The following is a 230,686-nucleotide window of genomic DNA, read 5'->3' as shown; positions in this document are numbered from 1 at the left end:
CTCGAGGAGACCGGCGACTACGACGTCGACGAGAAGAAGCGCACCGTCGCGATCCATGAGGCCGGTGTCTCCAAGGTCGAGGACTGGCTGGGCATCGACAACCTCTACGAGTCGGTGAACACCCCCCTCGTCGGCTACCTGAACAACGCCATCAAGGCGAAGGAACTGTTCAAGAAGGACAAGGACTACGTCGTCATCGACGGCGAGGTCATGATCGTCGACGAGCACACCGGCCGTATCCTCGCCGGCCGCCGCTACAACGAGGGCATGCACCAGGCGATCGAGGCGAAGGAAGGGGTGGACATCAAGGACGAGAACCAGACCCTCGCCACGATCACCCTGCAGAACTTCTTCCGCCTCTACAACAAGCTCTCCGGCATGACCGGTACGGCGATGACCGAGGCCGCCGAGTTCCACCAGATCTACAAGCTCGGCGTGGTGCCCATCCCGACCAACCGGGCGCTCGTCCGCAAGGACCAGTCCGACCTGATCTACCGCACCGAGGTCGCCAAGTTCGAGGCGGTCGTCGACGACATCGCCGAGAAGCACGAGAAGGGCCAGCCGATCCTCGTCGGCACCACGTCCGTCGAGAAGTCGGAGTACCTCTCGCAGCAGCTCAGCAAGCGCGGCATCCAGCACGAGGTGCTGAACGCCAAGCACCACGAGCGTGAGGCGTCGATCGTCGCCCAGGCGGGCCGCAGGGGCGCCGTCACGGTCGCCACGAACATGGCAGGGCGTGGTACGGACATCAAGCTCGGCGGCAACCCCGAGGACCTCGCCGAGGCGGAGCTGCGCCAGATCGGCCTGGACCCCGAGGAGCACATCGAGGAGTGGGCGGCCGCGCTGCCCGCCGCGCTGGGCCGCGCCGAGCAGGCGGTCAAGGCCGAGAAGGACGAGGTCGAGCGCAGCGGCGGCCTCTACGTGCTCGGCACCGAGCGGCACGAGTCGCGCCGTATCGACAACCAGCTGCGCGGCCGTTCCGGCCGTCAGGGCGACCCCGGCGAGTCCCGGTTCTACCTCTCCCTCGGTGACGACCTGATGCGCCTGTTCAAGGCCGCCATGGTCGAGCGCGTCATGGCGATGGCGAACGTCCCGGACGACGTGCCGATCGAGAACAAGATGGTGACCCGCGCCATCGCGTCCGCGCAGTCGCAGGTCGAGCAGCAGAACTTCGAGACCCGTAAGAACGTCCTGAAGTACGACGAGGTGCTCAACCGGCAGCGCGAGGTCATCTACGGCGAGCGCCGCCGCGTCCTGGAGGGCGAGGACCTGCAGGAGCAGGTGCAGCACTTCATGGACGACACGATCGACGCGTACATCGCCGCCGAGACCGCCGACGGCTTCCCCGAGGACTGGGACCTGGACCGGCTGTGGGGCGCCTTCCGGCAGCTCTACCCGGCGAAGGTCACCATCGAGGAGCTGGAGGACGAGGCGGGCGACCGGGCCGGTCTGACCGCCGAGTTCATCTCCGAGTCCATCAAGGACGACATCCGCGCGCAGTACGAGGCGCGTGAGGACCAGCTCGGCTCCGAGATCATGCGTGAGCTGGAGCGGCGGGTCGTGCTGTCGGTCCTGGACCGCAAGTGGCGCGAGCACCTCTACGAGATGGACTACCTCCAGGAGGGCATCGGCCTGCGCGCGATGGCCCAGAAGGACCCGCTGGTCGAGTACCAGCGCGAGGGCTTCGACATGTTCACCGCCATGATGGAGGGCATCAAGGAGGAGTCCGTCGGCTATCTGTTCAACCTGGAGGTCCAGGTCGAGCAGCAGGTCGAGGAGGTTCCGGTCGAGGACGCCCAGCCGGTCGGCGCGGGCGGCCAGGACATCGTGCCCGCGCAGGTTCCCGCGGGTGGCCGGCCGGAGATCCGGGCCAAGGGCCTCGACGTTCCGCAGCGGCGCGAGCTGCACTTCTCCGCGCCCACGGTGGACGGCGAGGGCGGCGTGATCGAGCGCGACCTCGAGGACGACGAGCCGGTGCGCTCCGAGGCCGACGGCCTCACGCGCGCGGAGCGCCGCAAGCAGGCGAAGAGCCGCGGTCGCCGCAAGAAGTGACGGTCGCCCGCGGCGGGCTCTAGCGGTTCTCCGTGGCGGGCCTTCGCGGCTGACTCCGGGCCGGGTCCCTCTTCGTGAGGGGTCCGGCCCTTTGCCGTGTCCGGGGCTCAGGCGGTCTCCTCGTCGTGTCCGGGGCCTTGGGGTCTCCTCGTCGTATCCAGGGCTCAGCCGGTCTCCTCGCGCGGGGGCCGCGAACCCGCCAGTTCCACCGCGGTGCAGCGCCAGCGCAGATCCCGCCCCCGCTCCAGCCGGAAGGCGAGCGCCCGCAGCCGGTCCCCGGCGGCGACCCGCGCGAACACCTCCAGCGCGCCGTCCCTGGGCACGAAGTACCCGAGATCGCTGACGACCGGCCGGACCCCGGGCGCGCGCAGCGGATTCCGCTCGGCGAGCCGCGCGAGATCGTCGTACGCCTGCCCGGCGGTGTGCCGAAGCATCCAGTGCACGGGGCGCTGCCCGCTGAGGACGGCGACGAGCCGGTCGGCGAAGAGGTCGGTGGGGCGGGGCTGGGGGGTGGCCGGGGGAAGGGGGTGGTGCGTCGGGGCTGTGCGGGGCGCGGTGGTGGCTGTGGGGGCCGCTGTGGCGTGCGGGCGGGGTGCCGTGACCACCGGCCCCGTCGCCCCTCGGCGGGGCGCCCTGCGCGGCTCGGGCGTCGTCGAGGGGCCCGTCGAGGGGCCCGTCGAGGGAGACGTCGAGGGAGACGTCGAGGGAGCCGTGGTGCGTGGTCCGGTGGGCCTGCCCCGGTCCGTCGTTGCCTGCGGGCGGGGCCGCAGTGGGGTGCGGGGTGGGGTCGCTCCCGGGCGGCGGGGGTCCTGGCGGTTCGGGGGGCGGTGGCGGGGGTGGGGCTTGCGGCTCATCACCTTGTTCATGGGGGTCCCCGTTCGGAATGGGTTGATACCGGGCGGTAACTCGGTGGTGGGGACCTTGTACGGGGGCGGGTGGCGGGTCGGCAAGGAAGGTGGGGGGCGTGGCGGAGGGGCGGGAAGGTTCACTTATCCGGGTGACGGTGGGGGAGAAAAGCCCGGGAATCGGGGGTGGCTCCGGGTGAAGGCGGGGCGTGGGGTGGACGCCTTCGGGGGTGCGGGTGGGCGCCCGAAAGGGGACGGGCGCACGTATTCTGGAGGCCCTCCGGGGGCGGCCGAAGGGGCCTTCCCGCGAGGCTCAGCAGAGCCTCTGACCAGGAAAAGAGCGGCCGGAATGCGCGTCTACGTACCCCTGACCCTTCCCGGGCTCGCCGAGGCGTACCGCACGGGTGTGCTGGGCACCGGCTCCTTCGTCGCCTACGCCGTCACGCCCGAGCTGCGCCAGTGGTGCGGCTCCGAGGACCTGGAGGAGCTGGAGTACGCGGCGCTCGGCCAGGCCGCGCTCGCCTCGCTGCGGCTGCTCGCGGCCGACCGGTCGGCCACCCCGCGCCGGGTCGTGGTCGCCGCCGACGTACCGGACCGTGCCGTCGGGACGGGCCCGGACGCCGACGCGGAGCTGTCCGAGCTGGGCGAGGTCATGGTCCGCGCCGAGGTGCCGCTCGCCAAGGCGGCCGCGGTGCACGCCGACGCCGAGGACGCCGAGCGGGACGTGGCCGCCGCGGCCGAGGCCCTGGCGGAGGCGGACGCCGGGGACGACCGCGAGCTGGCGGCGGTGGAGGCGGCCGACCACCACGAGCTGCTCTGGTACGCCACGCAGGAGATCCCCAACCTCGTACGCCAGGCAGCCTGACCCCGCCTGACCTGCGACGATCCCCCGCCGATGCTCGATTGTCAGTGGGAGTGGGTACGGTTTCGGACATGGGGAAGCAGGGGAACGCGCACATCGTCTGGGACTGGAACGGCACCCTGTTCCACGACCTCGACGCGATCATCGGGGCGACGAACGCGGCCTTCGCCGAGCTGGGTCTTGAGCCGATCACGCTGGAGACCTACCGGGCGCTGTACTGCGTCCCGGTGCCGAGGTTCTACGAGCGCCTGCTCGGCCGGCTGCCGACCGAGGCCGAGTGGGACGTGATGGACGGCGCCTTCCACCGGCACTACACCGAGTGGCGCACCCGCTGCGGCCTGACCGAGGGCGCGGCCGACCTGCTCGCCGACTGGCGTTCGGCGGGGAACAGCCAGTCGCTGCTGAGCATGTACGGCCACGAGGAGCTGCTGCCGCTGGTGCGCGGCTTCGGGATCGAGTTCCACTTCCTGCGGATCGACGGGCGCACGGGCCCCTCCGGCGGCTCCAAGGCCGAGCACATGGTCCGGCACCTGAGGTCGCTGGACGAGCTGGTGGCGCCGGAGCGCACCGTCGTCATCGGCGACGCGGTGGACGACGCGCTGGCGGCCCGTCACGTGGGCGCGCGGGCCGTGCTCTACACCGGCGGCTCCCACGGCCCGGCCAGCCTCCGCGAGGCCGGTGTGCCGGTGGTGGACACCCTGGCCGAGGCGGTCGAAGAGGCGCACCGAATAGCGGCATAGCCCGCTCCCGGCTCCCACGGCGCTGTGCAGAACGTCAAACTTCACCCCCCGGTTTTGTACACATACGGCTCATGACGGGCCCGGGGTCAGGGGCGATAGCCTTGTGGCGTGATCAGCGCGATATCTCGCGGGAGCGTCATCGCTCCTGCCCTGCGCCCGGTTCGCACGGAGCACCTCCGTGGCCGGGCGGCGGTCGCTGGTCCTCGCGGGCGCGGCAGGGGCCTCGCGGCCTCCAGGACGCCGGGAACGGCACGGGACACGTCGGCACTGGGCGCAGCGTCGCACCCGACAGACGTGTCGACAATGGCCGAATTCCTCCCGCCCATCTCACCTCGCGGCATAGCGTCGGAACGGACCGGACACCCCGGGCCGTGGCGTCATTCCGGAGGGAAAGAGACCGTACTTCCTTCTACGTCACGCAACGGCGCGCGACAGGAGCCAGAGGACAATGCAGACCAAGCTGGACGAAGCCAAGGCCGAGCTGCTCGATCGGGCCGCCCGGGTAGCTGAGAACAGTCCGGTCGGGGGGCACCTACCGACCGGGACCACGAGCGAGGCCCCCGACAGCGAGTCCGTGCTCGCGTTCCTCCAGCGCTACTACCTGCACACGGCCCCGGAAGACCTCACCGACCGCGACCCGGTCGACGCCTTCGGTGCCGCTCTCTCCCACTACCGGCTCGCCGAGAACCGCCCCCAGGGCACCGCCAACGTGCGGGTGCACACCCCGACCGTGGAAGAGAACGGGTGGACGTGCAGCCACACCGTGGTGGAGGTCGTCACCGACGACATGCCCTTCCTGGTCGACTCGGTCACCAATGAGCTGACCCGCCAGGGCCGCGGCATCCATGTCGTGATCCACCCGCAGTTCGTCGTGCGCCGGGACGTGACCGGCAAGCTCATCGAGGTGCTGCCCAAGCCGGCCCCCGGCGCCGAGCTCCCGCACGACGCGCACGTCGAGTCCTGGATCCACGTCGAGATCGACCGCGAGACCGACCGCGCCGACCTCAAGCAGATCTCCGCCGACCTGCTCCGCGTCCTGTCCGACGTCCGCGAGGCCGTCGAGGACTGGGAGAAGATGCGGGAGACCGCGATCCGGATCGCGGACGACCTGGAGAGCGAGCCCCGCCCCGCCGACCTGCCGGGACCCGAGGCCGAGGAGGCCCGTGAGCTGCTGCGCTGGCTCGCCGCCGACCACTTCACCTTCCTCGGCTACCGCGAGTACCAGCTGCGCGGCGACGACTCGCTGAGCGCCGTGCCTGGCACCGGTCTCGGCATCCTGCGCTCCGACCCGCACCACTCCGAGCAGGACGAGCACCCGGTCAGCCCCTCCTTCGAGCGGCTCCCGGCCGACGCCCGCGCCAAGGCCCGCGAGCACCGCCTGCTCGTGCTGACCAAGGCCAACAGCCGCGCCACCGTGCACCGCCCGTCCTACCTGGACTACATCGGCGTCAAGAAGTTCGACGCCGAGGGCAACGTGATCGGGGAGCGCCGCTTCCTCGGCCTGTTCTCCTCCGCCGCGTACACCGAGTCGGTGCGCCGGGTGCCCGTCATCCGCCGCAAGGTCGAGGAGGTGCTGGAGCGCGCCGGGTTCTCGCCCAACAGCCACGACGGCCGCGACCTGCTCCAGATCCTGGAGACCTACCCGCGCGACGAGCTGTTCCAGACCCCGGTCGACGAGCTCCAGACCATCGCGACCAGCGTGCTCTACCTCCAGGAGCGCCGCCGCCTGCGGCTCTACCTGCGCCAGGACGAGTACGGCCGCTACTACTCGGCCCTCGTCTACCTCCCGCGCGACCGCTACACCACCGGCGTCCGGCTGCGGATCATCGACATCCTCAAGGAGGAGCTGGGCGGCACCAGCGTCGACTTCACCGCCTGGAACACCGAGTCGATCCTGTCCCGGCTGCACTTCGTCGTCCGCGTTCCGCAGGGCACGGAGCTGCCCCAGCTCTCGGACGCCGACAAGGAGCGCATCGAGGCCCGTCTGGTCGAGGCCACCCGCTCCTGGGCGGACGGTTTCACCGAGGCGCTGAACGCCGAGTGCGGCGAGGAGCGCGCCGCCGAGCTGCTGCGCCGCTACCAGCACGGCAACGCCTTCCCCGAGGGCTACAAGGCCGATCACACCCCCCGCGCGGCCGTCGCCGACCTGGTCCACCTGGAGCGGCTGAACCGCGAGGAGGGCAACGACTTCGCGCTGAGCCTGTACGAGCCGGTGGGCGCCGCCCCCGGTGAGCGCCGCTTCAAGATCTACCGCACGGGCGACGCGGTCTCCCTCTCCGCCGTGCTGCCGGTCCTCAACCGGCTCGGCGTGGAGGTCGTGGACGAGCGCCCGTACGAGCTGCGCCGCGCCGACCGCACCACCGCCTGGGTCTACGACTTCGGCCTGCGGATGCCCAGGCCCGCGGGCGGCGGCGACCACCTTGGCGAGGACGGCCGCGAGCGGTTCCAGGAGGCGTTCGCCGCGACCTGGACCGGCCAGGCGGAGAACGACGGCTTCAACTCCCTCGTCCTGAGCGCCGGGCTGACCTGGCGGCAGGCGATGGTGCTGCGCGCGTACGCCAAGTACCTGCGCCAGGCGGGCTCCACCTTCAGCCAGGACTACATGGAGGACACCCTCCGCAACAACGTCCACACCACCCGGCTCCTTGTCTCCCTCTTCGAGGCGCGGATGTCCCCGGACCGGCAGACCGCAGGGCTGGAGATCACCGACGCGCTGCTGGAGGAGCTGGACGCCGCGCTCGACCAGGTGGCGAGCCTGGACGAGGACCGCATCCTGCGCTCCTTCCTGACCGTCATCAAGGCGACCCTGCGCACCAACTTCTTCCAGGAGACCGAGGGCGGCAAGCCGCACGACTACGTCTCCATGAAGTTCGACCCGCGCGCCATCCCGGACCTGCCCGCGCCGCGCCCGGCGTACGAGATCTGGGTGTACTCGCCGCGCGTCGAGGGCGTGCACCTGCGCTTCGGCAAGGTCGCGCGCGGCGGCCTGCGCTGGTCGGACCGGCGCGAGGACTTCCGCACCGAGATCCTCGGCCTGGTCAAGGCGCAGATGGTGAAGAACACCGTCATCGTGCCGGTCGGCGCCAAGGGCGGCTTCGTCGCCAAGCAGCTGCCCGACCCGGCCGTGGACCGGGACGCGTGGCTGGCCGAGGGCATCGCCAGCTACAAGACGTTCATCTCGGCGCTGCTCGACATCACCGACAACATGGTGGCCGGCGAGGTCGTCCCGCCGCACGACGTGGTCCGCCACGACGGCGACGACACCTACCTGGTCGTCGCGGCTGACAAGGGCACCGCGACGTTCTCGGACATCGCCAACGGCGTCGCCGGGGAGTACGACTTCTGGCTCGGGGACGCCTTCGCCTCCGGCGGCAGCGCGGGCTACGACCACAAGGGCATGGGCATCACCGCGCGCGGCGCCTGGGAGTCCGTGAAGCGGCACTTCCGTGAGCTGGGCGTGGACACGCAGTCCGAGGACTTCACGGTCGTCGGCATCGGCGACATGTCCGGTGACGTGTTCGGCAACGGCATGCTGCTCTCCGAGCACATCCGCCTGGTCGCCGCCTTCGACCACCGGCACATCTTCATCGACCCGAACCCGGACGCGGCCACCTCCTACGCCGAGCGCCGCCGCCTGTTCGAGCTGCCCCGCTCCAGCTGGGCCGACTACGACACCTCGCTGCTGTCGGCGGGCGGCGGGATCTTCCCGCGCAGCGCCAAGTCGATCCCGCTCAACGGCCACATCCGCGAGGCGCTGGGCATCGAGGAGAAGATCTCCAAGATGACCCCGGCCGACCTGATGAAGGCGATCCTCCAGGCGCCGGTCGACCTGCTGTGGAACGGCGGCATCGGCACCTATGTGAAGTCCTCGGCGGAGACCGACGCGGAAGTCGGCGACAAGGCCAACGACGCCATCCGCGTTGACGGCGCCGACCTGCGCGTCAAGGTCGTCGGCGAGGGCGGCAACCTGGGCCTGACCCAGCTCGGCCGCATCGAGTTCGCGCTCCAGGGCGGCCGGATCAACACCGACGCGATCGACAACAGCGCCGGTGTGGACACCTCCGACCACGAGGTGAACATCAAGATCCTGCTCAACGGCCTGGTCACCGAGGGCGACATGACCGTCAAGCAGCGCAACAAGCTGCTGGCGGAGATGACGGACGAGGTCGGCGCCCTGGTCCTGCGCAACAACTACGCGCAGAACACCGCGCTGGCCAACGCCCTCGCGCAGTCCAAGGACATGCTGCACGCGCAGGCCCGCTTCATCCGCCACCTGGTGCGCGAGGGCCACCTCGACCGGGCGCTCGAGTTCCTGCCCACCGACCGCCAGATCCGCGAGCGGCTGGCCCAGGGCCAGGGCCTCACCAGCCCCGAGACCGCCGTCCTGCTGGCGTACACGAAGATCACGGTCGCCGAGGAACTGCTGCGCACCTCGCTGCCGGACGACCCGCACCTGCGCACGCTGCTGCACGCCTACTTCCCGTCGGCGCTGCGCGAGCGGTTCGCCGAGGCGGTCGACAGCCACCCGCTGCGCCGCGAGATCACCACGACCGTGCTGGTCAACGACACGGTGAACACGGGCGGTACGACCTATCTGCACCGGCTGCGCGAGGAGACCGGGGCCTCCCTGGAGGAGATCGTCCGCGCCCAGACCGCGGCCCGCGCGATCTTCTGCTCGGCGCCGGTGTGGGACGCGGTGGAGGAGCTGGACAACAAGGTCGACGCGGCCGTCCAGACCCGGATCCGGCTGCACTCGCGCCGACTGGTCGAGCGCGGCACCCGCTGGCTGCTCAACAACCGGCCGCAGCCGCTCCAGCTCGCCGAGACCGTCGAGTTCTTCGCGGCGCGCGTCGAGCAGGTCTGGCAGCAGCTGCCGAAGCTGCTGCGCGGCGCGGACCTGGAGTGGTACCAGCACGTGTACGACGAGCTGTGCGCGGCCGGTGTCCCGGACGAACTCGCCACGCGTGTCGCCGGGTTCTCCTCCGCCTTCCCGGCGCTGGACATCGTCTCGGTGGCCGACCGCATGGGCAAGGAGCCGCTCGACGTGGCCGAGGTCTACTACGACCTCGGGGACCGGCTGCACATCACGCAGCTCATGGACCGCATCATCGAGCTGCCCCGCGCCGACCGCTGGCAGTCCATGGCCCGCGCCTCCATCCGTGAGGACCTCTACGCGGCCCACGCCGCCCTCACGGCGGACGTGCTCGCGGTGGGCAACGGCACCTCGACGCCCGAGCAGCGGTTCAAGGCCTGGGAGGAGAAGAACGCGCCGATCCTGAGCCGGGCGCGCGCCACCCTGGAGGAGATCCGCGGCTCGGACGCCTTCGACCTCGCCAACCTCTCGGTGGCGATGCGGACGATGCGGACGCTGCTGCGCACGCACTCCTGACGCGCGGAGACACAGGGTGCCCCGGGACCGGAGAAACGGTTCCGGGGCACCCGTGTTCTTGCCCTCGCTCAGGGAAAAGGCGGTGGTGGATTTACCGTTTCCTGCTGCTCCGTCCCCTTCGGATAGGGTCTGGCCTGTGCCTGTGACCTTGAACCGCACCGAGGCCCGGCCCGATGCGCGCCGCCCCGCCTAGCGCGGCGAGCGCCGGCCGCGCCCTGCCCTGGGCCGCCGCCGCGCTCGTCCTCGTGCTGATGCTCCTGGTGATCGTCCGGCTGCCCTGGGCCGGGGACCTCGGGATGCACGCGGCCACCGTGCAGCGGCTGCGGCACAGCCTGCTCGACCCGGGCAACCCGCTGGTCGACGCCGACACCCCGAGCCCCTACTACTCGCCGTGGATGCTGCTGCTCGGCCTGCTGGCCCGCGTCACCGGCCTCTCGGTCTTCGTGGTGCTCCGGATCGGCGCCCTCATCGGGCTCGCGCTGCTCCTCACCGGCGTCTGGCGCTACGTCCGCACCCTGAGCGCCCACCGCGCCGCCCCCGCGCTCGCGCTCCTCTGCGTGGTCTTCCTGTGGGGCCCGGACGTCTTCAACTGGAGCGGCTTCCTCGGCCTCAACTCCCTGGCCCTGACGGTGTCGTACCCCAGCGTGCTCGCGCTCGGGCTCTCCTTCCACTTCTGGGCCTGGCTCACGAAAGCGCTGCGCACCGACACCGGTTGGCCGACGTGGCCGGCCCTCGGCCTCCTCTGGGCGCTGATCCTGCTGTGCCACCAGTTCTCCGGCGTGGTCGCCTCCCTCGGCGCCCTCGCCGTGGTCATCGCGGCCCGCCCCGCCCGCGCGACCCTGCTCCGCCTCGCCGCGGCCCTGGCGGCGGGCATCCTGTTGCTGGCGCTCTGGCCGTACTACGACTTCTTCGCCCTCTTCGGCGCGGGCGCCGACCTGGAGGCGATCCACCGCCCCCTCTACAGCGACCTGCTGCCCCGCTTCGGCCTGGTCCTGCTGGGCGTGGTGGCCCTGGTGTTCCGTTGGCGCCGCGACCACCGGGACGTCCTGGTCGTCTTCTTCACCCTCGGCGCGCTGCTCTTCGCGGCGGGCGGCCTCACCGGCCACTACTCCTGGGGCCGCGCCCTGCCCGCCGCCCTGATCCCGGCCCAGCTCGCGGCCGCGCTGGAGACCGTGTCGGCGTCACGCCGGGGGCTACGGCTGCTCTGGGCCTGCCTGCTGGGCATCGCCCTCGCGGTCGGCGCGTGGGCCCAGGCGGGCACGCTCGGCTATGTGATCGACCGGAACCACCTCCCCGCTCCCATCGCCGCCAAGTACCGCACCCCGTGGGTCGGTTACCACTGGATCACCCCCTGGGTCCGCTACGGCGACGTGGTCATGGCCCGCACCACCCCGTCCCGCCAGATCCCCGCCTACGGCCCCTACACCGTGGCCCCCGGCTACCCCGACTTCTTCCTCCCGGACGAAACCGGCCGCAACGAGGCGGTCACCCGCTACTACGCCCCCACCACCGACTCCGCGACCCGCCGCGCCATAGCCCGCCGGTACGGAGTCCGCTGGGTGATCGGCTCGAAGTCAACGGCGGAACCATGGCTGAGAGAGGTGAAGCGAGGCCCGGGGGGCCAGGTCCTCTACAAGGTCGAGCATTGAAGCCAAGGTCAGCTACAGGCTTTTAAGGGGCGCGGGGAACTGCGCGACCAGCCACAACGCACCCGCACCCGAAAACGCACCTCGCACCCGCACCCCGAGAACTACCGCAGCACACTCGCCACAAGCCGCGCAGCCCCCCGCACCCGGGGATGATCAACCCGCCGCACCACCCTCCGCAGAAGCAACGCCGCCCCCACCGGACGCCACCGCACCTGCAACCGACCGGCCCCCCGCCCCTCCGGCTCCACGACCACCTCGTGCGGCGCCGTACCCGACCGGTACTCCACCCGGGCCGTCAGCGAGGGGAACTCCAGCGGCGCGAGCAGCACTCCCTCATGGCTCAGCCCCTGCTGCTGAAGCCGGATCACCGGATGCCGCGTCCCCGCGAACCCCTGCAACGGCAGCTGGGCCCCGCCGAGATCCACCCGCACCCGTCCCTCGAAGACACCCGGCCGCACCGGATCGAGCCGGAACGGCACCGTCATCCGCCGCTTGCCCGGCGTCAGCAACAGCCCCGCGCGCTGCGGCCCGACGGGGAGCCGCAGCCCGGGGTCGTAGGTGCGCACGGCGAGGGTGAGCGTCGCGCCGGGGCCGGGGGTCAGCTCGGTGATCTCGTGCCGGAAGTACGCGCTGGGGAAAGGCCGGGTCTCCAGCTCCAGGTCGGACACGTCCAGCTCGCGCCGCCCCCGCGTGGAGGACGGCACCGCGCCGCCCCAGTAGGTGCCCGTGCCGTCGCCGGTGACCTTCCTCGGCGCCACCGGTCGGCCGAGGCCGCGCGCGGCGAGCCGCAGGTCGTCCGGGCGTCCTTCGCGCAGCAGTTCCAGGACGACCCGCTCGGGCCGGGGGAGCCGTACGAAGGCGCCGTCGGCGAGGCTGTCCAGGTACGGGTTCATGATTTCGGCGAACGCGGACAGCCACTCGGTGTCGCGGTAGGGCAGGTCGCCCGCGTACATCCGGAAGTCGTGCTTGAGGAACTTGTAGTCCTTGTCCTCGCGCAGCCCCGCGTGCCCGCTCGCCACCAGGAAGTCGTCGATCAGGCGCTGGACGTGCACCCGGTCGGCCACGTTGGAGATCTTGTGCCGCTGGTTGGAGATGGAGGCGGAGGCGGCGGCCGCGTAGGGCTCGATGTACCAGGTGTAGACCGGGTCCGGGATGATCGTGAACGCCTCGGCCAGGCAGTACGCCTGCGCGGAGAAGAGCTGGTCCTCGTAGTGGATGCCCTCGGGGAAGCGCAGGCCGTGCCGGTCGAGGAAGGCGCGGGCGTACATCTTGCTGGTCGACAGGTGCTCGAAGAACAGCCGGGGGTCGGCGGCGATGCCGTCCAGGGTGCGGTGCTCGGCGACCAGGTGGGGCATCCACGTGGTGCGCCGGCCGGTGTCCACGCGGACCCGGGTCACCGCGCCCATGGTGAAGTCGACCTCGCGTTCGCGGTGCGCGGCGAGGAGCGACTCGACCGCGCGGGGCGGGAGTTCGTCGTCGCTGTCGAGGAACATCAGATACGGGGCACGGGCGATGTCGATGGCCCGGTTGCGCGGGGCGCTGCATCCGCCGCTGTTCTCGGGCAGCCGCAGGTAACGGATGCGGGGGTCCTCGGCCGCGAGCCGGCGGGCCACCTCGGGGGTGTCGTCGGTGGAGTGGTCGTCGCTGATGACGATCTCGATGTTCCGGTGGGTCTGGGCGCGCAGGGAGGCCACCGCGCGGGGCAGCCGGGCCGCGTCGTTGTAGCTGATGACGGTGACCGTGACATCGGGGGTCGTCATCGCCGGGCCTCCTCGGGGGTCGGGGCGGGGGTGCGTTCCTCCAGCGGGAGCACGGCGGGCAGGGCCTCCTCGGGCTCCCCGAGGAACACCCGGCGTACGACCCGTTCGGCGGCGCGGCCGTCGTCGAACTCGCAGAACCGGCGCCGGAAGGCCGTCCGCGCCTTCGCCGCGTTCTCGTCGCGCCAGGCGCCCGAGGCGAGGATCTCGGTCAGCTCCTCCTGGGTGCGGGCGACGTGTCCCGGGGCTTCGGCCAGCAGGTCGAAGTAGACGCCGCGCGTGGTGCGGTAGGTCTCCCAGTCGTCGGCGTAGACGACGATCGGGCGGTCCAGGTTGGCGTAGTCGAACATGATCGACGAGTAGTCGGTGACCAGCGCGTCCGCCGCGAGGCACAGCTCCTCGACCGGGTCGTAGGTGGAGACGTCGATGATCCGGCCGGAGCGGCGCAGACCGCTCAGCGGGGAGGCGGCGCCGCCGTAGAAGTAGTGGGCGCGCACCAGCAGGACGGTGTCCTCGCCGAGCCGGTCGGCCAGGGTGGCGAGGTCGAGGCGGGGGGTGAAACCGGCCTCGTAGTCGCGGTGGGTGGGGGCGTAGAGGACGGCGGTGCGGCCGGGCGGGATGCCGAGGCGTTCGCGGGCGGCGCGCACGTCGGCGGCGGTGGCGGTGTAGTAGACGTCGTTGCGCGGATAGCCGTGGTCCAGCGACGTGTAGCGGGCCGGGTAGGCGCGCTCCCACATGCGGGTGGAGTGGGTGTTGGCGCTGACGCTGTAGTCCCACCGGTCGATCCGGTTCAGCAGGGCGGCGAAGTCCAGGCCCTGGGCGGCGGCCGGGTGCTCGCGCTGGTCCAGGCCCATGCGCTTGAGCGGGGTGCCGTGGTGGGTCTGGAGGTGGACCGAGTCGGGCCGCTTGACCACCGCGTTGGGGAAGTTGACGTTGTTGACCAGGTACTTGGCGGTGGCCAGCGTCTCCCAGTAGCGGCGGGTCCCGGGGATCACATGGTCGGTGCCGGCGGGCAGCAGCGCCTCGTTGTCCTTGCTCACCACCCACACCGGGCGGATGTGCGGGGCGAGTTCGGCGAGCTTCGCGGCGATCGCGGCCGGGTTGCAGGCCACGCCCCGGTCCCAGTAGGCGGAGAAGACGGCCAGGCCGGGGTCGACCGGGCGGGCGAGCGCCCTGCGGTAGGAGTGGTCGCGGAGCTTGGCGCCCGCCTGGCGCTTGCGGGCGCGCACGGTCTTCCTGGCGGTGCGGCGGACGCGGTTGGCGGCCTGGAAGGCGCGGTAGCGCGTGTAGGCGCCCTCTTCCAGCAGCGTGTGCCGTACGCCCTCAAGACCGCCGGGGCGCCGGTGGCCCTCGGGGCGCCAGCGGACGGCGGCGCGGGAGGCGCGGGCGAAGAAGGCACGCGCGACGGGGTCGGGCATGTCCTCACGGGCGAAGGTGCGCAGCAGGTCGCGGACCATCAGGTCGTAGAGCACCGCGCGGGCGGCGCGGCGGCCCTCGGTGAGCGGGAGCAGTGACTCGTAGCGGTCGACCAGCGCGAGCCGGGACCCGGGGGAGAGCGGGGGCAGGCTCTCCGGGCGCAGCTCCCGGTTCTCGTACGCCACCTGGTCGAGGCAGGCGACGCGGCGCGCGCGGAGCAGGGCCGTATGGGCGACGTGGGCCTCGTCGTCGGCGGTCAGCTCGGCCTCGTGGGCCCGCCAGAAGGCGGTGCCGATCACGCGGGTGCCGAGCAGGGGGGCCAGGCGCAGCAGGCCCGGGTTCTCGTCCAGGGTGAGGACGGAGCGCCCCGCGACGGCCAGGGCGCGGCCGTCGCGGGAGGGGGCGCCGGTGGTGCGCCAGGTGGTGGTGATGTGGTCGAGGAGCAGGACGTCCGCGGGCTCGTCGCCCCGGTCGAGTTCGGCGGTCCGCTCGGCGACCAGCCGGGGCGTCCCGGCGGGCATGCCGTCCTTGGCGTGCACGAAGTGCAGCCAGCGGCCGCGGGCCCGCGCGGCCCCCGCCGCCCGGGCCGCCGCGTCGGAGGTGCCCTCGGGCAGCGGCACGGTGACGGTCTCGGGGGTGTGGCCCTCGGCGGTCTCCCGCGCCCAGTCACCGACGGCGGCGACGATCACCTCGGCGTCCGGGAGCGGGTGGGTCGCCAGCGAGTCGAGCAGCTCGGTCAGATGCCCCTGGGTGTTCGGCCCGTAGACGATCAGGCTGAGGTGAGGCATCGGGAAAGGCTCCTTCGGCTCGTCGTCTCGGAGAGTTCACCTTTCATAACATACTGTCATCGGAGCGATGAAACAGATAATCGCGATCAGGGTGACGAAGGCGTGACACATGGCGTCTACCCCCGTCTTACCCCGGAAGACGGCTTTTCGGTGCCTATGGTTTCGCCGGAGCGGGCGCGGCCGCCTTCCCGTCGCCGGTGAAGGCCTCGTACTCCGCGAGTACGTCCTCGGTGGGGCCGTCCATGCGCAGCTCGCCGCGCTCCAGCCAGAGCACCCGCTCGCAGGTGTCGCGGATCGAGTTGTTGCTGTGGCTGACCAGGAAGACGGTGCCGGCCTCCTTGCGCAGCTCGCGGATGCGTTCCTCGGAGCGCTTCTGGAACTTGCGGTCGCCGGTGGCCAGGGCCTCGTCGATCAGCAGCACGTCGTGGTCCTTGGCGGCGGCGATGGAGAAGCGCAGCCGGGCGGACATGCCGGAGGAGTACGTCCGCATCGGCAGGGTGATGAAGTCGCCCTTCTCGTTGATCCCGGAGAAGTCGACGATGTCCTCGTAGCGCTCGCGGATCTGCTCGCGCGACATGCCCATCGCGAGGCCGCCGAGGTGGACGTTGCGCTCGCCGGTCAGGTCGTTCATCAGGGCCGCGTTGACGCCGAGGAGGGAGGGCTGGCCGTTGGTGTAGATACGGCCGTTCTCCGTGGGAAGCAGGCCCGCGACCGCCTTGAGGAGGGTGGACTTGCCGGAGCCGTTGGTGCCGATCAGGCCGATGGCCTCGCCCTTGTAGGCGACGAAGGACACGTTCTTGACCGCGTGGACGCGGCGCACCCCGGCGGCCTTCTCGGCCTGCTTGCGGCGCACGATGCGGTTGAGGGCGGCGGTGGCGGAGCCGCGGCCCGCGCCGGTGCCGTTGATCCGGTAGACGATGTCCACCCGGTCGGCGATGACGGTGGGGGTCTTCTCGCTGTGCGCGGAGGTCTGCTCAGCCACGGCCGTAGGTCTCCTCAGCCTTCCAGAAGTAGATGAAGCCGCCGACCCCGGCCAGCACGGCCCAGCCGGTGGCCGCCGCCCACACGTGCGGCGGGAGCTGGTTCGCGTGGAAGCTGTCGATCAGCGCGAACCGCATGAGGTCGATGTAGACGGCGGACGGGTTGGTCTGGAGCATCAGCGTCACGATCGGCGGCAGGTGGTCGCCCTTGGTGAGCTGGTCGATGCTCCACATCACGCCGGAGACGTACATCCAGGTCCGCAGGATGAACGGCATCAGTTGGGCGATGTCCGGGGTCTTGGCGCCGAGCCGGGCCATGATCATCGCCACGCCCGTGTTGAACGTGAACTGGAGGAACAGCGCGGGGAGCGCGAGCAGCCAGGACAGCGAGACCGGCACACCCGCGCAGAGCAGGATGGCGAGCAGCGCGGCCATGGAGAACAGCAGCTGCTGGAGCTGCTGGAGGCAGAACGAGATCGGCAGGGTGGCGCGCGGGAAGTGCAGGGCGCGGACCAGGCCGAGGTTGCCGGAGATGGCCCGGGTGCCCGCCATGATCGAGTTCTGCGTGAACGTCCACACGAACACGCCCGTGACCAGGAACGCGATGTAGTTCGAGACACCGTGCTTGGTGCCGAGCAGCACGCCGAAGATGAAGTAGTAGACCGCCGCGTTCAGCAGGGGGGTCATCACCTGCCAGACCTGGCCGAGCTTCGCCTGGCTGTACTGGGCGGTGAGCTTGGCGGTGGCGAACGCGGTGATGAAGTGGCGCCGGGCCCACAGCTGCCGGACGTAGGCCGGGACGGAGGGGCGGGCGCCGCTGACCGTGAGGCCGTACCGGGCGGCCAGGGCCGCGAGGTCGGTGTCGTCGGCCGGGGACCGGGTCGGGGGCGGTGTGTCGAGGACCTGGCTCACATCCGCTGCTTTCGCTCGGGGGGAGGGGGGTGTGCGCTCGCCCGGCCGCGCCGGGAGTGGTCGTCGCCCGGCGTGTCCGAACGCTTTTCTTTACATTCTCTTACGTCGGAACGGGACCGTATCGTCGCATCGTGAGAGTAGGGCCAATCGACGTCGCAACGCAACCGTTTCGTCGTCACGCCCTATGCTGGGCGCATGACGACCAACGCCGACGAACCCCCGGCGCGGCCGCGCCGCCGGGCTCCGGCCGGGGCCGCGGTGCTCCGGGAGGACGTGACCGAGGCCATCCGGGCGGCCGTCTTCGAGGAACTGGCGTCCGTCGGGTACGCGCGCATGTCCATCGAGGGCATCGCCCGGCGGGCCGGAGTCGGCAAGACGGCGGTGTACCGGCGCTGGCGCTCCAAGCTGCACCTGGTGCTCGACGTGGTCTCCGCGATGGCCGTCCTGGGCCTCCCGGCCCCGGACACCGGCTCCCTGGAGGGCGACCTCCGGCTCCTGTACGAGGTCACCTCGCGCGCGCTGCGCCACCCCGTGGTCTCGCAGATCATCCCCGACCTCCAGGCCGAGGCGGCCCGCAATCCCGAGATGGCCGAGGCCTTCCAGAAGGCCCTGCGGGACAGCCAGGAGAGCGTCGCGAGCCGGATTCTCGCGGCGGCGGAGGCGCGCGGCGAGGCCGGTCCGGGCATCGACCCCGACCTGGCCCTGGACCTGATCTCCGGGCCGCTGTACTGGCGCGCGGTGGTCATCCGTACGCCGAAGCTGCCCAAGGACTACCTGGCGAGCCTGGCGCGGGCGACGGCCGGGGCGCTCAAGGCGCTCTGAGGACGCGCCACGGGCCGGACGGTCAGCGCAGCAGGCGCCGCAGCCTGCCCCTGGCCACCCGCGCCGCCCCCGCAGGACCCGTGGCCACGCGGAGCGCCAGCGCGCCGGAGTGGGTGGCGTAGGGGTGGGCCAGGAGCAGCAGGTGGTGCGGGTCGGGCAGGGCGCGGCGGCGCAGACGCGGGGAGCCGTCGCGGGCGTGGGCCGTGGCCTCCCGGCTGGTGCCGTCCTTGAAGAGCAGGGTCAGACAGAGGTCCCAGATGCCCGACCCCAGGCCGGTGAGGTCCACCGGGGCCTCGGCGGTCCACAGGCCGGGGGCCGTGGGGGCGAACGGGACCGTGGCGCGCCGCGCGCTCCGGCCTGTCGCGCGGAAGCGCCACTCCACGGTCACCGCGAGCGGCTCCGCCTCGGCGACCCTGCCGTACAGCTCGTGCAGGCGCAGCCGCAGCCGCGACGCGCGCACCCGGACCAGGAGTTCGGCGTCCACCATGACGGGGAGCGCGCTCGCCGGGCGGGTCAGCAGCGGGGCCAGGCTCACCTGCGGCAGCGCGGCCGACCAGACCGGCGTGCCGTCGGCGGCGCGGGCGTACGGCGGCAGGAGGCGGGCCGGACGCGCGGCCAGCTCCCGCAGCCGGGGCAGCTCGGCGGGCTCCGGGCACGCCATGATCACCCGGCCGGTCAGCGGGCCCGGCGCCGCGGGGTCCGACTCCCAGTCGGCGTCGTCGTAGCGCCCGAGGAACTCCCGGGTGTGCTCCCACCAGGCGCGCCGGTACTCCGCGCTGCGCAAGCCCAAGTCGCGTACGTACATGCGCAGTTCATAGTCGAGGAACTTCGCCCGGGCCGCCCGCGCCAGTGTCTCCCGGCCCGCCCGCAGCAGGATCTCGTCCGCCTGGGCGCAGGCCCGGGTGCGGGAGCGCCAGTTGTCGATGCCGTCCCGGTCCAGGGAGAGCGAGAGGCGGTCGGCGGACCGGCGCACGTGCCACGTGTAGACCCGGTCCGGGACGAGCGCGACGCGCGGTGCGACGGCCAGCACCCGTGCGGTGAAGACGAAGTCCTCGTAGAGGAAGCGGCCCTCGGGGAAGCGGATGCCGTGCTCGCGCAGGAACGAGGTCCGGTACAGCTTGTTGACGCACAGCGTGTCCTCGACCAGCCGGGGGCGCTCGTCGGGGCTCGCGAGCACGGCGGGCGCCGCGTAGAGGGCGGGGTGCCACGGGTGCTCGCGCCCCGAGGGCAGCTCCCGGCGCACGCACAGCCCGGCCGCCACCTCGGCGTCCGCGTCGACCGCGGCCCGCAGCAGCGCGTCCACCGCGCCGCTCGGCAGTAGGTCGTCGCTGTCCAGGAACATCACGTACGGCAGCGTCACCGCGTCGATCCCGGTGTTGCGCGGGGTGCCGCAGCCGCCGCTGTTGGTGCTCCGGCGCACGACGCGCAGCCGGGGGTCGTGGGCGGCCAGCCGCTCCAGCAGTTCGGCGCTGCCGTCCGTGGAGCAGTCGTCCACGGCGATCACCTCACCGACGGCGGGCCCCTGACGGAGCGCCGAGCGCACGGCGTCGGCCACATGGGCGGCGTCGTCGTACCCGATGACGACGACGGCGACCCCGGGCGCGGGATGCGGGTCCTGCGGTGCTGGAGGCATGAGGTCCATGGGCCGGAAGCGGGAGGAATACCAGTAATACCCTGTTAAGAGATGCTCAGCGGTCGTTCCGGAAGACGGTCGTCGGAACCGGCTCGCGGTTCGGCCGGGGCGAGCGCCGGGGCCGTCGCGGGGGCGGGCGTCGGCACGGCCGGCCGGGGCGCCGGGCGCGTGGAGCGCCACAGCCGGACGAAGGACCACACGGCGGCGGCCACCAGCAGTCCGACGCGGGCCAGCGCCAGCAGACCCCCGGCCCAGCTTCCGCCGGTCACCTCGCCGTAGAACACCGGGAACACCAGGCTGCTCAGCGCGGTCGCCGCGAGGATCAGCACCGCCACCGGGCGCTGGGAGGTGTGCCGGGAGGTCAGGCACACGGCGGCGAGACCGAGCAGCCAGACGAGGTACTGCGGGCTGATCACCCGACTGGTCACCGTGAACAGCAGCACGGCCGTGAGCGCGGTGTCGTACGGCGTGGCCGGGTTCCAGCGCCGGGCCCGCAGCCGCCACAGCACCAGCAGCCCGAACACGGCCCCCGTGAGCGCCAGCGAGATCCCGGCGACGGTCCGCACCCCGGGGCCGACCAGCTCCGTCGCGCCGTACTGGTAGCGGACCAGGCCGGGCCAGCCCGCGTGCCGGGCCAGGTTGAACAGGGTGCCGCCGAGCGACTCGATCTGCACGCCCCGGCCGCCCTGCTCGCCCAGGAAGGAGAGCGGGTCGCTGAAGAGGACGGCGAGCAGCGCGAGGGCCGCGCACCCGGCGCCCACCGACCACGCCCACGCCGTCCGGGTCGCCCGCCCCCTCGGCACGCCGAGCAGCGCGAGCGCGGGCCACACCTTCACCAGCGCGCCCAGCGCCCCGAACACGCCGCCGAGGCGCGGGGAACGGCCCAGCGCCAGCAGACAGAGCACGGCGAGGGCGGTGACCTGGACGTCGTAGCGGGCGAGCGGGATGTGCAGCAGCAGCGGCAGTCCGCCGGTCCACAGGGCCGCGCCCGCCAGGCTCCGCCCCGGACGCCGGGCGGCGGCCACCAGCAGCGCCGTGATCAGCGCGTCCGTGACGAGCACCAGGGTCACGAACCCCTGGAGGTAGTCGAGTCCGGGCAGCGCGCCCGGCGCCAGCAGCACCGGACCGGCCCCCGGCGGGTACTGCCACATCGTGTCCTGGGTGGGGAACGCGCCGTTGGACAGCACGCCGTACCAGTGGAAGTAAAGCCGCGACACCTCGCGCGTCACCGCGCCGCCACCGAGCAAAGGTTCGGTGGAATGCGCCAGTAGCCATAGCATCAGGGCGCGGGTGGCGAGCCATGCCGCAGCGAGGGTGGGGACGGGGCCGGGGGTGACACGGGGGCGCTTCATCGAGGGGGGAGCGTAATCCGCGCGGATGGTGTATCCGTGCCGATACGCCGTCAATGGTCATAAAAGGTTGTCTCATCGCAAAAGATCGGGCCGTGGTGAACGTCGGGCCTCTTGTGGAACCTCAGCCGTTCGACGCGGCTGGAGAAACGGCTGCCGTACCGGTGCGGGCGGCGGAACGGGCGACCCCCCGGGCGCCCGGGCGCCGCGCGCGGGTCGTCGCCGCGGTCGTGCCCGCGACGGTGATGCTCGCGGTCGGGCTGTGGGGTGTGGACCGGGGCGGGATGTGGCGGGACGAGGCCGTCACCTTCCAGGTCGCGCGGCGCGGTGTGCCGGACATCTGGCGGCTGCTGCACAACGTGGACGCCGTGCACGGCCTCTACTACCTGCTCATGCACGTCGTCCTCGCCGTCCGCGCCGACGAGGTGTTCCTGCGGCTGCCGTCGGTGTGCGCGGCGGCGGCGACCGCCGCCCTGGTCGGCACGCTCGGCGCCCGCCTCGCGAGCCCGCGCGTCGGCCTGTGGGCCGGGCTGCTCTACGCCGTCACGCCGATGGCCGGGCACTACGCCCAGGAGGGCCGCTCCTACGCCCTCGTCGCCGCCGGTGCCACCGGCGCCACCCTGCTCTTCACCCGCGCCGTGCGCACCGGCTCCTGGCGCTCCTACGGTCTGCTGCTCGGACTCGCCTGCTGGCTGCACGAGTTCGCGGTCCTGCTGCTGCTCGCCCACGCCGTCTCGCTGATGCTGGTCCGCGCGGACCGGCGGGTGTGGCGGGGCTGGGCGTGCGCGGCGGGCGCGGTCGTCCTCGCGCTGCTGCCCATGGTCCTGGTCTCGCGCACCCAGTCGGCCCAGCTCGCGTGGCTCGGACCGCCGACCTGGCGGACGGCCGAGGGCCTGCTGCGCGCCTTCCTCGGCTCGGGCACCGCGGTCCACCGCACCTGCTTCCTCCTCGCCCTGCTGGGCCTCGCGGGCCTCGCCGCCCCCCGCGGCCGGCTCACCCTCGCCCGGGTCTGCCTCCCGCTGGCCGCGGTCCCGCCCGCCGCCCTGATGCTGGCCTCCCAGCTCTCCCCGCTCTACGTCGACCGGTACGTGCTGTACTCCCTGTCCGGCGCGCCGCTGCTGGTGGCGGCGGGGGCGGACACCGCGGTCCGGCTGGTACGGCGGTACGGGCGTCGTTGGCTCCGGGGACGGGGGCGCGTGGCGGGGGCCGTCGCATCGGCGCTCGGCGCCCTGAGACGGCCGCGCTCTCCGCTTGCCGCCGCCCCGGCCGCCCGCCCCCGTGTCCCCCTCGTCGCCGCCCTCGGTGTCGCCGTGATCGCGCTCGCCCTGCTCCACCAGCTCCCCCTGCTGCGCGCCGACCGGGACCCGGCGAACCGGGCGGACGATCTCGCCCTCGTCGCCCGCGTCGCGGCGACGAAGGTACGGCCGGGGGACCCCGTGCTGTTCCTGCCCGCGCAGGCGCGCAACGCCGCGCTCGCCTATCCGCAGGACTTCCGGGGCATCCGGGACGTGGCGCTGACGGCGCCGGTCGCCGGCTCCGGGACGCTGTACGGCGAGGAGGCCGGGCCCGCGCTGCTGCGGGCGCGGCTGGCCCGGCTCGACCGGGTGTGGGTGGTGATCGACCGGGACCTGGTCGAGGGGCGCTGGAGCCCGGCGGGTTCCACCGAGCGGGCCAAGATCGCGCTGCTCGGCGAGGACTTCGTGCCCGTCGAGGAGTCGATGGGGCCGTACTCGAGCCTGCGGCTGTACGTCCGCAAGGGCGAGGTCAGCGCGGCTCCGGGGATACCTCCAGTTCCCCTGCCGCCGCATCCAGTGCCGAGGTGAGACGGTCGAGGCGGTCGCGCAGCTCGCCGATCTCCGCCGGGTCGGCGCCGGTCGCGGCCGCGATCCGGCGGGGTACCTCGAGGGCCCGCTCGCGCAGCTCCGTGCCCTCCCCGGTGAGCCGCACCCGCACCGAGCGCTCGTCGAGCACGCTGCGCTCCCGGCGTACCAGACCGGCCGTCTCCAGCCGCTTGACCAGCGGGGACAGCGTGCCCGAGTCGAGCCGCAGATGTTCCCCGAGCGCCTTGACCGGCAGATCCCCGTGCTCCCACAGCACGAGCATCACGAGGTACTGCGGGTAGGTGAGCCCGAGGTCCTTCAGCAGGACCCGGTAGACGCCGTTGAACGCGCGGGACGCGGCGTGCAGGGAGAAGCAGATCTGCCGGTCGAGCCGGAGCCAGTCGGCCTCGGCGGCGGACGCCGCGGCTGAGGGGATGCCGACGGGGGCCGGGGCGGTGCCCGCGGGCGGGGTGGGCGAGGCGGTCATGGGACCAGGATAGCCAAGCAGGCACCATTTGGTTGCGCACAATTTAATTGCGTGCTCTACTCGGAGTCGTGAGGGCGGCAGTCCGCCGCCGCACCCGACTCCTGAGAGGGATGGTCCCCATGGACGCGCTCTACACCGCCGTCGCCACCGCCACCCATGGCCGCGAGGGCCGCGCCGTCTCCTCCGACGGCCGCATCGACCTCGCCCTGGCCATGCCGGTGGAGCTGGGCGGCGACGGCCAGGGCACCAACCCCGAGCAGCTCTTCGCCGCCGGGTACGCGGCCTGCTTCGGCAGCGCGCTCGGCCTGGTCGGCCGGCAGGCCAAGGTGGACGTGAGCGACGCCGCCGTCACCGCCGAGGTCGGCATCGGCAAGCAGGGCGAGGGCTTCGGCCTGAAGGTGACGCTGCGCGTCGAGCTGCCCGACACCGTGGACCAGGAGACCGGCCGCAAGCTGGTCGAGACCGCCCACCAGGTCTGCCCGTACTCCAACGCCACCCGCGGCAACATCGAGGTCGACCTCGTCGTCGAGTAGAACCCGGTGAACTCCGGCCTCAGGACGACGGCGTGAGCACGTCGCCCATCGCCGGACGGGGGACACGCGCCGCCGGGGCGTCCGGCATGGGCTCGCCGAGCAGCAGCGTGCGCACCACACGCTCGGCGGCCCGGCCGTCCTCGTACTCACAGAACCGCGCCCGGAAGGCGGCCCGCAGCCGGGCCCCGTCCGCGTCCCGCCACGAGCCGGACGCGAACAGCCGGATCACGTCGCGTTCCGTGTACGCCACATGCCCCGGCGGCTCCGCCGTGACGTCGACGTAGGTGCCCCGGCTCGCGGCGAACGTGGCCCGGTCGTCCGCGAGCAGCACGATCGGGCGGTCCAGGTTGGCGTAGTCGAACATCACCGACGAGTAGTCCGTCACCAGCGCGTCCGCCGCGAGCAGCACCTCCGCCAGGTCCGGCTCGTCCGTCGCGTCCACCACGACCCCGCGCCGGGCCAGCTCCGCGAGCCCCGTCCCGCGCGCCGGACCGGCCGCGAGCGTCGGATGCAGCCGGACCACGAGCGTGTGCCCCGCGCCCAGGCCGGCCGCGAGGCGGGCCAGGTCCAGGCGGTCCACCTGGCCGCTGCGCCGATAGTCCCGCCGGGTCGGGGCGTACAGCACCACCGTGTGGTCCGCCGGGATGCCGTGCCGCAGCCGGAAGTCCGCGCCGCGCAGCGCGCCCGAGCGCACCAGCACGTCGTTGCGCGGGCTGCCGGTGCGCGCCGAGGCGAAGTGGCAGGGGTACGCCCGTTCCCACACCAGCTCCGCGTACCGGCTCGCGGCCAGGCTGTGGTCCCAGCGGTCGGCGCGGCGCAGCATCCTCGGCACGTCGAAGCCGAGCCGGGCCCCCGGCCGGTCCAGCAGATCGGCGCCCACGTACTTCAGCGGGGTGCACTGGTGGGTGTGGATGTGCACGGCACCGGGCCGCTTGGCCATGTCGCCGGGCCAGTTGACGTCGTTGACGAAGAACGTCGCGCGCGCGGTGACCTCGCCGTAGCGCCGCGAGCCGACGACCACGTACTCGGTGCCCTCCGGCAGCCCGGCCGCCGTCTCCTCGTTCCGCACCACCCACACCCCGCGCAGCCGGGGCGCGATCTCCTCGGCCGCGCGGTACACCGCCGCCGGGTCGCCCAGCATCCCCCGGTGCGAGGACGCCGAGTAGACCACCAGGTCCGGATCGAGCGGGCGCCGCGCGTGCAGCGCCGTCCAGCCGCGCCGGGCCCGCACGGCCGCCGCCCCGCGCACCCGCCCCGCCCGCCGCCGGGCCTCCCGGGCCGCCCGCGCCGCCTGGCGGCGCACCAGATACGCCGGATAGGTCCCGGTCAGCACCGCGGTCTCGCCCGTCACCCCGGCGCCCTCGGGCCGGTGCGCGCGGAACAGTTCGGCCGTGCGGCGGAAGAACTCCGCCTTGTCGGCGGGCGGCAGCCGGTCCGGCTTGGACAGGATGTCCAGGCAGTGCTCGCCCATCTTGCGGTGCAGATACGGCCGCCACACCCACAGCTCCGGGTGCGCCTCCACGAAGGCGAAGACCCGCTCGTACTGGTCGTGGACGTCGAAGTGCTTGCGGCTCGTGGTGGACAGGATGTTGCCCTGCCGCCGCTGCCGGTAGTTCACGCAGATCCGGTCCAGGGCCGCGATCCGCCCGGCGCTCAGCAGCACCGGGAAGGTCCAGGGGGTGTCCTCGTAGTAGCCGGGCGGGAACGCGAAGCCGTGCGCGGTCACGAAGTCGCGCCGGTAGACCTTGTTCCAGACCACCATCAGCAGGTCGAGGATCTCGGGGCGCGCGGCCGCCGTGAAGGTGCCCGGCCCGGCCTCGGCGAGGACGTGCGCCAGGACGTTGCGCCGGGTGCCGCCCCACCAGTAGGTGCGCGCGTAGTCGAAGACCAGCACGTCCGGGTCGGCGGTCTCGTCCAGGCGGTCCGCCACGGCCTTGAGCGCGCCCGGGGTCAGGGTGTCGTCGCTGTCCAGGAAGAGGAGGTAGTCGCCGGTGGCGTGCGGCATCCCGGCGTTGCGGGCGCGGCCCAGGCCCACGTTCTCCGGCAGGTGCAGCACCGTGACGCGGGAGTCGCGCTCGGCGTACTCGTCCAGGATCGCACCGCAGCCGTCCGGCGAGCGGTCGTCCACGGCGATGACCTCCAGGTCGGCGTACGACTGGCCGAGCACCGAGTCCAGACACTCGCGCAGGAAGCCCTGCACCTTGAAGCAGGGCACGATCACACTGAAGCGGGGCACGGCGGGTCAGCTCCTCACGAGGGTCGCGGCGGCGGGGGCGGGGACTCGTTCGGCGAGCGGGATCACCGGCGGGAGTGCCTCCGGCGGCTCCCCGAGCAGCACCCGGCGTACGACGCGCTCGGCGGCACGCCCGTCGTCGAACTGGCAGAACCTCTCCCGGAACCGGGCCCGCAGCTCCCGGGACTCGGGGCCCGCGTACGTGCCCTCGCGGAAGATCCGGGCCAGCTCCTCGGGCGTGCGGGCGATCGGGCCGGGCGGGGTGGCCATCAGGTCGAAGTAGACGCCCCGGGTCTCCCGGTAGACCTCCCAGTCGTCGGCGTAGATCACCACCGGGCGGTCCAGGTTGGCGTAGTCGAACATGATCGAGGAGTAGTCCGTGATCAGCGCGTCCGCCGCCAGGCACACGTCCTCGGCGGAGCGGTGCGCGGTCACGTCGATGATCCGGTCCGAACTCCGGGCCGTACCGCGGTCGTAGAAGTAGTGGGCGCGCAGCAGCACCACCACGTCGTCACCCGCCGCGCGGCAGAACTCCTCCGGATCCAGGCCGGTTTCGAAGCCGTCGGCCCAGTCGCGGTGGGTCGGCGCGTACAGCACGGCGGTACGGCCCTCGGGCACGCCCAGCTCGCGGCGGACCCGGGCCACGTCCTCCGAAGTCGCCGTGCAGTACACGTCGTTGCGCGGATAGCCGTACTCCAGCTGCTCGTAGGAGCCCGGGAAGGCGCGCTCCCACATCTGCGTGGAGTGGCGGTTGGACGACAGGTTGAAGTCCCAGCGGTCCACCCGGCCGAGCAGCTTGGTGAAGCTCCCGGAGCGCGAGGCCACCACCGGGTACGTCGACTGGTCCACGCCCATCGTCTTCAGCGGGGTGCCGTGCTGGGTCTGGAGGTGGACGCTGCCGGGGCGCTTGACGACTCCCTCGGCGAAGTTGGCGTTGTTCACGAGGTACTTGGCGCGGGCCAGCAGCTCCCAGGAGCGGTGCGAACCGATCACCGCGTGCTCGACGCCCTTCGGCAGCGTGTGCTGCTGTCCCGCCTCCACCAGGAACACCGACCGGATGTGCGGGGCGAGTTCACGGGCCTTGGCGTGGATCGCGGCCGGGTTGCAGGCGTAGCCGCGTCCCCAATAGGCGCAGTACACCGCCAGGTTGGGGTCGAGCGGGCGGCGCAGCGCGCGGGCGTAGCGCAGCCGGGTCCGCAGCATGCGGGGGCGGGGCAGCCGGGCGGCGGCCTTGGCGGCGGCCCGGTTGGCGCCGCGCAGCACCCGGAACGCGCTGTACGCGCCCGCCGCGAGCAGCCGGTGCTGCACCCCGAGGCTGCCGCCGGGGAAGCGGTGTCCGGCCGGGCGGTGGCGGCGGTGGAGACGGGCGGCCCGGCGGAAGAACCTCCGGTGTCCGGAGGGGAGCCGGTGCGGACGGGAGGCCGTCTTCAGGACCTCGGTGAAGAGCTGGTCGAAGAGCGCCCGCCGTCGCGCGGCGGGCAGGTCCGCCCCGGCGGCCCGGGTCAGCACCAGCTCCACCTGGTCCAGCAGCGTGTGCTGGTGCGTGCCCGGCAGGTTCAGCCTGCTCCCCTGGCGGCGCGCCCGGTGCCGTACGAGCGGGCGGCGCAGCACCGCGGCCCGCCGCGCGGCCACCGCGACCAGCCCGGCCCAGCCGAGGTCGGTGAAGTGCCCCTCGGGGAAGGCGAGTTCGTGCTCGGTGAGAAAGGCGCGGCGGTACACCGCGCTCCAGGCGGGCAGCCGCGAACCGAACGGCTCGGGCACCATCGCGGGGTCGAAGGCCCCCTTGGGCGCCTTGGCCAGCAGCGGGGCCGCCGGGTTGGCCGGTTCGCCCTCCCACCAGGGGACGCGCTCGTACTCGCCGTGCAGCACATCCACCCCGGCGGTCTCGGTCAGCCGGACGTCCACCGCCGCGAGCGCGCCGGGCAGCAGCAGGTCGTCGCCGTCCAGGAACAGCACGTACGCCCCGACCGCCGCCCGCGTCCCGGTGTTGCGGGCCCCGCTCAGACCGGCGGACGGCGGCGAGTACACCGGGCGCACCCGGGGATCGCGCCGGGCGTACGCGGCGGCGACCTCGGCGGCCGGGGCCTCGGCGTCGTCGCAGACCGGGATCAGCTCCAGGTCGTCGAAGGACTGCGCGAGGACCGAGTCCAGGGCCTGGGACAGCCGGCCCGAGACCCCGTGCGAGGGGACGATGATGCTGAAGCGGGGCATTCTGCTCTCTCTGTCGTCTTGCGGACGCCGCCGGTCGTCCAGCGGGTGCGGGCGGCCGGCCGATGGGGGCGGCCCGGCGTCCCACGGCCGGGGCCCGTCGGCCGGTGGGCGCGGCCGGGGCGGCCCGCGGGGCGCCAGGTGGACGGCCGGCTCGGGGTGGGCCGCGTCGTGGAGCGGGGCATGGGAACTCCCGGAAGATCCAACGGTGTTCAGTGGCCGTCGGTGACGGGGCCCGGCCCGGAGGGTTCCGGCACCGGGACCGGCGGCGCGAGGGCGCGCGCGGCGGCGGAGGGCACCGGGCGCCGGTCGACGACCGGGATCACCTCGGGCAGTCCGTCCGCCCGGCCGAGCATTACGTGCCGCACGATCCGCTCGGCGGCCCGGCCGTCGTCCAGCGGACAGAACCGCTCCCGGAACGTCGTCCGCGGCCCGGCCGCGCCGGGGTCGCGCCAGCGGCCCGAGACGAACAGGCCGATCACCTCGTCCTCGCCCCGGGCGACCGCGCCCGGGGCACCGGGGAAGCCGTCCCCGGCGTGCACGACGATCGGCCGGTCCAGGCCCGCGTAGTCGTACATCAGCGGCGCGCCGTCGGTGAGCAGCACGTCCGCCGCGAGGCACACCTCGGCCGCGCTCGGGTGCGCGGACACGTCCAGGACGCCCGGGATCTCGCGCCGCCAGAGCACCGGCGCCCGCCCGGCGCGGACCAGCACGACGAAGCGCGGTCCCAGCTCACGGGCCAGCCGCTCCAGGTCGAGGACGGGCCGCCGGGTGTACGGATGGTCCCGGCGGGCGGGCGCGTAGAGGATCGCGACGGTGCCCTCGGGGATGCCCAGGGCCGTGCGCAGCCGGGTCACGTCGGCCGAAGTGGCCTGCTGGAGAAGGTCGTTGCGCGGCCGGCCGTACGCCAGTGCCGTGCAGGGGGCCGGGTGCGCCCGTTCGGCGGGCGGGGTGGTGTGCGGGGCGGGGGAGAGGGCGTAGTCCCACGGGTCGTGCGGGCGCGCTTCGGGAGCGGCGGTGGTCCACAGGGTGTCGCCGGTCCGGAGGAAGACCTGCCCCGGACGCTTGCGCACGCCGGGGGCGAACAGCCCATTGCTGATCAGGTACTTGGAGCGGGCCAGCGCGGTCCAGCAGGCGGCGGACCCGGGCCGCAGCGGTCGCGAACCGGCGGGGCAGGGCTGCCCCGGGTGCGCGATCCACGCGGTGCGGATGTGCGGGGCATGGGTGCGCAGCGCCTCCGCGAGCGCGGCCGGATCGCCGCCCCCCGTGCCCCCGCAGTCGGCGAACACCGCGTCGTCCTCGCGCAGCGGCAGCCGCAGCTGGACCCGGTAGTGCAGCCGCAGCGCGGCGGCCCGCAGCGCCCGCACCCGGTCGGTGGCGCAGGCGCGGGTGCGGCGGCGCACCGCCGAGACCAGCAGCAGGGCGCGGTAGGTGCGGTGCAGTCCGAAGCGGACCAGCGCGTGCCGGACCCGGGCGCGCCGGGAGGGCCGCGGGGACGGCACCCGGTAGCGGCGGTAGTGGGCGCGGGCCCGGCGCAGGAAGCGGGGGCGGCTGCGGCGCGGCAGCCGGTCGGGACGGCTGAAGACGGTCGCGTAGTGCTCGACCATCTTGTGGAACAACTCGGGGCGCCAGCAGTCCAGTTCGGGACGCGCGTCGACGTAGGCGAAGACCCGCTCGTACTGGTCGAGGACGTCGAAGTGCCGGTCGCTGGTGGTGCGCAGGATGGAGCCCGTGTGGCGCTGGCGGTAGTGCACGCACACCCGGTCCAGGGTGGCGATGGTGTCCGCCGTCATCAGCACCGGGAAGGTCCAGGGGGTGTCCTCGTAGTAGCCCGGCGGGAAGACCAGCTCGCCGTGCTCCACGAACTCCCGCCGGTAGGCCTTGTTCCAGGCCACCATCAGCACCCGCAGCAGCCCGGGCCGGTCCAGCAGGCGGAAGGGGGCCGGGCCGCGCTCGGCCAGCCGGGCGGCCTCCCGGTTGCGGACCTCGCTGCCGTCGCCGTAGGTGCGCGCGTAGTCGAAGACCAGCACGTCCGGGTCGCCGGTCTGGCTGATCCGGTCCGCCACCGCGCGCAGCGTGTGCGGGGTGAGGGTGTCGTCGCCGTCCAGGAAGAGCAGATAGTCGCCGGTCGCCCCGGCCATCCCCGCGTTGCGGGCCGGCCCGAGGCCCTGGTTGGCGGTGAGATGCAGGGGGCGGACCCGGGCGTCGCGGCCCGCGTACTCGTCGATGATCGTGCCGCACGCGTCCGGCGATCCGTCGTCCACGGCGATCAGTTCGAGATCGTCGTACGACTGCGAGAGCACCGAGTCCAGGCACTCGGAGAGATACGCCTGGACCTCGTACGCGGGGACGATGACGCTGAACCTGGGCAAGGGACATCCATGGGTCGCTCGGCGCGGGCCTTCTGCCCGGCAACGGCCGTCCGGGTGACTTGGTTACGGGTCCCTACGGCATACGGGGGACATGCGCGGGGGCGGCCCGCCCCGGGCCGCCCCCGCTCCGTAAGAACGTTCTGTTCGCGGTTACTTGACCGCGCCCGCCATCACACCGGACACGAACTGCCGCTGGAACGCGAAGAACACGGCCAGCGGGATCACCATCGACAGGAACGCGCCGGGCGCGAGCACGTCGATGTTGTTGCCGAACTGCCGTACCTGGGTCTGCAGGGCGACCGTGATCGGCTGTGAGCCGGACTTGGTGAACACCAGCGCCACGAGCATGTCGTTCCACACCCACAGGAACTGGAAGATGCCGAGGCTCGCGATCGCGGGACCGCCGAGCGGCAGCACCACCCGGGCGAACAGCCGGAGTTCACCCGCGCCGTCCAGCCGTGCCGCCTCCAGGAGTTCGCGCGGGATCTCCGCGAAGAAGTTCCGCAGCAGGAACACCGCGAACGGCAGCCCGAACCCGACGTGGAACAGGATCACCCCGAGGATCGACCCGAACAGGCCGATCTTCCCGAAGAGTTCGGCGATCGGGATCAGCGCCACCTGCACCGGCACCACCAGCAGGCTCACCACGGCGAGGAACCACCAGTCCCGCCCCGGGAACTCCATCCACGCGAACGCGTACCCGGCGAGCGAGCCGATCAGCACCACCAGGACGGTCGCCGGGACCGTGATGAGCACGGTGTTGACCAGCGAGTGCGTGATGTCGCCGTTCTCCAGCAGTCTGCGGTAGCTGTCCACGGTCAGCTGGGACGGCTCGGCGAACACCTGCCACCAGCCGCTCGCGCTCATGTCCTCCGGCGAGCGCAGCGAGGAGATGAGCAGACCGATGGTCGGCACCAGCCAGAACAGGCCCACCACCAGCAGCAACGCCCGCACCAGACCGCCGCCGAGCCGCGCGGTGAGCCGGGCCCCGAGAGGGGTGCGAGGTGGGTCGGCGGACTTCCTGCCGACACGTGTGGCGCTCGTCGTCATCGCCGCTCCTCCCGTCGCAGCCGCCGGATGTTGAACAGCATCACCGGGATCACCAGGAGCAGCAGGAAGACCGCGATGGCGCTCGCGACGCCCGGCTGCCCCTCCGCGAAGCCCTTGCGGTACAGCTCCAGGGCCAGCACGTTGGCGTCGTCCTGGGACGAGCCCGGCGCGATGATGTAGACGAGGTCGAACACCTTGAGCACGTTGATCATCAGCGTGACGGTGACCACCGCCAGGACCGGTGCGAGGAGCGGCACGGTGACCTTGCGGAACACCTGCCACTCGCTCGCCCCGTCCACCCGGGCCGCCTCAAGGAGCTCGCGCGGCACCCCGGCGAGCCCGGCCGCGATCAGCACCATCGCGAAGCCCGCCCACATCCACACGTAGGAGCCGATGATCGCCGGGGTGACCAGGGCCGGGCCCAGCCAGTCGACGCCGTTGTACGCCTCCTTGAAGTTGGCCGCCGGAAGCCGGAGTTGTGCCCCATCAGCGGCTGCGGGCAGGCTGAAGGTGCCGTCGGCGGCCGCCTTCGTGGACGCCACCACCCGGCCGTCCTTCACCGCCTCGATCCGCATCCCGGCGTACCCCACCTCCGAGGGGTCCGGCGCGCCGAGCCGGCCGACGCCCTTGCCCCGGGTGAAGTCCTGCCAGGTGGTGCCGGTGACCCGGCCGGGCTCGGGGCGCGCGGCGACGGCCGGCCTGGCATCGTCCGGCAACTGGTCCGGGGCGACCCCGAGGAGCGGCAGCGCGACCGGGGTGCCCGCGCGCACCGGGTCCTTCGTGGTGAACCCGCCGCCCTGCGCGACCAGCGGCGACTGACGGCCCGGGTGCGCCTTCGGGAACGCCGAGGACTGCGCGAAGGTGTCGTGCACGCCCACCCAGACCGCGTTGGCGACCCCCTTGTCCGGGTCCTGGTCGTACACCAGCCGGAAGATGATCCCGGCGGCCAGCATCGAGATCGCCATCGGCATGAAGACGACCAGCTTGAACGCCGTTCCCCAGCGCACCTTTTCGGTCAGCACCGCGAAGACCAGGCCGAGCGCGGTGGAGACGGTGGGCGCGAACACCACCCAGATCACGTTGTTCTTCAGGGCGGTGCGGATGGAGTCGTCGGTGAAGATCGCCTTGTAGTTGTCGAACCCGGCCGCGTGGTCCCCGGAGGCGTCGTAGAAGCTGCGGACCAGCGAGTACCCGATGGGGTAGACCACGAGCGCGCCGAGCAGCACCAGGGCGGGGAGCAGGAAGAGGGCGGCGACGGTCCTGCGGGTGCCGGTCACGCTCCGGCGGTTCCCGCGCGGACCGCTGCTCCGGTTCTTCGACTTCTTCGGCTTCTTCGACACGGCCGGGCCCGGCGGGGCACCGGCCGCCGCTTCCGGGGTCGTCACCGGTCAGCTCCCGTTCCCGTACGCGGCCGCCGCGTCCTTCTCCAGCTGCCGCTGGGTGCCCGCCACGTCCTTCGGGTTCTTCAGGAAGTCCTGGAGGTCCTTCCACTCGCCCTTGCCCGGGGTGCCGCCGAACGCCTGCGGGGCCTGGTCGGACATGTCGAACCGGAAGTCGTCGCCGGAGGCGATCAGCGCCTTGGCGATCGTGCGCTGGACCTCGTTCGGGTAGGCCGAGTCCGGCACGTTCCTGTTCGGGGAGAGATAGCCGCCCAGCTTGGCCTGGATGGTCGCCGCGTCCGGGGAGGCCAGGAAGGTGACCAGCGCCTGCGCCGCCTTGGAGTCCTTCAGGATCACGGCCGCGTCGCCGCCGGAGACCACCGGCGCGGTCGAGCCCACCGCCGGGAACGGGAACACCTTGGCGTCCGTGCCCACCTTCGCCTTGGTCTCACCGATGTTGACCTGCGCGAAGTCGCCCTCGTAGACCATCGCGGCCTTCGGCTGGTCGCCCCCGCTGAAGGTCTGGGTCACCGAGGCCGGGAACTCCGTCTGGAGCGCGCCGTCCGCGCCGCCCGCCACGTAGTCCTTCTTGCCCCAGACCTCGGCGAGCGTGGTGAGCGCCTTCGCCACCGACGGGTCGGTCCACTTGATCTCGTGCTGGGCGAGCCGGTCGTACTTCTCTGGGCCGGCCTGGGAGAGATAGACGTTCTCGAACCAGTCCGTCAGCGTCCAGCCGTCCGCGCCGCCGACGGAGAACGGCGTCACCCCGGAGTCGTAGACCGCCTGCGCGGTGGTCAGCAGGTCCGGCCAGGTCTTCGGAACCTTGGCGCCCGCGTTGTCGAAGACCGCCGCGTTGTACCAGATCAGCGACTTGTTGGCGGCCTTGTAGTAGACGCCGTAGCTCTTGCCGTCGACCTTGCCGATGTCCTGCCAGCCCTGGGAGTAGTTCTTCGACAGCTCCTTCAGGGCCTCGGGGCCCAGCGGCTTGGCCCACTTCTTGGCCACCGCCTGCTTGATCGCGCCCGGCTGCGGCAGCAGCGCCACGTCCGGGGGCTGGCCGCCCGCGATCTTGGAGCCGAGGAAGTTGATGATCGGGTCCTGCGCGGGCACGAACGTGACCTTCGCGCCCGTGCGCTTCTCGAACTCCGCGAGGACCTTCTTGAAGTTCTTCTGCTCGGTGCCGGTCCAGACGGCGGCGACCTCCAGGTGCGCGCCGTCCAGTTTCGGCAGGGTCACGGTGGAGCCGGTGGGCCCGCCGCTCTTCTCCCCGTTGCCCTTGTCACTGCCGTCGCCGGAGCAGGCGGTGAGCGCCAGGGCCCCCGCGAGCAGCGCGGCGAGCGCGGTGGAGGTCCTCTTCGCGGCCCTGTTTGCGGTCCGGTTCGTCCGGCTGGTGTCGCTCGTGCGGCGCATCACTTCCCCGTTCGTCGTTCTCCGTTGAACGCCGGACCGCCGTCGCGCGCGGTGCACACGTGCACACGGTCCCGTCGGCTCCGGTGTACGCCGGGCCGTACGGCAGCGGCAAGAGCGCCTGCGCCGTACGGCCGCGCATCGTGACCGGCTCGTGACGGTGGGGTTATGCGCGCTGGGGCGTACTAGAGGAGCGAGGGCACCTGTTCGGCCGACACCTGCCGGGCCGCCCGCTCCACCGCGCTCGCGAGGAGTGCCAGGTCGGTGGGGCCGTTGCCCAGCTCGCGCACCGGGCGGCGGGCGGGCGGGTCGCCCATCCGCTGCCACTCCAGCGGCAGCACGGTCGGCCGCTGGGTCGCGGTGCGCGGGATACGGCCCGTCACGCGGCCGCCCTGGAAGCCGGTCGCGCGTCCGTCCCGGTACGCCAGCCTGCCGCGCCCCGGCGCCGGTTCACCGCTGGTGTCCCCGCTGCGCTCGGAGGGCGCCGCGTCGAGGACCGCCCGCAGGGCCGCCTGCCGGACCGGCTCCGTCTGCGCCGTACGGCCGTCGGTGCCGGTCGCCGCCACCAGGTGCACGCCGAGCCGCTCGCCCTCGCGGGCCACCGCCTCCAGGGCGCGCAGCACCGAACCGGCGGCGGGCCGCCCCGGCGAACCCAGCGCGGGGGAGACCAGCGCGTCCAGGTCGTCCACGACCACCACGAGCCGGGGCAGCGCGGGCGCCGCCTCGGTCTGCTGCCGGGCCGCCGCACCGGGCCGCAGCCGCAGGGTGGTGCTCGGCGGGGACTCCAGGTCGCCGGTGCGCCCGCCGCCGTGGCTGCGCTGGGCCACCATCCGGTCCGACACCGCGCGTCCCGCGTGCCAGTGCGCGAAGTCGCCGGTCCCCACCAGCTCGGCCCGCCGCTTCAGTTCCGCGCTCAGCGACTGCGCGAACTCCCGCATGCGCACGGGGTCGTTGGCCAGCAGATGAGTCGTCACATGCGGGATGTCGGTGCACACCCGCAGCCCGTCGCCGAGCCCCGCGCCGGTGCCCACGCCGTCCCGGCCGTCGATCAGCACCAGGCCGAGCCGGTCGGGCCGCTCGGCGGCGGCCAGCGATGCCACCACCGCCCGCAGCAGCTCGGTACGGCCACTGCCGGGCGGGCCCTCGATCAGCAGATGCGGCCCCTCGGTCACCAGGTCGACGGTGACGGGACCGTGGGGTCCGGCACCGAGCACCGCGCGCGCCCGGCCGCCCAGCGACTCCGTGTCGTCCGCCGCGTCCGCCCAGCGCGCCATCAGCGAGGCCGGGGTCGCGCGGGCCAGGCCCAGTTCGTCCAGCAGCCGGGCCGAGCGGGGCAGCGGCACGGCCACCGGCGCCTGCGGACCGCCCGCCGGACCCTGCGGCCGCAGCGGCGCCAGCGCCCGCGCGAACCGCTCCGCCCATGCCGCCGACACCGCGTCCACGGCCGCGACCGCGCCCGGTCCCACCGGACCGCTCGGCGCCACCCGCATCAGCCGCAGCGCGCTCGCCACGTCCCCGCTGAGCAGCGCCACAGCGCCGCAGTGCCGGAAGGTCGGTGTGACCGCGCACGCGTCGTCGTACGTCCCCGCCACCGGCGAGGCGGGCGAACAGGCCGCCGTCTCCGCCAGGCACACCACATGGATACCGGCGTGCGGTCCGGCCACCGCCAGCCGCGCCACCGCTTCGCGCAGCGCCGCCCCGCCGGGGTCGCCGTCCACCACGACCACCGTGTACGGCCCGGGGTGCGCGGCGGGTCCGGGTGCCGCCGGGTCCTCGACCCGGCGCAGCAACTCCTCGGTACGGGCCGCCGCCTGCTCGCGGTCGTACGCGAGCAGCAGCCGGCAGTCCTGCCCGTGACCGGGGCGGACGTGCGGCAGCCAGCCCAGCCAGGACCACTCCGCGAGCCGTTCCTCCAGCGGACGCGAGTGGTCCGCGCTGATCAGCACGATCTCCAGCAGCTCGGGCGAGTGCAGCGCGGCGAGCTGCGCCAGCACGGCGCGCGCGAGCCCCGCGAGCCGGGGGCGCGGACCGGCCAGACCGAGTGCGCCCGCCTCGCGCAGCGCCGCCGTCACGGGTACGGCGGGCAGCCTGCCCGCACCGTCCGGCGCGGGCCGGTCGGCGGTGCCGAGGCGCACGGTCAGCGCCTCGGGGTGCCCGGGGCCGCGCTCCCACAGCCGGGGACCGGGGCCCAGCGCGGTCAGCAGCAGCGCGGCGGGGTCGGGCCAGGTCTCGGGGCGCCGGGTGTCCTGGACCAGCGTGTCGGGGGCGCCGCGCACGTCCTCGGCCGCGGGCTCCTCGGGGCGGCCGCCGGTCAGCTTGCGCGCCCAGGCCCCGAGACCGCCCCGGCGCCGGGCGCCCTGGGAGAGGTCGGTGCCGCGCAGGGGGGTGTTCTTGCGGGTGGGGCCGTCGTCGTAGGGGTCGTCGTACGGGGCGTCGTACGGGCTCTCGTCGTACGGCGTGCCGGGGCCGGGCGTGTCGGCGTACGGCGCCTCGGCCTGCCCGGTGACGCCGTGGTGCCCGGCGTGGGTGCCGGACGCGGCCGGGGCGTGGGGACCGGTGGCGTAGTGGGTGCGGTGGTCCTCGTCCCGGCTCTCGATGCGCGGGGCGCCCGCCTGCTCCGGCACGGTCCGCCCGGGGCGCCGGTGCTCGCGGCCGCCGGGGACGCCGAGGCCGTAGGTGTGCTCGGTGGGGCCGTGAGGAGTGCCGTACCCGGGGTCCGCGCCGGGGCGGGCATCCAGCGCCGAGGCGCTGCCCGTGCCGTACCCGGTGTCCGTGCCGCCGTACGCGGGCGGCTCCGTGCCGTCGTACCCCGTGCCCGGGATGCTCGACCCCGGGGCCGCGCCCAGCGGCACCCGCACGCACCCCTCGCCGTCCGGCACCGTCGGTATCCGGGCGGCCGGGCCTTCGGACGGCGTCAGGCGCAGGGCGGACTCGCCGATGCGCAGGAAGGCGCCCTCGGGGAAGCGCAGGGGCCGGTCGGTGACGCGGGTGCCGTCGAGGGTGGTGCCGTTGGTGGAGCCGAGGTCGGTCACCGAGACCCGGCCGTCGGCGGCGACGGTGACGGCGCAGTGCAGCCGGGAGACGTCCGGGTCGTCCAGGGGGACGTCGGCGTCGGCGGAGCGGCCGACCGTTATCCGGCCGCCGTGCAGCAGATGGACCCCGCCCGCGTCCGGGCCCGCGACCACGTGCAGCTGGGTCGGGGCGCCGTCCGGCTCCGGGTCGGGCTCGGTGGCCGCCGGGGCGCCCAGGGAGAGCACGGCGCCGTCCACCAGCGGGGGCTCGCCCAGGGTGTGGCGGCGTGTGTCCAGGCGCTCCGCGCCCGCGTACAGCACCACCGGGGCGCCGCCGGCGTCGCGGCCCGCGCCGCTCTCGCCGGTGACCGCCACGGCCAGCGCGGGCGCCACCGCGCCCAGGTCGGTGCCCACGGGCGCCGTGACCAGCACGTCCCGGCTCGCGGCGCGGCCGCGCCGGGAGGACGCGCCGAGCGGATCTACGACGGTCAGCCGGATCTGCATCGCCGTCAGCGGTCCCTTCTGCCCCGTCGCGGGGCGCCCCCACCCCCCGCACGGGCACTTCGGCCAGTACTGGAGGCATCCTCGCACCTGTCGCCGGGCACTCGCCCACGCTCCGACGCCAAGTGATCTTGATTGGTCAGCTCTGCCCCCAAAAGTGCCTGACCAGGAACGCGTCGTTGATCATTTGAGATCGGTCACGTCCACGACCGGGCAACCGGAGGACCGAGGTGAACGTCTTTCCCCCGAACATGGGCGGGAACGCTCACGTACTGCATGGAGGGCCCCACTACAGTGGGGCGGAACGCCGGGCGAACCGGCGCGCAAGCAAGCCAGCAAGCAGCCAGCAAGCAGCAGGGAGCGCGTGACGTGCGGCCAGTCGGCAGTAAGTACCTGCTCGAGGAGCCTCTCGGGCGCGGCGCCACCGGCACTGTCTGGCGGGCCCGGCAGCGGGAGACCGCGGGCGCCGAGGCGGCCGTGCAGGGCGCCCCCGGCGAGACCGTCGCCATCAAGGTCCTCAAGGAGGAGCTGGCGAGCGACCCGGACATCGTGATGCGCTTCCTGCGCGAACGCTCCGTGCTGCTCCGGCTCACCCACCCCAACATCGTCCAGGTCCGCGACCTGGTCGTCGAGGGCGATCTGCTCGCCCTCGTCATGGACCTGGTGGACGGCCCCGACCTGCACCGCTATCTGCGCGAGAACGGCCCCTTCTCCCCGGTGGCCGCCGCCCTGCTGACCGCGCAGGTCGCCGACGCGCTCGCCGCGAGCCACGCCGACGGGGTGGTCCACCGCGACCTCAAGCCCGCCAACGTGCTGCTGCGCCAGTACGACCACCAGATGCACCCGATGCTGACCGACTTCGGCATCGCCCGCCTCGCCGACTCCCCGGGCCTGACCCGCACCCACGAGTTCGTCGGCACCCCGGCCTACGTCGCGCCCGAGTCCGCCGAGGGGCGCCCGCAGACCTCCGCCGTCGACATCTACGGCGCGGGCATCCTGCTCTACGAACTGGTCACCGGCCGCCCGCCGTTCTCCGGCGCGACCGCCCTGGAGGTGCTGCACCAGCACCTCAGCGCCGAGCCGCGCCGACCCTCCACGATCCCCGACCCGCTGTGGACGGTCATAGAGCGCTGCCTGCGCAAGAACCCCGCCGAGCGGCCCAGCGCCGAGAACCTGGCCCGCGCGCTGCGCGTCGTCGCCGAGGGCGTCGGGGTGCACGCCAACCCCGCGCAGATCGCCGCCGCCGAGGGCGTGGGCGCGCTGCTCGCCCCCGACCCGGCCCCGGCCTCCGTCCCGGGCGTGCCCGGCTCCGCCGACCCGACCCAGGTGCTGCCGACCAACGCGGCGCAGGGCCCCTTCGGCGCCTACGACCCCAACGCGGCCACCAGCGTCCTGCCGAACACCGGCTTCTCCGGCCCCGCCGGCGCGGCCGACCCGACGGCGGTCATGCCCCCGGTGCCGCAGAACCAGCCCGGTCAGCCCGGCCAGACCGGCCCCTACGGCGGCTACGGCCAGGACCAGCAGGGCCCGCCCGACCAGCCCCACCCCTGGCAGACCCAGCTGCGCGCCGCCCGCGACCGCAACGACCAGACCCAGGTCCAGTACATCGACCCGGACGAGGACCCGCTGCGCCGCCGCCCTCAGCGGCAGGTCGCCCGCCCCCAGCAGCAGCACCCCGCCCCGCAGGCGCGCCCGCAGCAGCCCCAGCAGCGCCGCCAGACCCCCCAGCCCCAGCAGTACGCGCCGCCGCCCCAGCAGTACGCGCCCCAGCCCCAGCCCCAGCAGCGCTACGCGCCTCCCGCCCCGCAGCGCCCGGCCCCCGAACCCCGGGCCCCCCGCCAGCGCGGTGCCAACCCCATGAAGATCCCCGGCCTCGGGTGTCTCAAGGGCTGCCTCTTCACCCTCGTCATCCTCTTCGTGGCCGGCTGGCTCATCTGGGACCTGACCCCCCTCCACGAGTGGGTCGGCCAGGGCAAGGGCTACTGGGACCAGCTCAGCTCCTGGGTCGGCTCGGTGAGCGACTGGATCGGCGACCTGGGGAGTTCGTCCGGCGGCAGCGGGTCGTAGCGGCAACCGACGCGTCCGTGCGGCCGGGGTGGCGTCCGCCCCGGCCGACGTCGCGTTCGTGCGGTCGCGGCCGGGCCGTGTCCGAGTGGGCCCCCTCCGCGCGGAGCGGCTTCGGACCGGGCGGCGCCCGCATGGCATGTCAGGTGATCGGACCCGCATGGCATGTCAGGTGATCGGAATCGTCCCGGAGCGGGGTGGACGACCCGTCCAGGGCGTGACTCCGGACACCCGAGTCTGGGGACTTGTCGACATCCGGAGGGTGATTTCCGGCTCCGCGGTGAAGGTGGGGCCGTCGGACGCGTAGTTTTGTCGCCCTGGAGTCCTCGTGTGTCGTCCGGGGGCCCGGGGTGGGGCCGCGGCGTGCCCCGCGTCCCGGTATGCCGCGGCGGCGGCAACGCGCGTCTGTAGGAGCAGTCTTGGCACGGAAGATCGGCAGCCGGTACACCGCGAACCAGATCCTGGGACGGGGCAGCGCCGGGACGGTGTGGCTGGGCGAGGGGCCGGACGGCCCCGTCGCGGTCAAGTTGCTGCGCGAGGACCTCGCGTCGGACCAGGAGCTGGTCGGACGCTTCGTCCAGGAGCGCACGGCGCTGCTCGGCCTGGAGCACCCGCACATCGTCACCGTGCGCGACCTGGTGGTCGACGGCAACGACCTCGCCCTGGTCATGGACCTCGTCCGGGGCACCGACCTGCGCACCCGGCTGGAGCGCGAGCGGCGCCTCTCGCCCGTGGCCGCCGTCGCGATCGTCGCCGACGTCGCGGACGGCCTCGCCGCCGCGCACGCCGCCGGTGTCGTCCACCGCGACGTCAAGCCCGAGAACATCCTCCTCGACATGCGCGGCCCCCTCGGCCCCGGCGGCGCCCACCCCGCGCTGCTCACCGACTTCGGCGTGGCCAAGCTCATCGACACCCCGAAGCGCACCCGCGCCACGAAGATCATCGGCACGCCGGACTATCTCGCCCCCGAGATCGTCGAGGGCCTCCCGCCCCGCGCCGCCGTGGACATCTACGCCCTCGCGACCGTCCTCTACGAACTCCTCGCGGGCTTCACCCCGTTCGGCGGCGGCCACCCCGGCGCGGTCCTGCGGCGCCATGTCACCGAGACGGTCGTCCCGCTCCCCGGCATCCCCGAGGAACTGTGGCAGCTGATCGTCCAGTGCCTCGCCAAGGGCCCCGCCTCCCGCCTCCGCGCGTCCGAGCTGGCCGCCCGTCTGCGGGAACAGCTCCCCTCCCTCGCGGGCCTGCCCCCGCTGGAGGTGGACGAGCCGGATTCCGAGGAGGGGGAGGGAGCCCCCGAGGAACCGCTCCCCGCCACCGCCCCGGGCACCCCCGTACGCCGCCGCGGCGCCGTCTCCCTCGTCCCCGGCGCCCGCCCCGACTCCAACCGCGACACCCACACCTCCATGCGCGTCCCCGCCCCCGACGAACTCGCCGGCGGCGCCCACGGCACCGCTCGCGCCCCGCGCCCCTCCGGCGCCCCCCGCCCCGGCTCCGCCCGCCACCGAGCGGCAGCCCGCCGCCGCAAACTGACCTTGACGATCGCGGGCACGCTCCTCGTAGCAGCGGTCGGCTACGGGGTCTGGGCCACGTCGAGCGACGACCAGCCACCCCAGAACACCCAGACGACATCGACCCCCTGACTCCCTGGGGCTCCGCCCCAGCCTCCATTTCCCACCCACCCACCCGCCCGTCTCGGTCGGCAGAGAGGCGAGGTCTTGGGGCGGGGCACTGGGGTGAGGCGCCCGACGGGGTGCTGGAGGGAGTGCGCGAGGGTGGGCGAACCGGTGACGGTGCGTGTCCTCCGGCGCTTCGCAGCCCGGGCTCGGCACCATCCAGCCCGTCCGGCGTTTGAGGACGAGGCCCGTTCAGGGCCGAAGCGGGGGCCTGGGGGCGGCAGCCCCCAGTACCCGCGCTGCAACGCCCCGCACAAACCAGCGCACCCCAGCCACGGGACCTCCGCACCCGGCGGAGCCGTTACGCTGGGAGCGTGGCAGTCGTCGATGTATCCGAAGAGCTGAAGTCCCTCTCCTCGACCATGGAGTCGATCGAGGCCGTCCTGGACCTCGACAAGCTGAGGGCAGACATCGCCGTGCTCGAGGAGCAGGCGGCCGCGCCGTCCCTCTGGGACAACCCGGACGAGGCGCAGAAGATCACCAGCAAGCTCTCCCACCTCCAGGCCGAGGTCAGGAAGGCGGAGGCGCTGCGCGGGCGGATCGACGATCTCTCCGTCCTCTTCGAGATGGCCGAGGAGGAGGACGACCCGGACACCCTGGCCGAGGCCGAGTCCGAGCTGGTCGCGGTGAAGAAGGCGCTGGACGAGATGGAGGTCCGTACCCTCCTGTCCGGCGAGTACGACTCCCGCGAGGCGCTGGTCAACATCCGCGCCGAGGCGGGCGGCGTGGACGCCGCCGACTTCGCCGAGCAGCTGCAGCGCATGTACCTGCGCTGGGCCGAGCGCCACGGCTACAAGACGGAGATCTACGAGACGTCGTACGCCGAAGAGGCCGGCATCAAGTCGACCACCTTCGCCGTCCAGATCCCGTACGCGTACGGCACGCTCTCGGTCGAGCAGGGCACGCACCGTCTGGTGCGCATCTCGCCGTTCGACAACCAGGGGCGCCGCCAGACGTCCTTCGCGGGCGTCGAGGTGCTCCCGGTCGTGGAGCAGACCGACCACGTCGAGATCGACGAGTCGGACCTGCGCGTCGACGTCTACCGTTCCTCGGGCCCCGGCGGCCAGGGCGTGAACACGACGGACTCCGCGGTCCGGCTGACCCACCTCCCCACCGGCATCGTGGTCTCCTGCCAGAACGAGCGCTCCCAGATCCAGAACAAGGCCACGGCCATGAACGTGCTCCAGGCCAAGCTGCTGGAGCGCCAGCGGCAGGAGGAGCGCGCCAAGATGGACGCCCTGAAGGGCGACGGCGGCAGCTCCTGGGGCAACCAGATGCGTTCGTACGTCCTGCACCCGTACCAGATGGTCAAGGACCTGCGCACCGAGTTCGAGGTCGGCAACCCGCAGTCCGTGCTCGACGGCGAGATCGACGGCTTCCTGGAGGCCGGAATTCGCTGGCGCAAGCAGCAGGAGAAGTAAGTTTGTCGACATGACAACTGCCGCCCTCGGGGCGGCAGTTGTCGTATGTCCGGCGTTTTACGTCACAGTTGAGTCCCTCAACCCCCGGCATACGCCCACCCATCGGACATTGCGCTCGCAACGGCCTTGACGTTGCTTTGAAAAATGGGAATGGTGCATCGCGGTATGCGCATCTCTTGGGGCGCATGTGAACCGGGGGAATGAGATGGCCCGGGAACGGCACGTACGCGTACGTCGGTTCCGGAGCCGCCTGCTGCCCCCGTCGAGCACGGCCAGTCCCATGCGCGGCCTCCTTGATGATTCAGCTACTGGGGGTAGCAACCAATGACGAACAAGACGCGGATACGCGTCGCGCGGATCGCCGCCGGTGCCGTGGTGGCGGCCGGTGCGTCCCTGATGATCACGGGTGTGGCGACGGCCGACCCGAACCCCGACCCGACCTGCGGCATCGTCTCCACCGACCCGAACTGCCCGGACCCGGGCACGAGCGGCGGCACCACGGGTGAGTCGTCCGACGGCGGCACCACGGGCGAGTCGTCCGACGGCGGTACCACCGGTGCGTCGACCGACGGTGGCACCACGGGTGCGTCGACCGATGGCGGCACCACGGGTGCGTCGACCGATGGCGGCACCACGGGTGCGTCGACCGATGGCGGCACCACGGGTGCGTCGACCGACGGTGGCACCACGGGTGCGTCGACCGACGGTGGCACCACCGGTGCGTCGACCGATGGCGGCACCACCACCGACGGTGGCACCACCAGCACGATCGGCGGCATCGACGGCGGCTCCACCACGGGCGGCGACACCTCCGGCGGCAATGGCGGCGGCTCCGGCTCGACCGGTGGCACCGGCGGCAACGGCGGCTCCACCGGCGGCGGTTCCTCCACGGGCGGCAACCACACCACCCCGGACGGCGGTAACGACAACACCGCCCAGGAGGCCGGCACCTCCGCGCTCACCGACACCGGCTCGGACACCGCCCCGCAGGGCGGCGACAACAAGGAGCTGGCCGAGACCGGTGCGGGCGAGACCATGTTCCTGCTCGCCGGCGCGGCCACGATGATCGCGGGCGGCGTCGCCTTCCGCTTCCTCCCGCGTCTCGCGGGCGGCCGGGGCGGCGCGGCCGCCTGAGCGCGGTCACGGACAGCCCTCTGACGTAACGCGAAGGGCCCGGAGCATGATCCACATGCTCCGGGCCCTTCCGGCGTCCTGTGCGGCCCCCGGCCGCCCGCTACAGCCCCGTCTGGTGCGCCAGCAGCGCCACCGCGGCGATCAGCACCACGAGCAGCGCGATCAGCGCCACCGGGTTCATCCCCGCGAGGAAGTTCTGCTGCTGGAGCCGCTCCCGGCTGGCCCGGCACACCGGGCACCGGCCCTCGCTCACGGGCGCCGCGCAGTTCGCGCACACCAACCGGTCGTACGTCATGCGCTCGCCCTCCTCGTGCAGGCCCTCACCCCGTACAACGTCGTGTGGAACCAGAACGTTCCCCCTCCACTCTGCCAGGTTCACCGGGAAAGAGCGCGGGCGCCCGGGAAAGCGGGCCCCGGTGGCCCGTACAAAAACGCACAAGTGTCGCCCAACACGACCGGGCCCTGCGTAGGCACTGCCGGTTCGCGTATGGTCACGCTCATCTACCCCCGGCGACCCGTGGTGCATCCGTGATCCGATTCGACAGTGTCTCCAAGGTCTACCCCAAGCAGACCCGTCCAGCCCTCAGGGACGTGTCCCTGGAAGTGGAGAAGGGCGAGTTCGTCTTCCTCGTGGGGTCGTCCGGCTCCGGCAAGTCCACCTTCCTGCGGCTGCTGCTGCGCGAGGAGCGGTGCAGCCACGGCCAGGTGCACGTCCTGGGCAAGGACCTCGCCCGCCTGTCCAACTGGAAGGTGCCGCAGATGCGCCGCCAGCTGGGGACGGTCTTCCAGGACTTCCGTCTGCTGCCGAACAAGACGGTCGCGGAGAACGTGGCCTTCGCCCAGGAGGTGATCGGCAAGTCCAAGGGCGAGATCCGCAAGTCCGTGCCGCAGGTCCTCGACCTCGTCGGACTCGGCGGCAAGGAGGACCGCAGGCCGGGCGAGCTGTCCGGTGGTGAGCAGCAGCGCGTCGCCATCGCGCGGGCCTTCGTCAACCGGCCCAAGCTGCTGATCGCGGACGAGCCCACGGGCAACCTCGACCCGCAGACCTCCGTCGGCATCATGAAGCTGCTCGACCGCATCAACCGGACAGGCACCACGGTGGTCATGGCGACGCACGACCAGAACATCGTGGACCAGATGCGCAAGCGCGTCATCGAGCTGGAGAAGGGACGTCTGGTGCGCGACCAGGCTCGCGGCGTCTACGGCTACCAGCACTAAGCAAGTTCACGACGGAAAGGCTCGACCAGACGCCATGCGCGCCCAGTTCGTCCTGTCGGAGATCGGAGTCGGTCTCCGCCGCAATCTGACGATGACCTTCGCGGTCATCGTCTCCGTTGCCCTCTCCCTGGCCCTGTTCGGCGGCTCGCTGCTGATGAGCGACCAGGTGAGCACCATGAAGGGCTACTGGTACGACAAGGTCAACGTCTCGATCTTCCTGTGCAACAAGAGCGACGCGCAGTCGGACGCCAACTGCGCCAAGGGCGCGGTCACCGAGGATCAGAAGAAGCAGATCCGCTCCGACCTCGGCAAGATGACCACGCTCGTGCAGAAGGTCACCTACGAGTCGCAGGACCAGGCGTACAAGCACTACAAGGAGCAGTTCGGAAACTCCCCGCTGGCCAGCTCCCTGACGCCGGACCAGATGCAGGAGTCCTTCCGCATCAAGCTCAAGGACCCGCAGAAGTACCAGGTCATCGCGACCGCGTTCAACGGGCGTGACGGCGTGCAGTCCGTGCAGGACCAGAAGGGCATCCTGGACAACCTCTTCCAGCTGCTCAACCTGATGAACCGCGCGGCGCTCGGCGTGATGGCGATGATGCTGATCGTCGCCCTGCTGCTGATCGTCAACACCGTCCGCGTCTCCGCGTTCAGCCGCCGCCGCGAGACCGGCATCATGCGGCTGGTCGGCGCCTCCGGCTTCTACATCCAGGCGCCGTTCATCATGGAGGCCGCGGTCGCCGGACTCATCGGCGGAACCCTCGCCTGTGTGTTCCTGGTGGTCGGCCGGTACTTCACGATCGACCACGGCATGGCCCTGTCCAACAAGCTGACGCTCATCAACTTCGTCGGCTGGGACGCGGTGTTGACCAAGCTGCCGCTGATCCTCGCGACGAGCGTGCTGATGCCGGCGCTGGCCGGGTTCTTCGCGTTGCGCAAGTATCTGAAGGTGTGACACATACCAAGAGGGGCCGTACGGGCATCCGTCCGTAGGGCCCTTCGCCTTGTCCTAGACTCACCGCCATGTCAGGCCGCGAGCTGTTCCGCCGGCCCCGCCGCAACCGCCGCGGGGCCGCGCTGGCTTTGGTCTTCGCGGGAGTGCTCGCGGCGGGCGCGGTGACCGGCTCGCTGCCGGAGGACGGCCAGGAGCGCGAGAGCGAGGCCGCGCGCGGGAGTGCGCCGTCCGGTGTGGCCCACCACGAGGCCGTCCGCCGGGCCGCCGCCGAGGCGATGGCCGCGGGCGAGTCCCCGACGGAGGCCGCCGAACGGGCCGTCAGCCGCAGCGGGGACCGCTGGGCCGCCGTCTACTCCTCGGGCGAGTACGCGGAGTTCCAGGAGGCCCTGGACGGCGAGTACACCGGCGTCGGGCTGTGGGCGCGGCGCGGGCGGGACGGCCGTATCGAGGTGACCCGGGTCCGGTCCGGCTCGCCCGCCGCGGGTGCGGGCATCCGCCGGGGCGACGGGCTGCGCAGTGTGGACGGCCGCGCGGTGGAGGGGCTCCCGGTCACCGAGGTCGTCTCCTTACTGCGCGGTGACGCCGAGGACGCGGCAGCCGGAACGCCGGTCGTGCTCGGGATCGGGCGCGGGGACCGTGCGTGGAGCCTGACGCTGCACCGGGCGCGGCTGTCCACCGACCCCGTGACCGTGACCCGCCCGGTTGCCGGTGTCGCCGTCGTCCGGGTCGCCGCCTTCACCAAGGGTTCCGCCGGGGCCGTGCGCGACGCGGTCCGCCGGGCGCCCGCCGGCACCGGGGTCGTGCTCGACCTGCGCGGGAACTCGGGGGGTCTGGTCACCGAGGCCGTGTCCACCGCCTCCGCCTTCCTCGACGGCGGCCTGGTCGCCACCTACGACGTGGACGGCGCCCAGCGCGCCCTGCACGCCGCCTCCGGCGGGGACACCGCCCGCCCGCTGGTCGTCCTGGTCGACGGCGGCACCATGAGCGCGGCCGAGATGCTCACCGGCGCGCTCCAGGACCGGGGCCGGGCGGTCGTGATCGGCTCCCGCACCTTCGGCAAGGGCTCGGTCCAGATGCCGACCGACCTGCCCGACGGCTCGGTGGCCGAGCTGACCGTGGGCCACTACCGCACTCCGCTGGGTCACGCCGTGGACGGCCGGGGCATCACCCCGGACCTGGACGCGGGGGCGGGGGCGCTGGAGCGGGCGGAGACGGTGCTGACGGGGCTCGGCGACCCGTCGTAGACGTTGCGCCCCTCGCGGACACTCCGCGCGGGCACCGAAATACGCTTCCCTCCCACCCCCTGTCCGGTGAGAAAATGTGGGCACTATGAGCAAGGGAATGTACGTACCGAAGGAGTCCCAGCCCAAGCAGGGCGGGGGAGCCGCGAAGGCGGCCAAGGACGGCAAGCGCAAGATGGTCGCGCAGAACAAGAAGGCGCGCCACGACTACGCGATCATCGACACCTACGAGGCCGGCATCGTCCTGACCGGCACCGAGGTGAAGTCGCTGCGCCAGGGACGGGCCTCGCTGACCGACGGCTTCGTCCAGATCGACGGCGACGAGGCGTGGCTGCACAACGCCCACATCCCGGAGTACTTCCAGGGCACCTGGACGAACCACTCCGTGCGCCGCAAGCGCAAGCTGCTCCTGCACCGCGAGGAGATCGACAAGCTGGGGTCCAAGGTCCAGGAGACGGGTCACACCATCGTGCCCCTCGCGATCTACTTCAAGGACGGCCGGGCCAAGGCCGAGATCGCGCTCGCGCGCGGCAAGAAGGAGTACGACAAGCGGCAGACCCTGCGCGAGAAGCAGGACCGCCGGGAGTCCGACCGCGCCATCGCGGCGGCGAAGCGGCGCCAGCGCGGCTGACCGGGGAATACGCTGGCGTGCCGCGCCGTTGTTCCTTTACGATGGACCTGCACCTCACAGCGGGTGCGCGCCTCCCTCACCGGAGGCACTTGAAAAAACAACATGGGGATGATCGGTTTCGACAGCGGATGTCGAAGCAGGGGAAGCGTGTCGAGGAAGCGGCCATGATCTCGTAAACCACAGGCCGAAACCAATAATCGCCAACACCAAGCGCGATTCCTTCGCCCTCGCTGCCTAAGTAGCGACTTGCGAAGTGTCAGCCCGGGGCTGTTCCCGACCCGGATCCTGGCATCAGCTAGGGGACTAAACCTTGATCCCGGTCACGGGGTGAAAAGGGAAATCTAACAGTGGCTGGGCCCGTCGGAGACTTGTTCGCGTGATCTCCGGGGCCGAGAAAATCGAAGCGAACTGCACACGGAGAAGCCCTGTTTCCGCACCGGTGGACGCGGGTTCGATTCCCGCCATCTCCACGATCGGAGAGCTTGCGAGCTCTCCGCACCCCATGTGGGCAAAGGCCCCGTCGCTAACCAGCGGCGGGGCCTTCGTCATGTCACGGCATCCTCCCGGTGTTGATCAGTTCTGGCCGCGTATGACGGTTCCTGGCCATCTCGCTTGTTGATCCTTTCTCGCGGTGTCATTACGTGTTTAAGGTGGCGACCGTGCCTGACGGGGCCGACCACTCCGTTCTCGTGCACATCGACAGGCGACCGGAGGGCTCCGTCGCCCTGGGGGAGGATCACTTCGTGATGCCGCACGTGCAGACAACCCTGCGTTGCAGGGTCAGAGTTGGCATGTTCATGCTGTTCAGATGGGTGCTGGTCACCCGCTCCGTGCCAGTGCTTCTCGTGGCCGCTGTGCTGGCGCTCCTCGGGGTGCGGCCGGAACCGTCCGGCCCTCCAGCCGGTGTCCAGCCCGTCGCCGACAGCTACGACGGCTTCGACGCGAAGGCCGCCCAGCAGGTGCGCGAGGACCAGTGCCGGATGGCCGGAGTGCTGCGACTCGGCGGCCCGACCATGTCCGGCATCGCCCAGAGCGGCCTGAACCAGCCTGCGGACGGACTGCACACCGCGGCGGATCCCCAGTACTGGAACGACACCCCGCTCGCCAAGGGCTTCAAGCAGGACCGGGATCTCCTGGACAAGGCCGGGGACGCTCAGATCAAGCGGGTGAACTCCTGGAAGATCTCCGGGCTGTCCTACCCCGGCGGCTTCAACAGTGTCACCGACTTCGAATGGCCCCCCGGCATCCCTAACGGCGAGGACTTCTTCGATCAGACGGGCCTGACCAAGTGGGCGGGCGACCAGTGGTGGCGCAGCGAGGGGGACTTCTACGAGGACCCCACGCCCCCTGCGGACGAGGCCACGGTCAAGGCCGTCCATGACCTCGGCACCCCGCTCTACGGCGCGGACCCCGACCCGCAACTGCCCACTCCGCAGTGGCAGCAGGCGTACGAGGAACACGAGGCGTGGCGGCGGCTCGTCGACTGGAGCTCCGAGCCCACCGGCGCCGACAACGCCCGCCTCTTCCTGTCCTCCGGCGGCTTTGCGCGCACCGCGCCCGAGCCGGGAAGCCTGGAATTCCGGATCGCCGTCGAGGACCTGAAATCCCGCTTCGCCGCCTGCGCGTGGCGCACTCCGGTCGACCCGAACATGGTCCTCGGCAAGGAGGTGTCCACCGCGTCGGAGGAGTGGCAGCGGGAGATCGCGGGCCAGGCAGTCCAGCGCAACCTGGTCCTCGACGCCAACCGCGACGCCACCAAGGCCCTCGCGGACGGCGCCACGTCCCTCGGTGAGATGCTCGGCCAGTCCTGGGTCGCCGACCACCTCACTCGCTGGCAGGACTACTGGTCGGCCGGCGGCCCGGGCTGGATCGGTGACAGCCCGACGGTCGTGCACGTCCACGCGGCTTCCGACAAGTGCCTTGAGGTCGGTGGCGGCAAGAAGGACAACGGCACCCCCGTGCAGATCTACACCTGCAACGGCAGCGCGGGGCAGAAGTGGACCATCAGCGGCGACGCCCTCGTCAACGTCAACTCCGGCAAGTGCCTCGACGTGAAGAGCGGCGGCACGGCCAACGGGACGGCCGTGCAGATCCAGACGTGCGCCACCCGCGCGAGTCAGCAGTGGACCTACGGCACCCACGGCACCACCGCTCTGCGCAACCAGGGCCTGGGCAAGTGCCTGGATCTCCAGGACTACAGCACCGGCCGGGACGCGCGGATCTGGGACTGCAAGAGCACCGATCCGCAGAAGTTCGACATGACGCCGTCCGGCCACAACGGCACCGACCAGCTCGACTACCCGACCAAGGCCCAGTTCGACCAGGCGACGAAGGGCGTGAGCAGCGCTCAGGCCGAGGCGAAGAAGCAGCTTGATCTGATCAAGTCCCGTGCGGCGGCGGCGAAGAAGGACGCCACCACCACGGACACCGCCCTGCAGGCCGCCTACACCATCGCCGACCAGCAGGGCGCGCCACGGGGCCGTGCTCTGCTGGTCGGACAGCAGAAGGCCCAGGTGACGAAGGCGTCGGCCGCCGCCCTCGACGCCATGGCCAAGGCCGGCGAAACTGCCTACGCGGCGACCCGCGCCGCCGCCGGTGACAGCCGGACCATCGCCGCCCGGGCGCTGACGGAGGCCGCCGCCTCGAAGGCGGCGTTTCGCACGGCGGCCGCGCAGGCGGCCAACGAGCAGGCGAAGGCCGCTGCCGATGCGGCCGCCGTACAGGCGAAGAACGCCAAGGACGCCCGCGACACCGCCCGCGCGAAGCTCGCCGAGACGCAGAAGGCCGAGGCCGACGCGAAGGCCGCGGCCGCCACCGCGCACGCCAAGCGTCTCGCGGCGGAAGCCGAGGAGAAGACGGCCAAGGCGGAGAAGGAGACCGCCGCGGCCAGGCGGGCCGACGCCGCCGAACACCGCAAGAACGCCGAAGGCTACGCGAGCGCGGCCAAGGATGCCCAGGACAAGGCGGAGGCCGCGGAGTCCACAGCCCGGGGCAAGCGCGAGGACGCCGAGGCGGCCCGCGACCGGGCGAAGGCGAAGCGGGACGATGCCTGGGACGCCAAGGAGCAGGCGAACGCGGCCCGTGCCAAGGCCGATGCCAAGGACGCCTACGCCGACGCCCACGAGTCCGATGCCGACGCGCAGGACGCTCGTGCGGCCGCCGACCAGGCCGACAAGGCCGCCGACAACGCCGAGTCCGCGGCGACGTCGGCCCGTACCGAGGCCGACGCGGCGACCAAGGCGGCGGCCGACGCCGATGCTGCGGCGACCCGCGCCGAGGCCGCGGCAGGACGGTCTCGTGCGGACGCCGACGCGGCGAAGGCCGCCAAGCTCAAGGCCGACGCGGCCGTACGGACCGCGACCAGCGCAGCCGCCGACGCGATCAAGGCGTCGCAGAGCGCGGCCGACTCCGCCCGCGCGGCGGTCAGGCTGGCCGACGAGGCGGAGCAGCATGCGGCCGACTCCCGCAAGCAGGCGGACACGGCCCGTGCCGAGGCCGCCAAGGCGCTCGCCGGTTCGGCCGACGCGGCCGGGCACGCCCATGTCACCGCGCAGGCGGCCGCGGACGCGCACCACTCGGCCGAGCAGGTGGCCGCCCCGGCGAACGACGCGATCCAGCTCGGCTCGCCCTACGTCACCACGGACTCCGCCGCGGGCCTCGCGGTGCTGATCGGGCAGTCGTCGAAGTCGATCGCGGAGCAGCAGCAGGCAGTCGCGGACGCACACGCCACCAACGCGCAGAAGGCCGCCGAGCAGGCGAAGAGCACGGCGAACGCGGCGAGCGGCGACGCCAAGGCCGCGTACACCATCGCCGCCGAGGCAGCTGGGCACGCGGCCGATGCCCAGAAGTCCGCCAAGGAGGCGCTCGGTTACGCGGCCGAAGCGGCCAAGGCGGCCGCCGACGCCCAGACATCACTGGCCAACACCATCGAGTACGACCGGCAGGCCGGTGTCGACGCCGACGCGGCCGACGGGGCCGCAGGTCGTGCCGAGGGCTACGCCAAGGACGCCCGTGACTTGGCCGACCAGGCGGAACTGGACGCCGACGCGGCTCGCAGCGCCGCGTCCGAGGCGGAGCAATCGGCCAAGGACGCCCGCGCGGCGGCCGACCGGGCCGATGCCGAGGCCACCAAGGCGGAGGAAGCGGCCAAGGACGCCCAAAAATACGCCGACTCGGCGCAGGAGGCGTACGAGCAGGCACAGCGGGATGATGCGAACAAGCAGGTGCAGACGGGCGCGTCGACCGGTGTCGGAGGGGTGTTCTCCGTCATCGACGAGATCAAACCGCGCGGGGAGCCGGAGCGGCTGCCCAACGAGTGCCATGGTCTCGACTGCAACACCCTCGTGTTCGTCGCGCACTTCGACGCGGTGGTCAGCTACTACCTGTGCCTCGACCCGGACGTGCCCGCCACCGAGGCCGGCTGCCCGTCCGAGGACACCGTCTTCCTGACGACCAAGACCATTCCCAACCTCAGCAAGACGGTCAAGGTCTCCGCGTGGGACGTGACCGAGGACGTCTGGAAGGGCATCTTCAAGTCGATCATCGGCGACTTCACCGGCTGCTACCACAAGCTCAACGGCGACGGCAGCGGCAGCTACGGTGACTGCGCCTGGGCGGCGACCTGGCTCCCGGTGGGCGGCCCCATCGCCAAGATCACCGAGGCGATCCGCGGCGTGGACGCCGCACTGCGCACGGGGGTCGGAGTGTCCGACGCGATGAAGGCGCTCAGGGCGCTGGACATCGATGCCGCGACGCTCTCCAGGATCGAGGCGACCGTCCGGGTGTATGAGGACGCGAGAACGGCCTGTCCGGTCAACAGCTTTCCCGGCGACACGCGGGTGCTTATGGCGGACGGAAGCAGGAAGGCGATCCGGTTCGTTCGCGAGGGTGATCTGGTTCTCGCAAGTGACCCCGCCACCGGTGAGCTCCGGCCGGAACCGGTCACGGACGCGTTTTCCCACCACACCGGGCGGTTGACGGACATCGGTGTGGTCGGCTCCATGGTCACGAGCACGCCGGGGCACAGGTTCTACGTCGGGGGCCGGGGGTGGACCACGGTCTCCGACCTGGCGGTGGGCGACTCGCTGCGCACGTCGGACGGGACCCTCAGGAGGGTGACATCGCTCCATGACCGTCCGGTCGACAAGCGGGTGTTCGACCTCACGGTCGATGGACTGCACACCTTCTTCGTACGGACCCGGGGGCAGGCTCCCGAGGACGTACTGGTTCACAACTGCCTGAACATCGTCGCCGACGAAGGTATCGGCGGGGCGCATACCCTGACCGACCACGTCCGGCCCGGCGACGAGGCCATGGCGGCGAAGGCCGATGGCACCAAGAGCGGTATCGCCACCCGATGGACCGACGAGGCGACCGCCCTGAGGTCCGTTAACGAGGCGTTCCAGCAGTGGATCGCCCGCAACCCTCGGGGTCTGGACGGCTGGCTGAGCAAGATGAGGAACAAGTTCGGCAAGAACGGCGACCGTGGCTACTTCGACCCGCGCACGGACCTGAAAGAAATCACCTGGACCCTCGCGGACAGGGGGTCCCTCGGCCGTAAATGGGTCAGGAACGGCCCGCAGAACGTCGAAGCCGGCAACAAGGTGGTGATCCAGTTGAGATACGTTGGCAAGCCTCATCCGTCGGGTTACGTCGTCTATTCGGCGTACCTGGCCGGCTGAGACCGGCGGCACTTGTCCGAACAGGTGGGCCGGGGGCGCTTCGTCCGCCGGCCCACCCCATGCGCCCAACCTTCTGAGGACATACCCCCATGACGGAGCAGCGGGAAGCGCGTTTCTGGAGGCACGAAGAGGACTTCGGGCTGAGCCGGCTGGCCGGGGGAGCGGAGTTTCCGGTGGGGGACGCCGACGACCTCCGCGCCCTCCGCGGGGACGCGCGTCTGCTGCTGGAGTCGTCGCTCTCCGACGAAGCCGTCCGGGAGCTCTGGCTGGCCGTCTCGGGTGGCGGTGACGATCCGGGGCCCCGCGCGCGTGACTGGCTGAGCCGTGTCGTTTCGGCGGCGCAGGCCGCCGAGGAACCGGAGCAGTACGGAAATCCGCCCCTGGTCACCGTGGACGAGCAGGCGATGCGCGAGGCCGTGCTCGGCGAGGTGGGGGGCGTCGGCCTCGTCCCGCTGGAGCGGGTCGTCACCGAGGTCGACGCCGATCTCGGCTTCCGGCTGTTCCTGCGGGTGCTCAAGGCGCGCGGGGTGGTGGTGTCCGTGCGGGGGTACGACCGGTATCAGGAGATCGCGGAGGGGTTCGGGTATCCGGGGCGGCTGGTGGCCCGGGGGCTCGCGGTGGGCTGGCCGCGTTTCGACGATCCCTCGGCCGGGCGGCGGTTCGAGGAGGACTTCGGGTTCTCGCTGCTCGCCGGGCGTTTCCACGGTGACCTGTGGCAGCACGCGTACACCGTCGAGGAGGGAATCCGGGGCGCCGCCGGGGATCGTACGGGCACGGTCCCGGGGTCGTACGCCTTCGCGCTGCTGGAGGACACCCTGCGGCTCCTGCGCTCACCCCTGTCCGACGACACGCTCACCGGGCTGTGGCGGGTGGTCACGGCATGCGGGTACGAGGCCGAGGAGCCGCGGGAGTGGCTGAGCCGGGTCGGAGAGGTGTGCGCCGGGCTCCTGCCGGAGCTCGGGCCCGGCGCCACCCCGGACCGGCCGCCGGCCGAGGCAACGGACACCGTCCTGCGCGAACTGCGGGAGATCGCGACCGCCCTGACCCGAGGCATCCACGACAGCCCCTGGTACGGCGCCTCCATCAGCCCCTGGTTCGCCCTTTCGGAGGTGGCCGTACCCGCGCTGGAACAGGTCACCGTCCACGTCGACCCCGACCTCGGCTTCCGTCTGCTGCTCCGCACCCTGATCGCTTACGGAGTCCCCCTCACGGAGGACCGGGTGGCGCGGTACCGAGAGATCGTCACCGGCCTCGGGCATCCCCGGTACGACCTGTCCGAGCTGCCCCTCCGCTGACCACCTTCGGGACCCGGTGGCCGTGGTTCCCATGGACGAGCCGCGCGGCGGAGCCGAGGCGGTCGATCAGCAGTGCGGTGGCCGCCGACCCCGCCGGGACCAGGTACGCCATGGCGGACGACGTGTGTTCCACCGCCCAGCCGCCCATGGCGGAGCCGCACGCGATCCCCGTCAGCAGGGACGTCACCGCCAGGCTCATGCCCTCGTTGAGGCGGTCGGGTGGGGTGTGGGTCTGGAGGTGGGTCATGGCGGTGACCATGGTGGGGGCGGTGGCCATGCCGGCCAGGAGGAGGGCGGCGGCGAGGGGCGGGAGGGTGTGGAGCGTGGTGGTGGTCAGCCAGGGGAGGGTCATCAGGGCGGTCATGGCCAGGAGGCACCAGGGGAGGAGGCGGGACGGGGAGGCGGTGGGTCTGAGGGAGCCGTACAGCAGGCCCGCCGCGCAGGAGCCCGCCGCCTGGAGGGCGAGGATCGCGCCCGCCGCGGCGCGGTGGCCCTGGGCGTCGGCGTAGGCGATCGTCACGACCTCCATGGAGCCGAAGATCGCGCCGGTGGCCAGGAAGGTCGCCAGGAGGGTCGGGATGGCCCGGGTACGGAGGGGGGACGGGGCCGTGGAGCGGGGGGTGGGTGGGGGTTCCGTCGCGCGCTGGGCGGTGAACATGAGCATGCCGGTCAGCAGCAGCGCCGCGCCGATGAGCGTGCCCGCCTCCGGGAAAAGGGTGCCGGTCAGGAAGGACGCCAGGACCGGGCCCAGCATGAAGCACAGCTCGTCGGCGGCCTGCTCGAAGGAGTTCGCGGTGTGCAGGGCGTCGGGGTCGTCGCGCAGGAGGTGGGCCCAGCGGGCGCGGGAGAGGCCGCCGATGTTGGGGGTGGCGGCGGTCGCGGCGTAGGCGGCGAACAGGGTCCAGTCGGGGGCGCCGAAGTGCACGCACAGCAGCAGGGCCAGGCTGCCCGCCACCGCCGTGAGGGTGGCGGGCACGGCGATCCGCGCCTGGCCGTACCGGTCGGTCAGCCGTGCCGTCCAGGGTCCGGCCAGACCCGTCGCCGCCAGGCCGGTCGCGGTGACCGCCCCGGCGAGCGCGTACGAACCCCGCGCCCCCGCGATCATCACGACCGCGCTCACCGAGAACATCCCCATCGGCAGGCGGGCGATGAGATTGCCGAGGGTGAAGGCGGCGGTTCCGGGGCGGGTGAACAGGCTTCGGTAGGTGGTGAGTTGGGGCATGACATGCACGTTCACCCGGGGCGGCGGTCTCCGTCCAACACCTTTCTCGTGCCCAATTCACGCGCCCGCGTTGTAAGTTCGCGGTCGTGACCGCACCCGTCGCCTCCGTGGACCCCCGCCTTCTCCGTGCCTTCCTCGCCGTTGCCGAGGAGTTGCACTTCACCCGCGCCGCCGCCCGGCTGTACGTCGCGCAGCAGGCGCTCAGTCGTGATGTGCGGCGGCTGGAGCGGGAATTGGGGGCCGAGCTGTTCGTGCGGACGACGCGGCAGGTGGCGCTCACCGCCGACGGTGAACGGCTGGTGCCGCTCGCCCGGCGCGTACTCGACGCGCAGGAGGAGTTGCTCACGGCGTTCGGGCAGACACGCCCGCTGCTGGTCGACCTCAACTCGGAGGGTCTGGGCACCACGCGCCGCGTGCTCGTACGGGCCCGGGAGCTGTCCCCCGTCCACGAGTTGACCGCGCGCTACGAGAGCGGGCTCACCAAGGCCGCGGACGACATGCTCGCCGGACGGCTCGACGCCTCCTTCGGCCGCTTCGCGGGACTCGGCCCGGCCGTCCGCGCCCGCCTCGGCCACCAGCCCGTCCGCTACGAGCCGATGGCCGTCTTCCTGCCCGAGGACCACCCGCTGGCCGAGCTGCCCGAAGTGCCGGTGCGCGCGCTGGCGGGTGCGACGGTGTACGCCGGCGCGGGCAACGCGGGTACGCGGGAGTGGACCGGCCTCGCGCGTCAGCTCTTCGAGCGATACGGCATCCTTCCGGCGTCACCCGTTCCGATGGCCGTGGGGCGCGAGGAGTTCGCCCGGGTCATGGGCAGAACACGCGTTCCCGTCCTCACGGTGGTGGACTTTTCGGCCATGCCGGGCGCGGTGCTGCGGCCGCTTGTCGACCCTGTCCCGCTTTCGCCTGTCTCGCTCGTGTGGCGGAAGAGCCTGGTCCATCCGGCGCTGGACGCGCTCCGCAGGGCGGCCGCCGAGATTTCGCACGCCGAGGGCTGGCTCAAGAAGCCCGCCGATGGATGGATTCCGGCCATCGACGAAGATGTGATGAACGGCCATATGTGACGCATCATGAACCCGAAACCTTCACATGCGCTACATTCGGGGCCCGAGCACAGTGTGATAAAGGGGGCGCTCCGGACCCGGTGGGGGCCTGATCCGTCGGCGTGAGGCTCGGGGGCGCAGTGCCCCCTGAACGGTTTCGTGGGGGATTGCACGCGTGAAACAGTGGCGAGAAGACGCCCAACCGGAATGGCCCGATGTCGCGTCCGCGACCCCGGAGCCGCCGGTGACAGAGGGCAACAGGACCCAGGCGTTCCCGGAGAGCGGAACGGTCGCCGAGACCGGGACGCTCCGCCAGGGGAGCACGGGGACGAGCCGTGGCGGCTGGCCGGTCGTACAGGGCGGCGCGCTCACCCGGGGCGGCGCCCGGAGCGGCATCCGGACCGGTACTCAGGCCGGCACCGCGAGCGTCACCGGTTCGGCGATACCCCGGGGCGGACAGGCCGCCCCGACCGACGCCGACGAGACGGCCGTCGTCCCGCGCCCGCGCAACGCGCGCGCCGCCACCGACTTCCGGCGCACGACGCCCCCCGACGCGGAGCGGACGGCCGTCCTGCCCACGGCGCCGGACACGGACCGTACCGCCGTCCTGCCCAACGCCTCCGCCGCTTCCACAGCCTCCGCCGCCTCCACAGCCTCGGCCGCCTCCGCCGCCGAGCGGACCGCCGTGCTGCCCCAGCCGACCGGCACACCCCGGCCCACCGGCCGCACCGGCGGAGCGGCGGGGTCCGGCTGGCCCGTCGTACGGGACACCGCCCGGCCCGTCGCGCCCCGCGACCCCTGGGACGCCCGCGCCGCCGCCACGCCCACCGCTCCCGAGGCGGCCGGGACCGGCAAAGCGGCCACGACCGGCAACGCGACCGGCAACCCGGCGGACCCCGCGCACGACCCGCACGAGGTCACCGTCCAGCTGGACTCCGTGAAGGGAGAGGCGGAGGCGCGCCCGGACGGGCCCGTCTTCGTGGACGAGTCCGGCCGCCGCGGGCGTACCGTCCGGCGGATCGGGCTCGCGGTCGCCGTCGCCTGCGCGGGGTACGCCGTCGTCATCGTCGCCACGCTGCTGTCCGGCAGTTCGGACGCGCCCTGGCTGCCCGTGCCGGACAAGGAGGACAAGCCCGCCGGGCGGGTGCACACCTCGCCGGTGCCCACCGTCTCCACCGCGCCGACGGCGGCGGACTCCGGTGGCGGCACCGGTCCCGCCGAGCCGCTGCCGACCGCCGCCTCCGCCGTACCCGGCGCCTCGGGCGCGCCGTCCGTCCCGGCCGCCGGGACCAGTGGGCCGCCCGCGTCGCCGAGCGCGAGCCCGACCGTGCGGAAGTCACCCACGCCCGGTGTCTCCGGGTCGCCCGGTACGCCCACGCCCACCGGCTCGCCCACGACGGTGCCGTCCCCGCCCGCGTCCTCCCCCGCCGGCAGCGCGCTCCCGACGACCTCCGGCTCCCCGGTGGGCGGTGGCGGGCCCGAGCCGCACGGTCCGGCCGCCCCGGCCCAGGCTCTCGGCCCCCGGCACGCGGGAACCGTCCTCTGATGGCTTCGCGATCCCGCCGCCGTACCGACCACAAGGCCCGCACCGGCCAGACGTCGCGCAAGGCCCGTACCGACCACGAAGGCGGCACCGGGCGCCGCCGCTTCCCGCTGCGCTACGCGCTCTCGTTCCTGCTCCTGCTCGCGACGCTGGCGATGCTCATCCTGCACGGCTATGTGCACAACGAGATCCTCGCCGACTTCCGGGTGCGCCCCGAGGCCGCGACCGACCGGGTGCCGCAGAAGATCCTGGACGGCGGCCCGGTCATCGACACCCGGGGCGGCCGCACCGACAGCCTCAGGGTGCCCAGGAACCGGCTCGTGCTCACCTTCGACGACGGCCCCGACCCGACCTGGACGCCGAAGGTCCTCGACATCCTCAAGAAGCACCACGCCCACGCGACCTTCTTCGTCACCGGCACGATGACCTCGCGCCACCCGGAACTGGTCAAGCGCATGGTGGACGAGGGACACGAGGTCGGGCTGCACACCTTCAACCACCCCGACCTCTCGTACCACTCCAGGAGCCGCGCCGACTGGGAGCTGTCCCAGGGGCAGCTGGCCCTCGCCGGGGCGGCCGGCATCCGCAGCTCGCTGTTCCGGCCGCCGTACTCCTCCTTCGCCTCCGCGATGGACGACCGGTCCTGGCCGGTGACGGAGTACATCGGCGGCCGGGGCTACCTCACCGTCCTCAACGACCGCGACAGCGAGGACTGGCGCAAGCCCGGCGTGGACGCGATCGTGCGCGGGGCCACGCCCGAGGGCGGCAAGGGCGCGGTCGTCCTGATGCACGACTCCGGCGGCGACCGCAGCCAGACCGTCGCGGCCCTCGACCGCTATCTGCCCGAACTCCAGGCCAAGGGTTACCGGTTCCAGACCCTCACCGAGGCCCTGGACGCGCCGAGCGCGGACACCCCGGTCACGGGGGCGGCGCTGTGGAAGGGCCGGGCCTGGATCGTGCTGGTCAAGGCGGCCGACGGCACGACCGACGTGCTGGTGGCGGCCCTCGCGGTCATCGGCGTGCTGGTGATCGGACGGTTCGGGCTGATGCTGCTGCTCTCCGTCGCGCACGCCCGCCGCACCCGCCGCCGCGGCTTCCGCTGGGGCCCGGAGCCCGTGACGCGGCCCGTCTCGGTGCTGGTCCCGGCCTACAACGAGGCCAAGTGCATCGAGAGCACGGTGCGTTCACTGACCGAGAGCGACCACCCGGTGGAGATCATCGTCATCGACGACGGCTCCACCGACGGCACCGCCCGCATCGTCGAGGGGCTCGGCCTGCCCGGCGTGCGCGTGGTCCGCCAGCTCAACGCGGGCAAGCCCGCCGCCCTCAACCGGGGCGTGGCGAACGCGAGTCACGACCTGATCGTGATGATGGACGGCGACACCGTCTTCGAGCCCTCCACCGTCCGCGAACTGGTGCAGCCCTTCGCCGACCCGCGCGTCGGCGCCGTCGCGGGCAACGCCAAGGTCGGCAACAAGGACACCCTCATCGGCGCCTGGCAGCACATCGAGTACGTGATGGGCTTCAACCTCGACCGCCGGATGTACGAGGTGCTGGGCTGCATGCCGACCATCCCCGGCGCGGTCGGCGCCTTCCGCCGCTCCGCGCTGGAGCGCGTCGGCGGCATGAGCGACGACACCCTCGCCGAGGACACCGACGTCACCATGGCGCTGCACCGCGACGGCTGGCGGGTGGTCTACGCCGAGAAGGCGCGCGCCTGGACCGAGGCCCCCGAGTCCGTCCAGCAGCTGTGGTCCCAGCGCTACCGCTGGTCCTACGGCACCATGCAGGCCATCTGGAAGCACCGCCGCGCCGTCGTGGAGCGCGGCCCCTCCGGCCGGTTCGGCCGCGTCGGCCTGCCGCTGGTGTCCCTCTTCATGGTGCTCGCCCCGCTCCTGGCCCCGCTGATCGACATCTTTCTCGTCTACGGCCTGGTCTTCGGCCCGACGGGCAGGACGATCGGGTCCTGGTTCGCGATCCTCGCCATCCAGGCGGCCTGCGCGGCGTACGCCTTCTTCCTCGACCGCGAACGGCTCACTCCGTTGATCTCCCTTCCGCTCCAGCAGATCCTCTACCGCCAGCTCATGTACGTCGTCCTGCTCCAGTCCTGGATCACCGCCCTGACCGGCGGCCGGCTGCGCTGGCAGAAGCTGCGCCGCAAGGGCGGGGTGGGCGTCCCGCAGCCGGACGCCGTCGCCCCGGCGGGCGGGAGGGTGGCCCGATGACGACCCGCCCCCAGGGCCCGGCCCGGCACGCCCGCCGCGTGGAGCCGACCGCCCCGGCGGCACCGCCGACCGTGCCGCCGATCCCCGGACCCTCGGCCCCACCGGCCGCCACGACCTCCACGGCCGTAACGACGGTCGCGGAGGCCCCGCCCGAGCCGCCCGCCTCCTTAACCGACGCGGCCGCGCCCCAAAAACCCTCCCGTGACCGCTACTTCGACCTGCTCCGGGCCGTCGCCCTCTTCAGGGTCGTCTTCTACCACCTGATGGGCTGGTCCTGGCTGCCCGTCGTCTTCCCCTCCATGGGCGTGATGTTCGCCCTCGCGGGCACCCTCATGGCCCGCTCGCTGAAGCGGCCGCCGCTCGGCGTCGTACGCGGCAGGCTGCGCCGTCTGCTGCCGCCCCTGTGGCTGCTCGGTGCCATCGGCGTGACCGGCATGGTGCTCCAGGGCTGGCGCCCGGACGCCGACGGCCACCCCGGCTGGTGGTGGCTGCACCTCGGGTACTGGATCCTGCCGCTGAGCGACCCGCCGTACGCCGACGGACTGCGCGGAGTGCACGGCGTGCTCGGCGCGGACTGGGGCGGCGAACTGGCCGGTCCCCTCTGGTACTTGCGTGCCTACCTCTGGTTCGTCCTGCTCTCACCGCTGCTGCTGCGGGCGCTGCGCCGACTGCCCTGGGCGACGATCCTCATGCCGGTCGCGCTCGCCGCCGTCCTGGAGTTCGGGCACCCCGCCCTCCCCGGCGAGCGCTTCCCCTCGGCCCTCACCGACTTCGGCACCTTCGGCGCCTGCTGGATCCTCGGCATGGCCCACCAGCAGGGCGTGCTGCGCCGCATCCCGCGCTACGTCGTCCCCTCCGTCGCCCCGGCCGTCGCCGCCGTCGGCCTCTGGTACGCGCTCACGCACGGCTTCCGGCAGGGCCACGACCTCGACGACATCCCCTTCGCGCAGTCCCTGTGGTCCTTCGCCACCGTCCTGCTCCTGCTGCACCTCAGCCCGTCCTGGCCGGTCTGGCCGCACCTGCTGCGCCCCTTCGACCGGCTGATCACCCTGCTCAACTCCCGCGCGGTGACCATCTATCTGTGGCACAACATCTGCATCCTGATCGCCTCCACGCTGTGGGACCGGATGTGGCGCTTCGACTCGCTGGCGTCGCACTTCACCTGGCTCCTGGAGAGCCCCTGGCCGGAGCTGGCGATCGCCTGGGTCCTCGTCGCCCTGTGCGTCCTGTCCTTCGGCTGGGTGGAGGACCTGGCGGCCAGGCGACGCCCCCGCCTGTGGCCCGACGGCCGGGTACGGCACGGGGGCGCGACCCACGGGCGCACCGCGAAGAGCGGTACGGGGGGTTCCGGCCGGGCGTCCGGACAGGCACTGTGAGAGGCAGCGACGCAACGGTTCCTGCCCAGGCGGTGACGGTCACATGGCACGGGATACGGCCACGGCCCCGTACGAGCTGCGCTTCGACGCCGGGCGATGCTGCCTGGACCTCCTGGCGACCTCGCATCCGTACGAACACCTCGACGCCGTGGGCCCGTTGTGCGCCTGGATCACGGGTGCCGGGCTCGTCCCGCCCGGCACCCCGCTCGGCCACGCCGACCCCGGATGGCCGGCCCGCTTCCGTGAACTGCGCGCACATATAGGGGCGTTGATACGCGAAGACGGCGGTTCCGGCCCGCGTGCGCACGCCCTCGCCCTCGCTCGCCTCAACGAACTGGCCGCTGTCGCGACTCCGGCGCCACGCGCGGTGCGCCAGGAGAGCGGCGCCCTCGCGAGAGAGCTGGCCGAAAGGCCCGAGTGCGCCGCGCTGCTGGCCGTCGTCGCGCGGGACGCGGTCGAGCTGCTCACCGACCCGGTGGCCCGTGCGGCGGTGCGCGAGTGCGCGGGGGACGACTGCCCGATCGTCTACCTGGACACCTCCCGCGGCAGGCGCCGACGTTGGTGCTCCAGCGAGACGTGCGGCAACCGCGAACGCGTCGCCCGGCACCGCAGACGCGCCGCGCTCGCCCGATCCTGAGTGTCCGGTAAGGGAGTTGTGCCGGGACGCGCCCGAACTCGGGCCCCTGTGAGATCCGTTACACCGCGTTTGCCTCTGGCCAAGCACGGGCAGCCACACCGACCTTGACAGCGTGTCGGAAATGTAAAGAACGCGCGGGGGGAATGTGTTCGCATGTCCCGCTCGTCACGTCATTCCCGTGAAAACCGCCAACTCCCCTTGAACATTCCGGTGCTGCGTCGCGTACGTGTGGGCGAGCGACCGACGGGGAGAAGCCCCGGACACCGGAGGTGGGCGTGCGCAAGGATGCGGCCGTGGCCAATGAAAGTGGATCGAGGGCCCGACATCGCATGTCCTCGCAGCCCTCGGAACCCGATGAGGAGCTGATGCGTGCTCTGTACCGCGAGCACGCCGGACCCCTCCTTGCGTATGTCCTCAGACTGGTTGCCGGTGACCGGCAGCGAGCCGAGGACGTGGTGCAGGAAACACTCATCCGTGCCTGGAAGAACGCCGGTCAGCTCAATCGGGCGACCGGTTCGGTACGCCCCTGGCTGGTGACGGTCGCCCGGCGCATCGTCATCGACGGCCACCGCAGCCGGCAGGCCCGGCCGCAGGAGGTCGATCCGTCGCCGCTGGAGGTCATCCCCGCGGAGGACGAGATCGACAAGGCGCTGTGGCTGATGACGCTGACGGACGCGCTCGACGACCTGACCCCGGCCCACCGGGAGGTCCTCGTCGAGACCTACTTCAAGGGGCGTACCGTCAACGAGGCGGCCCAGACCCTGGGGATACCCAGCGGTACGGTCCGCTCCCGGGTCTTCTACGCCCTGCGGTCGATGAAGCTGGCGCTGGAGGAGCGGGGGGTGACGGCGTGATGAGTGTGTACGGGGGATTCGGAGCGAGCGGTACGGGTATGTCTGGCCCCATGCAGGGATCTCCGGTGCCGAACGAGCACGAGACCGTCGGCGCCTACGCCCTCGGCATTCTCGACGACACCGAGGCGACGGCGTTCGAGACCCATCTGTCGGGCTGCGAGTGGTGCGCCCAGCAGCTGGACGAACTCGCCGGAATGGAGCCGATGCTGGCCGCGCTCGCGGACCTGCCCGGCACCGGCAGCACCCCCGTCATCGGGGAGTCGCTGTCCGCCCGGCCGAGCCCGCGCCTGGTCGAGCGCATGGTCGACGAGGTCGCCGAGCGCCGCGCCCGCAAGCGGCGCAAGAGCTTCTACATGATCGCGGCCGCGGCGGCGCTCATCGTGGCGGCTCCCGTCGGCGTGATGGCCGTGTCGAACTCGGGCACCACCCAGACCGCGACCCCGCTCGCGGCGACCGCCAAGGACCACTTCGCCGAGCTGTCCCACAAGGTCACCGGCACCGACTCCGGCACCGGCGTCTCCGCCACCATCGCGATGGCGGGCAAGGACTGGGGCACGGACACGGTCATGGAACTCAAGGGCGTCAAGGGACCGCTCACCTGCTCCCTGATCGCCGTCGGCACCAACGGCGAGCGCCAGACGCTCGGCACCTGGACCGTCGGCAAATGGGGGTACGGCAACCCCGACGCCAAGACCGAGCAGGCCCGCAACCCGCTGTACATCGGCGGCGGCACCGCGCTCCAGCCCGACGCCATCGACCACTTCGTGGTGTCGACCCTCGACGGCAAGGAACTGGTCCAGGTGAAGGCGTAGGGGTGCCTCCCCGCGCCGCCACGTAGCCCTGACGGGCCCTCTTCGCGTACGGTTGACGGCTGCCCAGCACGTCAGAAGGGGGCCCGGTGGCCGCTCAGGTTCAGCAGTCCGCGGTCGGCTCGGTACACGACGCACACGATTCGGTGCGCGACCGGGAGATCAGCGTCGAACAGGAACACCTGGACCGGGTGTACCGGCGGCTAGAGGAGAAGATCCACGAGGCCGAGTTCCTCATGCACGACGCGGCCCAGCGCGGCCAGGTGGGCACACCCGGCGCGCTGGCCGAACGGGACGCCCAGGTCTTCCGGGCGGGCATCCATCTCAACCGGCTGAACAACGAGTACGAGGACTTCCTCTTCGGCCGGATCGACCTGCTCCAGGGCAAGGACGGCAAGAAGGGCCCCGACGGCGCCTACACCGCCGTCGAGCCCGCCGAGGGCGCGGTGCGCGACGACAACACCGCCGACATCGCCGAGACCCTGCACATCGGGCGCATCGGCGTGCTCGACGAGGACTACTCCCCGCTCGTCATCGACTGGCGGGCGCCCGCGGCCGCGCCCTTCTACCGCTCCACCCCGGTCGAACCCGGCCGTGTCGTACGCCGCCGGGTCATCCGCTCCCGCAACCGCCGCGTCCTCGGCGTCGAGGACGACCTCATGCGCCCCGAGCTGAAGGCGAGCCTGGACGGCCACGAGCTGGCGGTCATCGGCGACGGCGCCCTGATGGCGGCCCTCGGCCAGGCGCGCGGGCACACCATGCGGGACATCGTCTCCTCCATCCAGGCCGAACAGGACCTGGTCATCCGCGCGCCCGCCAACTCCGTCACCTACGTCGAGGGCGGCCCCGGCACCGGCAAGACCGCCGTCGCCCTGCACCGCGCGGCCTATCTGCTCTACCAGGACCGCAGGCGCTACGCGGGCGGCATCCTGATCGTCTCGCCCACTCCGCTGCTGGTGGCCTACACCGAGGGCGTGCTGCCCTCGCTCGGCGAGGAGGGCCAGGTCGCCATCCGCGCCCTCGGCTCCCTGGTCGACGGCGTCGAGGCCACCCTCCACGACTCCCCGGCCGTGGCCCGCGCCAAGGGCTCGTACCGGATGCTCAAGGTGCTGCGGAAGGCCGCGCGCGGCGCCCTCGAACTCGGCACCCCCGGCAGCGCCCCGCCCGACCGGCTCCGCGTGGTCGCCTTCGGCCGCCGCCTCGAACTGGAGGCCGGGGAACTGGAGCACGTCCGCCGCACCGCGCTCAGCGGCACCACACCGGTCAACCTGCTCCGCCCGCGCGCCCGCAAGCTGCTCCTGGACGCCCTGTGGGCCAGGTCCGGCGCGGCGGGACGGCACACCGACCCCGAGCTGGCCGCCGAGCTGCGCGCGTCCTTCGACGACGACGTGACCACCGAGGACTCCTTCATCGGCTTCCTGGACGCCTGGTGGCCCGAGCTGACCCCCAAGGGCGTCCTCACCGCCATGGCCGACGAGAAGCGCCTCGGCCGCTGGTCGCGCCGCGTGTTCAACCCCGGCGAGGTCCGCAAGGTCGCCCGCTCGCTCAAGCGCGACGGGTACTCCGTGCACGACATCGCCCTCCTGGACGAGCTCCACGCGATCCTCGGCGCGCCCGCCCGCCCCCGCAAGAAGCGCGAACTCGACCCCCTGGCGCACCTCACCGGCCTTGAGGAGCTGATGCCGACGCGCGAGGAGACCCAGCGCGAACGGGCCGAGCGGCTCGCGCAGGAGCGCACCGAGTACGCCCACGTCATCGTGGACGAGGCGCAGGACCTCACGCCCATGCAGTGGCGCATGGTCGGCCGCCGCGGCCGGCACGCCACCTGGACGGTCGTCGGCGACCCCGCCCAGTCCTCCTGGTCCGACCCGGACGAGGCGGCCGAGGCCCGCGACGAGGCCCTGGGCACCCGCCCCCGCCGCCGCTTCGAGCTGACCGTCAACTACCGCAACCCCTCCGAGATCGCCGAGCTGGCCTCCAGGGTCCTCGCCCTCGCCATGCCCGGCGCCGAGCCGCCCTCCGCCGTACGCTCCACCGGCGTAGAACCCCGCTTCCGCGTCGTGGACGAGACGCTCGGCGCCACGGTCCGCGAGGAGGCCGAACGGCTCCTCGGCCTGGTCGACGGCACGGTCGGCGTCGTCGTCGCCATGAACCGCCGCGAGGAGGCCCGCCGCTGGCTGGCCGGGCTCGGCGACCGCGTGGTGGCCCTCGGCAGCCTGGAGGCCAAGGGACTGGAGTACGACGCGACGGTCGTCGTCTCCCCGGCCGAGATCGCGGACGAGTCCCCGGCGGGCCTGCGCGTCCTCTACGTCGCGCTCACCCGGGCCACCCAGCAGCTCACGGTGGTCTCCGGCGAGCGGGACGCGCCGGACGCGGCCGGGGTGCCGGACCTGCTGCGCGACTGACCCCGGCTCCGCCGCGCGGCTGACCCCCGTCCCGCCGCGCGGCTGATTCCGGCGAGCCGTGTGGACACGGGAATGCCCCCCGGCACCTGTTTGTTAGCCTTGTCGTGACACCGGCTCGATCCAAGCCCCCGGGCCCAACCTTCGTCGCTACGAGCGACCACTTGCCGCGAGGCGAGCATGGCGGGTCGGTGTCATGAACGTATGCGAGAGGCCCACGTCACCTGTGACGTGGGCCTCTTGTCTTGGAGAACACAATGTCCGCAACCGGCGGCGACTACCACGTACCCGTCGGTAGGTGCGACGATCGGACGGCACAACACGCGACACGGTGAAAGCAGAGGAAGTCGGCCATGGCAACGGCGCCCAGCGTCTCCTACTCGATGACCATCCGGTTGGAGGTGCCCGCGAGCGGAACGGCCGTATCGCAGCTCACCACCGCCGTGGAGTCCTCCGGAGGCTCGGTCACCGGCCTCGACGTCACCGCGTCCGGGCACGAGAAGCTCCGTATCGACGTCACCATCGCCGCCACCTCCACCGCGCACGCCGAGCAGATCGTCGAGCAGCTGCGCACCATCGAGGGCGTCACGCTCGGCAAGGTCTCCGACCGTACGTTCCTGATGCACCTCGGCGGCAAGATCGAGATGCAGTCCAAGCACCCGATCCGCAACCGTGACGACCTCTCGATGATCTACACGCCCGGTGTGGCCCGCGTGTGCATGGCCATCGCGCAGAACCCCGAGGACGCCCGCCGCCTCACCATCAAGCGCAACTCCGTTGCGGTCGTGACGGACGGCTCCGCCGTGCTCGGCCTCGGCAACATCGGCCCCAAGGCCGCGCTGCCCGTCATGGAGGGCAAGGCGGCCCTCTTCAAGCGCTTCGCGGGCATCGACGCCTGGCCGCTCTGCCTGGACACCCAGGACACCGACGCCATCGTGGAGATCGTCAAGGCCATCGCCCCCGGTTTCGCGGGCATCAACCTGGAGGACATCTCCGCGCCCCGCTGCTTCGAGATCGAGGCCCGGCTGCGCGAGGCCCTGGACATCCCCGTCTTCCACGACGACCAGCACGGCACCGCCATCGTCGTCCTCGCCGCGCTCACCAACGCGCTGCGCGTCACCGGCCGCTCCATGGAGAGCATCCGGGTCGTCATGTCCGGCGCGGGCGCGGCCGGTACGGCCATCCTCAAGCTGCTGCTCGCCGCCGGGGTGAAGAACGCCGTCGTCGCCGACATCAACGGCGTCGTGCACGCGGGCCGCGAGGACCTGGTGGACGCCCCGGCGGACTCCGCGCTGCGCTGGATCGCGGACAACACCAACCCCGAGGGCCTGACCGGCACCCTGAAGGAGGCCGTGCGCGGCGCGGACGTCTTCATCGGCGTCTCCGCCCCGAACGTCCTGGACGGCGACGACGTGGCCGCCATGGCGGACGGCGCGATCGTGTTCGCGCTCGCGAACCCCGACCCCGAGGTGGACCCCGCCGTCGCCCGTCAGACGGCGGCCGTCGTGGCCACCGGCCGCTCGGACTTCCCGAACCAGATCAACAACGTGCTGGTCTTCCCGGGTGTCTTCCGCGGCCTGCTGGACGCCCAGTCCCGCACCGTCAACACGGAGATGATGCTCGCCGCCGCGCAGGCGCTGGCGAACGTCGTCACCGAGGACGAGCTGAACCCGAACTACATCGTCCCCAGCGTCTTCAACGACAAGGTCGCGGGCGCGGTCGCCGGAGCGGTGCGCGAGGCGGCCAAGGCCGCCGGGGCGGCTTCGTAACCGCAGGTACCGTAGGGTGCGGGGGTTGTGATGATCGACACGGCCCTCGCACGGCGAGTCGTGGGAAGTCCTTTGCCCGGTGCCCTCTAGGGTGACGGCCGGGCAGGCGTGTCCGTGTGACTCCCCAGGGTGCTCTCCTGACTCCTGCGGGTGCCGGATTGGCTTTCCCGCCGCAGGTAGGGGCAGGATGCGTCCCTGGGCGCGAGCGCATCGGCATCGATCTCACCTCACGCCTCAATGGCAAGAAGAACACGGGAGTAACAACATGAACCGCAGTGAGCTGGTGGCCGCGCTGGCCGACCGCGCCGAGGTGACCCGCAAGGACGCCGACGCCGTGCTGGCCGCGTTCGCCGAGGTCGTCGGCGACATCGTCTCCAAGGGCGACGAGAAGGTCACCATCCCCGGCTTCCTGACCTTCGAGCGCACCCACCGTGCCGCTCGTACCGCGCGCAACCCGCAGACCGGTGAGCCCATCAACATCCCGGCCGGCTTCAGCGTGAAGGTGTCGGCGGGCTCGAAGCTCAAGGAAGCCGCCAAGGGCAAGTGACCTTGCCATCTGTCTCTCCGGTCCGTGGATGACGGGGCGTGGAGACGGGTGTCTTGGCTGTAGAGCCGTAAAAAGCGCCGATGGGGCGGTACCCGGATTGATTCGGGTGCCGCCCCATCGTGGTTGCTCTTACCCATGGCCTCAAACGCCGGCCGGGCTGGTCGGTGCCTAGCTCAGGGCCTTGCCCGGGAGTTCGACCTTCGCTCCCAGCTCGACGAGCTTGTCCATGAAGTTCTCGTAGCCGCGGTTGATCAGGTCGATGCCGTGGACGCGGGAGGTGCCCTCGGCGGCCAGGGCCGCGATGAGGTACGAGAAGCCGCCGCGGAGGTCGGGGATGACCAGGTCGGCGCCCTGGAGCTTGGTGGGGCCGGACACGACCGCCGAGTGGAGGAAGTTGCGCGCGCCGAAGCGGCAGTTCGAACCGCCCAGGCACTCGCGGTAGAGCTGGATGTGGGCGCCCATCTGGTTGAGCGCGGAGGTGAAGCCGAGGCGGGACTCGTAGACCGTCTCGTGGATGATCGACAGGCCCGTGGCCTGGGTCAGCGCCACCACCAGCGGCTGCTGCCAGTCGGTCTGGAAGCCGGGGTGGACGTCCGTCTCCAGGGCGATGGACTTCAGCTGGCCGCCCGGGTGCCAGAAGCGGATGCCCTCGTCGTCGATCTCGAAGGCGCCGCCGACCTTGCGGTAGGTGTTCAGGAACGTCATCATCGAGCGCTGCTGGGCGCCGCGGACGTAGATGTTGCCGCCCGTCGCGAGGGCCGCCGAGGCCCAGGACGCGGCCTCCAGGCGGTCCGGCAGGGCGCGGTGGGTGTAGCCGCCGAGCTTGTCCACACCGGTGATGCGGATGGTGCGGTCGGTGTCCATGGCGATGATCGCGCCCATCTTCTGCAGTACGCAGATGAGGTCCTCGATCTCGGGCTCGACGGCCGCGTTGGACAGCTCGGTGACGCCCTCGGCCAGTACGGCCGTCAGCAGCACCTGCTCGGTGGCGCCCACGGACGGGTACGGCAGGTCGATCTTCGTGCCGCGCAGGCGCTGCGGGGCCTCCAGGTACTGACCGTCCGCGCGCTTCTCGATGGTCGCGCCGAACTGGCGGAGCACGTCGAAGTGGAAGTCGATCGGCCGGCCGCCGATGTCGCAGCCGCCCAGGCCCGGGATGAAGGCGTGGCCGAGGCGGTGCAGCAGGGGGCCGCAGAAGAGGATCGGGATGCGGCTGGAACCGGCGTGGGCGTCGATGTCGGCGACGTTCGCGCTCTCGACGTAGGTCGGGTCGAGCACCAGTTCGCCGGGCTCGTCGCCCGGACGGACCGTCACGCCGTGCAGCTGGAGCAGGCCGCGCACGACCCGCACGTCACGGATGTCCGGGACGTTGCGCAGGCGGCTCGGCTCGCTGCCCAGCAGGGCGGCGACCATGGCCTTCGGCACGAGGTTCTTCGCACCGCGGACACGGATCTCGCCCTCCAGCGGGGTTCCGCCGTGGACAAGCAGGACATCGTCGTTGACGGTCATGAATCTCGCGTTCCGATGAGTGTCGGGCAGGGGTCGGCCGATCACTTTGCGCAGGGGCCGGAGAGACAGGGTAATCGCCGATCACCCCCCGCCCGTAAGCCCGAGGCCGCTACCGCCGTGTCACAACACGAACGGTTTCCTGGTGGGTACGGGGGGTTACCGGGCGGGCGGGGGCGGGGCGGCCGACGTCGGGGGCCGACGCGGGGAGGCTCGGTCGGGCGGCCGGGCCGGGTGGCGGAGGCCACTGTGCCGGGCCCGGGGCCGGGGCCGGGCCCGGCTCGGTCTCCGGGCCGGCCGGGTCGCCGGTCCCGCCGCCCGGCCGGGCGTGGCCCCTCCGTTCCGCCGGTCGCGTTCGCCGGTCGCGCTCCGCGCGCCGCCCCGGGCCCGCTCCACGCACGGGCGCGCGTCCGCCCCAGGCCCCGTGCCTGTCCCGCGTCCGCGTCAGGTGCCGTATCCCGCCGTGCCGTCCCCGCCTGCGCCGGGCTCCGCATCCGCCGGGGCCGTCCCCGCTCCGCCGCACCCGTGCCGCCCCGCAACCGCCCCGCGCCGCCCCATCGCACCCGTGCCACCCCGAGTCCGCGTTCGGGCGGGTCTGCCTCCGTCCGCGCCCCCACATTCACCCGCGCACCCGCCCGCCCGCTCCCCACGGGGCGGCGAGATGCGGGATCATGGCTGGCATGACCGAGGTGTCCTCGCTCACGGGGCGGCTGCTCGTGGCAACGCCTGCCCTGGCGGATCCGAATTTCGATCGTGCGGTGGTGCTGCTCCTCGACCACGACGAGGAGGGGTCGCTCGGGGTCGTGCTGAACCGGCCGACGCCCGTGGGGGTGGGGGACATCCTGGCGGGGTGGGAGACGCTCGCGGGGGAGCCCGGGGTGGTGTTCCAGGGCGGGCCCGTCTCGCTGGACTCCGCGCTCGGGGTCGCGGTGATTCCGGGGGACGCGAGCGGGGAGAGCGCGCCGCTCGGGTGGCGGCGGGTGCACGGGGCGATCGGCCTTGTGGATCTGGAGACGCCGCCGGAGCTGCTCGCGTCCGCGCTCGGCTCGCTGCGGATCTTCGCCGGGTACGCCGGCTGGGGCCCGGGGCAGCTGGAGGACGAAGTGGCCCAGGGCGCCTGGTACGTGGTGGAGTCCGAGCCGGGCGACATCTCCTCCCCGGTGCCCGAGAAGCTGTGGCGCGAGGTGCTGCGCCGGCAGCGCAACGAGCTGGCGATGGTGGCCACCTATCCGGACGACCCGTCGCTCAACTGAAGCGGTCCGCCTTCAGTACCCTTGGCGGTATGAGCACTCTCGAGCCCGAGCGCGGGACTGGTACGGGAACCCTCGTCGAACCGACGCCGCAGGTCTCCCACGGCGACGGCGACCATGAGCGCTTCGCGCACTACGTCCAGAAGGACAAGATCATGGCGAGCGCCCTCGACGGCACGCCCGTCGTGGCGCTGTGCGGCAAGGTGTGGGTGCCCGGCCGCGACCCGAAGAAGTACCCCGTCTGCCCCATGTGCAAGGAGATCTACGAATCCATGAGCAGTGGCGGCGACGACAAGGGCGGCGACAAGAAGTAAAGAAGTAAGGGCTCTCTCACGCCTGACATCACGAGGCTCCCGGCACGCGTGTGGACGCGTTTCCCCGGGAGCCTTCGTGTTTCCCCGGAACACACGTGTACGGCCGTCCCCGCATGTTTCGCGCGTATTACGTGTTGACCCGGTTCACACCCGAGTCGCCGCACACCGCCGTTTCGCGCGAGCCCCGTGTGAACACCATTCGCCCCCGCCCCGCCTGTTTCGCGCGCACGTTCGCAAGATCGTCGGACCGCGTGTTTCCGCGCTTTCCCGCCGAGGCGTTCCCCGGCTCCCCGAGTTTTTCGCCCCGCCCCTGGGCACCGTCCCCCCTGTGACGAGAGACAAGGGGTGGACGGAAGTGACGGATGTGATTCCCGCGCCCGTCGCCACGGCGGAGAACGGACCCCGGGGATTCACCCTCGGAGAAGGCACCGGCATCGCGGCCGGAGAGGGTGCGGGCGGCACCGAACGCTGGCTCAGGTTCACCCTCGGCGCCGCCACCGGACTCCCGCTGCCCCCGGCGGACGCGGACCGGCCCGACACCGTACGGCTCGCCGTCGACCCCGCCGTCACCGCCCGCCTCGGCCCCGAGGGCTACCGGCTCACCGTCACCCCCACCAGCGCCGACCTGCGCGGCGGCGGCCCCGCCGGGCTGTTCTGGGGTGCCCAGACGCTGCGGCAGCTGCTCGGCCCGGACGCCTTCCGCCGCGCCCCGCTCCCCGGCCGCGCCTGGCGGCTTCCGCCGGTCCGTATCGAGGACGCGCCCCGCTTCCGGTGGCGCGGGCTGCTGCTCGACGTGGCCCGGCACTTCATGCCCAAGGAAGGCGTACTGCGGCTGCTCGATCTGCTCGCCGCGCACAAACTCAACGTGCTGCACCTGCATCTGACGGATGATCAGGGCTGGCGTATCGAGATCCGCCGTCATCCGGGGCTCACCGGGACCGGCTCCTGGCGCGCCCGTACCAAATTCGGCCACCGCGCCTCGCCCCTGTGGGAACACAAACCGCACGGCGGCCACTACACGCGGGACGACATCCGGGAGCTCGTCTCCTACGCCGCCGAACGGCATATCACCGTCGTCCCCGAAATCGATCTTCCCGGTCACTCCCAGGCGGCCATCGCCGCGTATCCGGAACTCGGCAACACCGACGCCGTCGACACCGCCGCGCTCACCGTCCGGGACGACTGGGGGATCTCGCCGCACGTCCTCGCGCCCACCGAAGCGGTACTGCGTTTCTACGAGGGCGTGCTGGAGGAGGTGCTGGAACTGTTCCCCTCGCGGATCGTGCACCTCGGGGGCGACGAGTGCCCGGTGGACGAGTGGCGGGCGTCGGCCGTCGCACGGGCCCGGGTCGGGGAACTCGGGCTCGCCGACGCGGAGGCGCTGCGCTCCTGGTTCACCGGCCACTTCGGGGCGTGGCTCGCCGCGCGCGGGCGGGTGCTCGCCGGGTGGGACGAGATCCTGGACGGTCCCGTACCGGACGGCGCGGTCGTCTCCTGCTGGCGCGGCCACGCGGCCGGGGCCGTCGCCGTACGGGCCGGGCACGACGTGGTGATGTGCCCCGAGCAGCACGTCTACCTGGACCACCGGCAGGCGCCCGGCGCCGACGAGCCGGTCCCGATCGGCTACGTGCGCACCCTGGAGGACGTCTACCGCTTCGACCCCGTACCGCCCGGCCTCACCCCGGCCGAGACCCGCCGCGTCCTCGGCACCCAGGCCAACGTCTGGACCGAGGCCATGGAGGACGCCGGGCGCGTGGACTACCAGGTCTTCCCCCGCCTCGCCGCGTTCGCGGAGGTCGCCTGGAGTCCGCTGCCCGCACCCGGAGAGCGGGACTTCGCGGACTTCGAGCGCCGTATGACCGCCCACTACCGCCGCCTGGACGCCCTGGGCGTCGCCTACCGCCCGCCCGGCGGCCCCCACCCCTGGCAACGGCGCCCGGGAGTCCCGGGCAAGCCGTTCCCGGGGCCGCCGCCCACGGTGCCGCCCCCGGCGCCCCCGGCGACCTCGGCCCCGGCGACCCCGGCCCCGGCGGCCACCGGCCCCGCGCCCCTGAACCCTGCCGACTCGAACGACGTACCGACGAACACGTAATGGAAAAAGGCCCCGAGACTCGCCGAAGCGGGTCAATCGGACCAGCCGTGCGATGGCGGTGGAAACCGGGTCGTACGGCCGGGGGTGTGGCCCAACACCCCTGGCGGACCCCGGCGTCCGGGGCTTGCGAAGATGTGCCAGAGTTGCCACGTCCGCCCTGTCAGGCCGTACCGTACGGCAGCACAGGCGGGGACCAGGTGGGGCAGCGGGAAGGGGCAGCCGGTTTGACCACGCACGCACCGCAGGCGGCGCAGGCCGTCACGCTGCCCACGACACTGGACGAGGCGGTGGCGGCCCTGACCGCCATGCCGACCGCCGTCCCCGTCGCGGGCGGCACGGATCTGATGCACGCGGTCAACTCCGGCCGGCTCAGGCCCGCCGCGCTCGTCGGCCTCGGCCGGATCAGCGAGATCCGCGGCTGGCAGTACCAGGACGGCCACGCCCTGCTCGGCGCCGGACTCACCCACGCCCGCATGGGCCGCCCCGACTTCGCCGCGCTCATCCCGGCGCTCGCCGCCGCCGCGCGCGCCGCGGGCCCGCCGCACATCCGCAACGCGGGCACCCTCGGCGGCAACATCGCCTCGGCCGCGCCGACCGGCGACGCGCTGCCGGTGCTCGCCGCGCTGGAGGCCACGCTGATCATCGCGGGCCTCGACGGCGCCCGCCGCGAGATCCCGGTCTCCCACCTGCTGGCCGGGGTCGAGATGCTGAACGGCGGCGAACTCATCGGGTACGTACGCGTCCCGCTGCTGCACGCCCCCCAGGTCTTCCTCAAGGCGACAGGGCGCACCGGACCCGGCCGCGCCGCCGCCTCCGTGGCGCTCGTGCTCGACCCCGCCCGGCGCGGGGTGCGGTGCGCCGTCGGCGCCATCGCGCCGATGCCGCTGCGCCCGCTGGAGGCCGAGCAGTGGGTCGCGCAGCTCATCGACTGGGACAACGACCGCGCGCTGGTCCCCGAGGCGCTGCACGCCTTCGGGGAGTACGTCGCCGCGGCCTGCATCCCCGACCCGGCCCCCGGGCCGGACGGCACGGTGGCCGCGCTGCCGCCCGCCGTACTGCACCTGCGGCGCACCGTCGCCGCGCTGGCCCGACGAGCACTGGGGAGGGCGCTGTCGTGACCGACGACCAGCACGGAGAGGGCGCGTCCCAGGGCGGCGGCCGGTGGAACCCGCTGCCCCAGGGCGAGTACGACGACGGCGCCACCGCCTTCGTCCAGCTCCCCGAGGGCGGCATCGAAGCCCTGCTGTCCGGTGACAGCCCGCTCGCCGCGCCGGGCCACGGCTATGTGCCGCCCCGGATCGACCCCGTCCCGCCGGCCGACGGCCAGGTCCCGCCCGCCGCACCGGGCGGCTGGGGCGCGCCCGCCGACGCCCACCAGTGGCCCGTGCAGGGCGAGCAGGGCGGCGACCGCTTCACGTACGAGCCGCAGCTGACGCCGTATCCGCAGGGCGGTCACCCGGGTGCCGGGCAGCCCGCCGCCGACTACTCCGGTACGGGGCAGCACGCGGGCGCCGACCACTCGGGCACCGGCCAGTACCCGGCCGCCGACCAGCACGGCACGGCCCAGCACGGCACGGCCCAGCACCAGGTCCCGCACCAGCCCGGTGCCGACCAGCACTGGGCCGTCGAGGAGCCCGCCGCGCCCGGGCACGACGTGACCGGCCACTGGTCCGTACCTGTTGCGGGCGGTGAGCTGCCGGACGAGTCGGGCGAGTTCACCACGTCCGCGCTGGCCGAGCAGTGGGGCACCGGCGCGCCCACCACCCTGCCCGGCGGCGCGGCGGCGCCCTGGGCGACCGAGCCCGCGGGCGACCCCTGGGGCCGCCCGCAGGAGCCCGCGCAGCACACCCCGGCCGGCGGTACGCCGCTGCCGGAGGAGGCGTACGCGGGCGGCCCGGACGAGGACGCCTACGGCACCGAGGCCGACGGCACCGCCGACGCTCCCGAGGAGGCCCCTGAGGGTCCCGCTGACGGTCCGGCAGCACCCGGCGCGGCCACGGAGACCGCCCCCGCCCCCGAGGCGGCGGAGAGCGCCGGCGAGGCCGGGCCGGAAGTGGAGTTTGAACCCGAGGCGGCCGCCGAGCCGGAGGGCGACCGGCCCGAGGCCGAGGCCGACGACCCCGCAGCGGGTCAGGAGCCGGGCGCCGACCCGCTTCCGCCCCACGACGACCACCCCCTCACCTCGTACGTCCTGCGGGTCAACGGCGGCGACCGCCCCGTGACCGACGCCTGGATCGGCGAGTCCCTGCTCTACGTGCTGCGCGAGCGGCTCGGCCTCGCGGGCGCCAAGGACGGCTGCTCGCAGGGTGAGTGCGGGGCGTGCAACGTCCAGGTGGACGGCCGTCTGGTCGCCTCCTGCCTGGTCCCGGCCGTCACCACGGCGGGCAGCGAGGTCCGTACCGTCGAGGGCCTGGCCGCCGACGGACACCCCTCCGACGTGCAGCGCGCGCTCGCCCGGTGCGGCGCCGTGCAGTGCGGCTTCTGCGTGCCCGGCATCGCCATGACCCTGCACGACCTGCTGGAGGGCAACCCGGCCCCCAGCGAACTGGAGACCCGCCAGGCCCTGTGCGGCAACCTCTGCCGCTGCTCCGGCTACCGGGGCGTCCTGGACGCCGTGCAAGAGGTCGTCGCGGAGCGCGAGGCGCACGCGGCCGCCGAGGCCGAGGCCGGGGCGGACGGCGACACCGCCCGCATCCCGCACCAGGCGCCCCCCGGCGCCGGAGGCGTCAACCCGTCGGCCTTCGAGGCGCCCGGCGCCTTCGACACGCCCGGGGACCAGCACCAGCAGTACCCGCCCCAGGGTCCGTACGCCCCGCCCGAGCAGGACCCGTACGCCGCGCAGGACCCGTACTACGGCCAGGACGGAGGCCAGGCGTGAGCAACGAAGCCGCCACCGCGATCCCGGCGGCGGAAGCGGCCCCCGCTCCCGAGCCGCTGCCGCACGGCCTCGGCGCCTCCCTGCCGCACGCCGACGCCCGCGCCAAGACCGAGGGCACCTTCCCGTACGCCGCCGACCTGTGGGCCGAGGGCCTGCTGTGGGCCGCCGTGCTGCGCTCCCCGCACGCGCACGCGCGCATCGTGTCCATCGACACCACCCACGCGCGCGAGATGCCCGGCGTCCGCGCCGTCATCACGCACGAGGACGTCCCCGGCACCCCCCGGCACGGCCGGGGCACCCCCGACCGGCCGGTGTTCGCCTCCGAGGTCGTACGCCACCACGGCGAGCCCATCGCCGCCGTCGCCGCCGACCACCCCGACACCGCGCGGATGGCCGCCGCCGCCGTGATCGTCGAGTACGAGATCCTCGACCCGGTCACCGACCCGGAGCAGTCCTTCGAGGCCGAACCCCTGCACCCCGACGGCAACCTGATCCGGCACATCCCGCTGCGCCACGGCGACCCGGAGGCGGCGGGCGAGATCGTGGTCGAGGGGCTGTACCGCATCGGCCGCCAGGACCCCGCGCCCATCGGCGCCGAGGCCGGGCTCGCCGTACCGCGCCCGGACGGCGGGGTGGAGCTGTATCTGGCCTCCACCGACCCGCACACCGACCGCAACACGGCCGCCGCCTGCTACGGCCTGCCCGCCGACCGCGTGAAGATCGTCGTCACCGGCGTGCCCGGCGCCACCGCCGACCGCGAGGACCAGGGCTTCCAACTCCCGCTCGGTCTGCTCGCGTTGAAGACCGGCTGCCCGGTGAAGCTCGCCGCGAACCGCGAGGAGTCCTTCCTCGGGCACACCCACCGCCACCCCACCCTGCTGCGTTACCGCCACCACGCGGACGCCGAGGGCAAGTTGGTGAAGGTCGAGGCGCAGATCCTGCTCGACGCGGGCCCCTACGCGGACACGTCGGCCGACGCGCTCGCCGCCGCCGTCTCCTTCGCCTGCGGTCCGTACGTCGTCCCGAACGCCTTCATCGAGGGCTGGGCCGTGCGCACCAACAACCCGCCCTCCGGCCATGTGCGCGGCGAGGGCGCGATGCAGGTGTGCGCCGCCTACGAGGCGCAGATGGACAAGCTGGCCAGGAAACTCGACCTGGACCCGGCCGAGTTGAGGCTGCGCAACGCGCTCGCGACCGGTGATGTGCTGCCCATCGGGCAGACCGTGACCTGCCCGGCGCCGGTGGCCGAACTCCTGGAGGCGGTACGGGACTTCCCGCTGCCGACGCTGCCCAAGGACACCCCCGAGGAGGACTGGCTGCTGCCCGGCGGCCCCGAGGGCGCGGGCGAGCCGGGCGCGGTGCGCCGGGGTGTCGGCTACGGCCTCGGCATGGTCCACATGCTCGGCGCCGAGGGCGCGGACGAGGTGTCCACCGCCACCGTCAAGGTCCACGACGGCGTCGCGACCGTGCTGTGCGCGGCGGTGGAGTCCGGCCAGGGTTTCACCACGCTCGCCCGGCAGATCGTCCAGGAGACCCTGGGCGTGGACGAGGTGCACGTGGCGCCCGTCGACACCGACCAGCCCACGGCGGGCCCTGGCTGCCGGGGACGGCACACCTGGGTCTCCGGCGGCGCGGTGGAGCGCGCGGCCAAGATGGTCCGCACCCAGCTTCTCCAGCCGCTGGCCCACAAGTTCGGCATGTCGACCGAGCTGCTCCAGATCACCGACGGCAAGATCACCTCGTACGACGGGGTGCTCTCGACCACCGTCGCGGAGGCGCTGGAGGGCAAGGAGCTGTGGGCCACGGCCCAGTGCCGCCCGCATCCGACCGAGCCGCTGGACGGCGCCGGTCAGGGTGACGCGTTCGTCGGCCTCGCCTTCTGCGCGATCCGCGCGGTGGTGGACGTGGACGTGGAACTGGGCGCGGTCCGGGTGGTCGAGCTCGCCGTCGCCCAGGACGTGGGCCGGGTGCTCAACCCGGCCCAGCTGCGCGCCCGTATCGAGGGCGGCGTCACCCAGGGCGTGGGCATCGCGCTCACCGAGAACCTGCGCACCGCGCGCGGCCTGATCCGCCACCCCGACCTGACCGGGTACGCCCTGCCGACCTCGCTGGACGCGCCGGACATCCGGATCGTGAAGCTCGTCGAGGAACGGGACGTCGTCGCGCCCTTCGGCGCCAAGTCGGCCGGCGCGGTGCCGGTGGTGACGGCCCCGGCCGCCATCGCCTCCGCCGTCCGCGCGGCCACCGGCCGCCCGGTCAACCGACTCCCGATCCGCCCCCAGGCCGCGGTGGTGACCTCGCTGTGACGGACGAACCTCGTTACGAACCCGCCCCGAGCGTGGGCAAGTTGTTCCTGTGGGTGCTGTTGTTCATCGTGGCGGCGATCGTCGTGGTGCTGGGCGGGATCTACTTCACCTGAGGCGGCCGGCACCTCGGGTGTCGTGCGCGTCACGTCCTTTTCTCACGCCGTGACGCAACGTGCGGCGGGGGCGGGGCGTCTTTACTGGCGGCCCGTTGTCAGTGGCGCGGCGTAATGTTCCGGGTGGTGGGTGTCCCGGCCGCGCGCCGCGGATGAGCCCGGACACGTCCCGTCTCCGGGGAAGCCGCACGACGAGCCGTACGGCGACGCGCATGACGTACGACGGACATGGCGTACGACGCACATGACGTATGACGTACCGACGTACCACGTACCGATGAAGATCGCGGGGGAAGCGATGAGCACGACCGACACCGAGGTCTCGGCGATCACACTGACCGAGGCCGAGCTGGACCGCTACGTCACCCACGCGCCCACGCGCGGCCTGCTCACCGGCCCCGGACTGCCCCCGGACGCCGGGCTGTTGACCTTCGCGCCGCTGCGCACGCACGGGCTGCGCCGCCTGGCCGACGCCGCCGACGTGACCGACACCGCCGAGGGGCCCTTCCGGCTCGCGGAGGAGCTGCGGGACCGGCTGGTGATAGGCGAACTGCTCGGCCCCGCCGGTCTTGAGCAGCAGTCCATCCTGCTCGACGGGGTGACGGGCGAGCTGACGACGGCGTATCTGTACGACCCCGCCGACCCGCACCCCTTCGCCCCCTCCCTCGCGACCCTGCTGCGGTTCGCCGCCGTCACCGAGGAACTGGCGGGCCTGCGCGGCCGGTTCGCGGAACTGCGCGGGCGGTACGGCCCGGAGACGGCGGCCGAGGCGTCCCGCCGGCTCCTTGCGCTCTTCGAGGAGGGCATGGACGGCGCCGTCCCGGCCTACTGGAAGGTGGCGGCCCTGATCCGCCCGCTGTCCCTGGTGGCCGCGCCCGGCCGCTCCGGCGGTCTCACCGTCGACCTTCCCGGCCGGTTGCTGGAGGAGGAGTTCGGGTCCGGCAGGGTGGTCCGCTTCGAGGAGGTGGACTTCCCGCGCACGCTCACCCACGAGCCGACGCGCCGCTTCCTGCGGGAGACGGGGCTGCCGGAGGAGGCGGTGCTGTTCCACGCGGACGCGGACGGCCCGCTGCGCACGCTCACCGAGTACTTCACGGAGGAGGGTGCGGAGGACTACCCGCTCGACCTCCTCCCGGCCCACGCCGACCATCTGATCCGCCTCGGCCACCTCCTGGAGGTGACCAGCCTCGTGGTCGACGGTCGCACCGGCGCGGTCCTCAGCTACTCGGAGCAGGACGGCACCCTCCACCCCCTGAACACCGACACCTCCACCCTCGCCTACACCCTCTGGCTCCTCCACCACGAGCGCACGATCGACGAGCACCTCTCCCACGAGCTGACGACGGCCGCGTACGACCAGCTGGCGGCCACCATGCTCGACACGCTGGCGTCCCTCGACCCGACGGGCACCGACCCGGCGACGGACTGGCACTACTGGACGGAGCTGTTCCAGGACGAGGCGGGCGGGGCGCTCTGACGCCTCCGGCTGCCTCAGTGGGCGTCGTAGATCCCCTGGTAGTGCCCGAGGGCGGTCCGCTCGACCCGCTCCTGGCTCCATGAGCCGAACCGGTCCGGCGCCAGCCGCCCCGGATCCACGACCTCCCGCCCGGTCCCCAGCAGCATCTCCGCGAGCTGCCGCCCGACCCCACCGGCGTGCGTGACCCAGGATGCCTCGGCGAACCACAGCCCCGGGACTTTCCCCGAGGGCCCGACGAGGGGGAGTTCGTCGGGGGTCATGGCGAAGACGCCGTTGAGCCGCCTGGCGAGGGGGGTGCCGCGGAAGGCGGGGACGAGTGCGGTGGCTTCGGCGAGCGCGTTTCCGAAGTCGCCCTCTTCGAAGGGCAGTTCGGCCGAGGTGAGCCCGGAGTGGGGCGTGATCGGCAGGGGAGTGTGCGCGTAACTCCCCACCCCGTAACGGCGCCCGTGCCGACGGGTGTAGACGGAGTGCTCGGGGTACCGCACGATCGGCCCGTCGATGAACGTGTCGTCCAGCCCGGCCAGTTCACCGGTGTACGCGTACGGGTGCCGCACGGCGACCATGGGCAGCCGCACGCCGACGGACGCGGCGAGGACGGGACCCCAGATCCCGGCGGCGAGTACGACCTGCTCCGCGCGCACGAGTTCATCGCCTTCCCCGACCCGCACCCCGACGACCCGCCCCCGCTCGACCTCCAGCGCGCGCACGGCCGTACCGAAGCGGAAGCCGACCCCGGCCTTCTCGGCGTCCTCGACGAGGAGGTGCGTGAGCAGCACGGGGTCGACGGCACCGTCGGAGGGGATGTACAAGGCGCCGAGCGCCCGGTCCGGGTCCACCAGCCCGGGCGCCAGAGCCACGGCCTCACCGGCCCCGACGACCCGGGCCTCGATCCCGACCCGCCGCCCCTGCTCGACATCCCGGTGGGCCTGTTCCAGCCGGGCCTCACCGGTGGCGACCTCAAGACAGCCGACCTGCCAGAAGGCGTCCCCGCCCAGCGCCCGGTAGGTGGTGACACTGTCCCGCGCCAGGGTGGTGAGTTCGTCCGTCGCGCTGAGCTGCCCCACGAACCCCGGCGCGAGCCCGGTCGACCCCGGGAGCACCTCCCGCGCCCGGGAGTCGATCACCACGACATCGTCATGCCCGAGCCGCCCGAGTTGCTGGCCTACGGCGGCCCCGACCACCCCGGCCCCGACGACGACAACCCGCCCACGACTCATCGCGCTACTCCCTCACCGACGTGCCCGCATCCGCATCCGCCAGCCGATCATGCCGGGTGCGCCTGTGTGCACAACACCGGCTCACAGGACAGGTGTTGGCCGAGAGGTGGGTGCTCCGCGGGGGAGCGCCAAGTGGAGGCCGTGGCGGGAATCGAACCCGCGTAACTCGCTTTGCAGACGAGCCCCTGAGCCATTCGGGCACACGGCCGTGCGTCGTGGAATGAACGTAGGCGGGGGTCGGAGGGCGGGGCAAGGGACGGGGTGGGGGTGCAATGCGACTGCCATGGTGCGTTCACAGGCGTTCACGAGAGGGGCGGGAGAACTAGGGCCAAGGTCGTAGCGGGAGGGGGACCACGGACAGGGGTCAAATGGGGGAACGGGCCTTACGCTGGCGCTCATGACCGCTCTTGAGCAGCCCGACAGTGCCGTGGTGGACGCAGTCGCCGAGCCGGATGAGGGCGGCGTGCTGGGGCGGGCGTACCGGGCGCTGAGCGTGGGGGTGGTGTCCGTCGTGCTGCTCATCGCCTTCGAGGCGACGGCTGTCGGGACTGCCATGCCCGTCGCCGCGCGGGAGCTGCACGGGGTGGCGTTGTACGCGTTCGCGTTCTCCGGGTACTTCACGACCAGCCTCACCGGCATGGTGCTCGCCGGGCAGTGGGCGGACCGGCGGGGGCCGCTGGGGGCGCTCACCGCCGGGATCGGGGCGTTCGCGGGCGGGCTCGTGGTGGCCGGGACCGCGCAGGTCATGTGGGTGTTCATCGTCGGGCGGGCCGTGCAGGGGCTCGGGGGCGGGCTGGTGATCGTCGCGCTGTACGTCGTCGTTGGGCGCGCGTACTCCGAGCGGCTGCGGCCCGCGATCATGGCGGCGTTCGCGGCCGCGTGGGTGGTGCCGTCGGTCGTCGGGCCGCTGGCCTCCGGCGCGGTGACCGAGCACCTCGGGTGGCGGTGGGTCTTCCTCGGCATTCCGGTGCTCGTCGTGCTGCCGCTCGGGCTCGCCCTGCCGCAGATCCGGCGCCGGGCCGGTGGGCCCGTCAAGGCGCACGGTGCCCCGCTCGACCGGCGCCGCATCCGGCTCGCCCTCGCGGTGTCCGTCGGCGCCGGGCTGCTCCAGTACGCCGCCCAGGATCTGCGGCCCGTGTCCGTGCTGCCCGGGCTCGCCGGTGCCGCGCTGATCGTGCCCGCCGCGCTACGGCTGCTGCCGCGCGGCACCTACCGGGCCGCGCGCGGGCTGCCCGCCGTCGTACTGCTGCGCGGGGTGTCCGCCGGGTCCTTCGTCGCCGCCGAGTCGTTCGTACCGCTGATGCTCGTCACCCAGCGGGGTCTTTCGCCGACCCTCGCCGGGTTCTCGCTGGCCGCGGGCGGGGCGACCTGGGCGCTGGCCTCCTGGGTGCAGTCCCGGCCCGCGACCGCGCCGTACCGCGAGCGGCTGATGACGCTCGGGATGCTGCTGGTCGCGGGTGCGATCGTCGCCGCGCCGAGCGTGCTGCTGCCCGCCGTGCCGGTGTGGGTCGTCGCGGTCGCCTGGGGCTTCGGCTGCTTCGGCATGGGGCTCGTGATCGGCTCCACCAGCGTCCTGCTCCTCCGGCTCTCCGCCCCCGAGGAGGCCGGCGCCAACTCCGCCGCGCTCCAGATCTCCGACGCCCTGTCCAACGTCGTCCTGCTCTCGGCGGCGGGCGCGGCGTTCGCCGCGCTGGGCGGCGGCAGCACGGCGGCCTCCGCGGCGGCGCATGTCACCGGCTCCCACCCGGCCGCCTTCGCCGTCGTCTTCCTGCCGATGGCGGGGGTGGCGCTGGTGGGGGCGTGGGTGACGACACGGCTGCGCGAGCCGGAGGGGGCCGCGCACGAGAAAACCCGGTGATTCCGGGCCCTGCGGCGTAATACCTTCGGGATCATGACCGAGCGTGACCTGACCCCCGACGACCACCGGCCCGACCCGGACCCAGGCCCCGACGCGGACCCAGGCCCCGACCCGGCCCCCGCCCGGCCGGACGACGCCGAGGAGCGCGCCCGCCTCTTCGAGGAGGCCGCCGAGCACGTCCTGGCCGCCAGCGCCGAGCTCAACCGGAGGCTCGCGTGACCCGCTACCTCACCCTTCCCGAGGTGCTGGACCTCGCCCACCGGCTCGACGTCGACGAGGTGCGTGACACCGGCCTCCTGGAGTCCGCGCTCGCCCGGCCCGAGTCCAGCGTGTTCGGCCGGGACGCCTACCCGGACGTCTGGCTGAAGGCCGCCGCGCTCATGGAGTCGCACGCCCGCAATCACGCCCTCGTGGACGGCAACAAGCGGATCTCCTGGTACACGGCGTGGGTCTTCCTACACCTGAACGGGCACCCGCTCGACCCCGCGTTCGACGTGGACGAGGCCGAGCGGTTCGTGCTGGACGTGTGCCAGGGAAAGCTCGCCGTGGCGGAGATCGCGGAGGGGCTGGAGCGCTTCGCGAGGTGACTGTGACGTCGGTCCCAACCGGACCGGCGTCCGCCTCGTCCGCCGTCGCCGGGCACTCTCGCGCCGGTAGGGTGGCCCGGTTGTTCTACGTAGTCGAGCCGCCCTCAGCCCCCACCTCGGAGACCGTGACTACCACCGCCGCCTCTTCAGCCGCCTCCCACCATCTGTCCCCCGCCTTCCCCGGCCGTGCCCCCTGGGGTACCGCCAGCAAGCTGCGTGCCTGGCAGCAGGGGGCGATGGAGAAGTACATCCAGGAGCAGCCGCGCGACTTCCTCGCCGTCGCCACCCCCGGCGCCGGCAAGACGACCTTCGCGCTGACGCTGGCCTCCTGGCTGCTGCACCACCATGTCGTGCAGCAGGTGACCGTCGTCGCGCCGACCGAGCACCTGAAGAAGCAGTGGGCGGAGGCCGCGGCCCGGATAGGGATCAAGCTGGACCCGGAGTACAGCGCGGGTCCGGTCGGCAAGGACTACCACGGCGTCGCCGTGACGTACGCCGGTGTCGGTGTGCGCCCGATGCTGCACCGCAACCGCTCCGAGCAGCGCAAGACGCTGGTGATCCTGGACGAGATCCACCACGCCGGTGACTCCAAGTCCTGGGGCGAGGCGTGCCTGGAGGCGTTCGAGCCCGCGACCCGGCGGCTCGCCCTGACCGGTACGCCGTTCCGCTCGGACACCAACCCGATCCCCTTCGTGACGTACGAGGAGGGCAACGACGGCATCCGGCGCTCGTCCGCCGACTACACCTACGGCTACGGCAACGCGCTCGCGGACCACGTCGTCCGCCCCGTGATCTTCCTCAGCTACAGCGGCCAGATGCGCTGGCGCACCAAGGCGGGCGACGAGATCGCGGCCCGGCTCGGCGAGCCGATGACCAAGGACGCGGTCAGCCAGGCGTGGCGTACGGCGCTCGATCCGCGCGGTGAGTGGATGCCGAGCGTGCTGCGCGCCGCCGACCAGCGGCTGACCGAGGTCAGGAAGGCCATCCCGGACGCCGGTGCGCTGGTCATCGCCTCCGACCAGGAATCCGCCCGCGCCTACGCCAAGCTCATCCGCGAGATCACGGGCACCAAGGCAACGCTGGTCCTGTCGGACGACACCGGCGCCTCGAAGCGGATCGACGACTTCAGCGCGAGCAACGACCGGTGGATGGTCGCGGTGCGCATGGTGTCCGAGGGTGTCGACGTGCCGCGGCTCGCGGTGGGCGTGTACGCGACGACGATCTCGACGCCGCTGTTCTTCGCGCAGGCCGTCGGGCGTTTCGTACGGTCCCGGCGGCGCGGCGAGACCGCGTCCGTGTTCCTGCCGACCGTGCCCGACCTGCTGACTTTCGCCAACGAGATGGAGAAGGAGCGGGACCACGCCCTCGACAAGCCGAAGAAGGAGGGCGAGGAAGACCCGTACGCCGAGTCCGAGAAGGAGATGGACGAGGCGAACAAGGAGCAGGACGAGGACACCGGCGAGCAGGAGCAGTTCTCCTTCGAGGCGCTGGAGTCCGAGGCGGTCTTCGACCGGGTGCTGTACGACGGTGCCGAGTTCGGTATGCAGGCGCATCCGGGGAGCGAGGAGGAGCAGGACTACCTCGGTATCCCCGGACTCCTTGAGCCCGAGCAGGTGCAGTTGCTGCTCCAGAAGCGGCAGGCCCGGCAGATCGCGCACAGCCGGAAGAAGCCGGACGCGGAGGCGGACCTGCTGGAGCTGCCCGCCGAGCGGCGCCCCGTGGTCAGCCACAAGGAGATGATGGAGCTCCGGAAGAAGCTCAACACGATGGTGAGCGCGTATGTGCACCAGAGTGGCAAGCCGCACGGGGTGATCCACACCGAGCTGCGGCGGGTGTGCGGGGGGCCGCCGAGTGCGGAGGCGACGGCGGGGCAGCTGAGGCAGCGGATCGAGAAGGTGCAGGAGTGGGCTACGCGGATGAGGTGACGCTCCGCTGGGTTCGACAGAGCTTTCCCACCCGCCCGCCCGTCTCGGTCGGCTGACAACCGGACCTCACGGGGCTCCGCCCCGGACCCCGTGGGGCCTCGTCTTGGGTGCGTCCCGCCCCGGCCGCCGTGGGGCTCGTCTCGGGTCCGTCCAACCCCCAAACCCGTGGGGGCTTGTCTCGGGTCTGCTCCGCCCCGGACCCCTTACGGGCCGTCTCGGTCCGTTCCGCCCAGACCCTTCACGGCCCGTCTCGGTCCGCCCCGCCCCCCGGCCCCCGTACGGCCCGTCTCGGTCCGCCCCGCCCCCCGGCCCCCGTACGGCCCGTCTCGGTCCGCCCCGCCCCAGACCCCGTAGGGCCCGTCTCGCGTCCGCCCCACCCCGGCTCCCACCCACCCCCGCCCCCCATATCCGCGCAAACCCCCCACCTCCTGCCCGGATTGTGGACGAAGCCTTCCGCTGAGCGAACCCGCTTCGCTACTGTCCCGCTACGCATACGCCCCGTGGCAGCGCCGCCGCGGAGCGCAGCCGTGAAGCGACAGGGTCCGGAGCCGCCGGGCCGTCCTGCCGATCGGCGCCCTCGTAGCGCGTCGTCGACGGGATCCGCCCGGCGCGGGCCGCAGGGTGTCGACCTCACCGCCGAAGGAGTGGGCGTCGTGACCGCGGAGACCTCCCAGACGCTGGACCGTGGACTGCGCGTCCTCAAGCTGCTGGCCGACACGGACCACGGGCTGACCGTCACCGAGCTGTCCACGCGGCTGGGAGTGAACCGGACGGTGGTGTACCGCCTGCTCGCCACGCTCGAACAGCACGCCCTGGTCCGCCGCGACCTCGGCGGCCGCGCCCGGGTCGGGCTCGGGGTGCTGCGGCTGGGCCGCCAGGTGCATCCCCTCGTGCGGGAGGCCGCGCTCCCCGCGCTGCGCTCGCTGGCCGAGGACATCGGGGCGACGGCCCATCTGACCCTGGTGGACGGCACCGAGGCACTGGCCGTCGCCGTGGTGGAGCCCACCTGGACCGACTACCACGTCGCCTACCGCGCGGGCTTCCGTCACGCCCTGGACCGCGGCGCCGCCGGCAAGGCCATCCTCGCCGCCCGCCACTCCCGCACCGCCCACCCCGGCTACACCCTCACCCACGGCGAACTGGAAGCCGGAGCCAGCGGTGCCGCCGCCCCCCTGGTGGGCGTCACCGGCCTGGAAGGCAGCGTGGGTGTGGTCATGCTCATCGACGCCATCCCCGACCGCGTCGGCCCCCGGGTCCTGGAAGCCGCCCAGGAGATCTCCGAGGCGCTGCGCTGACCCGAGCCGGGACCGGCCCCTCTCCGGTCGCGCGTTAGATTGTGGGCGTGTTCTCTCGTCTCTCGCGTCTTCAGGCCGTTGCCGTCTGTGCTGTGCCCGTCGTCGGGCTGATCGTCACGGTGGCCGTCGCGCCGTTGCCGTTCGCGGTGGCGCAGCCGGGGATGACGGCGAACGTGCTGGGGGAGAACCGGGGGACGCCGGTGATCACGGTGTCCGGGGCGCCCGTCAGGAAGACCAGCGGCGAGCTGCGGATGACGACCATCGAGGCGACCTCGCCGGACGCGCGGGTCACCCTCGGGGACGTCGTGGACAACTGGTTCCGCACCGACCGTGCCGTCATGCCGCACGGCTCGGTCTACCCCACCGGGAACACCGTCAAGGAGATCGAGAAGCACAACTCCGCGCAGATGCGGGAGTCCCAGAACGCCGCCACCGAAGCCGCGCTGAACTATCTGCACCTGGACTCCGGCCGCGTGAAGGTCGACCTGCGGCTCGCCAACGTCGGCGGACCCAGCGCGGGACTGCTTTTCACCCTCGGCATTGTGGACAAGCTGGACGGCGACGGCAGCGGAGGCGACCTCACCGGCGGCCGTACGATCGCGGGCACCGGCACCATCGACGCCGACGGCAAGGTCGGTGCGGTCGGCGGGGTACCCCTGAAGACCCGGGCCGCCCGGCGGGACGGCGCCACCGTCTTCCTGGTGCCGAGGGCCGAGTGCGCCGACGCCAAGGCCGAGCTGCCCAAGGGGCTGCGGCTCGTCCCGGTCACCGACCTCAAGAGCGCCGTGAACTCCCTGGTCGCCCTGGAGAAGGGCACGGGGAAGATCCCCAGCTGCTAGGAAAGCCAGCTAGGTCGAAGACTCGTCCGCCGCCTGCTCCACCAGCGGAATGATCCGCAGCGGCACCGGCGTCTCCATCACGATCGTCGTCGACGCCCGCTCGATCCCCTCGAACCCCACCACCCGGTCGATCACCCGTTGCAGATCGGCGTTGGAGCGGGCGACCAGGCGGCAGAGCATGTCGCCGGTGCCCGTCGTGGTCAGCAGCTCCAGGACCTCGGGTACGCCCGTCAGATGGGCCCGTACGTCCGGGCCCCGGCCCTGGCGGATCTGGAGGGTCGCGAAGGCCGTGACCGGGTAGCCGAGGGCCGCCGGGTCCACCTGGGGGCCGAAGCCGCGGATCACCCCGCCCGCCCGCAGCCGGTCCAGACGGGCCTGGGCCGTGCCCCGGGCCACCCCGAGGCGGCGGGACATCTCCAGCACACCTATGCGCGGCTCCTCGGCGAGGAGCACGATGATCCGGCCGTCCAGTTGATCGATCGCCACGGCATCCTCCGGGATGGTCATCTTGTGCAGAAAGTCCGCCGGTACGGCCGTACGGCTGAACAGACTGTCCAGTCAATACGCGAACTATTGCGCACCTTGCGGACCGGAGCCACCCTTCGGCTATGACGCAGACCACACACCACACTCCCGACACCGCCCGGCAGGCCGACCCCTTCCCGGTCAAGGGAATGGACGCGGTCGTCTTCGCCGTGGGCAACGCCAAGCAGGCCGCGCACTACTACTCCACCGCCTTCGGCATGACCCTGGTCGCCTACTCCGGACCGGAGAACGGCAGCCGGGAGACCGCGAGTTACGTCCTGGAGAACGGCTCCGCCCGCTTCGTGCTCACCTCGGTGATCAAGCCCAGCACCCCCTGGGGCGAGTTCCTCGCCCGGCACGTGGCCGAGCACGGGGACGGCGTCGTCGACCTCGCCATCGAGGTCCCGGACGCCCGCGCCGCCTTCGCCTACGCCGTCGAGCACGGCGCCCGCCCGCTGGCCGAGCCGTACGAGGTGAAGGACGAGCACGGCACCGTCGTCCTCGCCGCCATCTCCACCTACGGCGAGACCCGCCACACCCTGGTCGAGCGCACCGGCTACGACGGCCCGTACCTGCCCGGCTTCACCGCTGCCGAGCCCATCGTCCAGCCGCCCGCCCAGCGCACCTTCCAGGCCGTGGACCACTGCGTCGGCAACGTCGAACTCGGCCGCATGAACGAGTGGGTGGAGTTCTACAACAAGGTCATGGGCTTCACGAACATGAAGGAGTTCGTGGGCGACGACATCGCCACCGAGTACAGCGCGCTGATGTCCAAGGTCGTCGCGGACGGCACCCTCAAGGTCAAGTTCCCGATCAACGAGCCCGCCGTCGGCAAGAAGAAGTCCCAGATCGACGAGTACCTGGAGTTCTACGGCGGCGCGGGCGTCCAGCACATCGCCCTCAACACCAACGACATCGTCCGCACCGTACGCACCATGCGTGCGGCCGGAGTCCAGTTCCTCGACACCCCGGACTCCTACTACGACACCCTCGGCGAGTGGGTCGGCGACACCCGCGTGCCGATCGAGACCCTGCGCGAGCTGAAGATCCTCGCCGACCGCGACGAGGACGGCTATCTGCTGCAGATCTTCACCAAGCCGGTCCAGGACAAGCCGACCGTCTTCTTCGAACTCATCGAGCGCCACGGCTCGATGGGCTTCGGAAAGGGCAACTTCAAGGCCCTGTTCGAGGCGATCGAACGGGAGCAGGCCAAGCGCGGGAACCTGTAAGCGAGTTGGGGGCCGACTCCGGAAGCCGGCCCCCGCCTACAGCGCGTCCTCCGGCAGCGTCCCGTCCTCCGGATCACCCAGCCCCGCCACCGCCTGCCGTGCCTCGGGCGCCCACACCGGCGAGAAGTACGGGTTGACCAGCAGCGCGTCCGAGAGGTGCCGCCGGGCGGGCCCCACACGGCCCAACTCCCGCTCGATCATGCCCCGGTGGAAGGCGTACAGCGCACTGCGCACCCCGCCGCCCTTCGCCTTGTCCGTCGCGACGGTGGCGTACTTCAGCGCCTCCTCGTCGTCGCCCGCCCGGTGCAGCGCCCAGCCCAGCGCGTCGGCCACATCGATGCCGGGCTGGCGCTTCCACTCCGCCCGCAACCGGGTCACCGCCTCGTCCGGGTCGCCGTGGTCCGCCTCCAGGCGGCCGGTCAGCAACTCCTCGTCGACCCCGCCGGAGGCGGCCCGCGCGGCCAGCGTCCGCACCCGCGCGTACTGCTTCTCGGCGTCCGGCACGCGGCCCAGCGACTCGTACAACTCGCCCAATTCCAGGGCGGTCCGGGGGTCCGGGTGCCCGGCCAGGGCCTCGTCGTACGCCGTCAGCGCCTGGTCGGTGCGGCCAAGGGCGGCCAGCGTCCGTGCCCGGCCCGTCGCCGCCACACCCTGCGCCGGGTCGAGCCGCAGGGCCGCCTCGAAGTGCCGGAGCGCGTCCGCGCGGTCGCCCCGCTCCCAGGCCAGCTGCCCGACCCCGGCCAGCCACGCCGCCTGCTCGGCGGGCGTACCGGCGGCCGCCGCCGCGTCCGTCAGCTGGGCCACCGCGTCCTCGCGCCAGCCCCGGTCCCGGTAGACGGAGGCCGCCCGCGCCATCACGGCGGGCCGATCCGCCGGGCCGGTGCGCAGCGCCATCAGCTTGTCGAGGGTGGCACGGGCCTTCGTGTAGTCACCGAGCCCGTTGTACGCGTCGATCAGCGGGGGATACGCCGACCAGTTCTTCGGCGTCAGCCTCAGCGCCTGCTCGCCGTACCGCTTCGCCGCCGGGAAGTCCCGGCGCGCGTTGGCCAGCGAGGTGAGGGCGCCGAGCGCCTCCGCGTTCCCCGCGCTCTTCACCTGGAGCGAGCTGTTCAGCGCCTGCTCGGCCTTCGGGAAGTCCGCCGCGTCGGCCGTCTGGCGCCCCCGCGCCACGTACGCCGCGCCCAGCGCCGCCCAGGCCCGCGCGTCGGCGGGCCGCTGCCGCACCGCGCTCTCCTGCCGCCCGATCAGCTCCGTCAGCTGGGGCAGCGCGGCCGGCAGCCCGGTGGTCACCGCCGTCAGCGCCATCGCCCGCGGGCCCGGTGCTGGCGCCGGGGGCCGCTGCTTCTCGGGCCGGGGACCGGTGGACGGCAGGGCAAGGACCGCGCCCGCCGCCGCGCCGCTCACCAGCGCCACGGCCAGCAGCCGACGGGGCCACCGCCGGGCACGGCGCGGCGCGGACTCGGCCACCAGGGACGTACCGGGCCCGGAGTGCCCGTACTGTCGCTTCTCCATGCGGCAACTGTGCGCCCATATGACGAGCACATCCGGGTGGCCCAAGGACGGCGCGTGCGGGGTTCACACCGATGGCCCCGAGTGCGACGCTCGGATCATGAGCCGTATCGAAGCGCCCCGCGACGACGACGCCGTGACCGCCGGCACTCTCACCGGCCGGCTGCTCGCGGGGCTGCCCGCCGAGGCCGTGCTGACCGACCCCGAGGTCACCGTCTCCTACGCCAACGACATGGCGAGCTTCTGCCCGGCCGGGACGCCCGCCGTCGTCGTGCTGCCCCGGACCGTCGAACAGGTCCAGCACGTCATGCGCACCGCCACCGAACTGCGCGTGCCGGTCGTCCCGCAGGGGGCCCGCACCGGCCTGTCCGGGGCGGCCAACGCCTCCGAGGGCTGCATCGTCCTGTCCCTCACCCGGATGGACCGCATCCTGGAGATCAACCCCGTGGACCGGGTCGCCGTCGTGGAGCCCGGCGTCGTCAACGCCACGCTCTCCCGCGCGGTCGGCGAACACGGCCTGTACTACCCGCCGGACCCCTCCAGCTGGGAGACCTGCACCATCGGCGGCAACATCGGCACCGCCTCGGGCGGCCTGTGCTGCGTCAAGTACGGGGTGACCGCCGAGTACGTCCTCGGGCTCGACGTCGTCCTCGCCGACGGCCGGCTGATGTCCACCGGGCGCCGCACCGCCAAGGGCGTCGCCGGGTACGACCTCACCCGGCTGTTCGTCGGCTCCGAGGGCTCCCTCGGCATCGTCGTACGGGCCGTGCTCGCCCTGCGTCCCAAGCCGCCCGCGCAACTGGTGCTGGCCGCCGAGTTCGCCTCGGCGGCCGACGCCTGCGACGCGGTGTGCCGGATCATGGCAGGGGGCCATGTGCCGTCCCTCCTGGAGCTGATGGACCGTACGACCGTCAAGGCGGTCAACGACTACGCCCGCATGGGTCTGCCCGAGACCACCGAGGCGCTGCTGCTCGCCGCCTTCGACACCCCGGACCCCGCCGCCGACCTCGCCGCCCTCGGCGCGCTGTGCGAGGCGGCGGGCGCCACCCAGGTGGTGCCCGCCGAGGACGCCGCCGAGTCCGAACTCCTCCTCCAGGCCCGGCGGCTCTCGCTGACCGCACTGGAGGCGGTCAAGGGCACGACGATGATCGACGACGTGTGCGTGCCCCGCTCCCGGCTCGGCGAGATGCTGGCCGGGGTCGAGCGGATCGCCGCCAAGTACGACCTCACCATCGGGCTCTGCGCGCACGCGGGCGACGGCAACACCCACCCCACCGTCTGCTTCGACGCCCGCGACCCCGACGAGTCCCGCCGCGCCCGCGAGTCCTTCGACGAGATCATGGCGCTCGGGCTCGAACTCGGCGGCACCATCACCGGGGAGCACGGGGTGGGGGTGCTGAAGAAGGAGTGGCTGGCGCGGGAGATCGGCCCGGTCGGGGTCGAGATGCAGCGCGCGGTGAAGCGGGTCTTCGACCCGCTCGGCATCCTCAACCCCGGCAAACTGTTCTGAACCCGCCCCGGGGGCCGGGCCGTTCACCTGGCGATTCACCTGGCGAGCAACTGGTCGAGCGCGGCGTCGATGCCGAGCTGTTCGGCCTCGGCGCCCGGCGGCACCACGCGCAGGGTCCGCTCCAGCCACGCCGAGACCTGCGGGGTGGGCGCCTCCAGAAGGGCGTCGCCGTCCGGCGAGCTGAGCGCCATCAGCACGACGCTGCGGCCGTTCACCTTCGTCGGCCACACGCGGACGTCGCCGTGCCCGCAGGGGCGGAAGACGCCCTCGACCAACAGCTCGCGGGCGAACGTCCAGTTGACGGGGGACTCGGAGTTGATGTGGAACGTGACGTGGATCGCGTAGGGGTCGTCCGAGCGGTAGCTCAGCCGGGCCGGGACGGGGATGCTCCGCTCGGGCGAAAGGATGAGCTTGAGCTCCAGTTCCCGCTCCACCACCGTGTGCTCCATGACCTGCGTTTCCTCTCTCACCGGGGCCTCCTGGGCGGGCCCACGGGAAGGGAGAGGGGGAAGGGGCCCGGGCATTACGCGGGTTCGGGAAAGTTTTTTTCCGGGATTCTCGCGGGGCCTCCTCGGTCCGTCGTCCGTCCGTCGTCCGTCCACCGTCGGTACGTCGTGAAGGGGCCCGGCATTGCCCGGAAAGGGTGGGTCCGGCCGGACTGGCGGTGCCGGGTGCCCGGGTCTGATAGATGTGGGGGTTCCTATCCCACCTCCGAGCAGATACGGGACGGACATGAGCGCCCCAACGCCGGCCCACGGTGACGACAGGCCCCGCGAGGGCTACTACCCGGACCCGTCCATCCCCGGTTACGTCCGCTACTGGAACGGCGCGGCCTGGATGCCCGGCACCAGCCGCCCCGCCCCCGCCGCCGGCGAACCGCTCACCCCGCCCCAGGGCGCCCGCCCCGCCACCCCTGCCGTGGTCGAGGAAACGGGCCCCCACTTCTTCGACGACGCACCCCCTGCGGGGAGCCCGGCGTGGGACACGGAGGCGTCCGTGGCGGACACGTTCCTGAGCCGACGGCCGACTCCGGGGCCGGGGGCTCCGCCGGTTCAGCGGGAGGCTCCGCCGGTTCACCAGGGTTCCGGCGGTGCCCAGGGTGCGGACGGCTCCGGGTTCGGGGCGCAGGGGCCCGTAGGGGCATCCCCTCAGGGTGGTGCGGCGCAGGGGCCGGTCGGTGGGGGTCTTCCGGGTGCGCGGGGTGCGGGTGTGCCCGTCGCTCCCGGCGGGCAGTTCGCCGCCCAGCAGGGCAACGCGGGCGCCTTCGGCGCGGGCGGCCCGGAGGCCGGGGGCTGGGCTCCGGCCGGTACCCCCGGTGGGGCGGGTGCGCCCGGAGCAAGCGGCCCCGCCGCATCCGGCGTACCCGGTGCCCAGGGCGGTGTGGCTCAGGGTCAGGCCGGGGCGAACAGCGGTCCCGGTGGGCAGAGCCGCCCCGCCGCGGCTGCCGGTGGTTTCGGCGCTGTCGGCGCACCCGGCGTGCAGGCCCCCGCCGGGACGGGCGGTCCTGGCGCGGCCGTTGGCGGTTTCGGTGGGCAGGCCCCCGCCGAGGCCGGGAACCTGCCCGGTGCGCAGAGCCCCGCGGGGACGGGCCACGCCGCAGGCGCACGTGGCTTCGACGTCGTCACCCCTCCCGGACCCGGTGGCCCCCTGGGCGGGTTCGGGCCCGCCGTCCCCGGGGCGCGGAGCGGTCAGGCGGGTGGCCCCGTCGCGCCCGACCTCGCCGCGCAGAACCCGGGTGGCGGGCAGGCCTCCTGGGCTCAGCAGGTGCATCAGCTGGCCGGGGGAGGGGAGGAGCAGACGGTCGCGCCGTGGAAGCCGGTGGTGGAGGACCCGTTCCTGGCCGCGGCGAGACGGCAGGCGGCGGGGCGTCCCGCGGGGCTTGGCAAGCGGCTGGTCGCCCGGATCATCGACAGCCTCTTCGTCGGCGCCGTCACCGCTGCCGCCGCCGTACCCCTGGGCGTCCGCACCGTCGACCACCTCCGGCACAAGATCGACGCGGCCCGGCTGTCCGGCCGTACCGTCACCGTCTGGCTGATCGACGGCACCACCGGCACGTACCTCGCCGTCGTCCTCGCCGTACTGCTCCTCTTCGGCGTGGTCTACGAGGTGCTGCCCACCGCGAAGTGGGGCCGTACGCTCGGCAAGCGGCTGTGCGGGATCCAGGTGCGGGACATCGAGGCGCACGAGCCGCCCACGTTCGGCGCGGCCCTGCGCCGCTGGCTGGTCTACTGCGTGCCCGGACTCCTCGGCATCGGGGCGGTCGGCGTGCTGTGGGGGCTGTTCGACCGCCCCTGGCGCCAGTGCTGGCACGACAAGGCGGCGCACACCTTCGTCGCGGACTGAAGCCGCCGGACGGTACTCCGTACGGCCGCCCGCCGGGTGCGGAGCCGGGGCGTTCGCGGTCCACTCGGGCCATGAGCAGCGAACCGCCCTCCGGCTCCGGACCGCAGCCCCCCGACGACGATCCGCTGAGGAAGCGCCCCCCGTCGGAGCAGGGCGGGGGCTCGCCGTACGACGCGCCGCACGGAGGGCAGCAGCCTCCGCCTCCCGGAGGCCAGGGCGGCCCCCAGCAGCCCGGCGGCAACCCCTACGGGCCGGGCAACCCCTACGGCGGTCAGGGCGGCGGCAGCCCGTACGGCGGTCAGGGCGGCCCCTACGGGGGCCAGGGCGGCGGCCCCTACGGAACCCCCGGAGGGCCGGGCGGCCCCGGCTACCCCGCCGATCCCCTCGCCGGGATGCCCCCGCTCGCCGACAGCGGCAAGCGCACGATCGCCCGCATTCTCGACATGATCATGGTCGGTATCGTCGTCTGGCTGGTGACCTGGGCGTTCGGGGTGCACCAGTACGACGTGAACGGCCAGAACATGAACGCCGGGAAGTCCTTCGCCCAGTCGATCATCGCCGCGATCCTGTACATCGCCTACGACACGATCCTGATCGCGAAGACCGGCCAGACACTCGGCATGAAGTGGTTCCACATGCGCGTGGCCAACCTGGACAACGGCTCCACCCCCTCCGCGCAGACCTCGCTGGTGCGCGCGCTGGTGCTGTGGCTGCCGTTCGCCTTCTGCTGCGCCTGCATCTGGACCGCGATCTGCGGTGGCTGGAGCTACTTCGACCGCCCCTACAAGCAGGGCCTGCACGACAAGGCGGCCAAGACGGTGGTGGTCAGCACGCGGTAGCCACCGGCGGGAAGAGGGCGGCGCTCACGCGGGAGAGGGGCGGTCCGGGGCGAGAGACCCCGGGCCGCCCCTCTCCCGCGCGTACGACGCGGGCGGCGAACCGCCCTCAGGAAGCGGTCCGTTGGCGTACCGGCTCGGACGCCGCCCCGACCGGCTCCCGCCGCGCGCTCTCCAGCCGGGTGGGCGCCGGCATGCTCTCCGGCGCGGCCTCGGGGCGAGCTGTCCGCGCCCGCCGGGGGTGCGGCACGGTCATGGCCACCAGGACGCCGAGGGCGAGCGCGGCCAGGGCGATCACGGCGATCCCGGGGCCGGAACCCGTCTGTGACAGCAGCAGCATGGCGAGGGTGGAGAAGATCACGGTGCAGGAACCGTAGGCGAGCTGTGCGGCGGTCGGACGAGGCATGGCAATCGTGTCCTCGGAAGATGATGTGGGGGTGCCACTGGACTCTCCCCGCGTCCATGCCCGAGTCACGCGCCGGGTAAGCGTGACCTTGCCCGGGGCGCCGGTGCACAGGGGGCGCACGGAGTCATGACCTTCGCCAACTGGGCGTATGCGCGCGCCCGTTGAGGGGACGCGGCCGTCCGCAAAGCGAACCCCCGCTCCGCATAGTGCACCTGTCCTGTACAAGTCAAGGTCTGTCTTTTCTTCTAAACCTCTAGTCAAATAACGGCACTTGACTACACGCGTTGATCGTGCGCGCACGGAATCTTCCATGAAACCGGAACCCTCCTGCCGTGCGCGCGGCGCGGGGGAGGAAATCAAGTGACCAGCAGATCCTGGACGTTCAGATCCACGGCGATAGGCGTAGCCCTCGCCGCGGCCTCCGCCACGTTCGCGACGTTCGCCGTCGCGGAGGCGAGCGCGGCGCCCCGGTCGGCGGCCGAGAACCGGCACGACCCGGCACCGGTCGCCCAGCGGGAGCACGACCTCGACGGTCCGCTGAGCAAGACCCAGCAGGCCCAGCGCCGGGAGGCGCTGACCCAGGTCATCTCGGGCAAGGCCAAGCCGGAGGACCGTCACGGCTCCAAGGTCGTCCAGCTCAAGGGCAAGAAGGGCGACAGCAAGTACGTCGAGCTGGGCCGGGAGAAGACCGACAAGATCTTCACGATCCTGGTGGAGTTCGGGGACAAGACGGACTCCCGGTACGGCGGCACCCCCGGGCCGCTGCACAACCAGATCGCCGCACCGGACCGCAAGCAGGACAACTCCACTGCCTGGCAGGCGGATTACAACCAGCAGCACTACCAGGACCTCTACTTCGGCACCGGCAAGGACACCGAGTCGCTGAAGAAGTACTACGAGAAGCAGTCCTCGGGCCGCTACTCGGTCGACGGCGAGGTCACCGACTGGGTCAAGGTCCCCTACAACGAGGCCCGTTACGGCTCCAACAAGGCCTCCACCGGCGCCTGGTACGCGGTCCAGGACGGTGTCAACGCCTGGGTCGCCGACCGTGAGGCCGCCGGTGACAGCGCCGCGGAGATCCGCACGGAGCTTGCCAAGTACGACCAGTGGGACCGTTACGACTACGACGGCGACGGCGACTTCAACGAGCCCGACGGTTACATCGACCACTTCCAGATCGTGCACGCCGGCGAGGACGAGTCCGCGGGCGGCGGCGCGCAGGGCGAGGACGCCATCTGGGCCCACCGCTGGTACGCGTTCGGCACCGACGCCGGTGCGACCGGTCCGTCCGACAACAAGCTCGGCGGCACCCAGATCGGCGACACCGGCATCTGGGTCGGCGACTACACCATCCAGCCGGAGAACGGCGGACTCGGCGTCTTCGCCCACGAGTACGGCCACGACCTCGGGCTGCCGGACGAGTACGACACCGCCGGGGGCGACAACTCCACCGGCTTCTGGACCCTGATGTCCTCCGGTTCCTGGCTGGGCACCGGCAAGGAGGCCATCGGCGACCTGCCCGGCGACATGAACGCCTGGGACAAGTTGCAGCTGGGCTGGCTCACTTACGACACCGCCAAGGCGGGCGTCTCCTCCTGGCACAAGCTGGGCCTTTCCGAGTACAACACCAAGTACCGTCAGGCGCTGGTGGTTTCGCTCCCGGACAAGGAGGTCACCACCGAGGTGGTCACCCCGGCCCAGGGCGCGACCCAGTGGTGGAGCGGCAGCGGCAACGACCTCAAGAACACGCTGACCCGGTCCGTCGACCTCACCGGCAAGTCCTCGGCCACGCTGAGCCTGGACGGCTGGTACGACATCGAGGCCGGCTACGACTACCTCTACACCGAGGTGTCCACCGACGGCGGGGCCAACTGGACCGCGATCAACGGCACGGTGGACGGCGCGGCCATCCCGGAGGACGGCTCCGGCAAGCCCGCGCTCACCGGCACGGTGGACGGCTACAAGAAGCTGTCGTTCCCGCTGGACGCCTACGCGGGCCAGAAGATCCAGGTGCGCTTCCGCTACCAGACGGACGGCGGGGTCGCGCTCAAGGGCTTCGCGGCCGACGAGATCGCGGTGACCGCCGACGGTTCCGCCGTCTTCTCCGACAACGCCGAGTCCGCGGACGCGGGTTGGGCCGCGGGCGGCTTCTCCCGGATCGGGGCGTCCTTCACCAAGGACTACCAGCAGTACTACATCGCGGAGAACCGGCAGTACGAGTCGTACGACAAGACCCTGAAGGTCGGTCCGTACAACTTCGGCTTCGCCTCGAAGCCGGGCTGGGTGGAGCACTACCCGTACCAGAACGGCCTGTTGATCTGGAAGTGGGACACCTCCCAGGCGGACAACAACACCAACTCGGCCGACGGGCACCCGGGTACGGGCCTCATCCTGCCGATCGACTCGCACCCGGCGGCGCTGAAGTGGGCCGACGGCACGCTGCTGCGCAACCGCATCCAGGCGTACGACTCGCCGTTCAGCCTCTACGGCACGGACGGCATCACGCTGCACAAGAGCGACGTCGCGACGAAGATCAAGGCGTCGAAGGGGGTGTCGGTCTTCAACGACCACGCGAGCACCTACTACGACCCGGCGAACCCGACCGGTGGCGTCAAGATCACTGACACCAACACCAAGATCAAGATCACCAAGGAGGCGACGGACGGCTCGACGATCGAGCTCGAGGTCGGCCCCGCGGTGAAGTAGTCGGCATCATCGCAGGTCACAGACGTATCGGCGGCAATCCCCTGGCGGGTTGCCGCCGATCGTGTTTAGGTGCGTCCTGTGGACGGCTTATTGACACCGGACGGAACGGGGACGTGACCGCATGGCCGCAGGAGGCTTCAGCAGACTGCCGAACGGCACGGTGGTGGTGGCTCTCAACCTGCCCCACGGCTCCGCCGGGGTCCGCGTCCTGGTGCACGCCCGCAACCGCGCCCGCGCCCTGACCCGCCTCCGCAACCTCGGCCTCCGAGCGGTGTACCTCCGGGGCAACACGGCACCCCCCACCCCGGACGAGATCACGGCAGTCCTCCACCACCCGGACGGCCTGGTCTGGCGCACGGCACCCCTGGACGGCACGTCGGCCTCCGGCCTGTGGCGCCCGATCCGCTCCTTGTTGCGACCTGCGGTGCCTTCGGGGACGTGAGCTGCGGTTCGTTGTCGGGTGCGGGCCCGTCGTGGCCGGTCGCGCAGTTCCCCGCGCCCCTTGAGTGGGACCAGTTTCCGTCGGCTGCCAAGGTGCCCGGTGTCACTAGGTGAGGTGCGTCTTCGGGTGCGGGTGCATCGTGGCCGGTCGCGCCCACGCGGCGGAGCCGCAAATCAGACACAGCCCTGCGCCCCTGAGGTGGGACCGGTTCCGTCGGCTGCGGGGTGCTCCGGCGAGTCTGCAGGCGTGACCAGCTGACCGACGTCACTGGTCCCACCTGAGACGTCACTGGTCCCACCTGAAAGGGGCGCGGGGAACTGCGCGACCAGGCACCACGCACCCGCACCCGACCCGTCACGGCCGCGCAGCGACCAGTACCGTCGGGCGCCATGAGGAGCTTCGTGATCGGTGCCTTGCGGCTGGTGGCCGCGTCCGCTGACGAGCAGGTGGGATGGGCGCGGAGGCACGGCGTGCTGACGGATGAGATTGCTCTGGATCTTGAGCATGCCACCGGCGCCGCCCCCGGGCTCGTGGCGGCGGGGGCCCTCGGCGAGGCCGTCCTCGCTGGGCTGCGGGAGATCGATGCCGTGTTCAGTGAGATGAGTGGCGATCCGGACCGGTGGAGTCCGGAGGCGCTGGGTGGGGACGAGGCGTGGGGGAGGGCGCGGGGGCTGGCGCGAGGGCTCCTTGAGGGGGAGGGGTTCGGGCTCACCCCCTTGCCGGAGATTCACGTCAGCCGCTGACCACCGGCTTGCCCGTCAGGGTCACTCCTGCCTCGCGCAGTGCCTCCAGCGCCCTGTCCGTCGTCTCCTGGGCCACGCCTGCGGTGAGGTCCAGGAGGATGGTGGTGCGGAAGTTTTCGCGGGCCGCGTCCAGGGCTGTCGCCTTCACACAGTGGTCCGTCGCGATGCCCACCACGTCGACCTCCTCCACACCCCGTTCCCGGAGCCACTCGGAGAGACCCGTGCCGTTTTCGTCGGCGCCCTCGAAGCCGCTGTACGCCGCCGAGTAGGCGCCCTTGTCGAAGACCGCGTCCACCGCGCCGGAGGCGACGGCGGGGGCGAAGTTGGGGTGGAATCCGACGCCCTCGGTGCCGGCGACGCAGTGGGCGGGCCAGGAGTGGGCGTAGTCCGGGTTGTCGGCGAAGTGGCCGCCGGGGGCGATGTGGTGGTCGCGGGTGGCCACGATGTGCCGGTAGCCCGTGCCCGCCGCCTGGCCGATCAGCTCCGTGATGGCGGCGGCCACGTCGGCACCCCCCGCCACCGCGAGGCTGCCTCCCTCGCAGAAGTCGTTCTGCACGTCTACGACGATCAAGGCGCGGCGCATGCTGGTGTCCTTCGAGTGGGATCCAAGGAATCGAGCCTAGAGACCTAGCTACCCGAGCCCAGGTGCACGTACTCCGTCGGAAGGACGGGTTCGCCCCGGGACAGCTGGGTCGCCGACAGCGGCAGGTTCGCGCGGGCCGCGAAGTGCCGGTCGCGGGCCACGTCCAGCGGCTCGCGGGCGATCACCTCGCCGCCCTTGACCAGCTCGACGAGGAGCTCCCGGTCGGCCAGGTCGTCCGGCACCGGGCCCGTGCCCACGACCTCGGCCTCCGCGACCCCGGAGCCGTCCAGCCGCCGCGCCGCCCACTTGCGGCCGCCGATGGAGGTCTTGCCCCCACTGGACTTCTTCGCCACCGGCACCAGAGGGGAAGCAGGGTCGGCCGACTCCGCACGGGCCACCAGCTTGTAGACCATCGAGCACGTGGGGTGCCCGGAGCCGGTCACCAGCTGCGTGCCCACGCCGTACGCGTCCACCGGCGCCGCCGCCAGCGAGGCGATCGCGTACTCGTCCAGGTCCGAGGTGACGACGATCCGCGTGTTCGTCGCCCCCAGCTCGTCCAGCTGCCGCCGCACCCGGTGCGCGACCAGCAGCAGGTCCCCGGAGTCGATCCGCACGGCGCCCAGGTCGGTCCCGGCCACCTCCACCGCCGTACGCACCGCCTCCGCGACGTCGTACGTGTCCACCAGCAGCGTCGTACCCGCGCCCAGCGCGTCCACCTGGGCGCGGAAGGCGTCCCGCTCGTTGTCGTGGAGCAGGGTGAAGGCGTGCGCGGAGGTGCCGACGGTCGGGATGCCGTAGCGGAAGCCCGCCGCGAGGTCGGAGGTGGTGGCGAAGCCGCCGATGTAGGCGGCGCGCGCGGCGGCCACGGCGGCCAGCTCGTGCGTGCGCCGGGCGCCCATCTCGATCAGGGGGCGGTCACCGGCGGCGGAGGACATCCGGGAGGCGGCCGCCGCGATGGCCGAGTCGTGGTTGAGGATCGAGAGGATCACCGTCTCCAGCAGCACGCACTCCGCGAAGCTGCCCTCGACCCGCAGTACCGGCGAGCCGGGGAAGTAGACCTCGCCCTCCGGGTAGCCCCAGATGTCGCCCTGGAAGCGGTAGTCCGCGAGCCAGTCGAGGGTCGCCCCGTCGACGATCTCCCGCTCGCGCAGGAAGTCGAGCATCCCGGCGTCGAACCGGAAGTTCGTCACCGCGTCCAGCACCCGCCCGGTGCCCGCGACGACTCCGTACCGGCGGCCGTTCGGCAGGCGCCGGGTGAAGACCTCGAACACACTGCGCCGCTCGGCCGTTCCGGCCCGCAGGGCGGCCTGCAGCATGGTCAGCTCGTACTGGTCCGTGAAGAGCGCCGTCGAGGGGACGTCGACCGGCAGCCCAAGGTCCGCTGCGTTCATGAGGAGGGATGGTACTCCCATTTCGTCAGTGTGACGATTTCTGGGCCACGTGGCAGCATTGCTGTGTGACGTCACCCGCTCCCGTAGAGATCGAACGCACCGAATCGGCGGAAGAGGTCTTCGCCGTACCCGAGCCCGACGTCCCCTGGGTCACCATCGTGCACAACGACCCGGTCAACCTCATGAGCTATGTGACGTACGTCTTCCAGTCGTACTTCGGCTATCCCAAGGACAAGGCCACCAAGCTCATGCTCGACGTCCACCACAAGGGCCGGGCGGTCGTCTCCAGCGGGAGCCGCGAGGAGATGGAACGCGACGTGCAGGCAATGCACGGCTACGGCCTGTGGGCCACCCTCCAGCAGGACCGGAAGTAAACCCAGAGACATGCCCGGACACTTCGAACCGCTCCCCGGCGGCGGCGCGGCCGTCGCGCTCGACGACGTCGAGATCTCCATCATCCGGTCCCTGGCCGTGCAGCTCCTGGAGCTGATCGGCCCCGGCCCCGCCGAGGACGCCTCCGCCGACCCGCTGGCCGGGCTGTTCGCCGAGGGCCCGAGCGAGCCGCCCACCGACCCGGTGCTGCGCCGGCTCTTCCCGGACGCGTACACCGACCCCGAGCGGGAGCCGGACACCGCCGCGGAGGCCGCCGAACGCCAGGAGCACTCGGCCGAGTTCCGCCGCTACACCGAGAACGACCTGCGCGCGGGCAAGCGGGAGAACGCGCTCGCGGTGATCCGCACCCTGGACGCCCCCGCCTCGGCGGCGGCCGACGAGGGCGTTGCGGTGCTGAAGCTCTCCCCGGACGAGTCCCGGCAGTGGCTGAGCGCGCTCAACGATCTGCGGCTCGCGATCGGCGCCCGCCTGGAGATCACCGGCGAGGACGACACCGACCCGCTCTACCACCTGCCGGACCAGGATCCGCGCAAGCCGATGGTGCTGGCCTATCTCTGGCTGGGCGGACTCCAGGAGACGCTCGTCTCCACGCTGCTGCCGTGACCCTGCTGGCGTGACTCTGCTGCCGCAACCCGGTTGCCATAACCCTGTTGCCGTAGCCGTTTGTAACGATCCGCCGGATTTTGTGTTCGCTCAGAGGACGCTCAAATCCGGATAACGATCGCGTCACCGTTGCGGCCTGGTTTGCGCCATTCGTGCGCTCTTTGTCCGCTTCTTCCTGTGTGGTGCGCCACACTGCCCCCCTTTGTTCATTGTTGCGGCCGTGATAAATCTTCACGACCGCCCGGCGAACACCACCCATGTTCGACCGGGTGCGCCACCGAGCCGGCGACCGTCGGCCAGGCAAGGGCGGGCTCGCAACCCGCCCAGCTCCATCAATTCCGGGGGGATCGAAACCCGATCCGAGGCCGCTGACCGGCCACGGGTCGGCATGGAGAAAGGCGCACCACCATGGCCTCTGAGAAGGTCACCGAAGCCCCTGAGGAGGGGTACGAGCGAGGACTCGGCAGCCGCCAGGTCCAGATGATCGCCATCGGCGGCGCGGTCGGCGTCGGCCTGTTCCTGGGAGCCGGGGCGAACATCGCCAAGGCCGGTCCCAGTCTGATCCTCATGTACGCCCTCGCGGGCGCGATCATCTTCTTCATCATGCGGGCCCTGGGCGAGCTGCTGCTCTACCGCCCGGTCTCCGGTTCCTTCGCCGAGTACTCGCGCGAGTTCCTCGGCCCCTTCTTCGGTTACTTCACCGGCTGGACGTACTGGCTGATGTGGGTCGTCACCGGTATGGCCGAGCTGACGGCCGCCGCGATCTACGTCAACTACTGGTTCCCGGCCGTTCCGCAGTGGGTGACGGCGCTCGTCTTCCTGGTGGTCCTGTTCGGCGTCAACCTGATCTCCGTGAAGCTCTTCGGCGAGCTGGAGTTCTGGTTCTCGATGGTCAAGGTCACGGCCCTGATCGGCATGATCGTGATCGGCCTCGGCGTGCTGACCTTCGGCTTCAGTGCCGCCGGTGACACCGCCTCCGTCTCGAACCTCTACCAGTTCGACGGCTTCTTCCCCAAGGGCATCGGCTCCTCCCTGATGACGCTCCAGGGCGTCATGTTCGCCTACCTCGCCGTCGAGCTGGTCGGTGTCACCGCGGGCGAGTCCGAGGACCCCGAGAAGACCCTCCCGAAGGCCATCAACACCCTGCCCTGGCGCATCGCCCTCTTCTACGTCGGCGCCCTGACCGTGATCCTGTGCGTGGTCAAGTGGACCGAGTTCTCACCGGGGGTCAGCCCCTTCGTGAAGGCGTTCGCGGAGATCGGCATCCCGGCCGGCGCGGGCATCGTCAACTTCGTCGTCCTCACCGCCGCGCTCTCCTCGTGCAACTCCGGCATGTACTCCACGGGCCGCATGCTGCGCACCCTGGCGGACAGCGGCGAGGCCCCCAGGGTCTTCTCCCGCCTGTCGGCCTCCAAGACCCCGGCGATCGGCGTCACCGTCTCGGTGCTCTTCATGGGCATCGGCGTGGTCCTGAACTACGTCGTCCCGGCCAAGGCGTTCGGCTACGTCACCTCCATCGCCACCGCCGCGGGCATCTGGACCTGGCTGATGATCCTGATCAGCCACGTGCTCTACCGCCGCAAGGTCGTCTCGGGCGAGCTGCCCGCCTCGTCCTTCCCGGCCCCGGGCGGCGCGGTGTGCTCGTACATCGCCATCGTCTTCCTGCTCTTCGTCACGGGCCTGATCGCGTACGATGCCGACTCCCGCATCTGCCTCTACGTGATGGCGGTCTGGGCCATCGCCCTCGGCATCGGCTGGTTCGTCATGAAGTCGCGCACGCCGCAGACCGGGGAGCGCGAGGAACCGGCTCTGGAAACGGTGGGCTGACCCCACCGGGCAAGACCATCCAGGACGCCCGGCCGTCGGGAGTACTCGTGGCACTCCCGCCGGCCGCCGCTCAGGGCGTCCGCCATGTGGGCCGTTCCGTACCGCACCTCGGTACGGGGCGGCCCATACTCCTATCCTGGCGACCATGCTGACCATCACCCAGGACCTGTACGACAGGATCGTCGCCCACGCCCGCGCGGACCACCCCGACGAGGCGTGCGGCGTGGTCGCCGGGCCGGAGGGCACCGGCCGCCCCGAGCGCTTCATCCCGATGCTGAACGCGGCCCGCTCGCCCACGTTCTACGAGTTCGACTCCCAGGACCTGCTGAAGCTCTACCGGGAGATGGACGACCGCGACGAGGAGCCGGTGATCGTCTACCACTCCCACACCGCCACCGAGGCGTACCCCTCGCGCACCGACATCGGCTACGCCAACGAGCCCGGCGCCCACTACGTCCTGGTCTCCACGGCGGACGCCGACGGCCTCGGCGACTTCCAGTTCCGTTCCTTCCGCATCCTGGACGGCGAGGTCACCGAGGAGGAGATCAAGGTCGTCGAGGCGTACTGATCTCACGCTTCGGTCGGTAATCGTCCGACATGTGGGAAGGCATTCCGGTCGGTGGACCGGGAATCGATACGATGAGCCCATGGTTCTGACCGTGGTGCGGGCCTGTTGCTGACACGCCGAGCCCGCAGGTCCGACGACACCCTTCGACAGGAGCCCGCAACCATGGCCATCGAGGTCCGCATCCCCACCATCCTCCGCCAGTACACCGACGGCCAGAAGGCGGTCGAAGGCACCGGGGAGACCCTCGCCGAGCTGTTCGCCGACCTGGAGACCCGGCACGCGGGCATCCGGGACCGGGTGGTCGACGCCGGTCAGCTGCGCCGTTTCGTGAACGTCTACCTGAACGACGAGGACGTGCGCTTCGTGGACGGCATCGACACCAAGCTGTCCGACGGCGACACCGTGACGATCCTGCCGGCCGTCGCCGGCGGGATGGTCTGAGCGGTCGTCGGGCTCCATGCGCTACGACTCCCCGCTGGCCGCGGTGGGCGACACCCCTCTGGTGCGCCTGCCGCGGCTCTCGCCGTCCCCCGACGTCCGCCTCTGGGCCAAACTGGAGGACCGCAACCCCACCGGCTCGGTCAAGGACCGCCCCGCGCTGCACATGATCGAGCAGGCGGAGAAGGACGGCCGGCTCACCCCGGGCTGCACCATCCTGGAGCCCACCTCCGGCAACACCGGCATCTCGCTCGCCATGGCAGCCAAGCTCAAGGGCTACCGCATGGTCTGCGTCATGCCGGAGAACACCTCGCAGGAGCGCCGCGACCTGCTCGCCATGTGGGGCGCGGAGATCATCCCCTCCCCGGCGGCGGGCGGCTCCAACACCGCCGTGCGCGTGGCCAAGGGGCTGGCGGCCGAGCACCCCGACTGGGTGATGCTCTACCAGTACGGCAACCCGGACAACGCGGGCGCCCACTACGCCACCACCGGCCCCGAGATCCTGGCCGACCTGCCCTCGGTGACCCACTTCGTGGCGGGCCTCGGCACCACCGGCACCCTGATGGGCGTCGGCCGCTATCTGCGCGAGCAGAAGCCGGACGTCAAGATCGTGGCCGCCGAGCCGCGCTACGACGACCTGGTCTACGGCCTGCGCAACCTCGACGAGGGCTTCGTCCCCGAGCTGTACGACGCCTCCGTGCTGACCACCCGTTTCTCCGTCGGCTCGGCGGACGCGGTGGCCCGTACCCGTGAACTCCTCCAGCAGGAGGGCATCTTCGCGGGCGTCTCCACCGGCGCCGTGCTGCACGCGGCGATCGGGGTCGGCCGCAAGGCGGTCAAGGCGGGGGAGAGCGCGGACATCGTGTTCGTGGTGGCCGACGGCGGCTGGAAGTACCTCTCCACCGGCGTCTACACGGCCGCGACCACCGAAGAGGCGGTCGAGGCCCTGCACGGCCAGCTCTGGGCCTAAGTCTCCAGGTCCGGTCCGGATTCTCCTCCGGCCGGGCCCCGCAAGGTCTCTTCCGGTCAAACCCGGGAAGCTCACAAGATCGCGTCAGCCCCCTCCTATGAGGGGGCCAACCGCTTTCTATGGCGGGGCAAAGAATTTCCTGCGGTACTGCCGGGCGTCGGCGCCCCGGAGCTACGTTCCTCCCGCGACCTGACATGTCACGCTCATCGACACGTCGGACGTCTGAGAGTGTCATGCCCATGACCGCGCGCTCTGCCGCCGCTACGCGCGTCACGTGCCTGCCAATCCAGTGCGAGAACCCCCACTTCCCCATGGAGGCAGTACCCCATGCGTGAGTCACGCACCGGCGGGCGGAGACGGAGTCTGCCCAGACTCCTCGCCGTCGCCCTCCCCGCACTCGCCCTCTCCGTCGCCGGAATGACCGCGGCGTCCCCGGCCGGAGCCGCCCCCGCGGCCCACCCGGCCCCGGCGTCCCGCGTCACCCAGAACCACAAGGCGCTGACCGACCCCGACCGGCAGACCTTCCACACCACCGGCAAGGCCGGCCAGAAGGTCCCGACCACCCATCTGTGCGCCACCGCGAAGCCCGGCCAGGTCTCCTGCTTCGCCCAGCGCCGCACCGACATCAGGCAGCAGCTCGCCTCCGCGGTCGCCGCCGCCACCCCCTCCGGCCTCTCCCCGGCCAACCTGCACAGCGCCTACAACCTGCCCTCCACCGGCGGCTCGGGCCTGACCGTCGCGGTGGTCGACGCCTACAACAACCCCAACGCCGAGGCGGACCTCGCCACCTACCGCTCCACCTACGGCCTGTCCGCCTGCACCAAGGCCAACGGCTGCTTCAAGCAGGTCTCCCAGACCGGCTCCACCACCTCGCTCCCCACCAACGACAAGGGCTGGGCGGGTGAGGAGGCGCTGGACATCGACATGGTCAGCGCGGTCTGCCCCAACTGCAACATCACCCTGGTCGAGGCCAACTCCGCGAACGACACCGACCTCGGCAAGGCCGAGAACGAGGCCGTCGCGCTCGGCGCCAAGTTCGTCTCCAACAGCTGGGGCGGCGGCGAGTCCTCCACCCAGACCACCGAGGACACCCAGTACTTCAAGCACCCGGGCGTCGCCATCACCGTCTCCGCCGGTGACGAGGCCTACGGCGCCGAGTACCCGGCGACCTCGCAGTACGTGACCGCCGTCGGCGGCACCGCGCTCACCACCGCGTCCAACGCCCGCGGCTGGAGCGAGTCCGTCTGGCACACCAGCGCCACCGAGGGCACCGGCTCCGGCTGCTCCGCCTACGACCCGAAGCCCACCTGGCAGACCGACACCGGCTGCGCCAAGCGCATGGAGTCCGACGTCTCCGCCGTCGCCGACCCGGCCACCGGCGTCGCCGTCTACGACACCTACGGCGGCTCCGGCTGGGCGGTCTACGGCGGCACCAGCGCCTCCGCCCCGATCATCGCCGGTGTCTACGCGCTGGCGGGCACCCCGGGCGCCTCGGACTACCCGGCGCAGTACCCGTACAGCCACACGGCGAACCTCAACGACGTGACCACCGGCAACAACGGCACCTGCACCACCTCGTACTTCTGCACCGCGCGCGCCGGTTACGACGGCCCGACCGGCTGGGGCACCCCCAACGGCACGGCCGCCTTCACCTCCGGCGGCACGGGCGGCGGTGGCGGCACCTGCACCCCGGCGCAGCTGCTCGGCAACCCCGGCTTCGAGTCCGGCAACACCACCTGGACCGCCAGCAGCGGTGTCATCAACACCGACAGCGGCGAGGCCGCGCACGCCGGTTCGTACAAGGCGTGGCTCGACGGCTACGGCTCGGCCCACACCGACACGCTCTCCCAGTCGGTGACCGTCCCCGCCGGCTGCCACGCGAGCTTCACCTTCTACCTGCACGTGGACACCGCCGAGACGGGCAGCACCGCGTACGACAAGCTGACCGTGACCGCCGGTTCGACCACCCTGGCGACGTACTCGAACGTCAACGCCGCCTCCGGGTACGCGCAGAAGACCTTCGACCTGTCCTCCTTCGCGGGCCAGACGGTCACCCTGAAGTTCAGCGGCGTGGAGGACTCCTCCCTCCAGACCAGCTTCGTCGTGGACGACGCCGCCGTCACCACCAGCTGAACCGCAGCACCAGCCGAACCGCACCACCACCCGGTCCCGCGCGCGGAAGCCGTCCGCGCGCGGGACGCGCGTGTTCCCCGGGAGCCGATCGCGCCGGTGGTACGTCACATCATCAGCGGTGCCGAGCGGCACCTGCCACGACGGAGAGGCGGACCCCATGCGCCGTACGACGTCCCGTGCCCTCGCGGCGACGGCCCTGCTCCTGCTGCTCGCGGGCTGCGGCGGCGAGTCCGCGCCCTCGGCCTCGACCAAGCCGTCCGCCGCACCCTCGACATCGGCCAAGCCGTCCGCCACGCCCTCCCGCTCCACCGGCTGCGCGGACCAGGTGCGGCTTACCTCCGCCGACGCCGGGAAGACCGTCTGCCTCAAGCAGGGCGGCGAGCTGCGGCTCACCCTCGACGGCACCAAGTCCCGCCCCTGGGAGCCGGTCAGGGCGAGCGGCCCCGCGCTGACCGCGATCAACGCCGGGATCGTCCTCCAGCCCGGCGACGCCACCGCCGCCTACCGGGCCGCCGCCACCGGCACCGTCCACCTGACCTCCAGCCGCCCGCTGTGCGCGCAGCCCAGCTTCCCGGGCGGCGTCTCCTGCAAGGGCATCCAGGAGTTCCTGGTCACCGTGCGGATCGGCTAGCCACCGGGAGCGGGCGCGGTCGCCGGGCGCTCTCCGGCGGGTTCCGCGAGGGTGGGGACATGGCCGTGTTCCCCCGCCCGCGCCGCCTAGTGCCGCGGCAGGCAACGTTTGCCCGTCAAGGAGCGGCGTCCGGTGCGTGCTCTCGGCGTGCCGGCCGGAAGCCCTCGTACTGGGCGTACTCGGGCTTTCGGCCGGTGCGGCGAGAGTGCGTGCCGGGCGTCGCGACGGGGCGAACGTTGCCTGTTGCGGCACTAGCGCGCCAGGTGGCGCACCTGGTCCCACAGGGCCGGGTCGACGACGCCCACCCGGCGCCGGAAGTCGCCCACGCGCACCTCGCGCAGCTCGTCGGTGCGCAGGAAGCTGGGGCGGCCCTGGGCGTCGCCCACCGAGCCGGGCGGCAGGGGGATGACCCCGGCGCGCTGGTCGTGGTACTTGCTGGTGATCTTCGCGACCGTGACCCGGTCGCCGCGCACGGACAGCACCAGACAGGGCCGGTCCTTGGACTCCGGCCGGTCCTCGTAGGGAACGTCCGCCCACCAGATGTCGCCCGGCCGCGGACGGTCCGTCAGAGTCCTTGCCCGGTCCCGGGATCGGGGCCCGGTCCGGGGCGTCGGCCGGGACGCGGGCCGGCCGGGTGGCCGCAGCCGTCGTCCGCGCGGCCGGTGACCGCGCCCCCAGCCGTCCACGAGCGTGGCGACCAGCGCGAGCAGCACCACGGCCGCGAGCGCGAGCCACCAGGACGTGTCCATGGGGACGACGTTACCGGCGCGCGCCGCGCCTCGCGCGCCCTTGGCGCATCCCAACGCGCCCCCGATCCAGCCGAACCGGTGACACCGCAGGTGAGTTCGCCCACAACGGCGCCGGGCGGAGGAGCGACCCGCGCTTTCGCGCCTTACGCTCGACGAACCGCACGCCCCGCCCTTCCGTAATCCGCCCATCCGTCCCCCGCCTACGGAGGTTTCTGCTTCATGAAGCTCACCGTCGTCGGCAGCTCGGGGTCGTTCCCGTCCGCGGAATCGGCCTGTTCGAGCTACCTCGTCGAGGCCGACGGCTTCCGGCTGCTTCTCGACATGGGCAACGGCGCCCTCGGCGAGTTGCAGCGCCACATCGGTCTGTACGACCTCGACGCGATCTTCCTCAGCCATCTGCACGCCGACCACTGCATCGACATGTGCGCCTACTTCGTCGCGCGCTACTACCGGCACGACGGCGGCCGCTGCGCCCCCATCCCGGTCTACGGCCCCGAGGGCACCGAGCACCGCCTGACCACGGCCTACGCCGACACGCCCTCGGCGTCCTCCATGAGCGAGGTCTTCGACTTCCACACGGTCAAGCCGTCCACCTTCGAGATCGGCCCGTTCACCGTGCACACCGAGCGGGTCCGGCACCCCGTGGAGGCGTACGCCATCCGCATCGAGCACGAGGGCAAGTCCCTGACGTACTCCGGCGACACCGGCGTGTGCGACGCGCTGGACGAGCTGGCCCGGGACACCGACCTCTTCCTGTGCGAGGCCGCCTTCACCCACGGCAAGGAGAACATCCCCGACCTCCACCTCAACGGCCGCGAGGCCGGCGAGACGGCGACCCGCGCGGGCGCCGGCCTCCTGCTCCTCACCCACATCCCCCCGTGGACCGACCCCCAGGTCAACCTGGCGGACGCCCGCGAGGCGTACGCGGGGCCGGTGGAGCTGGCGGTGCCGAGGATGACGTACGAGCTGTAGCCCCACACGGCGCATTCCGTGCCCACGGCATGGCGAAGGCCCCGGGACCTGAGCGGTCTCCGGGGCCTTCGGCCGTCTGCGGGGGAGGACTCACGCCTTGGTGAGGTCCTCCATCTCCTCCTCGGGCTCACGGCCCGGGGTCGGCAGGTTGAACTTGGTGATCGCGAAGCGGAAGACCACGTAGTAGACCGCGGCGAACACCAGGCCGATCGGGATGATCAGCCAGGGCTTGGTGGCGAGGTGCCAGTTCAGCGCGTAGTCGGTGACACCGGCGGAGAAGGTGAAGCCCGCGTGCACGCCCAGGGCCCAGGTGATGGCCATCGACAGGGCGGTCAGCACCGCGTGGATCGCGTAGAGCACCGGCGCGATGAACATGAAGGAGAACTCGATGGGCTCCGTCACGCCGGTCACGAAGGAGGTGAGGGCGAGGGAGATCATCATGCCCATCACGGCCTTGCGGCGCTCGGGGCGGGCGGAGTGCGCGATGGCGATGGCGGCGGCCGGGAGGCCGAACATCATGATCGGGAAGAAGCCCGACATGAACTGTCCGGCGGTCGGGTCGCCCGCGAAGAAGCGGGTGAGGTCACCGTGGACGATGTTGCCGGAGGCGTCCTTGTAGTCACCGAGCTGCAGCCAGGCGACGGCGTTCACGAACTGGTGCATGCCCACCGGGATCAGACCACGGTTGACCAGGCCGAACAGGCCGGCTCCGAAGGCGCCGAGGCCCGTCATCCACTCGCCGAAGCTGGAGATGCCCTTGCCGATCGGCTCCCAGACCAGACCGAAGACGACACCGATCAGGGTGCCGACGAAGGCCATGATGATCGGCACCAGACGGCGGCCGTTGAAGAAGCCGAGCCAGTCGACCAGGCGCTTGCGGTGGTAGCGCTGCCAGAGCACGGCGGCCAGCAGGCCCATGATGACGCCGCCGAGAACGCCGGGGTTATTGTAGGTCGCGGCGATGTCCGCGCCGTTCTGGATCTTCGCCTCGGTGACCGGGAACGCCTTCAGGACGTTGCTGTACACCAGGAAGCCGACCAGCGCCGCGAGCGCGGTGGAACCGTCCGCCTTCTTGGCGAAGCCGATGGCCACGCCGACACAGAAGAGAAGGGGCAGGTTGTCGAAGATCGCGCCGCCCGCGGTGGCGAAGACCGCCGTGACCTTCGCGGGCACGTGCAGCTTGTCGTGAATGTCGGGCTGGCCGAAGCGGAGCAGGAGACCAGCCGCCGGCAGCACGGCGATCGGGAGCTGCAGACTCCGGCCGACCTTCTGCAGGCCCTGGAACAGGCCTGATCCCCGCTTCTTTGCGGGGGCCGCCTCTGCGGTGGCGGTGCTCATACGTCCTCCATCGGTGATGGTCTACACCACTCAGTGGTGTAGACCTGTTTCTAGCACGATGGCGTCGATATAAGGAACCCGTGAGATCCGGGGGGTTTGGCGGGCGTCGGGGCCGTGGTGTAGACCAGTCTCCGGACCAGCAGCGGTTCCGGTCGGTTCCGATCGGTTCGGATCAGGGAGAAAGAACATGGCCACCAAGGCTGAGAAGATCGTCGCCGGGCTCGGCGGCATCGAGAACATCGACGAGATCGAGGGCTGCATCACCCGTCTGCGGACCGAGGTCCACGACGCCTCCCTGGTCGACGACGCCGCCCTGAAGGCCGCGGGCGCCCACGGTGTCGTCAAGATGGGCAACGCCATCCAGGTCGTCATCGGCACCGACGCCGACCCGATCGCCGCGGAGATCGAAGACATGATGTGAGCCGACCGGCTCGCCGCGCAGGGGCTCCTTCCCTCCCGACCGGGAAGGAGCCCCTCGTCGCGCCCGCGGGGGAAAGAGACCCCGCCCGCGCCCGATAGGGTCGTCCCCATGTCTCGCATCGACGGCCGCACGCCCGAACAGCTCCGCCCGGTCACCATCGAACGCGGCTGGAGCAAGCACGCCGAGGGCTCCGTCCTCGTCTCCTTCGGCGACACCAAGGTCTTCTGCACCGCCAGCGTCACCGAAGGCGTCCCCCGCTGGCGCAAGGGCAGCGGCGAGGGCTGGGTGACCGCCGAGTACTCCATGCTGCCCCGCGCCACCAACACCCGCGGCGACCGCGAGTCCGTGCGCGGCAAGATCGGTGGCCGCACCCACGAGATCTCCCGCCTCATCGGCCGCTCCCTGCGCGCCGTCATCGACTACAAGGCGCTCGGCGAGAACACCATCGTCCTCGACTGCGACGTCCTCCAGGCCGACGGCGGCACCCGCACCGCCGCCATCACCGGCGCCTACGTCGCCCTCGCCGACGCGATCGCCTGGGCCCAGGCCAAGAAGCTGATCAAGCCCGGCCGCAAGCCGCTCACCGGCACCGTCGGCGCCGTCTCCGTCGGCATCGTCGGCGGCGTCCCGCTGCTCGACCTCTGCTACGAGGAGGACGTGCGCGCCGAGACCGACATGAACGTCGTCTGCACCGGCGACGGCCGCTTCGTCGAGGTCCAGGGCACCGCCGAGGCCGAGCCCTTCGCCCGCGACGAACTGAACGCCCTGCTCGACCTCGCCGTCACCGGCTGCGCCGAACTGACTCTCCTTCAGCAGGCAGCGCTCGAAGCCACCCTGGGCGCGTAGGCAAAGCACCGGTCAAAACAGCGGGTCGCCCCGGGCAACCCCCGCTCGTCCCACGGCGTCTGTCACGGTACGGGCGCGCGGCCGAAAGACCGTGCGCCCGGCCAGCCGTACCAGGGGAGGAGCCCGACATGGCCGCCGGCCGCCGCCGTACCACCGCCATCGCCGCCGCACTGGTGGCCACCGCGCTCACCGCCGGGCTCGCCACCGGCTGCAGCGCCGTGGACAAGGCCCTGGACTGCGTACGGACCGCCGACTCCGTCGCGGACAGCGTCACCGACCTCCAGCAGGCCGTGGAGAACGCCACCAACGACCCGGGCCAGGCCGACGCCTCCCTGGACGCCATCCAGAAGGACCTCGACCGGATCGGCGACAAGACCGACGACGCCGACGTCAACAAGGCCGTCGACGACCTCGACCGGGCCGTCGGCAACGTCCGCCAGGCCATCAAGGACGGCGACGCCACCCCGGACGTCACCCCCGTGACCGACGCGGCGGGTGAACTCACCAAGGTCTGCACGCCGTAAGGGCGTTGAGCCGAGGGCCGCGGCTCGTGCCGGCCCTCGGCGGCTCAGTGGCCCCGGCGGCGCTCCCGCTGCTCCTCGCGCCGCGCGCAGCGCCGCTCGTACCGCTCCTGACGGCGCAGGTCCCGCTCCTCGCGGCGCAGTTCCTTCAGGCGCAGCCGCTCGGCCCGGGTCACCTTGCGCTCCACGCCGACCCCGCCCCAGAAGGCGAACCCGCTGATGACCACGCGTGGCGCCCCGGGCTCGCCCGGCTCGTCCCACTCGGGGTGCTCGAAGCCGCCCATCACACCGATGCCGCGCACCACCACCTCGACGCCCGGCGGCACGGTCACCTCCATGCCGCCCATGACCGCGACGCACTTGATCTCGACCTCGCGGTCCGCGAAGTACGCCTCGCGCAGGTCGATCTCGCCCCCGCCCATGAACGCGAAGCAGGTGAACTTCTTCGGCATCGTCCAGCGCCCCTTGCGCTGGAAGCCCGACATCACCGCCACCGCACCCGTCGAGGAACCCTCGCCGCCGGTGATCCGCGACGCCCAACTCCCCTCCGGAACGGACTGCTTGACGAACGACACGGGCGACGGCGTGGCCACCCCCGGCACCGGAAGGTCCCGGGTCAGCGGGGCCAGCTCGCCGTACGTACGCGCCGTGTACGCCCCCTCCAGCCGCTCCTCGAACTCCTGCATGTCCAGGCGCCCTTCGGCCAGGGCGTCGCGCAGCACCTCGGCGACCCGCTCACGGTCCGCGTCGGAGGCCCTGAGATCCGGGACGGCATCGGGGGTGCGAAGGTCCGGAACGGAGTCGTCGGTCATGACAGCAGACTACGAGACCGCCTTCTCCGCGTACATCTTGGCGATGACCGACTCGATGTCGGGTTCGCGCACCGACAGATCGACCAGCGGATAGGCGGCCGCCAGCTGCGCCACCAGCGGCGCCGCCGACTGCCCCGCCGGGAACGCCAGCCACTGCCGGGGCCCCTCCACCCGGACCACCCGGGCCGAGGGCACCTCCACCGGGGGCAGTTCCCGCTCCAGGTCCACCACCAGCGTCCGCTCGCCCTCGGCGGCCTCGTGCAGCCCGGCCAGCGGGCCGTCGTACATCAGCCTGCCGTGGTCGATCACCATCACTCGCGAGCACAACTGCTCGATGTCCTGGAGGTCGTGGGTGGTCAGCAGGACCGTGGTGCCGCGCTCGGTGTTCAACTCCTTGAGGAAACCCCGGACCTTGGCCTTCGAGACGACATCCAGGCCGATCGTCGGCTCGTCCAGGTACAGCACCTCGGGGTCGTGCAGCAGGGCGGCCGCGATGTCGCCACGCATCCGCTGACCCAGGGACAGTTGGCGTACCGGCACGTCCAACAGGTCCTGAAGCTCCAGGAGTTCGACGCAGCGGTCCAGGTTCTCGCGGTAACGGGCGTCCGGGATACGGTACATGCGGTGCGCCAGCCGGTAGGAGTCGATCAGCGGGAGGTCCCACCACAGCGTCGTGCGCTGCCCGAACACCACCCCGATCCGGTGCGCCAGGCGCGTCCGCTCCCGCGAGGGGTCGATCCCGGCCACCCGCAGCCGGCCCCCGCTCGGCGTCAGGATGCCGGTCAGCATCTTGATCGTGGTCGACTTCCCGGCGCCGTTCGGCCCGATGTACCCCACCATCTCGCCGCGCGCCACGGTGAACGAGAGCGAGTCCACCGCCCGCACCTCGTGCCGCTCCCGCTTCAGGAAGCCCGTCTTCCTGCGCACCTGGAAGACCTTCTCGACCTTCTCCAGCGCGATGAAATCAGCATCCGCCATCCGGCTAGCTCCCTGTGCTCCGATACGTACGAAGTCCCGCCCGCCAGGCCAGCCCCGCCAGCGCGCAGCAGCCCACCGCGACCGGCAGCGGCGCGAACGCCACCCACTCCGGCAGGCGCAGCGGATACGGCCGCCCGAGCAGGTAACAGGCGGGCAGCCAGTTGACGAAGGCCAGCGGCAGCACGAACGTCACCCCGCGCACCAGCTCCCGCCCGAACACCGTCGGCGGGTACTGGAGCAGCGTCGTACCCCCGTAGGTGAACGCGTTCTGCACCTCCGAGGCGTCCTGCGCCACGAACTGGAACGCCGCCCCCGCCACGAACACCGCGCAGAAGATCCCGAACCCGCTCACCACCGTCAGCGGCAGCAGGACCAGCTTCGGCGCCGTCCAGTCCACGTCGAGCCGGGCCAGCGACCAGCCGAGCACCAGCGCGCCCTGCGTCATCCGGCCGAGCCGCCGCAGCGCGAACTTGTCCGCCGCCACCTGCGCCAGGACCGGCGCCGGACGCACAAGGAGCGTGTCCAGCGTGCCGTCGCGCACCCTGCGGCCCAGCCGGTCCATCGACCCGATCGCCAGGTCGGCAAGGCCGAACGACAGCCCCGACAGGCCGTACAGGAACGCCACCTCGGGCAGCGTCCAGCCGCCCAGCCGCCCCACCCGGGTGAACATCAGCATGATCGCCACGAAGTCGAAGGAGGTCGCGGCGAAGTTCCCGAACGCGGTCATCGCGAACGAGGCGCGGTACGCCATCGTGGAGCGCAGCCACATGCCCGCGACGAGCCGATAGGCACGGACACCCTCGCGCACCCGCCCCACGGTGTCCTCAGCCACCCTGGACCACCACCCGCCGCGTCGCGGCCGACTGCAACAGCCGGCCCGCACCGAGCAGCGCCACCGCCCACGCCCCCTGGAAGAGATACGTCCGCAGCGGGTCCGCCTCTCCCAGCAGCACGTCCGCCGGGGCCTGGAGCAGCGAGGACCACGGCAACGCGCGGACGACCTCGCCGAGCGCGCCCGGGAACACGTTCAGCGGCAGCAGCATCCCCGAGCAGAACACCCCGGCCAGCCACGCCATTTGAGCCATTCCGGCCCCGTCCATGAGCCAGAACGCGCTCAGCGCCACCAGATAGCGGATGCCGAAACCCACCAGCATCGCCAGCACGATCGCCACGAGGAAGGCCAGCCAAGTGCCCACGTCCCGGGGCAGATACGCCGGGAAACACAGGATGCCCACGACGAACGGCACGAGCCCGCGCCCCAGCAACTGGAAGAACGCCCGCCCCAGATCCGCCGCCAGCCACCACAGTTGAAGATCCGCGGGCCGGTACAGGTCGATCGCGACATCACCCGTACGGATGCGTTCCATCAACTCCTCCTCGACGCCCCCGCCCCCGATCGCGAGCGTCGACAGCAACGCCTGGCCCAGCCACACATAGGTCACGGCCTGTGTCTCGTCGTAACCCCCGAGATGGGGGCGGGCGTCCCACAGAGCGCGGTAGGTGTAGACGATGATGAGTCCGAAGACGGTGTTGGTGAACACCCCTGCCGCAGTGGCGGCCCGGTAGGTCGCGTACCGTCTGAATCCCCCTGCTGCGACGGCCGCGTACAACCGTCCCGCGCTCACGTCGGTCCACCTCCTGGACTCTTCGACACCGAAGCGCAGGAGCCTAGTCCGGAGGACCGGCGGCCGGCCACGCGTTTTCCGTGACGGAAGCGTGCCTGAATCCGGGAACGGAACGCCAGGTGCGAGAGTCTTCAAACTGGGGGCGCAGGTAGGCGTACGAGGCGTACGGAAACGTACGACGCGAAACAGGAGTCCGTGCACGAGATGAGCGACGAGCAGCCGCATCAGCCGACCGAGGGCGGGGCGCCCGGCGCACCGCGACCGGCTGAGGGGCCCGAAACCCCGGGCCACCAGGCGAAGCCGGCCCCCCGGAACCCCGGGGGCGCGGGCGATTCCCGCCCTTCCGCTCCGCGGGGCGGGGCGGACGACGGGAGCCGGGCCGACGCGGGCCGGCCGTCCCGGGCCGGGGACGCGGGCCGTCCCGGCGGGGAGGCCGGGGGCGCGGGCCGTCCCGGGCAGAGTGCCGGTGCGGGCGCCGACCGTCCCGGTCAGGGCGGGCAGAGCGGACAGCCGGGCCAGGCTTCCGGCGCGGGCCGTCCGGGCCAGGGGGCCGCGCAGGCTTCCGGTGCGGGCCGTCCGGCGCAGGATGGCCGGCCGGGCCGGGACGCCCAGGGCGGTCAGGCTCCGCAGGGTCCCGGCGTGAGTGGTCCGGGGGCGCAGAGCCTCGGTGCGGGTGGTTCGGGCCGGGGCGCTCAGTTCGCCGGTGCGGACCAGGCGCGTCCGGGTGGCCGGGATCCGCAGGACTCCGGCGCCGCCCGCGCGGGCCAGGGTGCCGGTGCCGACCGTCCCGGTCAGGGAGGGCAGCCGGTCCAGGCTTCCGGTGCGGGCCGTCCGGCCCAGGGCGCTCAGGCCGGTGGCCCGGGTCGTCCGGCGCAGGGTGGTCAGGCCACCGGGGCCGACCGTTCGGGCCGGGACGCTCAGTCCCCCGGCGGGGACGGTACGCGTTCCGGCGGTCAGGCTCCGCAGGGTCCCGGCGCGGGTCGCCCCGCCCAGGGTGGCCCGGCGGCGCAGGCCGGTGGTACGGGTGGTCCCGGCCGGGACGGTCAGGGCGCTCAGTCCGCCGGTGCGGACCGGGCACGCGGTGGCCAGGCCCCGCAGGGCCAGGGCTTCGGTGCCGGCCGGGCGGGCCGGACCGACGACGCGGGCCGTCCGGGCCAGACCGACGACGCGGGCCGTCCGGGCCGGACCGACGGCGCGGGTCGCCCCGGTCAGGGCGGCCCCGTCTCCCCGTCCGGCAGCGCGGCTCGTCCAGGCCCGGGTACTCCGGCTCCCCAGTCCACCAGTGCGGGTCTTCCCGGCCAGGGCGGCCAGGCGTCCGGCGGCGCGGCGCGCTCCGGCCCGGCGTCCCAGGGCTCCGGTGCCGAGCGTTCGGCCCAGGGCGGGCAGTCCGCGCAGTTCGGTGGCGCGGGTCGGCCGGGTCAGAGCGGTCAGGTGTCCCAGTCCGCGGGCGCGGGTCGCCCCGGCCAGCCGTCCCAGGGTGCCGGTGCCAACCGGCCGGGACAGACCGGTCAGGCGCCGCAGGTTCCCGGTGCCGACCGCCCGCAGCCGGGTGCCCAGGCGCCGCAGGCACCCGGCGCTCCGCGTCGTAGCCCCGACGAGGCACGGCAGGGTGCTGCCCAGAACCCTGCTGTCCCCGGCCCCCGCTCCGAGGAGACGCCCGCTGTCGAGAGCACGCAGGTGCTCCGGCGGATCAAGGCGCCTCAGGGGGCCAAGGGTGCCGCCAAGAGCGAGCCGCCCGCCACCGAGAGCACGCAGGTGCTGCGGCGGATCAAGGACCCCAAGAGCGAGCCGCCCGCCGACGAGCACACGCAGGTGCTCCGGCGGATCAACGCCCCCCGCCAGGGGGACGAGACGCCCGCCGCCGCGGCCACCACCGTCATCCCCCGTACCCCCGCGGCCCCCGCCCCCGAGACGGCCTCCGCGTCCGGCGGAAGCGGCAGTGGCAACGGCAGCGGCAGCGGCGCAGGCGGCGGCAAGGGCAAGAAGCCCAAGCGCACCGGCTGGCGCCGCCTCGTCCCCGGCTGGCGGCTCGTCCTCGGGACCGTCGTCGTCGGCGCGCTGCTGATCATCGGCCTCTTCTTCCTCGGCTACTCGATGGTGAAGATCCCGCCCGCCAACGCCCTCGCCACCAAGCAGAGCAACGTCTACCTCTACGCCGACGGCTCCCAGCTCGCCCGCGACACCCGCGACAGCCAGGTCAACCGCGAGAACGTCAACCTCGCCGAGGTCTCCAAGAACGCCCAGCACGCCGTACTCGCCGCCGAGGACCGGGACTTCTACACCGAGCCCGCCGTCGACCCCAAGGCGATGCTCCGCGCGGGCTGGAACATGGCCACCGGCAAGGGCAGGCAGTCCGGCTCCACCATCACCCAGCAGTACGTGAAGAACTACTACCTGGCCCAGGAACAGACCCTGAGCCGCAAGGCCAAGGAGTTCTTCATCTCGGTCAAGCTCGGCCGCGAGAAGTCCAAGAACGAGATCCTCGAGGGCTACCTCAACACCAGCTTCTTCGGGCGCGGCGCCTACGGCATCCAGGCCGCCGCCCAGGCGTACTACGGCAAGGACGCCGTGGACCTCGACCCGGCCCGCGCCGCCTACCTCGCCGCGCTCGTCAACGCACCCAGCGAGTACGACGTCGTCGCCCACCCCGAGAACAAGGGCGCCGCCCTGGCCCGTTGGAACTACGTCCTGGACGGCATGGTCAAGAAGGGCTGGCTGTCGCAGTCCGAGCGCACCGGCCTGAAGTTCCCCATGCCGAAGGAACAGACCATCTCCACCGGCCTGTCCGGCCAGCGCGGTTACCTCGTCGAGGCGGTCAAGGACTACCTCACCGAGAACCACATCCTCACCAAGGAACAGATGACGCGCGGTGGTTACCGCATCACGACCACCATCCAGAAGGACAAGCAGGACGCCTTCGTCAAGGCCGTCGACGACCGGCTGATCTCCAAGCTGGACAAGAAGAACAACAAGGCCGACACCTACGTCCGCGCGGGCGGCGCGTCCATCGACCCCAAGACCGGCCGCATCGTCGCGATGTACGGCGGCATCGACTACCTGCAGCAGTACACCAACGGCGCCACCCGGGGCGACTTCCAGGTCGGCTCCACCTTCAAGCCCTTCGTGTTCACCTCGGCGGTCGACAACGGCTCCACCACCCAGGACGGCAAGCCGATCTCCCCGAACACCTACTACGACGGCACCAACAAGCGCCCCGTACAAGGCTGGAGCGGCGGCGCCTACGCCCCGGAGAACGAGGACCAGAAGTCGTACGGCCAGATCACCGTCCGCAAGGCCACCGACCTGTCCGTGAACTCGGTGTACGCGCAGATGGCCGCCGACGTCACCGGCGACAAGGTCAAGAAGACCGCGATCGACCTCGGCATCCCCGCCGACACCCCGGACATGTACCCGTCCCCGTCCATCGCGCTCGGCACCGCCAACGCGAGCGTGCTGGAGATGACCGAGGCGTACGCCACCCTCGCCAACCACGGCCGGCACGGCACGTACACCCTCATCGACAAGGTCACCAAGGGCGGCACCCCGGTGACCGTCCCGGGCGGCCAGTCCAAGCAGGCCGTCAGCCGTGAGGCCGCCGACACCACCACCTCCGTGCTGCAGAGCGTGGTCGAGACCGGCACCGCCACGGCCGCCCAGGCGGCGGGCCGCCCGGCCGCGGGCAAGACCGGCACCGCCGAGAGCGACACCGCCGCCTGGTTCGCCGGATACACCCCCGACCTCGCCACCGTGGTCGCGGTCATGGGCCAGGACCCGGTGACCGCCCGGCACAAGCCGCTCTACGGCGCGCTCGGCAACGCCCGTATGAACGGCGGCGGCCCGCCCACCGAGATCTGGGCGCAGTACACGAAGGACGCGCTCAGCGGAAAGCCCGCCGCCGACTTCGACCTGGAGCTCCAGCAGGGCGCCGAGGTCGAGGCCCCCGCCACGCTGGCCCCGACCGCACCCGCCACCGCCGCGGGCCAGACCGGCGGCACCGCCACCGGCACGCCCAGCCAGGGCGCCACACCGGCCGACGGCGGCCAGACCGGCGGCGCGGCCACCGGCACGCCCACCGACGGCGGCGTGACCGGCGGCACCCCGACCGACGGCGGCGCCGCCACCGGCGGCGCTCCCACCACCGGCGGTACGGCGACCGGCGGTGCCCCCACGACCGGTGGCACGGCCACCGGCGGCACACCCGGCGGCGCGACCGGCGGGGACGCCACGGGCGGCGGCGGTACCTCCGACGCGGGCGGCGCGGGCGGCCTCCCGGCCGGCCTCGGCGGCCCGGCATTCAACGGCCGCCAGGACTGACGGCCGGACGCACACACGACGAAGGGGCTGGTGACCAGGTCACCAGCCCCTTCGCCGTATCAGCGGGTCCTACAGGTACAGCCCCGTGGAATCCGTGGCCCCCTCGAACCGGTCGGCGGCCACCGCATGCAGATCACGCTCGCGCATGAGCACGTACGCCACGCCCCGCACCTCGACCTCGGCCAGATCCTCCGGGTCGAACAGCACCCGGTCGCCGGGCTCCACGGTCCGCACGTTCTGTCCCACCGCGACCACCGCGGCCCAGGCCAGCCTGCGCCCGACCGCCGCCGTGGCGGGGATCAGGATGCCGCCGCCCGACCGCCGCTCGCCCTCACCGGTCTCCTGCCGCACGAGAACCCGGTCGTGCAGCATCCGGATGGGCAGCTTGTCGTGGTGGGGTGTGCTCTGCTCGTCTCTGTTGGCGCTCACGCCCCCGAACCTACCTGCCGGGGCTCAGCGCCTGCGCCGCCGGGTCGAGCCGACGACGACGAGACCCACCACGCCCGCCACGATCAGGGCGGCCGGCACGATCCGCTCCATGCGGGGGGCGCCGTCGTCGTCGACGAACTGGTCCCGCACCTCGGTCATCACCCGGTTGGCCGTGACGAACGCCTGGCCGAAGACATGGTCGAGGTTGGCGACGGCCTTCGCCTTGGCATCGCCGACGATCGTCTTGGGGTGCACCCGCACCCCGATCTCGTCGAGCGTCTCGGCCAGCACTTCGCGACGGCGCTTGATGTCCGCCTCGATCTGCGCCGGTGTTCTGGTGTCCGACGTCTCCGCCACCGTACGGCCTCCGAAGTCTGCTGATGCTTTGTGCTGAACAGTCTGTCAGTTCCTGGCCGCTCCGCACGGCGAGGGCCCCCGGTCAGACCGTCCGATCGCGCTCCGGCCCCGGTTAGGCTGGCCGGATGAGCGAGCGACTCCAGCCCGGGGACACGGCCCCGGCCTTCACCCTCCCCGACGCCGACGGCAACGAGGTGTCCCTGGCGGACCACAAGGGCCGCAAGGTCATCGTCTACTTCTACCCCGCCGCGCTTACCCCCGGCTGCACCAAGCAGGCGTGCGACTTCACCGACAACCTGGAGTTGCTGGCCGGCGCGGGCTACGACGTGATCGGCATCTCCCCCGACAAGCCGGAGAAGCTGGCGAAGTTCCGCGAGGCCGAATCCCTCAGGATCACCCTCCTGGCCGACCCCGACAAGCAGGTCCTCGAGGCGTACGGCGCCTACGGCGAGAAGAAGCTCTACGGCAAGACCGTCGTCGGCGTCATCCGCTCCACGGTGATCGTCGACGAACACGGCAAGGTCGAACGAGCCCTCTACAACGTCAAGGCCACCGGCCACGTGGCGAAGATCATCAAGGACCTGGGCATCTGACCCACCCCTGCCCCCCGAACGGCCCGCACCGGCGACATCTCCGGCCCGGGCCGTTCTCCGTCTCCGCCCGTGACTGTCCGATAACCGGTTCGTTACTCCATGCGGGCGACGAACGCGTGGCCGGGACGGAGGGGCTTGATGAGGGTCGGTGCGTACACCGAGGAGTGGCTGGAGGGGGCGGACCCGTACGGCAGGGAACGGCTCGCGCGGACTGTCGCCGAGGCCCGCAACTGGGCAGACCTGATCCGACGGCTCGGGCTTCGGGTGAGCGGCGGTCAGCGGCGAGTGCTTCAGGAGAAGGTCGCCGCCCATGGTCTCGACACGAGTCACTTCGCCAAGCGCAGTCCATGGCGCAAATACCCGGACGCCGCCATCGCCGAGGCCGCGGCCTCGTCTTCCTCGCTGCGTGAGGTGGCCCTCAAGCTCGGCGCCACTCCCGCCACCGGGACGCTGTCCCACATCGCACGGCGGATCCGTGCGGCAGGGGTCGACATCCGGCATTTCGCCGGAGTGAACCGGTCCGAAGCGGATCTGCCATTCACCCCGGATGAGCTGAGGACTGCCGCGGCGGAGGCGACCAGTGTCCGTGCCGTCGCGCGGGTCCTTGGAGTGCCTGACGACGGCCGCTCGCGCGCGGCTCTGGGACGCATGTTGCGCGCCCACGGCATCGACACAGGGCACTTCTCCCACCGTCGACTGGCGATTCCCGAAGAAGGGCTCCGTGAAGTCCTTGGGCATTCCACGAGCTACGCCGACGTGATGCGGGGTCTGGGCCTGGAGGTTAATGACACCAACCACCGGCGTGTCCGGCGTGCCGCAACTCGACTGGGTCTCGATACGACCCACTTCAGGCGCCGCTCATGGGCTCGGCCGGAGAGTTCCGGGCCCCCGTCCGTCGCGCACCGAGTGCTGGTCGTTCTTCCTCCCGACGCGGGGCGAACCAACAGGACTCAACTTCACCGGGCCTTGACCGAGATCGGAGTGTCGTACGCCTGCGAGAGCTGCGGTAACGAGGGGAAGTGGCTGGGGCGGCCGATCACCTTGCAGATCGACCACATCAACGGCGACTGGCGTGACAATCGCCGGGAGAACCTGCGTTACCTCTGTCCCAACTGCCACGCTCTGACGGAGACCTGGTGTCGCCAGAAGAGGAAAGGCCCTCTCGCCGCGTGAGTGGTGCTGCCCTTACACTGAACGCTGCCGGTCGAGCGCGATGACCGTTTTTGAGCGGCCGTGATGGAATTTGGCAGTCATGCTTGGTTTAGGTCCAAGTGGGTTAACACCCGTGTGGGTTCGAGTCCCACCGGCCGCACTCATCGAAGGGGCCGCCCGGAAGGGCGGCCCCTCACCCGTGTGTCAGCCCAGCAGCTCCCGCACCACCGGCACCAACGCCCGGAACGCCTCCCCCCGATGACTGATCGCGTTCTTCTCGTCAGCCGACAGTTCCGCGCACGTCCGCGCCTCGCCCTCCGGCTGGAGGATCGGGTCGTAGCCGAAGCCGTTCGTGCCGGCGGGGGCGTGGCGCAGGGTGCCGGTCAGGCGGCCCTCGACCACGCGCTCGGTGCCGTCAGGGAGGGCGAGCGCGGCGGCGCAGGCGAAGTGGGCGCCGCGGTGTTCGTCCGCGATGTCGGAGAGCTGGGCGAGGAGCAGGTCCAGGTTGGCCCGGTCGTCGCCGTGGCGGCCGGCCCAGCGGGCGGAGAAGATGCCGGGCGCGCCGTTCAGTACGTCCACGCAGAGGCCGGAGTCGTCGGCGACGGCGGGCAGACCGGTGGCCTGGGCGAGCGCGTGCGCCTTGAGCAGGGCGTTCTCGGCGAAGGTGACGCCGGTCTCCTTGACGTCCGGCACCTCGGGAAAGGCGTCGGCGCCGATCAGCTCGTGCGGGAGTCCGGCCTCGGCGAGGATCGCCCTCAGCTCGGTGATCTTTCCGGCGTTACGGGTGGCGAGGATCAAGCGGGTCATGGGGCCAGTATTCACGGCCCGGGCAGGGAAGCCGTCCGGCCCCCCGAACCGCCCCCGAACCGCGCCCGCGCCACCCCTACAGCTCCGCCTGCCCCGCCCCCTTCAGCAGCCGCAGGTCGAACGTCTCGGCCATCTTGCGGAAGCCCAGGTCGCTGGGGTGGAGGTGGTCGCCGGAGTCGTATTCGGGGCGGAGTTTGTGGGGGGCGTAGGGGTCGCGGAGGGCCGCGTCGAAGTCCACCACCGCGTCGAAGACCTTGCCCGCCCTGATCTCGGCGTTGACCTGTTCGCGGACGATCTCGCGCGCGGACGTCCATTTCTTGTGGCCCCCGAGGGGCATGAGGGTGGCGCCGACGACCTTCAGGCCGTGGGCGTGGGCCTGGCGGACCAGGACGCGCAGCCCGTCGGTGATCTTGTACGGGTCGGCGAGGCGCGGGTTGCGCAGGATGTCGTTGATGCCGAGCTCGACGACCACCACCTTGGCGTTCGGGCGGCCGAGCACGTCGCGGTCGAACCGGCTGATGCCGCTGGGGCTGTCGGCGGCACGCTGCAGGCCGCCCACGAGGACCTGGTTGCCGCTGATGCCCTCGTTGACGACGGAGTACCGGGGCACGTCCTCCCCGCTCTGTCCGGCCGCGCGCAGCCGCTGGGCGAGTACGTCGGTCCAGCGGAGGTTGGCGTCGACCGTCGAGGTGATGCCGTCGGTTATGGAGTCGCCGAGGACGACGACCGTGCCGTTGGTGTCGTGGTTGATCACGTCCAGCGCGGTCAGGTACCGCCAGAATGGGGTCTGCTCGTCGAACGGGGTCCCGGTGGCGTCCTCGGTCCGGTCGCCCTCCGCGATGTACGAGGTCTGGCGTGCGGACTTGTGGTAGGTGACCGGCCCGGAGGATGTGGGTGAGTACGTGGTGACCAGCACGTCCGTGTCCTGCGGGATGTTCACGCGTACGGCGTCGCTGACGACTTGGCCGCCCGCCGGTATCACCACGCTGGTGGCGCCGCCGAAAGTGAGCCGCCGCATCGTTTCCGCACGTGCGGCGGCGGTGTCGTGCCCTGCGGAGACGGCGAGGGAGGCGTGCGCGATGGTCAGCGGGGACTGCCCGTAGACGTTGGAGAGGGTGATGCGGGCGCTCGTACCGCCGATGCTCACATGCACCACGTTGCGCACCGAACGCCCCGCCGTCCCGGTGGTCGCGGTGTCGGGCTCGACGCCGGAGGGTGCGGTGGCCCAGGCCCCGACCCAGGTGCCGGCGGAGGCCGGGGCGACGCCGGTGCGCCGGTGGGGTCCGTTGTCGGCGACCGTGCCGCTCGGAGTGCCGTGGTCGTGTGTGGTCGTGACGTAGATGACGCCGGAAAGGATCACGACGAGTGCGGCGAGCGCACTGAGCAGGGCATAACCGTGGCGCTTGGTCACGCTGGTGCTGATCTCCTCGGGACCTGGAGCCCGGGGCTCCGTTTCCAAAGATCCCATGATGGTGCATGGAACCGGCGGGGTTGACAGGACCCTGTCCGAACCACCCCTCGGACAGACGTGAGGAACCCGTGTTCCGTTCCGGAAGTCCCCAGGAAGGGACAATGTGTGTGCGGGATCACCGGACGGGTGGAGCGAGATGGAACACGCGGAAGCGGAAGAGGACAGGCCGGGAGACCGGGCCACGGGCGGCACGGGCGGCACGGATGGCACGGGCGGCTCGGACGGCTCGGACGGTGAGCGGGTTGCCGTCGGTACGCCGGGAACGGCCGGCGGGCAGCGCCCGGGCCGGGCGGCGGGAGTGGCTCGCGGGCGGAGGCCGGGCGGCGCCCAGTCGTACCGCACCATGACCGCTTTCACCCCCGCCGACGAGGAGCGGCAGCGCGGGGTGCGGCGTATGAAGCTCACCGCGACCGGGATGCTGGTGTTCGTCGCGGTGGTCTACGTCCTGGCCACCTGGGCGGAGCACGCGGGCGCGGGCCCCTGGTCGGGGTACGTCGCGGCGGCCGCCGAGGCCGGGATGGTGGGCGCGCTGGCGGACTGGTTCGCGGTGACCGCGCTGTTCCGCCATCCGCTGGGCCTGCCCATCCCGCACACCGCGATCATCCCCACCAAGAAGGACCAGCTGGGCGTCTCGCTCGGCGAGTTCGTGGGGGAGAACTTCCTCTCCCAGGATGTCGTACGGCAGCGGCTGCGCGCGGTCGGCATCGGCAGCAGGCTCGGGGCGTGGCTCGCGGAGCCGGAGAACGCCGACCGGGTCACCGGCGAGCTGGCGACCGCGCTGCGCGGCGCCCTGACCGTGCTGCGCGACTCCGACGTGCAGGCGGTGGTGGGCGAGGCGATCACCCGCCGGGCCGACTCCCGGGAGATCGCCCCGGCGGTGGGCAAGCTCCTTGACCGGATCGTCGAGGACGGCGGCCACCGGCGCGTGGTGGACCTGGTGGTCTCCCGTGCCCACGACTGGCTGGTACGGCACCGGGACGACGTCATGGTCGCGGTGGAGGGCGGCGCGCCGGGCTGGACCCCGCGGTTCGTGGACCGCAAGGTCGGCGAGCGGATCTACAAGGAGCTGCTGCGCTTCGTCACGGAGATGCGCGAGATGCCGACCCATCCGGCGCGTGGCGCGCTGGACCGTTTCCTCACTGACTTCGCCTCCGACCTCCAGTCCGACACCGAGACCCGGGCGCGGGTGGAGCGGCTCAAGAGCGAGGTGCTGGGGCGGAGCGAGGTGCAGGACCTGATCGCGTCCGCGTGGACGGCCGTACGGTCCATGATCGTCGCGGCGGCGGAGGACGAGCGCAGCGAGCTGCGGCTGCGGGTGCGGGCGGGGCTGATCTCGCTCGGGTCGCGGATGGCGACCGAGCCGAAGATGCAGGAGAAGGTGGACAGTTGGGTGGAGGGCGCGGCGGTGCACGTCGTCACCACCTACCGCGACGAGATCACTTCCCTGATCACCGACACCGTGGCGGGCTGGGACGCGGAGCACACGACGCGGAAGATCGAGGCGCACATCGGGCGGGATCTGCAGTTCATCCGGATCAACGGCACGGTGGTGGGGTCGCTGGCGGGGCTGGTGATCTACACGGTTTCGCGGGGGCTGGGGGCGTAGGGCTGCGCCGCTTGACGGGATGGTCGTTGCCACCGGGTGGGGCTCCCGTCGGCCGGGGCTGCCGTGCCCGGTCCCGCGGGTCGGGGCTGCCGCTGAACGGTCACGTGGGCCCGGGCTGCCGCCGAACGGGTGACCGCCGGGCCTGTTTCCCCTGGCCCGGGGAACCCGGTTCTGCACCTTCGACGAGGAGGCAGCAGCCCATGAGCCGAGCCGAGACCCCGGCGTCCCGCCGCACCGCCCCCACGATCACCACCGACATCCCCGCGCGGCTGGACCGGCTGCCCTGGTCCCGCCGGCGGTGTACCTCGCGGCGACGGCGCTGACGTCGCTGTCGACCGAGGCGTGGTGGTTCTTCCTGTTCCGCTTCCTGACGGGCTTCGGCATCGGTGGGGAGTACGCGGCGATCAACTCCGCGATCGACGAGCTGATCCCCTCCGGGCACCGGGGCCGGGTGGACCTGATCATCAACGGCCTGAACGCGGCGACGCCGACGGCTTGCTGGTGCGTGGTGTTGTTCTTCGCGTCGGCGGCCGCCTCCAGCGCGTACCTCACGGTCTCCGAGATCTTCCCCATGGAAACCCGCGCGATGTCGATCGCCTTCTTCTACGCGCTCGGCACGGCGCCGGGCGGCATGTGCGTGGCGGGGCTGGTGGCGGCGGTACTGGCGGTGAACGCGGAGCGGCGGGGGCTGGAGGACGTGGCCAGGCCATTGACGGCGGTGGGCGGGGAGGGGGCAAGGGGGAGTGAGCGGGGAGGGCCTTTGCGGCCGGAGCCTGCGGGCGTGACGTACGCCCATGCCCGCAGGCTCCGGCCCGATGGACGACCAGGTCCCCCTGCCGGTACTTAACCCCGTCGGTCCGCCACGGCCCAGGACGCGAGGGCGACGGCGCCGGCGACGCCGAAGACGGACGGCCAGGCGCCCACCTTCTTGGCCAGGGGGTGGGAACCGGCGAAGGCGGCGACGTAGGCGGCCGTCAGCCCACCGGCGACCGCGGTCCCGGCCTGCGCCTGCCACTGCCGAGCGGCAGCCGCTCCGGCAGCGGCCAGAACGACACCGCCGAGCGGCCGCTTCTTGGTCCAGCGGGCGACGCCGTACCCCCCGACCAGCCCAGCGGCGGCGATCGCCGCACTCGGAACCTTGGCCATGGATGCCTCCTGATTGTTCCCGTATGTCGTGTCCTGGCCGAGGCTAACGGGGGCCGGGGGAGTGTCCGCGGGCGGGTGCCCCCAGCCGCACCTTGGCCGAAACCGGCACCCATGCGGGCGGGAAGCCGGGGTATCCGCAGCTTCCCCACCCCATGCCGCGCAGGAGGAGCCACCGATGACCCTGACGACACCGCACCCCAGAACCACCATCCCGGCGCCCCTGTCCCTGACGGACGCGGTACGCGAGGCCGGCCGGTACGGCACCAGGACGGAGGCGGCGACCGTCACCCGAACCGTCCTGACCTCCCTGGCCGCCCACATACCGCCCGAGCACCGCGAGCCCCTGTCCGCCACCCTCCCCCCAGAAGCGGCCCGCCCTCTCCTCACCCAGCCCCCGGCCCCCCACCCCCTCACGGCCCGCGAGTTCGTCGACTCGGTCGCGGCCCGGATGGAGGTTCCCTCGGCTACGGCGCGCTGGCATGTCACGTCAGTCTTGATGGCGTTGTCCTGCCAGTCGGATGCTGTCACGACACGCCTTCTCGCTTGTCTTCCGGCGGGGTATGCGTTGCTGTTCGGGCGGGCGGAACTGGCAATGGCGACAGCGGTCTAGGTAGGGAGTCCTGGAGCCTTCTCAGCTCGCCATGATGGCCGAGTACGTCCACGCATCGGCCGGCAGTTGATGCTCCAGGCGCCACTGGATAGCCATCGGCTTGCTGCCGGTGTGCTCCACGTACGTGGCCGGGCCGAGAAGCATCCACGGCTGGGACTTGCCTATGTCGGTGTCCTTGTACCTCCGCATGAACAGAAGAACCGTGCTGCCAAGCTGCTCGTGCTGCCGATAACGCGTGCCCGTACGGGATTCGGGAGAGATCGCGTTCTGTGACTCCCAGTGGAAGAGCGTGGGGCTGAGCGCGTAGTCCTTATACCTGATCGTGGGCGAGAAGTCCTTCTCGTTCTTTTCCAGAGTGATGAGAAGGGCATCGGTCTGGAGCTCATCCACCCACTGCACACCCTGCGCGAAAGTGCGCGGCATCTGGCCACCGAAGCGGGCCACGCCGAGGGCCGCAAGGACTTCCGAGCGGTTGTAGGAGCTGTGCACCTTCAGCGGTACCTGGCTGAGTCGGCCAGAGAGTGGGATGGGGAAGTGATCAGCCCGCTCGATGACGTATGAGAGCAACTGCGTGAGTTCGTCACGGAAGGCCTTCTGCGGGCGCAGGGATTCCAACCCCTCCTGGTAGGTGGTGAATCCGCCAGCGTTGTCATAGATGTTGAAGAACAGCATCCGTGCGTATGCCTGGTTGAGCGGGCTCAACTCGTCGTAGGACGGAGCGTCGTCCTGGAGCAGACGACGGTAAGCATCCGCACGCTCAGGGTCGTCCACGTGAAGGAAGGCGTGGACCCGCTTCAGCAGTGCCGTTTCTTCGGCGGGGGCCGTTTCCTCCAGCAGGCCAGCACGGCGCAGAATAGTGGTCCAGGAGTTGTCGCTCTTGTACAGCTCCTTGATCTCCCGGCGGCTCTCGCGGAGGTAGTCGGCGAGCCGCGGCGTGGCGTAGGTCTTCACCTCCTTCACCAGCGTCTTGACCGTCGCACCGATCTGGGTGCGGATGTTGCCGAGAACGTAGTCCTTGGACTTGCCCTCCAGGATGATCTGGCAGCCGGAGGGGAGCTGGGGGAAATCGTGCTCGATGTGGTCAATGAGCCGGTTCCGTGACAGGTTCGTCATGGCGCGGAACTGCTCTTCGAAGCGGAACTCGGCCCTGTGCTGGCCGATGAAGTCGAGCACGGTGAGGACGGGCTTCGACTCGGTGCGCCTGAGGCCCCGGCCCAACTGCTGAAGGAAGACAGTGGCGCTGTTGGTCGGGCGCAGGAGAAGCAACGTGTCGACGTCCGGGATGTCCAGGCCCTCGTTGAAGAGGTCGACGGAGAAAATCACCTGGAGCTTGCCGTCGCGCAGGCCAGTGAGGGCCTGGGAGCGCACGTCAGCCGGCGAGTCGCTGTCGAGCGCAACAGCCTGAAAGCCAGCCTCGCGGAAGAAGTTCGCCATGAAGCGGGCGTGTGCCTTGGTGACACAGAATCCCAGTGCTCGCATGGCGCCGGGATTGGAGACCTTGTCCTGGATCTGCTTCACGACGATCCGGGCGCGCGCATGATTGCCCGTGTAGAGCTTGTCGAGGTCCAGGTCGGTGTACGAACCCTTCTGCCACTGTAGGTTCGTCAGATCCGTTCCATCCGGGACGCCGAAGTAGTGGAACGGGCAGAGGAGATCGTTCTCCAGGGCTTCCCAGAGACGCATTTCGGCCGCGATCCGACCGTCGAAGAACTCGTCCTGGACGTTCCGCCCATCCATCCGCTCGGGCGTGGCAGTGAGCCCCAGGAGTTCCTTGGGCTTGAAGTGGTCGATGACCCGCCGATACGTAGATGCGGTGGCGTGATGGAACTCGTCGATGACGATGACGTCGAAGTGGTCGGGAGCCAACTGCTCAAGGCGCTGCACGTTGAGGGACTGGACGCTGGCGAAGACGTGGTTCCATTCGCGCGGGTCCTGGCCGCCGTGCAGCAGCTCACCGAAGGAAGCATCGTCCAGCACCTCGCGGTAGGTGCGCAGCGACTGCTTCAGGATTTCCTTGCGATGGGCCACGAACAGGAGCTTGGGCGGCCCATCGTCCGAATTCTTCCGCAGGCCGCGGTAGTCCAGCGCCGCCATGACGGTCTTTCCCGTTCCCGTGGCGGCGACCAGCAGATTGCGGTGCCGCCCGCGCAGCTCACGCTCGACGGTGAGGCGCTCCAGCATGTCCCGCTGATGGGGGAACGGCCGTACTTCCAGGCCGGAGAGGTTGATCTTCAGGTCAGTCCCACTGCTCGTGCCACTCGCCTGAGCGAGTGCTTCGTCAAGGCGCTGGCCGTGCTGATCAGGGTCATACGTTTCGAAGGCGATGTCGTTCCAGTACGCGTCGAAGGTTGCCTCGAACTTGTCGAGCACCGCGGGTGTGGCCACGGATGACAGCCGTACGTTCCACTCGAGGCCGTCGAGCAGCGCGGCCCTCGACAGGTTGGAGCTGCCGACATAGGCCGTGTCGAACCCCGTCTTCCGCCGGAACATCCACGCCTTCGCGTGCAGCCGAGTCGAGCGGATCTCATAGTTCACCTTGACTGTGGCGCCGAAGTCGCGCACGAGGCGGTCCAGGGCGTGGCGGTCGGTGGCGCCCATGTAGGTGGTGGTGATGACGCGGATCGGTACGTTGCGTTCCTTGGCGGCACGCAGGGCGTCTTCGAGGACGCGGATGCCGTACCACTTGACGAAGGCGCACAGCAGGTCGATGCGGTCTGCCGTAGCGAGTTCGGCCCGGAGCTCGGTGCCCAGGCTCAGGTCCTCGGGCGAGTTCGTGAGCAGCGAGGCTTCGGACAGCGGCGTCAGCGGCCGGATCGCATAGGCGCCAGGCGCCTCCTGTTCGGCGAGCGCGAGAAGCTGGCGGGGTCCTTCGATGAGCGTGCTGATCGGCTCCGGGTCACCCTGGTCGGTGGTCTGTGCGGCCAACGAGGTCAGGAGCTGATTGGCGAACGGCACCCGCTTATCCGCCGGGAGCTGGTTGAGTCGCTGCGCAACCAGCTCACCGATGTGTCGGGCCAGCACATGGGGCGACGACTCCGCGCTGACCGGCGCATCGATGGCCTTCCACCCCATGGCCTCGAGCTGGCCCAGCTCCTTCTCAAAGTCCTGGGTGATCAACTTTTCGTACACCCCAGCGGACAGCTGCCCTGACTCGTGCCCCTCGGCCACCGCAAACCCCCTCAACTACCTGTCAATGTGCATCTGTTTTAACAGCAGCCACTGACAGCGATAGCTTCAGGAACTCTCAGTGTGGCCACCATGACAGTCGGTGTACGGATTTTCCGACCCACACCAACACCCCGCCCCCACCTCCGGCGGCCACTCCGCCGCCAGCCCCCGCGCCGCCAGAGTCGTCGCGTACTGCGGCAGCAGGGCCGCGTCGGACGGGGACGCTCCCTCCGATGCCGCGAAGGCCTCGTACGACGGGACCGTGCCGGTGACGATGCCGAGGTTGGGGGTGCCGGAGCCGGCGAGTTCGCGGAGGGAGGTTTCTATGGTCTGGAGGTGGTGGGTGTGGGTGGGGTATTCGGCGGTCAGGGTGGGGAACGCCGTGAGGAGTTCGGTGAGTTCGGGGGCGGGCCAGTGGAGGACGGCGACCGGGAAGGGGCGGGAGAGGGCCTCGCGGGCCGTGTCGAGTTCGGCGCGGAGGCGGGAGATCTCGGCTTCCAGTTCGGCCGGGTTGTCCGAGCCCAGGGACCAGACGCGCTTGGGGTCGTGGAGTTCGTCCAGGGAGACCGGGGAGGCGTGCAGGGTGTCGGCCAGGCCGTCCCAGTCGTCGTGGGGCAGGCCCAGCATCCGGCGGACCCGGTGACGGCCGAAGAGCAGGGCGTGCGTCGCGTACGGCGGGCGTTCCGGGCCGTTGCCCAGCAACAACCGCGCGCCCTCTGTGAACGTCTCGTGCGCCGGCTCCAGTTCGTCGTGCGACTCCAGCGACTCCGCCACGATCACCCAGGGCGCCGCGTCGCGCGGGGCGGCCAGGCGGATACCGTCGATGATCGCGCGGGCCTCCGCCTCGTGGCCGTACTCCCACAGGTTCGACGCCTTGAGCGCGCGGACCAGTTGCGGGTTGTCCAGCGGGGCGGTGCCGGACAGTAGGCGGTCGTACAGCGCGGTCGCCGCGGGGCGGTCGCCGGACAGCTCGTGGTGGGCCGCGGCGCGCAGCAGCAGCGCCTCCGCGTCCTCCGGATACAGTCCGGCGGTCCGCTCCAGGCGTGCCGCCTCAGCGGTGTGGTCGACGTTCTCGGCAGGCGTGTCGGGGCGCATGGATGACACCGTACTGCCGACCACCGACACAGGTGCAGGGTGCGTCCGGCATCGGCCTTCGGGGGAATTCCGGGATTCCTCTTCGAATCCGGAACCGGGCGCCGATCTCCCGCGTTCCAGAAAGAGAGATCAACGAATGGAGGGGGTGGTGTCCGTGCGGTCGGTCGTTCTTCCGCTCGTCTTCGTGCAGCTCCTGCTGCTCCAGGCCGCCCTCCTCGGCACCGGCGCGCTCTCCGCCGCCGTCGCCCTCGCCGCGACCACCGCGGCCGCCTCCGCGCTCGCCGTCTGCTCGCTCGTCGCCCGCCGTGTCCCCGCCGTGCCCCGCACCCGCGTCCGTACGGCGATACGCGACCGGGACCGGCGTACGGCCTTCCTGCCGCAGCGTGATCCCGACGCGGCCGGCCGCCGCCGGCCCCGGGCCCCGGGGCGCGCCCTCGCGGCGATCCACGCGTAGGGCAAACCGAGAAGACCCACACCCCGATCGGCTTCCGAGCCGGTTTCCGGCCGTCAGTTCTCGGCCGTCAGTTCTCGGGTGTCAGTTCTCGGACTCCGGTTCTCGGGGTTCCGGTTCTCGGGCGTCCCGCCCTCCCGCGTGAGTCGTCATGCCGCCATGCCATTCCGCCGCACCCGGCACGACGCACCCCACTCCGGAGGGTCCACCCATGTCCGTCTTCGCCCGGCTCGTCGAGCAGCTCGCGAGTCTGCTGCAGCCGCTCTGTCACGCCTCCGCGGCCGCCGCCGCGATCGTTCTGTTCACCGCGCTCGTACGGCTGCTCGTGCATCCGCTGTCCCGGGCCGCCGCGCGCGGGCGGCGGGCGCAGGCGGCGTTGCGGCCGCGGCTCGCCGAGTTGCGGACGCGGCACGGGAAGGACCCGGAGCGGCTGCGGGAGGCGGTGGCGAAGCTGCACGCGGAGGAGAAGGTGTCGCCGTTCGCGGGGCTGCTGCCGAGCCTGCTCCAGTTGCCCGCGTTCTTCCTGCTGTACCACCTGTTCTCCAGCACCACGATCGGCGGCGGGAGCAACGGCCTGCTGGCGCACGACCTGTTCGGTGCCCCGCTCGGCGGCCGCTGGGCCGACGCGCTCGGCGCGGGCGGGGTGTTCGGGGCGGCCGGGGTGGTCTACCTCGTCCTGTTCGCCGTCGTCGCGGCCGTCGCCACCGTCAACTACCGGACCACCAAGCGGACGGCGGCCGAGAACCCCGTCATGACGCAGGAGGCGGAAGCATCCGTTCCCGGGCTCGGTACCGTCGGGAAGGTCATGCCGTTCATGTCCTTCCTCACGCTGGTGACCGTCGCGGTCGTGCCGCTCGCCGCCGCGCTGTACGTCGTCACCAGTGCGGCGTGGAGCGCGGCGGAGCGGGCCCTGCTGTAACCGCGGTACCTCAGAAGAGGATCGAGGCCAGCCTGCGCCACGCCTCGCGCGGCAGGTCGTCGCGGGAGGCGTCCTCCTCGACGACCTGGAGGGCGACGTGGTCGGCGCCCGCCGTGAGGAAGGACTCGACGCGGTCGCGGATGCGGTCGGGGTCGCCCCAGGCGTACAGGGCGTCGATCAGGCGGTCGCTGCCGCCCTCGGCGAGGTCGGCGTCGGTGAAGCCGAGGCGGCGCCAGGTGTTGGTGTAGTTGGGGAGCTGGAGGTACATCGCGACATGGCCGCGGGCCAGCGCGCGGGCGCGGGCCGGGTCGGGTTCCAGGATCACGCCGAGTTCCGGGGCGAGCAGCGGCTCGGGGCCCAGGATGTCGCGGGCCTCGGCGGTGTGCTCGGGGGTGACCAGGTAGGGGATCGCCCCCAGGGCGCGCGTGCCGGACAGCTCCAGGGTCTTCGGGCCGAGCGCGGCCAGCACCCGGCGCCCCGCCGGGACACCAGCCTTGTCCAGCTCGTCGAGGTACGAGACCAGCGCCGAGAACGGGCGCTTGTACTGCTCCGCCAGCCTGGCGTGGCTCACGCCGAGGCCGAGCAGGAAGCGGCCGGGGTAGGTGGAGTCCACCTCGGAGAACTGGGCCGCGCTCTCCGCGGCGTCGTACTGCCAGATGCTCTGGATGCTCGTGCCGACGACCAGACGGGAGGTCGCCCCGAGCAGCGGGAGGGCGTGGCGCGGGGCGCTGCTGCCGCCCAACCAGGCGGTACCGTAGCCGAGTTGTTCCAGTTCGGCCGCCGCCTCGGCGATCGCGTCGCGCCGGTCCGGGTCCTCGGAGCGCAGTCCCACGCTCCAGACGCCGTACCGGCCGATCGCGTCCTTGGCGATGCGTTCGCTCGTCGACTCGCTCATCGGGTCTGTCCCTCCGGCTGGGTTGGTGCCGTCGATCGTCGGTACTCGATCGTCGTGCACACCGGTCCCAACCGGAGGGAGCCGCGCGGTAATCCCGGGGCGCGTGTGACGGGTGGGAGGAGTCAGCCCGTCCGCAACCGTCGGGCCGCCGACACCGGTCAGGCCGCCAGGAACCGCTCCAGCGCCTCCACCACCAGCCGGTGGTCCTCGATCTGCGGCAGCCCCGACACCGTCACCGAGCCGACGACACCCACGCCGTCGACCGTGATCGGGAACGAGCCGCCGTGCGCCGCGTACTGGTCGGCGTCGAGCCGCGAGGACTCCTCGAAGGTCGTGCCCTTGGCGCGGAAGCGGGAGCCGACCAGGTACGACGCGGCGGCGTACCGCTCCACGACCCGGCGCTTGCGGGCGATCCAGGCGTCGTTGTCCGGGGTGGAGCCGGGCAGCGCGGCGTGGAAGAGCTGCTGGCCCGCGCGGTGGATGTCGATCGCGATCGGTGCCTGGCGCTCGCGGCCCAGCTCGACGAGGAGCGAGCCGAGGGCCCAGGCGTCGTCGTACGTGAACGTACGGAACACCAGGCGCTGTTCCTGCTCCTCCAGCTCCGCGATGCTCGGGGCCGGTGCGGGAGTAGAAGTCATCAGAAGGTCACCGTCACCTTGTCGAGGGCGGAGCGGCGGGCCGCTTCCAGGACGTCGAGGGCCTCGGCGGCCTCCAGGGCGGTCACCGGGTTGGGGCCGGTGCCGCGTACGGCGGCGGCGACGGCCGCGTAGTACGCCGGGTAGTCGCCGGGCACGGTCTCCACGGCGGTGCCGCCGCCGGTCACCGGGGACTCGCCGGAGCCGAGGCGGCCCCACAGCTCCGTCTCCTCGACGCCCCAGGCGGCCTCCGTGTTCGGCCGGGCGCCGTCACGCAGCGCGGCCTCCTGCGGGTCCAGGCCGTGCTTCACGAAGCCCGCGCGCGAGCCGAGCACCCGGAAGCGGGGGCCGAGCTGGGCGGTGGTCGCGGAGACGTAGAGGTGCGAGCGGACGCCGCTCGCGTGGGTCAGGGCGATGAACGTGTCGTCGTCGGTCTCGGCGCCGTCGCGGCGGACGACCGCCTCGGCGTAGACCTCGGTGACCGGGCCGAACAGGACCAGCGCCTGGTCGACGACGTGGCTGCCGAGGTCGTAGAGCAGACCGCCGATCTCGGCCGGGTCGCCGGACTCGCGCCAGCCGCCCTTGAGCTGCGGGCGCCAGCGCTCGAAGCGGGACTCGAAGCGCCAGACGTCGCCGAGGGAGCCGTCCTCGACGAGCTTTTTCAGCGTGAGGAAGTCGTTGTCCCAGCGGCGGTTCTGGAAGACGGAGAGCAGCACACCGCGCTCGTCCGCGAGGGCGGCCAGCTCGCGGGCCTCGGCGGCGGTGCCGGAGATCGGCTTGTCCACGACGACCGGCAGGCCTGCCTTCAGGGCGGTGGTGGCGAGCGGGACGTGCGTCTTGTTCGGGGACGCGATGACGATCAGGTCCAGCTCGTCGGCGCGGGCGAACAGCTCCTCGGGCGTGGCGGCCACGCGCACGTCCGGGAACTCGGCGCGGGCCTGCTCCTGCCGCTCGGGGTTCGCGGTGACGACCGTGTCCAGGACGAGGTCGTCGGTGGCGGCGATCAGCGGGGCGTGGAAGACCGAGCCGGCGAGGCCGTAGCCGATCAGGCCGACGCGGAGTGGGGTAGCAGTCATGCCGCCCACTTTCGCAACGCTGTTGCCAAAGTGCAAGCCGCAGGGACAATGGACCCTGTGAACAGGACGAAGAGCGGCCCCGGCCCGGTGGGAGCGAACCTCCTCGCGGTGCGGTCCCACAACACCGCGCTCGTACTCGATCTGCTGCGCGGGGCGGGGGCGGAGGGGATCAGCCGCCTGGAGCTGGCGGAGCGTACGGGGCTCACCCCGCAGGCCGTCAGCAAGATCACCGCGCGGCTGCGGGACGAGGGGTTCGCGGCGGAGGCCGGGCGCCGGGCCTCGACCGGGGGCAAGCCGCGTACGGTGCTGCGGCTCGTCCCCGAGGCCGGGCACGCGGTCGGTGTGCACCTGGACCGGGACGAGCTGCGTGCGGTGCTGCTCGATCTGAACGGGAACGTGGTGGGAGAGCGGTACGGCACGGTCGGGCTCGGCGGGGGTGCGGACGCGGTGCTCGATCTGGTCGCGGCCGAGGTGTCGGCGTTGGTCACGGGGTCTTTGGGCGGGTCGTCGCCGGCTGACACCTCCACGCTGCTCGGTGTCGGGGTCGCGCTGCCCGGTCCGCTCGATCATGTACGGGGCGTACTGCACCGGGTCACCGGCTTTCCCGAGTGGGCCGGGTTTCCGCTGCGCGACGCGCTTGCCGAGCGGCTGGGGGTGCCGGTCGTGGTGGACAAGGACACGAATGCCGCCGCGCTGGGCCTCGCGGCGGCGGGCGAGGGTGGGTCCTTCGCCTACCTCCACCTCGGTACGGGGCTTGGCGCGGGGCTTGTGATCGGGGGACGGGTGCACCGGGGGGTGCGGACGGGGGCGGGGGAGTTCGGGCACCAGGTGCTTCAGCTCGACGGGCCGTTGTGTCCGTGTGGGGACCGGGGGTGCGTGGAGGCGTTGTGCCTGGCGGCCGTGGCGCGGGGGGAGACCGCTGAGGCCGCGCGGGTGCTGGGGGTTGGCGCGGGGAATCTGGTGTCGTTGCTGGACATCGACCTTGTGCTGCTCGGGGGGCGGACGGTCGCGGGTGATCCCTCGGCGTATGTGCGGGGGGTGAGCGAGGTGCTGACCGGGCGGGCTCGACGGGCTGTGGGGGCGGGGGAGGCGGCGGGGGCGGTGCCCGTGCGGGTTGCCTCCGGCGGGGAGCGGGGGGTGGCTGTGGGGGCGGGGCAGTTGTTGCTGGGGGCGATGTTCGGGCGGGGGGAGGGGTAGGGCGGGGTGTTCGGGGGTCTGCCGCCTCGGCTTCGCCTTCGGCGGCTGTTTCGTTCCCACCCGCACCGCCCGTACAACTTTCGTCGTCGAGTGCGGGTGTCCCCTGTGGGGTGTACTCGCCGTCGGCGGCCTCGGGTCCAGGGGCTGTGGCCTCCGGTTGGGGGAGTTGGGCTCCACTGATCGGGCGGAGTTGTCGTGTCGCTCGGGGGGTGGGGGCGGCCGGGTGCGCTGGGGCGGGAAGTTCATAGGGTCATGCGATCGTCTGCTTCCTTGCCTCCTCTGGTCTCCTTGCCTTCCGTTCTCTGCCTCGCCTCGGCCGTTGTCCTGCTCCCGCTGAACCCCTCCGCCGCGCACGCCGCCACCACGGCCGGGTGCGCGCCCTCCGGTGACGGGCGGTCCTTCCCGTTGGAGACCCGTATCCATGGCGGCCCCAACTCCTATGCGGCGGGCGGCGATTACGGCGTCTGGTACATCGACCTCACCAACACCACCAAGGACACCTGCACCGGAGTCCACCCGGTCGTCGTCCTCACCGACGAGCGGCGCGTGCTGAAGCCCGTACAGCCCAGGATGGATTTCTACGACGGCTCCCGGGCGTGGCCCGTACGGTTCGTGACCACCGACGAGCAGGAGCTGATCGGGGTGCTGGAGGGCGACGGGTTCGGCGGGTTCACGGTGGCCCCCGGCAGGACGGTGAGCGTCAAGGTGCGCCTCGCCCTGGCCCCCGACGCCACCCCCGAACAGGTCACCGCCAACGCCGCCGTGATCCAGCGGAAGGGCGACGACGGGGACTGGGTGGGGGAGTCCAACGCCTATCGGTTCGGCGTCACCGAGGAGGGGAGCGGGGAGGAGGAGAGAGGTGAGGAGAGCGGGGAGGGCGAGTCGCCGACGGCACCGACCGCGCCGACAGCGTCTACAGCCCCGGCGGGGATGCCCACCGGCACCGTCGGCCCCGGCACCGCCGAGACCGGAGCCGCGCGGGAGACCACCCCCGGTACCGCGAACCCGCGGACCCCCGCCGCCACCACCCCGGGCACACCCGCCCCCGCCGACACCCGGGCCACCGCCCTCACCCCGCCCGGCACCCACCCCGCCCTCACCCCGGCCCCGACCCTCACCGGCACCGAATCCCCCGGCCCCACCGTCTACCCGACCACCCCCCAGCCCACCCCGACCTCCAAAGCCCCAGGGACCCCCGAGACCTCCGTCCCCGGAACCCCCTCCACCTCCGACGACGTAACGGACCCGGAGATCACGGAAGACACGGAGGCCGCCGAGGACCCGGAAGGCTCGGAGGACCCGGAAACGCCCGCAGACTCCACCGCCCCCGCCGAACTGGCCGCCACCGGCCCCACCCCCGCCCTCCCCCTCCTCGCCACCACCACCGTCCTCCTCGCCCTCGGTGCCGTCGCGTTCCTGATCGCCCGCAGGCGTCCCCGCACGCACCCCCGCCCCCGCCCCCGCCCCTGACCCAGTCACCCTCACTACGCTGGGGTCTGCACCGCACTCAAGCCGGGAGACGGAGACCTACATGGCAGACCGCAAGCCCATCGAGTCGTGGCTCACCGACATGGACGGGGTGCTGATTCACGAGGGTGTTCCGATTCCCGGGGCCGATGCCTTCCTGAAGAAGTTGCGGGAGGCCGAGCGGCCGTTCCTGGTGCTGACCAACAACTCCATCTACACGGCCCGTGATCTGCACGCCCGGCTGCGCAGGCTGGGCCTCGACGTGCCGGTGGAGAACATCTGGACCTCGGCGATGGCCACGGCCCAGTTCGTGAACGAGCAGCGGCCCGGCGGCAGCGCCTATGTCATCGGGGAGGCCGGGCTGACCACCGCGCTGCACGACGTCGGCTACATCCTCACCGACCACGAGCCGGACTTCGTGATCCTCGGGGAGACCCGTACGTACTCCTTCGAGGCCATGACCAAGGCCGTCCGGCTGATCAACGACGGCGCCCGGTTCATCGCCACCAACCCGGACAACGTCGGCCCCTCCATCGAGGGCGCGCTGCCCGCCACCGGCTCGGTCGCCGCGCTGATCACCGCCGCCACCAAGAAGAAGCCGTACTTCGTCGGCAAGCCCAACCCGCTGATGATGCGGGCCGGGCTCAACGCGATCGGCGCCCACTCGGAGACCTCCGCGATGATCGGCGACCGGATGGACACCGACGTGCTCGCGGGCCTGGAGGCCGGGATGCGCACCTTCCTCGTCCTCACCGGCGTCACCCAGCCCGACGAGGTCGACCGCTACCCCTACCGCCCCTCCAAGGTCGTCGACTCGATCGCGGACCTGATCGACCTGGTCTGAGCAGGCGGTTCGCCCACCGCCCGCACAAGCACGCGCGTCACCAGTAGGTCCGCGTCACGGTCTCGGGTGGCCGCCCCGCGCGTTTCCACTCCTGGAACAGCGCGGCGGCCACCACGACGAAGTCCACCCGGGTCGCCGGGTCCGGGTTCTCCACGTTCCCCGAGCCCCTGCGCGCCAGCATGTCGCCGATCGGTACGGCGTCCGGTGTGCAGGGGCGGACCTCTTCGGTGTCCGTGCGGAGGAGGACATGCCCTGTGACGCTGTCGTCGATCTCCCAGTCGTAGACGATTCCCAGGGCCGCGGCAGCGCCCCGCCTGGTGATGCGCACGTTCGCCGCCATCTGTCCCCGACTCCCGGAATCCGGCCGCCGGTGGGAGGGGCCACCGGCTCGTCAAACCCGGAATCATTCCGCCCCCACCCGAACGGAGCAAGCGTCCCCCTCCCGGGGATGCGGGGGCGCTCCGCTCGGGGGAGCCTCCAGATATCTGGAGGTTCACGATGTGCTCAGCTCGCCTCACTCTCTGTGTGCCGCTCCTGGCGGCGGCCGCCCTCGCTCCCGCCGGGCTCGCCCCCACCGTGCTCACCGCCGCCCACGCGGCGGACGGCGGTGTGACCGTGTCCCCGGCCTCGCCCGCCCCCGGCACCGACGTGTCCCTGCGGGTGCGCGGCTGTTCCAGCACGCAGGGGAGCGCGGTGTCGTCCGCGTTCGTCTCCGCCGCCCGGCTGACCGGCATCGGGGGCGCGCTCGCCGGGGACACCCGGGTCCGTACGGCGCTGAAGGCGGGTGCGTACGACGTCCAGGTCACCTGTGCCGACTACGCGTTCACCAGCCGGATCACGGTGGCCGACCGGCCCGCCGGGGACGCGGGACGGCCCGTCGGTGACTCCGGTCGGGCGACCGGCCCCGACGACCCGGCGGTGGACTCCGCCGAGGAGCCCCTGACCGCCGCCTCGCCCATCGCCCCGGTCCACGCGGGCGGCGGCGGCATGGCGCAGGGCGTCACGGCCCACCGCGTCACGGCGGACGGCGACGGCGACACCCTCTTCGCCACGGTCGCCCCCACCGGCTCGGGCCCCGGCGCCGCGCAGGCGCTGAGCGGCCTGGCCCTCGCGGGCTGCGCGGCGGCCGGAGTCGTCCTGCTCCGGTCCCGCCGGAGACGCGGCACCGACTGAGGGCACGGAATCCGTCATGCCCGATGAATCCACCGCGTCCGGCGAGGGCGCGCACACCTCCGGCACCGGCCGGCTGGTCATGATCACGGCCTGGGCGGTCCTGCTCCTCGGGCTGTGGCTGTGGGGCCGCGAGGTGACCGGACTGCCGGACACCGCGGCCGGCGACCTGGCCGGGCTCGGCAGGGCGTACGACGGTACCCCCCTGCCCGCCCCGGCGAAGCCGCTGACCGCCTCCGCCCCGCAGCGCCTCGACATCCCCCAACTCGCCGTCCAGGCACCGGTGATGTCACGCGGCCTGGACAGCAAGGGCGCGATCGTCCCGCCGCCCTTCGACCAGCCCGGCGTGGTCGGCTGGTACGGCGCCGGAACCGCGCCGGGCGCCGTCGGCACCGCGCTGCTGGTCGGCCACGTCGACACCACGACCCGGGCCGCCGTCTTCTACCGGCTCAGCACCCTCAAGCCCGGCGAGAAGGTCCGCGTCGTCCGCGCGGACAACAGGGTCGCCGAGTTCACCATCGACGACGTCCAGGTGATCCCCCTGACCCGCTTCGACGCCGACCGCGCCTACGGCCCCCGCAGGCCCGGCCGCGCCGAGCTGCGCCTGATCACCTGCGGCGGCACCTTCGACCACACCACCCGGAGCTACACGGCCAACGTGGTCGTCTCGGCGTACCTCACCGCCACCGGCCCCTGACCCCGGCTGCCCGAAACCATCAACTCCCTTTCCTGGACGACCTCGTGACGTCCGGACCGGTATGCCACGATTGATACCCGACCGGATGCGCTCCAGGGGGGAATCGCATGTACGACGGCAGGGGGGACCGTCCTTCGGGACGGGCACGGATGTCCGCGGTGCTGCTGGGGGCGGCGCTGCTCGCGGCGGGGTGCTCCTCGAAGGACCCCGGGGACAAGGACGCCGGGAACAAGGACACCGGGGCCCGGATCACCCAACAGCCCCGCGCGGAAGACCCGTTCTGGGTCAACCCGGACGGCAACGCGGCCCGCCAGGTCGCCGCCTACGAGAAGGCGGGCAGAAAGACCGAGGCCGACCGGATACGCAGGATCGCCGAGCAGCCCACGGGGGAGTGGATCGGCCCGGAGAGCCCCGAGCGGGAGGCACGCGGCTTCACCGAGGCCGCCGAACGCTCAAACCGTACCGCCCTGTTGGTGCTCTACGACATCCCGCACCGCGACTGCGGCCAGTACTCGAGCGGCGGCGCGGCCGACGGCGACGCCTACCGCGCCTGGATCGACGGCGTGGCCCGGGGTATCGGGGACCGCCCCGCCACCGTGATCCTCGAACCGGACGCCCTGCTGCACCTGGTCGACGGCTGCACCCCCGCCGAGTTCCACGAGGAGCGCTACGACCTGCTCTCCGGCGCGGTGAACCGCCTCAAGTCCCTGAAGAAAACCAAGGTCTACCTCGACGCGGGCAACGCGGGCTGGGGCCACCCCGACCAGATCCACGACCCCCTCCGCCGGGCCGGCATCGACCGCGCGGACGGCTTCGCCGTGAACGTCTCCAACTTCTACTCCACCGAGGACTCCCTCACCTACGGCAAACGCCTCTCGGCCAAGGTCGGCGACAAACACTTCGTGATCGACACCAGCCGCAACGGCAACGGCCCCTACACGGGCGGCGATCCGGCCGAACGCTGGTGCAACCCGCCGGGGCGGGCTTTGGGTGCCACCCCGACCACGAAAACCGCCGACCCCCTGGTGGACGCCTACTTGTGGGTCAAGCGCCCAGGGGAGTCGGACGGCACGTGCAAGGGAGGCCCGAAGGCGGGAGATTGGTGGCCAAGCTACGCCTTGAAACTGGCGGAAGCAGCAACTCCCTAAAGGGGGGCGGGGAACTGCGCGACAAGCCACGACGAAAGCCGCACCCGTCATGGCACCGCAGTTCCCCACCAAGCCCCAGCGGCAGCGCTACGGCACCCGAACCCACCGCGCCACCGACGGAGTCCCCTGGTCGTCGTCCACGAACAGCATGTACCACCCCGACTGCACCAGATTCCGGCTCCCCGGCACCGTCACGGTGAGCCGATCCCCCGCCGTCTTGAAGTCCAGCGCGATGGACCGCTGATCCACGTCCGTGACATGCGTGGACGCGCTGGGCCGGATCAACCGCACCTTCCGGATGCTCTGCGCGTGCCGCGAGGTGAACGTCCCCGAGGCTCCCCGGGCGATGACACTGGGCCCACCGCTCAACTCCGGCCGCGCGTCCCGGTAGAGATACGGCGGGCTGTAGACCTCGACCCGCTGCTCGAACACCCCCGGCTTGGTGTTCGCCTTGTCGCCGTAGAGCGAGTCGGAGCCGAAGAACAGCACGCGGCCGTCCGGGAGCAGCAGGGAGCCGGAGTGGTAGTTCCGGCCGACCAGCGGGTCCGCGACACGGGTGAAGCTGTTGCCGTCGGGGTGGTAGAGCCGCGCCTGGTGGATGTTGGAGTCGCCGCGCCCCCGGTAGTCCTCCGAGCCGCCGGAGACCAGGACGGTGTCGTCGGGCAGGATCGAGGACTGCGGATAGCGGGTCCCCTTCTCCAGCTCGGGCCCGTCCGTGAAGCGGGGCTGCTTGGCCTTGAGGTCGATGAGCCGCGTCTTCTTGCTGGACTGCGCGGACTCGCCGACCCCGCCCCCACCGATCACCAGGAACCGCTCGTCCTGGGCCGGAGGCAGCAGCACGGTCCCCGAGGTCTCCATCCGGTCCGGGTCGCTGAGCCCCGGCAGGACGCTGAACTCGTTGCTGTCCAGATCCCACACGCCCGGGACGCGCCCCACGTCGTCGGGGCCGTAGCCCGCGTTCGATCCGGAGTAGAAGATCTTGCCGTTCTGGAGCAGGAACAGCGCCGGGTAGGTCGGGAACTGCCGGATCTTCTTGGTGTACGTCCACTTCCTGGTCTTGGGGTCGAAGACCTCGTTCTTGCCGGGGACGAGCTGGCCGATGTCGTCGAGCCCCGAGACGCTGAGGATCTTGCCGTCGGACAGGGTGGTCAGCGTCGGGTACCAGCGGGCCTCGTGCATCGGGTCGACCTTGATGTACCGCTCGGCCACCGGGTCGAACTCGTAGGCGTCGCGGATGCCCTGGAAGTCCTTCTTGTCGAGCGCGAGCTTCTGCGCGATGCCGTACGTGTTGCGCGCGTCGGTGCCCTTCAGGCCCTGGATGCGGTAGTTGTCCTGCGTACCGGTCTCGTACTTGGCGCCGCTGCGCTGCGCCTCGACGTAGATGCGACCGAGACCGGGGTCGTTGCGCAGGAACTTGCCGGTCTTGCGGTCGAAGACCTTCTTCGCGCGCGGGACGAGCACCGGGTCCTTGGAGACGAAGGTTCTGCCGTTCGTCCGCCCGGTGAACCTCGTGCCCGCGGGCACGGTCACCGGCTTGTCCGGGTTCTCGTTGTGGACGATCATCAGGCCGCCGGCCTTGGTGACGTCGCCCTTGAGCTTCTCGTACCGCTTGGTGCCGCCCGCGATCAGCAGGTTGCCGTTGGCGAGCTGGGTGTGGCCGGTGCAGAACAGGTCGCTGGGCGTGGGGATCTTCTTGATCGTGCCCTTGACCGGGTCGTAGAGCCGGGTGTCGAACTTCTTCCGGTCGAAGTTGTCCTGGTTGTTGCCCGACCCGGCGACCAGCAGCACCTTGCCGGTGTGCAGCAGCGCCGCGTGGATGGTGTCCTGGCGGTACTCCTCGGGGAAGTCGATGACGTCCCAGTGGCCGTTGGCCGCCTTGTACTCGGGCTCGTTGATCTTGTACTGGTGGTACTGCGCGGTGCCGAAGCGGTAGAGCCAGGGGCCGTTCATCCCCGCGAGCGCGAGCACGACGACGCTGCCCATGGCGAGCCGGCGGACCCGGCGGCGCCCGGTGTGGTTCCTCATTCCTTACGCCCCCCGAGTCCGCCGAGGGCGATCGGCAGGGTGTCGTCGCGCCGGCCGTCCGGTGGTGGCCCGTTCCAGACGGGCCGGGGGTGCGGGATCTGCGGGGTGCCTTCGGCCACCACCTCGACCTCGTCCGCGGCCTTGATCCCATCCGCGACTTCGACGTCGACTCCGACTCCGACTCCGGCTTCGACGTCGACCTCGACTCCGGCTTCGACCTCGGCCGGGTCCGCCGCCCGCCGCTCCCGCCACAGCGCGTACCGCCACGCGAAGACGGGCGCCGCCGTGATCAGCAGCGCGAACACCGCCCAGGTGATCATCGCCGGATGCGCGTGCCCGAGCACGAAGCCCGCGGCCAGCGACCCCGCGAAGACCGCGATGAAGAACCAGTGGATGCGGAAGGTCCCGAACAGCGTGTCCGGGCTGGCCGAATCACCCTTGGGCGTCACCACGAAGCGGCTCTTGCGGCGCAGTACGGCGTCCATCAGCGAGCGGGCGTAGACCGGCGCGGACAGTGCCGACATCACCATGCCCGCGACCCCGCCGGAGCCCTCCGGCTCGTGCGGGGAGACGTTGTGCCGCCGGTTCCAGATGTACAGGCCGATCTGGAGCGCGGAGGCGTTGCCGTAGAGCATCAGCCACACGGTCGGGTCGATGTTCACGCCCGAGGCGCCCAGGCCCAGGAACAGGGCGCAACTGAGCGCCGCCAGAATCCAGTTGAGGGCGGACATCGGGTAGAACACGATCATCATCGTGTAGTTGAAGAGCTTGCCGGGCGGCAGCGTGAACAGGCCCTTCCAGTACTGCTTGAGGATCGTCTCGTACGTGCCCCGGGACCAGCGCAGTTGCTGGGTGAAGAAGTCGGTCCAGGCGTTCGGGCCCTCGCCGACCGCGAGCACGTCGGGCGTGTAGACGGACTTCCACTTGCGGCCGGTGGCCGGGTTCTTCGTCCGGTGCATCTCGAAGCCGGTGGCCATGTCCTCGGTGATCGAGTCGTACAGCCCGCCGATCTGCCGGATCGCGCTGATGCGCACCGCGTTGGAGGTGCCGACGAACATCGGGCCGCCGTACCGGTTCCCGGCGCGCTGGATCAGCGCGTGGAAGAGGAACTGCTGCGACTCGGCGGCCTTGGTGACGAAGGTGTCGTAATTGCCGTACACCTGCGGGCCGATGACGAAGCCGACGTCCGGGTCGCGGAAGTAACCGAGCATCCGCTCCAGGTAGTTGGGCAGCGGGACGTGGTCGGTGTCGACGGAGGCGAAGAAGTCGTACTCCTCGCCGTGCGCCTCCAGCCAGGCGTTGTAGTTGCCGTGCTTGGTCTTCGCGCGGTACGGCCCCTCGGGGCGGTTCCAGCGCTCCACGCCCTTGCGGGTGAAGTGGTGGACGCCGAGGCGGGCGCAGACCTCCTTGACGGCCGGGTCGTCGCCCTCGTCGAGGAGCCAGACGTGCAGCAGGCCCTGGTGGCGCAGTCGGACGGCGGCCTCCAGGGTGCGGGTGACCATCTCCAGCGGTTCCTTGCCGGGCACGAAGGTGGTCAGGAACGCCACGCGGGTGCCGGTCTCGGGCACCACCGGCACCGGGTCGCGGGCGACGAGGGTGGCGTGCGCGTTGGACAGCACGTTCACACAGCGGAAGAACTCGATCAGGCCGATCGAGACCAGCATCACCGTGTCCAGCGCGGGCAGGAAGGCGTAGGTGGGATAGTCGCGCTCGGTCCAGTGCTCCGGCTGGAGCAGCCAGGCCAGCAGGACGAGCGAGAGCAGCGGGGCGGCGCCGAGCATGAGCGCCGCGCGTATACGGTGCGGCTCCTGCGCGAGCAGCGAGCGGTAGCGCACGGTGTAGGGCCGGCCGGGCGGCGGCTGGGTCAGTGGCCCGGCGAGGCGGCTGTAGTGCTCGTAGTCGTATCTGGGCAGGTTCCTCCTGATCCTGCGGAACTGGCCGTCCCGGTGCTGGACGGTGTGCGGCCGCGTGGTCCGCGACGGACCGTCGCTCTGGTCATGGCTCTGCCGGGCGCCCTGCGGCGTCGACGTCATGAGTGATCCCCCCACACGCGGGTCAACGCGTGTTTCGTCGGTCGTCCGCCCCGCCGGTGCCCCCTCGGCCGTCGCGGGACGGTGAACTCCGGTCAAGCGCGGCATCCCCCTCGGCGCCGCTCAGTCGGCGGGCCCCCTCCCGCCGGTCGACCATCGGTACCAAACCCCCAACTGCCGTGTTTCCACGGCATGATGGACAACAGGGTTCTACGGCGTCGAGCATGATCGCAAGATGCGAAACGCGGTGTTTACCGGTCAAAAGTGTTCATGTTCCGCACAACGCGATCAGGCCCCCCGCTTACGCGAGGGGCCTGATCGTTGTCTGTGCGCCGCCAGGGACTCGAACCCCGGACCCGCTGATTAAGAGTCAGCTGCTCTAACCAACTGAGCTAGCGGCGCCTGCTGACAGAGAAAACTCTACATGACCTGGAGGGGTACCTCCGACCACCTCCGGCCGCCCCTGATCGCTCCGCCGCCCTTCAGGGGGCCGCCGTACATCATTCGGACCGTCAACATGCGCGTCCCGCCGACAGTTGTGAGACTGATCGACGTGCACACTCGCGGACAAATCCACCCCGAATGTGAGGTAGATCGCATGATCGTTCCGGTGTTCGAGGAAATCGAGCCCGTGAGCGACTGCGACTGCCCCGGCTGTGTCCTCGGGCGGCGGACGGCGCCCCGTCCGTCGCCCGGAGGTCTCCACGGCCGCCCGGCGGCCCGCGGTGCCGCGGTCGTGGCCGCCGCGTCCGCCGCCCTCGGGGCTGCCCCGCAGGCCGTCGCCCTGGCCGCACCGCACGCCCCGGCCCGGCCCGGCGGCCCGGCGGCGGACGGCTCGGCGGCCGACGGCTCGGCCGGGACCCCGCAGGGCGGCGCGGCCCCGCTCTTCGGGACCGGCACCGCCAAGCCCCCGGCCAGCCGCTCCCCGGCGCTGACCCGGACCCAGATCATCAACCGGGCCAAGCTGTGGGTCGACGCGCAGGTGCCGTACAGCACGACCCGGTACTGGTCCGACGGCTACCGCCAGGACTGCTCGGGCTATGTCTCCATGGCCTGGGGCCTGCTCTCCAACGAGTGGACGGGCAGCCTCGCCCAGTTCGGCGTCAGGATCACCAAGGAGCAGCTGGAGCCCGGCGACATGCTGCTCTTCCACAACGCCGCCGACCCGCAGAACGGCTCCCACGTCGTGATCTTCGGCGGCTGGACCGACTACACCCACACCGCCTACACCGGCTACGAGCAGACCCCGCCGCACACCCGCCGCCAGAGCACGCCGTACCCCTACTGGAACAACACCACCAAGTACGTCCCCTACCGCTACAGGAACGTCACCAGCGGGACGTCCGGCTCGGAGCCCGCCACCGGGGGCGCGCTCACCCCCTTCCCCGGCGCCTCGTACTTCGGTCCCGGCGCCAACAACAAGTACGTCACCCAGCTCGGTCAGATGCTGATCGCGCGGGGCGGCGCCTCCTTCTACGCCAAGGGCCCGGGGCCGGTCTGGGGCGAGTCCGACCGGAAGGCCACCGAGGCGTTCCAGAAGGCGCAGGGCTGGACCGGCCCGGCCGCCGACGGGCTGCCGGGGCCGCGCACCTGGGAGCTGCTCGTCACCAAGGCCGGCAAGGACATCCCGCCCGTCAAGACGGCGCCGGGATCGGTGCCCGCCTTCCCCGGCCGGGACTACTTCCGGCCGGGCGCGAACAACGTCTACGTCACGCGGCTGGGGCAGCAGCTGGTGAAGAAAGGATTCGGCAGCTACTACGCCACCGGCCCGGGACCCCGCTGGAGCGAGTCCGACCGGCGGGCCGTCGAGGCGTTCCAGAAGGCCCAGGGCTGGCGCGGCTCACAGGCCGACGGCTACCCGGGGCCCGAGACCTGGCGCCGCCTGTTCACCTAGCCGCGCGGCCGCGGCCGCGACCGCACGGACGCGGAGCCGGACGCCCCCGGCACCGCCCGACCCGACCCCGTCACCCACCCCCACACCCACCCCCGTCACCCACCCCTTTGCAGACCCCCTAGTGCAGACCCCTTTGTCATGACGCATCTGGCGCGGAGGCTGGAGGCACCCATGAGCACGACCGCACCGCACACGCACGAGTCCGAGGAACAGCCCGAGGACGCACCGGCCCCCCTGGGCACGGCAGGACACCGGCCACCCCGGCTGATCCACAACGAGGTGACCACCGAGATTCCCGTCCATCTCCTCTTCCGCGACGACCCGGCCCCCGAACCGGTCCCGCTCAAACCCGCCGTGGTGGGCCGCAGACAGGGCACCGGCGAGCAGCCGCGCCTCTCGCAGCCGGTGCGGACGGGGCGCCCCCGCCCGGCGCCCCCGGCCGACCCGGAGCTGGTGGAGCGCCCGGCGCGGGTGCTGCCCGGCGCGGCCGGGGTGTGCGCGGGGCTCGGCGGGGCCGCCGGGTGCCTGGCCACCTCGTGGTGGGCGGGGGTGCTGCCGCCGCTCGCCCTGGAGTCGCTGCGGCTGCCGTCGTACGCGGGCGCGCCGCTCGGTCCCGCGCAGTGGGCGGCGTACGCCGGGGCCGGGGCGGTCGGGCTGTTCGGCTTCGCCGGGCTGGCCCGGGGGCGGACCGGGCGGGCCTGGGTGCTCGGGATGTTCGGCCGCTACCGGGGGACGGTCCGCCGTACCGGCCTGCTCTGGGTGAACCCGCTGCTGCGGCGGCGCCGGGCGGACGTGCGGCTGCGGCACTGGCGCAGCGAGGCGATCCCGGCGGCGGACGCGAGCGGGGTGGCGCTGCGGGTGGCGGTCCTGGTGGTGTGGCGGGTGCGGGACACCGCGCGGGCGCTGCTCGGCATCGAGGACCACGAGGGCTATCTGCGCGAGTGCGTGGAGGCGGCCCTCGCCCGGGTGCCGGTGGAGGCGCCGGGCGGCACGCGCGCCGGTGCGGACGCCTCGGCGGAGGTGCTGACCCGGCTGGTGGCGGGCGACGCGGCTCCGGCCGGTCTGGAGGTGTTCTCGGTACGGCCGCTCCGGGTGGAGTACGCCCCCGAGGTGGCCGCCGCCATGCACCGGCGCCGCATCGCCGCCCTGGACGCCCAGCAGCGGGCCACGATGCTCAGCTCGGTCGTGGACTCCGTGGAGGACACGGTGACCCGGCTGACCGTGCGCGGTCTGGTCGAGCTGGACGACTACGAGCGCAAGGCGTTGGTGCGGGACCTGACGGTGGCGTTCTGCTCGGGGCGCGGGGAGCCCGCCTGAGGTCCGCCGCCCGGAGCCCGGCGGGGTGTGCGCACGGTATGGACATGTTCAACTACCGGTAATAATCTGGCACTTGGTCTAGACCTACTGCACGGCTCAGTGAACTTCCCCCACGTTCTCCCAGGAGCGGCAGCATGAAGACCAAGTTGTCCGCCGCCCTGCTCGTCGCGGTGACCGCGGGAGCCTTCGGGCTCTCCACCACCGCGGCCAGCGGGCACGGCTACACCGACCTCCCGGTCAGCCGGCAGAAGCTCTGCCAGAACGGCACCGTGGCGAACTGCGGCGACATCCAGTGGGAGCCGCAGAGCGTCGAGGGCCCCAAGGGCTTCCCGGCCTCCGGCCCGGCCGACGGCCAGCTCTGCAACGGCGCGGTGAGCCGCTTCGCGCAGCTCAGCTCGCCGGTCACCCCCTCCGGCGCGGCCTGGCCCACCACCAGGGTCACCGGCGGCCAGTCGTACACCTTCCGCTGGCAGTTCACCGCCTCGCACGCCACCACCGACTTCAGCTACTACGTCACCAAGCCGGGCTGGAACCAGAACCACGCGCTCTCCCGGTCCGACCTCAACCTCACCCCGTTCCTCAAGGTGCCGTACAACAACCAGCGGCCGCCGTCCTCGCTCAGCCACAGCGGGACGCTGCCGACGGGGCTCAGCGGGCATCACGTCATCCTCGCGGTGTGGACGATCGCCGACACGGGCAACGCGTTCTACGCCTGCTCGGACGTCACGTTCTGACCGGCCGATCTCTGAGCTTCGCTTGAGGCCGAACCCCTTGCCGCGCGGGTACGTTCACCGCAGACCGCTCGGCAAGGGGGAACCCCATGGATGTGCTGCTCTACGTCATTCCGTCGATCATGATCGCGCTGTGCGTCTTCCTCGCGGCCAAGCTGGTGCGGCGCAGCCGCCAGGTCAGCCGGACTGGGCACACGGGCTGACCGCCGAGGGGCGCTGTCTGCACACGTACACCACGACCGGTGGCGGCCGGGACACCAGCATCCACACCACGCTGCACCACGTGTACGAGTTCACCACCCGCGAGGGGCGGACCTATCGCTTCGACGAGACGGACGGCTCCCCGACGGTCGTCGCGGGCGATCGCGTCACCGTGCGCTACCTCCCGGAGCACCCGGAGGGCGCCACCGCGCTCGCCCCGCAGCGGGGACGCCTCGCCCTGGTGACCGGGGTGGGGCTGAGCATCCTCGGCGCGATGGCCGTCGGCTGCGCCGTCTTCATGGGTGTCGTCCACGAGGTCTCCGCGAACGCGGCGAGCCTGATGCCCTGACCTATCCGTGACACGCCGAAGGCCCCCCGCTTCCGCGAGGGGCCTTCGTTCTGTGCGCCGCCAGGGACTCGAACCCCGGACCCGCTGATTAAGAGTCAGCTGCTCTAACCAACTGAGCTAGCGGCGCGTGACTCTCGCCTTCCGCTTTTCGCGGCCGGCGACAGAGAAAATACTACCCGGTCCTGGAGGGTGCTCGTGACCACCGCCGGGCCGCTACAGCGCCAGCGACAGCAGCACCGGCGCCGCGCTGCGGTGGAGCGTGTCCGCCGCCTGGCGCAGCCGGTGTGCCCGCTCCACCGGGAGTGAGACGGCGAGGCAGCCGACGGAGGCGCCCGCCGTGACCGGGACGGCAGCGCAGACCGTGCCGACCGCGTACTCCTGGAGGTCGAGGACCGGTGCCGTCGGCGGCTGGGCGGCCAGCCGGGACAGCAGCAGCTTGTCGCTGGTGATCGTGTGCGAGGTGAGCCGGGCCATCCGGTGCCGGGAGAGGTGATCGCGACGGGCGCCCGGGTCCAGCTGGGTCAGCAGGCTCTTGCCGACCGCCGTGGCGTGCGCCGAGCAGCGGAAGTCCACCCACTCGTTGACCGCCGGGGTGGCCGGTCCCGCCGCGTACTGGGTGACCCGGACCTCGCCGTCCACGTACCGGCTCATGTACACGGCCGCGCCCACCGAGTCGCGCAGCCGGTCCAGGACGTGCTGGATCTTCTCGCGCAGGGCCCGCTCCCGGCCGTGCGCCGAGGTGAGCCGGCGCAGCGCGTCCCCGGTGACCCAGGCGCCGTCGGTGAGCTGCTCGACGTACCCCTCACGGCGCAGCATGCGCAGCAGGGCGGTCAGCCGCTCGGCGTCCAGGCCCGTGCGCCGAGACAGGACGGCGTCGGTGACCCCGGCGGAGTGCCGCGCCACCCATTCCAGCACGCGCAGCGCGTCCTGGGCCGAGTGGTACGGGGCGGTCGGCTCGTGCTTCAGCGCCACGGTTTCCCCCTGCGCTCGCTTGCTTGTGGCCGCGAGGTCCGTCGGGACCGTCTCCCACGATAACGGCCAACAGGCCCCGGAGAGGAGGGGGTTGACAAACTTCCCGACGCCCCTCCCGTCCCCCTCCGAGCTGCGGCGCAGACCCTGTGGCATATGCCAGAGACATCACCCAACGCCTGGACCTCGGCTTCCCGCGTTCACCCTGTGTGCTCACAGCACCGCGCTCAGGAACTCCCGGGTCCGCGCCTCGGTGAACTGGAAGTGCTGCTGGGAGAAGAGCCGGGCCCGGCCCGGCATCTCCAGCACCGTGATCACCATCAGTATCGGTGTGTCCTTCAGCCGGCGCCGGGAAGGTCGGCCCCCACTCGGGCAGCACGTACAGGGCCCGCCAGAAGTCGTCGCGGTCAATGCCCGGGCACGTACCCCCGCTTCTTGTCCACCATGTTGACCAGCGGCCTGCCCGCCGCCCAGCGCTCGTACAACTCCACGAACTGCGTGCCCAGTTCATCGCGCCAGCCGACCGTGTCACCGGCCATGTGCGGGGAGACGAGCAGCCCCGGCGCGCTCCACAACGGGCTGTCGACGGGCAGGGGTTCGGCGGCGAACACATCCAGCGCGGCGCCCGCGATCCACCGGTTGCGCAGGGCTCCGGCGAGCGCGCTCTCGTCGACCAGATCGCCCCGGCCGACGTTCACGAACACCGCCGAGGGCTGCATCACCCCGAAGCGGCGCGTGTCGAACATGCGGTACGTCCGCTCGGTCAGCGGCGCCGCCGCGATCACCCAGTCCGCGCGGGCGATCAGCCGGTCCAGGTCGGCCGGACCGTGCACCCCCGTCCGGGGCACCCGGCCCACCAGCGCCGGGGTGACCCCGAGCGCCTTCAGGGTGCGCGCGATCGCTCGGCCGATCGGCCCCGAGCCGACCACGCAGGCGCGCGTGCCCGCGACCCGTCGCGTCTCCCGGTGCCGCCACTCGCGCCGCCGCTGGAACTCCACCGTGCCCGGCAGGTCCTTGGCGACGCCCAGCACCAGCGCGGCCACGTACTCCGCGACCGGCTGCTCGAAGACCCCGCGCGCGTTGGTCACCACCGTGTCGCTCGCGGCCAGTTCCGGGCACATCAGCTGGTCCACGCCCGCGCTCGCCGTGTGCACCCACACCGGACGGGGGCCGTCCCCCGGCCATGCCTGGCGCACGGCGGTGGACGCGAAGTCCCACACCAGCAGCACATCGGCCTCGGGCAGCAGCCCGGCCAGCCCCGCCGCGTCGGTGCGCAGCACACGCACCCGGCCGGTGAGCCTGCCCAGCCGGGGCGGCGGATCGGTGTCCAGCACCAACAGGGTGGGACGGGTCGGAATGTGCATCGGCCTCCCGGCTCCGGGGGCGCACAGGGCGTCCGGCACAGGCGGACCGACCACGTTGGCACGCCCGCCGGACCCCGTCAACGACCCGGGCCCGGCTCGGCCACGCGGGGACGGTGGTCGCCTTCACCCCATGGGCATGGCTCCGACGGGGTACGTGTGCCGTGCGGCCGCCCGGCAACCGGGGCGCCGCGCGGATGGCCGGGCACGCCACAGGACCCGGCCGGCACACGAACCCGACGGAAGGGCCGCCATGACCGCACTCGGACTGCTCTGCACGGACCACCGGGGCGAGGACGACTACCCCCGCATCGAGCAGCTCCTCGGCGCCGATGTGCGGGTGGACCTCGTACGTCTCGATCCGGGGGCCGGGATCACGGGTGCCGCGGAGGAGCTGCGGCTGTCCGGGGCCGACGCGGTGGTGCGTACGGGGGAGGGGTTCACGCACGACGCGGAGGACGAGGCCGACCGGGTGGAGGCGCTGGCCCGGCAGACCGGGATGCCCGCCTCCTCCACGGCGCTCGCCTTCGTCAACGCGGCCCGCGACCTCGGCGCGACCCGCGTCGCGGTGGCGGCCCCGGCGGGCACCCATGAGGATGCGGCCCGGCTGCGTGGCTTCCTGCGCGCGGGCGGCCTGGAGGTGACCGGCACCCACACGGCCGCTCCCGCTCCCGCCCCCGGCTCCGGCTCCGACGAGGACGCCCTGCTCGCGCTCGTGGCCGCCGCCGACACCCCGGACGCCGAGGCCGTCCTGCTCGCCGACCCCGCGCTGGAGACCGCCGCGCACCTGCCCGCGCTGGAGAAGGCCGTCGGCAAGCCGGTGCTCACCGCGAGCCAGGTCACCGTGTGGGAGGGGCTGCGGCTGGCCGAGCGCCGGGTGCACGCCCCGGACCTGGGGGCGCTGTTCACCCGGACCCCGGCCCCGGGACTCTGAGACCGGGAAATAAACGGAGACCGCCTCCTGTTAGCCCGGGGCAGGACAGCCACGCCGGACAGCAGGAGGCACCCACCGTGTCGGCAGACGAGATCCGGGGCGCCGCCCTCGGCACCGCTCCCGTTCCCCTCTCCGTACTGGACCTGGTCACCGTCGGCGCGGGCAGCACCGCCACCGACGCGCTGCGCACCAGCGCGGCACTGGCCCGGTTCACCGAGGCGCGCGGCTTCCACCGCTTCTGGGTCGCCGAGCACCACTCCATGCCGGGCGTCGCCTCCTCCTCGCCCGCGGTGATCCTCGCCCACCTCGCCGCCCACACCGACCGCATCCGGCTCGGCTCGGGCGGTGTCATGCTGCCCAACCACGCCCCGCTGGTCATCGCGGAGCAGTTCGGCACCCTGGAGGCGCTCGCGCCGGGCCGGATCGACCTGGGCCTCGGCCGCGCGCCCGGCACCGACGGGGCGACCGCCGCCGCGCTGCGCCGCAGCGACACCCTCAGCGAGGGCGCCGACGACTTCCCGCAGCAACTGTCCGAGCTGACCCGCTTCCTGGACGACGACTTCCCCGACGGCCACCCCTACGCGCGCATCCACGCCGTACCCGGCCCGGTGCAGGCCACCAGCCCCGGCGGGACGCAGTCCCCGCACCGGCCGCCGATCTGGCTGCTCGGCTCCTCCGGCTTCAGCGCCCAGCTCGCCGGAATGCTCGGGCTGCCCTTCGCCTTCGCCCACCACTTCTCGGCGCACAACACCATCCCGGCGCTGGACCTGTACCGGGAGACCTTCCGCCCCTCGGAGGTGCTGGCCGAGCCGTACGCCCTCATCGGCGTCTCCGCGCTGGCCACGGACGACGAGCGCGAGGCGGGCCGTCAGGTGCGGGCGGCCGCGCTGAACATGGTCCGGCTGCGCACCGGCCGCCCCGGGCTCTTCCCGGACCCGGAGGAGGCCGCGAAGCACGAGTTCAGCCCGATGGAGGAGGACTTCGCGCTCTCCTGGACGAAGAACATCGTGCACGGCACCGCCGAGGAGGTCCGTGCCGGACTGGACGACCTGCACAAGCGCACCGGCGCCGACGAGCTGATGCTCACCACCCACGCCCACCGCGGCGAGCTGCGGCTGCGCTCCTACGAACTCATCGCGGACGCCTACGGATTGCCCGTGGCGTAGCCGTTCCTACGGCCCGTCCGGCGGGAGGCTCAGGGCTTGCCCGCCGCGCAGGACCGTACGCCGAGCAGCTCGGAGATGCCCTCCGGCGGGACCGGACGGGAGTAGAGCCAGCCCTGCCCGGTGTCGCAGCCGATCCTGCGCAGCCGGGTGGCCTGCGCCGAGGTCTCCACGCACTCGGCGGTGACGGTCAGCCCGAGCCGGTGCGCGAGCTGGATCATCGCCTCCACGATCACCTCGTCGGCCGGGTTGGCGGGCGCGGCCGAGGTGCCGCGCTCGCCCTCGTACTGGAAGCCGCGCACGAAGGAGCCGTCCAGCTTGAGCACGGACACCGGCAGGCGGCTGAGGTACGCCAGGTTCGAGTAGCCGGTGCCGAAGTCGTCGATGGCGATGCGCACGCCCATGTCGCTGAGTGCCTGGAGTGCCTGGATGGGCCGTCCGGCCGAGCCCATGACGGCCGACTCGGTCAGCTCCAGCTGGAGCAGCTGGGCTTTGAGGCCGGTCTCGGCGAGGACCGCCGCCACGTCCGTGACCAGGTCGGAGTCCCACACCTGGCGCACGGCCACGTTCACGCTGACGAAGATGGGCGGCTCGTCCGGATGGTCGAGCTGCCAGCGCCGGGCCTGGCGGCAGGCGGTGCCCAGCGCCCAGCGGCCGAGCGGCACGATCGAGCCGTCCTCCTCGGCCAGACCGATGAACCGATTCGGCGTCAGGGTGCCGAACTGCGGGTGGTGCCAGCGGATCAGCGCCTCCACCCCGCTCAGCGCCCCGTCCTCCATGCCGACCAGCGGCTGGTACTCCAGGGCGAACTCGCCGCGCTCGATGGCGGGGCGCAGCGCGGAGGTGAGGGCCTGACGGGTCATGAGGTGCGCGTTGCGCTCCGGGTCGAACAGGGTCCAGCGGGCCTTGCCGTCGGTCTTCGCCCAGTACAGGGTGGTGTCGGCCGCCTGCATCAGACCGGTCGCGGTGGTGCCGGCCGCGTGCCGTTCGACGACGCCGACGGAAGCGGTCAGATGCAGTCGCCGGCCGCCCAGGTCGAAGGGTTCCTCCAGGGCGTTCAGCGCGGACCCGGCGAGGTCGGAGAGCTGGTCGGTGCCGGTGGAGTCCTCCACGAGCAGCGCGAACTCGTCGCTGCCGAGCCGCGCCACCAGGGGCGTACCGGCGCGGCCCTGCCCGCACTCGGCGGCCACCCGGGTGAGCCGCTCGGCCACGGCGGCGAGCAGCCGGTCGCCGACGCGGTGGCCGTGGGTGTCGTTGACGGCCTTGAAGCCGTCGATGTCCAGATGGCACAGGCCGATCCGCCCGGTGCCGCCGGTCTCGCCGGGCTCGGTCTCCAGGGCGGCGGAGAGCCGCTCGAAGAACAGCGTGCGGTTGGGTAGCCGGGTCACCGGGTCGTGCATCCGCAGATGCCGTATCCGGGCCTGGAGTTCGCGGCGGGCGCTGATGTCGGTGAGCGACAGCAGAACACCCGGACGGCCGTCGGCCAGCGGGGCTACGGTGATCCGCGCCCACACCGCCGTGCCGTCGGGGTGCTTCAGGCGCCGGGTGCAGCGCAGCCGGGCGCGGCGGCCGCGCAGCACCTCGCGGTAGGCGTGCCAGGCGCGGGCGTCGGTGGTGAGGCCGGTCAGATCGGCGGCGGAACGGCCGGTCAGGGCCTCGGTATCGGTGCCGAGGAGTCTGCCGAGGGCGGTGTTCGCGCTGACCACGAGCCCGTCGCCGTCCACGACGGCCATGGCGAGCGGGGCGGCCGCGAAGACGCGCCGATAGGTCATGTAGTCACTGTCTGTGACGGCCGACCGGTCGAGGTCTGCCGCGGGCGTCGGCCCTTCGGACGTTCCGCTCACCGCTCGCTCCCGCAGTGCACTCGATCGTTGTCCGTCGTTGTCCGTGCCGGAAAGTGTGCCGATCATAGAGGCTGGTACCGGGGCCTTCCAGCCGGTCTCCAGTGTCCCCGGCGGACCCCACGTTCCGACAGATCGTTTCTGCTCGCACCTGGACGGGTTCTTCAAGCCTCCGACCGGTTGTGACGTTGCGTGAGTGATTCGGGGTGTCGTCCGCCGGTGCACTCCGGCGCGCGAACGGGCGCACTCACCCTTCCGGTTCAGATAAACAGGGCATCTCCTGACAAACCGCCACAGGCTGGATTCGGTGTCCCGTGAACCGTGTCCGGAGGTCTGTCCGTGCCCAAGCTGCGCAGTGCCGCCGCCGTGGCCACCACGATGTCGGCGCTCGCCGCGACCTCGATCCTCGGCGGCCCCTCCGTCGCCGAACCCTTCTCCCCGGCACCCTGCGCCCTGCACCGCACCTCCGCCCACCACTCGGAGGGCGCGGACACCTGGAACCCCGCCTACGCCCGCCCCCTCGGCACCCGGAACGCCGTCCTGGTCTTCCTGTCCTTCCCCGACGCCGCCCCCCGCACCACCCCCGCCCAGCTGACGGCCGACCACTTCCCGGAGACCAGCGACTTCTACACCCGCGCCTCCTACGGCCGCTTCACCCTGCGCCCGCACCCCGTGAACCGCTGGCTGCGGATGCCGCGCCCCTCCACGTCGTACGCCATGAAGCGGGACTGGGCCGCCGCCGACCGGTCCGCCTATCTGCGCGACGCGTTCACCGTCGCCGACAAGGCGGTGGACTTCTCCCGCTACGACGTCGTCTACCTCGTCGCCGACCCGGACGCGCCCGGCGTGGACTCCGACGCGACGAAGGTCGTCAACCTGGACACGCCCGTACGGCTGGACGGCAAGGACGTACGCCGGGTCGTCACCGTCTTCGAGCAGCATCCGCCGGACCGGCTGGTCCTGGCCCACGAGACCGGCCACGTCTTCGACCTGCCCGACCTCTACCACCGCCCCCTGGACAACAAGGGCGACTGGGACACCTATGTGGGTGACTGGGACCTGATGGGCAGCCAGTTCGGCCTCTCACCGGACCTGTTCGCCTGGCACAAGTGGCGGCTGGGCTGGCTGGACCCGCGCCAGGTGACGTGCGTACGGGGCACCGGTCCGACCCGGCTCACGCTGGAGCCGCTGGAGGCCGGGCCCGGGGTGTCGGTGCCGGGTGCGGCCGGGGCGCCGGCCTTCGGGCTCGGGCGCGGTACGAAGCTCGCGGTGGTGCGCACCGGGGCGGACAGCGCGCTGGCCTTCGAGGCGCGGGCCACGGCCGGGAACGACGGCTCCGGCTGCCGGGAGGGCATCCTCGTCTACCGCGTCCACGCCGAAGCCGAGTCCGGCGACGGGCCGGTCCAGGTGATCGACACCCATCCGCACGCCTCGGCCTGCTGGGAGAACTCCGTCTACCCGACGCTCGCCGACGCCCCGCTGTCGGCGGGGGAGAGCTTCACCGTGCCGGGGGACGGTGTGCGGGTGGAGGTGGAGGACCGGACGCCGTCGGGGGCGTGGACGGTGTCGATCACGCCGCGCGCGCTCTGAGCGGTGGGCGGTGTCTTTGTGGGCCCTGTGGGCCCTGTGGGCCGGAACGCGATCAGGCCCCCCGCTCGCGCGAGGGGCCTGATCGTTGTCTGTGCGCCGCCAGGGACTCGAACCCCGGACCCGCTGATTAAGAGTCAGCTGCTCTAACCAACTGAGCTAGCGGCGCCTGCTGACGTCGTAGACCTTAGCATCCTGGTCGGCGGGAGGAAAAATCGATATCCGCACCGCGGCGCGAGCCGCCCGCACCGCCGCCCAGAGCACCACCTCGGGCCCCGGCAGCCACGGCTGCCGGGTGTCCGGCGCGACCAGCCAGCGGGAGCCTTGTGGGCCCGCGGGATCCTCGCCGTGGAGCGCCGGTACGGTCACCGCGTCCCCGGTCCCGTGGCACAGCAGCGGCGGTACGGCGTGGGTGCGCGGGCCCCACTCCTCCCAGGTCAGCAGCGAGGGCAGCCGCTGGGCCGTACCCGGCGCGGCGAACAGCAGCATCCGCCCCCGGTGCACCGCGACCGGACCCGAACCCGGCCCCTCGCCCCACAACCGGTCCAGCATCCGCCGACCGAAGATCGCCGGCGCGCTCACCACGTCGAAGACACTCCCGCACGGCAGCACCACCGGCGCACCCGGCCGCTCCTTCCACAGGGCGAGCGTGCTGCGCGGATACGTTCCGGCGGAGGCGAGCCACGCGGTGCCGTCGGCGGTGGCTGCGGTGACGTTCGGTGCGCTGCTCATGCCGACATGTCTACCGGCGGTGAGCATCTGCTCGCGCTTGGTTGCGGAAAATAGGGACAGGGGGGTGCGGGAGGGGGTATCTTGCCCGCTCGGCATATGCCAGATGGGTGGACGCGTCGCGTGCTGGCAGGGGGTCAGCGGGGGTCGACGGGTGTCCGCCCCTCCGTCTCGGCCCCGCGCATGAGATCCCGCCCGAACTCGACCATTCGCTTGGCGTAGTCCTCGGTCCACTCCGCGCGCTCGGCGAGATCCGCCGAGGTCAGCCGGTCGAACCGGCGCGGGTCGGCGAGCTGGGCCGCCGCGATGGCCTGGAACTCCATCGCCCGGTCGGCGGCCGCACGGAACGCCTGGGTCAGCTCCGTCGCCCGCGTCAGCAGCGTCCTCGGGTCCTCGATCGACTCCAGATCGAAGAAATGCTCCGGGTCGCCTGCCGCCTCGGCGGGCTCGAAGAGCAGGGGCGCGGGGCGTAGCCGCGGTTCGTTCCGACGCGGCGTGGGCTCCGCCATGTCCACATCTCCTCCTCTGCGGTTCCGGCCCTCTGGGGGTGGGCCACCGTCCATTGTCGCGCGTGGGCGCAAGGGGACGTACTGGCCCATGGTTACCCGGCGTCTGGCCCGCTCATGGCTACTGGCTCACCCGGCACCCGCCCGCTCATGGCCTCCAGCTCACCCGGTGCTCCCCCAAATGCGCCAGCACCGCATGATTCGCCTCCCACCCGTCCGGAAACTTCACCAGCGTGCCCAGCTGGACCGGTTCCGTGGAGGGGTAGTCGTCGAGGAGGGTGTCGACGCCCGCGCGGCAGACGACGATGCAGGCGTGGCGGTGGCGGGAAGCCAGGACGCAGAGGCGGCCGGTTTCGAGGTGGAAGGCGGTGGCGTCGGGGCGGCCGGACAAGGGGTGGAGGACGACCGTCACGTCGTACTCGCGACCCTGGAGGCGGTTGGCCGTGTCGACCGTGATGCCCACGACGCCCAGGTCGGACAGGGCTGTGCGGATCGCCGCCGCCTGGTCGCGGTGGGCGGTGCCCACGGCTACGCGGGCGGCGGTGAGGGGGGTCGGGTCGGGGGAGCGTTCCGAGAGGGCGGCGCCGCCTCGGTCCAGCAGGCGGCGGACCACCAGGGCCACCGCCCGGACGGCTTCCGGGTCCGTGCGCGGGGTGTGGCGGGGCGGGAGTTCCAGCAGGCCCCAGCCGGATTCCGCGGCCTCGTCGATCACGCGGTCCGGGGCCGAGCCGTCGGACGGGACCGCGAAGGACAGGCGGCGGTCGCCGTGCCCGGTGCCGCTGCGGAACGGGGTGTACGGGTAGAACGCGGCCGAGACCAGCGGGGCCGCCGAGGCCGGCAACCGCCAGGAGACCGGCAGGCGGTGCTGCGGCAGCCGGGGGTTGTGGGCCAGCAACGTGCTCACCGCAGAGGACGACGGGTCGTACGACAGGCCCGCCCACTGCTCGCCGCCCACGATCGAGAACGGGTCCAGCTGGCCCGGGTCGCCCACGAACAGCGCCCGCTCGAAGAGGCCGGCCACGGCCAGAAGGGAGTCCGAGCGCATCTGGTACGCCTCGTCGACGATCGCGTGCCGCCACGGCTCGTCCACCGTCACGTGGGCCCACTTCGCGGCAGTGGACAGCACCACGGGGAGTCCCGCGAGGTCGGCCGCCTTCGCCGAGGCGCGCACGTTCGGCAGGGCGTCGAGCGAGCGGTCGTAGGCGTCGGCGTCGCTGCTGTGCAGGCGGCCCACCGGCAGGTCGGGGTTCTTCTCCGCGAGCCGCAGGACCAGGTCGTCCACCTGCGCGTTGGTCTGCGCCACCACCATCAACGGGCGCCCCGCGTCCGCGAGTTCGAGCGCCGCGCGGACCACGAGCGTCGACTTGCCCGCGCCGGGCGGGGAGTCCACCACCACGCCCCGTTCGGTGCCGTGCAGGGTGTCGCGGAGGATCGCGTCCGTGGCGCGCCCGGCGGCGGTTCCCGGATCGAAGTCCACCGTGGTCACAGGACATCCTCCTCGGTCATGGCATCGGGCGCTTCCGGCACGGCCGCGCCGGGCGGACCGCCGTGGGTCCACGGGGTGTCCTCCTGGTCGGGGAGTTTCGGCCCGCCCCGCTGCTCGTGCTCGAAGAGCGTGAAGCAGAGCCGGTCGCCCTTCTCCGGCACCGAACCCGGCTCCGGCTCCTTGCCCCGGCCCATCTTGTCCACGATCCGCAGCACGAGCAGACCCTCCTCGGGATCGCCCTCGTACCCGGCGAACTCCGCCGACTGCGGCTTGCCGTTCAGCGAGCGGTACGCCTTCGCGCGCTCCGCCAGATGCGGCCGGTCCTCGGTGCGCACGGTCACCAGCGGGCGCGGGCTGGGCCGCTTGCCCTCGCTGTACGCCATGAAGACGTCGACGACCTCGCCCGCGAACGCCTCCCCGGCCAGCCGCCGCCCCGCCATCACCAGCGGGTCGTCCAGCGCCTCCTGCGCCTCCAGACGGGACTGCTCGCGCTCGCGCGTGGCGAGCTTGTTCGCCGCCGTCACCGCGTCGTCCCGGCGCGGCTGCGGGGGCTCGCCCGCCAGCACCCGGTCCCGGTGGCCGGTGAACGACCAGCGGTCCCGCGTCCACCGCTCCTCGACGTGCGCGCCCGCAGGCAGCGCCCGCAGCAGGTCGAGTCCGTCCCACACTGCGTCCCAGGTGGGCCGGGTGACCTGCTCCACCAGCTCGCGGACGCGCTGCTCGGCCTTGGTGACGGCGGCCGTACGGTCCTCCGCGTCCACCGGGTCCTCGGCGGCCGCGAGGGCGGTACGCGCGCGGTCGTACGCCTCGATGGCCGGGGCGAGGAGCTTGTTGTCGAACGCCGGGTCGGTGGCCGGACCGGCGGGCGGGCAGGTCAGCTGCCCCTTGCCGTCGCGCTCGCGCTCCGCGCGGAAGGCGGCCTCGGCGCCCGAACTGCCCGCGGGCGGCGCGATCCAGGACAGCAGGGCGCCCAGATGCTGGTCCTCCAGGCTGCTCTGGCCGGTGGCCCAGTGCCGGGACAGGACCTCGGTGAGGGCGAGCAGCAGCGAGGAGCCGGGTACGCGCGCCCGCTCGCCGTAGTGGGTCAGCCAGCGGCCGAGCAGCGGCACCCGGGGCGGCGCCGGGTTCGGGGCCTCCGGCTCCTGCTCGGCGGTGCGCCGGAAGCGCGTCGAGCGGCCCAGCAGGCGGACGTACTCCAGGCCCGCCCGGCTCGGCACGATCAGCTGGGGCGCGTCCGCGCACAGCTCGACCTCGACCTTGACCCGCTTGCCGGTCTCCGGGTCGGTCTCGGTGCGCTCGGCGGCCTCCACGGCCTCGGCGTGGGCGTCGACGTACGGCAGGACGACGTCGGCCAGTTCGGCGAGGAACGCGAAGCGCAGGTCGCGGTCGCGCGGCTGGGGCACGGCCAGCAGACGCGGCGCGTCCCGGTCGGTGCCGACCAGCGCGCCGAGCGGGGCGCCCGCCTCGCCGGAGGTGGTCAGCGGCACGAACACCAGGGGACGGGCTGACAGATGGCGGTGCCGGACGGTCGTGAGCGGCTGGGCCACGCCCGTGCCGACGGCCTCGAGGCGGGCGAGGGTCGCGATCAGGGACACAGGGCCACCTCCCGCGCGGCCGCCGCGTGCGCGAGCGCCTCCGCGCGCAGGGCGGCGGCCCGGCGCAGCGCGGCCACCGCCGGGTCGTCCGGGTCACCGCTCTCGCCGCGCGCCGCCGAGAGGACCTCCTCCACCGTGCGCAGACCACCCAGTTCGGCCCGCAACGGGCGGCCGAGCCGGGTCACCGCGCCGGACGCGCGCGAGCGCTCCCGGCAGTGGAAGGCCAGTTCGCAGGAGGACAGACACTCCGGCGCGTACGTCGCCGGAACCGCGTCCACGGCCGCCTCCAGCTCCTCGGGCGTGCGGTCCGGCGCGAAGCAGGTGCCCTCCGGGAGCTGGTCGGCGATCTCCTCGATCCGGGTGAGCCGGGTCAACTGCCGTGCCGTCACCGCGCGTTGACGGCGCACGTCCACCGCGCGCGCGGTGGGCAGGTTGGAGAAGTCCTTCGGGCACACCAGCAGCACCTCGTGCCGTACCCGGATCGCCGGGTCGAGCCGGGCCGCGACCTCCTCCAGGGCCAGCACGTACACCGCCGCTTGGCGGGACGCCGCGCCCACCTTCGACGGGTCGGCCGAACCGTCAAGCATCGGGAAGGACTTGATCTCCACGACCGTCCACATCCCGTCCGGGTGCACCACCACCGCGTCCGGCTCCAGGAACGCGGGCGCCCCCGCCACCTCCAGGGCGAGCATCGGGTGGTCGAGGAGCGTCCAGCCGCCCGCCTCCACGGCCTCGCGCAGCGCCAGTTCCGTACGCCCCGTACGCCCCTTGGGGCCGTCTGCGGTCAGGTCGGGTACGGCGGCGCCGGCCGGGGGCTCGGTGGCGGGGTCGAAGCAGGCGTGCGCGAGGCGCAGCAGCTCGGCGCCGCGGTCCGCCTTCACACGGGCCTCGAAGACATTGCCCCGGATCAGGGCGAACTGCGACTGGCCGTAGTCCGAGGGCGAGCCGAGGCCGGTCGCCAGGCGGGCCTTGTCCACCCCGGCGCCGTCCAGGATCGCGCGGCGGCGGCAGCCCGGGTTGGACGCGAGCGCCGCGAGGGCGCGGGCGTCCAATGCCTTGGCCGGAACCTCGGGACCGCGCAGCTCAGCGAGCCGGTGCCGGAGTGCCGTCGCCCGCTCCGCTGGGGGAGGCGTCCGGTCCTGCCGGGGGATCGAGCCGAGACTCGCGCTGCCGTGGAATTCGCTCACCCGCGGAAGTCTGGCATCCGCCACTGACAACGGGGGAGACCGCACCGGCTGGAGGGGCCCAGGCGAGGTTCAGCCGGGCCTTCACCGCGTCCGCCGCGCGCATCACGTACGGCGTGAGCAGCAGCCCGGCGCCCATCACCGCGGCGCCCGCCACCGCGTCCAGCAGATAGTGGTTGGCGGTGCCCATGACCACGAGCGCGGTCAGCAGCGGGTAGGCCACCGCGCAGACCCTGGCCAGGGAGGTGCGGCCGTAGCGCCACAGCATGACGCCGCAGAACAGCGCCCAGCCGACGTGCAGGCTCGGCATCGCCGCGTACTGGTTCGTCATGCCGCCCATGCCGCGCGGGGCGCTCGCCTGGCCGCCCCACCAGCCGTACGAGCTGTAGTACGCCATGGTGTCGGTGAAGCCGTGGCCCGGGTGGAGCAGGCGCGGTGGGCAGGTCGGCAGCAGGGTGAAGCCGATCAGACCGATGAACGTGGACGTCATCAGCCAGGTGCGCGCCGCCCGGTACCGCACCGCGTGCGAGCGGAACAGCCAGACGAGTATCGCGGGCGTGACCAGGTAGTGCAGCGAGGCGTACCAGAAGTCGGCGGGCACGCCGATCCAGGGCTCGCGGGTGAACAGGCGGTTGAGCGGGTGCTCGGCGTCCAGGTGCAGCAGCTGCTCGATGCGCAGGATCGCCAGACCGTGGTCCACGGCTGAGGAAACGTCCCCGCGCGCGAGGAGGCGGCCCGCCGAGTAGCAGCCGTAGACGAGCAGGATCAGCGGCAGCTCGGTCCACCAGCGCAACCGGGGTCGCGGCGTCGCCTCGATGCCCGGTGTCTCGGTCTGCGGCATCCGACCGCCCTCCCCCTCCTGTGCCCCTGCGCATGCGGCGTCCCCGCCGGGCGCCGTGACACTTTACGGTGTCCGCCCCCGCCCCGCGCGGACGCTTCAGCCCTGGAAGACGCCGTGGTCGCCCGCCGGGTTGCCCGTCCCACCGGTGCGCGATGATGGAAGGACCTGGGCTGTCGTTACCCCGGCGGCCACCTGGCATTCCTCTCCCGGAAAGGTCTCCCATGGCACCGCGCATCCTGCTGGCCCGGCACGGACAGACGGCATGGTCGCTGTCCGGCAAGCACACCGGCAGGACGGACATCCCCCTCCTGGAGGAGGGACGGCGCGGCGCCAAGCTCCTCGGCGAGCGGCTGCACCGCGCCCCGCTGGACGGCCTGCCCTTCGCGGAGGTGCGCACCAGCCCGCTCGTGCGCGCGAGCGAGACCTGCGAACTGGCCGGCTTCGGCGAACGCGCGCGTCCGTGGGACACGCTCATGGAGTGGGACTACGGCGCCTACGAGGGCCTGACCCCGGGCGAGATCCACGCCGACCGGCCCGGCTGGCTGATCTGGCGCGACGGGGTGCCCGGCGGGGAGAGCGTCGCGGACGTCACCGCGCGCGCGGACGAGGTCGTCGAGTGGGCCCGCTCCGCCGACCGTGACGTGCTGGTCTTCGCCCACGGCCACATCCTGCGCTCCATCGGCGCCCGCTGGCTCGGCCTGCCCCTGGACTTCGCGGCCCGCATCCGGCTGAACCCGACCTCGCTGTCGGTGCTCGGCTGGGCCTACGGCCAACCGGCGATCGAGAACTGGAACGACGTGGGGCACCTGGCGGGCTGACGGGCCCGGGGCGGCGGGCTCCCTCCTACGCGCGCGGGGCGGCGGGCTCCTGCGCGCGTGTGGTGACGGAACTCCTACGCGCGCGTGGTCGCGGACTTCGCGGAAGTCGTCGTACGCGCGCGTGCCCGTGCCGTTCAGCCCTGCCGGGGCCGGGGCACCGCCGCGTGGCGCTCCAGGAACTCCGACACGCCGGACGCGCGCCGGTGCGGCAGCAGTACGCGCGCGGTGCCCGCGAGCATCGTCTGGATGCGGGAGGACTGCACATGGGTGAGCAGTTCCAGGACCCGCAGTCCGGCGGAGGCGGCCTCGTCGGGGCGGCCGTCGCGGGCGAGGTCGTCGGCGAGCTCGGCGGTGTAGAGCGCGATGTTCCGGGAGAAGTGCGGGTCCTGGAGGTCCGCGGCGCGCCGCGCGTGCCGGGCCGCGCGCCACCAGTCGCCCAGCGTCGACCAGCACTGCGCCTCCAGGCCCTCCAGCTCGGCCTGGCCGTAGAAGCTCATCCACTCGGGGTCGGCGTCCGAGGCGCCCCGCGCGAACAGCGCCTGCGCCCGCGCCATCGCCTGGCGGCAGCCCGCCCGGTCGGCGAGCCCGGCCCAGCCGCCCGCCTCGCGCAGCGCGAGCAGCGACATCAGCCGGGGCGAGCCCAGCGGGCGCGCGGCACGCTGGGCGGCCTGCGCGGCCCGGACCGCCTCCCGCGGGCGGCCCGCGTCCCGCGCGAGGAACGCCGTGTTGCAGAAGGCGTGCGCCTCCAGGGCCGCGTCGCCGGTCATCCGGGCGGTGGCCAGCGCCTCCGCGTAGTGCGAGCGGGCGTCCTCGAAGCGGCCCGAGTCGTGGGCCAGCCAGCCGACCGAGATGGCCAGTTCACCGGCGCCCGAGTGCAGCCGGTCGGTGGTGGACTGCCGGGTGGCGCCCGCGTCGAGCAGCTCGTAGGCCAGGCGCAGCGGCTGGGCCGCGTGCCGGTACAGCCCGTCGGCGCCGTGCTTGTCGTCGAGCACCCGGATGCGGCGGACGGCCTCCTCGACGGCGGCGGCCTCCGTCGTGCCGGGGCGGCGCGGTGTCCCGGCCGCCGAGGCGTCCGTGGCGAGCCCCAGCGGGCCCAGCGCGGCGGCCGCCACCGTGGCGCCCCCGCTGGTCATGAATGCGCGACGCAGCACGTCGCTCTCCTCGTGGTTCAGTGGGTCGTTCTCGTCCGGCTCGTCCGGGCCGTACGGGTTGTGCGGGTACGGCCTGCCGTACGGGTCCCGCGGGTGCGGGGCGTACGGGCCCGGCCGGTCGTACGGGTGGCCCCGTGGGTGCTCCCGCGCGGCCGGTGCCGGGCCTGCCTGCTCCCTGGCCGGACCGGCAGGGCGTGCCGCGCGCCCGCGGACGGTCGAACGCGGTGCGAAGCCCAGGTCGGTCAGGGTGCGGCCGGGGAACATGTGCAGGAACACCCGCTCGTACGCGTAGTTGGGACAGCGGATCTCACCCGCCTCGACCCTGCCGACATAGCGCGCGTCACAGCTCACCCGCTCCCCGATCTCGCGGGCCGCGCGCCGTACCAGCGCGGCGAACTCCGCGGGGGAACGGCGGCCACGCAACTGCCGGAAGGCGGTGTTGGGCCGGGGCGGCCGGTCGGGCTGCACCGAGGTCTCGGTTGACGACGCCATGGCCGGTCCTCTCGTACGAACCGTCGAACCGTGCCGGACCCGGGGCGAATTCGGGCAGAGCTGCCCGAGTGACACCCTGGTTCCGGCGGGCACGAACGTACCGGCTGTGTCCGGCCCGACACGCAGTGTTTGGCTACAAAACGGATATCTCATCCACGATCTGCCATGAACTGCCATCCTTTGCGGCACACTTGCGCCGTAGCTGTTGACGGCATCGCGCGTTGTACCCCGTGGACTGCAACAGGGCAGCGTGGTGGAGGCCGGCATGGAGACCAGCCAGAACAACGAACCTTGTACGGCGCCGACATGGTCGCGGGCGCCGGGCGAAGCGGGGTGCGACCTGGTGACGGTGCCGACCCGGCAGGGGCTTGAGGCCGTGGACATCCTGCGCCGGGGTGCGGTCGCGGAGGTCGGACCGGTCCTGCACGACGACGGCCGCGACACCCTCGGCTTCCTGGTCCCGGCGGGCACGGCGGCGGGGTGGGACGTGCCGGGCAGTACCTGCGTCCGCACCGAGGGCCGCGGCCTGCGCCTGACCCCCGAGCCCCCGCCGGCGGGCTCCGACTGGCTCCTGCCCCCCGACGACGGGGGCCGCGCCACGGACCCGGCGGTACTGCGCCGGGCCCTGGGGGAGGCGGCCCGGCTGATCGAGGCGGCGGACAGCTGCCGGTGACGCTGCCGCTGGGCTCGGCGGAGCAGACCGAGCGCCGCTGTCCCTGCCGCGAGGCCGGGGCGGGCTGCCGCCGCTGTGGCGGTGCGCGGGGTGGGGCCGCCGCTGCGGCGTGGGGTTGACCGGAGGTGCCGGCTGCCGCTCCGACGCTCTTCCGCCGAGGCCGGTCGCGGCCGTGCGGCCCGCCGCGGCCGAGGCGGGGCCGGGACCGTCGCCTGCTGCCGCTCCGCCGTCCGGGCCGGTCGAGGGGCGCCGCTGCCACACTGCCGTCCAGGCTGGTCGACGGGCGCCCCGCTGCCGTTTCGTCGCCCGGCCCATGGTCACGCTGCCGGAGTCACCGCTCCGCCTGCCCCCGGCCCCGTCCGGCGGGCCCCCGTGCCACCTGCGAGAATGGGGCGGTGGGCAGGTCCAGGAACAATCGGCGCGGATCGGCCGCCGAGGCCGTCGTGGAGGCGGTCGACGGTGGTCTGGCCGAGCTGATCCCGGACCCGGACCGCTCCCGTGCCTGGACCCTGCTGGTCGACGGCGCGCCCCAGTCGCACGTGGACCTGGACGACCCGGCGCACCTCACCTTCGAGTACCAGCGCCGCATCGGCCACGTCATCGACCTCGCCGCACCGCCCGGCAAGCCGCTGCGGGCCGTCCACCTCGGCGGCGGCGCCCTCACCCTGGCCCGCTACGTCGCCGCGACCCGGCCCCGTGCCACCCAGCAGGTCGTGGAGCGCGACGCGGCGCTCGTCCAACTGGTCCGCCGGGAACTCCCGCTCGACCCCAACTCCCGGATACGGGTGCGCTCCGCCGACGCCCGCGAGGGCCTGGCGAAGGTGCCGGACGGCTGGGCCGACCTGATCGTCGCGGACGTCTTCAGCGGCGCCCGCACCCCGGCCCACCTCACGTCCACCGAGTTCCTGGACGAGGCCCGCCGCGCCCTGAGCCCCTCCGGCCTCTACGTCGCCAACCTCGCCGACGGTCCCCCGCTCACCCACCTCCGCGGCCAAATAGCCACCGCCGCCGCCCGGTTCGCGGAACTGGCCGTGATCGCCGACGCGGCGGTCCTGCGCGGCAAGCGCTTCGGCAACGCGATCCTGGTCGCCTCCGACCTCCCGCTTCCGGTGGCGGAGTTGACCCGCAGGGCCGCCTCCGACCCCCACCCCGGCCGCGTCGAACACGGCCGCGCCCTCCTGGACTTCACGGGCGGAGCGGCCCCGGTGACGGACAGCGCGGCCGTGGCGTCCCCGGCCCCGCCCCCGTCGGTGTTCCGCTGAACGAGCCCGCATGCAGCGGGACTCGGGGACTCAGTACGTCTGCACGTCCACATGCGGCGGCCCGTCGTGCCAGTCGCAGAAGACCGTCACGCGGTCCGTGCTGCGGCTGAACTCGACCCTGATCCAGGTCTCCGTCTTCCACACCTGCATCGACCAGCCGGTGCCGGGGGTCGCCGAGACGAGGGTCGCGCTCACCGGGCCCACGTCGAAGACGGCGCGGCCGCCGGGGGTGTCGTACGGCTTGACGTCGCTCGGCGGGGCGGGGGCGGCGGAGGCCGTGGGGGACGAAGGGGGTGCGGTGCTGGGGGAGGGAGTGGGCGTGCGGGCCGGGGGGTGGGACGGGGTGGGGGGTGCCGGGCGGGGGGAGCCGCCGGTCCGGGGGGACGGGCGGCTCGTGGCGGGGGGCGAGGGTGAGGCGTGGGCGGCGGCGGCCTCGGCGGCCGTGATCGGGACGGCGCGTGGGGGGTCGTAGGCCGTCCCGGCCATGACCGTGTGCACGCCCCACCAGGAGAGGGCGACCGCCGCTCCGGTGGCGAGCAGCCACGCCAGTACGTGTACGAGTCCTCTGCGCATCGGAGTCATACTGCCTCAGCCGTCACCGGCCGTGCACAGGGCCCCAGTTGTCCACAGGGAGTTGTCCACAGGCCAGGACCCGGCTCGGCCGCATGGCGTAGGTTGCGGCGCATGGCAAGTGTGCTCGTGGTCGAGGACGATCAGTTCGTCCGCTCGGCGCTCATCAGGCATCTGACCGACGCCGCCCACACCGTGCGCAGCGTGGGCACGGCGCTCGAAGCGCTGCGCGAGGTCGCCCACTTCCGGTTCGACGTGGTCATACTCGACCTCGGACTGCCGGACCTGGACGGCTCCGAGGCGCTGAAGATGCTGCGCGGCATCACCGACGTGCCTGTGATCATCGCCACGGCCCGGGACGACGAGACGGAGATCGTCCGGCTGCTCAACGCGGGGGCGGACGACTACCTGACCAAGCCCTTCTCCGTCGAGCACCTCTCCGCCCGCATCGCCGCCGTCCTGCGCCGCGCCCGCTCCGGCGGCGGGGAGGCGCCGCCCCCGGCCGTGCTCCGGGTCGGCGGCCTGACCGTCGACCCGCTGCGCCGCCAGGCCGAACTGGACGGTAGCAGACTCGATCTGACGCGCCGTGAGTTCGACCTGCTCGCCTTCCTCGCGGGACGCCCCGGCGTAGTCGTCCCGCGCAAGGAACTGCTCGCCGAGGTCTGGCAGCAGTCGTACGGCGACGACCAGACCATCGACGTCCACCTCTCCTGGCTCCGGCGGAAGCTGGGTGAGACGGCGGCCCGGCCGCGCTATCTGCACACCCTGCGCGGCGTCGGCGTGAAGCTGGAGCCGCCCGTCGCGGGGGAGTCGCCGCGATGAGATGGGCCCTGGTCAAGGTGTGCCTCGCGGTCACGACGATGGTCGTGGTCGCCTTCGCCGTGCCGCTCGGTCTGGTCGTCCAGGAGATGGCCCGCGACCGTGCGTTCTCCAACGCCGAGCGCGAGGCCGCCGCCGTCGCCCCCGCGCTGTCCATCACCACCGACCGGGACAAGCTGGAGCGGGTGGTGGCCGCCGCCGGGGTCGAGTCCGGCATGGCCGTGCACCTGCCCGCCGAGGAGGGGCGCGCCGCCACCGACCTGGGCCGCGGCAGGGCCACCGCCCGTGACATAGAGGCCGTGCGCCGGATGGGCCGCGCCTCCACCGCCGAGGTGCCCGGCGGCTCCGCGCTGCTCCAGCCCGTCGCGCTCGGTTCCGGGGCCATCGCCGTGGTCGAGGTGTGGGTGCCGGAGGCCGAGATGAGCAACGGCGTGGGCACGGCCTGGGCGGTGCTCGCCGCCGTGGGCGTCGCGCTGATCGCCGGTTCCGTCGCGGTCGCCGACCGGCTCGGGGTGCGCATGGTGCGCCCCGCGCGACGGCTGGTGGAGGGCGCGCGCGAACTGGGCGACGGACACCTCGGAGCCCGGGTGCCGGAGGAGGGCCCGACCGAACTCAGGCTGGCTGCCGTCGCGTTCAACTCCATGGCCGACCAGGTGGTCCAACTCCTGGCCAACGAACGCGAGCTGGCCGCCGACCTCTCGCACCGGCTGCGCACCCCGCTCACCGTGCTCCGGCTGAACGCGGCCTCGCTCGGCGCCGGGGCCGCCGCCGACCAGACCCGTGCCGCCGTCGCCCAGCTGGAGGGCGAGGTGGACACCATCATCCGTACCGCCCGCGAGGCCAAGCCGCAGACGGCCGCCGCCGGTCCGGGCACGGGCTGCGACGCCGCCGAAGTGGTGCGCGAACGCATGGAGTTCTGGTCCGCGCTGGCCGAGGACGAGGGCCGCAAGTGGCGGGTCGCGGGCGCCGAGCGTCCGGTACGCGTCCCCGTCGCCCGCGCCGACCTCGCCGCCGCCCTGGATGCCCTGCTCGGCAATGTTTTCCGGCACACCACCGAGGGAACGGCTTTCGCCGTGGACGTGCACAACGCCGACGACGCGGTGATCGTGCTCGTCTCCGACGCGGGCACCGGCATAGCCGACCCGGAGACCGCCATGGCGCGCGGCCAGGGCTCCGGCACCGCCGGGTCCACGGGCCTCGGTCTGGACATAGTGCGCAGGCTGGCCGAGTCCACCGGCGGCGACGTCCGCATCGGCTCCTCGGTCCTCGGCGGCACCGAGGTGCGCATCTGGCTCCAGCTCGACGGCCGCAAGCCGGACCGGCGCGGCCACCGCACCGAGCGGCGCCGCAGGCGCGCACCCGCGCTGCGCTGACGGGTGGGCGGCCGAGGAGCGCGCCGTGACGCCGCCGACGCGGTTGCGGGACCGCGAATCCGGCGTATTGGTCTCGACCTTTAACCGTCCCCGATCTCTTCCTTAAGCGCACCCTAAGGTCTCGAACGCCCGTCCCTATCAAGCCGATTGTCCGATTCCGCATCGGTAGCGTCTGCCTCACCACCCCCCAACCTCCCCCCGCTACGAAGGACAGGCACGCGCATGAGCAGCACGCACCGGCGCAAGATCAGCGGCAGGAACAAGGCGATAGGCGGCATCGTCGCCGCGGCCGTCGCCGGCGGCGGCGCCTTCTTCGTGACCGGAATCGCCCACGCGGCCGGTGTCGGCGCCGTCTACACCAAGAACAGCGACTGGTCCTCCGGCTACAGCGGCCAGTACGTCATCTCCAACGACACCGGCCAGACCGAGAAGTCCTGGACCCTGGAGTTCGACCTCCCCAAGGGCGCCACGCTCAGCTCCCTGTGGAACGCCGACTCCAGCGTCAGCGGACAGCACGTCACCGTGAAGGCCGCCAAGTGGGACGAGGGCATCGCCCCCGGCAAGTCCCTCACCGTCGGCTTCGTGGTCAACGGCGGCGGCGACCCCACCGGCTGCCAGATCGACGGCACCTCGTGCTCCGCCGACTCCACCGCCACCCCCGAGCCGAGCGGCCGCCCCACGGACACCCCCTCGGCCGAGCCCACCCAGCCGACTCCCACCAAGAGCGACACCCCCGCCCCCACCCAGAGCACCGGCAGCGGCACCACCAAGAGCGCGGGCTTCGCCCCCTACGTCGACACCTCGCTCTACCCGGCCTTCGACCTCCTCGGCATGGCCGACGCCACCGGCGTGAAGAACTTCAACCTCGCCTTCGTCAACGACGGCGGCGGCTGCACCCCCAAGTTCGGCGGCGTCTCCGACCTGACCGCCGACGGCGTGGCCGCGCAGATCGGCGCCCTGCGCGCCAAGGGCGGCGACGTACGGGTCTCCTTCGGCGGCGCCACCGGTACGGAACTGGGCACCACCTGCTCCTCGGCCGACGCGCTGGCGGCGGCCTACGGCAAGGCCGTCGACGCCTTCAAGCTCACCAAGGTCGACTTCGACATCGAGGGCGCCACGCTGCCCAACGCCGCGGCCAACACCCGCCGTGCCCAGGCCATCGCCAAGCTCCAGGCCGCGCACCCCGACCTGAACGTCTCCTTCACCCTCCCGGTGATGCCCCAGGGCCTGACCCAGGACGGCGTCAACCTGCTCTCCGACGCCAAGTCCAACGGCGTGCGCATCGACGCCGTCAACATCATGGCGATGGACTACGGCCCGGCCTTCAGCGGCGACATGGGCGACCTGGCCGAGCAGGCCGCCACCGCCACCCAGGCCCAGATCAAGGGTGTCCTCGGCCTCTCCGAGCAGGACGCCTGGAAGACCGTCGCGGTCACGCCGATGATCGGCGTCAACGACGTCGCCTCCGAGATCTTCAAGGTCGAGGACGCCACCCAGCTGGTGAACTTCGCCAAGTCCAAGGGCCTGGGCGCGCTGTCCATGTGGTCCGGCACCCGCGACAAGCAGTGCGACGGCGGCACCAAGCCCACCGCCGACGCCACGTGCAGCTCCATCAACCAGGACAAGTTCGCCTTCTCCAAGGCGTTCGCGGCCTACAACTGACCTGCTGATCAGGGGGGACTGATCAGAGGGGCGCCGACCGGGGGGAACCGGCCGGTGGCTGACGGCGACCGATGACCCGGGGGCCCGGCGGTGACACACACCGCCGGGCCTTCGCCGTACAGCCGTACAACCCGTCCGGAAGGACGAGCGGGGGATCAGCCCGCCGACTCCACCGCCGGCAGCACACCCGTCCGCGCCGCCTCCGCGTACCACCGCGCGCTCGACTTCGGCGTCCGCTCCAGCGTCGCGTAGTCCACGTACACGGCGCCGAACCGCTTCTCGTAGCCGTAGGACCACTCGAAGTTGTCCATCAGGGACCACAGGTAGTACCCGCGCACGTCGGCGCCGTCGGTCAGCGCCCGGCGTACGGCGGAGAGGTGGCCGTGGAGGTAGGCGACGCGCTCGGGGTCGTGGACGCGGCCGTCGGCGTCGGGCTTGTCGTCGTAGGCCGCGCCGTTCTCGGTGATGTAGAGCGGCAGCCCGGGAGCCTCGCGGGTGTAGCGCATGAGCAGGTCGTAGAGGCCGGTCGGGTCGACCGTCCAGCCCATCTCGGTGCGCTCGCCCGGGGTCTGGTGGAAGAGGACGTCGTCGGCGGCGGGCCAGGGAGAGTGCTCGCTCGCGCCGTGGCCGTCGGCGCGCGGGCCCGAGACCTCGCCGTCGACCGCCGAGACGAGGGCGGGGCTGTAGTAGTTGAGGCCGAGCGCGTCCAGCGGGGCGTTGGCCGCGCGCAGGTCGCCGTCGAGGACGAACGACCAGTCGGTGAGCCGGGCGGTCGCCTTCAGGAGCGAGTCCGGATAGGCGCCGCGCAGCAGCGGGCCGTGGAAGACCCCGTTGGCCAGGTCGTCGATGCGGCGGGCCGCCGCGAGATCGGCCGGGCTCTGCGACAGCGGGCGTACGACGGCCGAGTTGAGGCTGATCGCGATCTTGTTGCGGGCCGGCATGGCCGCGCGCAGCGCCGAAGCACCCAGGCCGTGCGCGAGGTTGAGATGGTGGGCCGCCTTCAGCGAGGCCACCGGGTCGGTGCGGCCGGGGGCGTGGACGCCCGAGCCGTAGCCCAGGAAGGCGCTGCACCAGGGCTCGTTGAGGGTGATCCAGTTCTCCACGCGGTCGCCGAGCGCCTCGCCGACGAGCTGCGCGTACTCCGCGAAGCGGTGGGCGGTGTCGCGCTCGGGCCAGCCGCCCGCGTCCTCCAGCTCCTGCGGGAGGTCCCAGTGGTAGAGGGTGACGGCGGGCTGGATGCCCTTCTCGAGCAGCTCGTCCACCAGGCGGCGGTAGAAGTCCAGGCCGATCTGGACCGCGGGGCCCCGCCCGGTCGGCTGCACGCGCGGCCAGGAGACGGAGAACCGGTAGGCGCCCAGGCCCAGGTCCGCCATGAGGGCCACGTCGTCGCGGTAGCGGTGGTAGTGGTCGACGGCGGTGTCGCCGGTCTCCCCGCCGGCCGTCCTGCCCGGCGTATGGCTGAAGGTGTCCCAGATCGACGGCGTACGGCCGCCCTCGCGCACCGCCCCCTCGATCTGGTACGCGGAGGTCGCGGCGCCCCAGAGGAAGCCGGGCGGGAAGGTGACCGGAGAGGTGGTGGAGGAGGTGACCGGAGAGGCGGTGGGGGAGGAGTCGGGCATGGAAGCGCTCCCATCGAGAGTCGGGAAGACCTTGGGGGACCTTGGGGACCTTGGGGAAGGGGCGAAGGGGCCGGGGCGACACTGACCCGGCCCCCTGACGGAACCGGTCAGCCCTTGATCGCGCCCTGCATGATGCCGCCCACGATCTGCTTGCCGAACAGCAGGAAGGCGATCAGCAGCGGCAGCGTGCCCAGCAGCGCGCCCGCCATGATCACCGCCTGGTCCGGAACATAGCCGGTGCCAAGCGAGTTCAGGGCCACCTGCACGGTGGGGTTCTGCTGGTTCAGGGCGATGATCGGCCACAGGAAGTCGTTCCAGGCGAACACGAAGGTCAGCAGGCCGAGTACCGCCATCGCGGGCCGCGCGGCCGGGAAGACCACGTGCCAGACGATCCGCAGGCTGCTCGCCCCGTCCACCCGCGCCGCCTCGATCAGCTCCGAGGGCAGCGCCTGCACCAGGTACTGCCGCATGAAGAACGTGCCGAACGCGGTCACCAGGCTCGGCAGGATCACCGTCTGGAGCTGGTTCGACCAGCCGAAGTCGCTCATCCACAGGTACAGCGGGACGACCGCGAGCTGCGGCGGGATCATCATCGTGCCCACGGTCAGCAGGAGCAGCAGCCCCGAGAAGCGGAACCGCAGCTTGGCGAAGGCGAACCCGGCCAGCGTCGCGAAGACCACCGTGCTCACGGTGATCGTGCTCGCCACCAGCAGCGAGTTGAGCATCGCAGTGCCGAGCCCGGCCTGTTCCCAGGCCGCCTCAAGGTTCTTGAACAGATTGCCGCCGAACCACAGCGGCGGCGGGGTCTGTGCGAGCCGCCCGCCGGTGCGCGAGGCCGCGACCGCCGTCCACACCAGCGGAGCCAGCGAGATCAGCGCGAACACGGTGAGCGCCACGTACGTCACCGGGCCCGCGTGCAGCTGCTTGCCCGCGCCCGTGATCCGGCGCCGCCCGGGCGCCCGCAGGGGCTTCGCCACCTTCGTCACGGTCAGTTCACTGGTGGTCATTGCGTTTTCCTCAGCCATCGGGTGAACAGCAGGTTGACCGCCGCGACGATCAGCAGGATCAGGAACATCGACCATGCGATGGCGGACGCCTTGCCGAGGTTGCCGATGATCCAGCCCTGGTCGTACATGTACAGACCGAGCGTCTGGTACTGGTGCTCCGAGCCGCCCTTGGACCCGCTGACCCCGCCGAACAGCAGCGGCTCGCCGAAGAGCTGGGTGGAACCGATGGTGGAGACCACGATGGTGAACAGCACCGTCGGCCGCAGCTGCGGGATGGTCACGTGCCGGAACTGCTGCCAGCGGTTGGCGCCGTCCAGCGCCGCCGACTCGTACAGGTCCGCCGGGATCGCCTGCATCGCGGCCAGATAGATCAGCGCGTTGTAGCCGGTCCAGCGCCAGATGACGATCGTGGACACCGCGAACTGCGAACCCCAGTCGGACTCACGCCAGTTGACCGGGTCGACACCGACGAAGTGGAGAATCCAGTTCACCATGCCGCCGTCCCACGAGTACAGCAGCGTGAAGACCAGCGTCGCGGCCGCCACCGAGGTCGCGTACGGCGTCAGCATCACCACGCGCCACATGGTTGAGCCGCGCAGCCGGTAGTTCAGCATGTGGGCCAGCCAGAGCGCGGCCAGGAGCTGCGGGACCGTGGAGATCACGCCGATGGTGAAGGTGTTCTCCAGCGCGTTCCAGAAGAACTCCGAGGACAGCAGGTTGCGGTAGTTGCCGAGGCCGGCCCAGCTCTGCTGGTCGAGCGCGGAGAGCTGTACGTCGTGCAGCGAGTACCAGGCCGTGTAGAGCAGCGGGACCAGGGTGAAGGCCGCGAACAGCAGGAAGAAGGGGGACACGAACGCGTACGGGGACGCCTTCATGTCCCAGCGGTAGAGCCGGCTGCGCCAGGGGACGGGCGCGGCCGGCGCACCGCGACCCCGAGCGCCCCGGGCCGCGCCCGGCGGGGTGCCGGGCGCGGCCTCGGCGCTCGACGCGGGATGCGCGAGAGCCTCTTTGGACGTCACTGGCCGAGCACGTCCTTGATCTCGGCGGACGCCGCCTTCCAGCCCTCGGCCGGGGACTTGCCCTTCTGCTCGACCTGGAGGATGCCGATGTCGCTGATCGCGGCGTCGATCGGCTTGTCCTTCGGACCGAGCGGCTGGGCCGGGATGGTCTTCGCGGCGTCGGAGAAGATCTGGGTGAGCGGCGCGCCGGAGAAGTACGCGACGGTGGCGGGCGCGGGCTTCAGCCCCGCGTACGCCGCCGGGGTCGACGGGAAGCTGGCCTGCTTGGCGAAGACCTTGGCCTGCTGCGCGGGCGCGGTCAGCCACTTCGCCAGCTCGACGGCCTCCTTCTGGTGCTTGCTGGAGGTCGGCACGCCGAGGAAGGAGCCGCCCCAGTTGGACGCGGCCGGGGCCGCCGCCACGTCCCACTTGCCGCTGCCCGAGTCACCGGACTTCTCCTGGATGTAGCCGATCATCCAGGCCGGGCAGGCGACGGTGGCGAAGGTGCCGTTGGCGAAGCCGTTGTCCCAGGTCGGGTCGAACTGCTTCAGCTTGGCGGACATGTCGCTGGTCGCCACCGTCATGGCGGCGTCCCAGGACGCCTTCACACCGGGGGACTTGTCCCAGACGACCTTGCCGTCCTTGTCGTAGTTGCGCACGGAGGCGCCGCCCAGGGCCGCGTTGTACACCGAGGCCGCCGAGTCGACGTACTTGGTGCCCTTCGGCGCCTTCTTCATGTACTGCTTGCCGAGGTCGACGTACTTCGACCAGTCGCCCTTCCACAGCTCCGCGAGCTTGGTGCGGTCGGTGGGCAGACCGGCCTTCGCGAAGAGGTCCTTGCGGTAACAGACCGCCATCGGGCCGGTGTCGGTGCCGAGGCCGATGAGCTTGCCGTCCTTGGTGGTGGCCTGGGCGAGCTTCCAGTCCAGCCACTGGGACTTGTCGACGTCCTTGCCGAGGTCGACGAACTTGCTCGCCTGGGTGTCCACGGCCTCGGTGATGTTGCCGACCTCGATGGCCTGGATGTCGTCGGCGCCCGCGCCCGCCTGGAGGCGGGTGAGCACCTTCGGCCAGTACACGTCGGTACGGGTCGTGACGTTCTCCTTGATGGAGATGTCCGGGTGGAGCTTCGTGTACTCGTCGTACAGGCCGGCCTGCTTGTAGCCGAAGACGCCGAAGGTGCCGACGGTCAGCGTGATCTTGCCGTTGCCGCCGTCGTCCGCGTTCGACGAGCCGTCGTCCGAGTCCTTGGAGCAACCGGCCAGCAGCCCCGTGGTCAGCGCGGCGGCGGCCATCAGGGCCACCGTTCCGCGAGACCTGCGGATGCTCGTGCGCATTGCGTCCTCCTGTTGCCTGACGTGCCGACCCCCCGGCCAACTGCATGGAACTACTGCTGGAGCTGGGCCCGTTCGTACGCGCTGCGGCTCGGGCGGGGAACGTGCGGGATGTGTAGGTGTCAGGTACCGTGGGAGCGCTCCCACGAGTGATGTGTTGAAGGGTCGTCCGTCCGGCGCGGGGTGTCAAGGGAGTGCGCACTCCCAAGTCCCTTCAGTTATCGGGCTGTTAATTAGTCTCGGGACGGCCGCGTGGAACGCGGCTGGTGGCGGTGGTGCGGGGCACTGTTAGATTCCAGGCCAGGGGCGGGAACGACCCGCGGTACGGGTGCGGGCGGCGGCGTGAGCCGCCGATGGATGTACGGATACGGGTACGGGTGCCGGCGGGAAAGGCGGAGTCCATGGCGAGCCACGGAGCGCGGGGCGGCCGGAGCGGGGGACGGCCCACGCTCGAGGAGGTTGCCGCCCGTGCCGGGGTGGGCCGGGGCACGGTCTCCCGGGTGATCAACGGCTCCCCCCGGGTCAGTGACGCGACCCGCGCCGCCGTCGAGGCCGCCGTCGAGGAGCTGGGCTACGTCCCCAACACCGCCGCCCGCGCGCTGGCCGCCAACCGCACCGACTCCATCGCGCTCGTCGTCCCCGAGCCGGAGACCCGCTTCTTCGCGGAGCCGTACTTCTCCGACATGCTGAGCGGCGTCGGCGCCGAACTCGCCGACACCGAGTGGCAGTTGCTCCTCATCTTCGCGGGCAGCGACCGCAAGCGGCAGCGCCTCGCGGACTATCTCTCCGCCCACCGCGTCGACGGCGTCCTCCTGGTCTCCGTCCATGCCGACGACCCCCTCCCCGACCTCCTCGACCGCCTGGAGATCCCGGCCGTGATCAGCGGCCCCCGCTCGGTGGGCGAGACCCTCACCTCGGTCGACTCCGACAACTACGGCGGCGCCCACTCGGCGGTCTCCCACCTCCTCGCCCGGGGCCGCCGCCGCATCGCGCACATCACCGGCCGACCGGACGTGTACGGCGCGCAGCGACGCGTGGACGGGTACCGGGACGCGCTGCGGGGGGCGGGGCTGGAGGTGGACGAACTCCTGGTGGAACCAGGTGACTTCACCGAGGACGGAGGCCGGAGGGCGATGACCGCGCTATTGCGGCGGCGCCCCGACCTCGACGCGGTCTTCGCGGGCTCCGACGTCACGGCGGCGGGCGCCCGCCAGATCCTGCGCGAAGCGGGCCGCCGCATCCCGGACGACGTGGCGCTGATCGGCTACGACGACTCCGCCATCGCCCGCCACATGGACCCACCCCTGACCAGCGTCCGCCAGCCGATCGAGGAGATGGGCCGCGCGATGATCGGCCTGCTCCTGGAGGAGATAGCGGATCGCCGTCCGGCGGCTGCGCGGGGGTTGGAGCGGAGGCATGTGGTGCTGCCTACGGAGCTGGTGGGGCGGGAGTCGGCGTAGCGGGGTGTACCCGGGTTGCCGCTGAGCCGAGTCCGACGACGATCAGGCCGCGGCGCTATTTCTGTGGAGTCGCCCTGCTGCCTGTGGGAGGGTCCTGCATGTGATCAGTCAGGATGCTGCCCGGGTCCGCGAGTTCGTACTCGGTGACGGAGTTCGCCCGGCGGACGCCGCGCGTGTTCATCGCGCAGCACTTCACGTGCTGCGTTCGAGCATCGACGCGGCCCACGTCGACGCCTACAGCGACGACTCCTGGCCGCCCGAGGTCCTCGCCTCGTACGAGCGCGCCGTGTCACTGGCCCAGGAGGAGGTCGCACGAGGCAGCCGCTCCACGCGCTCCGACCTCCGGATGGGCATCGACATCGACGTCCGTGACGACGGCCAGTTCGAAGTCCTGTCGGACCTGGCCCCCTGCACGATCCACGCCGAAGCCCGGCAGGACGGCCGCCTGATCTTCAGCGCCGGCGACTCGGGAACCGCCCTGTGGTTCGAGGTCACGCCGGAACAGGAAACGGCGCTGCTGTCCCGGCTGGCCCTGCTGGGAATCCCCTCCGGCGTGCTCACCGTTCTGTCGCCGTCCGGGCGCTGAGATGACACCCAACCCTGTCGCCCCGGCGACGCTCACCCCGGAGATGGCTGCCCAGATCCGCACCTGGCGCTGCGACGAGGACCACTCCTGGCGCGCTGTGGCACAGGCCGCGTCCGACCTCTGGGGTTCCGACATGGGCAGCAGCCAGATCTTCGGCAGGAACCTCTGCGTGGCCGCGGCGCGGCTGCTGGGCGAGGATCCCTGTCGGGAGCCCTGGAACTGACGTTCCTCTCAGGCGGTCGATGCGGCGTTCGACGGTGTTGCGTCGGCCTCGCGGTCCTGCATGTCGCAACAGATCCGGCTCATTCGTCGTCGCTCTCTTTCACCACGGCGGGCTGTTCCTCCGTGGTCCCGCCGATGAGCGTGTGGCGCTTGCGGACGCGCTCAGCCGCGGCGAGGAGCCGTGCGGCATTGGCGTGGGACCGCAGCAGGCAGTCGGTCTCCTCCATCGATTCGACACCCTTGGCGGTCACGAGTTCGACGTCGCCTTCCTCGGAGAGGATCTCGACCGGCTTGCGGGCCTCGCCGGAGCGGTACGACATATGACCCTCCCCGCAGCGATATCGCAGCACGGTACCCGGCCGCGGTGTCGCCTCCGGCGGATCGGGCGCCGCACGTCGAGGGTCGTCAGCGTCGTCTTCTCGCGGGAGCGCACGGCTCGCGGTGGCGGTACGCGTCCGGGGCGATGCCGGTGCCGGACTCGACGGGTACGACGTCGTAGGGCTCGCCGGGCTGGAAGTGGTGGCCGCAGCGGGCGCAGGCAGGGGTGATGTACGACGGCGGCGGCTCGGAGTTGGGGTTCACTTCCGCCCCTCCCGGTCCATCCGCGCGCGCTCGGTCCGCTCGCCGGTGCAGGGGCGGCAGGCGCGTGGGAACCAGCGCTGGGGCGTGGACAGTTGGCCGAAGTCAAGGAATGCGGTCTCGGTGGTGAGCGGGGTGCCGCACCAGACGCAGGTACGGCCCCGTAGACGGTCGTCGGGCAGGGTGTCGGGCGAGGGGAGTTGTCGCGCGAGCGCACGCAACGCTTCCGCTTTTCCGGTGTGCTGCTGCCCCAGCTCCCGTCGGCCGTGGGCGATGAGAGCCAGCACGTCCTCGGCGCGGCACAGGTGGTGTCGGCGGCGGGGCGGCGTCACCCAGAAGGAGCCGGGCGGTCCGCTGACGGTGAGGTCGGGGACGCCGAGGTAGGTGCCGTGGCTGAGGAGCGGGGCTTCCGGTTCGCCGGGCCAGCCGTCCTGGTGGGGGACCAGGGCCCAGTAGGTGGGGCCGAGGGTTCGTACGTCGTGGATGACGGGGCCGTTGAGGGGGTCGCCGACGTCTCCGCTGCCGACAGCGGCGTGGAGGAGATCGCCGGGAATGCGCACGGCGTCGAAACGGGGGCCGAGCGGGAGCAGCGCGATGCCACACCTGGTCCATTCCCGCCGGGCCTGCTCGGGAGAGGGGTGCGCACCGGCTAGCCAGTCCCGGCCGGCATCGGGCGGATCGCTGCGGGAGGGGAGGGCGGCGGGCTGGGCGACGTGGCCGTTGTGCATACGGGGCTCCCTCGGAGTCGGTGGTCCCCGGTGACGCCAGGAAGGCGGCACATTGCATGGCCAATGATGTGCATGTTTGTGCGCGACATTCGCTCTTCCGTGTGCTTCCATGCCCAGGCCGTCTTGACGAGCCGATGCCCCGACTTCATCGTGATGCACAGTCCTGCACATCCCAGTCGAGGAGCCGGTCCTCCATTACCGGGTCTGCGACACCGAGGCCATGGCCGCACAGCTCGGCTACCTGCTCACCGCCGGCGCCCTCCCGCAGGTCTCGCTCGGCATCATCCCCACGAACACGGCGGCCGGACAGCAGTGGCCACGCGAGACGTTCCACGTCTACGACGACCGCCTCGTCAGCGTCGAGCTGGTGTCCGCCCGCGTACGGATCACCCAACCGTCGGAGATCGACCTCCACTTGACGGCATTCGAACAGCTCCGCTCCATGGCCGTCTACGGCCCCGATGCCCGCACCCTCGTCCGCCGGGCCATCGAGGCGCTGGACCACCAGAGGAACTGAGTCGACACGCCTTCCGAGTCGCGCCAGACTCCCCCGATGACTCCACGAACCGACACGCCCCCCACCTGGGACGAGCGTGCGCAGCTCACCACCTTCCTCGACTACGCCCGGGACACCGCGCGAGCCAAGTGCGAGGGGGTGTCGGCCGAGGATGCTCGCAGGGCGCCGCTTCCGGGGTCGCCGTTGATGACGTTGTGCGGGTTGATCAGTCATCTGCGGTGGGTGGAGTACTACTGGTTCCAGGTGATGTTCCTGGGGGAGGAGCTGGCGGGACCGCTGGCTGGGGCCACCGACGACGATCCGGACCCGGAGATGCGGACGGCGGTCGAGGTCCCGTTGCCCCGCCTGCTCGCCGAGTACGAGGAGCAGAGCGCCCGTTACCGCCGTCTGGTGTCCGAGCACGAGCTGGACGCGAAGGCCGAGCGACCCATCGGGGACGGGCGGCACGTCGATCTTCGCTGGGTGATCCTTCACCTCATCGAGGAGACGTCCCGGCACAACGGTCACCTCGATGTCGTACGGGAACTTGTCGACGGGCGGACCGGCGCCTAGCCGGTCTCGTCCACGTGGGTCAGCCAGCCGTCGACCAGGTGCCAGTACCGCTGGTGGCGGGTCAGACGCCAGGTTTCGGTGGCGGTGAGGCCCTGGGTGATCCAGGCGTGGAGCTGGGGGAGGGCCTGGTCGCGGAGGACCAGGCGGGTGGCGGCGCGCTCGGTGGCGGGGACCGTGTGGACGTCCACGGAGAAGCCGACCGAGTCCGGGTGGACGCCGCCGCCGTAGGTGCGGGAGGCCGGGGCCACCCAGGACGCGCTCAGGACGATGGTCCCGCTGTCCAGACCGGTGAGGAAGTCCAGATGTCTGACCTCACTCATGAGCGGGCCCAGGTGCTCGGTGATGTCGGTCGTGGTCAGCGGCCAGGCGCGCCCGCGGGGCAGGCGGCGATTTCGTGCGGACATGACAGGGAGGGTGGCAGGAGGACTTCCTGTTCCGGAAACGAATTAGGGCCGATCCGTCGAAACGGATCGGCCCTAATTCCATCAGGGTGAGTGACGGGACTTGAACCCGCGACATCCTGGACCACAACCAGGTGCTCTGCCAGCTGAGCTACACCCACCACGACCGGCGGTTGAACTTGTCGTTCCCCGACCGGCCGAGAAGAAGTCTACAGGGTTCTCGGGGGTGCTCGCGCACACGTTTCCGTGTGGGGGTTACTGCGGGGGCAGGACGTACTTCGCGGCGATCGTCCGGGCCGTCTCGGAGTCCGGGCCGGGCTGGGGGACGAAGACCGCCTCGCGGTAGTAGCGCAGCTCGGCGATGGACTCGCGGATGTCGGCCAGGGCGCGGTGGTTGCCGTTCTTCTCCGGGCTGTTGAAGTACGCCCTCGGGTACCAGCGCCGGGCCAGCTCCTTGATCGAGGAGACGTCCACGATGCGGTAGTGGAGGTGCGCCTCCAGCGTGGGCATGTCGCGCAGCAGGAAGCCGCGGTCGGTGCCGACGGAGTTGCCGCACAGCGGGGCCTTGCCCGGCTCCTTGACGTGCTCACGGATGTACGCGAGCACCTGCTCCTCGGCGTCGGCCAGCGTCGTGCCGCCGGCCAGCTCCTCCAGCAGGCCGGACGCGGTGTGCATCTGGCGCACCACCTCCGGCATCGTCTCCAGCGCGGAGTCCGGCGGACGGATGACGATGTCCACGCCCTCGCCGAGCACGTTCAGCTCGGAGTCGGTGACGAGGGCGGCCACCTCGATGAGCGCGTCGTCGGACAGCGAGAGGCCGGTCATCTCGCAGTCGATCCACACCATGCGATCGTTCATGTGTCTCACCTTACGGTGAGCCGACCCCAGCTGAACCCGGCCGTGCGCGAGGTATGGGGGAGGGGAGGAGGCGTGTGACTTCCGCCTCCTCCCCTCCCTCCGATATCCCTACGGGAACCCGTACGGCATCCCCTGCGGTCAGACCCCGCCCCGCGCCCCCGGCAGCAGGCTCACCGCGCCCGCCGCGTGCCTGCGGCTCTGGAGCGGGACTCCCCCGTCACGCTCCGAACGCTCCGAGTGCAGTACGGCGGGCACCTGGCCGACCACGCCATGGCCGGCCAGACCGACCGGCCCGGCGCCGGACACCCCGGGCGGCGGCAACGGCGACTCCTGCTCGACCGGCCGTTCGCCCTGCGGCCTGCGGGCCCGGTAGGCGGCCCGGTAGGCGGCGGGCGACGAGCCGAGCTGGCGGCGGAAGTGCCCGCGCAGCGCGACCGGTGAGCGGAAGCCGCACCGGCCCGCGACCTCGTCCACGGAGTAGTCCGAGGTCTCGAGCAGCCGCTGTGCCTGGAGCACCCGCTGGGTGATCAGCCACTGCAGCGGCGCGCTGCCGGTGAGCGAGCGGAAACGGCGGTCGAACGTACGGCGGCTCATATAGGCGCGTGCCGCCAACGTCTCCACGTCGAACTGCTCGTGGAGGTGTTCCAGCGCCCAGGCGACGACCTCGGCCAGCGGGTCGGCGCCGATCTCCTCTGGTAAAGACCTGTCGAGATAGCGCTCCTGACCGCCACTGCGGCGCGGCGGGACCACCAGACGCCGGGCGAGCGCGCCCGCCGCCTCGTTGCCGTGGTCCGTCCGCACGATGTGGAGACAGAGGTCGATCCCGGCCGCCGTCCCCGCGGAGGTCAGTACGTCGCCGTCGTCCACGAAGAGTTCCCGTGGATCGACGTGCACCGACGGATAGCGCTTGGCCAGCGTCGGCGCGTACATCCAGTGGGTGGTCGCGGGTCGGCCGTCCAGCAGGCCGGCCGCCGCCAGGACGAACGCCCCGGTGCACAGGCCGACGATGCGGGCCCCCTCCTCATGCGCGCGGCGGAGGGCGTCGAGCGCCTCCTCCGGCGGTGGTGAGGTGATCGAACGCCAGGCCGGTACGACGACCGTGCCCGCACGGGAGATCGCCTCCAGGCCATGCGGCGCGGTGAGTTCCAGGCCCCCTGTGGTCCGCAGCGGGCCGTCCTCGCCCCCGCACACCAGCAGTCGGTAGCGCGGTACTCCGGCGTCCTGGCGGTCGATCCCGAACACCGAAAGCGGTATGGAACTCTCGAAGATGGGGCCGCCGCTGAACAGCAGCACCGCGACGATCTCCTTGCGGCGTCGCCCGGCGAGCTTCCGGGCCGCGGCATCCGGCGCTGCGGTGGAGTCGTGGCTCATACTGCTAAGCCCCCCTCGGTGGTCGCGGCTCCTCGGTTGTGTCGCAACTGCACGTTTCCCCTTGGTCCTGCACGAGTCCCCCGCCGTAAGACAGTCAAGATCGAATCTACTGGCTGCCGTGGTCTGCCGGTGGCCAGTTCTCCACGTCACGCATTGTCGACATGACAACTTGGCGTGAAGCATTCGATCACGAAGGGTTGCACTCGTGGGCCGCGCAGGGAAGTGCGCCTCGGCGTGGTGGCCAAACCGCATAGGGTGCGTGGGGTCTCGTGGACCCTGTTTGTGCAGGTGGAACGGGGGATGAGGGGTGGTTGCGCCCCCTCCGGAGCGATATTCAGAAGTTGGCTGAAAAGCAGCGTTCCGAGGCGCGGAAACCGGTCAGTCAACCGGTGTCTGTCGTTCCGCCTTCGCCGCGGCCCGCTCGAAGTGGCGCAGCAGCGCCCAACACGTTCCCGTCACGGCGGTGAGGCCCAGACCCGCGCCGGCGGCGGTCACCGGCGCGCTGCCGCACCACAGCAGGACGACGGGGACGAGCAGACACCCGAACACACCCCAGCCGATCACGTCACGCACCGTGTCCGACGCGGGCGGAGCGGAGGGAGTGGACGGAACGGGCGGAGCCGACGACTCGGCGCGCGGTGCGGCGGTGGGCCGGGGTGCGGGCATCGGGGCTCCCTGGGGCGGCGGGTTCAGGGGGTTCAACGCGGCCGGGCCCGGTCGGTCACCGGGCGGGCCCGGATTTCCGTACCGCGGGCCCGGATTTCCGTACAACGGTCACCGACCGGCCCCGAACCGGTCCCGCCCCGTCCAGCAATCCCGTACAAAACCGCGTGTACGGGGCAGCGACCATTGCGCCCCGCGCGCCGCTCGTGCATTCTCCGGGGAACCCCCCGGGCACCCCGGAGGGCCGCTCACGGAGCGTGCGGGAGATCTGGGCCCGGGAGGCGTGCCGCCGTACCCTTGGGGGTATGGGCTTGGGAAGACGAATCCCGGACACAGCTCCGCCGCACGATGTCCCCCTCCCATAAAAGGATCACAACGCCGAGACAGCCATGGCCGGTCACGAATTCTTCGAACCCGCGGACCGCAAGCGGCCGGTTGCCGAACCGACGGCGGCCGACCCCCTGGCGGCGGAAGAGACACGCCCTTCCTGCGATCCAGCCTTCCAGCACGGAGTGGTCGTCGGCTTCGACGGCTCCACCTCCAGCGAGCGCGCCCTCGCCTACGCGATCGGCGTGGCCCGGCGATCCGGCTCCGGCCTGATCATCGTCCATGTGGCCAACCGGCTGCCCACCACCGTGTGGGCGGGCTGCGAGCCGCCCGTCTTCGTCGACGTTCCCGACCATCGCACCGAGGTGCTCGGTCTCGAGCTGGCCTGCGCGGAGCATCTCGCCGAGGTGCCCTGGATCCTGGTCGAGCGCGGCGGCGACATCTGCCACGAACTCGAGGAGGTCGGGCGGGAGTACGAGGCGGACGCGATCGTGGTCGGCTCGACCCACGGCCTCGTCGGCCGGCTCTTCGGCTCGGTGGCGGGACGGCTGGCCAAGCGGGCCCGGCGTCCGGTGATCGTGATTCCCTGAGGTCCTCCGAGGTCCTCTGAGTTCCTCCGAGGGGCGCGTTCGGCAGCGCGGAACGCTCAACGCGCCTGTCGGTGCGCCCAGTTGACCCTTGAATCAGGTGTCCGGAAGCCCCCGGCGGGGCATGTACCCCGCCGGGGGCTTCGGTGCGTGTCGCAGCCGGCGGGTGACGGCCGTCGGCGAGGGGGCGGCACATGAATGGACCCCCACGTGGGGCACGTAGGGGTCCGTTCTCCGACAGCGGGGGTGGACTACTCCACCGTCACCGACTTGGCCAGGTTGCGCGGCTTGTCGATGTCGCGGCCCAGGGCCTTCGCCGTGTGGTACGCGAGCAGCTGGAGCGGGATGCCCATGAGGATCGGGTCCAGCTCGTCCTCGTTCTTCGGGACGATGATCGTCTGGTCGGCCTTCTCCTGCTCCTGGTGGGCGACCGCGAGGATCTTGCCGCTGCGGGCCTTGATCTCCTCCAGGGCGGCGCGGTTCTTCTCCAGCAGGTCGTCGTCCGGGACGATCGCGACCGTCGGCAGGGCGGGCTCGATCAGGGCCAGCGGGCCGTGCTTGAGCTCGGAGGCGGGGTAGGCCTCGGCGTGGATGTACGAGACCTCCTTGAGCTTCAGGGAGGCCTCACGCGCCACCGGGTAGCCCCGGACACGGCCGATGAAGAGCATCGAGCGGGCGTCGGCGAACTGCTCCGCCAGCACCTTGATCTCCTCTTCCTGCTTGAGGATCTCGGTGATCTGCTGGGGCAGCTTGCGCAGGCCCTCGATGATCCGCTTGCCGTCGCGCACGGACAGGTCGCGGGTGCGGCCGAGGTGCAGGGCGAGCAGCGCGAACGCGACGGTCATGTTGGTGAAGCACTTGGTGGACACCACGCAGACCTCGGGGCCGGCGTGCACGTACATGCCGCCGTCCGCCTCGCGGGCGATGGCCGAGCCGACCACGTTGACGACGCCCAGGACGCGGGCGCCCTTGCGCTTCAGCTCCTGGACGGCCGCGAGCACGTCGTACGTCTCACCGGACTGCGAGACCGCGATGTAGAGGGTGTCGGGGTCCACGACCGCGTTGCGGTAGCGGAACTCGGAGGCGGGCTCGGCGTCGGCGGGGATGCGGGCCAGCTCCTCGATCATCTGGGCGCCGATCATGCCCGCGTGGTACGAGGTGCCGCAGCCGAGGATCTTCACGCGGCGGATCTGGCGCGCCTCGCGGGCGTCCAGGTTGAGGCCGCCGAGGTGCACGGTGGAGAAGCGGTCGTCGATGCGGCCGCGCAGCACGCGGTCCACGGCGTCGGCCTGCTCGAAGATCTCCTTGTGCATGTAGGTGTCGTGGCCGCCCATGTCGTACGAGGCGGCCTCCCACTCCACGGTGGTGGGCTCGGAGCTGGTCCGGGTGCCCTCGGTGGTGTAGGTGCGGAAGTCGTCGGCCTTGAGGGTGGCCATCTCGCCGTCGTCCAGGGTGACGACCTGGCGGGTGTGGGCGACCAGGGCGGCGATGTCCGAGGCGACGAACATCTCCTTCTCGCCGATGCCGAGCACGACCGGGGAGCCGTTGCGGGCGACCACGATGCGGTCGGGGAAGTCGGCGTGCATGACGGCGATGCCGTAGGTGCCCTCGACGACGCGCAGCGCCTCGCGGACCTTGTCCTCCAGCTTCTCGGCCGTCGAGCGGGCGACCAGGTGGACGAGGACCTCGGTGTCGGTGTCGGAGAGGAACTCGACGCCGTCCGCCTCCAGCTTGCGGCGCAGGTCGGAGGCGTTGTCGATGATGCCGTTGTGCACGACGGCGACCTTGCTGTCCGCCGACATGTGCGGGTGGGCGTTCACGTCGGACGGGGCGCCGTGCGTGGCCCAGCGGGTGTGGGCGATGCCGGTGGTGCCCTTGAAGCGCGCGGGGACCTTGGCCTCCAGGTCGCGGACCCGGCCCTTGGCCTTGACCATCTTCAGGGCCGGAGCCTTGGGGGAGCTGACGACGACGCCCGCCGAGTCGTAGCCCCGGTACTCCAGGCGCTGGAGGCCCTCCAGGAGCAGGGGAGCTACGTCACGCCTACCGATGTATCCGACAATTCCGCACATATGAAGTCTTCCCTCGCCCTGGAGTTTCTCAGCCGTAGACCATGCGGCGCAGTTGCCTGAGCGTCAGCTCCGGCGGTGCCACGGCCCGGTATTTCAGGTCCGCCTCGATCCGGTCGAAGATCGCCGTGTTCCGCAGGCCCTCGGCCTGCAGTTCACGGTGGCGGCGACGGACGTACTCCTGAGTCGTCTCGTCGAAGTAGGCCAGCACGTCCTGGATCACCCGCAGCGCTTCGCCCCTGTTCAGCGGGGTGGAGCGCGTCAGATGATCGACAAGTTCCTCGTGCACCCGGTAGATCCTGGGGCACGGCGGCGACTTTCGCAAGAATCTTGCCCGAAATCGGGCAAGCGCCTGTTGGGGCTCCGATGGGGTGCTGTTAGCCGGAAATCCACTCCGCGTCCTGGGCGGCGTCGCCCGCGCCGGGCACCTTTCGGTGACATGGACATTCCTCGTATGGGCGTACCCGAGAAGCTGGCCGAGCGCATGAGCATGGCCGAGCGGCACGAGTATCTGCGCGCCAGATTCTCCCGGCGGAACATGATCAGAGGCGGCGCCGTGACCCTGGGCACCGTCGTCGGGGGCGCGTTCGTCTCCGGCACCCAGGCCGCGGCCGCCGCCCCGGCCACCGCCGCCACGATCCCCGCCCACCGCCCCGCCGAGACCGTCGACGGCGCCCTCGTCGCCCCCTTCGGACGCCATCTGGCCTGGGGCAACGACCCGCGCACCGAGGTCACCGTCTCCTGGCAGGTGCCCGTCGCGGTCAAGCGGCCCTTCATCCGGATCGGCGCCCACCCCTGGGACCTCTCCCGCAAGATCGAGGCCGAGGTCCGCACCCTGCACACCCCGGCCGGGGTCGGCGCGAGCGGCGACCACACCCAGTACTACCTGCACGCCAGGCTGACCCGTCTGCGCCCCGGGCAGACCTATTACTACGGCGTCGGCCACCAGGGCTTCGACCCCGCCGCGCCCCACCTCCTCGGCACGCTGGGCACCTTCACCACCGCCCCCGCCGGGAAGAAGCCCTTCACCTTCACCGCCTTCGGCGACGAGGGCGTCGGCTACCACGGCCTGGCCAACAACGCCCTGATCCTCGGCCAGAACCCCGCCTTCCACCTCCACGCGGGCGACATCGCCTACGGCGACCCCGCCGGGGCCGGAAAGACCACCGACACCGGCTTCGACTCGCGCACCTGGGACCAGTTCCTGCACCAGACCGAGTCCGTCGCCAAGCAGATCCCCTGGATGCCCGCCTACGGCAACCACGACATGGAGGCCTGGTACTCGCCCAACGGCTACGGCGGCGAGGAGGCCCGCTGGACCCTCCCCGACAACGGCCCCGACCACCGGAACCTCCCCGGCGTCTACTCCTTCGTCTACGGCAACACCGCCGTCATCTCGCTGGACGCCAACGACATCTCGTACGAGATCCCGGCGAACCTCGGCATCTCCGGCGGTACCCAGACCACGTGGCTGGAGACCCAGCTGAAGAAGTACCGCGCCGCGAAGGACGTCGACTTCGTCGTGATCTTCTTCCACCACTGCGCCTACTGCACCTCCACCGCCCACGCCTCCGAGGGCGGGGTGCGCGAGGAGTGGGTGCCGCTGTTCGAGAAGTACACCGTGGACCTGGTCATCAACGGCCACAACCACCAGTACGAGCGCACCGACGTGATCAAGGGCGACAAGGTCGTCAAGAAGCTCCCCGTCGGCGGCACGGCCTACCCGGAGACCGAGGGCGTCGTCTACGTCACGGCGGGCGCGGCCGGGCGGAGCCTGTACGCCTTCACCGCGCCGGACTCCTACGAGGGGCACGAGCACGAGGTCGAGTCCGTGGCCTCCTTCGTCAACCTCAAGGACGGCAAGCGCAACGAGTCCGTCACCTGGTCCCGGGTGCGCTACCTCGACTACTCCTTCCTGCGCGTGGACGTCACGCCCGCGCCGAAGGGGCGCACGGCCACGCTGACCGTGTCGGGCATCGCGGAGACCGGCGAGCGGATCGACCACTTCACGGTGGCGCGCAAGGCCAAGTAGGCCGGGGAGTACGGGAACGGGCACCCCGGAGGACCGTACTCCGGGGTGCCCGTCGTTTCTGTGCCCTGATGGGCGCCCTCAGCGCCCGGCGAGCGGGTTCTCCAGGGTGCCGATGAGCTGGAGCGCGCCGGAGGGGTCGGCGAGGTCCACCATCTGCTTGTTGTTCCGCAGCTGGAGCCGGTTCAGGCAGGACAGCGCGAACTCCGGCGCGAACATGTCGTACTGCGCGAACTTCTCCGCCAGCTGCGGGTTCGCCGCCTGGTACTCGCGGGTGATCTCCGCGACCGTGCCCCAGAAGCCGTCCTCGGAGAGGACGCCCTCGGCGGCCAGGTCGGACGCGAGGAAACGGAAGAAGCAGTCGAAGACGTCGGTGAAGACCGACAGCAGCTTGGTGTCCTCGGGCACCTCGACCCGGATGCGCCGGACCTCGGGCGGCAGCACCGCGTCCGGGTCCATGACGGCGATCTCCTCCGCGATGTCCTTGTACACCGCGCGCCGGACCGCGCCGTCCTCCAGGACCAGGATCACGTTCTCGCCGTGCGGCATGAACACCAGGTCGTAGGCGTAGAAGCTGTGCAGCAGCGGCACGTAGTAGGCCCGCAGGTACTCCCGCAGCCACTGGTCGGGCGCGAGCCCGGACCGCTCGATCAGCGCGGCCGCGAAGGAGGCGCCCTCGTGGTCGGTGTGGAGCAGCGACGCCATGGTCGCGAGCGACTCGCCCTCGGCGAGCGAGGCCACCGGGCTCTCGCGCCACAGCGCGGCCAGCATCTTGCGGTACGGCGAGTAGCGGTCGGTCGCCCGCTCGTACTCCAGGTGCCGGTAGCCGACGGCCGCCTGCTCGCGGATGATCGTCAGGCCGGTCTCCCGGAGCACCGGGTCGCTCTCGATCAGCTGCGTCAGCCAGTCGTTGATCGCCGGGGTCGCCTCCATGTAGGCGGCCGACAGGCCCCGCATGAAGCCCATGTTGAGGACGGACAGGGCCGTCTTCACGTAGTGCTTCTCCGGGTGCGAGGTGTTGAAGAAGGTCCGGATGGACTGCTGGGCCAGATACTCGTCCTCGCCCTCGCCCAGGCACACCAGATGGCGGCGGGCCACCTCGGCGGCGAACGTCACGCTGAGCTTGTTCCACCACTGCCAGGGGTGGACCGGGATCAGCAGATAGTCCTCCGGGTCGAGGCCCTGTCCGGTGAGGACGCCCCGGAACCGCTCCAGGGTGGCCTCGCCCAGTTCCCGCCGGAAGAACTCCTCGTACTCGACGCCCGCCCCGGCCGTGAACGCGGCACGCGAGCGGTGCGCGGCCAGCCAGACCAGTTTCACCGGGCTCGCGGTCTCCGGCGCGTACGCCAGATACTCGTGCACACCGAAGCCGAGCCGCCCGTTGTTCGCGACGAAGCACGGGTGGCCCTCGGTCATCCCGGTCTCGATCTCCTGGAACGAGCCGGCCGCCAGCTCCTTCGCGGTGACGCGGGGTTTGGTGAGCTTGTAGCAGGTGCCGGACAGGGTGGAGGAGATCTCCTCCAGGTACACCGGCAGGATCTCGTCGCTCAGGCCGAGCGACTCCTTGAACTCGATGAAGAAGTCCAGGGCGGCGAGCGGGAGTTCGGTGCCCTCGCGGTCACGGGTGATCGAGTCGGTGTCGATCTGCCAGTGGTCCAGGCCCCGGCGGACGGCCGAGAAGCGGTACGCGGTGAGCTTGTCGTCGCTGCGGACGACGTATCGCTCCCCGGCCGCCCCGGCCTCCCCGCCCTCCTGGGGCGTGAGCAGCCGCTCGTGGGCGAACTCGGAGAGGGCCTTGCGGATCAGCAGGCGGTTGGCCTGGTCCCAGCGCTCGGGGGAGAGGTGCGCGACGGAGTCGGCGAGGGTCATGCGGCCACCCCCGTCGCCGCCTCGAACCGCTCCCGCGTGCAGAAGCTCAGCAGGGCGCGCTTCTCCGGCTTCTCTATCTCGCGTTCGGCCTCGAAGCCGACGGCCTCGTTGAGCACGTGCACGGCCTTGTTCCGTACGTCCGGCTCGACGACCACGCGCCGGGTCGCCGGGGCCGCGAACAGATGCGCCATCACGGCCGTGATCACCGACCGGGTGAAGCCGTGCACGGGCGTGTCCGTGGGCGGGACCAGGAAGTGCATCCCGACATCCCCCTCCTCCGGCTCGTACAGCCCGACCAGCTCCCGGTGGGCGGGGTCGTAGCTCTCCATCAGGAAGACCGGCGTCCCGGCCTCGTCCAGACCGAGGAAGGCGTGGTGGTGCGCGTCGGCCGCGATCTCCATGTAGGCACGCTCGACGTCCACCAGGCGCGCGTCCTGCATCATCCAGAACGCGGCCTTCGGGTCCGTGACCCAGCGGTGCACGAGACGCGCGTCCTTCAGGGGGTCGAGAGGGCGGATCGTGAAGGTCATACGGCGAACTCCTGGAAGGCGATGGTCTTTTCCACCGGGTAGATCTCCCTGCCGAGCATCTCCCGGATGATGGAGGCGTTCCGGTAGGGGCCCATGCCCAGGTCGGGGCTGGTGACGCTGTGGGTGTGGACGCCGGCGTTCTGGAGGAAGACGCCCCGGCCGGTGACGTCGATCGCGTAGTCGCGGCCGATGGCGAAGTTGCCGTGGGAGTCGTAACGCAGGCGGTCGCGGACGGGCTTGAGGAACTCCGGCTCGCGGTACCGGTAGCCGGTGGCGAGGACCAGGCCGTCGCTCTCCAGCTCGAAGTCCTTGCCCTGCTCCTCCTGGCGGAAGGCGAGGGTGTAGGTGCCGTCCTCGTAACGGGCGCTGGTGAGCGCGGAGTTGGTGAGCAGGCGGGTGGGGACCGGGCCGCCGAGGTTCTTCTGGTAGAGCAGGTCGAAGATCTCGTTGATCAGCTCGCCGTCGATTCCCTTGAACAGGCCCTTCTGCGCGGTGGCGAGCCGGTAGCGGGTGTCCTCCGGGAGCGCGTGGAAGTAGTCGATGTACTCCGGGGAGGTCATCTCCAGCGTGAGCTTGGTGTACTCCAGCGGGAAGAAGCGCGGGGAGCGGGTGACCCAGTTCAGCCGGTAGCCGTGGACGTCGATCTCGCTGAGCAGGTCGTAGTAGATCTCCGCCGCCGACTGGCCGCTGCCGACCAGGGTGATGGAGCGCTTCTTCTGCAGCTCCGCCTTGTGCTGGAGATAGCGGGAGTTGTGCAGGAAGTCGCCGCCGAGGTCCTGGCACGCCTCGGGGATGTACGGCGGGGTGCCGGTGCCGAGGACCAGGTGCTTGGCGCGGTAGGTGTCACCGGCGTCGGTGTGCACGGCGTACACGCCGTCCTCGTAGGTGACTTCGGTGACCGTCGTGCCGAAGCGCACGCTGGTCAGCTTGTTGGCGGCCCAGCGGCAGTAGTCGTCGTACTCGACCCGAAGCGGGTAGAAGTTCTCGCGGATGTAGAACGAGTACAGACGGCCCTTCTCCTTCAGGTAGTTGAGGAAGGAGTACGGCGAGGTCGGGTCGGCCAGGGTGACCAGGTCCGACATGAACGGCGTCTGGAGATGGGCGCCGTCGAGGAACATCCCGGCGTGCCACTCGAAGTCCGGCTTGGAGTCGAGGAAGACGCCGTTCAGCTCTTCGACGGGCTCGGTGAGACAGGCCAGGCCGAGGTTGAAGGGACCGAGGCCGATCCCCACGAAGTCGAGGACGGGGCTGGCTTCAGGAAGCGCGGTCAAGGGACTCTCCCAGGTACTGCTCGGCGTGGCCGGCGATCAGATCGAGGACGGCGGCGATGTCGGCCGCGGTGGTCTCGGGGTTGAGCAGGGTGAACTTCAGGTAGTGGCGGCCGCCGACCTTGGTGCCCGCGACGACGGCGTCACCGGAGGCGAACAGGGCCTTGCGGGCGTAGAGGTTGGCGCGGTCGATCTCGGCGGGGTCGGTGACACCGGCGGGGATGTAGCGGAAGACGAGCGTGGACAGGGACGGCGCCACGACCACGTCGTAACGCGGGTCCGTCGCGAGCAGCTTCCAGCCCTCCTGGGCCAACTCACAGACCTCGTCGAAGAGTTCACCGATGCCGTCGGCGCCCATCACGCGCAGCGTCATCCACAGCTTGAGCGCGTCGAAACGGCGCGTGGTCTGGAGGGACTTGTCGACCTGGTTGGGGATGCGCTCCTCGACCATGCGGCGCGGGTTGAGGTAGTCCGCGTGGTAGGTGGCGTGGCGCAGGGTGGCCACGTCGCGTACCAGGAGGGCGGACGAACTCACCGGCTGGAAGAAGGACTTGTGGTAGTCCACGGTGACCGAGTCGGCGCGCTCGATGCCGTTCAGGCGGTCGCGGTGCTTGAGCGAGGTGAGCAGTCCGCAGCCGTAGGCGGCGTCCACGTGCATCCACACGCCGAACTGCTCGCACAGCGCGGCGATTTCGGGGAGCGGGTCGATGGAGCCGAAGTCGGTGGTGCCCGCGGTGGCGACGACGGCCATCGGCACGAGGCCGTCTTCGGCGCAGCGCTCCAGCTCGTGGGCGAGCGCGACGGTGTGCATCCGCTTGTCGTGGTCCACGGGGATGGTCACCACCGCGTCCGGGCCGAGGCCGAGCAGTTTCGCGGACTTCTTCACGCTGAAGTGACTCACCTCGGAGGTGAACACCCGGAGTTTGTCCAGGGATTCGGCCTTGGTCTCCTCGCGGGCGAGCAGCAGGGCCTGGAGGTTGGACTGGCTGCCGCCGGAGGTGAAGACCCCGTCGGCGTTCTCGCCGAGGCCGATGCGCTCGGTGGTCCAGTCGATCAGTTTCCGCTCGATGAGCGTGCCGCCGGCCGACTGGTCCCAGGTGTCCAGCGAGGAGTTGACGGCGGAGAGTACGGCCTCGCCGAGCACCGCCGGGATGACGACGGGGCAGTTGAGGTGGGCGAGGTAGCGGGGGTGGTGGAAGTAGACGGCGTCGCGGAGGTACAGCTCCTCCAGTTCGTCCAGGACCGCGGCGGTGTCGCCGAGCGGGCGGTCCAGGTCGACGGCGTCGATGCGGGGGGTGAGCTCGTCGACGGTGACGCCGGTGAACGGACGTTCGGTGGTGGCGAGTTTGGCCGCCACCCGCTCTACTCCTTCGGTCACGGAGCGGCGGTAGTGCTCCGCGGTGAGGCCATTGAGCAGGTGCGAGCGCATGTGGGGGTCCTCCGAGGGGACTGTCCGTGCGGGAACATCAACTTAGGTTAGCCTAACCTAAGTTGGCTCGGAAGTGATCACGGGGGTGTGGTGACGGGGGTCACGTGAGCGCTGCGCTCGGCTTCGACGGATGAGGCGTCGGTGGCGGGGCGTCCGCGGCGGGGCCGGCTATGGCCTGGTGGGGCGGTTGTGGCGGGGCCGGTGATCGGGGGGTGAGGGGCGGGCCGGTGGGGTGTTCGGCGTCGGCGGATGCCCGGTGGGGGAGGGGGTGTGGCTGTTCGTGTGCGCCCGTGCGGGGAGCGGCGGAGAGCCCGGGGGCGTGGGCGCCTCTGCGGGCTCGTCCAGGGAGGTGCGCGCGGTCGTCCGAAGCCGGACGGGCGTGGGGCCGGGTGGGGTCGCCGGTGGTCGCTCGCACGGGAGTTGGGATGCGGGTTTCTGCGCCGACGCTGCTCGGCGGAACCTCCCGGGCGCCGGGAGGCGGGGGTCCGTCCATGGTGCGCCGTGCTGCGGGAGGTGCGTCATGATCGCTGCCCGTGGTGGGCCGTGTGAACCGGTGAGAGGCGGGCGCGGGCCGGGTGCCGCCGTCTCCGTCCGGGGTGCGGGGGCGGGTCGTCCGGGTGGGCTCCGGTGCCGTCGCCCGTGCGTGACTGCGGTGTTCGGGCCTCCCGGCCGCATCAGGGACGGGGTGTCCGACCTGCCCCGCCTCGGCGGCGATGCGGTGTCCGGCCCGTTCCGCCCCGGCGGCGAGCCGTCCCGCACGCGACCCCGGCCGCCTTCTCCGTGAAGCCTGGAACGCGCTTCGGGGTCGGGCGGCCGGGGCCGTCGTCATGCGGGGCTCCTGAAGGTCAGGAAGAGGAGGGTCAGCCGACCTTCTTCGCCGTCTCGATGGCCTTCGCGAGGTTCTCCAGGAGCGGGGCGCACTTGGCGTAGGACAGGATCGGCTCGGCGGAGCGCGGGATGACCTGGCCGGCCTTGACCGCGGGCAGCTTCTTCCAGGTGGCCTTGGTGATGTCGGCGGGCTGGAGGGCCGAGGAGCGGTCGTCCATCATGATGATGTCGGCCTTGTACTTGTCGACGTTCTCCCAGCTCAGCGTCTCGAACCAGCCGCCGGTGGCCTTCTTGGCGGACTCCGAGGGCTCGACGAAGTTCACGCCGAGGGACTTGAAGTACTCCAGGTCGGCGGAGAGGTTCGTGCCGGAGACGTAGAAGACGGTCGGGGCGGCGGAGCCGGCCATGACCTTGATCTCCGGGCGGGACTTCGCGGCCTTGCGCAGGCGCTCGGAGGCGGCCTCGAAGCGCTTCTTCGCGGCGGTCACCTCGGCGGCCTTCATATCGGCGCCCAGCGACTCGGCCAGCTCCCACACGCGCTGCAGCGGCTGGGACAGCGGGCGGTCGAAGACGGAGACCGCGACGCTCGGGGCCAGCTTGGCGATCTTCGCGGCGGACGCCTGGGGCACGTACCAGAGGGTGCCCTTGTCGTCGAAGGTCGTGGAGATGAGGACCTGGGGGCCGAAGGCGGCGTACTTCTCGATGTTGAACTGGTCCCAGACGTTGCCGAAGACCGTCAGCTTCTTGACGTCCAGGTCGCCGGCCTGCACGTCGGCCTTGCCGTCCTTCGTCGTGGTCGGGCCGAAGACGCCGTCGACCTTGATGCCGTAGTCGTGGAGCGCGGCGGCGATGCCGGTGAAGGCGACGATCTTCGTCGGGACGCTGTCCAGCTTCACGGTGGTGCCGCGGTCGTCCTTGTAGCTCCACGCGCCGGACTTGGCGGGCTTGGCCTGCCCCGCGGTGCCACCGCTCTTGCCCTTGTCGTCCCCACAGGCGGCGAGTGCGACGCCGAGCCCGAGAGCGCCGCCCGCAGCGAGCAGACCGCGACGAGTGAGGGTGGTACGCGTGTGGGACATGGAGTGACTGCTTTCGACCGGGGCTGATCGCCCGCCGGACTGGTTCGGGGCAAGGTTAGCCTAACCTTGCCCATTGTCCAGGGGGTAACAGAGGCGGTCCGGTGCGGAAGTGATGCCCGAGGGGCCGTCAGAACCTGTGATTCGTGACGACGGCATGGCCGTAGACGTCGTAGACGGAGACGAATCCGGCCGCGGAGTCCTTCCATGAGGAGAACGCCTCGGCGATGGCGTCCGCCGCCCCCTGCGGGTCCGCGACCGGGGTCCGGCCGCCGCCGATGTCCGTGGAGACATAGGCGTTGCCCGCCTGCGCGTCCCAGGTGCCGATGACGCGGTCCACGCGGGCGGCGGCGGCCTTCTGTGCCTCGGTGCCGTGCGTCTCGGTCCAGGCTCGGAACGCCTGGGCGTTCTCCTTCGAGCGCGCCCGGTCCCGGTCGGCCGGCAGCTCCGCCGCCGCCCGGGTCGTACCGTCCGGCCGCGCGGTGTCCTCCAGCACCGAACAGCCGGTGCCGCCACCGGCCAGGAAAGCGGCCAGGGTGAGGGCGGCGACCGCTCGCGAGCGGAGGCGTGCGGGGCGTACGGGGCGAGGTGTCATGTCCCCAACTCTATTGAGAACGGCGCGAGTTGACGTGACATCAGGTGAGCGCGGGGGTGGGATGCGTCACCCCCGCGGATCACCTCGGCCTCCCTTGCGTGCCGGACCGTCTCCTCAGCCCGTCAGCCCCAGTTCCCGGGCGATCAGCATGCGCTGGACCTCGCTCGTGCCCTCGCCGATCTCCAGGATCTTGGAGTCGCGCCACATGCGGGCGACCGGATACTCGTTCATGAAGCCGTAGCCGCCGTGGATCTGGGTGGCGTCGCGGGCATTGTCGACGGCGACCGTGGAGGAGTACAGCTTGGCGATGGCGGCCTCCTTCTTGAAGGGCTCGCCGGCGACCAGGCGGGCGGCCGCGTCGCGCCAGGCGAGGCGGGCCGTGTGGGCCTTCATCTCCATGTCGGCCAGCTTGAACTGGATGGCCTGGTTGGCGCCGATGGGGCGGCCGAAGGCGTGCCGCTCCTTGGCGTAGCGCACCGACTCGTCCACGCAGCCCTGGGCGAGCCCGGTGCCCAGCGCGGCGATGGCGATGCGGCCCTCGTCGAGGATGCGCAGGAACTGGGCGTAGCCGCGGCCCTCCTCGCCGAGCAGGTTCGCGGCGGGGACGCGGACGTCCTGGAAGGACAGTTCACGGGTGTCGGAGGCGTTCCAGCCGACCTTGGAGTACGGCGCCGCGACCGTGAAGCCCGGCGTGCCCGAGGGGACGATGATCGAGGAGATCAGCGGCTTGCCGTCGGGCTTGCGGCCGGTCACCGCCGTCACCGTGACCAACCCGGTGATGTCGGTGCCCGAGTTGGTGATGAAGCACTTGGTGCCGTTGATCACCCATTCGTTCGTGTCCGGGTCCAGGCGGGCCGTCGTACGGGTCGCGCCCGCGTCCGAGCCGCCGTCCGGCTCGGTGAGTCCGAACGCGCCCAGGATCTCGCCCGCGCACAGCCGGGGCAGCCACTCGGCCTTCTGCTCCTCGGTGCCGAAGAGGTGGATCGGCATGGCGCCGAGCGAGACGCCCGCCTCCAGGGTGATGGCCACGGACGAGTCCACCCGGGCCAGCTCCTCCAGCGCGATGCCGAGCGCCAGATAGTCGCCGCCCATCCCGCCGTACTCCTCGGGGAACGGCAGCCCGAACAGGCCCATGCGGCCCATCTCGCGGACGATCTCGTACGGGAACTCGTGCCGCTCGTAGAAGTCGCCGATCTTCGGCGCCACGACGTCGTGCGCGAACTCCTCCACCGTGCGGCGGAGTTCCTCCAGCTCGGGGCTGAGACGGTGGTTCATCGGAGTCCTTTCAAGGGCCCCACCGGCTTCAGCCGGTGGGGGAATGGAATCGGAAGCCGCGCTGCGGGGCAGTGCAGCGTCCGGTTCCTGAACCTGATCCGCTGTCAAAATTGGTAGCATCTTGGTTGTGGCTAGGGGTGATCGCCGGGAGTCGTTGAACCTTCGTGTTGCTCCCGAGTTGAAGCGGCAGGTTGAGGAGTACGCCGAGCGTGTCGGCATCTCGATCAATGCGGCCGCGTGCGTTCTCCTCGCCGAGGGTCTCCGGGTGGAGCGGAGGCGGGACCGGTGATCCGCGCGTACAAGTTCCTCCTGCGTCCCACGGTCCGTCAGGCGACTGCGCTGGGTGAGATGCTGCGGGATCACTGCTCGCTGTACAACGGCGCGTTGCAGGAGCGCCGGGACGCCTACCGGCACACGTCGAAGACCTCGATCAAGTACGGGGACCAGTCCGCGCAGCTCAAAGAGATCCGCGCGTTCGACCCGGAACGTCAGGGCCGCTGGTCGTTCTCGTCCCAGCAGGCCACCCTGCGCCGCCTCGACAAGGCGTTCCAGGCGTTCTTCCGCCGGGTCAAGGCCGGGCAGACTCCGGGCTACCCCAGGTTCAAGGGCGTCGGACACTTCGACACCGTCACCTTCCCCAGGGACGGCGACGGCTGCCGCTGGGACTCCACCCCGCACGACACCCAGACCCGCCTGCGTCTCCAGGGCGTCGGCCATGTCCGTGTGCACCAGCACCGGCCCGTGCGGGGCCGCGTCAGGACGATCTCGGTGAAGCGTGAGGGGAACCGCTGGTACGTCGTCCTGGCCTGCGACGAGGTGCCCGCCGAGGAGCTTGCGCCCACAGGGGCGGTCGTCGGCATCGACATGGGCGTCACCCATTTCCTGACCACCTCGGACGGTGAGCACGTCGCCAACCCGCGCTTCCTGAAAGCCGTGGCCGGCGAACTGGCCGAAGCGCAGCGGCACCTCGCGACGTTCCCCAGGCGCACCCGGCGGCGCACCAAGGCACATCGGGCCGCCGCCCGGAAGGTCGCCAAGCTGCACGGCAAGATCCGGCGGCAGCGCGCCGACTTCCACCACAAGACCGCCCGCGCGCTCGTCACCGGCCACGACGTGATCGCGCACGAGCGGCTGAACACAGCGGGCATGACCAAAAGCCCCGCACCCAAGGCCGACCCCGAGCAGCCCGGCGGCTTCCTGCCGAACGGTGCCGCCTCGAAGGCCGGACTCAACCGCAGCATCCTCGACGCGGGCTGGGCGCAGTTCCTCGGAATCCTGGCGAACAAGGCTGAGAGTGCCGGTCGCCTGGTGGTCCCGGTGGACGCGCGCAACACCTCCCGCACGTGCCCCGAATGCGGGCATGTCGCGAAGGAGAACCGCGTCACCCAGGAAAGGTTCCAGTGCACGGCGTGCGGGTACACCGCGAACGCGGACCACGTCGGCGCGACGAACGTCCTCAACAGGGCCGGGCCGGCCCTCTGCGCGGCGGCTTAGCCACCGACACAGGAAGCCCGCGCGTTCACACGTGGGTGGAGTCACGCTGATCACTGGTCCTTATTGTCGGGCTGAGTCGTTTTGCCGAGGGCACGGACGGTTCGGGAGGGGCTCGGGCGGCCCAGTTGCTCGGCCATCCACACGCTGGTCGCGGTCAGGCGGCCGAGATCGACGCCGGTCTCGATGCCGAGGCCGTGCAGCATCCAGACCAGGTCCTCGGTGGCGAGGTTCCCGGTGGCGGACTTGGCGTAGGGGCAGCCGCCCAGGCCCCCTGCGGAGGCGTCGACGGTGGTCACGCCGTGCTGGAGAGCGGCGTAGGTGTTGGCGAGCGCCTGGCCGTAGGTGTCGTGGAAGTGCACGCCGAGGGTGTTCGTCGGCACCCCCGACTCGTTGAGCAGGGCGAGCAGTTCGAGCACATGGCCCGGGGTGGCGACGCCGATGGTGTCGCCGAGGCTCAGCTCGTCGCAGCCCATGTCCCTGAGCGCCGTGCACACCTTGACGACCTGGTGGAGCGGGACGGCGCCCTCCCACGGGTCGCCGAAGCACATCGACACATAGCCGCGTACGTGCGCGCCCGCGTCCTTGGCCTGGCGCACCACCGGCTCGAACACGGCCAGCGACTCGTCCACCGTGCGGTTGAGGTTGGCCTTGGCGAAGGACTCGGTGGCGCTCGCGAACACCGCGATCCGGCGGGCCCCGAGCGCGAGGGCCCGGTCCAGGCCGCGCTGGTTGGGCACGAGTACGGGCAGGTCCACCGCCAGATCGCCGACGAGCGGGAACAGCTCCTCCGCGTCGGCCAGTTGGGGCACCCACTTGGGGTGCACGAAGCTGGTCGCCTCGATGGTGGTCAGGCCCGCGTCGGCGAGCCTGCGGACGAACTCCGCCTTCACCGCCGTCGGTACGGCCGTCTGCTCGTTCTGCAGGCCGTCGCGCGCGCCCACCTCGTGGATGCGCACCCGGGCCGGGAGATCCGGCGCCGGTACGACCATGGGCAGCCCGTCGGTGCTCACTCCGCCGCCTCCTTCGGCTCGATGACCGCCAGGACCTGGTCCATGGCGACCGTGCTGCCGGGAGTCACGTCGAGTTCGGCGACCGTGCCCGCGTGCGGGGCGGAGACGACGTGCTCCATCTTCATCGCCTCCACCACCAGCAGGCTCTGTCCGGCCTCCACCTCGTCGCCCACGGCCACCTTCACCACGGTCACCGTGCCGGGCATCGGCGCGGTCAGCGAGTCGGCGCCCGCGTGCGCGGAGCGGGTGAGCGAGGCGGCCACCGGGTCGTGGTCGCGGATCTGCCAGGCGTCGCCGTCGCGGCCCAACCAGGTGCCGTCCGGCGGTGCGGCGAAGGTGTGGGACACCCCGTCCAGCTCGAACGCGAAGCGGTGCCCGTCCGCCGAGAATGCCCCCGGAGTCGCTCGGAGCGGGGCAGTGGCGCCGTCCGGCAGCAGTTCCAGCCCGCCGTCGGCGGTGCTCCGCACCCGCACGGTCACCGGCTCGTGGCCGGGCACGCGAAGGGGGTGTGGTGTCCACGCCCGCGCCCCGCCGAGCCGCCAGCCGTCGGCTGCGCCGAACGGGTCCACCCATCCGGCCCCTGCCGCCGGGGCGAGTGCCGCCTGGCGCAGCAACGCCGCCGCCGCGTACACCTCCGGCGGAACCCCGGCGGTGACCAGCTCGTCCACCACCCGCTCCACCAACCCGGTGTCCAGCTCGCCCGCCACCACCGCCGGATGCGCCAGCAGCCGCCGCAGGAACCCCGCGTTGGTCGGCACGCCCAGGGTGACCGTCTCCGCCAGGGCGCCGCGCAGCTTCCGCAGGGCCGTCGCGCGGTCGGGGCCGTAGGCGATCACCTTGGAGAGCATCGGGTCGTACAGGCTGCCGACCTCAGTGCCCTCGGAGAGGCCGGAGTCCGTGCGCACCCCGTCGCCCTGAGGCTCGCGGAGCAGCAGGACGGTGCCGCCGGAGGGGAGGAAGCCGCGCGCGGGGTCTTCCGCGCAGATGCGGGCCTCCACCGCGTGCCCGGTGAGCGTCACGTCCTCCTGGGCGAAGCCCAGCGGCTCACCGGCGGCGACCCGGAGCTGCCACTCGACCAGGTCCAGGCCCGTGACGAGTTCGGTGACTGGGTGCTCCACCTGGAGGCGGGTGTTCATCTCCATGAAGTAGTACGAGGAGGGGTCGCCTCCCGGCACGATGAACTCCACCGTGCCCGCGCCCCGGTACCCGCACGAGCGGGCCGCCTGCACGGCCGCCTCGCCCATCGCGGCGCGGGTCGCCTCGTCGAGCAGGACGCTGGGCGCCTCCTCGATGACCTTCTGGTGGCGCCGCTGGAGGGAGCACTCGCGCTCGCCGAGGTGGACGACGTTGCCATGGCCGTCGGCCAGGACCTGGATCTCGATGTGCCGGGGGCGGTCGATCCACCGCTCCACCAGCAGCGTGTCGTCGCCGAAGGAGGCGCGGGCCTCGCGGCGGGCGGCCGCGATCTCCTCCTCCAGGACGGAGACGTCCCGGACGAGACGCATCCCCTTGCCGCCGCCGCCCGCCGAGGGCTTGAGCAGCACGGGGGTGCCGATCTCGCGGGCGGCGTCGGCCAGTTGGGCGTCGGTCAGCCCGCTGCCGCTGGAGCCGGGTACGACCGGGACCCCGGCCGCCGCCACCGTCTCCTTGGCGCGGATCTTGTCGCCCATGAGGGCGATGGCGTCGGCGGACGGGCCGATGAAGACCAGGCCCGCCTCCTCGCAGGCGCGCGCGAAGCCCGCGTTCTCCGCGAGGAAGCCGTAGCCCGGGTGGACGGCCTGGGCGCCGGTGCGGGCGGCGGCCTCAAGGAGCCGCTCCACCGAGAGATAGCTCTCCCCGGCGGGCGCCGGGCCGATCCGGACCGCCGTGTCGGCCTCCCGGACGTGCCGCGCGTCCGCGTCGGCGTCGGAGAAGACCGCCACCGAGCGCACGCCGAGCGCGCGGAGCGTCCGGATCACCCGGACGGCGATCTCGCCCCGGTTGGCGACCAGCACTGTGTCGAACACGATTCCCCTCCCTCTCACATCCGGAAGACGCCGAACCGGGGCTCTCCCAGCGGCGCGTTGGCACAGGCCGTCAGGGCGAGGCCCAGGACCTGGCGGGTCTCCAGCGGGTCGATCACGCCGTCGTCCCAGAGGCGGGCGGTGGCGTAGTAGGCGCTGCCCTGGCCCTCGTACTGCGCGCGGATCGGCGCCTTGAAGGCGTCCTCGGCCTCGGCGGACCACTCCTCGCCGCGCGCCTCCAGCTGGTCGCGCTTGACCGTGGCGAGCACCGAGGCGGCCTGTTCACCGCCCATGACGGAGATCTTGGCGCCGGGCCACATCCACATAAAGCGGGGGGAGTAGGCGCGGCCGCACATCGAGTAGTTGCCCGCGCCGTACGAACCGCCGACCACGACCGTCAGCTTCGGTACGCGGGTGCAGGCGACCGCGGTGACCATCTTGGCGCCGTGCTTGGCGATGCCGCCCGCCTCGTAGTCCCTGCCGACCATGAAGCCCGAGATGTTCTGGAGGAAGACCAGCGGGATGCCGCGCTGGTCGCACAGCTCGATGAAGTGGGCGCCCTTCTGGGCGGACTCGGAGAAGAGGATGCCGTTGTTGGCGACGATCCCGACGGGGTGACCATGGATGCGGGCGAAGCCGGTGACCAGGGTCTGGCCGAACTCGGACTTGAACTCGCTGAACCGCGAGCCGTCCACCACGCGGGCGATGATCTCGCGGACGTCGTAGGGGGTGCGGGAGTCGACCGGGACCGCGCCGTACAGCCCGAAGGGGTCGACCTTCGGCTCGACGGCCTGGATCACCTCCCAGGGAGCGTCCTTGCGGGCGGGGAGGGTGGCGACGATGTTCCGCACGATCCTGAGGGCGTGGGCGTCGTCCTCCGCGAGGTGGTCGGTGACGCCGGAGACACGGGAGTGGACCTCGCCGCCGCCCAGCTCCTCCGCGGTGACGACCTCGCCGGTGGCGGCCTTCACCAGCGGGGGGCCGCCGAGGAAGATCGTGCCCTGGTTGCGGACGATGACCGCCTCGTCGCTCATCGCCGGGACGTATGCGCCGCCGGCCGTGCAGGAGCCGAGGACGGCGGCGATCTGCGGGATGCCGGCCGCGGACATGCGGGCCTGGTTGTAGAAGATGCGGCCGAAGTGGTCGCGGTCGGGGAAGACCTCGTCCTGCATGGGGAGGAAGGCGCCGCCGGAGTCGACCAGGTAGATACAGGGGAGGCGGTTGTCGAGGGCGACCTCCTGGGCGCGGAGGTGCTTCTTCACCGTCATCGGGTAGTAGGTGCCGCCCTTGACCGTGGCGTCGTTGGCGACGATCACGCAGGTGCGGCCGCTGACCATGCCGATCCCGGCGATGACTCCGGCGGCCGGGGCCTGTCCGTCGTACATCCCGTCGGCCGCGAGGGGGGCCAGCTCCAGGAAGGGGGAGCCGGGGTCGAGCAGTGTGTCCACCCGGTCCCTCGGCAGCAGCTTGCCGCGCGCGGTGTGGCGGGCGCGCGCCTTCTCGCCGCCGCCGAGGGCGGCCTGCGCGAGCTTGGCGCGCAGCTCCTCGCCGAGGGCGAGATGGGCCTGTTCATTGGCCCGCCAGGCCTCCGACGCGGGATCCGCCGCGCTCGTCAGCTCCGGTGCCTCGTGCATCCTGCGAACCCCTCACCTTGTTAATGAGCGTTAACGCATTTCCCTCAGGTTAACGACCGCTAACCTCGCTGTCTAGAATGAACCGCATGGCCAGCAGAACCGACGCCCCGACCCGGCGCCAGCAGATCCTCAGAGAGGCCGCGCGCCTGTTCGCCGAGCGCGGCTTCCACGGCGTCGGCGTGGACGAGATAGGAGCGGCGGTCGGCATCAGCGGCCCCGGTCTCTACCGCCATTTCCCCGGCAAGGACGCGATGCTCGCCGAGCTGCTCGTCGGCATCAGCGGCCAGCTGCTGACCGGCGCCCGGCGCCGCCTCTCGGAGGCCGACGGCCGCGCGGACGCCTCCGCCGTCCTGGACTCCCTCATCGAGGGCCACATCGACTTCGCCCTCGACGACCGCCCGCTGATCACCCTCCACGACCGCGAACTGGACCGCCTGCGCGAGAGCGACCGCAAGCTCGTCCGCCAGCTCCAGCGCCAGTACGTCGAACTCTGGGTGGAGGTCGTCCGCGCGACCCACCCCGCCCTGACCGAACCCGCCGCCCGCTCCGCCGTCCACTCCGTCTTCGGCCTCCTCAACTCCACCCCCCACCTGGGCCGAGCGGGCACGCTCCCCGGCCGGGGGGCCACGGCAGCGTTGCTGCACCGGATGGCGCGGGGGGCGTTCGCGGCGGCGGGTGCGTGACGGCTCCGCCGGTACGCTGCGGCCGTGGACTATGCCGGGATGCGCGTGCTCGCCGATGAACTGGGCGCCTTCGCCGAGGGACTCGAAGGAGCGTGGCGCGTCGAGATCGGGCCCGAGGGCCCCTCGCTGGCCCTGAGAAGCCGCCCGAAACGCCACGCGGGGATCGTCCGCAGACTGCGCGAGCAGGTGGACCGGCAGCTCCGCGCGACCCACCCGGACCACATCTGCGCGTCCCCGCACATCGAGCACCCCGCACTGGGCCGGATGCTCCACCCGGACCTGGCGGTCGTCCCCGGGGTCGCCCTGGACGAGGACGGCCCGGCGGTGGACGCCTCGCACGTGCCGGCGTCCGCCGAAATCGCCACCCTGGCAGAGGGGAACGCCGCGAGGCCGACCGCCTTTGCCGCGATGGGCATCGCCCACCACCTGACCGTCGACCCCCGCACCGGCACGATCGAGGTCCACTCCGACCCCTGCAAGGGCCGCTACGCCCGCAAGGACGCCTACATCTTCGGTGACACGGTCCCCTTCGGCCCCTGGCTGATCGACACCGGTGACTTCCGGCGGTACGGCAAGGCCGGTAGCTGACCCTCGTCGTCGTTCGGGGTGGGGAAGCTCACCCTGGACGGGTCCTCGTACTCGCCGGTATCTTCGGTTGAGCAAGCGCTTAGACATGCCCGATGTCATGCCGAGGTACGTGGAGGTGGCGGCGTGCGCCGTACGGTTTTCAATGAGGATCACGAGGCGTTCCGGGAGACCCTGCGGGCCTTCATCGAGGCCGAGGTCGTGCCCGTCTACGACGAGTGGTTCGCGGCCGGTCAGGCTCCGCGCGACTTCTACTACAAGCTCGGTGAGCTGGGCATCTTCGGGATCAATGTCCCCGAGGAGTTCGGCGGCGCGGGCATGGACAGCCACAAGTTCGAGGCCGTCCTCTACGAGGAGACCGCCCGCGCGGGCGTCCAGTTCGGCGGTTCCGGCGTGCACGTGCTGCTCGCCCTGCCGTACATCAAGATGCTGGCCACGGACGAGCAGAAGAAGCGTTTCCTGCCGAAGTTCGTCACCGGCGAGGAGATGTGGGCCATCGCGATGACCGAGCCCGGCACCGGCTCGGACCTCGCGGGCATGAAGACCACCGCCAAGCTCTCCGAGGACGGCACGCACTACGTCCTCAACGGCGCCAAGACCTTCATCACCGGCGGTGTGCACGCCGACAAGGTCATCGTCTGCGCCCGCACCTCCGCCCCGAAGGAGGACGACCGCCGCTTCGGTATCTCCCTCTTCGCCGTGGACACCAAGTCCGAGGGCTACTCCGTCGGCCGCAAGCTCGACAAGCTCGGCCTGAAGACCTCCGACACCGCCGAACTCGCCTTCGTGGACGTCAAGGTCCCCGTCGAGGACCTGCTCGGCGAGGAGAACAAGGGCTTCTACTACCTCGGCCACAACCTCGCCTCCGAGCGCTGGGGCATCGCCTTCGGCGCCTACGCCCAGGCCAAGGCCGCCGTCCGCTTCGCCAAGCAGTACGTGCAGGACCGCACGGTCTTCGGCAAGCCGGTCGCCCACTTCCAGAACACCAAGTTCGAGCTGGCCGCCTGCCAGGCCGAGGTCGACGCCGCCGAGGCCGTGGCCGACCGCGCCACCGAGGCGCTGGACGCCGGCGAGCTGACCCCCGCCGAGGCCGCCTCCGCGAAGCTGTTCTGCACCGAGGTCGCCCACCGCGTGATCGACCGCTGCCTCCAGCTGCACGGCGGCTACGGCTACATGAACGAGTACCCGATCGCCCGCCTGTACGCGGACAACCGCGTCAACCGCATCTACGGCGGCACCAGCGAGATCATGAAGACGATCATCGCCAAGGACATGGGCCTGTAAGGCCCCCGCAATGACTGGCCGATACAACTACACGTCATGAGCCAGGCACTTCAGGACCTCCTCGATCTGCTCGACCTCGAGCGGATCGAGGAGGACATCTTCCGCGGGCGGTCCCGCTCCGCCGTCGTCCCCCGCGTCTTCGGCGGCCAGGTCGCGGCCCAGGCGCTCGTCGCCGCGGGCCGCACCGTCCCCGCCGACCGTCACGCGCACTCCCTGCACGCCTACTTCCTGCGCATGGGCGACCCCGGAGCGCCGATCGTCTACAGCGTCGACCGCATCCGCGACGGCCGCTCCTTCACCACCCGCCGCGTGGTCGCCGTCCAGCACGGCAAGCCGATCTTCCATCTGTCGGCGTCCTTCCAGACGTTCGAGGACGGCCTCGACCACCAGTCCGCCATGCCGGACGCGCCCGACCCCGCCACGCTGCCCACCTCCCAGGAGCGGCTGCGCGGCTACGACCACCTCGCCCCCGAGATCGTCGAGCGCTTCCTGGAGGCGCGCGAGGCGATCGACCTGCGCTACGTGGACGAGCCGCCGTACGGCGAGTTCGGCACCCCGCGCGAGCCGCACAGCCAGGTCTGGTTCCGCACCAACGGCAAACTGGACGACGACCCCCTGCTGCACGTCGTCCTCGCCACCTACGTCTCCGACATGACCCTGCTCGACTCCGTGCTGCTCGCGCACGGACGCGGAGGGTGGGCCGTCGGCGACGTGGTCGGGGCCTCGCTGGACCACGCGATGTGGTTCCACCGCCCCTTCCGTGCCGACGAGTGGCTGCTCTACGACCAGGAGTCACCGTCCGCGCACGGCGGCCGGGGCCTCGGTCAGGCCCGTATCTTCACCCGCGACGGACAGCTCGCGATCTCGGTCGTCCAGGAGGGTGTCGTCCGCGTCCCGCACTGAAACGGCGCCGTCAACAACCTTTTACCAAAGGGGACTTGACGGTTCAGTCAGATACATGGTTGCTCGAAGTGACGAGTGGCGCATGGGGTACTAGGCTCTATCAGTGAAAGCCGCAACGCACGGTTTGCCCGGCCGACGAGCTTCCGGACGCCCGGATCCTCAGCCGCAGCACCCGATGACGCACAGCGTACGGATGAGACGCACAGCGTACGGATGACTGGCAGGCGTCGGTGGTCCAACATCGTGCCGCTCAGACATTGCGGTGACATCTGAAGACCGCGCCGCATCTTCCTGTTCGCGGCGACGGCCATCCACCTCGCCCCCAGCCTGGGGACACGCGAGAGACGATGGAGATGGAAGGTATTCCCATGCGATCACAGCGCACGAGGCGCCTCGTCGCGATGTCCGCCACCGGCCTGCTGCTGGCCGGAGGAGCCGCGATAGGCACCGCGGGCACCGCCTCTGCAGCCCCGTCCCACAACAACGACCGCAGCTCCTACGGCAGTGACTGGGGCGGCAGGAACCACAACGGCTGGAACAACGGCTGGAACGACAACAACTGGGGCAACAACTGGGGCCGCTACCACCACAACAACTGGTGGAACGACAACGACTGGGGCTGGGGTAACTGGGGCTACGGCCACGGTCACGGCGGCTACGGTCATGGCGGCTATGGTCACGACGGTTACGGTCACGGCGGCTACGGCCATGGTGGCGGGCACGGTGGCTACGGCCACGGTGGCGGCCATGGCGGCGGTCACGGCGGCGGTCACGGTGGCGGCCATGGTGGCGGTCACGGACGCTGACTCACTCACCGCGATCTGAGCGCGATGTGCGGCCCTTCGCGGGGCCGTGCATCGCGCTCGGCGCGTTACAGCCCCGCTTCTGCCAGGAGATAGGCCGTCATCGGGTCGTAGAAGCGAGGGCTCATCACATGGTCGTCGAGCGGCACCGCGACCTGGAGGGTGCCCTCGGACTCGGCGAGGAAGAGCGCCGGGTCGTTGCAGTCGGCGTAGCCCATCGCGTCCACGCCGTGCTGCGCGGCGTAACCGGCCCAGCCGTGATCGGCCACCACGAGATCGGGCAACGGGCGCCCGGCGCGCTCGAGTCCGGTGAGGATGGCGCGCATCGGCTCCCCGGAGTGGGTGTGCCAGAGCGTCGCGCCGTGCTCCAGGACGGCCACGTCCGCGAACTGCATGACGTACCCCTCCTCCGTCGTCAGTCCGTCGGGGATGACGACGATCTCGCAGCCGGCGGCGCGCAGCGCGGCGGCCGTGGCGCGGTGCACGTCGAGCAGCCCGCCGGGGTGCCCGGTCGCGAACAGCACCCGCTGCTCGCTCCCGGCCGCCTTGCGCAGCCGGGCCGCCATGCGGTCCAGCGCGTCCACGGTCAGCTCGGGGTCGATGGTGTCCTGGCCGTAGCGGTGCCCGGGATCGTCGTTCACACCGACGCGTTCGGCCATCACCGCGAGCACGTCCTGCTCGTCGGACCAGCGTTCGCCGAGCTCCAACCCGAGCCAGAAGTTACGGTCTCCGTTGGCGAGCCTGCGGTAGTGGGAGAGGTTGTTCTCGCGGGGCGTGGCGACGTCGCCCGCGATACGTGTTCTCACCAGATGCTCGACCAGCTCGGCGCGGCTGGGTGTCCCGGGTATCGGCATTCCCCCATTGTGGGGCAGCGGGCCGGGTGCCGTCTCCGGCATTCGGCGAGCGCGGGCCTCAGCCGCGGCGCAGCGCGAACCACAACTCCATCCGTACGTCCGGATCGTCCAGATCGGCCCCGAGCAGGGCCGCGCAGCGGGCGATCCGCTGGCGCACGGTGTTGCGGTGGACGCCCAGCGCGACCGCCGTACGGTCCCAACTGCCGTGCAGCGAAAGCCAGGCGCGCAGTGTCTCGGCGAGCGCGGGTCCGGCGGCGAGCGGGGCGAGCAGGGCGCGGGCGTGCGCCTCGGCGTCCGCCGGGGGCACCAGGTCCGCGAGCCCCGGCCGGGCACCGTGCCGCACCAGCGCGGTCCGGGTCGCGCGGGCGCGGGCCAGCGCACGGGCCGCCTGCGCGTCGGCGGCCGGCCAGCCCGCCGGCCCTGCGGGCGCGCTCACCCCGAGCGTCCACCCGGGCTGCGGCTCCGGCTCCCGCCCTCCGGGCACCAGCACCCGTACGACGTCCCGCGCGAGGTCGGTCAGCGGCGAGCCCAGCGCCGCCCCGAGCGCGGCGGCGGCCACGGCATCGGGCGCCCGCCCCTCCGGTCGCGCGTGCACGACGACCCACGGCTCCTCCCGCCCCGGCCGCAGCAACGGCACGACCTCCTCGGCCCCTGCCCCGAGCAGCATCCGCACCAGCGCCGAGGACCGGTCCGCCCCGGCCCCGCTCTGATGCTCCCCGGTCAGCAGCGAGAGCAGCACGGCGGCGACGGACGCGATGGTGTGGTCCCCGGGGGTCCGCCGCGTGGCCGCGACGCCGAGCACGAACCCGCCGCCGGTGCCGAGGGCGTAGGCGGCGAGGTGGGTGCCGCGGTGGGTGTCGGTGGCGGAGGTGGGGGTGGGGCGGGGTGTGGGGGCGGTGCCCGGCTGGGCTTCGGGTGTGCCCGTGGGCCCCTCCGCGTGGGTCTCTCCGCCGGTGGACCGCTCCGCGCGGGCGTCCCCGCCCGTGGACCGCTCCGCGCGGGTGCTCCCACGAGCCGTTCCGGCAGCCGGGCGCTCCCCGCCCTCGCCCTCCGGCGTCGCCGGGCCCGGCAGCGGCCGTACCACCGACGCCAGCCGGTCCAGGGCCTCCCGCGCGCCCGGGGTCGCCGGGACGCGGCCCGCCGTGGCGATCGCCGTGCCGTCGGGGCCGTACAGCACCGCGTGGCCCGAGAGGCGCTGGGCGAGTTGGCGGAGGACGGAGGGGACCGGGTCGGGGCGGGAGGCGGCGGCGGCCAGGCTCTGCTGGGCCTCGGTGACGCGGCGGAGTTCGGCGAGGCGGGCCTGCGCCATCAGCTGCCAGACGGCGCGGGCGATGCCGGAGAACGTCGTGCGCGGGGGCACCTCCAGGAGGGGCAGTCCGTGCGCCTCGCAGGCGGCGACCAGCGCGCGCGGCACCGTGTCGTGCACCGGGGCGAGGCCGAAGCCGAGGGCGGCGCCGCCGGCCGCGACGATCCGGGAGACGTAGTCGTGGAAATACGCCCCCAAGCTCTCGACTTCGCTCGAGCAGGGGGTGCCCCCATCCGAGCCCGCCGCCTCCGGCACGTGCACCCCCGCCGTGAGCAGCAGCTCGCCGCCCAGGAGATAGGGGTACGGGTCCGCCATCTCCGAGGTGTGCGCCCAGTGGATCACCGTGTCCGGGTCCTCGGGGCCCGCGATCTGCCGCAGCCCCAGGTCCTCGCGCGCGAGCAGGGCGGAGAGCGGCACGGGCGGGGTCGGCGGCACGGCCGGGGCGATCGGGTCCGTCATGATGTGCGATTCCTCCGTACCACCCCGTTCGAGTGGATGAAACGTACACTTCGCAGTCGCTTTCCGGCCACCTAATGTCTAGGCGGAACGGCAGCCACGGGTACGGGCGGATGTCCCCGTGAAGCCGCTGCCGTCGCACCCCCACGACACCGCACGACACGCCACCGGACTGCGCGCGAAGGAGGGCCCCGCTCATGGCCGTCGACTACACAGTGATCGTCGTCTATCTCGTCGGAATGCTGGCCATGGGCTGGTGGGGGATGCGCCGGGCCAGGTCGAAGAGCGAGTTCCTGGTGGCGGGCCGCCGCCTGGGCCCCGCGATGTACTCCGGCACCATGGCCGCGATCGTCCTCGGCGGCGCGTCCACCATCGGCGGTGTCGGCCTCGGCTACAAGTACGGCCTCTCCGGCGCCTGGATGGTGTTCGCCATCGGCCTCGGCCTGCTGGCCCTCTCGGTGTTCTTCTCGGCCCGTATCGCCCGCCTGAAGGTCTACACCGTCTCCGAGATGCTGGACCTGCGCTACGGCGGCCGGGCCGGTCTCATCTCCGGCGTGGTCATGTGGGCGTACACCCTCATGCTCGCGGTGACCTCGACCATCGCCTACGCCACGATCTTCGACGTGCTGTTCGACATGAACCGCACCCTCGCGATCGTCCTCGGCGGCTCGATCGTCGTCGCGTACTCCACCCTCGGCGGCATGTGGTCGATCACGCTCACCGACATGGTGCAGTTCGTGGTGAAGACCATCGGCGTCCTGCTCCTGCTGCTGCCCATCGCCGTGGTCAAGGCGGGCGGCTTCTCCGAGATGAAGGCCAAGCTCCCCACCGCGTACTTCGACCCGCTGGGCATCGGCGGCGAGACGATCTTCACCTACGTGCTGATCTACACCTTCGGCATGCTGATCGGCCAGGACATCTGGCAGCGCGTGTTCACCGCCCGCGACGACCGCACCGCCAAGTGGGGCGGCACCGTGGCCGGCACCTACTGTCTGGCCTACGCCGTCGCGGGCTCGGTCATCGGCACCGCCGCCAAGGTCCTCTACCCGAAGCTGGCCAACCCGGACGACGCGTTCGCGACCATCGTCAAGGACGAACTCCCCATCGGCGTACGGGGCCTGGTGCTGGCCGCCGCCCTCGCCGCCGTGATGTCCACCTCCTCCGGCGCGCTGATCGCCTGCGCGACCGTCGCCAACAACGACATCTGGTCGCGGCTGCGCGGCCTGGTCCGCCCGGGTTCCTCTTCGGACGAGCCGCACGACGAGGTCAAGGGCAACCGCGTCTTCATCCTGATCATGGGCCTCGCGGTGATCGGCACCGCCATCGCCCTGAACAACGTGGTCGAGGCGCTGACCGTCGCGTACAACCTCCTCGTCGGCGGTCTGCTCGTGCCCATCCTCGGCGGCCTGCTGTGGAAGCGCGGCACCGTGCAGGGCGCGCTGGCCTCCGTGATCGTCGGCGGCCTCGCGGTGATCGGCCTGATGGCCTCCTACGGCATCCTGGCCAACGAGCCCGTCTACTACGGCCTCCTCGCCTCCCTCGTCGCCTACGTCGTCGTCTCGCTGGCCACCAAGCCCACCGACGAGCGCGTCCTCGCCGTCTGGCGCGACCGCCTCGCCGGGAAGTCCCCCGAACTCGCGTCCGAACCGGTACCGGCTCACCAGTAGAGTCGTACGGAAAGCAGTACATGCGCGACGAAGCGCAGGAAAGAAGGCATTTCACGATGAGCAGCTCCGAGACGCCCCGCGGGCCCGTCGACTCCTCCCGCGTCCCGCGCTACGCGGGCCCCGCGACCTTCGCCCGGCTGCCCCGCCTCGACGAGGTCGGCCGCGCCGACGTCGCCGTGGTCGGCGTGCCGTTCGACTCCGGCGTCTCGTACCGGCCGGGCGCCCGCTTCGGCGGCAACGCCATCCGCGAGGCGTCCCGGCTGCTGCGCCCGTACAACCCCGCGCAGGACGCGTCCCCCTTCGCCCTCGCGCAGGTCGCGGACGGCGGCGACATCGCCGTGAACCCGTTCAACATCAACGAGGCCGTCGAGACGATAGAGGCCGCCGCCGACGACCTGCTCGGCACCGGCGCCCGTCTGATGACCCTGGGCGGCGACCACACCATCGCGCTGCCGCTGCTGCGCTCGGTCGCCAAGAAGCACGGCCCGGTCGCGCTGCTCCACTTCGACGCGCACCTGGACACCTGGGACACGTACTTCGGCGCCGAGTACACCCACGGCACGCCGTTCCGCCGCGCGGTCGAGGAGGGCATCCTCGACACCTCCGCGCTGTCCCACGTGGGCACGCGCGGCCCGCTGTACGGCAAGCAGGACCTCACGGACGACGAGAAGATGGGCTTCGGCATCGTCACCTCGGCGGACGTCTACCGCCGGGGCGCCGACGAGGTCGCCGACCAGCTGCGCCAGCGCATCGGGGACCGCCCGCTGTACATCTCCATCGACATCGACTGCCTCGACCCCGCCCACGCCCCCGGCACCGGCACCCCCGAGGCGGGCGGCATGACCTCCCGCGAGCTGCTGGAGATCCTGCGCGGCCTCGCCTCGTGCAACCTGGTCTCGGCGGACGTGGTCGAGGTCGCCCCGGCGTACGACCACGCCGAGATCACCTCGGTCGCGGCGTCCCACACCGCGTACGAACTCACCACCATCATGAGCCGTCAGATCGCGGCGGCCCGGAAGGACGCGTAACCCCAGTGACGCACGACCACGACCTGGTACTCCGCCCGACCGAGGCACAGACCGAGGCGGCCCTGAATCCCCCGCCCGGCCGCAACGGCGGCGACCTGGTCGTGGAGACACTGGCCGGGCTCGGCGCGACGACCGTCTTCGGCCTGCCCGGCCAGCACGCGCTCGGCATGTTCGACGCCCTGCGCCGCTCCTCGCTGCGCTACATCGGCCTGCGGGTGGAGAACAACGCGGGCTTCGCGGCGGACGCGTACGGCCGGGTCACGGGGGAGGCGGCACCGCTGCTGCTCTCCACCGGTCCGGGCGCGCTGACCTCGCTGGCCGCGCTCCAGGAGGCGGCGTCGGCGTCGGCGCCCGTCCTGGCGATCAGCAGCCAGATCCCGACGGCGGGACTCGGCGGTGGCCGCCACGGCTATCTGCATGAACTCCCGGACCAGTCCGCCTCGTTCCGGGGCGTGGTGAAGTCGGTTCACACGGTGCGCTCGCAGTCGCAGATCCCGTCGGCCATCGCGGAGGCGTGGCGCTCCGCGCTGACGGCCCCGCACGGCCCGGTGTGGGTGGAGATCCCGCAGGACGTGCTCCTGGCGGAGACCTCGCTGCCGGTGGTGACGGCGCCGGACGCGACGCCGGAGGAACTGGTCCCGCGCGTCGAACTCACGGCGGTGGCGGCGGACTTGCTGTCGCGTGCGGAGCGTCCCGCGATCATCGCGGGCGGCGGAGTCGTACGGTCGGACGCCTCGGGCAAGCTGCTTCAGCTGGCGGAGGCGCTTCAGGCCCCCGTGGTGACCACCTTCGGCGGCAAGGGTGCCTTCCCCTGGGAGCACCCGCTGTCCCTCCAATCCTGGCTGGAGGACCGGCACACGACGGACTTCCTGGAGGACGCGGACGTCCTGCTGGTCGTCGGCTCCGGCCTCGGTGAACTCTCCTCGAACTACCACACGTTCAAGCCGCGCGGCCGGGTCGTCCAGATCGAGGCGGACCTCGGCAAACTGGAGTCCAACCACCCGGCACTGGGCATCCACGCGGACGCCCGCCTGGCGCTCCAGGCGCTCCTTGAGACGGTGGAGGAGCGGACGGACGCGACGGCGCCGGAACGGGTCCGTGACGTACTGTCCCGAGTCGCGGCGCGCATCGCTTCCCAGGAACTCACCCTGGAACAGGACGTGTTGGCGTCGGTCCGCAGGGCGCTTCCCGCGGGCTCCCCGTCCTTCTGGGACATGACGATCCTCGCCTACTGGGCCTGGTCCGCCTTCGACCCCCGCGGCGCCAACACCATGCACTCCGCCCAGGGCGCGGGCGGCCTCGGCTACGGCTTCCCCGCCGCCCTCGGCGCGGCGGCGGCCGACCCGGGCCGCCCGGTCCTCGCGGTGTCGGGCGACGGCGGCGCGCTGTACTCCATCGCGGAACTGGCCACGGCCCGGCAGTACGACCTGCCCGTCACCTGGCTGATCGTCGACGACGGCGGCTACGGCATCCTCCGCGAATACATGACGGACGCCTTCGGCGAACCGACGGCCACGGAACTGACCCGCCCGGACTACGTCGCCCTGGCGGAGTCCTTCGGGGTACCGGGCGTCCTGACCTCCGCCGAGACCCTGGAGGCGGACCTGTCGAAGGCGCTGGCCTCGCCGGGGCCTTCGGTGGTCGTGCTTCCGGCTGTGCTGCGGATGTTCGCGCCGACGCATCTGGACTGACCGGTGTAGCGGGAGGCGGGCTCCCGGGGAGTTCCTGAAGGCGCCGGTCGACTGCCACTCCCCAGGGGCGCGGGGAACTGCGCGACCGGCCACGGCGGACCCGCACCCCCACGGCGGGATCCCGCGAAAACACCCTGCGCGACTCGTTGCACCCGGGCGAAAGCGCCCATGCCCGCCCCTCCAGACCGCCTCACGCCCCAGGCCCGTCTCCCGCCACTGACGTCCGCCCGGAACCGCCCCGCAGGAATACCGCGCTGGTGAGCACCCCCAGGAGCACGAGCGCCGAGTTCACCGCGATCGCCGTCTTCAGGCCGGTCAGAACCGCGAGCGTGCCCGTGCCGGTCATGGCGCCGGTGGCGATCGCGCTCATCACCGGGGTGCCCATCGTGATGCCGATCTGCTGGGTCATGGTCGCGAGGCCGGTGGCGAGGCCCTGTTCGCCGTCGGTCAGACCTGACGTGGCGGTCACCATGAAGGCGACGATGACGAGCATGTTGCCGACACCGCCCGCGAAGGTGGCGACGAGCAGCGGCCAGAGCGAGGCGTGAGACGTGCCGAGGCCGAGCAGCGCGGCCGTGAACACCGCCTGGACGACTCCTCCGACGATCAGCGTCCGCCGGCTGCCGATCCGTCCGATGACCCTCGGCGCGAGGGTGCCACCGGCGACCGTGCCGACCCCGAGCACGCCGAAGGACAGTCCGGCGGCCAGCGGGGAGAAGCCGAGCACCTTCTGGAGGTAGAGGGTCAGCAGGAAGACGAGGGAGGTCTCGGTGAGGAAGGCGACGAGACCGGCCAGGTTCCCCCAGGCGACGGTGCGCTTGCGGAGGACGCTCAGCGGGACGAGGGGCTGGGCCACCCGGTGTTCCACGGCACCGAAGACGAGCAGGAGGGCAACTCCCGCGCCGAGGGTGCCCAGTGCGTACGGCGAACCCCAGCCGTGCTCGCCAGCCTGGGTGAGGCCCAGTACTACGGCCAGCAGACCGAGGGTGACGGTGAGGGCGCCGGGGAGGTCCAGCCGGGGGCGCTCACCGCCGTCCCGGGACTCGGCGATGACCGCCGGGGCGATCAGCAGGACCACGAGGGCGACGGGCACGTTGACGAAGAACGCCCACCGCCAGGACAGCAGATCGGTGAGGACGCCGCCGAGGATCGCGCCCGTGGTGAACCCCGCCGACATCAGCGCCCCGTTGAGCCCGAGCGCCTTCTCCCGCAGCGGGCCCTCCGGGAACGAGGTCGTCAGCAGCGACAGCCCCGCCGGAGTCACGGCCGCCGTGGCCAGCCCCTGCAGCACCCGGGCGGCGAGCAGCATCTCGGGGCTGCCCGCGAGACCGCCCGCGAGGGAGGCGACGGCGAGTACGGCGAGGCCCCCGAGGAACAGCCGACGGCGCCCGAAGAGGTCCGCGACGCGGCCGAACAACAGCGTGAAGCCCGCCGCGCAGAGCGCGAACGAGGTCCCGATCCACTGGAGTCGGCCGAGCGGGAAGCCGAGCCCCTGTCCGATCACGGGAAGCGCGACGTTCAGGATCGAGAAGTCCACGGCGAGCATGAACTGCGCGGCGAGGAGGAGGACGAGGACGAGACGGAGGCGGGGGGTGAGGGTGGTGATGGCCGGGGGTGGGGTTTCGGTGAGCGACATGGCGCGGGTTCCCTTCGACGGGGCGGCTGGGCGAAGCCAGGCTCGTCGGCAGGGAAGGGGGCAGCCAGAACCCCGATCCGGGCAGTCACCGGGAGGGTGGTCATGACGTGACCACCCTGAACGGGCGCCATGCGCGCCAACGGCGGCCATCATGGAAACCCCGACCCGTGGAGGCAGCGATGGACGTCCCGTCCGAACTGGGCGACTTCCTCAAGTCCCGTCGCGCCGCCCTGCGTCCGGAGGAGGTGGGCCTCACCCCGCTCCCGACCCGCCGCCGGGTCACCGGGCTGCGCCGCGAGGAACTCGCCATGCTGTCCGGCGTGAGCATCACCCACTACACCCGCCTGGAACAGGGCCGCGCGGCGGGCGCCTCCGACTCCGTACTGGAGGCGATCGCCCGCACACTGCGCCTCACGGATGACGAAACGGCCCACCTGAAGGCACTGGCCCGCCCGGTACGGTCCCGTACGGCGCCGTCCCACCGGGAACAAGCGAGCCCGTCCGTACGCCAGTTGCTCGCATCGATGCGGGAGATCCCGGCCTTGGCCCTGGACCGCCGCAACGACATCCTGGCCTGGAACGCGCTGGGCCACGCCCTCCTGGCCCCCCACCTCCCCGTGCGGGCACCGGAGTTGCCCGCCGACCGCCCCAACCTGACCCGCATGCTCTTCCTGGACCCCGACTATCGCGGCCTGTACCGCGACTGGCCCTCAGAGGCCGTCCTCGCGGTGGCCTCCCTGCGTCAGGTGGCGGCCCGCCACCCCGACGACCCCGGCCTGACCGACCTGGTGGGCCACCTCACCATCAACTCGCCCGACTTCACGACCCACTGGAACCGCCACCCGGTCCGCACATGCACCTCAGGCACGAAGCGCCTGCGCCACCGCGTGGCGGGTGACGTGGACCTGGCCTTCGAGACCCTGACGTTGTCTTCTCCTGAGGGGCAGCGCCTGATCACCTACACGGCCGAACCGGGGTCGGCCTCGGAAGCGGGGCTGCGGGGCTTGCTGGAAGCGACAGCGTCCGGCCAGGGGCTTGCGGTGGCCCGATAGAGCGGATGTGCCGAGCCTCCGCCAGGCTTCACGGGAGACGGGGAATCAGAGGCAGCCACGCGGAGAGTTCCCCGCGCACCGGGGCATCCGAGGGCAGCACATCCACGATCCTCTGCAACGGAGTCAGCAAGTTCTTCGCATACCGCAGGCGCAGCATCCGTTCCTTGGGAAGGGTCCGCCAGTCGACCGATTCGGCGGACAGCTCCTCCCGCGATTTCCCGATTCCCTGGTAAACCGTCTCGCACAGTTGGGCGGCATCGCGCATCTCATCGCCCGGCAACGGGCCGAACTCCCGAATCGCGTAGACCCGAAGGTTGACCTCATCGGCCAGTGACTTGACCGGGTCGAAGCCGGAGGACGCGCTCTTCCGGCGGCAGGCCGTCATTCCCAGACGTACCCACCGAAGCCGGGTCTCGATGTCCTGGCTCTCGTCACGCATCCGGCCGACCGCCAGATCGCGCAGTGCCTCCCATGTTTGCCAGGCGGTGGAATCGGCGGCGAGTACGGCCATGTGCTCCAACTCCTCCACGGTCCTGCTGGAGAGGTCGATCGCGCCCAGGCCTGCCATGGCCGGGTCCGGTTGCTCACTCGAGGAAGATGATCCCGGCACGCTCGAACGCGTCCTTTCCGGTCTGCAGGCTTTCCAGTGAGGGTTTGTAATGCCCGCTGTTGTTGTTTATTTCCATTCCGAAGTAGCTTCCGTCGCCACCGGCGATCTCGGCTTCGCCCGCGGATTGCACGGGGCCGCCTCGGGTGAGGACGGGATGTTTGAGTTCAATACCGTCAACGTGTTTCGGGATGACCAGGAGTTCACCATTCTGGTCCACTGCCCACTTGACAGTTCCCGAATTGATTGCCTCGTCAAACCCGGCGCCCCCCACTCTCAGTGGGGTCACTCCCAGCCGTTCCGCGTCGGCCAGCTCTCTTCTCAGCTCCCCTGGCAGCTGGTTCTCGTAATGCGGGGCAAGACCGAGTGGGTCCGTGATGCGAGCGGGGTTCGGTACGTACGTCGCTGGGTTCGGAGCCGCCCAGAGCCCCAGCGGGTCGGCTGAAAGATAGCGCGCCGTCTCCGGATCATAATGCCGAAAATAGTTGTAATGCAGCCCCGTCTCGGGGTCGTAATACTGCCCAGGGAAGCGCAACGGTGTGTACGCCGTGCTGTTCGCTGCCCAAGCCGTCGTCCCCCACAGCGTGCTGCGGGTGCGCCACGCGATCTCGCCCTGTTCGTCGACCAGTTCGTTGGGGGTGCCGACCAGGTCGGTGACGATGGCGAAGAAGCGGGAGTCGATCTCGGATTGGGGGGCGTCCGCCGCGGTGATGCGTTCGGTCTGGGACAGGGGGCGCAGGCCCTGGTGGTCCCAGGTGAGGGTGACCGGGTGGGGGAGGTCCGCCGAGGTCGTGGTCTGTTCGCAGAGGGTCGTTCCGTCCCAGGTGAAGGTCACCTCTTCCAGGACGGTTTCGCCGTTGGACGCCAGGCGGAGTTTCGCCGTGCGGCGGCCCAGGGGGTCGTAGGTGTAGCGCCAGCGGGTGCCGTCGGGAGTCACGACCGAGGCCAGGCGGTCCTCGGAGTCCCACGTGTAGCGCCAGGTGTCCGGCATGCGGGACAGACGGGTCTTCTGGCGGAGCACGATGCGGCCCAGCGCGTCGTGCTCGTAGCGGACGCCGCCCGCGCGGGTGATGCGGGTGCCGCTGTACGAGCGCGGGCCGAGCGCTTCCGCGCCGGGGTGGTTCGCGGGCCAGGCCGCCTCCGTCTGGTTGCCCGCCTCGTCGTAGGCGTACCGCTCCGTCCAGCCGGCCGCGTGCACCGCCGTCACCCGGCCCGTCGCGTCCAGGTCGAAGCGGCGGGTGCCGGAGAGGAGGTCGTCGATGCCTGTGACGTTGCCGTCGGGGCGGTAGGTGTAGGAACGGTGCTGGATCGTCTCCCCGTCGGCGCCGGTCACCGACTGTGCGGTCAGACGGCCGAGCGCGTCGAAGGCGTGGTCCAGCGAGACCGCTCCGCCCACCTGACGGGAGAGTTCCCGGCCCGCCTCGTCGTAGGTGAAGTCGATCGCCCGGCCCGAGGCCACCATGCCGGTCCGGCGGCCCGCCGCGTCGTACGACCAGGTGGTCGTGGCGCCCGTGGGCGTGGTGCGGCCGGTGCGGCGGCCCAGTGTGTCGTGGGTGTACGTGACCGTCCGGCCGTCGACGGTCTCCGTGCGGAGACGGCCGTGGCGGTCGCGCAGCAGCTCGACCATGCTGCCGTCCGGGCCGGTGGCGTGGGCGAGTTGGTCGGTGAAGTCGTAGGCGTACGTCGTGACCGCGCCCGCCGCGTCCTTGGCGGTGACCCGGCCCAGGGCGTCGCGTTCGAAGGTGATCCGCGTGCCGAGGGCATCGGTGCGGCCGGTCAGGCGGCCCGCCGCGTCGTACGTGTAGGTCAGCGCGCGGTCGTCGAAGTCCGTCTCCGATACCAGCCGCCCGACCGCGTCGTACGAGTAACTCCACGTCAGACCCTGCGGGTTGGTGACCTCCGTGAGGCGCAGCTCGGCGTCGTGGCCGAAGGTGTAGCGCACCCCGTCCGGTCCCGTGCGGGCCGCCAGGAGGTCGAAGTGGGTGTACTCGAAGCGCGAGACACCGCCCAGGTAATCGGTGTGCGTGACGCGGTTGCCCTCGCCGTCGTACGTCCACGACTCCGTCGTGCCGTCCGGCGCCGTGCGGCGGGCGAGCTGCCCCTCCACGGTCCACTCCAGGCACGTGGTCGCCCCGGTGGGATCGGTGATCGCCACGGGGCGGCCGAAGGCATCCCGGGTGTAGCGGGTGATCGCGCCGAGCGGGTCGGTCACCTCGACGGGGAGGCCCGCGCGGTCGCAGCGGACGGTCGTGGTGTGCCCGAGCGGATCGGTCACGGACGAGAGGTGACCGGCCTCCGTGTAGGTGAAGCGGGTCTCCCCGGCCGCCGGGTCCGTGACGGAGACGCGGTTGCCCCGCTCGTCGTAGGTGCGGTGCCGGGTGATGCCGTCGGTGCCGGTGATCCGGACCGGCAGTCCGTGGCCGTCGTACTCGGCGCGGGCCTCGCGGCCGTCGGGGCGTACGACGGCGACGAGGTCGCCCGTGTTGTCGTAGCGGCGGCGCGTGGTGTGGCCGAGCGGGTCGGTCACGGAGAGCAGACGGTTGTGGCGGTCGCGGGTGAAGTGGGTGGCGGCGCCGAGCGGGTCGATCTCCGTCACGACCTGGCCGTGGGCGTTGATCAGATAGCGGCGGGTGTGGCCCTCGCCGGTGACGGTGGTGGTGACGCGATGACCGGTCGCCGGGTCGGTCTCGTCGTACGACAGGCGCAGGCTCATGTGCCCGTGCGAGCCGCCCTCCTCCACGCAGCGGTCCTGGTCGTCGTAGACGTACGTGTACGAGCGGTCGTTGGTGTCGGTCCAGGAGGTGACCCGGGCCGACTCGTCGTAGGTGAACCGCAGGGGCAGGCCGGAGGAGTTGACGACCTCGGTCAGATGGCCCCCGGCGGAGTAGCCGTAGCGCTTGACCTCCTGGTCCGTGCCGTCCGGGGCCGCGCCGGCGAGGTGCAGGGCGGTGACGCGTCCCGCTCCCACCGTCACCTTCAGACGGTGGCCGCCGGACGAGGCGATCGCGAGCGGCGTCCCCTCGGCGTCGTACTCGAAGGCGATCCAGTTGCCGTTGCGGTCGTCGATCTGCTCGATCACGGCCCGCCCGTCGCCCTGGTCGGCGAAGTGCCACACGCGGCCGGAGCGGGGGTTGGTGACGGTGTAGCCGCCGCCCACCCGGTCCAGCGGCCAGCGGCGGCTGCCGTGGTCGGGCAGCGTCGGGGCGCCGGGGCCCGGGTGGGGGTAGCTCAGGAGCAGGCCGTCCTCGGTGACGAAGACGACGCCCTCGGCGTCGACGGCCAGATGCTGGTCGAGGGTGGAGGCCCAGGACGGACCGAACCAGCGACCGAGGTGGTAACCGGACTCCACGCGCCGGGTGAAGACCAGCGGCAGCGCGCCGGGCAGGGTGAGGTCGGTCTGCGGCAGGTACATCTTGCCGGTGACCAGGTCGACCGGGTCGGTGTTGTCGTCCTGGACCTTGTTCCTCGGGTTCTCCGCCGCGCCCTCGGGGTCCTTGCTCGCGGCCTGGCGGGCGGCACTGCGTGCGTCTCCGGCCGCGGCCCCTTCCCCGCCGCGCAACCCGGCTCCCATGCCGTCAAGTTCGGTCGGTAGCAGGCGGGTGCCGGGAACGGCGACCCCGTCCAGCAGGGCGCCGAAGCCGCCCGCCTCCCCGGCCGCTCTCACGACAGCTCCTCCGCCACCGAGGGCACCGCCGAACGCCATCCCGGTCAGCGCGGAGTCGCTCGCCTCGTCGAGGCTGAACCCCTTGCTCTCCCCGGTGGAGATGGCGACGGGCTGGGCGACGGCCAGATCAACGGTGACCGACTCGATGCCGCCGATCGCGGCGGTGGCCAGGGTGGTGCCCGCGATCGTGGCGACCTCGGTGGAGACGGCGACGCCCAGGGTTCCGGCGAGTTCGACGACGGAGGCGGTGGCCGCAGCAGCGGCGGCCTCGGAGATGCCGGCGGTGAAGATGGCGAGCGCGGTGCCCGCGACGATGGTCGCGCCGACGATCTCCAGCTCGTGTTCCAGGTGCTTGACCGCCTTGTGGACGGCGTCGGCGTACTTGTCGAGCGCCTTGGCCATGTCCCGGGCCCCGTCGGCCATGTCCTTCAGCCAGCCGTGGCCGCCGTGGTAGTAGTGCCGCCAGTAGGGGTCGTCGAAGGCGGAGATCGCGACGCCCTTGTTGTTCTCGATGATGCCGCGCGCCGATTTGTTCGCCGCGGCGGCGATGTCGTCCAGGTCGTCGGCGAAGTCCCGCCAGGCCTTGGCCGCGTCCCGCAGCCCGTCCTCGTCGGCGTCCGGCCACCACATGCCGGTGAGATCCTGGACGATCTCCTTCGCCTTGTCGGCCGCGCTCACCTGGCCGGGCCCCCGTCGCCGTGCTGGTCCTTGATGTGGACCCTGCTGAACATGGAGCGGACGAGTTCATCGTTCTCTATGTGGCCGTCCGCCATGTCGCTCATCGCGTCGTGGATGCTGGCGAGGCCCTCGGAGAGGACCGACGCGGCGTGCTCGATCTTCGTCACGAGTGGCCCGTACGCCTGGTGGAACTCGTGCCCCTGCTTGTCGTCGCCCCAGGGCGAACCGGCGGCCCCGAGAGTCGTCTTGAGCTTGGTGAGGGCCTTGGCGAGGTCCTGGCTGTGCGTGTGGAAATGCGGAGCGGTTCTCTTCAGGTCATCGGTCTTGATGTCGAGTATCTTGCCGTCTCCGTCTGCGCCGCTCATGGTGCCGCTCCCGTTCCCTCCGTCGGCTCATCAACCCGAAGACCCTAGTTCGGAGGCGCCGT

The 230,686-nt window shown here is 71.9% G+C and carries 186 protein-coding genes, 6 tRNA genes, 1 other RNA gene and 2 pseudogenes (1 of these 195 running past the window's edge); 106 read left to right on the top strand and 89 right to left on the bottom strand.

From position 1 onward, the window contains the following. Positions 1-2,052: the 3' portion of a preprotein translocase subunit SecA gene (gene secA / locus AB0E91_RS14090; protein WP_361780070.1), read on the top strand. The gene continues 765 nt to the left of window position 1, outside the view; only the last 2,052 of its 2,817 coding nucleotides appear in the window; the start codon falls outside the window, past its left edge; the stop codon is at positions 2,050-2,052. Positions 2,053-2,216: 164 nt separating this feature from the next. Here the strand turns inward: secA and AB0E91_RS14085 are convergent, their stop codons facing one another. Continuing rightward, positions 2,217-2,657 carry an Rv3235 family protein gene (locus tag AB0E91_RS14085; RefSeq protein WP_361780067.1) on the bottom strand — a complete coding sequence of 147 codons (441 nt, stop codon included), beginning with the start codon at positions 2,655-2,657 and terminating at the stop codon, positions 2,217-2,219. Between the two features lie 589 nt (positions 2,658-3,246). On the opposite strand from AB0E91_RS14085, the gene AB0E91_RS14080 reads away from it, so the two are divergent. The 4 genes from AB0E91_RS14080 to AB0E91_RS14065 all read left to right on the top strand — a co-directional run bounded on the left by AB0E91_RS14080 (position 3,247) and on the right by AB0E91_RS14065 (position 11,537). Further along, positions 3,247-3,762 carry a hypothetical protein gene (locus tag AB0E91_RS14080; protein WP_361780064.1) on the top strand — a complete coding sequence of 172 codons (516 nt, stop codon included), beginning with the start codon at positions 3,247-3,249 and terminating at the stop codon, positions 3,760-3,762. A 68-nt stretch (positions 3,763-3,830) separates the two neighbouring features. Further along, positions 3,831-4,499, top strand: coding sequence for an HAD family hydrolase (locus AB0E91_RS14075; RefSeq protein WP_361780062.1), 669 nt, complete (start codon positions 3,831-3,833; stop codon positions 4,497-4,499). A gap of 448 nt (positions 4,500-4,947) precedes the next feature. Further along, positions 4,948-9,888: an NAD-glutamate dehydrogenase gene (locus AB0E91_RS14070; protein WP_361780059.1), complete on the top strand. Its 4,941-nt coding sequence runs from the start codon at positions 4,948-4,950 to the stop codon at positions 9,886-9,888. Positions 9,889-10,061: 173 nt separating this feature from the next. After that, positions 10,062-11,537, top strand: a complete 1,476-nt coding sequence (locus AB0E91_RS14065) for a hypothetical protein (RefSeq protein ID WP_361780056.1) — start codon at positions 10,062-10,064, stop codon at positions 11,535-11,537. A 101-nt stretch (positions 11,538-11,638) separates the two neighbouring features. Here AB0E91_RS14065 and AB0E91_RS14060 read toward each other — a convergent pair whose 3' ends face one another. From AB0E91_RS14060 to AB0E91_RS14045, 4 genes are all read right to left on the bottom strand, one after another. Beyond that, complete coding sequence (locus AB0E91_RS14060; RefSeq protein WP_361780053.1) at positions 11,639-13,297, bottom strand: glycosyltransferase family 2 protein; 1,659 nt, start codon at positions 13,295-13,297, stop codon at positions 11,639-11,641. After that, on the bottom strand, positions 13,294-15,498 hold the full coding sequence (locus AB0E91_RS14055; RefSeq protein WP_361780050.1) for a CDP-glycerol glycerophosphotransferase family protein: 2,205 nt from the start codon (positions 15,496-15,498) through the stop codon (positions 13,294-13,296). The genes AB0E91_RS14060 and AB0E91_RS14055 overlap by 4 nt, the downstream gene beginning before the upstream one ends. A 154-nt stretch (positions 15,499-15,652) precedes the next feature. After that, the gene (locus AB0E91_RS14050) at positions 15,653-16,480 is read right to left on the bottom strand and encodes an ABC transporter ATP-binding protein (RefSeq protein WP_361780047.1); all 828 of its coding nucleotides are present in this window, start codon (positions 16,478-16,480) and stop codon (positions 15,653-15,655) included. Next, a complete protein-coding gene (locus AB0E91_RS14045) occupies positions 16,473-17,390 on the bottom strand; it encodes an ABC transporter permease (protein WP_361780044.1) in 918 nt (305 codons plus the stop codon). Before AB0E91_RS14045 ends, AB0E91_RS14050 begins: the two co-directional genes overlap by 8 nt. Positions 17,391-17,585: 195 nt before the next feature. Here AB0E91_RS14045 and AB0E91_RS14040 point away from each other — a divergent pair, with 195 nt between their 5' ends. Continuing rightward, positions 17,586-18,212 (top strand): TetR/AcrR family transcriptional regulator, encoded by a 627-nt coding sequence (locus AB0E91_RS14040; protein WP_361780041.1) that lies wholly within the window; start codon positions 17,586-17,588, stop codon positions 18,210-18,212. A gap of 22 nt (positions 18,213-18,234) precedes the next feature. On the opposite strand, the gene AB0E91_RS14035 is transcribed toward AB0E91_RS14040, so the two are convergent. Together AB0E91_RS14035 and AB0E91_RS14030 are read right to left on the bottom strand one after the other, a co-directional pair. Then, positions 18,235-19,854, bottom strand: a complete 1,620-nt coding sequence (locus AB0E91_RS14035) for a glycosyltransferase family A protein (protein ID WP_361780038.1) — start codon at positions 19,852-19,854, stop codon at positions 18,235-18,237. Positions 19,855-19,889: 35 nt separating this feature from the next. Beyond that, positions 19,890-21,197 (bottom strand): glycosyltransferase 87 family protein, encoded by a 1,308-nt coding sequence (locus AB0E91_RS14030; protein WP_361780035.1) that lies wholly within the window; start codon positions 21,195-21,197, stop codon positions 19,890-19,892. 113 nt (positions 21,198-21,310) lie between these two features. Between AB0E91_RS14030 and AB0E91_RS14025 the strand changes: the two genes are divergently transcribed. After that, positions 21,311-23,017, top strand: a complete 1,707-nt coding sequence (locus tag AB0E91_RS14025; protein ID WP_361780032.1) for a glycosyltransferase family 39 protein — start codon at positions 21,311-21,313, stop codon at positions 23,015-23,017. Here AB0E91_RS14025 and AB0E91_RS14020 read toward each other — a convergent pair. Then, on the bottom strand, positions 22,959-23,501 hold the full coding sequence (locus tag AB0E91_RS14020; protein WP_361780029.1) for a MarR family transcriptional regulator: 543 nt from the start codon (positions 23,499-23,501) through the stop codon (positions 22,959-22,961). The two genes, AB0E91_RS14025 and AB0E91_RS14020, sit on opposite strands and share 59 nt — an antisense overlap. Positions 23,502-23,620: 119 nt before the next feature. Between AB0E91_RS14020 and AB0E91_RS14015 the strand changes: the two genes are divergently transcribed. After that, positions 23,621-24,034: an organic hydroperoxide resistance protein gene (locus tag AB0E91_RS14015; RefSeq protein WP_361780026.1), complete on the top strand. Its 414-nt coding sequence runs from the start codon at positions 23,621-23,623 to the stop codon at positions 24,032-24,034. Between the two features lie 19 nt (positions 24,035-24,053). Here the strand turns inward: AB0E91_RS14015 and AB0E91_RS14010 are convergent, their stop codons facing one another. From AB0E91_RS14010 to AB0E91_RS13980, 7 genes are all read right to left on the bottom strand, one after another. Continuing rightward, positions 24,054-26,270 carry a bifunctional glycosyltransferase family 2 protein/CDP-glycerol:glycerophosphate glycerophosphotransferase gene (locus tag AB0E91_RS14010; protein ID WP_361780023.1) on the bottom strand — a complete coding sequence of 739 codons (2,217 nt, stop codon included), beginning with the start codon at positions 26,268-26,270 and terminating at the stop codon, positions 24,054-24,056. 6 nt (positions 26,271-26,276) lie between these two features. Further along, positions 26,277-28,478, bottom strand: coding sequence for a CDP-glycerol glycerophosphotransferase family protein (locus AB0E91_RS14005; protein ID WP_361780020.1), 2,202 nt, complete (start codon positions 28,476-28,478; stop codon positions 26,277-26,279). A gap of 209 nt (positions 28,479-28,687) precedes the next feature. Continuing rightward, the gene (locus AB0E91_RS14000) at positions 28,688-30,847 is read right to left on the bottom strand and encodes a CDP-glycerol glycerophosphotransferase family protein (RefSeq protein ID WP_361780017.1); all 2,160 of its coding nucleotides are present in this window, start codon (positions 30,845-30,847) and stop codon (positions 28,688-28,690) included. Between the two features lie 150 nt (positions 30,848-30,997). After that, positions 30,998-31,897 (bottom strand): carbohydrate ABC transporter permease, encoded by a 900-nt coding sequence (locus AB0E91_RS13995; protein ID WP_361780014.1) that lies wholly within the window; start codon positions 31,895-31,897, stop codon positions 30,998-31,000. Next, the gene (locus AB0E91_RS13990; protein WP_361780159.1) at positions 31,894-33,174 is read right to left on the bottom strand and encodes a sugar ABC transporter permease; all 1,281 of its coding nucleotides are present in this window, start codon (positions 33,172-33,174) and stop codon (positions 31,894-31,896) included. Before AB0E91_RS13990 ends, AB0E91_RS13995 begins: the two co-directional genes overlap by 4 nt. 111 nt (positions 33,175-33,285) lie before the next feature. Further along, positions 33,286-34,686, bottom strand: a complete 1,401-nt coding sequence (locus tag AB0E91_RS13985) for an ABC transporter substrate-binding protein (protein WP_361780011.1) — start codon at positions 34,684-34,686, stop codon at positions 33,286-33,288. Between the two features lie 182 nt (positions 34,687-34,868). Beyond that, positions 34,869-38,198 (bottom strand): FHA domain-containing protein, encoded by a 3,330-nt coding sequence (locus AB0E91_RS13980; RefSeq protein WP_361780008.1) that lies wholly within the window; start codon positions 38,196-38,198, stop codon positions 34,869-34,871. 366 nt (positions 38,199-38,564) lie between these two features. Between AB0E91_RS13980 and AB0E91_RS13975 the strand changes: the two genes are divergently transcribed. From AB0E91_RS13975 to AB0E91_RS13960, 4 genes are all read left to right on the top strand, one after another. Continuing rightward, positions 38,565-40,262 (top strand): protein kinase, encoded by a 1,698-nt coding sequence (locus AB0E91_RS13975; protein WP_361780005.1) that lies wholly within the window; start codon positions 38,565-38,567, stop codon positions 40,260-40,262. A 416-nt stretch (positions 40,263-40,678) separates the two neighbouring features. Beyond that, positions 40,679-41,902, top strand: coding sequence for a serine/threonine-protein kinase (locus AB0E91_RS13970; protein WP_361780002.1), 1,224 nt, complete (start codon positions 40,679-40,681; stop codon positions 41,900-41,902). Between the two features lie 347 nt (positions 41,903-42,249). Beyond that, a complete protein-coding gene (gene prfB / locus AB0E91_RS13965; protein WP_361779999.1) occupies positions 42,250-43,356 on the top strand; it encodes a peptide chain release factor 2 in 1,107 nt (368 codons plus the stop codon). Between the two features lie 324 nt (positions 43,357-43,680). Then, positions 43,681-44,490: a hypothetical protein gene (locus AB0E91_RS13960; protein WP_361779996.1), complete on the top strand. Its 810-nt coding sequence runs from the start codon at positions 43,681-43,683 to the stop codon at positions 44,488-44,490. 100 nt (positions 44,491-44,590) lie between these two features. On the opposite strand, the gene AB0E91_RS13955 is transcribed toward AB0E91_RS13960, so the two are convergent. After that, positions 44,591-44,785 carry a hypothetical protein gene (locus tag AB0E91_RS13955; RefSeq protein WP_161179891.1) on the bottom strand — a complete coding sequence of 65 codons (195 nt, stop codon included), beginning with the start codon at positions 44,783-44,785 and terminating at the stop codon, positions 44,591-44,593. A 233-nt stretch (positions 44,786-45,018) separates the two neighbouring features. Between AB0E91_RS13955 and ftsE the strand changes: the two genes are divergently transcribed. The 7 genes from ftsE (at position 45,019) to AB0E91_RS13920 (ending at position 55,511) form a co-directional block, all read left to right on the top strand. Further along, positions 45,019-45,708 carry a cell division ATP-binding protein FtsE gene (gene ftsE, locus AB0E91_RS13950; RefSeq protein ID WP_018549716.1) on the top strand — a complete coding sequence of 230 codons (690 nt, stop codon included), beginning with the start codon at positions 45,019-45,021 and terminating at the stop codon, positions 45,706-45,708. A gap of 34 nt (positions 45,709-45,742) precedes the next feature. After that, a complete protein-coding gene (gene ftsX, locus AB0E91_RS13945; RefSeq protein WP_361106539.1) occupies positions 45,743-46,663 on the top strand; it encodes a permease-like cell division protein FtsX in 921 nt (306 codons plus the stop codon). Between the two features lie 68 nt (positions 46,664-46,731). Continuing rightward, the gene (locus tag AB0E91_RS13940) at positions 46,732-47,907 is read left to right on the top strand and encodes a S41 family peptidase (protein ID WP_361779991.1); all 1,176 of its coding nucleotides are present in this window, start codon (positions 46,732-46,734) and stop codon (positions 47,905-47,907) included. A gap of 97 nt (positions 47,908-48,004) precedes the next feature. Next, positions 48,005-48,535 carry an SsrA-binding protein SmpB gene (gene smpB, locus AB0E91_RS13935; RefSeq protein WP_361780156.1) on the top strand — a complete coding sequence of 177 codons (531 nt, stop codon included), beginning with the start codon at positions 48,005-48,007 and terminating at the stop codon, positions 48,533-48,535. Between the two features lie 104 nt (positions 48,536-48,639). Beyond that, positions 48,640-49,008: a transfer-messenger RNA gene (ssrA, locus tag AB0E91_RS13930) on the top strand. 324 nt (positions 49,009-49,332) lie between these two features. Beyond that, positions 49,333-54,216 carry an RICIN domain-containing protein gene (locus AB0E91_RS13925; protein ID WP_361779988.1) on the top strand — a complete coding sequence of 1,628 codons (4,884 nt, stop codon included), beginning with the start codon at positions 49,333-49,335 and terminating at the stop codon, positions 54,214-54,216. Positions 54,217-54,305: 89 nt separating this feature from the next. Next, positions 54,306-55,511 carry a hypothetical protein gene (locus AB0E91_RS13920; RefSeq protein WP_361779985.1) on the top strand — a complete coding sequence of 402 codons (1,206 nt, stop codon included), beginning with the start codon at positions 54,306-54,308 and terminating at the stop codon, positions 55,509-55,511. Here the strand turns inward: AB0E91_RS13920 and AB0E91_RS13915 are convergent. Continuing rightward, positions 55,459-56,733 carry an MFS transporter gene (locus tag AB0E91_RS13915; RefSeq protein WP_361779982.1) on the bottom strand — a complete coding sequence of 425 codons (1,275 nt, stop codon included), beginning with the start codon at positions 56,731-56,733 and terminating at the stop codon, positions 55,459-55,461. The genes AB0E91_RS13920 and AB0E91_RS13915 overlap by 53 nt on opposite strands. Positions 56,734-56,819: 86 nt before the next feature. Between AB0E91_RS13915 and AB0E91_RS13910 the strand changes: the two genes are divergently transcribed. The 10 genes from AB0E91_RS13910 to AB0E91_RS13865 all read left to right on the top strand — a co-directional run bounded on the left by AB0E91_RS13910 (position 56,820) and on the right by AB0E91_RS13865 (position 69,935). Next, on the top strand, positions 56,820-57,794 hold the full coding sequence (locus AB0E91_RS13910; protein WP_361779979.1) for a LysR family transcriptional regulator: 975 nt from the start codon (positions 56,820-56,822) through the stop codon (positions 57,792-57,794). A 223-nt stretch (positions 57,795-58,017) separates the two neighbouring features. Beyond that, positions 58,018-59,319: a hypothetical protein gene (locus AB0E91_RS13905; protein WP_361779977.1), complete on the top strand. Its 1,302-nt coding sequence runs from the start codon at positions 58,018-58,020 to the stop codon at positions 59,317-59,319. A 152-nt stretch (positions 59,320-59,471) separates the two neighbouring features. Further along, positions 59,472-61,541, top strand: coding sequence for a glycosyltransferase (locus AB0E91_RS13900; RefSeq protein WP_361780153.1), 2,070 nt, complete (start codon positions 59,472-59,474; stop codon positions 61,539-61,541). Beyond that, positions 61,538-62,917 (top strand): acyltransferase family protein, encoded by a 1,380-nt coding sequence (locus tag AB0E91_RS13895; protein ID WP_361779975.1) that lies wholly within the window; start codon positions 61,538-61,540, stop codon positions 62,915-62,917. The genes AB0E91_RS13900 and AB0E91_RS13895 overlap by 4 nt, the downstream gene beginning before the upstream one ends. A gap of 43 nt (positions 62,918-62,960) precedes the next feature. Further along, positions 62,961-63,554: a CGNR zinc finger domain-containing protein gene (locus tag AB0E91_RS13890; protein WP_361779972.1), complete on the top strand. Its 594-nt coding sequence runs from the start codon at positions 62,961-62,963 to the stop codon at positions 63,552-63,554. Positions 63,555-63,823: 269 nt separating this feature from the next. Then, positions 63,824-64,408: a sigma-70 family RNA polymerase sigma factor gene (locus AB0E91_RS13885; protein ID WP_026249241.1), complete on the top strand. Its 585-nt coding sequence runs from the start codon at positions 63,824-63,826 to the stop codon at positions 64,406-64,408. Positions 64,409-64,446: 38 nt separating this feature from the next. After that, the gene (locus AB0E91_RS13880) at positions 64,447-65,220 is read left to right on the top strand and encodes a zf-HC2 domain-containing protein (protein WP_361779969.1); all 774 of its coding nucleotides are present in this window, start codon (positions 64,447-64,449) and stop codon (positions 65,218-65,220) included. A gap of 86 nt (positions 65,221-65,306) precedes the next feature. Further along, positions 65,307-67,622, top strand: a complete 2,316-nt coding sequence (locus tag AB0E91_RS13875; protein WP_361779966.1) for a UvrD-helicase domain-containing protein — start codon at positions 65,307-65,309, stop codon at positions 67,620-67,622. Between the two features lie 350 nt (positions 67,623-67,972). Next, positions 67,973-69,388, top strand: coding sequence for an NAD-dependent malic enzyme (locus tag AB0E91_RS13870; protein WP_361779963.1), 1,416 nt, complete (start codon positions 67,973-67,975; stop codon positions 69,386-69,388). Positions 69,389-69,653: 265 nt separating this feature from the next. Beyond that, a complete protein-coding gene (locus AB0E91_RS13865) occupies positions 69,654-69,935 on the top strand; it encodes an HU family DNA-binding protein (protein WP_018549700.1) in 282 nt (93 codons plus the stop codon). A 168-nt stretch (positions 69,936-70,103) separates the two neighbouring features. Here AB0E91_RS13865 and murA read toward each other — a convergent pair whose 3' ends face one another. Continuing rightward, the gene (gene murA / locus AB0E91_RS13860; protein WP_161179226.1) at positions 70,104-71,444 is read right to left on the bottom strand and encodes a UDP-N-acetylglucosamine 1-carboxyvinyltransferase; all 1,341 of its coding nucleotides are present in this window, start codon (positions 71,442-71,444) and stop codon (positions 70,104-70,106) included. A 677-nt stretch (positions 71,445-72,121) separates the two neighbouring features. On the opposite strand from murA, the gene AB0E91_RS13855 reads away from it, so the two are divergent. From AB0E91_RS13855 to AB0E91_RS13825, 7 genes are all read left to right on the top strand, one after another. After that, positions 72,122-72,694, top strand: a complete 573-nt coding sequence (locus tag AB0E91_RS13855; protein WP_361779958.1) for a YqgE/AlgH family protein — start codon at positions 72,122-72,124, stop codon at positions 72,692-72,694. Positions 72,695-72,723: 29 nt separating this feature from the next. Further along, positions 72,724-73,005 carry a DUF3039 domain-containing protein gene (locus AB0E91_RS13850; protein ID WP_018549697.1) on the top strand — a complete coding sequence of 94 codons (282 nt, stop codon included), beginning with the start codon at positions 72,724-72,726 and terminating at the stop codon, positions 73,003-73,005. 355 nt (positions 73,006-73,360) lie between these two features. Then, positions 73,361-75,097, top strand: coding sequence for a beta-N-acetylhexosaminidase (locus AB0E91_RS13845; RefSeq protein WP_361779954.1), 1,737 nt, complete (start codon positions 73,361-73,363; stop codon positions 75,095-75,097). Positions 75,098-75,321: 224 nt separating this feature from the next. Beyond that, positions 75,322-76,215, top strand: coding sequence for an FAD binding domain-containing protein (locus AB0E91_RS13840; protein WP_361779951.1), 894 nt, complete (start codon positions 75,322-75,324; stop codon positions 76,213-76,215). Next, positions 76,212-77,975 (top strand): 2Fe-2S iron-sulfur cluster-binding protein, encoded by a 1,764-nt coding sequence (locus tag AB0E91_RS13835; RefSeq protein WP_361779948.1) that lies wholly within the window; start codon positions 76,212-76,214, stop codon positions 77,973-77,975. The genes AB0E91_RS13840 and AB0E91_RS13835 overlap by 4 nt, the downstream gene beginning before the upstream one ends. Further along, positions 77,972-80,281, top strand: a complete 2,310-nt coding sequence (locus tag AB0E91_RS13830) for a molybdopterin cofactor-binding domain-containing protein (protein ID WP_361779945.1) — start codon at positions 77,972-77,974, stop codon at positions 80,279-80,281. Before AB0E91_RS13835 ends, AB0E91_RS13830 begins: the two co-directional genes overlap by 4 nt. A 411-nt stretch (positions 80,282-80,692) precedes the next feature. Next, positions 80,693-81,871, top strand: coding sequence for an SUKH-4 family immunity protein (locus AB0E91_RS13825; RefSeq protein WP_361779942.1), 1,179 nt, complete (start codon positions 80,693-80,695; stop codon positions 81,869-81,871). A gap of 14 nt (positions 81,872-81,885) precedes the next feature. Here the strand turns inward: AB0E91_RS13825 and AB0E91_RS13820 are convergent, their stop codons facing one another. Continuing rightward, positions 81,886-83,088 (bottom strand): FAD-binding oxidoreductase, encoded by a 1,203-nt coding sequence (locus tag AB0E91_RS13820; RefSeq protein ID WP_361779939.1) that lies wholly within the window; start codon positions 83,086-83,088, stop codon positions 81,886-81,888. A 133-nt stretch (positions 83,089-83,221) separates the two neighbouring features. Beyond that, positions 83,222-83,296 (bottom strand) — tRNA-Cys (locus AB0E91_RS13815). Between the two features lie 189 nt (positions 83,297-83,485). Between AB0E91_RS13815 and AB0E91_RS13810 the strand changes: the two genes are divergently transcribed. The 6 genes from AB0E91_RS13810 (at position 83,486) to AB0E91_RS13785 (ending at position 89,592) form a co-directional block, all read left to right on the top strand. Continuing rightward, entirely contained in the window at positions 83,486-84,946 is a 1,461-nt protein-coding gene (locus AB0E91_RS13810) for an MFS transporter (RefSeq protein WP_361779936.1), read from the top strand. 33 nt (positions 84,947-84,979) lie between these two features. Next, complete coding sequence (locus AB0E91_RS13805) at positions 84,980-85,165, top strand: hypothetical protein (RefSeq protein WP_361779933.1); 186 nt, start codon at positions 84,980-84,982, stop codon at positions 85,163-85,165. After that, positions 85,162-85,533, top strand: a complete 372-nt coding sequence (locus AB0E91_RS13800; protein WP_361779930.1) for a Fic family protein — start codon at positions 85,162-85,164, stop codon at positions 85,531-85,533. The genes AB0E91_RS13805 and AB0E91_RS13800 overlap by 4 nt, the downstream gene beginning before the upstream one ends. Before the next feature lie 125 nt (positions 85,534-85,658). Continuing rightward, on the top strand, positions 85,659-87,458 hold the full coding sequence (locus AB0E91_RS13795) for a DEAD/DEAH box helicase (protein WP_361779927.1): 1,800 nt from the start codon (positions 85,659-85,661) through the stop codon (positions 87,456-87,458). 653 nt (positions 87,459-88,111) lie between these two features. Continuing rightward, positions 88,112-88,753 (top strand): helix-turn-helix domain-containing protein, encoded by a 642-nt coding sequence (locus tag AB0E91_RS13790; RefSeq protein WP_361779924.1) that lies wholly within the window; start codon positions 88,112-88,114, stop codon positions 88,751-88,753. Between the two features lie 47 nt (positions 88,754-88,800). Next, positions 88,801-89,592, top strand: coding sequence for a S16 family serine protease (locus AB0E91_RS13785; RefSeq protein ID WP_361779921.1), 792 nt, complete (start codon positions 88,801-88,803; stop codon positions 89,590-89,592). A gap of 9 nt (positions 89,593-89,601) precedes the next feature. Here the strand turns inward: AB0E91_RS13785 and AB0E91_RS13780 are convergent, their stop codons facing one another. Next, on the bottom strand, positions 89,602-90,078 hold the full coding sequence (locus tag AB0E91_RS13780; RefSeq protein WP_361779918.1) for an Lrp/AsnC family transcriptional regulator: 477 nt from the start codon (positions 90,076-90,078) through the stop codon (positions 89,602-89,604). A 122-nt stretch (positions 90,079-90,200) separates the two neighbouring features. Between AB0E91_RS13780 and hppD the strand changes: the two genes are divergently transcribed. Then, positions 90,201-91,346 carry a 4-hydroxyphenylpyruvate dioxygenase gene (gene hppD / locus AB0E91_RS13775; RefSeq protein ID WP_361779915.1) on the top strand — a complete coding sequence of 382 codons (1,146 nt, stop codon included), beginning with the start codon at positions 90,201-90,203 and terminating at the stop codon, positions 91,344-91,346. Between the two features lie 36 nt (positions 91,347-91,382). On the opposite strand, the gene AB0E91_RS13770 is transcribed toward hppD, so the two are convergent. Beyond that, complete coding sequence (locus AB0E91_RS13770; RefSeq protein WP_361779912.1) at positions 91,383-92,858, bottom strand: tetratricopeptide repeat protein; 1,476 nt, start codon at positions 92,856-92,858, stop codon at positions 91,383-91,385. Between the two features lie 97 nt (positions 92,859-92,955). Here AB0E91_RS13770 and AB0E91_RS13765 point away from each other — a divergent pair, with 97 nt between their 5' ends. Beyond that, positions 92,956-94,365, top strand: a complete 1,410-nt coding sequence (locus AB0E91_RS13765; protein ID WP_361779909.1) for an FAD-linked oxidase C-terminal domain-containing protein — start codon at positions 92,956-92,958, stop codon at positions 94,363-94,365. 35 nt (positions 94,366-94,400) lie between these two features. On the opposite strand, the gene AB0E91_RS13760 is transcribed toward AB0E91_RS13765, so the two are convergent. Continuing rightward, entirely contained in the window at positions 94,401-94,814 is a 414-nt protein-coding gene (locus AB0E91_RS13760; RefSeq protein WP_361780150.1) for an SsgA family sporulation/cell division regulator, read from the bottom strand. A gap of 283 nt (positions 94,815-95,097) precedes the next feature. On the opposite strand from AB0E91_RS13760, the gene AB0E91_RS13755 reads away from it, so the two are divergent. Both AB0E91_RS13755 and AB0E91_RS13750 read left to right on the top strand, forming a co-directional pair. Further along, on the top strand, positions 95,098-96,708 hold the full coding sequence (locus AB0E91_RS13755; protein WP_361779906.1) for an RDD family protein: 1,611 nt from the start codon (positions 95,098-95,100) through the stop codon (positions 96,706-96,708). A gap of 71 nt (positions 96,709-96,779) precedes the next feature. After that, entirely contained in the window at positions 96,780-97,547 is a 768-nt protein-coding gene (locus AB0E91_RS13750; RefSeq protein ID WP_361779903.1) for an RDD family protein, read from the top strand. Positions 97,548-97,653: 106 nt separating this feature from the next. Here the strand turns inward: AB0E91_RS13750 and AB0E91_RS13745 are convergent, their stop codons facing one another. Next, on the bottom strand, positions 97,654-97,950 hold the full coding sequence (locus tag AB0E91_RS13745; RefSeq protein WP_361779900.1) for a hypothetical protein: 297 nt from the start codon (positions 97,948-97,950) through the stop codon (positions 97,654-97,656). Positions 97,951-98,310: 360 nt separating this feature from the next. Here AB0E91_RS13745 and AB0E91_RS13740 point away from each other — a divergent pair, with 360 nt between their 5' ends. The 3 genes from AB0E91_RS13740 to AB0E91_RS13730 all read left to right on the top strand — a co-directional run bounded on the left by AB0E91_RS13740 (position 98,311) and on the right by AB0E91_RS13730 (position 101,841). Beyond that, positions 98,311-100,656, top strand: a complete 2,346-nt coding sequence (locus tag AB0E91_RS13740; RefSeq protein ID WP_361779897.1) for an immune inhibitor A domain-containing protein — start codon at positions 98,311-98,313, stop codon at positions 100,654-100,656. Between the two features lie 121 nt (positions 100,657-100,777). Then, the gene (locus AB0E91_RS13735) at positions 100,778-101,098 is read left to right on the top strand and encodes a hypothetical protein (protein WP_361779894.1); all 321 of its coding nucleotides are present in this window, start codon (positions 100,778-100,780) and stop codon (positions 101,096-101,098) included. Positions 101,099-101,487: 389 nt separating this feature from the next. Beyond that, positions 101,488-101,841: a hypothetical protein gene (locus AB0E91_RS13730; protein WP_361779891.1), complete on the top strand. Its 354-nt coding sequence runs from the start codon at positions 101,488-101,490 to the stop codon at positions 101,839-101,841. Here the strand turns inward: AB0E91_RS13730 and AB0E91_RS13725 are convergent. Next, complete coding sequence (locus AB0E91_RS13725; protein WP_361779888.1) at positions 101,831-102,424, bottom strand: isochorismatase family protein; 594 nt, start codon at positions 102,422-102,424, stop codon at positions 101,831-101,833. The two genes, AB0E91_RS13730 and AB0E91_RS13725, sit on opposite strands and share 11 nt — an antisense overlap. Positions 102,425-102,468: 44 nt before the next feature. Then, positions 102,469-103,815 carry a nicotinate phosphoribosyltransferase gene (locus AB0E91_RS13720; RefSeq protein ID WP_361779885.1) on the bottom strand — a complete coding sequence of 449 codons (1,347 nt, stop codon included), beginning with the start codon at positions 103,813-103,815 and terminating at the stop codon, positions 102,469-102,471. 8 nt (positions 103,816-103,823) lie between these two features. On the opposite strand from AB0E91_RS13720, the gene clpS reads away from it, so the two are divergent. The 8 genes from clpS to AB0E91_RS13680 all read left to right on the top strand — a co-directional run bounded on the left by clpS (position 103,824) and on the right by AB0E91_RS13680 (position 111,378). Beyond that, positions 103,824-104,189: an ATP-dependent Clp protease adapter ClpS gene (gene clpS, locus AB0E91_RS13715; protein WP_161180803.1), complete on the top strand. Its 366-nt coding sequence runs from the start codon at positions 103,824-103,826 to the stop codon at positions 104,187-104,189. 10 nt (positions 104,190-104,199) lie between these two features. Continuing rightward, a complete protein-coding gene (locus AB0E91_RS13710; RefSeq protein WP_161180804.1) occupies positions 104,200-104,811 on the top strand; it encodes a DUF2017 domain-containing protein in 612 nt (203 codons plus the stop codon). Between the two features lie 408 nt (positions 104,812-105,219). Further along, positions 105,220-106,638 carry an amino acid permease gene (locus AB0E91_RS13705; RefSeq protein ID WP_361779880.1) on the top strand — a complete coding sequence of 473 codons (1,419 nt, stop codon included), beginning with the start codon at positions 105,220-105,222 and terminating at the stop codon, positions 106,636-106,638. Positions 106,639-106,783: 145 nt separating this feature from the next. Then, positions 106,784-107,206, top strand: a complete 423-nt coding sequence (locus tag AB0E91_RS13700; protein ID WP_161180806.1) for a M67 family metallopeptidase — start codon at positions 106,784-106,786, stop codon at positions 107,204-107,206. A 162-nt stretch (positions 107,207-107,368) separates the two neighbouring features. After that, entirely contained in the window at positions 107,369-107,647 is a 279-nt protein-coding gene (locus tag AB0E91_RS13695) for a MoaD/ThiS family protein (RefSeq protein ID WP_361779876.1), read from the top strand. A 16-nt stretch (positions 107,648-107,663) separates the two neighbouring features. Next, positions 107,664-108,614 (top strand): cysteine synthase, encoded by a 951-nt coding sequence (locus AB0E91_RS13690; protein ID WP_361779873.1) that lies wholly within the window; start codon positions 107,664-107,666, stop codon positions 108,612-108,614. Positions 108,615-108,941: 327 nt separating this feature from the next. Beyond that, the gene (locus tag AB0E91_RS13685; protein WP_361779870.1) at positions 108,942-110,747 is read left to right on the top strand and encodes a hypothetical protein; all 1,806 of its coding nucleotides are present in this window, start codon (positions 108,942-108,944) and stop codon (positions 110,745-110,747) included. A gap of 157 nt (positions 110,748-110,904) precedes the next feature. Beyond that, entirely contained in the window at positions 110,905-111,378 is a 474-nt protein-coding gene (locus AB0E91_RS13680; protein WP_361779867.1) for a hypothetical protein, read from the top strand. A 251-nt stretch (positions 111,379-111,629) separates the two neighbouring features. Here AB0E91_RS13680 and AB0E91_RS13675 read toward each other — a convergent pair whose 3' ends face one another. Beyond that, on the bottom strand, positions 111,630-112,127 hold the full coding sequence (locus AB0E91_RS13675; protein WP_361779864.1) for a type II toxin-antitoxin system PemK/MazF family toxin: 498 nt from the start codon (positions 112,125-112,127) through the stop codon (positions 111,630-111,632). A 219-nt stretch (positions 112,128-112,346) separates the two neighbouring features. On the opposite strand from AB0E91_RS13675, the gene AB0E91_RS13670 reads away from it, so the two are divergent. Further along, a complete protein-coding gene (locus AB0E91_RS13670; RefSeq protein WP_361779861.1) occupies positions 112,347-113,099 on the top strand; it encodes an MBL fold metallo-hydrolase in 753 nt (250 codons plus the stop codon). Between the two features lie 90 nt (positions 113,100-113,189). Here AB0E91_RS13670 and AB0E91_RS13665 read toward each other — a convergent pair whose 3' ends face one another. Beyond that, entirely contained in the window at positions 113,190-114,437 is a 1,248-nt protein-coding gene (locus tag AB0E91_RS13665) for a PTS transporter subunit EIIC (RefSeq protein ID WP_361779858.1), read from the bottom strand. Positions 114,438-114,624: 187 nt separating this feature from the next. On the opposite strand from AB0E91_RS13665, the gene AB0E91_RS13660 reads away from it, so the two are divergent. From AB0E91_RS13660 to AB0E91_RS13650, 3 genes are all read left to right on the top strand, one after another. Beyond that, a complete protein-coding gene (locus AB0E91_RS13660; protein ID WP_018549655.1) occupies positions 114,625-114,858 on the top strand; it encodes a PTS glucose/sucrose transporter subunit IIB in 234 nt (77 codons plus the stop codon). Positions 114,859-114,966: 108 nt separating this feature from the next. Next, positions 114,967-115,704 (top strand): ribonuclease PH, encoded by a 738-nt coding sequence (gene rph, locus AB0E91_RS13655; protein ID WP_361779854.1) that lies wholly within the window; start codon positions 114,967-114,969, stop codon positions 115,702-115,704. A 128-nt stretch (positions 115,705-115,832) separates the two neighbouring features. Further along, positions 115,833-116,228 carry a hypothetical protein gene (locus AB0E91_RS13650; protein ID WP_361106693.1) on the top strand — a complete coding sequence of 132 codons (396 nt, stop codon included), beginning with the start codon at positions 115,833-115,835 and terminating at the stop codon, positions 116,226-116,228. 44 nt (positions 116,229-116,272) lie between these two features. On the opposite strand, the gene AB0E91_RS13645 is transcribed toward AB0E91_RS13650, so the two are convergent. Genes AB0E91_RS13645 through AB0E91_RS13630 form a run of 4 tightly spaced genes read right to left on the bottom strand, consistent with a single transcriptional unit; the run spans position 116,273 to position 119,640 of the window. Continuing rightward, a complete protein-coding gene (locus tag AB0E91_RS13645) occupies positions 116,273-117,037 on the bottom strand; it encodes a DUF1707 domain-containing protein (RefSeq protein WP_361779851.1) in 765 nt (254 codons plus the stop codon). A gap of 9 nt (positions 117,038-117,046) precedes the next feature. After that, positions 117,047-118,015 carry an ATP-binding cassette domain-containing protein gene (locus AB0E91_RS13640; protein WP_361779848.1) on the bottom strand — a complete coding sequence of 323 codons (969 nt, stop codon included), beginning with the start codon at positions 118,013-118,015 and terminating at the stop codon, positions 117,047-117,049. A gap of 4 nt (positions 118,016-118,019) precedes the next feature. Further along, positions 118,020-118,847 (bottom strand): ABC transporter permease, encoded by an 828-nt coding sequence (locus tag AB0E91_RS13635; RefSeq protein WP_361779845.1) that lies wholly within the window; start codon positions 118,845-118,847, stop codon positions 118,020-118,022. Continuing rightward, positions 118,840-119,640 carry an ABC-2 family transporter protein gene (locus AB0E91_RS13630; RefSeq protein WP_361780147.1) on the bottom strand — a complete coding sequence of 267 codons (801 nt, stop codon included), beginning with the start codon at positions 119,638-119,640 and terminating at the stop codon, positions 118,840-118,842. Before AB0E91_RS13630 ends, AB0E91_RS13635 begins: the two co-directional genes overlap by 8 nt. Positions 119,641-121,317: 1,677 nt before the next feature. Here AB0E91_RS13630 and AB0E91_RS13625 point away from each other — a divergent pair. Next, on the top strand, positions 121,318-123,954 hold the full coding sequence (locus tag AB0E91_RS13625) for a transglycosylase domain-containing protein (protein WP_361779842.1): 2,637 nt from the start codon (positions 121,318-121,320) through the stop codon (positions 123,952-123,954). 69 nt (positions 123,955-124,023) lie between these two features. Here the strand turns inward: AB0E91_RS13625 and AB0E91_RS13620 are convergent, their stop codons facing one another. Both AB0E91_RS13620 and AB0E91_RS13615 read right to left on the bottom strand, forming a co-directional pair. After that, positions 124,024-124,383, bottom strand: coding sequence for a co-chaperone GroES (locus tag AB0E91_RS13620; protein ID WP_361779839.1), 360 nt, complete (start codon positions 124,381-124,383; stop codon positions 124,024-124,026). Positions 124,384-124,407: 24 nt separating this feature from the next. Further along, positions 124,408-124,740: a DUF3618 domain-containing protein gene (locus tag AB0E91_RS13615; RefSeq protein WP_161179818.1), complete on the bottom strand. Its 333-nt coding sequence runs from the start codon at positions 124,738-124,740 to the stop codon at positions 124,408-124,410. Positions 124,741-124,865: 125 nt separating this feature from the next. Here AB0E91_RS13615 and bcp point away from each other — a divergent pair, with 125 nt between their 5' ends. From bcp to AB0E91_RS13600, 3 genes are all read left to right on the top strand, one after another. Further along, positions 124,866-125,333: a thioredoxin-dependent thiol peroxidase gene (bcp, locus tag AB0E91_RS13610; RefSeq protein ID WP_361779836.1), complete on the top strand. Its 468-nt coding sequence runs from the start codon at positions 124,866-124,868 to the stop codon at positions 125,331-125,333. Between the two features lie 138 nt (positions 125,334-125,471). Beyond that, a complete protein-coding gene (locus AB0E91_RS13605) occupies positions 125,472-126,506 on the top strand; it encodes an HNH endonuclease signature motif containing protein (RefSeq protein WP_361779833.1) in 1,035 nt (344 codons plus the stop codon). Between the two features lie 54 nt (positions 126,507-126,560). Beyond that, positions 126,561-126,645: transfer RNA gene (locus AB0E91_RS13600), tRNA-Leu, on the top strand. Positions 126,646-126,689: 44 nt separating this feature from the next. On the opposite strand, the gene rdgB is transcribed toward AB0E91_RS13600, so the two are convergent. Beyond that, complete coding sequence (gene rdgB, locus AB0E91_RS13595) at positions 126,690-127,292, bottom strand: RdgB/HAM1 family non-canonical purine NTP pyrophosphatase (RefSeq protein WP_361779830.1); 603 nt, start codon at positions 127,290-127,292, stop codon at positions 126,690-126,692. 76 nt (positions 127,293-127,368) lie between these two features. Next, on the bottom strand, positions 127,369-128,703 hold the full coding sequence (locus tag AB0E91_RS13590) for an SGNH/GDSL hydrolase family protein (RefSeq protein WP_361779828.1): 1,335 nt from the start codon (positions 128,701-128,703) through the stop codon (positions 127,369-127,371). 403 nt (positions 128,704-129,106) lie between these two features. Here AB0E91_RS13590 and AB0E91_RS13585 point away from each other — a divergent pair, with 403 nt between their 5' ends. Then, positions 129,107-130,369 carry a DUF445 domain-containing protein gene (locus AB0E91_RS13585; RefSeq protein ID WP_361779825.1) on the top strand — a complete coding sequence of 421 codons (1,263 nt, stop codon included), beginning with the start codon at positions 129,107-129,109 and terminating at the stop codon, positions 130,367-130,369. Positions 130,370-130,569: 200 nt separating this feature from the next. Continuing rightward, a pseudogene (locus AB0E91_RS13580) lies at positions 130,570-131,216 on the top strand (hypothetical protein). Here the strand turns inward: AB0E91_RS13580 and AB0E91_RS13575 are convergent. Then, positions 131,213-131,515 (bottom strand): hypothetical protein, encoded by a 303-nt coding sequence (locus AB0E91_RS13575; RefSeq protein ID WP_161179814.1) that lies wholly within the window; start codon positions 131,513-131,515, stop codon positions 131,213-131,215. The pseudogene AB0E91_RS13580 and the gene AB0E91_RS13575 sit on opposite strands and share 4 nt — an antisense overlap. A 175-nt stretch (positions 131,516-131,690) precedes the next feature. Here AB0E91_RS13575 and AB0E91_RS13570 point away from each other — a divergent pair, with 175 nt between their 5' ends. After that, a complete protein-coding gene (locus tag AB0E91_RS13570) occupies positions 131,691-132,125 on the top strand; it encodes a DUF2267 domain-containing protein (RefSeq protein ID WP_361779822.1) in 435 nt (144 codons plus the stop codon). A gap of 21 nt (positions 132,126-132,146) precedes the next feature. Here AB0E91_RS13570 and AB0E91_RS13565 read toward each other — a convergent pair whose 3' ends face one another. Together AB0E91_RS13565 and AB0E91_RS13560 are read right to left on the bottom strand one after the other, a co-directional pair. Then, positions 132,147-135,266, bottom strand: coding sequence for a DUF3427 domain-containing protein (locus tag AB0E91_RS13565; protein WP_361780144.1), 3,120 nt, complete (start codon positions 135,264-135,266; stop codon positions 132,147-132,149). 93 nt (positions 135,267-135,359) lie between these two features. Then, a complete protein-coding gene (locus AB0E91_RS13560; protein WP_361779820.1) occupies positions 135,360-136,388 on the bottom strand; it encodes a hypothetical protein in 1,029 nt (342 codons plus the stop codon). A 136-nt stretch (positions 136,389-136,524) separates the two neighbouring features. Here AB0E91_RS13560 and AB0E91_RS13555 point away from each other — a divergent pair, with 136 nt between their 5' ends. Then, positions 136,525-136,842 carry a DUF6412 domain-containing protein gene (locus AB0E91_RS13555; RefSeq protein ID WP_361779817.1) on the top strand — a complete coding sequence of 106 codons (318 nt, stop codon included), beginning with the start codon at positions 136,525-136,527 and terminating at the stop codon, positions 136,840-136,842. A 208-nt stretch (positions 136,843-137,050) separates the two neighbouring features. Beyond that, entirely contained in the window at positions 137,051-137,758 is a 708-nt protein-coding gene (yidC, locus tag AB0E91_RS13550; RefSeq protein ID WP_361779814.1) for a membrane protein insertase YidC, read from the top strand. Positions 137,759-137,768: 10 nt separating this feature from the next. On the opposite strand, the gene AB0E91_RS13545 is transcribed toward yidC, so the two are convergent. The 3 genes from AB0E91_RS13545 to AB0E91_RS13535 form a co-directional block, all read right to left on the bottom strand. Beyond that, positions 137,769-138,653: an LLM class F420-dependent oxidoreductase gene (locus tag AB0E91_RS13545; protein ID WP_361779811.1), complete on the bottom strand. Its 885-nt coding sequence runs from the start codon at positions 138,651-138,653 to the stop codon at positions 137,769-137,771. 158 nt (positions 138,654-138,811) lie between these two features. Further along, complete coding sequence (locus AB0E91_RS13540) at positions 138,812-139,291, bottom strand: heme-degrading domain-containing protein (RefSeq protein ID WP_361779808.1); 480 nt, start codon at positions 139,289-139,291, stop codon at positions 138,812-138,814. Beyond that, positions 139,291-140,364, bottom strand: a complete 1,074-nt coding sequence (locus AB0E91_RS13535; protein WP_361779805.1) for a Gfo/Idh/MocA family oxidoreductase — start codon at positions 140,362-140,364, stop codon at positions 139,291-139,293. Before AB0E91_RS13535 ends, AB0E91_RS13540 begins: the two co-directional genes overlap by 1 nt. Positions 140,365-140,412: 48 nt before the next feature. On the opposite strand from AB0E91_RS13535, the gene AB0E91_RS13530 reads away from it, so the two are divergent. The 3 genes from AB0E91_RS13530 (at position 140,413) to AB0E91_RS13520 (ending at position 143,872) form a co-directional block, all read left to right on the top strand. Further along, a complete protein-coding gene (locus AB0E91_RS13530) occupies positions 140,413-141,561 on the top strand; it encodes an ROK family transcriptional regulator (protein WP_361779802.1) in 1,149 nt (382 codons plus the stop codon). Positions 141,562-141,849: 288 nt separating this feature from the next. Then, positions 141,850-143,031: a hypothetical protein gene (locus AB0E91_RS13525; protein WP_361779799.1), complete on the top strand. Its 1,182-nt coding sequence runs from the start codon at positions 141,850-141,852 to the stop codon at positions 143,029-143,031. A gap of 61 nt (positions 143,032-143,092) precedes the next feature. Beyond that, the gene (locus tag AB0E91_RS13520; protein ID WP_361779796.1) at positions 143,093-143,872 is read left to right on the top strand and encodes an HAD-IIA family hydrolase; all 780 of its coding nucleotides are present in this window, start codon (positions 143,093-143,095) and stop codon (positions 143,870-143,872) included. Between the two features lie 37 nt (positions 143,873-143,909). Here AB0E91_RS13520 and AB0E91_RS13515 read toward each other — a convergent pair whose 3' ends face one another. Beyond that, entirely contained in the window at positions 143,910-144,212 is a 303-nt protein-coding gene (locus AB0E91_RS13515) for a hypothetical protein (protein ID WP_361779793.1), read from the bottom strand. A 158-nt stretch (positions 144,213-144,370) separates the two neighbouring features. Here AB0E91_RS13515 and AB0E91_RS13510 point away from each other — a divergent pair, with 158 nt between their 5' ends. From AB0E91_RS13510 to AB0E91_RS13500, 3 genes are all read left to right on the top strand, one after another. After that, on the top strand, positions 144,371-145,045 hold the full coding sequence (locus AB0E91_RS13510; RefSeq protein WP_361779790.1) for a hypothetical protein: 675 nt from the start codon (positions 144,371-144,373) through the stop codon (positions 145,043-145,045). Positions 145,046-145,061: 16 nt separating this feature from the next. Then, on the top strand, positions 145,062-145,739 hold the full coding sequence (locus AB0E91_RS13505; protein WP_361779787.1) for a class F sortase: 678 nt from the start codon (positions 145,062-145,064) through the stop codon (positions 145,737-145,739). Between the two features lie 149 nt (positions 145,740-145,888). Beyond that, on the top strand, positions 145,889-146,887 hold the full coding sequence (locus AB0E91_RS13500) for a glycoside hydrolase family 6 protein (RefSeq protein WP_361779784.1): 999 nt from the start codon (positions 145,889-145,891) through the stop codon (positions 146,885-146,887). 87 nt (positions 146,888-146,974) lie between these two features. Here the strand turns inward: AB0E91_RS13500 and AB0E91_RS13495 are convergent, their stop codons facing one another. The 3 genes from AB0E91_RS13495 to AB0E91_RS13485 form a co-directional block, all read right to left on the bottom strand. Then, complete coding sequence (locus AB0E91_RS13495; protein ID WP_361779781.1) at positions 146,975-148,912, bottom strand: kelch motif-containing protein; 1,938 nt, start codon at positions 148,910-148,912, stop codon at positions 146,975-146,977. Beyond that, the gene (locus AB0E91_RS13490; RefSeq protein WP_361779778.1) at positions 148,909-150,945 is read right to left on the bottom strand and encodes a glycosyltransferase family 2 protein; all 2,037 of its coding nucleotides are present in this window, start codon (positions 150,943-150,945) and stop codon (positions 148,909-148,911) included. Before AB0E91_RS13490 ends, AB0E91_RS13495 begins: the two co-directional genes overlap by 4 nt. A gap of 325 nt (positions 150,946-151,270) precedes the next feature. After that, positions 151,271-151,344, bottom strand: a tRNA-Lys gene (locus AB0E91_RS13485). A 196-nt stretch (positions 151,345-151,540) separates the two neighbouring features. Here AB0E91_RS13485 and AB0E91_RS13480 point away from each other — a divergent pair. The 4 genes from AB0E91_RS13480 (at position 151,541) to AB0E91_RS13465 (ending at position 155,434) form a co-directional block, all read left to right on the top strand. After that, positions 151,541-152,836, top strand: a complete 1,296-nt coding sequence (locus AB0E91_RS13480; protein ID WP_361779775.1) for a peptidoglycan-binding protein — start codon at positions 151,541-151,543, stop codon at positions 152,834-152,836. Positions 152,837-153,007: 171 nt separating this feature from the next. Then, complete coding sequence (locus AB0E91_RS13475) at positions 153,008-154,153, top strand: SPFH domain-containing protein (RefSeq protein WP_361779772.1); 1,146 nt, start codon at positions 153,008-153,010, stop codon at positions 154,151-154,153. 134 nt (positions 154,154-154,287) lie between these two features. Then, the gene (locus AB0E91_RS13470) at positions 154,288-154,887 is read left to right on the top strand and encodes a lytic polysaccharide monooxygenase (protein WP_361779769.1); all 600 of its coding nucleotides are present in this window, start codon (positions 154,288-154,290) and stop codon (positions 154,885-154,887) included. 196 nt (positions 154,888-155,083) lie between these two features. After that, a complete protein-coding gene (locus tag AB0E91_RS13465) occupies positions 155,084-155,434 on the top strand; it encodes a DUF3592 domain-containing protein (RefSeq protein ID WP_361780141.1) in 351 nt (116 codons plus the stop codon). Positions 155,435-155,487: 53 nt separating this feature from the next. Here AB0E91_RS13465 and AB0E91_RS13460 read toward each other — a convergent pair. The 3 genes from AB0E91_RS13460 to AB0E91_RS13450 all read right to left on the bottom strand — a co-directional run bounded on the left by AB0E91_RS13460 (position 155,488) and on the right by AB0E91_RS13450 (position 157,767). Beyond that, positions 155,488-155,561 (bottom strand) — tRNA-Lys (locus AB0E91_RS13460). Between the two features lie 86 nt (positions 155,562-155,647). Next, positions 155,648-156,406, bottom strand: coding sequence for an IclR family transcriptional regulator C-terminal domain-containing protein (locus AB0E91_RS13455; protein WP_361779766.1), 759 nt, complete (start codon positions 156,404-156,406; stop codon positions 155,648-155,650). Between the two features lie 404 nt (positions 156,407-156,810). Next, the gene (locus AB0E91_RS13450; protein WP_361779763.1) at positions 156,811-157,767 is read right to left on the bottom strand and encodes a D-2-hydroxyacid dehydrogenase; all 957 of its coding nucleotides are present in this window, start codon (positions 157,765-157,767) and stop codon (positions 156,811-156,813) included. 250 nt (positions 157,768-158,017) lie between these two features. Between AB0E91_RS13450 and AB0E91_RS13445 the strand changes: the two genes are divergently transcribed. Both AB0E91_RS13445 and AB0E91_RS13440 read left to right on the top strand, forming a co-directional pair. Next, entirely contained in the window at positions 158,018-158,698 is a 681-nt protein-coding gene (locus AB0E91_RS13445) for a decarboxylase (RefSeq protein WP_361779760.1), read from the top strand. Positions 158,699-158,775: 77 nt separating this feature from the next. Then, complete coding sequence (locus AB0E91_RS13440) at positions 158,776-159,864, top strand: LLM class flavin-dependent oxidoreductase (protein ID WP_361779757.1); 1,089 nt, start codon at positions 158,776-158,778, stop codon at positions 159,862-159,864. Between the two features lie 29 nt (positions 159,865-159,893). On the opposite strand, the gene AB0E91_RS13435 is transcribed toward AB0E91_RS13440, so the two are convergent. Continuing rightward, on the bottom strand, positions 159,894-161,705 hold the full coding sequence (locus AB0E91_RS13435; RefSeq protein ID WP_361779755.1) for a bifunctional diguanylate cyclase/phosphodiesterase: 1,812 nt from the start codon (positions 161,703-161,705) through the stop codon (positions 159,894-159,896). Positions 161,706-162,080: 375 nt separating this feature from the next. On the opposite strand from AB0E91_RS13435, the gene AB0E91_RS13430 reads away from it, so the two are divergent. Further along, positions 162,081-163,292 carry a M6 family metalloprotease domain-containing protein gene (locus AB0E91_RS13430; protein ID WP_361780138.1) on the top strand — a complete coding sequence of 404 codons (1,212 nt, stop codon included), beginning with the start codon at positions 162,081-162,083 and terminating at the stop codon, positions 163,290-163,292. Positions 163,293-163,384: 92 nt separating this feature from the next. Here the strand turns inward: AB0E91_RS13430 and AB0E91_RS13425 are convergent. The 7 genes from AB0E91_RS13425 to AB0E91_RS13395 all read right to left on the bottom strand — a co-directional run bounded on the left by AB0E91_RS13425 (position 163,385) and on the right by AB0E91_RS13395 (position 169,630). Further along, positions 163,385-163,458 (bottom strand) — tRNA-Lys (locus AB0E91_RS13425). Continuing rightward, positions 163,449-164,021: a bifunctional DNA primase/polymerase gene (locus AB0E91_RS13420; protein ID WP_361779752.1), complete on the bottom strand. Its 573-nt coding sequence runs from the start codon at positions 164,019-164,021 to the stop codon at positions 163,449-163,451. Before AB0E91_RS13420 ends, AB0E91_RS13425 begins: the two co-directional genes overlap by 10 nt. Before the next feature lie 134 nt (positions 164,022-164,155). Then, positions 164,156-164,527 (bottom strand): hypothetical protein, encoded by a 372-nt coding sequence (locus AB0E91_RS13415; protein ID WP_361779749.1) that lies wholly within the window; start codon positions 164,525-164,527, stop codon positions 164,156-164,158. A 145-nt stretch (positions 164,528-164,672) separates the two neighbouring features. Continuing rightward, positions 164,673-166,010 carry an AAA family ATPase gene (locus tag AB0E91_RS13410; RefSeq protein ID WP_361779746.1) on the bottom strand — a complete coding sequence of 446 codons (1,338 nt, stop codon included), beginning with the start codon at positions 166,008-166,010 and terminating at the stop codon, positions 164,673-164,675. Next, positions 166,007-167,605, bottom strand: coding sequence for a hypothetical protein (locus AB0E91_RS13405; RefSeq protein WP_361779743.1), 1,599 nt, complete (start codon positions 167,603-167,605; stop codon positions 166,007-166,009). Before AB0E91_RS13405 ends, AB0E91_RS13410 begins: the two co-directional genes overlap by 4 nt. Then, on the bottom strand, positions 167,596-168,756 hold the full coding sequence (locus tag AB0E91_RS13400) for a hypothetical protein (protein WP_361780135.1): 1,161 nt from the start codon (positions 168,754-168,756) through the stop codon (positions 167,596-167,598). The genes AB0E91_RS13405 and AB0E91_RS13400 overlap by 10 nt, the downstream gene beginning before the upstream one ends. Continuing rightward, positions 168,689-169,630 (bottom strand): phosphatase PAP2 family protein, encoded by a 942-nt coding sequence (locus AB0E91_RS13395; RefSeq protein ID WP_361779740.1) that lies wholly within the window; start codon positions 169,628-169,630, stop codon positions 168,689-168,691. Before AB0E91_RS13395 ends, AB0E91_RS13400 begins: the two co-directional genes overlap by 68 nt. 221 nt (positions 169,631-169,851) lie before the next feature. Between AB0E91_RS13395 and AB0E91_RS13390 the strand changes: the two genes are divergently transcribed. Beyond that, positions 169,852-170,448, top strand: coding sequence for a histidine phosphatase family protein (locus AB0E91_RS13390; protein WP_361779737.1), 597 nt, complete (start codon positions 169,852-169,854; stop codon positions 170,446-170,448). Positions 170,449-170,582: 134 nt separating this feature from the next. On the opposite strand, the gene AB0E91_RS13385 is transcribed toward AB0E91_RS13390, so the two are convergent. After that, positions 170,583-172,091 (bottom strand): hypothetical protein, encoded by a 1,509-nt coding sequence (locus AB0E91_RS13385; protein WP_361779734.1) that lies wholly within the window; start codon positions 172,089-172,091, stop codon positions 170,583-170,585. 265 nt (positions 172,092-172,356) lie between these two features. Between AB0E91_RS13385 and AB0E91_RS13380 the strand changes: the two genes are divergently transcribed. Together AB0E91_RS13380 and AB0E91_RS13375 are read left to right on the top strand one after the other, a co-directional pair. After that, a complete protein-coding gene (locus tag AB0E91_RS13380; protein ID WP_361779732.1) occupies positions 172,357-172,764 on the top strand; it encodes a hypothetical protein in 408 nt (135 codons plus the stop codon). Positions 172,765-173,159: 395 nt separating this feature from the next. Beyond that, positions 173,160-174,026 (top strand): fused MFS/spermidine synthase, encoded by an 867-nt coding sequence (locus AB0E91_RS13375; RefSeq protein ID WP_361779729.1) that lies wholly within the window; start codon positions 173,160-173,162, stop codon positions 174,024-174,026. A gap of 30 nt (positions 174,027-174,056) precedes the next feature. Here the strand turns inward: AB0E91_RS13375 and AB0E91_RS13370 are convergent, their stop codons facing one another. After that, positions 174,057-174,599: a hypothetical protein gene (locus tag AB0E91_RS13370; protein ID WP_361779727.1), complete on the bottom strand. Its 543-nt coding sequence runs from the start codon at positions 174,597-174,599 to the stop codon at positions 174,057-174,059. A gap of 111 nt (positions 174,600-174,710) precedes the next feature. Here AB0E91_RS13370 and AB0E91_RS13365 point away from each other — a divergent pair, with 111 nt between their 5' ends. The 3 genes from AB0E91_RS13365 to AB0E91_RS13355 all read left to right on the top strand — a co-directional run bounded on the left by AB0E91_RS13365 (position 174,711) and on the right by AB0E91_RS13355 (position 178,450). Beyond that, complete coding sequence (locus AB0E91_RS13365) at positions 174,711-175,418, top strand: response regulator transcription factor (protein ID WP_361106788.1); 708 nt, start codon at positions 174,711-174,713, stop codon at positions 175,416-175,418. Next, a complete protein-coding gene (locus AB0E91_RS13360) occupies positions 175,415-176,788 on the top strand; it encodes a HAMP domain-containing sensor histidine kinase (protein WP_361779724.1) in 1,374 nt (457 codons plus the stop codon). Before AB0E91_RS13365 ends, AB0E91_RS13360 begins: the two co-directional genes overlap by 4 nt. A 222-nt stretch (positions 176,789-177,010) precedes the next feature. Further along, positions 177,011-178,450: a cellulose binding domain-containing protein gene (locus AB0E91_RS13355; protein ID WP_361779722.1), complete on the top strand. Its 1,440-nt coding sequence runs from the start codon at positions 177,011-177,013 to the stop codon at positions 178,448-178,450. 155 nt (positions 178,451-178,605) lie between these two features. On the opposite strand, the gene AB0E91_RS13350 is transcribed toward AB0E91_RS13355, so the two are convergent. The 4 genes from AB0E91_RS13350 to AB0E91_RS13335 form a co-directional block, all read right to left on the bottom strand. Continuing rightward, positions 178,606-180,069, bottom strand: coding sequence for a GH1 family beta-glucosidase (locus AB0E91_RS13350; protein ID WP_361779719.1), 1,464 nt, complete (start codon positions 180,067-180,069; stop codon positions 178,606-178,608). A gap of 107 nt (positions 180,070-180,176) precedes the next feature. Continuing rightward, complete coding sequence (locus tag AB0E91_RS13345) at positions 180,177-181,076, bottom strand: carbohydrate ABC transporter permease (protein ID WP_361779716.1); 900 nt, start codon at positions 181,074-181,076, stop codon at positions 180,177-180,179. After that, a complete protein-coding gene (locus AB0E91_RS13340; protein WP_361779713.1) occupies positions 181,073-182,095 on the bottom strand; it encodes a sugar ABC transporter permease in 1,023 nt (340 codons plus the stop codon). The genes AB0E91_RS13345 and AB0E91_RS13340 overlap by 4 nt, the downstream gene beginning before the upstream one ends. Continuing rightward, the gene (locus tag AB0E91_RS13335) at positions 182,092-183,411 is read right to left on the bottom strand and encodes an extracellular solute-binding protein (RefSeq protein WP_361779710.1); all 1,320 of its coding nucleotides are present in this window, start codon (positions 183,409-183,411) and stop codon (positions 182,092-182,094) included. Before AB0E91_RS13335 ends, AB0E91_RS13340 begins: the two co-directional genes overlap by 4 nt. Positions 183,412-183,809: 398 nt before the next feature. Between AB0E91_RS13335 and AB0E91_RS13330 the strand changes: the two genes are divergently transcribed. The 3 genes from AB0E91_RS13330 (at position 183,810) to AB0E91_RS13320 (ending at position 185,677) form a co-directional block, all read left to right on the top strand. Further along, positions 183,810-184,868, top strand: coding sequence for a LacI family DNA-binding transcriptional regulator (locus AB0E91_RS13330; protein ID WP_361779707.1), 1,059 nt, complete (start codon positions 183,810-183,812; stop codon positions 184,866-184,868). 196 nt (positions 184,869-185,064) lie between these two features. After that, complete coding sequence (locus AB0E91_RS13325; protein WP_361779705.1) at positions 185,065-185,454, top strand: hypothetical protein; 390 nt, start codon at positions 185,065-185,067, stop codon at positions 185,452-185,454. A gap of 1 nt (position 185,455) precedes the next feature. Further along, positions 185,456-185,677: a hypothetical protein gene (locus AB0E91_RS13320; RefSeq protein ID WP_361779702.1), complete on the top strand. Its 222-nt coding sequence runs from the start codon at positions 185,456-185,458 to the stop codon at positions 185,675-185,677. Between the two features lie 79 nt (positions 185,678-185,756). On the opposite strand, the gene AB0E91_RS13315 is transcribed toward AB0E91_RS13320, so the two are convergent. The 3 genes from AB0E91_RS13315 to AB0E91_RS13305 all read right to left on the bottom strand — a co-directional run bounded on the left by AB0E91_RS13315 (position 185,757) and on the right by AB0E91_RS13305 (position 186,983). Beyond that, a complete protein-coding gene (locus AB0E91_RS13315) occupies positions 185,757-185,996 on the bottom strand; it encodes a hypothetical protein (protein WP_361779700.1) in 240 nt (79 codons plus the stop codon). 85 nt (positions 185,997-186,081) lie between these two features. After that, on the bottom strand, positions 186,082-186,258 hold the full coding sequence (locus AB0E91_RS13310; protein WP_361779698.1) for a hypothetical protein: 177 nt from the start codon (positions 186,256-186,258) through the stop codon (positions 186,082-186,084). Continuing rightward, complete coding sequence (locus AB0E91_RS13305) at positions 186,255-186,983, bottom strand: hypothetical protein (protein WP_361779696.1); 729 nt, start codon at positions 186,981-186,983, stop codon at positions 186,255-186,257. The genes AB0E91_RS13310 and AB0E91_RS13305 overlap by 4 nt, the downstream gene beginning before the upstream one ends. Before the next feature lie 175 nt (positions 186,984-187,158). Here AB0E91_RS13305 and AB0E91_RS13300 point away from each other — a divergent pair. Continuing rightward, positions 187,159-187,500 (top strand): annotated as a pseudogene (locus tag AB0E91_RS13300) (Scr1 family TA system antitoxin-like transcriptional regulator); the annotation flags it as partial. A 36-nt stretch (positions 187,501-187,536) separates the two neighbouring features. After that, the gene (locus tag AB0E91_RS13295; protein WP_361779693.1) at positions 187,537-188,052 is read left to right on the top strand and encodes a DinB family protein; all 516 of its coding nucleotides are present in this window, start codon (positions 187,537-187,539) and stop codon (positions 188,050-188,052) included. Here the strand turns inward: AB0E91_RS13295 and AB0E91_RS13290 are convergent. The 5 genes from AB0E91_RS13290 to AB0E91_RS13270 form a co-directional block, all read right to left on the bottom strand. Then, positions 188,049-188,456: a hypothetical protein gene (locus tag AB0E91_RS13290; protein ID WP_361779691.1), complete on the bottom strand. Its 408-nt coding sequence runs from the start codon at positions 188,454-188,456 to the stop codon at positions 188,049-188,051. The two genes, AB0E91_RS13295 and AB0E91_RS13290, sit on opposite strands and share 4 nt — an antisense overlap. Before the next feature lie 85 nt (positions 188,457-188,541). Beyond that, positions 188,542-188,614, bottom strand: a tRNA-His gene (locus tag AB0E91_RS13285). Between the two features lie 94 nt (positions 188,615-188,708). Beyond that, entirely contained in the window at positions 188,709-189,311 is a 603-nt protein-coding gene (gene orn, locus AB0E91_RS13280) for an oligoribonuclease (protein WP_161182036.1), read from the bottom strand. Positions 189,312-189,449: 138 nt separating this feature from the next. Then, positions 189,450-190,682 (bottom strand): helix-turn-helix domain-containing protein, encoded by a 1,233-nt coding sequence (locus AB0E91_RS13275; RefSeq protein WP_361779688.1) that lies wholly within the window; start codon positions 190,680-190,682, stop codon positions 189,450-189,452. A gap of 378 nt (positions 190,683-191,060) precedes the next feature. Further along, positions 191,061-191,348 (bottom strand): hypothetical protein, encoded by a 288-nt coding sequence (locus AB0E91_RS13270; protein WP_361779686.1) that lies wholly within the window; start codon positions 191,346-191,348, stop codon positions 191,061-191,063. A 386-nt stretch (positions 191,349-191,734) separates the two neighbouring features. Here AB0E91_RS13270 and AB0E91_RS13265 point away from each other — a divergent pair, with 386 nt between their 5' ends. Beyond that, positions 191,735-192,262, top strand: a complete 528-nt coding sequence (locus AB0E91_RS13265; protein ID WP_161182033.1) for a universal stress protein — start codon at positions 191,735-191,737, stop codon at positions 192,260-192,262. 248 nt (positions 192,263-192,510) lie between these two features. Here the strand turns inward: AB0E91_RS13265 and glmS are convergent, their stop codons facing one another. Both glmS and AB0E91_RS13255 read right to left on the bottom strand, forming a co-directional pair. After that, positions 192,511-194,328: a glutamine--fructose-6-phosphate transaminase (isomerizing) gene (glmS, locus tag AB0E91_RS13260; RefSeq protein ID WP_361779683.1), complete on the bottom strand. Its 1,818-nt coding sequence runs from the start codon at positions 194,326-194,328 to the stop codon at positions 192,511-192,513. 28 nt (positions 194,329-194,356) lie between these two features. Continuing rightward, entirely contained in the window at positions 194,357-194,614 is a 258-nt protein-coding gene (locus tag AB0E91_RS13255) for a hypothetical protein (RefSeq protein ID WP_161182031.1), read from the bottom strand. 165 nt (positions 194,615-194,779) lie between these two features. On the opposite strand from AB0E91_RS13255, the gene AB0E91_RS13250 reads away from it, so the two are divergent. Beyond that, the gene (locus AB0E91_RS13250) at positions 194,780-196,357 is read left to right on the top strand and encodes a metallophosphoesterase family protein (RefSeq protein ID WP_361780133.1); all 1,578 of its coding nucleotides are present in this window, start codon (positions 194,780-194,782) and stop codon (positions 196,355-196,357) included. 78 nt (positions 196,358-196,435) lie between these two features. Here the strand turns inward: AB0E91_RS13250 and AB0E91_RS13245 are convergent, their stop codons facing one another. The 7 genes from AB0E91_RS13245 to AB0E91_RS13215 all read right to left on the bottom strand — a co-directional run bounded on the left by AB0E91_RS13245 (position 196,436) and on the right by AB0E91_RS13215 (position 205,221). Further along, a complete protein-coding gene (locus AB0E91_RS13245; protein WP_361779679.1) occupies positions 196,436-198,223 on the bottom strand; it encodes an IucA/IucC family siderophore biosynthesis protein in 1,788 nt (595 codons plus the stop codon). Then, on the bottom strand, positions 198,220-198,753 hold the full coding sequence (locus tag AB0E91_RS13240; protein WP_361779676.1) for a GNAT family N-acetyltransferase: 534 nt from the start codon (positions 198,751-198,753) through the stop codon (positions 198,220-198,222). Before AB0E91_RS13240 ends, AB0E91_RS13245 begins: the two co-directional genes overlap by 4 nt. Then, a complete protein-coding gene (locus AB0E91_RS13235; protein WP_361779673.1) occupies positions 198,750-200,024 on the bottom strand; it encodes a lysine N(6)-hydroxylase/L-ornithine N(5)-oxygenase family protein in 1,275 nt (424 codons plus the stop codon). The genes AB0E91_RS13240 and AB0E91_RS13235 overlap by 4 nt, the downstream gene beginning before the upstream one ends. Further along, a complete protein-coding gene (gene desA / locus AB0E91_RS13230; RefSeq protein WP_361779670.1) occupies positions 200,008-201,450 on the bottom strand; it encodes a lysine decarboxylase DesA in 1,443 nt (480 codons plus the stop codon). The genes AB0E91_RS13235 and desA overlap by 17 nt, the downstream gene beginning before the upstream one ends. A gap of 860 nt (positions 201,451-202,310) precedes the next feature. Further along, positions 202,311-203,354 carry an ABC transporter substrate-binding protein gene (locus AB0E91_RS13225; protein WP_361779667.1) on the bottom strand — a complete coding sequence of 348 codons (1,044 nt, stop codon included), beginning with the start codon at positions 203,352-203,354 and terminating at the stop codon, positions 202,311-202,313. 127 nt (positions 203,355-203,481) lie between these two features. Beyond that, positions 203,482-203,946, bottom strand: coding sequence for a hypothetical protein (locus AB0E91_RS13220; protein ID WP_361779664.1), 465 nt, complete (start codon positions 203,944-203,946; stop codon positions 203,482-203,484). A gap of 114 nt (positions 203,947-204,060) precedes the next feature. Continuing rightward, a complete protein-coding gene (locus AB0E91_RS13215; protein WP_361779661.1) occupies positions 204,061-205,221 on the bottom strand; it encodes an acyl-CoA dehydrogenase family protein in 1,161 nt (386 codons plus the stop codon). Between the two features lie 285 nt (positions 205,222-205,506). Here AB0E91_RS13215 and AB0E91_RS13210 point away from each other — a divergent pair, with 285 nt between their 5' ends. After that, the gene (locus AB0E91_RS13210) at positions 205,507-206,715 is read left to right on the top strand and encodes a transposase (RefSeq protein WP_361779658.1); all 1,209 of its coding nucleotides are present in this window, start codon (positions 205,507-205,509) and stop codon (positions 206,713-206,715) included. 50 nt (positions 206,716-206,765) lie between these two features. Here AB0E91_RS13210 and AB0E91_RS13205 read toward each other — a convergent pair whose 3' ends face one another. From AB0E91_RS13205 to AB0E91_RS13195, 3 genes are read right to left on the bottom strand one after another with little or no spacing between them, the layout of a single operon-like run. After that, the gene (locus AB0E91_RS13205; protein ID WP_361779655.1) at positions 206,766-207,725 is read right to left on the bottom strand and encodes a hydroxymethylglutaryl-CoA lyase; all 960 of its coding nucleotides are present in this window, start codon (positions 207,723-207,725) and stop codon (positions 206,766-206,768) included. Beyond that, positions 207,722-209,731: an acetyl/propionyl/methylcrotonyl-CoA carboxylase subunit alpha gene (locus AB0E91_RS13200; RefSeq protein WP_361779652.1), complete on the bottom strand. Its 2,010-nt coding sequence runs from the start codon at positions 209,729-209,731 to the stop codon at positions 207,722-207,724. The genes AB0E91_RS13205 and AB0E91_RS13200 overlap by 4 nt, the downstream gene beginning before the upstream one ends. Positions 209,732-209,745: 14 nt before the next feature. Then, complete coding sequence (locus AB0E91_RS13195) at positions 209,746-211,362, bottom strand: carboxyl transferase domain-containing protein (RefSeq protein WP_361779649.1); 1,617 nt, start codon at positions 211,360-211,362, stop codon at positions 209,746-209,748. A gap of 86 nt (positions 211,363-211,448) precedes the next feature. On the opposite strand from AB0E91_RS13195, the gene AB0E91_RS13190 reads away from it, so the two are divergent. From AB0E91_RS13190 to AB0E91_RS13170, 5 genes are all read left to right on the top strand, one after another. Further along, positions 211,449-212,045 carry a TetR/AcrR family transcriptional regulator gene (locus tag AB0E91_RS13190; RefSeq protein WP_361779646.1) on the top strand — a complete coding sequence of 199 codons (597 nt, stop codon included), beginning with the start codon at positions 211,449-211,451 and terminating at the stop codon, positions 212,043-212,045. Between the two features lie 24 nt (positions 212,046-212,069). Next, complete coding sequence (locus tag AB0E91_RS13185) at positions 212,070-212,633, top strand: Uma2 family endonuclease (RefSeq protein ID WP_361779643.1); 564 nt, start codon at positions 212,070-212,072, stop codon at positions 212,631-212,633. A 123-nt stretch (positions 212,634-212,756) separates the two neighbouring features. Beyond that, complete coding sequence (locus AB0E91_RS13180; protein ID WP_361779640.1) at positions 212,757-213,914, top strand: acyl-CoA dehydrogenase family protein; 1,158 nt, start codon at positions 212,757-212,759, stop codon at positions 213,912-213,914. Between the two features lie 36 nt (positions 213,915-213,950). Beyond that, positions 213,951-214,817, top strand: coding sequence for an acyl-CoA thioesterase II (gene tesB / locus AB0E91_RS13175; RefSeq protein ID WP_361779637.1), 867 nt, complete (start codon positions 213,951-213,953; stop codon positions 214,815-214,817). A 368-nt stretch (positions 214,818-215,185) separates the two neighbouring features. Beyond that, positions 215,186-215,623 (top strand): hypothetical protein, encoded by a 438-nt coding sequence (locus tag AB0E91_RS13170; RefSeq protein ID WP_361779634.1) that lies wholly within the window; start codon positions 215,186-215,188, stop codon positions 215,621-215,623. Between the two features lie 65 nt (positions 215,624-215,688). On the opposite strand, the gene AB0E91_RS13165 is transcribed toward AB0E91_RS13170, so the two are convergent. Both AB0E91_RS13165 and AB0E91_RS13160 read right to left on the bottom strand, forming a co-directional pair. Next, positions 215,689-216,474, bottom strand: a complete 786-nt coding sequence (locus AB0E91_RS13165; protein ID WP_361779631.1) for a phosphatase — start codon at positions 216,472-216,474, stop codon at positions 215,689-215,691. 58 nt (positions 216,475-216,532) lie between these two features. After that, positions 216,533-218,239 carry a helix-turn-helix domain-containing protein gene (locus tag AB0E91_RS13160; protein WP_361779628.1) on the bottom strand — a complete coding sequence of 569 codons (1,707 nt, stop codon included), beginning with the start codon at positions 218,237-218,239 and terminating at the stop codon, positions 216,533-216,535. Between the two features lie 194 nt (positions 218,240-218,433). Between AB0E91_RS13160 and AB0E91_RS13155 the strand changes: the two genes are divergently transcribed. Genes AB0E91_RS13155 through AB0E91_RS13145 form a run of 3 tightly spaced genes read left to right on the top strand, consistent with a single transcriptional unit; the run spans position 218,434 to position 222,622 of the window. Continuing rightward, positions 218,434-219,903 carry a sodium:solute symporter gene (locus tag AB0E91_RS13155; protein WP_361779625.1) on the top strand — a complete coding sequence of 490 codons (1,470 nt, stop codon included), beginning with the start codon at positions 218,434-218,436 and terminating at the stop codon, positions 219,901-219,903. 56 nt (positions 219,904-219,959) lie between these two features. Beyond that, positions 219,960-220,931 carry an agmatinase gene (gene speB, locus AB0E91_RS13150; RefSeq protein WP_161181206.1) on the top strand — a complete coding sequence of 324 codons (972 nt, stop codon included), beginning with the start codon at positions 219,960-219,962 and terminating at the stop codon, positions 220,929-220,931. Between the two features lie 5 nt (positions 220,932-220,936). Continuing rightward, complete coding sequence (locus tag AB0E91_RS13145) at positions 220,937-222,622, top strand: thiamine pyrophosphate-binding protein (protein ID WP_361779621.1); 1,686 nt, start codon at positions 220,937-220,939, stop codon at positions 222,620-222,622. Positions 222,623-222,812: 190 nt separating this feature from the next. Here the strand turns inward: AB0E91_RS13145 and AB0E91_RS13140 are convergent, their stop codons facing one another. Continuing rightward, positions 222,813-224,258: an MFS transporter gene (locus AB0E91_RS13140; RefSeq protein ID WP_361779618.1), complete on the bottom strand. Its 1,446-nt coding sequence runs from the start codon at positions 224,256-224,258 to the stop codon at positions 222,813-222,815. 179 nt (positions 224,259-224,437) lie between these two features. Between AB0E91_RS13140 and AB0E91_RS13135 the strand changes: the two genes are divergently transcribed. Beyond that, the gene (locus tag AB0E91_RS13135) at positions 224,438-225,310 is read left to right on the top strand and encodes a helix-turn-helix transcriptional regulator (RefSeq protein WP_361779615.1); all 873 of its coding nucleotides are present in this window, start codon (positions 224,438-224,440) and stop codon (positions 225,308-225,310) included. Positions 225,311-225,338: 28 nt separating this feature from the next. Here the strand turns inward: AB0E91_RS13135 and AB0E91_RS13130 are convergent, their stop codons facing one another. From AB0E91_RS13130 to AB0E91_RS13120, 3 genes are read right to left on the bottom strand one after another with little or no spacing between them, the layout of a single operon-like run. After that, positions 225,339-225,878, bottom strand: coding sequence for a hypothetical protein (locus AB0E91_RS13130; protein ID WP_361779612.1), 540 nt, complete (start codon positions 225,876-225,878; stop codon positions 225,339-225,341). 16 nt (positions 225,879-225,894) lie between these two features. After that, positions 225,895-230,259 carry a DUF6531 domain-containing protein gene (locus AB0E91_RS13125; RefSeq protein WP_361779610.1) on the bottom strand — a complete coding sequence of 1,455 codons (4,365 nt, stop codon included), beginning with the start codon at positions 230,257-230,259 and terminating at the stop codon, positions 225,895-225,897. After that, positions 230,256-230,624 (bottom strand): hypothetical protein, encoded by a 369-nt coding sequence (locus AB0E91_RS13120; RefSeq protein ID WP_361779607.1) that lies wholly within the window; start codon positions 230,622-230,624, stop codon positions 230,256-230,258. The genes AB0E91_RS13125 and AB0E91_RS13120 overlap by 4 nt, the downstream gene beginning before the upstream one ends. Between the last annotated feature and the right edge of the window lie 62 nt (positions 230,625-230,686).

It is taken from the genome of Streptomyces sp. NPDC026659 (genome assembly GCF_040638245.1).
In the GTDB taxonomy this organism is placed as follows: Bacteria; Actinomycetota; Actinomycetes; order Streptomycetales; family Streptomycetaceae; genus Streptomyces.
The sequence above is the reverse complement of the archived record's forward strand: the minus strand, read 5'-3'. Positions and strand labels throughout refer to the sequence as shown.

Coding starts and splice junctions, on each gene's coding strand:
- AB0E91_RS13770 (WP_361779912.1), bottom strand. CDS start 92,858: ATGGAGAAGCGACAGTACGGGCACTCCGGGCCCGGTACGTCCCTGGTG.
- rph (WP_361779854.1), top strand. CDS start 114,967: ATGTCTCGCATCGACGGCCGCACGCCCGAACAGCTCCGCCCGGTCACC.
- AB0E91_RS14020 (WP_361780029.1), bottom strand. CDS start 23,501: ATGACCGCCTCGCCCACCCCGCCCGCGGGCACCGCCCCGGCCCCCGTC.
- AB0E91_RS14080 (WP_361780064.1), top strand. CDS start 3,247: ATGCGCGTCTACGTACCCCTGACCCTTCCCGGGCTCGCCGAGGCGTAC.
- AB0E91_RS13155 (WP_361779625.1), top strand. CDS start 218,434: ATGGCCGTCGACTACACAGTGATCGTCGTCTATCTCGTCGGAATGCTG.
- AB0E91_RS13955 (WP_161179891.1), bottom strand. CDS start 44,785: ATGACGTACGACCGGTTGGTGTGCGCGAACTGCGCGGCGCCCGTGAGC.
- AB0E91_RS13585 (WP_361779825.1), top strand. CDS start 129,107: ATGACCGCTTTCACCCCCGCCGACGAGGAGCGGCAGCGCGGGGTGCGG.
- hppD (WP_361779915.1), top strand. CDS start 90,201: ATGACGCAGACCACACACCACACTCCCGACACCGCCCGGCAGGCCGAC.
- AB0E91_RS13755 (WP_361779906.1), top strand. CDS start 95,098: ATGAGCGCCCCAACGCCGGCCCACGGTGACGACAGGCCCCGCGAGGGC.
- AB0E91_RS13605 (WP_361779833.1), top strand. CDS start 125,472: ATGAGGGTCGGTGCGTACACCGAGGAGTGGCTGGAGGGGGCGGACCCG.
- AB0E91_RS13710 (WP_161180804.1), top strand. CDS start 104,200: ATGCCCGGACACTTCGAACCGCTCCCCGGCGGCGGCGCGGCCGTCGCG.
- smpB (WP_361780156.1), top strand. CDS start 48,005: ATGTACGTACCGAAGGAGTCCCAGCCCAAGCAGGGCGGGGGAGCCGCG.
- desA (WP_361779670.1), bottom strand. CDS start 201,450: ATGCGCTCGCACCTGCTCAATGGCCTCACCGCGGAGCACTACCGCCGC.
- AB0E91_RS13355 (WP_361779722.1), top strand. CDS start 177,011: ATGAGCAGCACGCACCGGCGCAAGATCAGCGGCAGGAACAAGGCGATA.
- AB0E91_RS13335 (WP_361779710.1), bottom strand. CDS start 183,411: ATGCGCACGAGCATCCGCAGGTCTCGCGGAACGGTGGCCCTGATGGCC.
- AB0E91_RS13250 (WP_361780133.1), top strand. CDS start 194,780: ATGGGCGTACCCGAGAAGCTGGCCGAGCGCATGAGCATGGCCGAGCGG.
- AB0E91_RS13330 (WP_361779707.1), top strand. CDS start 183,810: ATGGCGAGCCACGGAGCGCGGGGCGGCCGGAGCGGGGGACGGCCCACG.
- AB0E91_RS13265 (WP_161182033.1), top strand. CDS start 191,735: ATGGCCGGTCACGAATTCTTCGAACCCGCGGACCGCAAGCGGCCGGTT.
- AB0E91_RS13530 (WP_361779802.1), top strand. CDS start 140,413: ATGGACCCTGTGAACAGGACGAAGAGCGGCCCCGGCCCGGTGGGAGCG.
- AB0E91_RS13495 (WP_361779781.1), bottom strand. CDS start 148,912: ATGAGGAACCACACCGGGCGCCGCCGGGTCCGCCGGCTCGCCATGGGC.
- AB0E91_RS13240 (WP_361779676.1), bottom strand. CDS start 198,753: ATGACCTTCACGATCCGCCCTCTCGACCCCCTGAAGGACGCGCGTCTC.
- AB0E91_RS13920 (WP_361779985.1), top strand. CDS start 54,306: ATGACGGAGCAGCGGGAAGCGCGTTTCTGGAGGCACGAAGAGGACTTC.
- AB0E91_RS13445 (WP_361779760.1), top strand. CDS start 158,018: ATGACCGCACTCGGACTGCTCTGCACGGACCACCGGGGCGAGGACGAC.
- AB0E91_RS13825 (WP_361779942.1), top strand. CDS start 80,693: ATGAGCACGACCGACACCGAGGTCTCGGCGATCACACTGACCGAGGCC.
- AB0E91_RS13960 (WP_361779996.1), top strand. CDS start 43,681: ATGACGAACAAGACGCGGATACGCGTCGCGCGGATCGCCGCCGGTGCC.
- AB0E91_RS13190 (WP_361779646.1), top strand. CDS start 211,449: ATGGCCAGCAGAACCGACGCCCCGACCCGGCGCCAGCAGATCCTCAGA.
- AB0E91_RS13245 (WP_361779679.1), bottom strand. CDS start 198,223: ATGACCCTCGCCGACTCCGTCGCGCACCTCTCCCCCGAGCGCTGGGAC.
- bcp (WP_361779836.1), top strand. CDS start 124,866: ATGAGCGAGCGACTCCAGCCCGGGGACACGGCCCCGGCCTTCACCCTC.
- AB0E91_RS13320 (WP_361779702.1), top strand. CDS start 185,456: ATGACACCCAACCCTGTCGCCCCGGCGACGCTCACCCCGGAGATGGCT.
- AB0E91_RS14015 (WP_361780026.1), top strand. CDS start 23,621: ATGGACGCGCTCTACACCGCCGTCGCCACCGCCACCCATGGCCGCGAG.
- AB0E91_RS13520 (WP_361779796.1), top strand. CDS start 143,093: ATGGCAGACCGCAAGCCCATCGAGTCGTGGCTCACCGACATGGACGGG.
- AB0E91_RS13895 (WP_361779975.1), top strand. CDS start 61,538: ATGACGACCCGCCCCCAGGGCCCGGCCCGGCACGCCCGCCGCGTGGAG.
- AB0E91_RS13290 (WP_361779691.1), bottom strand. CDS start 188,456: ATGTCCGCACGAAATCGCCGCCTGCCCCGCGGGCGCGCCTGGCCGCTG.
- orn (WP_161182036.1), bottom strand. CDS start 189,311: ATGAACGATCGCATGGTGTGGATCGACTGCGAGATGACCGGCCTCTCG.
- AB0E91_RS13900 (WP_361780153.1), top strand. CDS start 59,472: ATGCTCATCCTGCACGGCTATGTGCACAACGAGATCCTCGCCGACTTC.
- AB0E91_RS14005 (WP_361780020.1), bottom strand. CDS start 28,478: ATGCCCCGCTTCAGCATCATCGTCCCCTCGCACGGGGTCTCGGGCCGG.
- AB0E91_RS13165 (WP_361779631.1), bottom strand. CDS start 216,474: ATGCCGATACCCGGGACACCCAGCCGCGCCGAGCTGGTCGAGCATCTG.
- AB0E91_RS13925 (WP_361779988.1), top strand. CDS start 49,333: ATGCTGTTCAGATGGGTGCTGGTCACCCGCTCCGTGCCAGTGCTTCTC.
- AB0E91_RS14060 (WP_361780053.1), bottom strand. CDS start 13,297: ATGACGACCCCCGATGTCACGGTCACCGTCATCAGCTACAACGACGCG.
- AB0E91_RS13865 (WP_018549700.1), top strand. CDS start 69,654: ATGAACCGCAGTGAGCTGGTGGCCGCGCTGGCCGACCGCGCCGAGGTG.
- AB0E91_RS13135 (WP_361779615.1), top strand. CDS start 224,438: ATGGACGTCCCGTCCGAACTGGGCGACTTCCTCAAGTCCCGTCGCGCC.
- AB0E91_RS13730 (WP_361779891.1), top strand. CDS start 101,488: ATGAGGAGCTTCGTGATCGGTGCCTTGCGGCTGGTGGCCGCGTCCGCT.
- AB0E91_RS13380 (WP_361779732.1), top strand. CDS start 172,357: ATGGAGACCAGCCAGAACAACGAACCTTGTACGGCGCCGACATGGTCG.
- AB0E91_RS13215 (WP_361779661.1), bottom strand. CDS start 205,221: ATGAACCACCGTCTCAGCCCCGAGCTGGAGGAACTCCGCCGCACGGTG.
- AB0E91_RS13645 (WP_361779851.1), bottom strand. CDS start 117,037: ATGACCGACGACTCCGTTCCGGACCTTCGCACCCCCGATGCCGTCCCG.
- AB0E91_RS13820 (WP_361779939.1), bottom strand. CDS start 83,088: ATGAGTCGTGGGCGGGTTGTCGTCGTCGGGGCCGGGGTGGTCGGGGCC.
- AB0E91_RS13700 (WP_161180806.1), top strand. CDS start 106,784: ATGCTGACCATCACCCAGGACCTGTACGACAGGATCGTCGCCCACGCC.
- AB0E91_RS13295 (WP_361779693.1), top strand. CDS start 187,537: ATGACTCCACGAACCGACACGCCCCCCACCTGGGACGAGCGTGCGCAG.
- AB0E91_RS14075 (WP_361780062.1), top strand. CDS start 3,831: ATGGGGAAGCAGGGGAACGCGCACATCGTCTGGGACTGGAACGGCACC.
- AB0E91_RS13660 (WP_018549655.1), top strand. CDS start 114,625: ATGGCCACCAAGGCTGAGAAGATCGTCGCCGGGCTCGGCGGCATCGAG.
- speB (WP_161181206.1), top strand. CDS start 219,960: ATGAGCAGCTCCGAGACGCCCCGCGGGCCCGTCGACTCCTCCCGCGTC.
- AB0E91_RS13535 (WP_361779805.1), bottom strand. CDS start 140,364: ATGACTGCTACCCCACTCCGCGTCGGCCTGATCGGCTACGGCCTCGCC.
- clpS (WP_161180803.1), top strand. CDS start 103,824: ATGGTACTCCCATTTCGTCAGTGTGACGATTTCTGGGCCACGTGGCAG.
- AB0E91_RS13765 (WP_361779909.1), top strand. CDS start 92,956: ATGAGCCGTATCGAAGCGCCCCGCGACGACGACGCCGTGACCGCCGGC.
- AB0E91_RS13670 (WP_361779861.1), top strand. CDS start 112,347: ATGAAGCTCACCGTCGTCGGCAGCTCGGGGTCGTTCCCGTCCGCGGAA.
- AB0E91_RS13750 (WP_361779903.1), top strand. CDS start 96,780: ATGAGCAGCGAACCGCCCTCCGGCTCCGGACCGCAGCCCCCCGACGAC.
- AB0E91_RS13130 (WP_361779612.1), bottom strand. CDS start 225,878: ATGGCAGGCCTGGGCGCGATCGACCTCTCCAGCAGGACCGTGGAGGAG.
- AB0E91_RS13480 (WP_361779775.1), top strand. CDS start 151,541: ATGATCGTTCCGGTGTTCGAGGAAATCGAGCCCGTGAGCGACTGCGAC.
- AB0E91_RS13810 (WP_361779936.1), top strand. CDS start 83,486: ATGACCGCTCTTGAGCAGCCCGACAGTGCCGTGGTGGACGCAGTCGCC.
- AB0E91_RS13720 (WP_361779885.1), bottom strand. CDS start 103,815: ATGAACGCAGCGGACCTTGGGCTGCCGGTCGACGTCCCCTCGACGGCG.
- AB0E91_RS13540 (WP_361779808.1), bottom strand. CDS start 139,291: ATGACTTCTACTCCCGCACCGGCCCCGAGCATCGCGGAGCTGGAGGAG.
- AB0E91_RS13475 (WP_361779772.1), top strand. CDS start 153,008: ATGAGCACGACCGCACCGCACACGCACGAGTCCGAGGAACAGCCCGAG.
- AB0E91_RS13695 (WP_361779876.1), top strand. CDS start 107,369: ATGGCCATCGAGGTCCGCATCCCCACCATCCTCCGCCAGTACACCGAC.
- AB0E91_RS13390 (WP_361779737.1), top strand. CDS start 169,852: ATGGCACCGCGCATCCTGCTGGCCCGGCACGGACAGACGGCATGGTCG.
- AB0E91_RS13315 (WP_361779700.1), bottom strand. CDS start 185,996: ATGTCGTACCGCTCCGGCGAGGCCCGCAAGCCGGTCGAGATCCTCTCC.
- AB0E91_RS13395 (WP_361779740.1), bottom strand. CDS start 169,630: ATGCCGCAGACCGAGACACCGGGCATCGAGGCGACGCCGCGACCCCGG.
- AB0E91_RS13545 (WP_361779811.1), bottom strand. CDS start 138,653: ATGAGCGAGTCGACGAGCGAACGCATCGCCAAGGACGCGATCGGCCGG.
- AB0E91_RS13225 (WP_361779667.1), bottom strand. CDS start 203,354: ATGTCCCACACGCGTACCACCCTCACTCGTCGCGGTCTGCTCGCTGCG.
- AB0E91_RS14035 (WP_361780038.1), bottom strand. CDS start 19,854: ATGGACCTCATGCCTCCAGCACCGCAGGACCCGCATCCCGCGCCCGGG.
- AB0E91_RS13575 (WP_161179814.1), bottom strand. CDS start 131,515: ATGGCCAAGGTTCCGAGTGCGGCGATCGCCGCCGCTGGGCTGGTCGGG.
- AB0E91_RS13640 (WP_361779848.1), bottom strand. CDS start 118,015: ATGGCGGATGCTGATTTCATCGCGCTGGAGAAGGTCGAGAAGGTCTTC.
- AB0E91_RS13490 (WP_361779778.1), bottom strand. CDS start 150,945: ATGACGTCGACGCCGCAGGGCGCCCGGCAGAGCCATGACCAGAGCGAC.
- AB0E91_RS13350 (WP_361779719.1), bottom strand. CDS start 180,069: ATGCCCGACTCCTCCCCCACCGCCTCTCCGGTCACCTCCTCCACCACC.
- AB0E91_RS13555 (WP_361779817.1), top strand. CDS start 136,525: ATGGAGGGGGTGGTGTCCGTGCGGTCGGTCGTTCTTCCGCTCGTCTTC.
- AB0E91_RS13170 (WP_361779634.1), top strand. CDS start 215,186: ATGCGATCACAGCGCACGAGGCGCCTCGTCGCGATGTCCGCCACCGGC.
- AB0E91_RS13980 (WP_361780008.1), bottom strand. CDS start 38,198: ATGCAGATCCGGCTGACCGTCGTAGATCCGCTCGGCGCGTCCTCCCGG.
- AB0E91_RS13705 (WP_361779880.1), top strand. CDS start 105,220: ATGGCCTCTGAGAAGGTCACCGAAGCCCCTGAGGAGGGGTACGAGCGA.
- AB0E91_RS13940 (WP_361779991.1), top strand. CDS start 46,732: ATGTCAGGCCGCGAGCTGTTCCGCCGGCCCCGCCGCAACCGCCGCGGG.
- AB0E91_RS13995 (WP_361780014.1), bottom strand. CDS start 31,897: ATGACGACGAGCGCCACACGTGTCGGCAGGAAGTCCGCCGACCCACCT.
- AB0E91_RS14030 (WP_361780035.1), bottom strand. CDS start 21,197: ATGAAGCGCCCCCGTGTCACCCCCGGCCCCGTCCCCACCCTCGCTGCG.
- AB0E91_RS13685 (WP_361779870.1), top strand. CDS start 108,942: ATGCGTGAGTCACGCACCGGCGGGCGGAGACGGAGTCTGCCCAGACTC.
- AB0E91_RS13415 (WP_361779749.1), bottom strand. CDS start 164,527: ATGGCGGAGCCCACGCCGCGTCGGAACGAACCGCGGCTACGCCCCGCG.
- AB0E91_RS13430 (WP_361780138.1), top strand. CDS start 162,081: ATGTCGGCGCTCGCCGCGACCTCGATCCTCGGCGGCCCCTCCGTCGCC.
- AB0E91_RS13855 (WP_361779958.1), top strand. CDS start 72,122: ATGACCGAGGTGTCCTCGCTCACGGGGCGGCTGCTCGTGGCAACGCCT.
- AB0E91_RS13725 (WP_361779888.1), bottom strand. CDS start 102,424: ATGCGCCGCGCCTTGATCGTCGTAGACGTGCAGAACGACTTCTGCGAG.
- murA (WP_161179226.1), bottom strand. CDS start 71,444: ATGACCGTCAACGACGATGTCCTGCTTGTCCACGGCGGAACCCCGCTG.
- AB0E91_RS13665 (WP_361779858.1), bottom strand. CDS start 114,437: ATGAGCACCGCCACCGCAGAGGCGGCCCCCGCAAAGAAGCGGGGATCA.
- AB0E91_RS13515 (WP_361779793.1), bottom strand. CDS start 144,212: ATGGCGGCGAACGTGCGCATCACCAGGCGGGGCGCTGCCGCGGCCCTG.
- AB0E91_RS13675 (WP_361779864.1), bottom strand. CDS start 112,127: ATGGACACGTCCTGGTGGCTCGCGCTCGCGGCCGTGGTGCTGCTCGCG.
- AB0E91_RS13370 (WP_361779727.1), bottom strand. CDS start 174,599: ATGCGCAGAGGACTCGTACACGTACTGGCGTGGCTGCTCGCCACCGGA.
- AB0E91_RS13745 (WP_361779900.1), bottom strand. CDS start 97,950: ATGCCTCGTCCGACCGCCGCACAGCTCGCCTACGGTTCCTGCACCGTG.
- AB0E91_RS13470 (WP_361779769.1), top strand. CDS start 154,288: ATGAAGACCAAGTTGTCCGCCGCCCTGCTCGTCGCGGTGACCGCGGGA.
- AB0E91_RS13760 (WP_361780150.1), bottom strand. CDS start 94,814: ATGGAGCACACGGTGGTGGAGCGGGAACTGGAGCTCAAGCTCATCCTT.
- AB0E91_RS13560 (WP_361779820.1), bottom strand. CDS start 136,388: ATGCGCCCCGACACGCCTGCCGAGAACGTCGACCACACCGCTGAGGCG.
- AB0E91_RS13385 (WP_361779734.1), bottom strand. CDS start 172,091: ATGGCGTCGTCAACCGAGACCTCGGTGCAGCCCGACCGGCCGCCCCGG.
- AB0E91_RS14040 (WP_361780041.1), top strand. CDS start 17,586: ATGACGACCAACGCCGACGAACCCCCGGCGCGGCCGCGCCGCCGGGCT.
- AB0E91_RS13420 (WP_361779752.1), bottom strand. CDS start 164,021: ATGAGCAGCGCACCGAACGTCACCGCAGCCACCGCCGACGGCACCGCG.
- AB0E91_RS13690 (WP_361779873.1), top strand. CDS start 107,664: ATGCGCTACGACTCCCCGCTGGCCGCGGTGGGCGACACCCCTCTGGTG.
- AB0E91_RS13985 (WP_361780011.1), bottom strand. CDS start 34,686: ATGCGCCGCACGAGCGACACCAGCCGGACGAACCGGACCGCAAACAGG.
- AB0E91_RS13680 (WP_361779867.1), top strand. CDS start 110,905: ATGCGCCGTACGACGTCCCGTGCCCTCGCGGCGACGGCCCTGCTCCTG.
- tesB (WP_361779637.1), top strand. CDS start 213,951: ATGAGCCAGGCACTTCAGGACCTCCTCGATCTGCTCGACCTCGAGCGG.
- AB0E91_RS13850 (WP_018549697.1), top strand. CDS start 72,724: ATGAGCACTCTCGAGCCCGAGCGCGGGACTGGTACGGGAACCCTCGTC.
- AB0E91_RS13805 (WP_361779933.1), top strand. CDS start 84,980: ATGACCGAGCGTGACCTGACCCCCGACGACCACCGGCCCGACCCGGAC.
- AB0E91_RS14070 (WP_361780059.1), top strand. CDS start 4,948: ATGCAGACCAAGCTGGACGAAGCCAAGGCCGAGCTGCTCGATCGGGCC.
- AB0E91_RS13270 (WP_361779686.1), bottom strand. CDS start 191,348: ATGCCCGCACCCCGGCCCACCGCCGCACCGCGCGCCGAGTCGTCGGCT.
- AB0E91_RS13880 (WP_361779969.1), top strand. CDS start 64,447: ATGTCTGGCCCCATGCAGGGATCTCCGGTGCCGAACGAGCACGAGACC.
- AB0E91_RS13220 (WP_361779664.1), bottom strand. CDS start 203,946: ATGACACCTCGCCCCGTACGCCCCGCACGCCTCCGCTCGCGAGCGGTC.
- AB0E91_RS13735 (WP_361779894.1), top strand. CDS start 100,778: ATGGCCGCAGGAGGCTTCAGCAGACTGCCGAACGGCACGGTGGTGGTG.
- ftsX (WP_361106539.1), top strand. CDS start 45,743: ATGCGCGCCCAGTTCGTCCTGTCGGAGATCGGAGTCGGTCTCCGCCGC.
- AB0E91_RS13500 (WP_361779784.1), top strand. CDS start 145,889: ATGTCCGCGGTGCTGCTGGGGGCGGCGCTGCTCGCGGCGGGGTGCTCC.
- AB0E91_RS13450 (WP_361779763.1), bottom strand. CDS start 157,767: ATGCACATTCCGACCCGTCCCACCCTGTTGGTGCTGGACACCGATCCG.
- AB0E91_RS14055 (WP_361780050.1), bottom strand. CDS start 15,498: ATGCCTCACCTCAGCCTGATCGTCTACGGGCCGAACACCCAGGGGCAT.
- AB0E91_RS13365 (WP_361106788.1), top strand. CDS start 174,711: ATGGCAAGTGTGCTCGTGGTCGAGGACGATCAGTTCGTCCGCTCGGCG.
- yidC (WP_361779814.1), top strand. CDS start 137,051: ATGTCCGTCTTCGCCCGGCTCGTCGAGCAGCTCGCGAGTCTGCTGCAG.
- AB0E91_RS13505 (WP_361779787.1), top strand. CDS start 145,062: ATGCCCGATGAATCCACCGCGTCCGGCGAGGGCGCGCACACCTCCGGC.
- glmS (WP_361779683.1), bottom strand. CDS start 194,328: ATGTGCGGAATTGTCGGATACATCGGTAGGCGTGACGTAGCTCCCCTG.
- AB0E91_RS13140 (WP_361779618.1), bottom strand. CDS start 224,258: ATGTCGCTCACCGAAACCCCACCCCCGGCCATCACCACCCTCACCCCC.
- AB0E91_RS13195 (WP_361779649.1), bottom strand. CDS start 211,362: ATGCACGAGGCACCGGAGCTGACGAGCGCGGCGGATCCCGCGTCGGAG.
- AB0E91_RS13275 (WP_361779688.1), bottom strand. CDS start 190,682: ATGAGCCACGACTCCACCGCAGCGCCGGATGCCGCGGCCCGGAAGCTC.
- AB0E91_RS13160 (WP_361779628.1), bottom strand. CDS start 218,239: ATGACGGACCCGATCGCCCCGGCCGTGCCGCCGACCCCGCCCGTGCCG.
- AB0E91_RS13570 (WP_361779822.1), top strand. CDS start 131,691: ATGACCCTGACGACACCGCACCCCAGAACCACCATCCCGGCGCCCCTG.
- AB0E91_RS13650 (WP_361106693.1), top strand. CDS start 115,833: ATGGCCGCCGGCCGCCGCCGTACCACCGCCATCGCCGCCGCACTGGTG.
- AB0E91_RS13345 (WP_361779716.1), bottom strand. CDS start 181,076: ATGACCACCAGTGAACTGACCGTGACGAAGGTGGCGAAGCCCCTGCGG.
- rdgB (WP_361779830.1), bottom strand. CDS start 127,292: ATGACCCGCTTGATCCTCGCCACCCGTAACGCCGGAAAGATCACCGAG.
- AB0E91_RS13305 (WP_361779696.1), bottom strand. CDS start 186,983: ATGCACAACGGCCACGTCGCCCAGCCCGCCGCCCTCCCCTCCCGCAGC.
- AB0E91_RS13360 (WP_361779724.1), top strand. CDS start 175,415: ATGAGATGGGCCCTGGTCAAGGTGTGCCTCGCGGTCACGACGATGGTC.
- AB0E91_RS13120 (WP_361779607.1), bottom strand. CDS start 230,624: ATGAGCGGCGCAGACGGAGACGGCAAGATACTCGACATCAAGACCGAT.
- AB0E91_RS14065 (WP_361780056.1), top strand. CDS start 10,062: ATGCGCGCCGCCCCGCCTAGCGCGGCGAGCGCCGGCCGCGCCCTGCCC.
- AB0E91_RS13510 (WP_361779790.1), top strand. CDS start 144,371: ATGTGCTCAGCTCGCCTCACTCTCTGTGTGCCGCTCCTGGCGGCGGCC.
- AB0E91_RS13870 (WP_361779963.1), top strand. CDS start 67,973: ATGGCAACGGCGCCCAGCGTCTCCTACTCGATGACCATCCGGTTGGAG.
- AB0E91_RS13915 (WP_361779982.1), bottom strand. CDS start 56,733: ATGCCCCAACTCACCACCTACCGAAGCCTGTTCACCCGCCCCGGAACC.
- AB0E91_RS13890 (WP_361779972.1), top strand. CDS start 62,961: ATGGCACGGGATACGGCCACGGCCCCGTACGAGCTGCGCTTCGACGCC.